Source organism: Kribbella sp. NPDC004536 (assembly GCF_042873835.1).
Classification (GTDB): domain Bacteria; phylum Actinomycetota; class Actinomycetes; order Propionibacteriales; family Kribbellaceae; genus Kribbella.
This window is the reverse complement of the sequence record NZ_JBIALY010000001.1, coordinates 2,123,598-2,347,939: the sequence shown is the minus strand read 5'-3', so window position 1 is coordinate 2,347,939 and position 224,342 is coordinate 2,123,598. Positions and strand designations below refer to the sequence as shown.

The 224,342-nt window shown below is 68.6% G+C and carries 221 protein-coding genes, 3 tRNA genes and 1 pseudogene (2 of these 225 cut by a window edge); 118 read left to right on the top strand and 107 right to left on the bottom strand.

The features are described from left to right. On the top strand, positions 1-303 hold the 3' portion of the coding sequence (locus ACFYRU_RS11685) for an ABC transporter ATP-binding protein (RefSeq protein ID WP_387656306.1). It extends 1,476 nt beyond the left edge of the window; only the last 303 of its 1,779 coding nucleotides appear in the window; its start codon lies beyond the left edge, outside the window; the stop codon is at positions 301-303. Between the two features lie 57 nt (positions 304-360). Further along, positions 361-2,139: an alpha/beta fold hydrolase gene (locus tag ACFYRU_RS11680; RefSeq protein ID WP_387656303.1), complete on the top strand. Its 1,779-nt coding sequence runs from the start codon at positions 361-363 to the stop codon at positions 2,137-2,139. Here the strand turns inward: ACFYRU_RS11680 and ACFYRU_RS11675 are convergent. The 3 genes from ACFYRU_RS11675 to ACFYRU_RS11665 form a co-directional block, all read right to left on the bottom strand. Then, positions 2,111-3,013, bottom strand: coding sequence for an LD-carboxypeptidase (locus tag ACFYRU_RS11675; RefSeq protein ID WP_387656300.1), 903 nt, complete (start codon positions 3,011-3,013; stop codon positions 2,111-2,113). The genes ACFYRU_RS11680 and ACFYRU_RS11675 overlap by 29 nt on opposite strands. Before the next feature lie 10 nt (positions 3,014-3,023). Beyond that, positions 3,024-6,344: a phosphodiester glycosidase family protein gene (locus tag ACFYRU_RS11670; protein ID WP_387656297.1), complete on the bottom strand. Its 3,321-nt coding sequence runs from the start codon at positions 6,342-6,344 to the stop codon at positions 3,024-3,026. Positions 6,345-6,428: 84 nt separating this feature from the next. Further along, positions 6,429-7,088: a response regulator gene (locus ACFYRU_RS11665; RefSeq protein WP_387656294.1), complete on the bottom strand. Its 660-nt coding sequence runs from the start codon at positions 7,086-7,088 to the stop codon at positions 6,429-6,431. A 135-nt stretch (positions 7,089-7,223) separates the two neighbouring features. On the opposite strand from ACFYRU_RS11665, the gene ACFYRU_RS11660 reads away from it, so the two are divergent. From ACFYRU_RS11660 to ACFYRU_RS11650, 3 genes are read left to right on the top strand one after another with little or no spacing between them, the layout of a single operon-like run. Further along, positions 7,224-7,754, top strand: a complete 531-nt coding sequence (locus ACFYRU_RS11660; RefSeq protein WP_387656290.1) for a hypothetical protein — start codon at positions 7,224-7,226, stop codon at positions 7,752-7,754. A gap of 27 nt (positions 7,755-7,781) precedes the next feature. Next, positions 7,782-8,930 (top strand): sensor histidine kinase, encoded by a 1,149-nt coding sequence (locus ACFYRU_RS11655; protein WP_387656287.1) that lies wholly within the window; start codon positions 7,782-7,784, stop codon positions 8,928-8,930. 1 nt (position 8,931) lies between these two features. After that, positions 8,932-10,050: a sensor histidine kinase gene (locus tag ACFYRU_RS11650; protein ID WP_387656284.1), complete on the top strand. Its 1,119-nt coding sequence runs from the start codon at positions 8,932-8,934 to the stop codon at positions 10,048-10,050. 39 nt (positions 10,051-10,089) lie between these two features. On the opposite strand, the gene ACFYRU_RS11645 is transcribed toward ACFYRU_RS11650, so the two are convergent. Further along, positions 10,090-10,413, bottom strand: a complete 324-nt coding sequence (locus ACFYRU_RS11645; RefSeq protein WP_387656281.1) for a rhodanese-like domain-containing protein — start codon at positions 10,411-10,413, stop codon at positions 10,090-10,092. Between the two features lie 126 nt (positions 10,414-10,539). Between ACFYRU_RS11645 and ACFYRU_RS11640 the strand changes: the two genes are divergently transcribed. Then, on the top strand, positions 10,540-11,373 hold the full coding sequence (locus ACFYRU_RS11640) for a hypothetical protein (RefSeq protein WP_387656279.1): 834 nt from the start codon (positions 10,540-10,542) through the stop codon (positions 11,371-11,373). A 72-nt stretch (positions 11,374-11,445) separates the two neighbouring features. Further along, positions 11,446-12,390: a trypsin-like serine peptidase gene (locus ACFYRU_RS11635; protein ID WP_387656276.1), complete on the top strand. Its 945-nt coding sequence runs from the start codon at positions 11,446-11,448 to the stop codon at positions 12,388-12,390. On the opposite strand, the gene ACFYRU_RS11630 is transcribed toward ACFYRU_RS11635, so the two are convergent. Then, positions 12,359-12,802 carry a DUF2871 domain-containing protein gene (locus ACFYRU_RS11630; RefSeq protein WP_387656273.1) on the bottom strand — a complete coding sequence of 148 codons (444 nt, stop codon included), beginning with the start codon at positions 12,800-12,802 and terminating at the stop codon, positions 12,359-12,361. The genes ACFYRU_RS11635 and ACFYRU_RS11630 overlap by 32 nt on opposite strands. An 11-nt stretch (positions 12,803-12,813) precedes the next feature. Next, entirely contained in the window at positions 12,814-13,671 is an 858-nt protein-coding gene (locus ACFYRU_RS11625; protein ID WP_387656270.1) for a DNA-formamidopyrimidine glycosylase family protein, read from the bottom strand. 102 nt (positions 13,672-13,773) lie between these two features. Between ACFYRU_RS11625 and ACFYRU_RS11620 the strand changes: the two genes are divergently transcribed. Both ACFYRU_RS11620 and ACFYRU_RS11615 read left to right on the top strand, forming a co-directional pair. Next, positions 13,774-13,914: a hypothetical protein gene (locus ACFYRU_RS11620; protein WP_387656267.1), complete on the top strand. Its 141-nt coding sequence runs from the start codon at positions 13,774-13,776 to the stop codon at positions 13,912-13,914. 74 nt (positions 13,915-13,988) lie between these two features. After that, positions 13,989-15,158, top strand: coding sequence for a DUF418 domain-containing protein (locus tag ACFYRU_RS11615; RefSeq protein WP_387656264.1), 1,170 nt, complete (start codon positions 13,989-13,991; stop codon positions 15,156-15,158). On the opposite strand, the gene ACFYRU_RS11610 is transcribed toward ACFYRU_RS11615, so the two are convergent. Next, a complete protein-coding gene (locus ACFYRU_RS11610) occupies positions 15,146-15,409 on the bottom strand; it encodes a hypothetical protein (protein ID WP_387656261.1) in 264 nt (87 codons plus the stop codon). The genes ACFYRU_RS11615 and ACFYRU_RS11610 overlap by 13 nt on opposite strands. Before the next feature lie 71 nt (positions 15,410-15,480). On the opposite strand from ACFYRU_RS11610, the gene ACFYRU_RS11605 reads away from it, so the two are divergent. From ACFYRU_RS11605 to ACFYRU_RS11580, 6 genes are all read left to right on the top strand, one after another. Next, complete coding sequence (locus ACFYRU_RS11605) at positions 15,481-16,434, top strand: GlxA family transcriptional regulator (protein ID WP_387656258.1); 954 nt, start codon at positions 15,481-15,483, stop codon at positions 16,432-16,434. Further along, complete coding sequence (locus ACFYRU_RS11600; RefSeq protein WP_387656256.1) at positions 16,434-16,850, top strand: GNAT family N-acetyltransferase; 417 nt, start codon at positions 16,434-16,436, stop codon at positions 16,848-16,850. The genes ACFYRU_RS11605 and ACFYRU_RS11600 overlap by 1 nt, the downstream gene beginning before the upstream one ends. A gap of 95 nt (positions 16,851-16,945) precedes the next feature. Beyond that, positions 16,946-18,016 carry an acyltransferase family protein gene (locus tag ACFYRU_RS11595; protein WP_387656253.1) on the top strand — a complete coding sequence of 357 codons (1,071 nt, stop codon included), beginning with the start codon at positions 16,946-16,948 and terminating at the stop codon, positions 18,014-18,016. 58 nt (positions 18,017-18,074) lie between these two features. Then, on the top strand, positions 18,075-18,770 hold the full coding sequence (locus ACFYRU_RS11590; protein WP_387656250.1) for a PadR family transcriptional regulator: 696 nt from the start codon (positions 18,075-18,077) through the stop codon (positions 18,768-18,770). 147 nt (positions 18,771-18,917) lie between these two features. Continuing rightward, positions 18,918-19,898: an ATP-binding cassette domain-containing protein gene (locus tag ACFYRU_RS11585; protein WP_387656247.1), complete on the top strand. Its 981-nt coding sequence runs from the start codon at positions 18,918-18,920 to the stop codon at positions 19,896-19,898. Next, positions 19,895-20,662 (top strand): ABC transporter permease, encoded by a 768-nt coding sequence (locus ACFYRU_RS11580; protein WP_387656244.1) that lies wholly within the window; start codon positions 19,895-19,897, stop codon positions 20,660-20,662. Before ACFYRU_RS11585 ends, ACFYRU_RS11580 begins: the two co-directional genes overlap by 4 nt. 33 nt (positions 20,663-20,695) lie before the next feature. Here ACFYRU_RS11580 and ACFYRU_RS11575 read toward each other — a convergent pair whose 3' ends face one another. Beyond that, on the bottom strand, positions 20,696-21,766 hold the full coding sequence (locus ACFYRU_RS11575; protein ID WP_387656241.1) for an adenosine deaminase: 1,071 nt from the start codon (positions 21,764-21,766) through the stop codon (positions 20,696-20,698). A gap of 160 nt (positions 21,767-21,926) precedes the next feature. On the opposite strand from ACFYRU_RS11575, the gene ACFYRU_RS11570 reads away from it, so the two are divergent. Together ACFYRU_RS11570 and ACFYRU_RS11565 are read left to right on the top strand one after the other, a co-directional pair. Then, positions 21,927-23,627 carry an ABC transporter ATP-binding protein gene (locus ACFYRU_RS11570; protein WP_387656238.1) on the top strand — a complete coding sequence of 567 codons (1,701 nt, stop codon included), beginning with the start codon at positions 21,927-21,929 and terminating at the stop codon, positions 23,625-23,627. After that, complete coding sequence (locus tag ACFYRU_RS11565) at positions 23,614-25,401, top strand: ABC transporter ATP-binding protein (protein WP_387656235.1); 1,788 nt, start codon at positions 23,614-23,616, stop codon at positions 25,399-25,401. The genes ACFYRU_RS11570 and ACFYRU_RS11565 overlap by 14 nt, the downstream gene beginning before the upstream one ends. Here the strand turns inward: ACFYRU_RS11565 and ACFYRU_RS11560 are convergent. Continuing rightward, complete coding sequence (locus ACFYRU_RS11560) at positions 25,398-25,865, bottom strand: nitroreductase family deazaflavin-dependent oxidoreductase (protein WP_387656232.1); 468 nt, start codon at positions 25,863-25,865, stop codon at positions 25,398-25,400. The two genes, ACFYRU_RS11565 and ACFYRU_RS11560, sit on opposite strands and share 4 nt — an antisense overlap. A gap of 114 nt (positions 25,866-25,979) precedes the next feature. Between ACFYRU_RS11560 and ACFYRU_RS11555 the strand changes: the two genes are divergently transcribed. Then, positions 25,980-26,666, top strand: coding sequence for a TetR/AcrR family transcriptional regulator (locus ACFYRU_RS11555; RefSeq protein ID WP_387656229.1), 687 nt, complete (start codon positions 25,980-25,982; stop codon positions 26,664-26,666). Here the strand turns inward: ACFYRU_RS11555 and aat are convergent. After that, positions 26,659-27,324 (bottom strand): leucyl/phenylalanyl-tRNA--protein transferase, encoded by a 666-nt coding sequence (aat, locus tag ACFYRU_RS11550; protein WP_387656226.1) that lies wholly within the window; start codon positions 27,322-27,324, stop codon positions 26,659-26,661. The two genes, ACFYRU_RS11555 and aat, sit on opposite strands and share 8 nt — an antisense overlap. 119 nt (positions 27,325-27,443) lie before the next feature. Here aat and ACFYRU_RS11545 point away from each other — a divergent pair, with 119 nt between their 5' ends. Beyond that, a complete protein-coding gene (locus tag ACFYRU_RS11545) occupies positions 27,444-28,139 on the top strand; it encodes an EcsC family protein (RefSeq protein ID WP_387656223.1) in 696 nt (231 codons plus the stop codon). Between the two features lie 95 nt (positions 28,140-28,234). Here ACFYRU_RS11545 and ACFYRU_RS11540 read toward each other — a convergent pair whose 3' ends face one another. Further along, positions 28,235-29,074 (bottom strand): helix-turn-helix transcriptional regulator, encoded by an 840-nt coding sequence (locus ACFYRU_RS11540; RefSeq protein WP_387656220.1) that lies wholly within the window; start codon positions 29,072-29,074, stop codon positions 28,235-28,237. 31 nt (positions 29,075-29,105) lie between these two features. Continuing rightward, a complete protein-coding gene (locus ACFYRU_RS11535; RefSeq protein ID WP_387656217.1) occupies positions 29,106-30,032 on the bottom strand; it encodes a hydroxymethylglutaryl-CoA lyase in 927 nt (308 codons plus the stop codon). A 52-nt stretch (positions 30,033-30,084) separates the two neighbouring features. Here ACFYRU_RS11535 and ACFYRU_RS11530 point away from each other — a divergent pair, with 52 nt between their 5' ends. Next, complete coding sequence (locus tag ACFYRU_RS11530) at positions 30,085-30,729, top strand: GNAT family N-acetyltransferase (protein ID WP_387656215.1); 645 nt, start codon at positions 30,085-30,087, stop codon at positions 30,727-30,729. Positions 30,730-30,812: 83 nt separating this feature from the next. On the opposite strand, the gene ACFYRU_RS11525 is transcribed toward ACFYRU_RS11530, so the two are convergent. Together ACFYRU_RS11525 and ACFYRU_RS11520 are read right to left on the bottom strand one after the other, a co-directional pair. Then, entirely contained in the window at positions 30,813-32,114 is a 1,302-nt protein-coding gene (locus tag ACFYRU_RS11525) for a type IV secretion system protein (protein WP_387656212.1), read from the bottom strand. After that, positions 32,114-32,899, bottom strand: coding sequence for a hypothetical protein (locus tag ACFYRU_RS11520; RefSeq protein ID WP_387656209.1), 786 nt, complete (start codon positions 32,897-32,899; stop codon positions 32,114-32,116). The genes ACFYRU_RS11525 and ACFYRU_RS11520 overlap by 1 nt, the downstream gene beginning before the upstream one ends. Before the next feature lie 229 nt (positions 32,900-33,128). Between ACFYRU_RS11520 and ACFYRU_RS11515 the strand changes: the two genes are divergently transcribed. After that, positions 33,129-33,680, top strand: a complete 552-nt coding sequence (locus tag ACFYRU_RS11515; RefSeq protein ID WP_387656206.1) for a MarR family winged helix-turn-helix transcriptional regulator — start codon at positions 33,129-33,131, stop codon at positions 33,678-33,680. A gap of 106 nt (positions 33,681-33,786) precedes the next feature. After that, positions 33,787-35,319, top strand: a complete 1,533-nt coding sequence (locus ACFYRU_RS11510) for a molybdopterin-dependent oxidoreductase (protein ID WP_387656204.1) — start codon at positions 33,787-33,789, stop codon at positions 35,317-35,319. On the opposite strand, the gene ACFYRU_RS11505 is transcribed toward ACFYRU_RS11510, so the two are convergent. Further along, positions 35,300-35,911 (bottom strand): TetR/AcrR family transcriptional regulator, encoded by a 612-nt coding sequence (locus ACFYRU_RS11505; protein WP_387656201.1) that lies wholly within the window; start codon positions 35,909-35,911, stop codon positions 35,300-35,302. The two genes, ACFYRU_RS11510 and ACFYRU_RS11505, sit on opposite strands and share 20 nt — an antisense overlap. Before the next feature lie 56 nt (positions 35,912-35,967). Between ACFYRU_RS11505 and ACFYRU_RS11500 the strand changes: the two genes are divergently transcribed. From ACFYRU_RS11500 to ACFYRU_RS11490, 3 genes are all read left to right on the top strand, one after another. Further along, a complete protein-coding gene (locus ACFYRU_RS11500; RefSeq protein WP_387656198.1) occupies positions 35,968-36,669 on the top strand; it encodes a hypothetical protein in 702 nt (233 codons plus the stop codon). Further along, on the top strand, positions 36,666-38,729 hold the full coding sequence (locus ACFYRU_RS11495; protein ID WP_387656196.1) for a YhgE/Pip family protein: 2,064 nt from the start codon (positions 36,666-36,668) through the stop codon (positions 38,727-38,729). Before ACFYRU_RS11500 ends, ACFYRU_RS11495 begins: the two co-directional genes overlap by 4 nt. A gap of 69 nt (positions 38,730-38,798) precedes the next feature. Next, the gene (locus tag ACFYRU_RS11490) at positions 38,799-40,214 is read left to right on the top strand and encodes a ricin-type beta-trefoil lectin domain protein (RefSeq protein WP_387656193.1); all 1,416 of its coding nucleotides are present in this window, start codon (positions 38,799-38,801) and stop codon (positions 40,212-40,214) included. Positions 40,215-40,296: 82 nt separating this feature from the next. On the opposite strand, the gene ACFYRU_RS11485 is transcribed toward ACFYRU_RS11490, so the two are convergent. From ACFYRU_RS11485 to ACFYRU_RS11450, 8 genes are all read right to left on the bottom strand, one after another. Next, positions 40,297-40,776 carry a YbaK/EbsC family protein gene (locus tag ACFYRU_RS11485; RefSeq protein WP_387656191.1) on the bottom strand — a complete coding sequence of 160 codons (480 nt, stop codon included), beginning with the start codon at positions 40,774-40,776 and terminating at the stop codon, positions 40,297-40,299. 120 nt (positions 40,777-40,896) lie between these two features. Next, a complete protein-coding gene (locus ACFYRU_RS11480; protein WP_387656188.1) occupies positions 40,897-42,138 on the bottom strand; it encodes a hypothetical protein in 1,242 nt (413 codons plus the stop codon). Further along, positions 42,135-42,962 carry a carbohydrate ABC transporter permease gene (locus tag ACFYRU_RS11475; RefSeq protein ID WP_387656185.1) on the bottom strand — a complete coding sequence of 276 codons (828 nt, stop codon included), beginning with the start codon at positions 42,960-42,962 and terminating at the stop codon, positions 42,135-42,137. The genes ACFYRU_RS11480 and ACFYRU_RS11475 overlap by 4 nt, the downstream gene beginning before the upstream one ends. Next, positions 42,962-43,852 carry a carbohydrate ABC transporter permease gene (locus ACFYRU_RS11470; RefSeq protein ID WP_387656182.1) on the bottom strand — a complete coding sequence of 297 codons (891 nt, stop codon included), beginning with the start codon at positions 43,850-43,852 and terminating at the stop codon, positions 42,962-42,964. The genes ACFYRU_RS11475 and ACFYRU_RS11470 overlap by 1 nt, the downstream gene beginning before the upstream one ends. Further along, positions 43,852-45,219, bottom strand: coding sequence for an N-acetylglucosamine/diacetylchitobiose ABC transporter substrate-binding protein (gene ngcE / locus ACFYRU_RS11465; protein ID WP_387656179.1), 1,368 nt, complete (start codon positions 45,217-45,219; stop codon positions 43,852-43,854). Before ngcE ends, ACFYRU_RS11470 begins: the two co-directional genes overlap by 1 nt. Before the next feature lie 92 nt (positions 45,220-45,311). Further along, positions 45,312-45,980, bottom strand: a complete 669-nt coding sequence (locus ACFYRU_RS11460) for an N-acetylmannosamine-6-phosphate 2-epimerase (protein WP_387656176.1) — start codon at positions 45,978-45,980, stop codon at positions 45,312-45,314. Further along, positions 45,977-46,864 carry an N-acetylglucosamine kinase gene (locus tag ACFYRU_RS11455; protein WP_387656173.1) on the bottom strand — a complete coding sequence of 296 codons (888 nt, stop codon included), beginning with the start codon at positions 46,862-46,864 and terminating at the stop codon, positions 45,977-45,979. Before ACFYRU_RS11455 ends, ACFYRU_RS11460 begins: the two co-directional genes overlap by 4 nt. Beyond that, positions 46,861-49,539 carry a hypothetical protein gene (locus tag ACFYRU_RS11450; RefSeq protein WP_387656171.1) on the bottom strand — a complete coding sequence of 893 codons (2,679 nt, stop codon included), beginning with the start codon at positions 49,537-49,539 and terminating at the stop codon, positions 46,861-46,863. The genes ACFYRU_RS11455 and ACFYRU_RS11450 overlap by 4 nt, the downstream gene beginning before the upstream one ends. 127 nt (positions 49,540-49,666) lie before the next feature. Between ACFYRU_RS11450 and ACFYRU_RS11445 the strand changes: the two genes are divergently transcribed. Next, complete coding sequence (locus tag ACFYRU_RS11445; RefSeq protein ID WP_387656168.1) at positions 49,667-50,752, top strand: glycoside hydrolase family 172 protein; 1,086 nt, start codon at positions 49,667-49,669, stop codon at positions 50,750-50,752. Here the strand turns inward: ACFYRU_RS11445 and ACFYRU_RS11440 are convergent. Next, positions 50,720-51,343 carry a hypothetical protein gene (locus tag ACFYRU_RS11440; RefSeq protein ID WP_387656165.1) on the bottom strand — a complete coding sequence of 208 codons (624 nt, stop codon included), beginning with the start codon at positions 51,341-51,343 and terminating at the stop codon, positions 50,720-50,722. The two genes, ACFYRU_RS11445 and ACFYRU_RS11440, sit on opposite strands and share 33 nt — an antisense overlap. 89 nt (positions 51,344-51,432) lie before the next feature. Here ACFYRU_RS11440 and ACFYRU_RS11435 point away from each other — a divergent pair, with 89 nt between their 5' ends. Next, the gene (locus ACFYRU_RS11435; RefSeq protein WP_387656163.1) at positions 51,433-52,206 is read left to right on the top strand and encodes a polysaccharide deacetylase family protein; all 774 of its coding nucleotides are present in this window, start codon (positions 51,433-51,435) and stop codon (positions 52,204-52,206) included. Further along, entirely contained in the window at positions 52,203-53,405 is a 1,203-nt protein-coding gene (locus tag ACFYRU_RS11430; protein WP_387656160.1) for a YncE family protein, read from the top strand. Before ACFYRU_RS11435 ends, ACFYRU_RS11430 begins: the two co-directional genes overlap by 4 nt. Here the strand turns inward: ACFYRU_RS11430 and ACFYRU_RS11425 are convergent. Continuing rightward, positions 53,402-54,145, bottom strand: a complete 744-nt coding sequence (locus ACFYRU_RS11425) for a GntR family transcriptional regulator (RefSeq protein ID WP_387656158.1) — start codon at positions 54,143-54,145, stop codon at positions 53,402-53,404. The genes ACFYRU_RS11430 and ACFYRU_RS11425 overlap by 4 nt on opposite strands. Before the next feature lie 146 nt (positions 54,146-54,291). Between ACFYRU_RS11425 and ACFYRU_RS11420 the strand changes: the two genes are divergently transcribed. From ACFYRU_RS11420 to ACFYRU_RS11385, 8 genes are read left to right on the top strand one after another with little or no spacing between them, the layout of a single operon-like run. Continuing rightward, a complete protein-coding gene (locus ACFYRU_RS11420) occupies positions 54,292-55,080 on the top strand; it encodes a TIGR03084 family metal-binding protein (protein ID WP_387656155.1) in 789 nt (262 codons plus the stop codon). Further along, positions 55,077-56,792, top strand: a complete 1,716-nt coding sequence (locus ACFYRU_RS11415) for an acyclic terpene utilization AtuA family protein (RefSeq protein ID WP_387656152.1) — start codon at positions 55,077-55,079, stop codon at positions 56,790-56,792. The genes ACFYRU_RS11420 and ACFYRU_RS11415 overlap by 4 nt, the downstream gene beginning before the upstream one ends. Continuing rightward, positions 56,789-57,910 (top strand): acyl-CoA dehydrogenase family protein, encoded by a 1,122-nt coding sequence (locus ACFYRU_RS11410; RefSeq protein ID WP_387656149.1) that lies wholly within the window; start codon positions 56,789-56,791, stop codon positions 57,908-57,910. The genes ACFYRU_RS11415 and ACFYRU_RS11410 overlap by 4 nt, the downstream gene beginning before the upstream one ends. Next, positions 57,907-59,460 carry an acyl-CoA carboxylase subunit beta gene (locus ACFYRU_RS11405; RefSeq protein ID WP_387656147.1) on the top strand — a complete coding sequence of 518 codons (1,554 nt, stop codon included), beginning with the start codon at positions 57,907-57,909 and terminating at the stop codon, positions 59,458-59,460. Before ACFYRU_RS11410 ends, ACFYRU_RS11405 begins: the two co-directional genes overlap by 4 nt. 5 nt (positions 59,461-59,465) lie before the next feature. Then, positions 59,466-61,445 carry a biotin carboxylase N-terminal domain-containing protein gene (locus ACFYRU_RS11400; protein ID WP_387656144.1) on the top strand — a complete coding sequence of 660 codons (1,980 nt, stop codon included), beginning with the start codon at positions 59,466-59,468 and terminating at the stop codon, positions 61,443-61,445. Continuing rightward, entirely contained in the window at positions 61,442-62,599 is a 1,158-nt protein-coding gene (locus ACFYRU_RS11395) for an acyl-CoA dehydrogenase family protein (RefSeq protein ID WP_387656141.1), read from the top strand. The genes ACFYRU_RS11400 and ACFYRU_RS11395 overlap by 4 nt, the downstream gene beginning before the upstream one ends. A 23-nt stretch (positions 62,600-62,622) precedes the next feature. Continuing rightward, the gene (locus ACFYRU_RS11390; protein ID WP_387656139.1) at positions 62,623-64,179 is read left to right on the top strand and encodes an AMP-binding protein; all 1,557 of its coding nucleotides are present in this window, start codon (positions 62,623-62,625) and stop codon (positions 64,177-64,179) included. Continuing rightward, a complete protein-coding gene (locus ACFYRU_RS11385; RefSeq protein ID WP_387656136.1) occupies positions 64,172-64,783 on the top strand; it encodes a TetR/AcrR family transcriptional regulator in 612 nt (203 codons plus the stop codon). The genes ACFYRU_RS11390 and ACFYRU_RS11385 overlap by 8 nt, the downstream gene beginning before the upstream one ends. Here ACFYRU_RS11385 and ACFYRU_RS11380 read toward each other — a convergent pair. Then, positions 64,756-65,508: an AraC family transcriptional regulator gene (locus ACFYRU_RS11380; protein WP_387656133.1), complete on the bottom strand. Its 753-nt coding sequence runs from the start codon at positions 65,506-65,508 to the stop codon at positions 64,756-64,758. The two genes, ACFYRU_RS11385 and ACFYRU_RS11380, sit on opposite strands and share 28 nt — an antisense overlap. 54 nt (positions 65,509-65,562) lie before the next feature. Between ACFYRU_RS11380 and ACFYRU_RS11375 the strand changes: the two genes are divergently transcribed. Then, on the top strand, positions 65,563-66,681 hold the full coding sequence (locus ACFYRU_RS11375) for an MFS transporter (RefSeq protein WP_387656130.1): 1,119 nt from the start codon (positions 65,563-65,565) through the stop codon (positions 66,679-66,681). Position 66,682: 1 nt separating this feature from the next. On the opposite strand, the gene ACFYRU_RS11370 is transcribed toward ACFYRU_RS11375, so the two are convergent. Beyond that, positions 66,683-67,048 carry a 5-carboxymethyl-2-hydroxymuconate Delta-isomerase gene (locus ACFYRU_RS11370; protein ID WP_387656127.1) on the bottom strand — a complete coding sequence of 122 codons (366 nt, stop codon included), beginning with the start codon at positions 67,046-67,048 and terminating at the stop codon, positions 66,683-66,685. Positions 67,049-67,193: 145 nt separating this feature from the next. Here ACFYRU_RS11370 and ACFYRU_RS11365 point away from each other — a divergent pair, with 145 nt between their 5' ends. Together ACFYRU_RS11365 and ACFYRU_RS11360 are read left to right on the top strand one after the other, a co-directional pair. Further along, positions 67,194-68,642, top strand: a complete 1,449-nt coding sequence (locus ACFYRU_RS11365) for an MDR family MFS transporter (RefSeq protein ID WP_387656125.1) — start codon at positions 67,194-67,196, stop codon at positions 68,640-68,642. A gap of 3 nt (positions 68,643-68,645) precedes the next feature. Further along, on the top strand, positions 68,646-69,626 hold the full coding sequence (locus ACFYRU_RS11360) for a GNAT family N-acetyltransferase (RefSeq protein WP_387656122.1): 981 nt from the start codon (positions 68,646-68,648) through the stop codon (positions 69,624-69,626). Between the two features lie 533 nt (positions 69,627-70,159). Here ACFYRU_RS11360 and ACFYRU_RS11355 read toward each other — a convergent pair. After that, positions 70,160-70,333 carry a hypothetical protein gene (locus tag ACFYRU_RS11355; protein WP_185759268.1) on the bottom strand — a complete coding sequence of 58 codons (174 nt, stop codon included), beginning with the start codon at positions 70,331-70,333 and terminating at the stop codon, positions 70,160-70,162. 228 nt (positions 70,334-70,561) lie between these two features. Between ACFYRU_RS11355 and ACFYRU_RS11350 the strand changes: the two genes are divergently transcribed. The 4 genes from ACFYRU_RS11350 to ACFYRU_RS11335 all read left to right on the top strand — a co-directional run bounded on the left by ACFYRU_RS11350 (position 70,562) and on the right by ACFYRU_RS11335 (position 74,507). Continuing rightward, entirely contained in the window at positions 70,562-71,857 is a 1,296-nt protein-coding gene (locus tag ACFYRU_RS11350) for an XRE family transcriptional regulator (RefSeq protein ID WP_387656119.1), read from the top strand. A gap of 9 nt (positions 71,858-71,866) precedes the next feature. Then, entirely contained in the window at positions 71,867-72,397 is a 531-nt protein-coding gene (locus tag ACFYRU_RS11345; RefSeq protein ID WP_387656116.1) for a GNAT family N-acetyltransferase, read from the top strand. A gap of 14 nt (positions 72,398-72,411) precedes the next feature. Next, the gene (locus ACFYRU_RS11340) at positions 72,412-73,287 is read left to right on the top strand and encodes an oxygenase MpaB family protein (protein WP_387656114.1); all 876 of its coding nucleotides are present in this window, start codon (positions 72,412-72,414) and stop codon (positions 73,285-73,287) included. Positions 73,288-73,367: 80 nt separating this feature from the next. Continuing rightward, on the top strand, positions 73,368-74,507 hold the full coding sequence (locus tag ACFYRU_RS11335; protein ID WP_387656111.1) for an ROK family protein: 1,140 nt from the start codon (positions 73,368-73,370) through the stop codon (positions 74,505-74,507). A gap of 3 nt (positions 74,508-74,510) precedes the next feature. On the opposite strand, the gene ACFYRU_RS11330 is transcribed toward ACFYRU_RS11335, so the two are convergent. Further along, positions 74,511-75,107 carry a ParA family protein gene (locus ACFYRU_RS11330; RefSeq protein WP_387656108.1) on the bottom strand — a complete coding sequence of 199 codons (597 nt, stop codon included), beginning with the start codon at positions 75,105-75,107 and terminating at the stop codon, positions 74,511-74,513. Positions 75,108-75,366: 259 nt separating this feature from the next. Here ACFYRU_RS11330 and ACFYRU_RS11325 point away from each other — a divergent pair, with 259 nt between their 5' ends. Continuing rightward, positions 75,367-75,888, top strand: coding sequence for an RNA polymerase sigma factor (locus ACFYRU_RS11325; RefSeq protein WP_387656105.1), 522 nt, complete (start codon positions 75,367-75,369; stop codon positions 75,886-75,888). A gap of 228 nt (positions 75,889-76,116) precedes the next feature. Here ACFYRU_RS11325 and ACFYRU_RS11320 read toward each other — a convergent pair whose 3' ends face one another. The 5 genes from ACFYRU_RS11320 to ACFYRU_RS11300 form a co-directional block, all read right to left on the bottom strand. Beyond that, positions 76,117-77,070, bottom strand: a complete 954-nt coding sequence (locus ACFYRU_RS11320; protein WP_387656102.1) for an ABC transporter substrate-binding protein — start codon at positions 77,068-77,070, stop codon at positions 76,117-76,119. Beyond that, positions 77,067-79,010: an ABC transporter permease subunit gene (locus ACFYRU_RS11315; protein WP_387656099.1), complete on the bottom strand. Its 1,944-nt coding sequence runs from the start codon at positions 79,008-79,010 to the stop codon at positions 77,067-77,069. The genes ACFYRU_RS11320 and ACFYRU_RS11315 overlap by 4 nt, the downstream gene beginning before the upstream one ends. Beyond that, positions 79,010-80,083 (bottom strand): glycine betaine/L-proline ABC transporter ATP-binding protein, encoded by a 1,074-nt coding sequence (locus ACFYRU_RS11310; RefSeq protein WP_387656097.1) that lies wholly within the window; start codon positions 80,081-80,083, stop codon positions 79,010-79,012. Before ACFYRU_RS11310 ends, ACFYRU_RS11315 begins: the two co-directional genes overlap by 1 nt. Positions 80,084-80,259: 176 nt before the next feature. Continuing rightward, positions 80,260-80,718 carry a group II truncated hemoglobin gene (locus ACFYRU_RS11305; protein ID WP_387656094.1) on the bottom strand — a complete coding sequence of 153 codons (459 nt, stop codon included), beginning with the start codon at positions 80,716-80,718 and terminating at the stop codon, positions 80,260-80,262. Between the two features lie 12 nt (positions 80,719-80,730). Continuing rightward, entirely contained in the window at positions 80,731-81,621 is an 891-nt protein-coding gene (locus tag ACFYRU_RS11300; RefSeq protein ID WP_387656091.1) for an aminoglycoside phosphotransferase family protein, read from the bottom strand. A gap of 67 nt (positions 81,622-81,688) precedes the next feature. Here ACFYRU_RS11300 and ACFYRU_RS11295 point away from each other — a divergent pair, with 67 nt between their 5' ends. Together ACFYRU_RS11295 and ACFYRU_RS11290 are read left to right on the top strand one after the other, a co-directional pair. Continuing rightward, a complete protein-coding gene (locus tag ACFYRU_RS11295; RefSeq protein ID WP_387656089.1) occupies positions 81,689-82,375 on the top strand; it encodes a hypothetical protein in 687 nt (228 codons plus the stop codon). 39 nt (positions 82,376-82,414) lie between these two features. After that, on the top strand, positions 82,415-83,467 hold the full coding sequence (locus ACFYRU_RS11290) for a hypothetical protein (protein ID WP_387656086.1): 1,053 nt from the start codon (positions 82,415-82,417) through the stop codon (positions 83,465-83,467). On the opposite strand, the gene ACFYRU_RS11285 is transcribed toward ACFYRU_RS11290, so the two are convergent. The 4 genes from ACFYRU_RS11285 to ACFYRU_RS11270 form a co-directional block, all read right to left on the bottom strand. Continuing rightward, positions 83,464-83,784 (bottom strand): siderophore-interacting protein, encoded by a 321-nt coding sequence (locus tag ACFYRU_RS11285; protein WP_387658089.1) that lies wholly within the window; start codon positions 83,782-83,784, stop codon positions 83,464-83,466. The two genes, ACFYRU_RS11290 and ACFYRU_RS11285, sit on opposite strands and share 4 nt — an antisense overlap. Next, positions 83,727-84,239 (bottom strand): siderophore-interacting protein, encoded by a 513-nt coding sequence (locus tag ACFYRU_RS11280; protein ID WP_387656084.1) that lies wholly within the window; start codon positions 84,237-84,239, stop codon positions 83,727-83,729. Before ACFYRU_RS11280 ends, ACFYRU_RS11285 begins: the two co-directional genes overlap by 58 nt. A 117-nt stretch (positions 84,240-84,356) precedes the next feature. Beyond that, positions 84,357-85,397 (bottom strand): hypothetical protein, encoded by a 1,041-nt coding sequence (locus ACFYRU_RS11275; RefSeq protein ID WP_387656081.1) that lies wholly within the window; start codon positions 85,395-85,397, stop codon positions 84,357-84,359. A 1-nt stretch (position 85,398) separates the two neighbouring features. Beyond that, complete coding sequence (locus tag ACFYRU_RS11270) at positions 85,399-86,454, bottom strand: hypothetical protein (RefSeq protein ID WP_387656078.1); 1,056 nt, start codon at positions 86,452-86,454, stop codon at positions 85,399-85,401. A gap of 181 nt (positions 86,455-86,635) precedes the next feature. On the opposite strand from ACFYRU_RS11270, the gene ACFYRU_RS11265 reads away from it, so the two are divergent. Beyond that, on the top strand, positions 86,636-89,299 hold the full coding sequence (locus ACFYRU_RS11265; RefSeq protein ID WP_387656075.1) for a hypothetical protein: 2,664 nt from the start codon (positions 86,636-86,638) through the stop codon (positions 89,297-89,299). Positions 89,300-89,334: 35 nt separating this feature from the next. On the opposite strand, the gene ACFYRU_RS11260 is transcribed toward ACFYRU_RS11265, so the two are convergent. Together ACFYRU_RS11260 and ACFYRU_RS11255 are read right to left on the bottom strand one after the other, a co-directional pair. Then, positions 89,335-90,453 carry an endonuclease gene (locus ACFYRU_RS11260; protein WP_387656072.1) on the bottom strand — a complete coding sequence of 373 codons (1,119 nt, stop codon included), beginning with the start codon at positions 90,451-90,453 and terminating at the stop codon, positions 89,335-89,337. Between the two features lie 267 nt (positions 90,454-90,720). After that, positions 90,721-91,527 carry a PrsW family intramembrane metalloprotease gene (locus tag ACFYRU_RS11255; RefSeq protein ID WP_387656069.1) on the bottom strand — a complete coding sequence of 269 codons (807 nt, stop codon included), beginning with the start codon at positions 91,525-91,527 and terminating at the stop codon, positions 90,721-90,723. 133 nt (positions 91,528-91,660) lie between these two features. Between ACFYRU_RS11255 and ACFYRU_RS11250 the strand changes: the two genes are divergently transcribed. Then, positions 91,661-95,320, top strand: coding sequence for a S8 family serine peptidase (locus ACFYRU_RS11250; RefSeq protein WP_387656067.1), 3,660 nt, complete (start codon positions 91,661-91,663; stop codon positions 95,318-95,320). Between the two features lie 87 nt (positions 95,321-95,407). Here ACFYRU_RS11250 and ACFYRU_RS11245 read toward each other — a convergent pair whose 3' ends face one another. From ACFYRU_RS11245 to ACFYRU_RS11230, 4 genes are all read right to left on the bottom strand, one after another. After that, positions 95,408-96,379 carry a helix-turn-helix domain-containing protein gene (locus ACFYRU_RS11245; RefSeq protein ID WP_387656064.1) on the bottom strand — a complete coding sequence of 324 codons (972 nt, stop codon included), beginning with the start codon at positions 96,377-96,379 and terminating at the stop codon, positions 95,408-95,410. 289 nt (positions 96,380-96,668) lie between these two features. After that, a complete protein-coding gene (locus tag ACFYRU_RS11240) occupies positions 96,669-98,504 on the bottom strand; it encodes a hypothetical protein (protein ID WP_387656061.1) in 1,836 nt (611 codons plus the stop codon). Then, positions 98,489-99,244 (bottom strand): ABC transporter ATP-binding protein, encoded by a 756-nt coding sequence (locus ACFYRU_RS11235; protein ID WP_387656059.1) that lies wholly within the window; start codon positions 99,242-99,244, stop codon positions 98,489-98,491. Before ACFYRU_RS11235 ends, ACFYRU_RS11240 begins: the two co-directional genes overlap by 16 nt. A gap of 200 nt (positions 99,245-99,444) precedes the next feature. Then, positions 99,445-99,528: transfer RNA gene (locus ACFYRU_RS11230), tRNA-Leu, on the bottom strand. 170 nt (positions 99,529-99,698) lie between these two features. Here ACFYRU_RS11230 and ACFYRU_RS11225 point away from each other — a divergent pair. The 6 genes from ACFYRU_RS11225 (at position 99,699) to pknB (ending at position 107,256) form a co-directional block, all read left to right on the top strand. After that, positions 99,699-100,538 carry an FhaA domain-containing protein gene (locus ACFYRU_RS11225; protein WP_387656056.1) on the top strand — a complete coding sequence of 280 codons (840 nt, stop codon included), beginning with the start codon at positions 99,699-99,701 and terminating at the stop codon, positions 100,536-100,538. A 10-nt stretch (positions 100,539-100,548) separates the two neighbouring features. Continuing rightward, positions 100,549-101,031, top strand: a complete 483-nt coding sequence (locus tag ACFYRU_RS11220; RefSeq protein WP_387656053.1) for an FHA domain-containing protein — start codon at positions 100,549-100,551, stop codon at positions 101,029-101,031. 10 nt (positions 101,032-101,041) lie between these two features. Then, positions 101,042-102,451 carry a PP2C family protein-serine/threonine phosphatase gene (locus tag ACFYRU_RS11215; protein ID WP_387656050.1) on the top strand — a complete coding sequence of 470 codons (1,410 nt, stop codon included), beginning with the start codon at positions 101,042-101,044 and terminating at the stop codon, positions 102,449-102,451. Then, positions 102,448-103,845, top strand: a complete 1,398-nt coding sequence (locus ACFYRU_RS11210; RefSeq protein WP_387656047.1) for an FtsW/RodA/SpoVE family cell cycle protein — start codon at positions 102,448-102,450, stop codon at positions 103,843-103,845. Before ACFYRU_RS11215 ends, ACFYRU_RS11210 begins: the two co-directional genes overlap by 4 nt. Beyond that, positions 103,842-105,296, top strand: a complete 1,455-nt coding sequence (locus ACFYRU_RS11205) for a peptidoglycan D,D-transpeptidase FtsI family protein (RefSeq protein ID WP_387656045.1) — start codon at positions 103,842-103,844, stop codon at positions 105,294-105,296. Before ACFYRU_RS11210 ends, ACFYRU_RS11205 begins: the two co-directional genes overlap by 4 nt. Positions 105,297-105,411: 115 nt before the next feature. Next, positions 105,412-107,256 (top strand): Stk1 family PASTA domain-containing Ser/Thr kinase, encoded by a 1,845-nt coding sequence (pknB, locus tag ACFYRU_RS11200; protein WP_387656042.1) that lies wholly within the window; start codon positions 105,412-105,414, stop codon positions 107,254-107,256. Positions 107,257-107,325: 69 nt separating this feature from the next. Here the strand turns inward: pknB and ACFYRU_RS11195 are convergent, their stop codons facing one another. Continuing rightward, a complete protein-coding gene (locus tag ACFYRU_RS11195) occupies positions 107,326-107,943 on the bottom strand; it encodes an aminodeoxychorismate/anthranilate synthase component II (protein WP_387656039.1) in 618 nt (205 codons plus the stop codon). A gap of 17 nt (positions 107,944-107,960) precedes the next feature. Continuing rightward, positions 107,961-108,731 carry a DUF881 domain-containing protein gene (locus tag ACFYRU_RS11190; RefSeq protein WP_387656036.1) on the bottom strand — a complete coding sequence of 257 codons (771 nt, stop codon included), beginning with the start codon at positions 108,729-108,731 and terminating at the stop codon, positions 107,961-107,963. A gap of 87 nt (positions 108,732-108,818) precedes the next feature. Between ACFYRU_RS11190 and ACFYRU_RS11185 the strand changes: the two genes are divergently transcribed. The 5 genes from ACFYRU_RS11185 to ACFYRU_RS11165 all read left to right on the top strand — a co-directional run bounded on the left by ACFYRU_RS11185 (position 108,819) and on the right by ACFYRU_RS11165 (position 112,421). Further along, positions 108,819-109,079 (top strand): cell division protein CrgA, encoded by a 261-nt coding sequence (locus tag ACFYRU_RS11185; RefSeq protein ID WP_387656033.1) that lies wholly within the window; start codon positions 108,819-108,821, stop codon positions 109,077-109,079. A gap of 222 nt (positions 109,080-109,301) precedes the next feature. Further along, entirely contained in the window at positions 109,302-109,913 is a 612-nt protein-coding gene (locus ACFYRU_RS11180) for a hypothetical protein (protein ID WP_387656030.1), read from the top strand. Positions 109,914-110,031: 118 nt separating this feature from the next. Then, entirely contained in the window at positions 110,032-110,556 is a 525-nt protein-coding gene (locus ACFYRU_RS11175) for an EXLDI protein (RefSeq protein WP_387656027.1), read from the top strand. A gap of 132 nt (positions 110,557-110,688) precedes the next feature. After that, positions 110,689-111,639 carry an ATP-binding cassette domain-containing protein gene (locus tag ACFYRU_RS11170; protein ID WP_387656025.1) on the top strand — a complete coding sequence of 317 codons (951 nt, stop codon included), beginning with the start codon at positions 110,689-110,691 and terminating at the stop codon, positions 111,637-111,639. Then, positions 111,636-112,421, top strand: coding sequence for an ABC transporter permease (locus ACFYRU_RS11165; protein ID WP_387656022.1), 786 nt, complete (start codon positions 111,636-111,638; stop codon positions 112,419-112,421). The genes ACFYRU_RS11170 and ACFYRU_RS11165 overlap by 4 nt, the downstream gene beginning before the upstream one ends. Here the strand turns inward: ACFYRU_RS11165 and ACFYRU_RS11160 are convergent. The 3 genes from ACFYRU_RS11160 to sigJ all read right to left on the bottom strand — a co-directional run bounded on the left by ACFYRU_RS11160 (position 112,418) and on the right by sigJ (position 115,344). After that, complete coding sequence (locus ACFYRU_RS11160; protein ID WP_387656020.1) at positions 112,418-113,092, bottom strand: pyridoxamine 5'-phosphate oxidase family protein; 675 nt, start codon at positions 113,090-113,092, stop codon at positions 112,418-112,420. The two genes, ACFYRU_RS11165 and ACFYRU_RS11160, sit on opposite strands and share 4 nt — an antisense overlap. A gap of 53 nt (positions 113,093-113,145) precedes the next feature. Further along, entirely contained in the window at positions 113,146-114,318 is a 1,173-nt protein-coding gene (locus ACFYRU_RS11155; RefSeq protein WP_387656017.1) for an NAD(P)/FAD-dependent oxidoreductase, read from the bottom strand. Between the two features lie 81 nt (positions 114,319-114,399). Beyond that, positions 114,400-115,344 carry an RNA polymerase sigma factor SigJ gene (gene sigJ / locus ACFYRU_RS11150; RefSeq protein ID WP_387656014.1) on the bottom strand — a complete coding sequence of 315 codons (945 nt, stop codon included), beginning with the start codon at positions 115,342-115,344 and terminating at the stop codon, positions 114,400-114,402. Between the two features lie 18 nt (positions 115,345-115,362). Between sigJ and ACFYRU_RS11145 the strand changes: the two genes are divergently transcribed. Continuing rightward, complete coding sequence (locus ACFYRU_RS11145) at positions 115,363-116,730, top strand: PLP-dependent aminotransferase family protein (protein ID WP_387656011.1); 1,368 nt, start codon at positions 115,363-115,365, stop codon at positions 116,728-116,730. On the opposite strand, the gene ACFYRU_RS11140 is transcribed toward ACFYRU_RS11145, so the two are convergent. Genes ACFYRU_RS11140 through ACFYRU_RS11130 form a run of 3 tightly spaced genes read right to left on the bottom strand, consistent with a single transcriptional unit; the run spans position 116,716 to position 121,346 of the window. Further along, the gene (locus ACFYRU_RS11140) at positions 116,716-117,630 is read right to left on the bottom strand and encodes a glycoside hydrolase family 43 protein (RefSeq protein WP_387656009.1); all 915 of its coding nucleotides are present in this window, start codon (positions 117,628-117,630) and stop codon (positions 116,716-116,718) included. The genes ACFYRU_RS11145 and ACFYRU_RS11140 overlap by 15 nt on opposite strands. Beyond that, complete coding sequence (locus ACFYRU_RS11135) at positions 117,630-119,840, bottom strand: family 43 glycosylhydrolase (protein ID WP_387656007.1); 2,211 nt, start codon at positions 119,838-119,840, stop codon at positions 117,630-117,632. The genes ACFYRU_RS11140 and ACFYRU_RS11135 overlap by 1 nt, the downstream gene beginning before the upstream one ends. A gap of 18 nt (positions 119,841-119,858) precedes the next feature. Further along, a complete protein-coding gene (locus ACFYRU_RS11130; protein WP_387656004.1) occupies positions 119,859-121,346 on the bottom strand; it encodes an alpha-N-arabinofuranosidase in 1,488 nt (495 codons plus the stop codon). 119 nt (positions 121,347-121,465) lie between these two features. Here ACFYRU_RS11130 and ACFYRU_RS11125 point away from each other — a divergent pair, with 119 nt between their 5' ends. Next, the gene (locus ACFYRU_RS11125; protein ID WP_387656001.1) at positions 121,466-122,464 is read left to right on the top strand and encodes a LacI family DNA-binding transcriptional regulator; all 999 of its coding nucleotides are present in this window, start codon (positions 121,466-121,468) and stop codon (positions 122,462-122,464) included. Here the strand turns inward: ACFYRU_RS11125 and ACFYRU_RS11120 are convergent. Beyond that, positions 122,461-123,594 (bottom strand): FAD-dependent oxidoreductase, encoded by a 1,134-nt coding sequence (locus tag ACFYRU_RS11120; RefSeq protein ID WP_387655998.1) that lies wholly within the window; start codon positions 123,592-123,594, stop codon positions 122,461-122,463. The genes ACFYRU_RS11125 and ACFYRU_RS11120 overlap by 4 nt on opposite strands. 86 nt (positions 123,595-123,680) lie before the next feature. On the opposite strand from ACFYRU_RS11120, the gene ACFYRU_RS11115 reads away from it, so the two are divergent. Beyond that, positions 123,681-124,235: a TetR/AcrR family transcriptional regulator gene (locus tag ACFYRU_RS11115; protein WP_387655996.1), complete on the top strand. Its 555-nt coding sequence runs from the start codon at positions 123,681-123,683 to the stop codon at positions 124,233-124,235. Here ACFYRU_RS11115 and ACFYRU_RS11110 read toward each other — a convergent pair. The 3 genes from ACFYRU_RS11110 to ACFYRU_RS11100 form a co-directional block, all read right to left on the bottom strand. Further along, positions 124,202-124,981 (bottom strand): sugar phosphate isomerase/epimerase family protein, encoded by a 780-nt coding sequence (locus ACFYRU_RS11110; protein ID WP_387655993.1) that lies wholly within the window; start codon positions 124,979-124,981, stop codon positions 124,202-124,204. The two genes, ACFYRU_RS11115 and ACFYRU_RS11110, sit on opposite strands and share 34 nt — an antisense overlap. A 12-nt stretch (positions 124,982-124,993) precedes the next feature. Then, complete coding sequence (locus tag ACFYRU_RS11105) at positions 124,994-126,970, bottom strand: DUF4328 domain-containing protein (RefSeq protein ID WP_387655990.1); 1,977 nt, start codon at positions 126,968-126,970, stop codon at positions 124,994-124,996. Between the two features lie 229 nt (positions 126,971-127,199). Continuing rightward, entirely contained in the window at positions 127,200-127,916 is a 717-nt protein-coding gene (locus ACFYRU_RS11100) for a DUF4328 domain-containing protein (RefSeq protein WP_387655987.1), read from the bottom strand. A gap of 109 nt (positions 127,917-128,025) precedes the next feature. Here ACFYRU_RS11100 and ACFYRU_RS11095 point away from each other — a divergent pair, with 109 nt between their 5' ends. Both ACFYRU_RS11095 and ACFYRU_RS11090 read left to right on the top strand, forming a co-directional pair. Further along, the gene (locus tag ACFYRU_RS11095; RefSeq protein WP_387655984.1) at positions 128,026-128,499 is read left to right on the top strand and encodes a methylated-DNA--[protein]-cysteine S-methyltransferase; all 474 of its coding nucleotides are present in this window, start codon (positions 128,026-128,028) and stop codon (positions 128,497-128,499) included. Between the two features lie 112 nt (positions 128,500-128,611). Next, complete coding sequence (locus tag ACFYRU_RS11090) at positions 128,612-128,926, top strand: hypothetical protein (protein ID WP_387655981.1); 315 nt, start codon at positions 128,612-128,614, stop codon at positions 128,924-128,926. A gap of 84 nt (positions 128,927-129,010) precedes the next feature. On the opposite strand, the gene ACFYRU_RS11085 is transcribed toward ACFYRU_RS11090, so the two are convergent. After that, positions 129,011-129,823, bottom strand: coding sequence for a hypothetical protein (locus ACFYRU_RS11085; RefSeq protein ID WP_387655978.1), 813 nt, complete (start codon positions 129,821-129,823; stop codon positions 129,011-129,013). Positions 129,824-130,051: 228 nt separating this feature from the next. Here ACFYRU_RS11085 and ACFYRU_RS11080 point away from each other — a divergent pair, with 228 nt between their 5' ends. From ACFYRU_RS11080 to ACFYRU_RS11070, 3 genes are all read left to right on the top strand, one after another. Next, entirely contained in the window at positions 130,052-130,594 is a 543-nt protein-coding gene (locus ACFYRU_RS11080) for a peptidylprolyl isomerase (RefSeq protein ID WP_387655975.1), read from the top strand. Between the two features lie 61 nt (positions 130,595-130,655). Next, entirely contained in the window at positions 130,656-131,402 is a 747-nt protein-coding gene (locus ACFYRU_RS11075; RefSeq protein WP_387655972.1) for a rhomboid family intramembrane serine protease, read from the top strand. A gap of 115 nt (positions 131,403-131,517) precedes the next feature. After that, positions 131,518-131,667, top strand: a complete 150-nt coding sequence (locus ACFYRU_RS11070; protein ID WP_387655969.1) for a hypothetical protein — start codon at positions 131,518-131,520, stop codon at positions 131,665-131,667. A gap of 2 nt (positions 131,668-131,669) precedes the next feature. Here the strand turns inward: ACFYRU_RS11070 and ACFYRU_RS11065 are convergent, their stop codons facing one another. Genes ACFYRU_RS11065 through ACFYRU_RS11055 form a run of 3 tightly spaced genes read right to left on the bottom strand, consistent with a single transcriptional unit; the run spans position 131,670 to position 134,983 of the window. After that, positions 131,670-132,677 (bottom strand): S-adenosylmethionine:tRNA ribosyltransferase-isomerase, encoded by a 1,008-nt coding sequence (locus ACFYRU_RS11065; protein ID WP_387655966.1) that lies wholly within the window; start codon positions 132,675-132,677, stop codon positions 131,670-131,672. Next, entirely contained in the window at positions 132,674-133,393 is a 720-nt protein-coding gene (locus ACFYRU_RS11060) for an SDR family NAD(P)-dependent oxidoreductase (RefSeq protein ID WP_387655963.1), read from the bottom strand. Before ACFYRU_RS11060 ends, ACFYRU_RS11065 begins: the two co-directional genes overlap by 4 nt. Positions 133,394-133,426: 33 nt before the next feature. Then, positions 133,427-134,983: an FAD-binding oxidoreductase gene (locus tag ACFYRU_RS11055; RefSeq protein ID WP_387655960.1), complete on the bottom strand. Its 1,557-nt coding sequence runs from the start codon at positions 134,981-134,983 to the stop codon at positions 133,427-133,429. Positions 134,984-135,122: 139 nt separating this feature from the next. On the opposite strand from ACFYRU_RS11055, the gene ACFYRU_RS11050 reads away from it, so the two are divergent. The 3 genes from ACFYRU_RS11050 to ACFYRU_RS11040 are packed head-to-tail and all read left to right on the top strand — an operon-like array spanning position 135,123 to position 138,254. Then, positions 135,123-135,743, top strand: coding sequence for a TetR/AcrR family transcriptional regulator (locus ACFYRU_RS11050; protein ID WP_387655957.1), 621 nt, complete (start codon positions 135,123-135,125; stop codon positions 135,741-135,743). After that, a complete protein-coding gene (locus tag ACFYRU_RS11045) occupies positions 135,740-137,263 on the top strand; it encodes a glycerol-3-phosphate dehydrogenase/oxidase (RefSeq protein ID WP_387655954.1) in 1,524 nt (507 codons plus the stop codon). Before ACFYRU_RS11050 ends, ACFYRU_RS11045 begins: the two co-directional genes overlap by 4 nt. 40 nt (positions 137,264-137,303) lie before the next feature. Further along, positions 137,304-138,254 (top strand): DUF4328 domain-containing protein, encoded by a 951-nt coding sequence (locus ACFYRU_RS11040; protein ID WP_387655952.1) that lies wholly within the window; start codon positions 137,304-137,306, stop codon positions 138,252-138,254. Here the strand turns inward: ACFYRU_RS11040 and ACFYRU_RS11035 are convergent. Together ACFYRU_RS11035 and ACFYRU_RS11030 are read right to left on the bottom strand one after the other, a co-directional pair. Then, positions 138,197-138,997, bottom strand: a complete 801-nt coding sequence (locus tag ACFYRU_RS11035) for a protein phosphatase 2C domain-containing protein (protein WP_387655950.1) — start codon at positions 138,995-138,997, stop codon at positions 138,197-138,199. The genes ACFYRU_RS11040 and ACFYRU_RS11035 overlap by 58 nt on opposite strands. After that, entirely contained in the window at positions 138,975-139,886 is a 912-nt protein-coding gene (locus ACFYRU_RS11030) for an NAD-dependent epimerase/dehydratase family protein (RefSeq protein ID WP_387655947.1), read from the bottom strand. The genes ACFYRU_RS11035 and ACFYRU_RS11030 overlap by 23 nt, the downstream gene beginning before the upstream one ends. 99 nt (positions 139,887-139,985) lie before the next feature. On the opposite strand from ACFYRU_RS11030, the gene ACFYRU_RS11025 reads away from it, so the two are divergent. Then, positions 139,986-140,597 (top strand): pentapeptide repeat-containing protein, encoded by a 612-nt coding sequence (locus ACFYRU_RS11025; RefSeq protein WP_387655944.1) that lies wholly within the window; start codon positions 139,986-139,988, stop codon positions 140,595-140,597. A 97-nt stretch (positions 140,598-140,694) separates the two neighbouring features. Here the strand turns inward: ACFYRU_RS11025 and ACFYRU_RS11020 are convergent, their stop codons facing one another. Next, positions 140,695-141,318, bottom strand: coding sequence for a VanZ family protein (locus ACFYRU_RS11020; protein ID WP_387655941.1), 624 nt, complete (start codon positions 141,316-141,318; stop codon positions 140,695-140,697). 363 nt (positions 141,319-141,681) lie between these two features. On the opposite strand from ACFYRU_RS11020, the gene ACFYRU_RS11015 reads away from it, so the two are divergent. From ACFYRU_RS11015 to ACFYRU_RS11005, 3 genes are read left to right on the top strand one after another with little or no spacing between them, the layout of a single operon-like run. Next, a complete protein-coding gene (locus tag ACFYRU_RS11015; protein WP_387655938.1) occupies positions 141,682-142,095 on the top strand; it encodes a hypothetical protein in 414 nt (137 codons plus the stop codon). 1 nt (position 142,096) lies between these two features. Continuing rightward, positions 142,097-143,317, top strand: a complete 1,221-nt coding sequence (locus tag ACFYRU_RS11010; RefSeq protein WP_387655935.1) for a histidine kinase — start codon at positions 142,097-142,099, stop codon at positions 143,315-143,317. Continuing rightward, positions 143,314-143,937, top strand: coding sequence for a response regulator (locus ACFYRU_RS11005; RefSeq protein WP_387655932.1), 624 nt, complete (start codon positions 143,314-143,316; stop codon positions 143,935-143,937). The genes ACFYRU_RS11010 and ACFYRU_RS11005 overlap by 4 nt, the downstream gene beginning before the upstream one ends. A 95-nt stretch (positions 143,938-144,032) precedes the next feature. Here the strand turns inward: ACFYRU_RS11005 and ACFYRU_RS11000 are convergent, their stop codons facing one another. The 5 genes from ACFYRU_RS11000 to ACFYRU_RS10980 all read right to left on the bottom strand — a co-directional run bounded on the left by ACFYRU_RS11000 (position 144,033) and on the right by ACFYRU_RS10980 (position 148,572). Then, the gene (locus ACFYRU_RS11000) at positions 144,033-145,691 is read right to left on the bottom strand and encodes a hypothetical protein (RefSeq protein WP_387655929.1); all 1,659 of its coding nucleotides are present in this window, start codon (positions 145,689-145,691) and stop codon (positions 144,033-144,035) included. Between the two features lie 120 nt (positions 145,692-145,811). Further along, positions 145,812-146,450, bottom strand: coding sequence for an SDR family NAD(P)-dependent oxidoreductase (locus ACFYRU_RS10995; protein ID WP_387655927.1), 639 nt, complete (start codon positions 146,448-146,450; stop codon positions 145,812-145,814). A gap of 45 nt (positions 146,451-146,495) precedes the next feature. Beyond that, on the bottom strand, positions 146,496-147,107 hold the full coding sequence (locus tag ACFYRU_RS10990) for an FMN-binding negative transcriptional regulator (RefSeq protein ID WP_387655925.1): 612 nt from the start codon (positions 147,105-147,107) through the stop codon (positions 146,496-146,498). A 90-nt stretch (positions 147,108-147,197) separates the two neighbouring features. Further along, positions 147,198-147,977: an LLM class flavin-dependent oxidoreductase gene (locus tag ACFYRU_RS10985; protein WP_387655922.1), complete on the bottom strand. Its 780-nt coding sequence runs from the start codon at positions 147,975-147,977 to the stop codon at positions 147,198-147,200. Between the two features lie 28 nt (positions 147,978-148,005). Beyond that, the gene (locus ACFYRU_RS10980) at positions 148,006-148,572 is read right to left on the bottom strand and encodes a TetR family transcriptional regulator (protein ID WP_387655919.1); all 567 of its coding nucleotides are present in this window, start codon (positions 148,570-148,572) and stop codon (positions 148,006-148,008) included. A 67-nt stretch (positions 148,573-148,639) separates the two neighbouring features. Here ACFYRU_RS10980 and ACFYRU_RS10975 point away from each other — a divergent pair, with 67 nt between their 5' ends. From ACFYRU_RS10975 to ACFYRU_RS10960, 4 genes are all read left to right on the top strand, one after another. Continuing rightward, positions 148,640-149,059: a nuclear transport factor 2 family protein gene (locus ACFYRU_RS10975; RefSeq protein ID WP_387655917.1), complete on the top strand. Its 420-nt coding sequence runs from the start codon at positions 148,640-148,642 to the stop codon at positions 149,057-149,059. Between the two features lie 8 nt (positions 149,060-149,067). Further along, on the top strand, positions 149,068-149,781 hold the full coding sequence (locus tag ACFYRU_RS10970; protein ID WP_387655915.1) for a VOC family protein: 714 nt from the start codon (positions 149,068-149,070) through the stop codon (positions 149,779-149,781). A 20-nt stretch (positions 149,782-149,801) separates the two neighbouring features. Continuing rightward, positions 149,802-150,275, top strand: a complete 474-nt coding sequence (locus tag ACFYRU_RS10965) for an NUDIX hydrolase (RefSeq protein ID WP_387655913.1) — start codon at positions 149,802-149,804, stop codon at positions 150,273-150,275. 62 nt (positions 150,276-150,337) lie between these two features. Further along, complete coding sequence (locus ACFYRU_RS10960; protein ID WP_387655911.1) at positions 150,338-150,868, top strand: DinB family protein; 531 nt, start codon at positions 150,338-150,340, stop codon at positions 150,866-150,868. Positions 150,869-150,945: 77 nt separating this feature from the next. Here ACFYRU_RS10960 and ACFYRU_RS10955 read toward each other — a convergent pair whose 3' ends face one another. Beyond that, the gene (locus ACFYRU_RS10955) at positions 150,946-151,293 is read right to left on the bottom strand and encodes a nucleoside triphosphate pyrophosphohydrolase family protein (protein WP_387655909.1); all 348 of its coding nucleotides are present in this window, start codon (positions 151,291-151,293) and stop codon (positions 150,946-150,948) included. 37 nt (positions 151,294-151,330) lie between these two features. Here ACFYRU_RS10955 and ACFYRU_RS10950 point away from each other — a divergent pair, with 37 nt between their 5' ends. Continuing rightward, positions 151,331-151,975: an alpha/beta hydrolase-fold protein gene (locus ACFYRU_RS10950; protein ID WP_387655907.1), complete on the top strand. Its 645-nt coding sequence runs from the start codon at positions 151,331-151,333 to the stop codon at positions 151,973-151,975. Here the strand turns inward: ACFYRU_RS10950 and ACFYRU_RS10945 are convergent. Continuing rightward, on the bottom strand, positions 151,972-152,307 hold the full coding sequence (locus ACFYRU_RS10945; protein WP_387655904.1) for a cupin domain-containing protein: 336 nt from the start codon (positions 152,305-152,307) through the stop codon (positions 151,972-151,974). The genes ACFYRU_RS10950 and ACFYRU_RS10945 overlap by 4 nt on opposite strands. A gap of 78 nt (positions 152,308-152,385) precedes the next feature. Between ACFYRU_RS10945 and ACFYRU_RS10940 the strand changes: the two genes are divergently transcribed. Beyond that, a complete protein-coding gene (locus tag ACFYRU_RS10940; protein ID WP_387655901.1) occupies positions 152,386-152,916 on the top strand; it encodes a DUF2231 domain-containing protein in 531 nt (176 codons plus the stop codon). Here ACFYRU_RS10940 and ACFYRU_RS10935 read toward each other — a convergent pair. Further along, the gene (locus ACFYRU_RS10935) at positions 152,913-153,362 is read right to left on the bottom strand and encodes a hypothetical protein (RefSeq protein ID WP_387655898.1); all 450 of its coding nucleotides are present in this window, start codon (positions 153,360-153,362) and stop codon (positions 152,913-152,915) included. The genes ACFYRU_RS10940 and ACFYRU_RS10935 overlap by 4 nt on opposite strands. A 445-nt stretch (positions 153,363-153,807) precedes the next feature. On the opposite strand from ACFYRU_RS10935, the gene ACFYRU_RS10930 reads away from it, so the two are divergent. The 3 genes from ACFYRU_RS10930 to ACFYRU_RS10920 all read left to right on the top strand — a co-directional run bounded on the left by ACFYRU_RS10930 (position 153,808) and on the right by ACFYRU_RS10920 (position 155,327). After that, positions 153,808-154,110 (top strand): hypothetical protein, encoded by a 303-nt coding sequence (locus tag ACFYRU_RS10930; protein WP_387655896.1) that lies wholly within the window; start codon positions 153,808-153,810, stop codon positions 154,108-154,110. Between the two features lie 89 nt (positions 154,111-154,199). Further along, positions 154,200-155,099: an aminoglycoside phosphotransferase family protein gene (locus ACFYRU_RS10925; RefSeq protein WP_387655893.1), complete on the top strand. Its 900-nt coding sequence runs from the start codon at positions 154,200-154,202 to the stop codon at positions 155,097-155,099. Between the two features lie 21 nt (positions 155,100-155,120). Next, on the top strand, positions 155,121-155,327 hold the full coding sequence (locus ACFYRU_RS10920; RefSeq protein WP_387655891.1) for an NUDIX hydrolase: 207 nt from the start codon (positions 155,121-155,123) through the stop codon (positions 155,325-155,327). Positions 155,328-156,063: 736 nt separating this feature from the next. Here the strand turns inward: ACFYRU_RS10920 and ACFYRU_RS10915 are convergent. Then, positions 156,064-156,789 carry an NYN domain-containing protein gene (locus tag ACFYRU_RS10915; RefSeq protein ID WP_387655888.1) on the bottom strand — a complete coding sequence of 242 codons (726 nt, stop codon included), beginning with the start codon at positions 156,787-156,789 and terminating at the stop codon, positions 156,064-156,066. Positions 156,790-157,081: 292 nt separating this feature from the next. Between ACFYRU_RS10915 and ACFYRU_RS10910 the strand changes: the two genes are divergently transcribed. From ACFYRU_RS10910 to ACFYRU_RS10880, 7 genes are read left to right on the top strand one after another with little or no spacing between them, the layout of a single operon-like run. Continuing rightward, entirely contained in the window at positions 157,082-157,681 is a 600-nt protein-coding gene (locus ACFYRU_RS10910; RefSeq protein WP_387655886.1) for a hypothetical protein, read from the top strand. Then, positions 157,678-158,139, top strand: coding sequence for a WhiB family transcriptional regulator (locus tag ACFYRU_RS10905; protein ID WP_387655883.1), 462 nt, complete (start codon positions 157,678-157,680; stop codon positions 158,137-158,139). Before ACFYRU_RS10910 ends, ACFYRU_RS10905 begins: the two co-directional genes overlap by 4 nt. Beyond that, entirely contained in the window at positions 158,136-158,390 is a 255-nt protein-coding gene (locus ACFYRU_RS10900; protein WP_387655881.1) for a hypothetical protein, read from the top strand. The genes ACFYRU_RS10905 and ACFYRU_RS10900 overlap by 4 nt, the downstream gene beginning before the upstream one ends. An 11-nt stretch (positions 158,391-158,401) precedes the next feature. Then, positions 158,402-158,590 (top strand): hypothetical protein, encoded by a 189-nt coding sequence (locus ACFYRU_RS10895; protein ID WP_387655878.1) that lies wholly within the window; start codon positions 158,402-158,404, stop codon positions 158,588-158,590. Positions 158,591-158,603: 13 nt separating this feature from the next. Continuing rightward, positions 158,604-160,274, top strand: coding sequence for a replication initiator (locus tag ACFYRU_RS10890; protein ID WP_387655876.1), 1,671 nt, complete (start codon positions 158,604-158,606; stop codon positions 160,272-160,274). Positions 160,275-160,291: 17 nt separating this feature from the next. After that, the gene (locus ACFYRU_RS10885) at positions 160,292-160,504 is read left to right on the top strand and encodes an excisionase family DNA-binding protein (RefSeq protein ID WP_387655874.1); all 213 of its coding nucleotides are present in this window, start codon (positions 160,292-160,294) and stop codon (positions 160,502-160,504) included. A gap of 56 nt (positions 160,505-160,560) precedes the next feature. After that, positions 160,561-161,733, top strand: coding sequence for a tyrosine-type recombinase/integrase (locus tag ACFYRU_RS10880; protein ID WP_387655871.1), 1,173 nt, complete (start codon positions 160,561-160,563; stop codon positions 161,731-161,733). Here the strand turns inward: ACFYRU_RS10880 and ACFYRU_RS10875 are convergent. The 6 genes from ACFYRU_RS10875 to gyrB form a co-directional block, all read right to left on the bottom strand. Beyond that, a tRNA-Ala gene (locus ACFYRU_RS10875) sits at positions 161,712-161,787 on the bottom strand. The two genes, ACFYRU_RS10880 and ACFYRU_RS10875, sit on opposite strands and share 22 nt — an antisense overlap. Positions 161,788-161,797: 10 nt before the next feature. Then, a complete protein-coding gene (locus ACFYRU_RS10870; RefSeq protein WP_209696738.1) occupies positions 161,798-161,929 on the bottom strand; it encodes a DLW-39 family protein in 132 nt (43 codons plus the stop codon). A 56-nt stretch (positions 161,930-161,985) separates the two neighbouring features. Then, positions 161,986-162,059, bottom strand: a tRNA-Ile gene (locus ACFYRU_RS10865). Positions 162,060-162,156: 97 nt separating this feature from the next. Continuing rightward, positions 162,157-163,002, bottom strand: coding sequence for a DUF3566 domain-containing protein (locus tag ACFYRU_RS10860; protein WP_387655867.1), 846 nt, complete (start codon positions 163,000-163,002; stop codon positions 162,157-162,159). After that, positions 163,002-165,653 carry a DNA gyrase subunit A gene (gene gyrA, locus ACFYRU_RS10855; protein ID WP_387655865.1) on the bottom strand — a complete coding sequence of 884 codons (2,652 nt, stop codon included), beginning with the start codon at positions 165,651-165,653 and terminating at the stop codon, positions 163,002-163,004. The genes ACFYRU_RS10860 and gyrA overlap by 1 nt, the downstream gene beginning before the upstream one ends. A 47-nt stretch (positions 165,654-165,700) precedes the next feature. After that, on the bottom strand, positions 165,701-167,791 hold the full coding sequence (gyrB, locus tag ACFYRU_RS10850; protein WP_387655864.1) for a DNA topoisomerase (ATP-hydrolyzing) subunit B: 2,091 nt from the start codon (positions 167,789-167,791) through the stop codon (positions 165,701-165,703). 303 nt (positions 167,792-168,094) lie between these two features. Here gyrB and ACFYRU_RS10845 point away from each other — a divergent pair, with 303 nt between their 5' ends. The 3 genes from ACFYRU_RS10845 to ACFYRU_RS10835 are packed head-to-tail and all read left to right on the top strand — an operon-like array spanning position 168,095 to position 169,892. Beyond that, positions 168,095-168,733: a hypothetical protein gene (locus tag ACFYRU_RS10845; protein WP_387655861.1), complete on the top strand. Its 639-nt coding sequence runs from the start codon at positions 168,095-168,097 to the stop codon at positions 168,731-168,733. Next, complete coding sequence (locus tag ACFYRU_RS10840) at positions 168,730-169,338, top strand: hypothetical protein (RefSeq protein WP_387655858.1); 609 nt, start codon at positions 168,730-168,732, stop codon at positions 169,336-169,338. Before ACFYRU_RS10845 ends, ACFYRU_RS10840 begins: the two co-directional genes overlap by 4 nt. Further along, positions 169,335-169,892 (top strand): hypothetical protein, encoded by a 558-nt coding sequence (locus ACFYRU_RS10835; protein ID WP_387655855.1) that lies wholly within the window; start codon positions 169,335-169,337, stop codon positions 169,890-169,892. The genes ACFYRU_RS10840 and ACFYRU_RS10835 overlap by 4 nt, the downstream gene beginning before the upstream one ends. Positions 169,893-169,902: 10 nt before the next feature. On the opposite strand, the gene ACFYRU_RS10830 is transcribed toward ACFYRU_RS10835, so the two are convergent. The 6 genes from ACFYRU_RS10830 to dnaA form a co-directional block, all read right to left on the bottom strand. Next, the gene (locus ACFYRU_RS10830; RefSeq protein WP_387655852.1) at positions 169,903-171,240 is read right to left on the bottom strand and encodes a hypothetical protein; all 1,338 of its coding nucleotides are present in this window, start codon (positions 171,238-171,240) and stop codon (positions 169,903-169,905) included. Between the two features lie 49 nt (positions 171,241-171,289). Continuing rightward, positions 171,290-171,841: a DUF721 domain-containing protein gene (locus ACFYRU_RS10825; protein WP_387655849.1), complete on the bottom strand. Its 552-nt coding sequence runs from the start codon at positions 171,839-171,841 to the stop codon at positions 171,290-171,292. Next, a complete protein-coding gene (gene recF, locus ACFYRU_RS10820) occupies positions 171,834-172,973 on the bottom strand; it encodes a DNA replication/repair protein RecF (RefSeq protein ID WP_387655847.1) in 1,140 nt (379 codons plus the stop codon). The genes ACFYRU_RS10825 and recF overlap by 8 nt, the downstream gene beginning before the upstream one ends. A gap of 1 nt (position 172,974) precedes the next feature. Further along, positions 172,975-173,895 (bottom strand): phosphogluconate dehydrogenase (NAD(+)-dependent, decarboxylating), encoded by a 921-nt coding sequence (gene gnd, locus ACFYRU_RS10815; protein ID WP_387655844.1) that lies wholly within the window; start codon positions 173,893-173,895, stop codon positions 172,975-172,977. Positions 173,896-173,921: 26 nt separating this feature from the next. After that, positions 173,922-175,067 carry a DNA polymerase III subunit beta gene (dnaN, locus tag ACFYRU_RS10810; protein WP_387655841.1) on the bottom strand — a complete coding sequence of 382 codons (1,146 nt, stop codon included), beginning with the start codon at positions 175,065-175,067 and terminating at the stop codon, positions 173,922-173,924. Positions 175,068-175,525: 458 nt separating this feature from the next. Then, positions 175,526-178,249, bottom strand: a complete 2,724-nt coding sequence (dnaA, locus tag ACFYRU_RS10805) for a chromosomal replication initiator protein DnaA (protein ID WP_387655838.1) — start codon at positions 178,247-178,249, stop codon at positions 175,526-175,528. Between the two features lie 583 nt (positions 178,250-178,832). Here dnaA and rpmH point away from each other — a divergent pair. The 8 genes and pseudogenes from rpmH (at position 178,833) to ACFYRU_RS10765 (ending at position 184,687) form a co-directional block, all read left to right on the top strand. Further along, positions 178,833-178,970 carry a 50S ribosomal protein L34 gene (gene rpmH / locus ACFYRU_RS10800; protein WP_130386492.1) on the top strand — a complete coding sequence of 46 codons (138 nt, stop codon included), beginning with the start codon at positions 178,833-178,835 and terminating at the stop codon, positions 178,968-178,970. 26 nt (positions 178,971-178,996) lie between these two features. Further along, positions 178,997-179,338, top strand: a complete 342-nt coding sequence (gene rnpA / locus ACFYRU_RS10795) for a ribonuclease P protein component (protein ID WP_387655833.1) — start codon at positions 178,997-178,999, stop codon at positions 179,336-179,338. Beyond that, positions 179,338-179,649 carry a membrane protein insertion efficiency factor YidD gene (gene yidD, locus ACFYRU_RS10790; protein ID WP_387655831.1) on the top strand — a complete coding sequence of 104 codons (312 nt, stop codon included), beginning with the start codon at positions 179,338-179,340 and terminating at the stop codon, positions 179,647-179,649. The genes rnpA and yidD overlap by 1 nt, the downstream gene beginning before the upstream one ends. A 9-nt stretch (positions 179,650-179,658) precedes the next feature. After that, positions 179,659-180,639, top strand: a pseudogene (gene yidC / locus ACFYRU_RS10785) (membrane protein insertase YidC); the annotation flags it as partial. 313 nt (positions 180,640-180,952) lie between these two features. Continuing rightward, complete coding sequence (locus tag ACFYRU_RS10780; RefSeq protein WP_387658086.1) at positions 180,953-181,465, top strand: protein jag; 513 nt, start codon at positions 180,953-180,955, stop codon at positions 181,463-181,465. A 7-nt stretch (positions 181,466-181,472) separates the two neighbouring features. Beyond that, positions 181,473-182,144: a 16S rRNA (guanine(527)-N(7))-methyltransferase RsmG gene (rsmG, locus tag ACFYRU_RS10775; RefSeq protein ID WP_387655828.1), complete on the top strand. Its 672-nt coding sequence runs from the start codon at positions 181,473-181,475 to the stop codon at positions 182,142-182,144. Positions 182,145-182,629: 485 nt separating this feature from the next. After that, complete coding sequence (locus ACFYRU_RS10770; protein WP_387655825.1) at positions 182,630-183,565, top strand: AAA family ATPase; 936 nt, start codon at positions 182,630-182,632, stop codon at positions 183,563-183,565. 153 nt (positions 183,566-183,718) lie between these two features. Then, on the top strand, positions 183,719-184,687 hold the full coding sequence (locus tag ACFYRU_RS10765; RefSeq protein ID WP_387655822.1) for a ParB/RepB/Spo0J family partition protein: 969 nt from the start codon (positions 183,719-183,721) through the stop codon (positions 184,685-184,687). Positions 184,688-186,614: 1,927 nt separating this feature from the next. On the opposite strand, the gene ACFYRU_RS10760 is transcribed toward ACFYRU_RS10765, so the two are convergent. The 4 genes from ACFYRU_RS10760 to ACFYRU_RS10745 form a co-directional block, all read right to left on the bottom strand. Next, positions 186,615-186,962 (bottom strand): DUF3817 domain-containing protein, encoded by a 348-nt coding sequence (locus tag ACFYRU_RS10760; RefSeq protein ID WP_387655819.1) that lies wholly within the window; start codon positions 186,960-186,962, stop codon positions 186,615-186,617. Next, on the bottom strand, positions 186,959-187,978 hold the full coding sequence (locus tag ACFYRU_RS10755) for an SURF1 family protein (protein ID WP_387655816.1): 1,020 nt from the start codon (positions 187,976-187,978) through the stop codon (positions 186,959-186,961). The genes ACFYRU_RS10760 and ACFYRU_RS10755 overlap by 4 nt, the downstream gene beginning before the upstream one ends. Next, a complete protein-coding gene (locus ACFYRU_RS10750; RefSeq protein WP_387655813.1) occupies positions 187,978-188,925 on the bottom strand; it encodes a D-alanine--D-alanine ligase in 948 nt (315 codons plus the stop codon). The genes ACFYRU_RS10755 and ACFYRU_RS10750 overlap by 1 nt, the downstream gene beginning before the upstream one ends. A gap of 132 nt (positions 188,926-189,057) precedes the next feature. Next, positions 189,058-190,368 carry a PLP-dependent aminotransferase family protein gene (locus tag ACFYRU_RS10745; RefSeq protein ID WP_387655811.1) on the bottom strand — a complete coding sequence of 437 codons (1,311 nt, stop codon included), beginning with the start codon at positions 190,366-190,368 and terminating at the stop codon, positions 189,058-189,060. 191 nt (positions 190,369-190,559) lie between these two features. Here ACFYRU_RS10745 and ACFYRU_RS10740 point away from each other — a divergent pair, with 191 nt between their 5' ends. The 4 genes from ACFYRU_RS10740 to ACFYRU_RS10725 are packed head-to-tail and all read left to right on the top strand — an operon-like array spanning position 190,560 to position 192,509. Continuing rightward, positions 190,560-190,760 carry a hypothetical protein gene (locus ACFYRU_RS10740; RefSeq protein WP_387655809.1) on the top strand — a complete coding sequence of 67 codons (201 nt, stop codon included), beginning with the start codon at positions 190,560-190,562 and terminating at the stop codon, positions 190,758-190,760. A gap of 41 nt (positions 190,761-190,801) precedes the next feature. Continuing rightward, positions 190,802-191,455 (top strand): GNAT family N-acetyltransferase, encoded by a 654-nt coding sequence (locus tag ACFYRU_RS10735; protein ID WP_387655806.1) that lies wholly within the window; start codon positions 190,802-190,804, stop codon positions 191,453-191,455. Continuing rightward, positions 191,452-191,841, top strand: coding sequence for a DUF2784 domain-containing protein (locus ACFYRU_RS10730; RefSeq protein WP_387655804.1), 390 nt, complete (start codon positions 191,452-191,454; stop codon positions 191,839-191,841). The genes ACFYRU_RS10735 and ACFYRU_RS10730 overlap by 4 nt, the downstream gene beginning before the upstream one ends. A gap of 29 nt (positions 191,842-191,870) precedes the next feature. Further along, positions 191,871-192,509, top strand: coding sequence for a permease prefix domain 1-containing protein (locus ACFYRU_RS10725; protein ID WP_387655801.1), 639 nt, complete (start codon positions 191,871-191,873; stop codon positions 192,507-192,509). On the opposite strand, the gene ACFYRU_RS10720 is transcribed toward ACFYRU_RS10725, so the two are convergent. Continuing rightward, positions 192,489-192,815, bottom strand: coding sequence for a PadR family transcriptional regulator (locus tag ACFYRU_RS10720; RefSeq protein ID WP_141856612.1), 327 nt, complete (start codon positions 192,813-192,815; stop codon positions 192,489-192,491). The genes ACFYRU_RS10725 and ACFYRU_RS10720 overlap by 21 nt on opposite strands. Before the next feature lie 73 nt (positions 192,816-192,888). Between ACFYRU_RS10720 and ACFYRU_RS10715 the strand changes: the two genes are divergently transcribed. Then, entirely contained in the window at positions 192,889-194,979 is a 2,091-nt protein-coding gene (locus tag ACFYRU_RS10715; protein ID WP_387655798.1) for an MMPL family transporter, read from the top strand. On the opposite strand, the gene ACFYRU_RS10710 is transcribed toward ACFYRU_RS10715, so the two are convergent. Then, a complete protein-coding gene (locus tag ACFYRU_RS10710; RefSeq protein ID WP_387655795.1) occupies positions 194,970-195,935 on the bottom strand; it encodes a DUF6528 family protein in 966 nt (321 codons plus the stop codon). The two genes, ACFYRU_RS10715 and ACFYRU_RS10710, sit on opposite strands and share 10 nt — an antisense overlap. A gap of 235 nt (positions 195,936-196,170) precedes the next feature. Between ACFYRU_RS10710 and ACFYRU_RS10705 the strand changes: the two genes are divergently transcribed. Beyond that, the gene (locus ACFYRU_RS10705; RefSeq protein WP_387655792.1) at positions 196,171-196,365 is read left to right on the top strand and encodes a hypothetical protein; all 195 of its coding nucleotides are present in this window, start codon (positions 196,171-196,173) and stop codon (positions 196,363-196,365) included. 111 nt (positions 196,366-196,476) lie between these two features. Here ACFYRU_RS10705 and ACFYRU_RS10700 read toward each other — a convergent pair whose 3' ends face one another. The 9 genes from ACFYRU_RS10700 to ACFYRU_RS10660 form a co-directional block, all read right to left on the bottom strand. Next, a complete protein-coding gene (locus ACFYRU_RS10700; RefSeq protein WP_387655789.1) occupies positions 196,477-196,731 on the bottom strand; it encodes a type II toxin-antitoxin system Phd/YefM family antitoxin in 255 nt (84 codons plus the stop codon). A 55-nt stretch (positions 196,732-196,786) separates the two neighbouring features. Further along, positions 196,787-197,911: an N-acetylmuramoyl-L-alanine amidase gene (locus ACFYRU_RS10695; RefSeq protein ID WP_387655786.1), complete on the bottom strand. Its 1,125-nt coding sequence runs from the start codon at positions 197,909-197,911 to the stop codon at positions 196,787-196,789. 35 nt (positions 197,912-197,946) lie between these two features. Then, positions 197,947-198,276 carry a thioredoxin gene (gene trxA / locus ACFYRU_RS10690; RefSeq protein WP_209696711.1) on the bottom strand — a complete coding sequence of 110 codons (330 nt, stop codon included), beginning with the start codon at positions 198,274-198,276 and terminating at the stop codon, positions 197,947-197,949. Between the two features lie 32 nt (positions 198,277-198,308). Further along, the gene (trxB, locus tag ACFYRU_RS10685) at positions 198,309-199,298 is read right to left on the bottom strand and encodes a thioredoxin-disulfide reductase (protein ID WP_387655783.1); all 990 of its coding nucleotides are present in this window, start codon (positions 199,296-199,298) and stop codon (positions 198,309-198,311) included. A 107-nt stretch (positions 199,299-199,405) separates the two neighbouring features. Then, the gene (locus ACFYRU_RS10680) at positions 199,406-200,167 is read right to left on the bottom strand and encodes a hypothetical protein (RefSeq protein WP_387655780.1); all 762 of its coding nucleotides are present in this window, start codon (positions 200,165-200,167) and stop codon (positions 199,406-199,408) included. 114 nt (positions 200,168-200,281) lie between these two features. Further along, a complete protein-coding gene (sigM, locus tag ACFYRU_RS10675; protein WP_387655777.1) occupies positions 200,282-200,986 on the bottom strand; it encodes an RNA polymerase sigma factor SigM in 705 nt (234 codons plus the stop codon). Then, complete coding sequence (locus ACFYRU_RS10670) at positions 200,983-202,617, bottom strand: protein kinase family protein (RefSeq protein ID WP_387655774.1); 1,635 nt, start codon at positions 202,615-202,617, stop codon at positions 200,983-200,985. Before ACFYRU_RS10670 ends, sigM begins: the two co-directional genes overlap by 4 nt. 103 nt (positions 202,618-202,720) lie before the next feature. Beyond that, on the bottom strand, positions 202,721-204,367 hold the full coding sequence (murJ, locus tag ACFYRU_RS10665) for a murein biosynthesis integral membrane protein MurJ (RefSeq protein WP_387655771.1): 1,647 nt from the start codon (positions 204,365-204,367) through the stop codon (positions 202,721-202,723). Then, complete coding sequence (locus ACFYRU_RS10660) at positions 204,360-206,642, bottom strand: hypothetical protein (RefSeq protein ID WP_387655768.1); 2,283 nt, start codon at positions 206,640-206,642, stop codon at positions 204,360-204,362. Before ACFYRU_RS10660 ends, murJ begins: the two co-directional genes overlap by 8 nt. A 63-nt stretch (positions 206,643-206,705) precedes the next feature. On the opposite strand from ACFYRU_RS10660, the gene ACFYRU_RS10655 reads away from it, so the two are divergent. Then, a complete protein-coding gene (locus tag ACFYRU_RS10655) occupies positions 206,706-208,127 on the top strand; it encodes a CCA tRNA nucleotidyltransferase (RefSeq protein WP_387658083.1) in 1,422 nt (473 codons plus the stop codon). On the opposite strand, the gene ACFYRU_RS10650 is transcribed toward ACFYRU_RS10655, so the two are convergent. Next, on the bottom strand, positions 208,124-208,885 hold the full coding sequence (locus tag ACFYRU_RS10650) for an aminotransferase class IV (RefSeq protein WP_387655766.1): 762 nt from the start codon (positions 208,883-208,885) through the stop codon (positions 208,124-208,126). The genes ACFYRU_RS10655 and ACFYRU_RS10650 overlap by 4 nt on opposite strands. 18 nt (positions 208,886-208,903) lie before the next feature. On the opposite strand from ACFYRU_RS10650, the gene ACFYRU_RS10645 reads away from it, so the two are divergent. Beyond that, positions 208,904-209,515, top strand: coding sequence for a hypothetical protein (locus ACFYRU_RS10645; protein WP_387655764.1), 612 nt, complete (start codon positions 208,904-208,906; stop codon positions 209,513-209,515). Here the strand turns inward: ACFYRU_RS10645 and ACFYRU_RS10640 are convergent. Next, a complete protein-coding gene (locus tag ACFYRU_RS10640) occupies positions 209,512-209,961 on the bottom strand; it encodes a GNAT family N-acetyltransferase (RefSeq protein ID WP_387655761.1) in 450 nt (149 codons plus the stop codon). The genes ACFYRU_RS10645 and ACFYRU_RS10640 overlap by 4 nt on opposite strands. A 68-nt stretch (positions 209,962-210,029) precedes the next feature. Here ACFYRU_RS10640 and ACFYRU_RS10635 point away from each other — a divergent pair, with 68 nt between their 5' ends. After that, positions 210,030-211,289 carry an amidase gene (locus ACFYRU_RS10635; RefSeq protein WP_387655759.1) on the top strand — a complete coding sequence of 420 codons (1,260 nt, stop codon included), beginning with the start codon at positions 210,030-210,032 and terminating at the stop codon, positions 211,287-211,289. Here the strand turns inward: ACFYRU_RS10635 and ACFYRU_RS10630 are convergent. Further along, the gene (locus tag ACFYRU_RS10630) at positions 211,280-213,175 is read right to left on the bottom strand and encodes a discoidin domain-containing protein (RefSeq protein WP_387655757.1); all 1,896 of its coding nucleotides are present in this window, start codon (positions 213,173-213,175) and stop codon (positions 211,280-211,282) included. The two genes, ACFYRU_RS10635 and ACFYRU_RS10630, sit on opposite strands and share 10 nt — an antisense overlap. Before the next feature lie 113 nt (positions 213,176-213,288). Between ACFYRU_RS10630 and ACFYRU_RS10625 the strand changes: the two genes are divergently transcribed. Both ACFYRU_RS10625 and ACFYRU_RS10620 read left to right on the top strand, forming a co-directional pair. Next, complete coding sequence (locus ACFYRU_RS10625; protein ID WP_387655754.1) at positions 213,289-214,299, top strand: LacI family DNA-binding transcriptional regulator; 1,011 nt, start codon at positions 213,289-213,291, stop codon at positions 214,297-214,299. A 46-nt stretch (positions 214,300-214,345) separates the two neighbouring features. Beyond that, complete coding sequence (locus ACFYRU_RS10620) at positions 214,346-215,803, top strand: M81 family metallopeptidase (RefSeq protein WP_387655751.1); 1,458 nt, start codon at positions 214,346-214,348, stop codon at positions 215,801-215,803. Positions 215,804-215,806: 3 nt separating this feature from the next. Here ACFYRU_RS10620 and ACFYRU_RS10615 read toward each other — a convergent pair whose 3' ends face one another. After that, positions 215,807-216,394 carry a TetR/AcrR family transcriptional regulator gene (locus tag ACFYRU_RS10615; protein ID WP_387655748.1) on the bottom strand — a complete coding sequence of 196 codons (588 nt, stop codon included), beginning with the start codon at positions 216,392-216,394 and terminating at the stop codon, positions 215,807-215,809. A 56-nt stretch (positions 216,395-216,450) separates the two neighbouring features. On the opposite strand from ACFYRU_RS10615, the gene ACFYRU_RS10610 reads away from it, so the two are divergent. From ACFYRU_RS10610 to ACFYRU_RS10585, 6 genes are read left to right on the top strand one after another with little or no spacing between them, the layout of a single operon-like run. Beyond that, positions 216,451-217,692, top strand: coding sequence for an acyl-CoA dehydrogenase family protein (locus ACFYRU_RS10610; RefSeq protein WP_387655745.1), 1,242 nt, complete (start codon positions 216,451-216,453; stop codon positions 217,690-217,692). Further along, entirely contained in the window at positions 217,689-218,465 is a 777-nt protein-coding gene (locus ACFYRU_RS10605; RefSeq protein ID WP_387655743.1) for an SDR family NAD(P)-dependent oxidoreductase, read from the top strand. Before ACFYRU_RS10610 ends, ACFYRU_RS10605 begins: the two co-directional genes overlap by 4 nt. Then, entirely contained in the window at positions 218,458-219,507 is a 1,050-nt protein-coding gene (locus tag ACFYRU_RS10600) for a phosphotransferase family protein (RefSeq protein WP_387655740.1), read from the top strand. Before ACFYRU_RS10605 ends, ACFYRU_RS10600 begins: the two co-directional genes overlap by 8 nt. Continuing rightward, positions 219,508-220,155, top strand: a complete 648-nt coding sequence (locus ACFYRU_RS10595; protein ID WP_387655737.1) for a histidine phosphatase family protein — start codon at positions 219,508-219,510, stop codon at positions 220,153-220,155. A gap of 9 nt (positions 220,156-220,164) precedes the next feature. Further along, positions 220,165-220,908 carry an SDR family oxidoreductase gene (locus ACFYRU_RS10590; protein ID WP_387655734.1) on the top strand — a complete coding sequence of 248 codons (744 nt, stop codon included), beginning with the start codon at positions 220,165-220,167 and terminating at the stop codon, positions 220,906-220,908. Then, positions 220,909-221,856, top strand: a complete 948-nt coding sequence (locus ACFYRU_RS10585; protein WP_387655732.1) for an LLM class F420-dependent oxidoreductase — start codon at positions 220,909-220,911, stop codon at positions 221,854-221,856. It begins immediately after the preceding gene. Between the two features lie 76 nt (positions 221,857-221,932). On the opposite strand, the gene ACFYRU_RS10580 is transcribed toward ACFYRU_RS10585, so the two are convergent. The 4 genes in view from ACFYRU_RS10580 to ACFYRU_RS10565 are tightly spaced (at most 21 nt apart) and all read right to left on the bottom strand, a layout consistent with a single transcriptional unit that may run on beyond the window. Beyond that, the gene (locus ACFYRU_RS10580) at positions 221,933-222,613 is read right to left on the bottom strand and encodes a hypothetical protein (RefSeq protein ID WP_387655729.1); all 681 of its coding nucleotides are present in this window, start codon (positions 222,611-222,613) and stop codon (positions 221,933-221,935) included. Between the two features lie 21 nt (positions 222,614-222,634). After that, the gene (locus ACFYRU_RS10575) at positions 222,635-223,057 is read right to left on the bottom strand and encodes an MmcQ/YjbR family DNA-binding protein (protein WP_387655727.1); all 423 of its coding nucleotides are present in this window, start codon (positions 223,055-223,057) and stop codon (positions 222,635-222,637) included. A gap of 3 nt (positions 223,058-223,060) precedes the next feature. Beyond that, positions 223,061-223,837 carry a hypothetical protein gene (locus ACFYRU_RS10570; protein ID WP_387655724.1) on the bottom strand — a complete coding sequence of 259 codons (777 nt, stop codon included), beginning with the start codon at positions 223,835-223,837 and terminating at the stop codon, positions 223,061-223,063. Then, positions 223,834-224,342, bottom strand: partial view of a sensor histidine kinase gene (locus tag ACFYRU_RS10565; protein WP_387655722.1) — the 3' portion only. Its footprint extends 1,351 nt past the window's final position; 509 of the gene's 1,860 nt are visible here — the last part of the coding sequence; the start codon falls outside the window, past its right edge; it ends in the stop codon at positions 223,834-223,836. The genes ACFYRU_RS10570 and ACFYRU_RS10565 overlap by 4 nt, the downstream gene beginning before the upstream one ends.

Here is a 224,342-nt window from a genome sequence, read left to right as displayed (position 1 = left end):
GCGCAGGCTCAGCAGGTCGCACTGGCCCGGCTGGTGCTGGCTGACCCGCACACGCTGGTCCTGGACGAGGCGACCTCGTTGATGGACCCGCGTGCGGCCCGTCACCTGGAGCGGTCCCTGGCGACCGTCCTGGAGGGCCGGACCGTGGTGGCGATCGCCCACCGGCTGCACACCGCTCACGACGCCGACGTGATCGCCGTGGTCGAGGACGGCAAGATCGTCGAGCTGGGCGGCCACGACGAACTGGTGGACGCGCAGGGTGCGTACGCCGCGCTCTGGCACTCCTGGCACGGCGACCGCTGACGGTGCTGACGGTATGGAGGGCGTCTGACGCCCTCCATACCGTGTGAGGATGGCGTGGTGCTGCTGACAACGCTGTTTTCGCTGCCCACCACCTTGGCCCTCGACATCGACGACGAGGGCCGGATGCTGGTCCTGTACGACGGCACCGGCACCCGCCAGGTCAACGAGGTCGCGCCGGACGGCACATGGCGTGCGCTGACCGATCTCGGCGACACCTGCCGCGGCGCCCGGTTCGTTCCGGGCAGCAGCCGGGTGGTCGTCGAGCACGACACCGGCGGCAACGAACGCGGTCAGCTCTCGATCCTGGACCTCACCGATGACGGCCTGCCGGCGCTGACCCCGCTGGTGCACGACGCGGAGTACATCCACCACCTGGTCGCCGCCCGCGCCGGACGCATTCTGTACACGACGAACCGCCGCAACGGCGTCGACTTCGACCTCGTCACCCGCGACCTGGCCTCCGGTCGCGACACCGTCCTGTACGACGCCGGCGGCTGGGTGATGGCCGTCGACCCGTCGCCGGACGACAAGTGGGTCGTACTTTCGAAGGCCTCCAGCCCTGCGAACTCGATGCAGCTGCTGCTCGTCGACACGTCGAGCCGTACGGTCACCGAGCTGACGCCCGAGGACGCCCACAACGACCAAGGCCCGGTGGCGTGGCTGCCGGACTCGTCCGCGTTCGTGGTGTCCAGTGATGCCGGTCGCGACCGGAAGGCGGTCCGCCGGTACGACGTGGCCGACGCTGCCTGGACCGACGTACTGGTCGACGACGCGCGTGATCTCGCCGCCTGGCCGTCACCGGACGGCGAGCACCAACTGGTCGCCGTCCTCGAGGACGGCGAGGTCGCGCTCACGCTGCACCGGCTGGAGGACGGTACGGCGATCGCGCCGGTCGGTCTGCCCGCCGGCGGGTGCGCCGCGCTGATGATCGCCACGCCGGACCCGATCTGGTCGCCGGACGGGTCGTTCGCGGCGATCACCTACAACTCCCCGATCCAGCCGCCGACGGTGTACCGGTACGTGCCGAACGGCGAGCCGACGCCGATCAGCACGGCCGACGTACCGGCCGAGCTGGAACACCCGGAGAGCCTGCGGGTCCCGTCTTTCGACGGCGAGCAGGTGCCGGTGTTCGTGTTCCACCCGACCGCACCGAATCTCGGCTCGACCGTGGTCCACGTGCACGGCGGCCCGGAAGGCGCCGCGATGCGGATGTGGAGCCCGATCATCTCGGCGCTCGCGGGCGAGGGCCACACGGTCGTCGTACCGAACGTCCGCGGCTCGGCCGGCTACGGGAAGCGCTGGTACTCGCTGGACGACCGGCAGCTGCGGCTGGACTCGGTGCGGGACCTGGCCGCGATCAACGCGTGGCTGCCGACGATCGACGCCGACCCCAAGCGCGCCGCGCTCTGGGGTGGTTCGTATGGCGGGTACATGGTGCTGGCCGGTGTTTCGTTCCAGCCGGGCCTGTGGGCGGCCGGTGTGGACATCGTCGGCATCGCCTCGCTGGTGACGTTCCTGGAGAACACGTCGGACTACCGTCGGGCAATGCGCGAGCGTGAGTACGGGTATCTCGCGACGGACCGCGAGTTCCTGGAGTCCGCGAGCCCGCTCAGCCGGGTCGACGACATCCGCGCGCCGCTGTTCGTCATCCACGGCGCCAACGACCCGCGGGTGCCGCTGTCCGAAGCAGAGCAGATCACGGCGGCGCTGACGAGCCGCGGCGTACCTTGTCAGCTGCTCGTGTACCCGGACGAGGGCCACGGCCTGGCCAAGCTCGACAACCGCCTGGACGCGTACCCGCAGGCGTTCAGTTTCCTGCGAGACCACCTGGCGTAAGGGTCCCGGCGGTCGCGTCGAGCCGTACCGGCAACCCGAGCGGTACGGCGAGGTTCAACGGCTCGTGCCCGATCGCGGCACCCGCCACCATCGGCAGGCCCAACGGCTCGAGCCGCTCGCGGACGACGTCGACCGGATCCTGGGTGCCGCTGAAGTCGCCGACTACGACACCTGTGACCTGGTCGAACCATCCGGCCCGGAGCAGCTGGGTGAGGAGCCGGTCGATTCGGTAGCCGGCCTCGTCGACGTCCTCCAGGACGACAACGCCCGCTGGTGGTGCGTACGTCGGCGTACCGACGCTTGCCGCCAGCATCGCGACGTTGCCGCCACGCAGCCTGCCCTCCGCAACTCCGTCGACCACAGTGCGGGCACCGCTCAGCAGGTCTGTGACGGTCTCCGGCTCGAACAGCAACGCCCGGAGTCGCTCTCGGCCCTCCTCCACGGCCAGCTGCTCTACGGCCGCGGCCATCGGCCCGTGGAGTGTCACGAGACCACGTGCGTTCAACGGCTCGTGCAATGCGGTGATGTCGCTGAACCCGAGGAACCACTTCGGTACGGCGACCAGCTCGTCGAAGTCGACGTACTCGATCATCCGCTGCACGCCGTACCCACCGCGCGCACAGAACACCGCGGCGTACCGCGGGTCGAGCCATGCGTTCCGCAGGTCCTGGGCGCGCGCCTTGTCGTCGGCGGCGAGGTACCGCAGCCGCTCGTGCCCGGCCAGAACCGACGGCATCACGTCGACCTCAAGACCCCAGGACCGTACGTGCTCCACGCCAACCGCCAGCCGCGCGGCATCCACGCGCCCCGACGGCGCCACCACAGCGACCCGGTCTCCACTCCGCAGCCGCTGCGGCAGTACCACGTCATTCACGCCGCTGACGCTACCAATCCACTCGCAGCGTCGTGCTCTTGGAGACCCCGTTCACCGTGACACCGAGCTGAGCCGTACCAGGGCGCAGTGCGGTCACCACCCCGGTGGCGGGGTCGTACGATGCGACCGCCCAGAACGGCGCGCTCTTCGCCGTACCGATGTGCATCGTCGCCGAGCCCCACCAGTCCGCCGACACCGGGAACGATACGGGGACCCGACGGCTGTCCTGTACGACGGTCGCTGCGGCCGTCCCGGTCTGTCCGCGACGGAGCGCAGCGGGCGCGGCGAGCTCCAGCGAGTCCACGTGCGGCCGCAGCTCGACCTGGAACCACGGCTGACCCGCAGTCTTCGAGATGCCGACCAGCGCCCAGCCGGTGAAGCCACCCGCATCCGGCGCGGCGGCCGGGCTCTTGCCGGAGTTACCGGTCAACGGCAGCAGTACGCCGTCAGTACGCGTCGCAGCGAACGTCCCGGCGTGACCGGCCATGTAGGCAGCGCCCTTGCCGGTCTTGGCGCGGAAGTCAGCCAGCCACTTCACGATCATCGCGGCTTCCTTGCGGTCGCCCAGTTGCGAGTTCTGCGTCGGCGACGGGTCGTCGATCGGGTGGTGCGCCATCACCACCACGTTCTTGATCGACCGGTCGACGGCCGCCGAGTCGAGCTGCTGACGCAGGTCGAGGATCTGGTCGAACCCACCGGCCCGGAGCGAGCCGAGCGACGAGTCGCGCAGGATGAACCGCGTGCCGTTGTGGTCGAACGTACTGGTCGCGGCGCCGAAGACCTTCTTCCACTCGGACAGGTCACCCGGTCCGTACGTCTCGTGGTTGCCCGGCACGTAGTGCACCGGGACCTCGCCCGCGACCTCCTCGTCGATGATCTGCTTGGCCAGCGCGATGTCCGGCCCGAAGGCACGGTCGACGAAGTCGCCGTTGATCACCAGGAAGTCCGGGTTCTGCGCGAGCGCCTCGCGGATCGTCCGGCGAGCCTGCTTCACGTAGTCCGAGTTCGGGTCGTCGGAGGTGAACTGCGCGTCCGACATCACCGCGAACCGCCAGCGGCTGCCCGTCACGACCGTGCCGTCGGTGACCACCATCGGGTCGATCACCTTGGCCGGCGGGGCCATCGTGACCGGCGGCGCGCTGCGGACGGTCAGGTCATCGACGACGATCCGCCCCGAGTACTGCCGGGTCGGCGAGGTCTCCACGACGTAGATCCGCCAGAACCGCAACGGGTACGTCAGTCCCGGCGGGATGTCGGCCTCGACGTACTTCCACCCGGTCCAGTCGACGGCGGCCGCCAGATTGAGCGTCTGCGCCGTACCGCCCGCGGCGTCGTACGCGTTCGCGCGCAGCCACGCGCCCTTGCCGTCGCCGTACACCCATGCGCCGAGCTTCTGCGGCTGACCGGGCAGCGTCTGCTGCGGGGTCTGCGAGAGGTACGCCGCGCGGGTGGCCGTGCTGCCCGTCAGCGAGTAGTCGAGCGCGATCGCCTGTCCGCCGTCGTGACCTTCGGCGGCGGACAGCGACGCCGTCGCCTTGCCCGCCGGTACGGCGTTCGCGGCCCACTTGGTGACGTCGTCGAGCTTGTCGACGACGGTGCTGGTCAGGCCGGCGGTGACGCTGAGTTGGGTGCTCAGGGCACCGACCTTCGCGGTGATCACGGTCGAGGTCGCCTCGCTGGTCAGCCCGTTCACCTCGAAACCGTTGCGCATAGCAACAATCTTGACGACGGTGGGGTCGTAGCTGAGCTTGACGTCGCGCGGCTCGATCCAGGTGCCGAACCCGTCCGCGTCGTACCCGTCGATCTCGAAGAAGCCCTTCGCGGTGGAGTCCGCGAGCGATACCTGGCGGGTCGACGGGGCGAGGCGGGCCGGCGTACCGAGGACGGTCATCGGGAACCTTCCGTTCGCGGTACCGCGGGTGGCGGTGACGATCACGTCGCCGGTGCGGCGGCCGGTGACGACGCCCTGCTGGTCGACGCGGACGTTGCTCCCGGCGTACCAGGCCGGCGTACCGGTGGCGGGCGCGTACGTCTCGTCGTAGCCGGTGGCCTTCAGCACCCGGCTCAGGCCGGTGAGGACGCGGGAACTGCGGGAGATGTCGGTGTCCGGGCTCTCGTCGGCGGTGCCGACGGACTCGACGCGGAAGCCCTTGAGCTTGCCGGAGCCCTTCGCCGGGACCAGGCCGAGGCCGTTCGGGATCAGCCGCTCGCTGCCGTCGGACGGGTCGTTGACGACGTCCGGCGCGGCCTTGCCCGGCGTCCGGGCGAGCATCGTCGAGGAGCCGCCGCCGTCCAGGTTCAGCGCGTCGTCGGCGCCGAGGCTGATCATCAGCTGACCCATTTCCTTCAGCGACAGCCCGCGCGAACCGGTGGCCCGGCCGTCCACGGTCAGCAGGATCATCCGGCTGCCGTCCGCGTCGAACCCGATCGCGGTCCGCGGCGCGAGGTCGGCGTCGGGTACGTCGGCCGGCACCTGGCCGTCCTTCGCCAGTTGGTAGTTGCCGCTGACCGCGGCCGCGACGTCGGCGGCGTCCGGGCGCAGGCCGTACGCGATGTCGACCTTGTCGCCGACCTGCAGCGCGGTCAGCGCGTCGGCACCCGCCTCGCGGCCGATCAGCGCCTGCTCGTTCGCGGCCAGCGGAGTGGTGGCCGGAGCAGTGGCGGAAGAGACGACCACTCCGTCGCGAAGGATCACCTCGCGGACGGTCGGCAGGCCGTCGACGGTCCGGGTCCGGGCCGCGTCGCCCCACTCCGGGGTGTAGAGGCCGATCCCGCCGGCGTTCACGGCCGGCGAGTTCAGGTTGGTCAGCTCGAGCTTGGTGGCGCCGTCGGTCGCCGTCCCTTGGAGGAAGAGCTGCGCGATCTTGCCGAGCCCGTCCTTGCCGATCACCGCGGTGTCGTTGTGGCCGTCGGCCGGTGCGTTCAGCAGCTTGCCGGACTCCACGCCGACACCGAGCGGAGCCGTCGTGTCGTTGATGTCGAAGAAGTCGCCGTTGACGCCCGCGATCGCACCCTTGCGGGCCAACTGCTGACTGAGCGGCTGTCCGCCGGAGACCTTGCCGCCGTTGACCAGGTCGACGGTCACGCGGTGCTTGTCGAGGTCGGTGTCGAGAATGTCCCCGCGCTGCCACCCCTTGGGGTCGAGCCGCTCGAACGAGGTGTAGTTCACGCCCGGCGCGACCGGGCTGTCGGAGCGCGAGGTCAGTACGCCGTTCTCGGCGATCGCGGCATCCGGGATGCCCTGGGTTCGACCGACCGCGGGACTGACCAGCACGCCGGCGAGCAGACCGCCCACGCCGATCGCTGTGGTCAAAGGACGGATGAGCGACACAGGAGCCTCCCCAACGGACGGACGCACAGGCGGTGACAAACTAACCGCTTACCATCCCGATCGGAAGGTCTTTCACCTGTTGTTTCAGCGGGGTTTGACGAACCCCGTCCGGTACGCGACCACGACAGCCTGCACGCGGTCCCGGATCCCGAGCTTGGTGAGCAGCCGCGCGACGTGCGTCTTCACCGTCGTCTCGGCCACCACGAGCTCGGCCGCGATCTCGGCGTTGGACAGTCCGCCGGCGATCAGCCGCAGTACGTCGAGTTCGCGCTCGGTCAAGGCGGCCAGCTCGGGCGGCATGCCCTGCGGCTCGACGGGTTCGACGTACCGCTCGACCAGCCGGCGGGTGATGGCCGGCTCGATCAGCGAGTCGCCGGTCGCGGCGGCCCGGACCGCGGCGATCAGCCGGCTGGACGGGGAGTCCTTGAGCAGGAAGCCCGCGGCGCCGGCCCGGAGCGCGCGGTACACGTACTCGTTCTGGTCGAACGTCGTGAGCACGATGACCGTCGGCGGGTCCGGCTGCCGGCGGATCTGCTCGGTCGCGGACAGCCCGTCGAGTTCGGGCATCCGGATGTCCATCAGGATCACGTCCGGCGCGACCAGCTGCGCCTGCCGGACGGCCTCCGCACCGGTGTCGGCCTCGGCGACCACCTCGATGTCACCCTCGGCCTCCAGGATCACCCGGAACCCGGTACGGACGAGCGTCTGGTCGTCGGCGACCAGCACCCGGATCTTGTCGGACACGAGCTGATTGTCCGTCATCCGTGCGGACGACGCGGATCATCCGCGCGGACGACGGCAATCGTCCTTGCGCCAGACGTCGGCGACGGCCACCCAAATCTACGTTCAGGACATGGCCCGGACTGAAAGGACAAACCGATGAACGAGATCTTCAAGGGAATCCGGCCCCTCGACTACGTACTGGCAGGCCTGATGACGGCCGGGGGCGTGGCGATGATGTACGAGAACACCGCCTCCCTGGACACCAACCTGCCGCATCCGCTGTCGACGACGACCTGGGCGATGGTGCCCGCGTTCCTGCTGGTGACGCTGCCGATCCTGTGGCGCCGCCGGAGCGTCCTCGCGGTCATCGGCATCACCGCGCTCGCGACAGTCGCGCATGTGGTCGCGTTCGGCTGGCTGACGCGGTGCGGGATCGTCCTGCCGCTGACGTTCGCCCTGGCGTACGCAGTCGCGCGGTTCGCCGGATCCTGGCGCAACCAGGCGACCGGGCTCGTCGGCATCGTCGTCATCCAGCTCGTGATGCTGTTCCGCGACTCGTCGATCGACTCCGTCGCGAGCGCACTGGCGATCGCGCTGCCCGGTGTCGCGCTCTTCTACGCGATCGGCGCGTTCGTGCAGAATCGAGTCACGAAGCAGTCCACTTCGCCGACGGCCGTGCACGCCTGAGCGGGACTGGTCGGTGGGGAGCAGGCCATGGGTGAGGTCTTCAGGGGAATCAAGCTCCGCGATTGGGGGATCGCGGGCGGCCTCACCCTGCTCGGCCTCGTGCTGATGATCGAGGACGTCCAGACGTCCGACGCCCAGGTGCGGGCCGCCATCGCGGAGGGGGCGATGGTGCACGCCCAGAGCTCGCACTCGCTCTGGATGCTCCCGGTGTTCGCGGCGGCGGCAGTTCCGGTGCTGTGGTGGCGGCGAAGCATCCTCGCCGTCGCCACGGTCTCCGTACTGGTGATGGCCGTGCACGACCTGTTGTTCGGGTGGGTGACCCGCTGCGGTGCGGGTCTCCCGCTGGCGTTCGTGATCGCGTTCCTCGGGGCGCTTGCGACCGAGCGGACGACCCGGTGGATCGTGTGCGGGCTGAGCGTCGTACTGACCGTGCTCGTGCTGGTGATCGACGCGACCACCGGCCCGAGCGCGATCGTGCTGGCGCTGCCGATCGTGTGCATCGTGTTCGGCGTCGGGCTGGCGGCCAGGCGGCGTACGGCGCTGAACCGGGAACTCGCGGACCGGGAGGCCGAGCTGCGGCAGCTGCGCGACGAACGGGCCGCGCTGGAGGTCGCCGACGACCGGGCCCGGCTGTCGCGGCAACTCGACGGGCTGCTCCAGGAACGGCTCGCCGGCCTGACCACCGCGGCCGAGTCCGCGGCCGGTCTCTCGCCGGCGGCGGCGAAGGCGGCGCTGGAATCGATCGAGTCCGGCAGCCGACAGACGCTGGACGACATGCGCGAGATCGTCGGGCTGCTGCGCGGCGACGACGTCGCGTTCGCGCCGGCGCCGACGGTCGCCCACCTCGACACGCTGCTGGCCAGGCTCCGTACGTCGAACGCGCGGCTGGTCGTCACCGGTGATCCGCGGGCGTTGCCCGCCACGGTGGAGGTTTCCGCGTACCGGATCGTCGAACACCTGGTGACCGCGCTGGCCGACGAGCCGATCCTGGTGACCGTACGGTTCGAGCCGGCCGCGCTCGAGATCCGGGTCAACGGGCAGATCGGCGAAGCGGCCGCGCTGAAGGCGGCCGTGGTCCGGGCCAAGGAACGGGCGAAGTTGCTCGGCGGATCGGTCGACGTGAAGGTCAGCAAAGGCCGCGCGGGAGCGGTCGCGCAACTGCCGGTGGCCGGCTGAGATGAACGCGCGCCGGCTCGAGCAGGTGGCGATCGTGGCGCTGGTCGCCGTGGTCGTCGCGCTGCCGACGGCGATCCACGGGTGGCCGACGACCGTACTCGGCAACGTGTTCGCCGGCGCATTGCTGGCGAGCGGACTGACGTTGTTGTGGTGGCGGTCCCACCCGCGTACGGTCGCGGTCGTCGGTGCGGGGTTGTTGCTGTCGACGGCGGTCCTGTCCGACTACGGGTGGTTCCCGGACACCACGTTCGCGATCCTCGCGTTGGTGACGCTGGTCGCCGCGCTCGGCTGGTCGGGATGGCCCGCCTGGGTCGCCGCGGGCGCGTTCACGGTGTTCCTCTTCACGATGTGGATCGTGCTCGGGGACCACACGGAGGTGCCGCTGGTGATGTTCAGCGTGCCGAGTTTCCTCGCCGGGACGGTCCTTCGGTTGCACCGGGAGTCAGCCGCGGAGCTGACGCGGCGCGGGCGTGAGCTGGAGGAGGAGCGAGAGCTGTTCGCGGAGCTCGCCGTACGGCACGAGCGAGCCCGGATCGCGTCGGAGCTGCACGACATCGTCGGGCACGCGATCAGCGTGATGGTGATCCAGGCGGCGGCCGGTCAGCGGCTGGTGGATCGGGATCCGGTCGGCGCCGAGCAGGTGTTCGCCGGGCTGGCCGAGTCCGCGCGGCAGGGCCACGAGGACCTCCGGCGGCTGGTCGAACTGCTCGGTGGTACGGCGGTCGGCGGGCCGGATCTGTCGCTGATCGAGGAGGTGGTCACGCGGGCGGCGCGGAGCGGGCTGGACGTGTCGTGCCGGTTCGAGGGGTCGCGGGACGGGGTGCCGGCGCCGGTGGCGCATGCCGCGTTCCGCGTCGTACAGGAAAGCCTGACGAACGCGCTGCGGTACGCACCGGGCGCGGCGGTGCGAGTCGTGGTGAACGGTGCCGGCCGGAACCTGACGGTCCGGGTGACGAACGGCGAAGCCATCCGGCAACGACCGCTCCTCGAAGGCACCGGCCATGGGTTGGCCGGGCTGCGCGATCGCGTGCAGGAGCTCGGCGGTCAGCTCGTCGCCGGACCGGTCGCCGGCGGCTGGCTGGTCGAGGCGACGATGCCCGGCCGGCTCGGTTCCTGCTGACCAGCCGTGCGGATCAGTCCGTGCTGACCGGGCAGCGCATCAGTTCGTGCTGACTGGGCGGCCGGAGACCTCCCAGGCGTGCATGCCGCCGTCGAGGTTGATCGCCTCGCGGCCGAGCTGGTTCAGGAACTGGGTGGCCATGCCGGAACGGCCGCCGACCGCGCAGACGCAGAGCACCTTCTGGTCCAGCGGGACCTCGCCGACCCGGTCCTGCAGTTCGCCGAGCGGGATGTGGACAGCGCCCTCGATGTGGCCGCGGTCCCACTCGTCCGGCTCGCGGACGTCGAGCACGAACGCCTCCGTCAGCAGCGCGTCGTCGAGCTCGCTCACCACGACCGAGGGAATCTCCTGGTTCCGGAACATGCCCCCAGCATGTCAGACGGTGACCAACTGGGCGCCGACCGGTTTCGGAAAGCCCGGTTCCGGAACTCGGGAAAAGCGTTGACAGCGGGGAGCCGGGGACGGACCGTGGCTCGGAGGGAGGCTGCGGTGGCGCTGATTCAGGGGATCCCGGGGGAGTTCGAACCGCAACCGTGGGGTGAGGCGATCCTGCGGAGTCGTGAGCTGTTGCTGCTGCGGATCGCACGCCGTCCGCCGGACCACGAAGTACGGCTGCCGGGGCTCGCGACGACGCCGCGGCACGTCGTCGAGGACGACACCGGCAAGGCGCTCACCTGGCGCCGCGACGGCGACGACCTGGTCGTCCGGCTGCCCGAGACCGGCGAACCGCCGACCGTCCGGGTCGCGCTCGCGGGCAAGCTGCGGATCGTCCCGCCGGACACGGTCACGGCGAACGCCGACGGCGTCTGGGACCTCACTCCGACCGGTACGACGGCCCACATGGTGGCGCGCCGCGCCGCTGACGTCGCCGTACGGTTCGTCGGCCTGGTCGAACCGGACAGCCGGCACCAGATCCGGCTCGCCGGCCGACGGTACGGCGTGACCGGTCACGAACTGACCCGCACCACGATCGGGCCGTTCCCGATGCCGGAAAGCCGGGTCGTACCGCTCGCCGTACCGGCCGGCGTACGGCGGGTCCTGGTCGCTCCGGTCGGGACCGTGCTGGCCTCGATCCACCCGGGCCGCGCCGAGCTCTCCGTCGTCGTGACGAACTTCGGCCGTACGACGGTCCGCGGTGAGGTCGAGCTCCCGCTGCCACCGGGCTGGTCGGCGGCAGCGCGGACGTGGTCGTTCGACGGCCTCGAGCCGGGCCGGTCGATCGTCTGGTTCACGCGGATCACCGGCGCAGGCTCGGCCGAACTACGGGCACGGCTGGACGCGGGGCGGCGCTCGGCGTCGTCACCGTACGTCGTACACCTGTGACCGCTTGCAATCCGAGAGCACTTCCCCTCTACTGGCAGTGATCGATCTACCGCCCCGATCGAGGAGTCACGCATGCGTAGAACGCCCATCCGCCTGCTCGCCGCCGGAATCCTGCTGGTCACCGGCGCCACTGTCACCCCGGCAAGCGCCGCACCGTCCCGCGACGCCACCACCGCTGTCAAAGCCCCGGCCCTTCCCACCAAGGCCCGGGCCGGTGCCCTCGACGCCACCGGGTACTGGACCGCCGAGAAGCTGCGGAACGCGATCCCAGCCGATCTTCCTGCCGGCACCGGAACCCCTGCAGAACAAGGGACTTCGAGCGGTATCGCATCCAAGCCGGTCGCACCCCGCGCCGGGTACAAGCTCGCGAACGACGCCGTACCGAGCACTGCCGGCAAGCTGTTCTTCACCGACAACGGGCTCAACTACGTGTGCTCGGCGTCGACGATCAACAACAACTACAAGAACCTGATCATCACTGCGGGCCACTGCGTACACAGCGGCCAGGGCGGCGGCTGGCACTCGAACATCGTGTTCGCCCCGGCGTACTACAACGGCCAGTCCGGGTACGGCCTGTGGAACTGGAGCCAGGCGCGGACCTTCAACTCGTGGATCAACAGCAGCGACTTCACCCACGACCAGGCGTTCGTCACGCTGCAGCAGCGCAACGGCGCGAACCTGATCGACACGGTCGGCGGCAACGGGCTGGTCTGGGGCAACAGCCAGACGCAGCCCGGTACGCGCATCTGGGGCTGGCCGGCCGAGGCGCCCTACAACGGCGAGGTGCCGTACTACTGCGACGGCAGCACGTACGCGTGGGGCGGCTCGGACGCGGCGCTGACGTGTTCGATGAACGGCGGGGCGAGCGGCGGCCCGTGGTTGAAGGACCGCATCGACGCGAACCTCGGGTACGTGTTCGCGGTGACGTCGCGCCGGACGACGAGCGGTACGCCGACGCTGCTGTCGACCCCGAACACGGCCGACGTCAAGACGATGTTCGATCAGATGACAACGTAGCTTCCTCGGTCTTCGCGGGCAGCCGCTTGCCGAGGTTGACGAAGAAGAAGATCAGGCCGAGGGTGATCGTGATGTGCCCCAGCCCGGAGATGCCGTCGAGCGCGGCGCCGGGCTGGTGGCCGAGTACGACCATCGTCCCGCGGAGCAGCATCATGCCGACGGTGAGCGCGAGACCCGCGTTGTAGACCCAGAAGAACGCGTTGAACAGCTTCCCGTCGGTCAGCGTGAAGAGCTTCTCCAGCGCGAGAACGATCAGGAAGAACAGCATCCCCAGCGCGAGGATGTGGGTGTGGACGACGCCGAGCTGCGAGTCGCCGGTGAAGTCCTTGGCCTTGGTCAGCTCGCGGTAGTACAGCCCGCTGATGAGCCCCAGAATCATGTAGACGTGTGCCGCCACGTAGATCTTCCGCATAAGCCGGGAACCTACTTCAGCAGCTTCGACAACCTTCGGTCGGCCAGCGGTTTGCCGCCGGTCTGACAGGTCGCGCAGTACTGCAGGGAGGAGTCGGCGAAGCTGACCTCGCGCACGACGTCACCGCAGACCGGGCACTTCTGGCCGGTGCGGCCGTGCACCCGCAGGCCGGACTTCTTCTCCGACTTCAGGTCCTGGACTGCCAGCCCGGCGGACCGGTCGACCGCGTCCTGAAGGGTTTCGCGCATCGCGTCGTACAGCGTCTTCAGCTCGTCGTCGGACAGGTTCGACGCCGGTTTGAACGGGCTCATCTTGGCCACGTGCAGGATCTCGTCGGAGTACGCGTTGCCGATGCCGGCGATCACGGACTGGTTCCGCAGCACGCCCTTGAGCTGGACGCGGCCCTCGCGTTTGAGGATCGCGCCGAAGTCGTCGAGCGACAGCGTGAACGGGTCCGGGCCGAGGCGGGCGATGCCCGGGACCTCGCTCGGGTCGCGGACGACGTACACCGCGAGTTTCTTCTGGGTGCCGGCCTCGGTCAGGTCGAACCCGGCGCCGTCGTCCAGCACGGTCCGGAGCGCGATCGGACCCTTGCCGGGCCGGACGAGCCCGGTGTTCTGCTCCTCTTTCCAGCGCAGCCAGCCGGCCCGGGCCAGGTGGATCACCAGGTGCACGCCCTGCGCCGAGATGTCCAGGAACTTCCCGTGCCGCTGCACGTCGTCGATCAGCAGCCCGACCATCGCGGAGATCGGCGGGTCGTACGTCTTGAGCGCGCTGATCGCGGTGATGTCCGCCCGGACGAAGGCATGCCCCACCGCGCGCTCCCGCAGGAACACAGCCAGCGACTCGACCTCCGGCAACTCAGGCATACCCCTAGTGTGCCCGACGCCAGGGACAGTTCCGGTGAATCACCTATGGAGAGGGGTTGTCACGGCCGGTAGCGTCGGGGGCAACAGACTAGGGAGGCCCTGATGGGGTTCGTGAAGACGTTGGTGAAGGGCGCCGTGGTCGCCAAGCTGGTTCAGGTCGCACAGCGTGAACTGAGCAAGCCGGAGAACCAGGAGAAGATCAAGCAGGCGTTCCAGAAGGTGCAACAGCGCCGCGCCCACTGAGGTAGAGGTAGGTCCACCCCGGAGGAGGACCCAGCGCGACTGCGTTTCGCGAGCTGCGCTGATGTGCTGGGGACATGGGCCAGGTACTGGAGCGGACGCGGATTCAGGACGTCGACGCGCTGCGTGGTTTCGCCCTGCTGGGCATCCTGGTCGTGAACATCACGTTCGCGGCGTCCGGGTATCCGATCCACGTCGCGGAGGACCCCGCGTACAGCTCCTGGCTGGACCACTCGGTGCGGTGGCTGTCGTCGGCGTTCGTCGACATGAAGTTCTACCTGCTGTTCTCGTTCCTGTTCGGATACAGCTTCCACTTGCAGATGCAGGCGGCTCAGCGAGCGGGCGCAGCCTTCCGGCCAAGGATGCTGCGGCGGCTGGGCGGGCTGCTGGTGCTCGGCGTACTGCATGGCGTCTTCCTGATCACCGGCGACATCCTGAGCGTCTACGCGATCATCGGGCTCGTCCTGCTCGCCATGCGTCGAGTGAAGGACCGTACGGCGCTAGTGGTCGCAGGAGCCATCTACGCGTACTTGTTCGTCACCCTCGCAGTCGCAGCGCTCTTCCTGGACACGTCGGCGGTACTGGACCCGTCCGCAGCAGTAACGGCAGCACAGGGGACTGCCGCGAACCTGGCGGGCTCGTTCAGCGATGTCATCGGCGAGCACCTCCGCGCACTGCCGACGTACGGCCTGTCGCTGCTCACAGTGCAAGGCCCCACGACCCTGGCAGCCTTCTTGATCGGCATGGTCGCCGGCCGACGCAAGCTGCTGCAGAACGTCGACGGCTCGGACGCCCTGCTCCGGCTGATCCAGCTGATCGGTTTCTCGATCGGCATCACCGGCGGAGTCGTCTACGCGTTCGGCGGGAACGGTGACACGAGGGCCGTGCTGATCAGCGTGATGACCGCGCCGTTCCTGACAGCCGCGTACGTCGCCTCGCTGCTACGGATCATGCACTCCGACCGCGGTGAGGACATCAGGCGGCTGCTTGCACCCGCCGGGCGCATGGCACTGTCCAACTACCTGGGGCAGTCAGCAGCGACGCTGCTGATCTTCACCGGCGTCGGGTTCGGACTGGTGGGACAGGTCTCGCCACTGGAGACCACGGGCCTGGCGGTCGGGATCTTCGTATTGCAGGTGATGCTCAGCCACATCTGGCTGAGCAACTTCCGGTACGGCCCGGTCGAAGGGGTGCTGCGGGCGGTCACCAACGCGACCGCCCCCAGCTGGCGAACTCAGGCGGCGTGACGGCCGTCGTGCAGGCGGGCGGCGCGGATGCTGTGCACCGTCCCGGTGGTCGAAGCAGGCTTGTGGGTGAAGGGCTTGGCCGTCGCGCCGAGCGCGAGCAGGTCGAGCTTGGTACGGGCAACGTCGCGGTCGTCGGCGACCCACGTGCCCCGCGGTCCGGCAGCCGGACCGCCTGCGTTGCGCCGGTTGCTGATCTCCAGGGCGGCGATCACGGCGATTACGAGGACTACGAGAAGAATGTATCCGGTCATGGCAGTAATCATTCTACCTCGCAGATCCTGCCACCAGTGGCGCTATTGACATAGTCCGATAAGATTCTGCCATGTTGCAGAAGATCGCGGTCGTGCTGATGGAGGACGTCGCCCTGTTCGAGTTCGGCGTGCTGGCCGAGGTGTTCGGACTGGACCGCACCGACGACGGTGTGCCGCCGTTCGACTTCAAGGTGTGCTCGACCACGCCCGGCGTCCCGATGGAGACCAGCACGCACTCCCAGGTGATCGCCCCGTACGGCCTGGAGGAGCTGGAGGACGCCGACCTGATCGGCATCCCGGCCACCACCTGGCGGCACGAGTACGACGAACGCATCCTGGACGCGCTCCGCCGGGCCGAGGCGCGCGGCGCGATCCTGCTGACGGTCTGCTCCGGGGCGTACGTCCTGGGCGCCGCCGGCCTGCTCGACGGCCGCCCGTGCACGACGCACTGGCGCTACATCGACCGGTTCATGGAGCAGTTCCCGAACGCGAAGGTCGACCCGGACGTGCTGTTCGTCGACGACGGCAACATCATCACCAGCGCCGGTACGGCGGCCGGCATCGACGCCTGCCTGCACCTGGTCCGGCGCGAGCTCGGCAGCGCGGTCGCGACCCGGATCGCCCGCCGGATGGTGGTCCCGCCGCAACGCGACGGCGGCCAGCGGCAGTACGTCGAGGTACCGGTCCCGGAGTGCTCCGCGGAGAGCCTGCAGCCGGTACTGAACTGGATGGTCGACAACCTCACGATCGAGCACACGGTCCCGGCACTGGCCCGGCGCGCGCAGATGTCGGAGCGTACGTTCGCCCGCCGCTTCGTCGCCGAGACCGGTACGACGCCGCTCAAGTGGGTCACCACCCAGCGCGTACTGCGCGCCCGGACGCTGCTCGAACAGACCCGGATGGGGATCGAGCAGATCGCCACCGAGTCAGGATTCGGGACGGCCGCCCTGCTCCGGCACCACTTCCGTAGGGTGGTGGGCGTGCCACCACAGGATTACCGCCGTACGTTCCAGACCGCCGGCTGATGGTCAGCTACCGCAACGCCGTCGCCGCCGATGCCCCTGCAGTCATGGAGTTCTGGGCCACCGCCGCCGAGGACTCGCACCGTCCGCCGGACTCCACCGACGCCGTCCTGCGGCTGATCGCGCGCGATCCGCAGGCGTTGATCCTTGCCATGGACAACGATCACGTGGTCGGCTCGATCATCGTCGGCTGGGACGGTTGGCGCTGCCACCTGTACCGGTTGGCCGTCGCGCCGACGCACCGCCGGCAGGGCATCGGCCGCGAGCTGGTCGCCCGCGCCGAGGCGAGTTTCGCGTCGTACGGCGGGACGCGCGCCGACGCGATGGTGCTCGACGACAACACCCAGGCGCACCGCGTCTGGTCCACGGCGGGCTACGCGCCGCAGCCGGAATGGTCCCGCTGGGTCAAGCCACTCTGATGTGAGGAAGGCATCACCGAGCCGATTTGCATCGCTACCCCACGCTCTGCCTAGGGTCACGAGGGGGTAACAAGCGATTCGGCATTGGAGTGGTTGTGACGACGCCGGACCGGCCCTCGGGCAGGACCGCACGCAGGCTGAGCTGGGACGTGGTGCGCGTCGTGGCGGTACTCGCGGTGATGTTCACGCACACGACGTACATGGGTCCGTTCCTGCATCCTGAACTCGGCACACCGCTGGGGAGGTACCCGTTCCAGGTCGGCGCCAGCGTCCTGCTGGTGATCAGCGCGTACTTCGTCTGCGTGACCGTCCGGAAGGGCTCCACGTCGAGGTGGCTGTGGCGGCGCGCCTGCCGGGTGCTCCCGCCGTACCTCGCCGCCGTGCTGGTCACGTACACGCTGCTCATCTACTTCGGACCGGACAACTGGATCCTGCCGACCCGGCGGGACCTGTGGGCCAACCTGACCCTGGCGGCGTCGTTCGACCCGAGCGTCCAGCTGATCGACGGTTCGTACTGGACGCTGCCGCTGCAGTTGATGGCGTTCGGGGCGGCGGCACTGCTCTGGCCGCGCGGCATCGGTCCACGGATCACCACGCTGTTGTGGATCATGATCGTCGCGCCGGTCGTACTGCAGTGGAACGGCCGGATCGACCACAGCCCGTTCTGGGTGGTGCAGGCGTGGAACGGCCTCGGTCTGCACCGGCTGCAGCTGTTCGCGATCGGTATCGGGATCTGGTTGTGGTCGCAGCGGCGGATCGGCGTACTGCATCTGTCCGCGCTGATCGTCGCGACGGTCTTCGCGCAGCACGCACACACGTCGGATCTGCCGTCGTCGCTCGGCATCGGCGTACTGCTGGTGCTCGTCGCACTCGCGGCCCGCGGTCCGGACTGGACCGTGTTCGCCCGGTTCCGGCGGCCGATCCGGTTCCTCGCGCGGATCTCGTTCGGGCTGTACCTGCTCAACCAGGTGGTCGGGTACCTGATCGCGTACCGGTTGATGGAGCTCGGCGCGGGCCGGCTCGCCCAGATCGCCGGCGCCTCGATCGGCGTGATCGGACTCGCCTGGCTGCTGACGAAGTACGTCGAGGAGCCGTCGTACCGCGCACTCGCCGCGCTCCGGGTCCGCGGCCTCGGGGCCCGGGCGTTCGCCTGGCTGAATACTTGACACCGGATACCCGGAAGCTAATACTCGATTTCGAGTAATCGAGATCGAGGAGTTTGTTATGGCCAGGCGTAAGGTCGGCAATCCGCTGGCGTTCGCTGTGCTCGGGAGTCTCGGCGAGCGGCCCATGCATCCGTACGAGATCTCCACGACGCTCCGGGCCCGTGGCAAGGACCAGAGCATCAAGGTCAACTACGGATCGCTCTACTCGATCGTGTCCAGCCTGGAGAAGCACGGCTTCATCGAGGCGTTGGAGACGGTGCGCGAGGGCAACCGGCCGGAGCGGACGGTCTACCGGATCACCGATGCCGGGCAGGCCGAGTTCGATGACTGGCTGGTCGAGTTGGTCGGTACGCCGACCCGCGAGTTCCACCCGCTGGAGGCGGGGCTGGCCTACCTGCCTGGTCTGCCGCCGGACCGGGCCGTCGAACTGCTCGAGCAACGGCTGGTCGCGGTCGACGGCGAGATCGCCGACACCGTCGCGATGCACGAGAAGATGACGGCGATCGAGTTCCCGCGGATCTTCTGGGTCGAGTCGGAGTTCCGGCTGGCGCTGCTGCGGGCGGAGTCGGCGTACGTGCACCAGCTGGTCGAGGAGATCCGCAGCGACCGGCTCGGCGGGTCCAACTTCTGGCGGATGGCGTGGAAGCACTACCTGGAGGAGGGCATCAGCCCGGCCGAGCAGTTGAAAGATCCGGTGAAGTACTTCGGGCAGGAGTTCGCCTGGATGCAGGCGATGCCGCCGGAAGCGCGTTAAACAGAGCGGCCCTCGATCCACGGTGCGGCAACACCAGGATCAAGGGCCGCGGTTCCTCGAGTCGGTCCGAAGACCTGGCACCCAAGGCGCATCCATCAGGATAGCCAGCCCGACGACCGGCTCCCGCACCCACAAGGGAGTCATCTGATGGCTACGCATGCCGTCGAAGCGGTCGACCTGGTCAAGACGTACCCGGCCGGCCGGAAGAATCCACCACTCCGCGCGCTCGACGGACTGACCGTCAGCGTGCCGGAAGGTGTCGTCCTCGGCCTGCTCGGGCCGAACGGCGCCGGCAAGTCCACCACCGTCAAGATCCTCACGACACTGTCCCGGGCCGACTCGGGCAGCGCACGTGTCGCCGGGTACGACGTCCAGCGCGAGCAGGACAAGGTCCGGCGCGCAATCGGGTACGTACCGCAGAAGTCCAGCTCCGATCCGATGGCGACCGGCCTGGAGAACCTCGTCCTGAGCGGGCGCATCTTCGGGTTGTCCCGTACCGACGCGGTTCAGCGCGCCCGTGACCTGCTGACGCGCTTCGATCTGGCGGAGCACGCCGATCGGCCGGTACGCACGTACTCCGGCGGCATGCAGCGGAAGCTGGACGTCGCGCTCGGTCTCGTACACCGGCCCAAGGTGCTGTTCCTGGACGAGCCGACCACCGGCCTCGACCCGGAGGCGCGGGCCGATCTGTGGAACGAGGTACTGCGGCTGTCGGGGCAGGAAGGGCTGACCGTACTCCTCACCACGCACTACCTGGAGGAGGCCGATCGGCTGGCCGGGCAGCTGGCGATCGTCGACCACGGCAAGATCGTTGCCGAGGGCACCCCGGAGATGTTGAAGGCGGCGCTGCGCGGGGACTCGGTACACGTCGAGCTGGTCGATCCGGACACCGACGGTTCCGTTCGTTCGCTGTTGCGACAGTTGCCGGGAATCGGCGAGATCGTTGTCGAGGGCAACACTTTGCGCGCGCGGGTCGACCGTGGCGCGACCGCCGTACCGGCTGTGCTGGGAGTCCTTGAGGACAAGGCGATTCCAGTGGTTGCGGTGACCGTGTCGAGGCCGTCGCTGGACGACGTGTACCTGCAGTACACCGGTCGTTCGTTCAAGGTTGCGGAGGAGGCGGCATGATCACGCACACCGGTCTCATTCTCGGGCGCTGGACGCGGGCATCGTACCGGCAGCCGGCGTTGATCGCGTTCACGCTGGTGCAGCCGGCGATCTGGTTGCTGTTGTTCGGGCAGCTGTTCCAGGGCGTCGTACACATCCCCGGGTTCGGCGACTCGTCGTACATCGCGTTCCTGACGCCGGGGATCGTGATGATGACGGCGTTGATGACGAGCGGCTGGAGCGGTACGTCGTTCGTCCAGGACATGGAGCGTGGCGTGATGGACCGGATGCTCGCGTCGCCGGTCAGCCGCGGCGGGTTGATGGCGGGGCAGCTGCTCAGCAACGCGACGACGACGTTCATCCAGACCGTGCTCGTGTTCGGGATCGGCTTCGCCGCGGGCGCCCGGTACGACGGTGGGGTCGGCGGTTATCTGGTGACGATCCTTGCGTCGGTGCTGGTGGGGCTCGGGTTCGGGTCGCTGTCGAACGCGGTCGCGCTGCTCACCCGGCAGCAGGAGGCGCTGATCGGGATCTCGCAGTTCGTGTCGCTGCCGCTCACGTTCATGTCGTCGATCATGATCGACCCGACGGTCGCACCGCACTGGGTGAACGTCGCGGCCCGCTTCAACCCGGTCGACTGGGCCACCATCGCCGCCCGCCAGTCCCTGGCCGCCTCCCCGGACTGGCCATCGGTCTGGCGCCACTGCGGCTATTTGCTGGCCTTCACCCTGATCGTGGGCTGGCTCTCCACCCGAGCCTTTCGCACGTATCAACGGTCAGTTTGACGCGTACCTGCCCCTCCTCTCTTTTCTTTTCTTTTAGTTTGAGGCGTACCAAGGCTTGATGATGTTGTCGATCAGCGCGAGGCGTTCGTCGAAGGGGATGAAGGCGGACTTCATCGCGTTGATCGCGAACCACCTGAAGTCGGTGAGGTCGTAGTCGAAGGCCTCCGCGAGCAGGGCGAGTTCGCGGCTCATCGACGTACCGCTCATCAACCGGTTGTCGGTGTTCACCGTGACCCGGAAGCGGAGCTTGGCGAGCAGCCCGATCGGGTGCTCGGCGATCGACGCGGCCGCGCCGGTCTGCAGGTTCGAGCTCGGGCACATCTCCAGCGGGATCCGGCGGTCCCGCACGTACGCCGCGAGCCGCCCGAGCTCGACCTTGCCGCCGTCGAGGTCGCCGTCGTGGGTGATGTCGTCGATGATCCGTACGCCGTGCCCGAGCCGGTCCGCGCCGCACCACTGGATCGCCTGCCAGATCGACGGCAACCCGAACGCCTCACCGGCGTGGATCGTGAAGTGCGCGTTCTCCCGCTGCAGGTACTCGAACGCATCCAGGTGCCGGGTGGGCGGGAACCCGGCCTCGGCACCCGCGATGTCGAACCCGACCACACCCGCGTCGCGGTACGCCACGGCCAGCTCGGCGATCTCCATCGACCGGGCCTTGTGCCGCATCGCCGTCAGCAACTGCCGCGCCACGATCGGCCGCTCCGCCGTCGCCATCCCGTGCTCGAACCCCTCCCGCACAGCGTCCACGACCTGCTCGAGCGTCAGCCCCTTGTTCAGGTGCTGCTCCGGCGCGTACCGAACCTCGGCGTACACCACCCCGTCCGCCGCCAGGTCCTGCACACACTCACTGGCCACCCGCTTGATCGCCTCAGCCGTCTGCATCACCGCAACGGTGTGATCGAACGTCTCCAGATACCGCTCGAGCGACCCCGAGTCCGCCGACTCGACAAACCACTCCCCAAGCTCCCCCGCATCCCCCCGCGGCAACACATGCCCCACTTCCCGAGCCAACTCGACCACAGTCCCAGGCCGCAACCCCCCATCCAAATGATCATGCAAAAGCACCTTCGGCGCCGCCACCAACAACTCATGACTGATCATGCGGCCATAGTGCCATCCGGCAAACGTTCAAGACTTGCGTGCGGGGTGGTGTCATCGTGGGTGGATGGTGAGGTGGTTGCGGGGGCGGCGGGAGTGGCGGTTTTTTGGGGTTTTGCCTCGGGCCGGGCGGGGGTTGGCTGTTGCCTGGTGGGTGTTGCTGGTGGGGCGCGGTGCGTTGCCGGCGGTGTTCGCGATTGCTATGGGGTGGTTGGTGGGGGCGGTTCAGCACGGGGATGCGCTGGGGGCGCCGCTGGGGTTGATGGGTACGACGTTCGTGTTGTTGCAGGTGTTGACGCCGGTGCATCAAGCCGTGAGCGCCAACCTGGGCAGTCGCGTGTCGTCGTACCTGAACGACGCGTTGGCCACGGCGTGTGTCGGCCCACCGGGGATCGGGCATCTGGAGGATCCGGAGCTGAGTGAGGACCTCGTCGTGGCGCGCGAGTTCGACCACGGGCAGACCGGGCCGCCGATGTACCTGAACGTCGACTTCGTCGCGGGCAGTCTGGTCGAGCTGGTCGGTGGGATCGCCTCGGCGGTCGTGTTGTTCGGGTTCAGCTGGTGGGCGCCGCTCGTGCTGGTCCTCGCGTGGGGCGCCACGCACTGGCTGCTGCGCGAGAGCGGTGTGTGGCGGGATCGCAACACCGACGAGGTCCGCTCGGCGCAGCGGCACGCCAACTACGCGTACGAACTCGCGGTCGAGCCGGGTGCGGCGAAGGAACTCCGGCTGTTCGGGCTCGCGGACTGGACGGTACGCCGGTTCACGGAGCGTCGCCGGCGCCTGTTCGAACTGCAGTACGCCGCGACCCGATTGCGGGAGCGACCAATGATCTGGAGCCTGCTGATCGTTGTGGTCGCCAACGGTCTGGTGTTCTGGGCGCTCGGTGCCGCGGCGATCGCCGGCGACCTCCCGCTGGATCGGCTGGTCGTGTTCGCGCAGGTGGCGATCGGCGTCGGGATGATCGCGTTCGGCGGCTTGAACTGGGCGCTCGACGGAGCGGCCGCGCCGGTCGTCGCCGTCGAGCGGCTCGAGCCGGCGATGGCACCAGCGGGAGCGTTGTCGTCAGGGCACACCACCGGAGGCCGCGGCGCGGTCGAAGTCCGGCTGAGCGACCTGCGTTTCGGTTATCCACAGGGTCAGCGCCAGGTGTTCGACGGGCTCGATCTGACCATCCCGGCCGGATCCTCGCTTGCCGTGGTCGGGCAGAACGGCGCGGGCAAGACCACGCTGGCGAAGCTGCTCTGCCGGTTGTACGACCCCGACTCCGGCTCGATCCACGTCGACGGCATCGACCTGAAGGACCTCGACGTCGACGCCTGGCGGACCCGGGTGGCCGCCGTCTTCCAGGACTTCCTCAAGCTCGAACTCCCGCTCCGGGACAACGTCGCACCGGCCGGCGCGCCCGAGGAGGACATCCGCGCCGCCCTCGCGGACGCCGGCGCCGCGGACCTCGCCGACCTGGACACCCGCCTCGCGACCGGGTACGGCGACGGCACCGACCTGTCCGGCGGGCAGTGGCAGCGGGTCGCCCTCGCCCGGGCGCTCTGCGCCGTACGCCAAGGAGCCGGTCTCGTCCTGCTCGACGAACCGACCGCGCAACTGGACGTCCGCGGCGAGGCGGCGATCTTCGACCGGATCCTGACCGCGACCCGGGACGTCACCACGATCCTGATCTCACACCGGTTCTCCACGGTCCGGCACGCCGACCGGATCTGCGTACTGGAGCACGGCCGCGTCGTCGAGCTCGGCAGCCATGACGAACTGATGGCGCTCGGCGGGCGATACCGGACGATGTTCGACCTGCAGGCACAGCGCTTCACGGCCGAGGTGGACGAGGAGGGACTCAGCTATGACACGCTCTGACGACCTGCCGAAGGCGATCCCCGCGATGTGGCGGCTCTGCAAGCTCGGGTACCAGCACGAGCCGTGGCTGTTGCTCGCGGCCTTCTTGATGACGCTGCTGGCCGCGGTACCGGACGCATTGCTGGCGTTGTGGCTCAAGCTCCTGTCGGACGGCGTACTGCACCACGACAAGCGGGCTGCACTACTAGCAGCGGGCGGACTCGCGTTGTCGGTGACCGCGACGTGGTTCCTGAGGACCGTGTCCACAAGGATCTCCCGTCGCTTCCGTGACCGCGTGACGATCATGCTGGAAGCACACGTCGCTCGCCTGCAGGCGTCGGTCGCCACGGTCGAGCACCACGAACGCCGTGACTACCTGGATCGCCTGTCAGTGCTCCGCAAACAGGTGTTCGTGCTGGACCACATGTACATGTCGCTGTTCTCCACGTGCGGCTGGATCCTGCGCCTCGGTGTCACGGTCGCTCTGCTCATGTCGATCCACCCAGCGCTCGTACTACTGCTCCTCTTCGCACTGCCGACGGTCCTCAGCTCCAGCTGGCGGCCAGGCGTCGAGCGTGAGGTCGAGGAGCGGTACGCCGCTCACTTCCGCCTCTCGCAGCACCTGTTCAAGACCGCGACCACCCCCGCTCCGGGCAAGGAGGTCCGCGTGATCGGCATCGGTCCCGACCTCGTCAGCGGCCGCCGGCGCGAATGGGAGCAGTGGTACCGCCCGATGGCCGCGGCCCGTTGGACCAGCGCGGTGTGGCACGCGATCGCGTGGGCGGTGTTCGGAGGCGCGTACGTCGGCGCGGTGCTGTTCGTCGCGTCCGGTCTGCATGGGTCCGTGGGACAGGTGCTGCTGATCCTCGCGGCCGGCGCGCGCCTGTCGTCGTACATCGGCGCGACCGTCGGCGAGATCGGCTTCCTGCGCGGCATCTGGCTGGACGGTTCGCGGCGGCTCGTCTGGCTGGAGAACTACGCGGCCTCGTTCGACCGTACGGCGGACCAGCCCGCGCCCGAGCGGCTCGACGACGGCATCCGCCTGGAACAGGTGTCGTTCTCGTACGCCGGTTCCGATCGGCCCGCGCTGGAGAACGTCGACCTGCACCTCCCGGCCGGCAAGGTGATCGCGGTCGTCGGCGAGAACGGTGCGGGCAAGTCCACGCTGGTGAAGCTGATCTGCAAGCTGTACGAACCGGCCGGCGGGCGGATCCTGCTGGACGACCAGCCGCTCGCCCGGATCCCCGCGGAGGCGTGGCGGGAGCGGATCGCCGGTGCGTTCCAGGACTTCTTCCGGTTCGAGTTCCGCGCGGCGCACAGCGTCGGGCTGGGCGACCTCCCGCGGCTGGACGACGTACCGGCGGTGACGACCGCAGTCGGCAGGGCCGGAGCGGAGGACGTACTGGAGCGGCTCGAGTCCGGATTGGACACGCAGCTCGGGTCGACCTGGCCGGACGGCGCGGAGATCAGCTTCGGGCAGTGGCAGAAGGTGGCGCTTGCGCGTGGGTTCATGCGGGACCGGCCGCTGCTCCTGGTCCTCGACGAGCCGACCGCCGCGCTGGACGCCGAGACCGAGCACGCGTTGTTCGAGCGGTACGCCGCGGCCGCGCGCAGCAGTACCGACGGGCGGATCACGATCCTGGTCTCGCACCGGTTCTCGACGGTTCGGATGGCCGACCTGATCGTGGTCCTGGACGGCGCCCACGTGGTCGAGACCGGTACCCACGACGAACTGATGGCCCGCAACGGTCACTACGCCGAGCTCTACCGGATCCAGGCGGCTGCCTACCACTAGCCGATCTTGAAGACCGGGACGCCCGGGGCGATGTGGTGCAGGACCTCGTCGGGGGAGTTCTTGTCCACGTCGCCGCTGAAGAACGTGCCGACCTCCCAGGCCCACTTCTTCAGGTACAGCCGGAGGGCGGGGATCTTGTCGGCGTCGGCGAGCTCCTCGGCGCGGAACGTCTCCACCTTGCCGCCGAGCTGCAGCCGGCCGGTGCCGCTGGCCCGCAGGTTCTTCACCCACTGGGTGTGCCCGCGCGGGGCGACCAGGTACCGCTGGCCGTCGATGATCAGCAGGTTCACCGGCGTACTGCGCCACTCACCGGACTTGCGGCCCTGGACCGACAACACCCGGCTGCCCATCAGGCTCAGACCGAGCTTCGTCAGCCGCGCCACGATCTTGTTGAACACACGCATGCTGCCCTCGTTGGCGGTGATCACGCGCTTGCTGTCGTAGATCTGCTTGTACTCGGTCATGGCGAGCTTCCTTCGAAGTTTAGCGAGAGCGGTGCTCTCTGTTGTGATCAGTGAACACCGGATCGCTGCTCACTGTCAAGAGCACTGCTCTCGGTTTTGTGGCAGACTGGCTCCATGAACGCCGGACGAACTGCCCGTGAGCGTGCCCGGGCCGAGCTGACCGAGGAGATCAAGACGGCTGCCCGCGAGCAACTGTCGACCGTCGGCGCGGAGGCGCTCTCGCTGCGGGCGATCTCCCGCGAGCTCGGGATGGTCTCGTCCGCCCTCTACCGGTACTTCGCCAGTCGCGACGAGCTCCTCACCGCGCTGATCATCGACGCGTACGACGCTCTCGGCGCGGCCGCGGAGGGCGCTGCTACCGGAGGCGATCCGGTCGACGAGTGGGTCGCGATCTACGCCGCCGTACGGGACTGGGCGCGCGCCAATCCGCAGGAGTACGCGCTGATCTACGGGTCGCCGATCAGCGGGTACAAGGCTCCGCAGACCACGGTCCAGCCCGCGATCCGAGTACCGCTGCTGCTCCTCGGGCTGTTACGCCGCGCCCACGCATCCGGCCACCTGACGGCTCCGCCCGACGCGCCCGCTCCCACAGGTGTTCTGGGCGATCAGTTGGGGGTCCTGGTCGAGTTGGCGCCTGAAGTTCCTCGCCCGGTACTGCTCAGAACCGTGATCGTGTGGACCCAACTCTTCGGGATGATCAGCTTCGAGCTGTTCGGTCAACTGGTCGGCTCGATGGACCCCGCGGACGAGTTCTTCACCTCGGCGTCGCGGCAGATGGCGGCCTTCGTGGGGCTCAGCTGAACGCCTTCGGCAGCGGTACGGCGAGGGCGCGGGTCACTCGTCGTACGTAGGTCTCCCGCGGGATCGACACCGCGCCGAGGGTGGCGAGATGGTCGGTCACCCACTGGATGTCGAAGACCCGGTCGGCGGCGTACTCGTCGTCGAGCAGCTCGATCGTGCCCGCGACGGCCGCCTTCGAGCCGTCGGTCTTGTGGTGGAACATCGACTCGCCAGCGAACAGCCCGCCGATCGCCACGCCGTACAACCCGCCCGCCAACTCATCGCCGTCCCAGGCCTCGACCGAGTGCACCCAGCCGAGCCGGTGCAGCTCGGTGTACGAGGCGATGATGTCGCGATCGATCCACGAGCCCGGGCGGCGCGGATCCGCACACGCCCGGATCACCTGGTCGAACGCGGTGTCGACCCGGATCTCGAACTTCGCCCGCGCCCGCCGCAACGACCGCGACGGCTGGTACCCGGCCACGTCGATCACGCCGCGGTCCACCGGCGACCACCACAGCACCGAGCTGCGATGGTCCGGCATCGGGAACAGCCCCCGCCGGTACGCCGCCAGTACCGTCCCCGGCGCGAGATCGGCACCGCCCGCAACGACGTCGCTGCCGCCTGCCACACCAACCGGCGGGAAGTCCCACTGAGACGGAGCAGGTTCGATCGGCACAGGCCCATTCTCACCTAGGGGACACCTAAGGGTTCTCCCGAGTGGCGGGAGGCGGTGAGGCACGTACAGTTGAAGCACGTCCGGGTTCTGACGCGTGGGGCCGGGCGGGAAGGAGCACCGTGGCCGGAGTAGCCAGGTTCGTCGCCAGTAGTCTCGCGCCCGCCGCCCAGCGGTTCGCCCCGACGGCAGCGGGCGGCGTGTTGCGCCAGATCCTCGAGATCGCGATCGACGGGTACCAGCGGTTCCCCGGTGCCGAGCGGATCGCCGACACCAAGCTGGAGCGCTGCGACGGCGACGTCACGCTCGCGATCGACGCGGTCATCGACCAGCACATCCGGCTGGCCGGCGTCCAGGGTTTCGCCACCAGCATCGGCGGGCTGGTCACGCTCCCGGTCGCGCTGCCCGCCAACCTGACCGGGCTCGCGGTCGTGCAGTGCCGGATGGTGGCGGCGATCGCCCACCTGCGCGGGTACGACCTCGACGATCCGCGGGTCCGTACGGCGGTCATCACCTGCCTGCTCGGCGAGGAAGGCGTCACCGACCGGCTGCGGAAGTCCAGCCTGGTCTCGTCACCGCTGGCGATTGCGACCGCCCCGGTCTTCGACCCGGAGCTCGACCGTCAGGTCTCGGGTGAGGTCGTCGCGGAACTCATCGGCCGGATCAGCGGCAAGCGGATGGCGCTCACCGTCACCCGCCGCATCCCGCTCCTCGGCGGCGCGGTCGGTGCCGGCGTCGACGGCTGGTCGACGTACCGGGTCGGTCAGTTCGCCGACAAGAGCCTGGTCCGCCGGATCCGCCGCCCGATCGAGCAGTGACAGCGCGATTCTGGGGGCCGACCCTGGACTGCGCGGATCCGATGGAGCTCGGTGAGTTCTATCGCGCGTCGCCGGCGCCGAGCGGTCCGCCGGAATCACGCTGACTGTTCGGCCGGGTCGCGCCGGGTGAGCGGGAGTTTGGCGCGGGTCTCCTCGTCAGCGGGCGACTCGACGAACAGCAGCAGGTCCGGGTGCGCGGACACGGCCAGCTCGGTGATCGTGAGCCGTAGCTCGCCGACCGAGCGGTTCGAGATCCGCCGTACGCGCGGCGAGCAGGCCGCCACCTCGTGCCGCGACCACAGCACGTCGAACTCGGGGCACATCGACCGCAGCCGCGCGAGGTCGGTCTCCCAGTCCGGGTCGCCGACGTGCTCGCCGTACGCCGACCTCAGCCGACCGACCAGGTACGGCACCTCGGTGTCGTAGTTCAGCAACTGCTCGCGCGCGGCCGGCTCGGTGATGATGCACCAGAGCAGGTTCTTGTGGATGCAGGGCAGCTGATGCCAGTCGTGGAACAGGTCGTTGTACGCACGATTCGCCCGGACGATGTCGAACCGGGTGTTGGTGATCACCGCCGGCAGCGGATCGAGTGCCTCGACGATCTCCGCGAACACCGCCTCGCTCGCGCAGTCCGTCGCCCGCGGCAGCCGCACCGGCGTCGCCTCCGCCAGCCGGTACAGATGCTCCCGCTCGACAGGCGTCAGCCGGAGCGTCGTCGCCACGGCATCCAGCACCTGCCCCGAAGCGTTGATCGGCCGCCCCTGCTCGAGCCACGTGTACCAGGTCACCCCGACCCCGGCGAGCTGCGCCAACTCTTCCCGCCGCAACCCAGGCGTCCGCCGCCGCCCACCTCCGGGCAGCCCAACATCCTCAGGCGCAACCCGCGCCCGCCGCGCCTTCAAGAACTCTCCGAGCTCAACCCGCTGCGCACTCACGCACCCAGCGTGCCCCATGGCACCGACAGTTTCAGCCGGCGAGGGCCTGGACCACGCGGCTCGGTGACGGTTTGCCCAGTTGGGTGGCCATCCAGGTGCTGGTGGTGACGAGTTTTTCGAGGTCGACGCCGGTTCGGATGCCCAGGCCGTTGAGCTGCCAGAGGAGATCCTCGGTGGCGAGGTTGCCGGTGGCGCTCTCGGCGTACGGACAGCCGCCCAGTCCGCCGGCGGAGCTGTCGACGGTGGTGACACCTTCGCGGAGCGCGGTCAGGGTGTTGGCCAGGGCCTGGCCGTACGTGTCGTGGAAATGCACCGCGAGCTTGTCCACAGGCACTCCGGCCGCACCGAACGCCGTGATCAGCGCCGTGACCTGACCCGGCGTCGCGACTCCGATCGTGTCGCCGAGGGACAGCTCGTGGCAGCCCAGTTCGACCAGCCGCGCGCCGACCTTGACGACCTGGTCGATCGGTACGTCGCCCTCCCACGGGTCGCCGTAGCACATCGACACGTACCCGCGGACCGTGAGGCTCGCGCCCAGCGCGCGCTCGATCGTGGGCGTGAACATCGCGAACTGGTCGTCAAGCGTCGAGTTGAGGTTCTTCGCCGCGAACGTCTCGGTCGCGCTCGCGAAGATCGCGATCTCCCGGACGCCGGCCGCCAGCGCGCGGTCGAGGCCGCGCTCGTTCGGCACGAGGACCGGGGCGCGGACGCCGTCGGGTAGGTCGAGCCGCTCGAGCAGCTCGGCCGCGTCGGCGAGCTGCGGTACCCACTTCGGGTGTACGAAGCTCGTCGTCTCGATCGTCGTCAGGCCGGCGTCGACCAGCCGGTTGACGAACTCGGCCTTGACCGCGACGTCGACGATCGCCGACTCGTTCTGCAACCCGTCCCGGGCACCGACCTCGTAGATCGTGACCCGCTCGGGCAGTCCTTCGGCCGTGACCAGCTGCGGTTCGCGCATCCTGCCGCCTCCTCTTCGAGCGTGCCACGGGATCTCCGCGACAATGCTCCTGATGACAACTCTCGCTGCCATTCTGCGCGCCGCCGAACACGGCACGTTCCCGCCCCCGGACCTCACCGTCTCCGTTGTACCGGCGCCGTCGGCACGGGAGTCGGGCGTGGTCGCGTTCACCGGCCACAACGTCATCGCCGCGGACGTCACCGCGGAGTGGGTCGCCGAGCACGTTCCCAGCGATGATCCGGGCGTACCGATGAGTCCGCCGTTCCTGGTGGCGCTCGCCGAGCACACGGGCCAGCGAGTCGGCGCCACCGACGCGATGTTCCTCGCGCCGGCCATCACCGACCCCACCGAACGCGCCGCAGCAACCGCCGACCTCACCGAGCTGCACGACCTCGACCACCCACGGGCCACCCGCGCGAGACGCCACCGCGACGACGTCCGCGTGTACGTCGACGCTCACGAAGGGCTGGTCGTCATCGGCCGCGGCTTGGCGGACCGGCTGGAGTGTGCGATCGAGGTACCCCCGGCCGCTCGCCGCCAAGGCCACGGCCGCCGCCTCGCGATGGCAGCCCGCGCTCTCGTCCCAGCGACAGCGTCGATCTGGGCCCAGATCACTCCCGGCAACGCAGCCTCCCTCCGTACGTTTCTGGCAGCCGGCTACAAGCCGGTAGGTTCCGAGGCCTTGCTGATCAAGTGACCAGCAGATGAACAACCAGCAGATTGTTGCTGACAGCCCCCAAATCCACAGCTGTGGACAACGCTGGGGAAACTGAGGTTCGGTCACCAGTTGCCGGACGGGCCGACCGGTTCCGGGGTGCGGTTCTGGGTGGCGGAGTGCGCATCGCTGTGCTGGTTGGGTCTTGGCGATCGGGAGCTGGGACGGCGGGCCATCGGACCGCTCGCTGATGGTGGGGTGATCGAACCGCCGCCGGACTCACCGGCCGAGTGCGACGCGGCGCCCGCGATGCCACCAGCGGTCTTCCGCGCGGCGGCGAGGCCGACGGCTGCCGCGCCGGCGGCCGCACCCGCAGCCTTCGCGCCGACAGCTTGCGCACCCGTCGCGCCACCGCCTGTCGAACCGCCGGTCGAACCGCCCGGTGAGCTTCCGCCGCCGCGGGCGCTGCCGAATCCCGCGCCGGAGCTGCCGACGTTGATGGCACCGCTCGCGACTCCGCCCGGGTCCGCGACCGAACTGCCCATGCCCGCGCTGCCCCCGGCCACGGCGGCGGTCACCGGCACCATGAAGCGCATCAGCGCCGGCAGCGCGAAGATCGCGAGCAGCAGCATCATCATTCCCGTCATCGCCCGCACTACGGCGTCGCTCGTACTCATCGCGGGGTCATGGGCCACCTTCATCGCCGCTGCATAGACAAGGGCGGCCGCCGGTTTGTACGCGATGAAGGCCAGTGACCAGCCGCAGAACTTCTTGAACCAGTTCCGGCCGATCTCCGTGTTCGTCGCCGCGGCGGCGAGCGGGAACGCGCCCGCCAGCAGCACCAGCAGGGCCGAGCGCACCAGCATCAGGACGATCTGGATCAGGGACGCGAGGATCACGCCCAACCCGGTGGTGATGGCGAGCAGCGCGGGCATGCCGTCGGCGACGAGGCTCTGGGCCCGGCCGGCGCCGTCGACCTGGCCGCCGAACGTCGCGGCCAGCGACAGATCCTTACCTGCCTGGTCGATGATGGCGACCGAGAACCCGTCCGACCACGCCGACAGCAGCTGCATTGTCGCGGCACCTGCCGTGCCCACCACGACGAAGGTCAGGATCGTCTTGAGCAGGTCCTGCAGGGGTTGCGCGCGCTGCTCCCAGGCGATCCTGATGCCGGCGATGATGATTGCGATCGCGAACACGGCCGCCGTGACGCTCAGCAGGCTGCCCTGCAGGAACTTGACGGTGCCGGTCGCCTGGTCCTGCTGGTTGGCAAGGTCCGGCGTGTTCGGCCTGAGCCAGATGGTCATCGACCCGAGCGTCGTCAGCGCGCCTTTGGTGACCTGTTCCTGGAGCTGGTCCATCGCATTGGTCGTGACGGTCTGGAAGCCCGCTTGGATGTAGCAGCCGATCTCCATCTTTCCGCACATCAGACACCACTCCAGGCAACGAAGTCGGACAGGTCACGGTGCTGGGCGAACGGCGCGCCGACCGGTTCGCCGGGCGCGGGCGGTTTCAGCCGCCAGTCGCCGTCGTGCCAGATCAGGGTGAGCGTGAGGCTCATGTAGCCGGACTGGACCGGCGTGACGAGCAGCACGATCACGCGGTCCGGCGCGGTGTCGATCAGGTGATACCCGGCGAGCTGAGGCACCGAGTATCCGGTGTCGGAGTTGTCCGACTGGAGCTCGCGGATCAGCGCGTCCGTGTCCGGTCCCGGAACCATCAGCTTGCGTGCGGTCGCGATCACCGCGTCCTGATCGGCCATTGCCGCGAAGGCGCTGTAGGCGGCGTACACCGCGCCGGTCGGCGAGTGGGCGAAGCACCGGCGGAACCCGTCGGGGTCGGTCACGGCCGGGCCGTACGTCGCCGAGCGCGGCACCACGATCCGGCGGCTGACGTCCCAGCCGTCGACCGCCGGCGCCTTGTCCGGCACCGATTGGTCACCCGACCCGCGGTTGCAGCCGGCAGAGCTCCGTACGGCCCCGGCAGCCGGTGAACTGGCCAGAGTCGCGGGCCCGCCAGGCTCCTCGGTGCTGGGCTGGGTCTCCACGACTGCTTGCTGTTGAACACCCCCGGACACCGAGGATGCCGCGGATGACGAGCTCCGGCCGCCGATGATGATCAGCGCGCCACAGAGCAGGACCGCACCGACGACGATGCAGGCTGCGACGAAGCCGGCCCCGTAGGGCGAGTTCTCTTTGCTGTCCTTGCTCATTCGGGCTCCCCGATCCGGTGGTCCATAACCTCGCGAATCAAGGCTGCCAAAAATCGCCCGCCCCCCGCGGAAGTTATCCACAGGCCCGGAACGCGCCTTCAACCGTTCTAGACCGGATAGGATTGAAGGAGGTCCGTTACGCTCAGGAGGTTTGCGGTTGTGGGTCGATGTGTAGCCGAAGGGTCACCCCGTGTAGCGAAGTGAACTGGTCAGCTAATAGAGTCCGCGCATGACCATCGCGCCTTCGCTTTGCTCGCCCCTAGCGCTCGCCGATGCAGAACCCACTCGCGCTGCCGAACCATGGGAAAGCGACGTGCTGACGGCCTACGGGTTGCTGCGAGAAGCAGCGGCCGAACTGGATCACCTGATGCGCCATTCCCTGAAGCGCAGTGGACTGCAAATGGCAATGTTCGAACTGTTGCTGCGGCTGGCCCGCAGCAACGGGGAGAAGCAGCGTCTGACCTCCCTCGCCAGGGAGCTGACCGTCACCACCGGTGGCATCACCCGACTGGTCGACCGTGCCGAGAACCTCGGCCTGGTCCGCCGGGAGCCGTGCCCCGACGACGCCCGCGGCTCGTTCGCCGTCCTGACCGAGGAGAGGAAGCGGCGGCTGCGCGAAGCGCTGCCGGATCACCTGCTCGAGATCGACAGCCTCTGGATGTCCCAGTTGGCGGACGACCGCGATCTCGTCCTCGGCAAGCTCCGCCGGGTCCGCGACAACGCCCGACGCTGGCCGAACGGCCGCCCGGGTCTGGGGCCGATCACGCCCGACCGGATCTGACCAGCACAACCGCACTCAAGCACCACAACCGCACGACGTATTACCCGCGACTAACGGATGGGGCGCTCGACTGGTGTCGGGCGCCCCGCCGCGCGAAGGTTGAGAAGTGAAGCAACAGGCTGACCCGAAGGCTCCTGGCGGGACCCGTTGGCGGGGGGCGGCAGGCGGCATCCTCGCCGCCTTGGCCGGGCTGGCGGTCGGCAGTCTCGCGGCCGGGCTCCTCGGTACGCCGCAGTCGCCGGTGGTGGCGATCGGGTCGGCGTTCATCGACCGTACGCCGCCGTGGCTGAAGGACCTCGCGATCTCCTGGTTCGGCACCCACGACAAGACCGCACTGCGGGTCGGCATCCTGATCGTGATCGCGGTGGTCGCCGCGGTCGGCGGCATTCTGGCCGTACGGCGGTACTGGGCCGGCGCGCTGATCACGATCGCGCTCAGCGGTGTCGCGGTCGCCGCCGCGTTCACCCGCGCGGACTCCGGGCAGACCGGCTTCCTGCCCTCGGCGCTGGCGGGCATCACCGCTCTCCTCGTCCTGCGCCTGTTCAGCCGCAGGCTCGAGCCACTCGTCGATTTCCCGGACGACGCGGTCAGCCGCCGCGGGTTCCTGCAACTGTCCGGAGGCGTCGCGCTCGGCTCCGCGGCGGTCGCCGTACTCGGGCGAGTCGTCGGCGGGAACCGGGCCGCGGTCGCCGACGCCCGCAAGCAACTCACGCTGCCGCAGCCTCCGAGCCTCGCACCGCCGGCCGGCGTGCAGGCGAACGGCGCCGTACCGTGGGCCACGCCGAACACGGACTTCTACCGCATCGACACCGCACTCTCCGTCCCGCAGATCGTCCCGGCGGACTGGAAACTGCGCATCCACGGCATGGTCGACCGTGAACTCAACCTGACCTTCGACGACCTACTGAAACGCCAGGTCATCCACAAGTGGGTCACGCTGACCTGCGTGAGCAACGAGGTCGGCGGTGACCTGATCGGCAACGCGCTCTGGTCGGGCGTCGTACTGAAGGACCTGCTCGAAGAGGCCGGACCGTCCAAGGACGCGGACGCGATCCAGTCCTCGTCGAAGGACGGCTTCACCGCCGGTACGCCACTGCCGACGCTGCTGGACGACCGGCAGGCGATGCTCGCGTTCGCGATGAACGGGCAACCGTTGCCGGTGGAGCACGGGTTCCCGGTACGCATCGTCGTACCCGGGCTGTACGGCTACGTGTCGGCGACCAAGTGGCTGGTCGACATCGAGGTGACGCGGTTCGACAAGTTCGACGCGTACTGGACGCTACGCGGCTGGTCCCCGCAAGGCCCGATCAAGTTGTCGTCGCGGATCGACACCCCTGGTGGCAAGAAGGTCCGGCCGGGGCCGGTGACGGTGGCCGGCGTGGCCTGGGACCAGCACGTCGGCGTCTCGAAGGTCGAGGTCCGCGTCGATGGGGGCCCTTGGCAACAAGCAACGCTGGCCACGGACCCGTCGGTCGACACCTGGCGGCAATGGCACTGGACCTGGAACGCGCCGCACGGCATGCATCTGTTGCAGGTACGGGCGTTCGACGGGCAGGGCAACCCGCAGGTCGAGTCCTCGGCGGCGCCTGCACCGAACGGCGCGACCGGCCTGCACACGGTCAGCGTGAAGGTCGGCTGACCGCTTCCAGCACCATCGGCAGGAACGTGTGCTCGAGCGATCCGGCCGGCACCTCGTCCGGTTCCAGCAGGCTCTGCGACCGGGCACCTTCGTGGACGGCGATCACCATCCGGACGAACTGCTCCGCGGGAACCGTCAACTCGAGCGAACTCGTCTCGGTGATCTGCTCGACCAACCGGGTCAGGCTCTCCCGGAACATCGCCCGCTGCTTGTTCAGCGCGTGCGCCGCATCCGGGTCGCGCAGCGCGTGCAGCGTGAACTCGGCCGAGATCAGGTGCCACTGCCGCTGGTCCGGCGCGGTCTCGTCGAGCAGCCCGAGGACGGCGTCGAGCAGCGAGCCGGGCTGACTCGCGAGCTCCGGCAGCAGCGCCTCGATCTGCTCGAGCAGCCGGTCCGTCGTGGCCTGGAACAGCGCGAGGACCAGCTCGTCCTTGGAGCCGAAGTTCGAGTAGAAGGCGCCGCGGGTGAAACCGGCCCGTTCGCAGATGTCCTCCACCGACGCGCCGTGGAACCCGCGCTCGGCGAACACCTCGAGGGCGCCTTCGAGCAGGCGGGCCCGCGTGTTCGAACGCCGGCGCTTGGGAGGTTCCATAGGAGTAGGATACAGTTGTGTATTGAATACACAACCGTATTGAACGGGGATGCAGGATGGAGCTCGAGGCCGCCGGGATCAGTGTGCGTGGACCGCACGCACCGATGCTGCACGCTACGTCGGTGTCGGTCGCGGATCACCACGTGGTGCTGCTGACCGGTTACCCAGGCGCCGGCCACGTGGCCGCGGCACTGGGACTGTCCGGTCGGCTCAAGCCCGACACCGGGCGGGTCCGGCTCGACGGCAACGCCGACCTCGCCGTACTGCGGCGCCGGGTCGCCGTGGTCGACGCTCCAGGTATCACCGAGCCCGACGACGCGCTGCCGGTGCAGACCGTTGTCGGCGAGGAGCTGGCGATCGCCGGCCGTAAGGCGGGGCGTAAGGCCGTACTGGAGTGGTTGAACGAGCATGACGCCGCGGAGCACGCCGACAAGCGGTTCGAGCACCTTCCGGTCGCCGTACGGACCAGGCTGCTCGCGGAGCTCACCGTCGCGCGCCCCGACGTGCAGGTGGTCATTCTGACCATGCCTGATCGGCACGGTGGTGATCCGCACGAGTGGTTCGAGCTGGGGCGCGGACTGGCGGCACAGGGGTACGGCGTGATCATCACGTGCGCCGACGCGTCCGCACGGTTGCTGGAGATCAAGGCTGCGCGGATGGGCGAGACGGACCAGCCCGACCCGGTGCAGGTCGCACCAATCGCTCCTGTTGAGCCCGTTACTGCAATTGACGAAGAAGAAGTGGAGACAGAAGCGTGACCGCGCTGCGGATGGCCCTGAGTGAGTTGCGGCGTCTGACGGCCGGACGGCTGCCCAAGCTGGCCGTGGTCGCGCTGCTGCTGGTGCCGGTGTTGTACGGCGGCCTGTACCTCTATGCGAACCACGACCCGTACGGCCGGCTGAACAAGATCCCGACCGCGGTCGTCGTCGAGGACGCGGGTACGACCCTGGCGACCGGCGAGAAGCTCAACGTCGGACCGCAGGTCGCGGACGAACTGGTGAAGTCGAAGAGCTTCGACTGGCACCAGGTGAACCGTGCGGACGCGACGCAGGGCGTGTCGGACGGGAAGTACGAGTTCGCGCTCGTACTGCCCAAGTCGTTCTCGTCGGACCTGGCGTCGAGCGCGGACTTCAAACCACGGCAGGCCGAGCTGGAACTGCTCACGAACGATGCCAACAACTACATCGCCCACACGATCGCCAACCAGGTGGTCGCGCAGGTGACGAAGACCGTTGCGTCACAGGTGAGCGAGACGGCCGCGTCGCAGTTGCTGGCCGGCTACAACACCATCCACACCCAGGTCAGTACTGCGGCCGCCGGGGCTGCCAAGTTGCAGAACGGGCTCACGTCAGCGGCGACCGGGGTCACCCAGCTGCAGACAGGCGCCAAGCAGCTCAACACAGCGCAGCAGCAGTTGTCTGCTGGTGCGACACAGCTGGCGTCCGGTGCATCGCAGGCGTCGCAGGGCGCGTCTTCGCTGGCGACTGGAGCCTCACAGCTCGACAGCGGTCTGAGCACGCTGAAGGACAAGACGGCTGCACTGCCGAGGCAGACGAAACAACTGGCGGACGGGGCGGATCAGGTTGCTGACGGCAACGAGAAGATCGCCGGAGTCGGCAAGCAGGTTGCTACGGCGTCCAGCACGCTGGTGAAGGATCTGAAGACGTTCGACTCGCAGTTGGCGCAGCGGCTGAAGGAGCAAGGCCTCAGCCAGCACCAGATCCGCGTGGTCCTGCAGGAGACCGCCAAGCTGCGGGCTCCCGTCGTACGGGCGAACACGAAGATCCAGACGACCTCCAAGCAGCTCAATGAGCTCGCTACCGGTGCGAGGAAGGTGTCGAACGGCGCTTCACAGTTGGCCAAGGCGACGCCTGCGCTGACCAATGGAATCAGCAGTGCGTCCAGTGGTGCGCATCAGCTCAGCACGGGCGCCGGCCAGCTCAAGACTGGGCTCGGGACGCTCCAGACGGGCGCGCAGAAGCTTGCAGCCGGTGAGAAGCAGGCCGTGACCGGGCAGGGCCAGTTGCTGACCGGGGTGAACAGTCTTGCGACCGGTGTGGGTCAGCTGAAGACCGGTGCGACTCAGCTGAACACCGGGCTGCAGAACGGCGTCAAGCAGATCCCCAACCCGACTGCTGACCAGCGCAAGGCAGTTGCTGAAACGCTGGGTGCGCCTGTGACGCTGCAGAACGTCTCGCAGGCCACGGCCGACAGCTACGGCGCCGGGCTGGCTCCGTTCTTCCTCAGCCTGGCCTGCTGGATCGGTGCATACGTACTCTTCCTGCTGGTCCGGCCGTTGTCGCCGCGGGCGCTCGCCGCTCTGCAGTCGCCGTTCCGGGTAGCCCTTGGTGGTTGGCTGCCGCCGGCCCTGTTCGGCGCGATCCAGGCGACGCTGGTGTTCGTCGCCGTCGTCCTCGGACTCGGGATCAACGCCGCGCATCCCTGGCTGACAGTCGGTTTCCTGATCCTGACGTCGTTCACGTTCGTCGCGATCCTGCACGCGCTGTCGGCCTGGTTCGGTGCCGTGGGGAAGTTCCTCGGACTCGTCCTGATGGTGGTCCAGCTGGTCAGCGCCGGCGGTACGTTCCCGTGGCAGACGATCCCGGCGCCGTTGTACTTCTTCCACCACGCGCTGCCGATGAGCTACGCGATCGACGGCGTCCGGCATCTGATGTACGGCGGACCCGGCGCATCGCTCGGCCGGGACCTGCTCGCGCTCGGTGCGTGGTTCGCGGTCGCGATCGCCGCGTCCACCCTGGCCGCCCGCAAGCAGCGGGTCTGGCCGGCGAAGAAGCTGCAACCGGAGCTGGTTCTCTAGGTCCGGTAGCCGACGGTAGTCGTTGCCAAGGCATTGACGCGGGGAAATGTTTGCGTGAACATCGGCGGCATGAAATCTCCAGCCCGGCGCCTCGCCGCCGCGACCCTCTCGGTCGCGGCCGCCGTCGCAGCCCTCACAGCCACCAACTCGGGCGCCGCGACCGCGGCCTCGTCCGCGCCGCTGCCCGCCGACACCGGTGCCTTCCGCGGCGTGAACTGGGCGGATCCGCGCGACAACTACGCCCACGACGCGGTGGTCCCGTCCGGGCTCAGTACGGCGGACGACTACACGACGACGTACCGCAAGGCCGACGGGATCGTGGGGGAGTTCCGCAAGGAGCTCAAGGCGAACACCGTACGGCTGCCGATCAACCCGTCGAGCGTGGGAACCACCTGGTGGCGTTCCTACCGCGGGGCGATCGACGCAGCGGTCGGGCGCGGGTTCAACGTCATCCTCAGCTACTGGGAGGCCGACAACGCCAAGGACGGCCGGGTCGACGACACGGCGGCGTACGGCGCCATGTGGGACACCGTGGTGAAGGCGTACGCCAAGAACCCGCACGTGTACTTCGAGCCGATGAACGAGCCGTTCGGGTACTCCCTGCCCGAGTGGGTCTCGCTGACGTCGGGCTGGATCGCCCGGCACAGCGACGTACCGCGCAGCCGCATCGTCATCTCCGGCACCGGCTACAACGACAACGTGACCGGGGTCGGCGCTGCACCGGAGCTGCAGGGGACCCTGCTCTCGCTGCACTTCTACGGCTTCTGGGCGTCCGACACGACCGAGGCCGCGTGGCTGGCGAACCTGCGGCCGCGGATCGGGTCGTACGGGTCCCGGACGATCATCGACGAGGCCGGGTCGCCGATGACGATCGGGCTGAACTACGGCAACCACGAGGGCAACGTGTACACGGCGTACCTCGGGGCGCTCACGCAGGTCGCCCGTGAGAACAAGATGGGGATTGTGTACTGGCCTGGGCTGCGTACGGGCGATTCCTACTCGATGACGACGCAGGTCGGGCCGGCTGATCTCCAGGTGAACAGCCGCAGCGGGCTGGACCAGCTGTGGTGGGGCTGGGGCCTGCTGAAGGACGAGCCGACGAACACCCTCCCGCCGTCCCCGCCCGGTGAGCCGCTGCGTGGCGTCGCCAGTGGACGGTGTGCTGACGTACCTGGGTTCTCGACGACGCCTGGTACGGCGCTGGACCTGTGGGACTGCAACAACGGCGGCAACCAGTCGTGGAACTACACGGCCTCCAAGCAGCTCACTGTGTACGCCGACAAGTGCATGACGTCCGGTACGTCGGTCACCATCGAGAACTGCACCGGGGCGACCAACCAGGCGTGGGAACTCAACGCCGATGAGACCGTGACAAGCGTGGCCAACCCCGCGCTCTGCCTGACTGCTGCGGGCACCGGCAACGGCGCCGCCGTCACCACAGCCGCCTGCAACGGCACCGACGACCAGAAGTGGACCCGTTCCTGACCTGACGTACCCCACAGACCGGTGGGGCGGCGCGCCGATCCCCTGCATCCGCGCCGCCCCGCCGTACCAACAGTCGTTCGGGTCACCGCGGCGCGATGGGTTCGATTCTCGGGTTCGCGATCGCGGCGTAGTCCGGCCCGGACATCATGATCGAGCGGTCCAGGCGCGCGGCGTTGAAGTAGATCTCGGGTTCCACGACCACCGCCGGGTCCGCGATCAGGTCGAGCTCGGGGTCGAGGCTGAACGGAAGCACCGTGCCCGGGACGGTGCGGGCGAGACGCTCTGCGGTGGCAGCGTCCGCGAACCCGACGTAGCGGGCGCCGTACAACTGCTTGATCGCGTCGAGATCGACGCGACGATCACCGGGCACCACGGCGAGAACGTACTTGGTCGTCCGCTTGTCGGGCTTGACGATAAGAATGATGCACTTCGCCCCCTGCGCAACCGGATGCCCCCGCAGAGCACTGACCGTCTCGGTCGTCCCATCAGGCGCGTGATCGATCAACTTGTACGCAACCCCGGCATCGTCAAGCAGCCCGATCAGCTCTTCATACGTCGACATGTCGCCCACCCGATGCTCGATTGGTTGTCGGAGGCAATTGCTACTCCAACGCTGACCGATCCGGCCACGGAAGCCAAGCCCCGGCTCCTTCAACGAGGTTGTAGTAGTTCTACAGCGCGGCTAGGTGTTTACGAAGGTGGCGGTTTGGGTTAGGAGGTGGTTGGTGGTGGGTTGGTCGAAGAAGGTGATGAGGGCTTCGTAGGTGCCGGCTTCGGCGGCGGAGGGGTCTACTACGTAGCCGTAGTAGCCGTCTGTGTAGCCGATTACTCGGGTTACGGGGTAGGTGCTGTCTGCTTGGAGGCAGGCTCCGTGGACGGCGAAGAGTTCTACGGGGAGGTTGATCCAGCAGACGTCGCCCATGGTGACGGCGCTGATCGGGAGGTCGTACGTGGGCGGCAACGTGGCGCCGGCCATCAGGGCTTGGCCGCGGGCGCCGTCGAGGCGGGTTTGGGAGATGCGGCCGGACGGGTCGTCGGTGCCGTTGAGGTGGCTGGCGGCGGCGGAGACGACCTTCTCGGCCTCGGCCGCGGGCGGGATGTTGCGGACCGGAAGGGTGAGGGTCGTACGGCGGATCGCCGGCGGTGACTGTGGTAGCTCGAGCCCGGGCTGCGTCAGCGCTTCACGTACCCGGCCCGCCAGCAACGATCCCAGCCGAGCCACCTCAGGAGCACCGCGGCCCTGCCGGGTGAAGCGTGGGCTGACGTCGCCGGCCGCACCTTGGAGAAAGCCGACGACAGCGGGGGCGAGCGCGGCGCGCGCGGCGCCCGGCCAGTCGGCGGAGTACTGCATGTTCTCCGGGCCGTACGTCGTCGGATGACACGCGAAGTCGAGCAGCACCGCTTCGAGTGAACCGGACGACGAGTGCAGCGCGAGAATCCCCGCGGTGTTGTCGTGCGGCCCGTTGCGGCGGTGCCGGTTGGTGCCGACGCCGACCACCTCGATGGACCGCCAGGACGCGGTCACAGGCTGCCGCTCGAGCCGGACCGACTTCACCACGCCGAGCAGCGCGTCGACCAGGTCGCGCTCGCGGGCGGCAGGGATCACCGGATGGATCTCACCCGTCCAGCCGGACGGACCCGAGTGCGTGTGTGACGCGGACACCACGACGTGCGACGGCGGGATGCCCGCTGCCGCGGCGGCGGCCTCGGCGAGTTCGGAGACGAGCTCGCAGCCGACGGCGATCGCGTCCAGCGTCAACCACAGGACGCCGGGGTCGTCGGTGCTCGACAGCCAGATCAGGGTCGCGTTCAACGGGTCCGCGGTACCGGTGGCGAGGCCGGTTCGGGCGGCGTACCCGTCGAGGCGATGGCCGGGTGGTGGGGTCACGTCCAAGGATTCCGCTGCCAGGAGGAGTTCGGTCACTTGAGGGCTCCCGCGGTCATTCCGGCGCTGATCTGCCGGTGAAATCCAAGATATACGGCCAGGACCGGAATTATCGAGATGGTCAGCCCGGCGAACAATCCTGAGAAGTCGCTGTGGTACCCCTGGGTGACCGCGATGTTCGCCAGCCCCTGGGTGACGAGGTACCGGTTCTCGTCGGTGTTCAGCACCAGCGGCAGCAGGTACTCGTTCCACATCCCGAGGAACTGGAAAATGCCGATACTGACCAGACCGGGCCGGGCGAGCGGCAGCATGATGCGAAAGAGCACACCCCAATGAGAACACCCGTCCACAAGTCCCGCCTCCGCCAACTCCTTCGACTGCGTCCTGAAAAAAGCAGTCAGGAAGAAAACCGAGAACGACATCCCGTGCGCCGCGTACACCAGGATCAACCCGAGGTACGTGTTCATCAACCCCAGGTTCTGTACGACGAAGAACAGCGGCACCAGCGCCAGAAACCCCGGAAACACCATTCCCGCCACGAATAGGTAGTACAGCACCCGCGACCCCGGAAACGAGAACCGCGCCAGAACGTACGCGACGGCTGACGACAGCAGCAGCGTCAGTACGACGCCACCGCACACCACGATCACGCTGTTGAAGAAGTACGTACCGATGTGTGACTCGTTCCACGCGCGCGCGAAGTTGTCCCACCGCCAGCGCGTCGGCAGACTCCACGGACTCGTGAAGATGTCCTGGTCGGACTTGAACGAGCTGATCACCGCCCACAGCAGCGGGAACACCACCATCGCGCCCCACACCAGCAGGAATCCCTGCGCCGCGGTCGGCCAGGCCCGGGACCTCATCAGTACTCGACCCGTTCGCGGCGGGTCAGCCGGAACGTCAGCAGGGTCAGGATCATGTTGATCAAGAACAAGGTCACCCCGATCGCGGAGGCGTACCCGAACTTCCCGTACGTGAACGCGTTCGAGTACATGTACAACGACACCACCTGGGTCGCGTCGTCCGGACCGCCCGGCCCGACCGACAGGATCTTCACCAGCGCGAACATGTCCAGCGCGCCGATCACCTGGAACGCGAGCGCGGTCTGCACCGTGTTCCAGATCAACGGCAGCGTGACCCGGAAGAACGACTGCACCGCGCCGGCGCCGTCCAGCAGCGCGGCCTCGTACAGCTCGCGCGGGATCGCCGCCATCGCGGCTGTGAACAGTACGACGTAGAACCCGACGCCACCCCAGACGACGACGGCCATGATCGAGCCCAGCGCCGTACGGCCGTCGCCCAGCCACAGCCGGGTCAGCCCGCCGAGACCGACCGCGCGGAGGAATCCGTTCAGCAGCCCGTTGCGCGGTTCGAAGACGAACTGCCAGAGCACGCCGACGATCGCGATCGACAGCACGCCGGGGAAGAAGTACACGACCTTGTAGATCCGCGATCCCGGTACGCCGCCGCGGTAGTTGAGCGCCGCGGAGAAGAACAGCGCGAGCGTGACGATGATGATCGGCAGCGAGACCAGCAGGAACAGGTTGTGCCGCAACGCGACCCAGAACACGGAGTCGTGGAACAGCGTGACGAAGTTCGAGAACCCGATGTAGTGGTAGCTCGCCGACAGGCCCTCCCAGTTCGTGAACGCGATCGGGAAGGCCTGCACGTACGGCGAGATCACGAACACCGCGTACACCGCGAGCGGGACCACCAGCAGGCTGATGACGAAGCGGTACTTCCCGTGGTGCATCAGGCGTGGAACTTCTTGATCGACGGGTCCTTCGCCGTCTCGTCGGCGTACTTCTGCATCTGCTTGCTCCACCCGTCCGGGGTGAGCTCGCGGTTCATCAACGCGGCCATCGCCTTGTCGGAGTTGTCCAGCAGCTTCTTGTACCAGAGCCGCCACGACCAGTCCGCGAACATGTTGGTACCGGCCGCCTCGATCACCGCCTGCATCGACTTGTTCGCCGAGGACAGCTCGACACCGTCGGTGGCACCCTTCACCACGGTCAGCGACTTGGTCACTTTGGTGAAGTTCTGCATGCACTGCTTGGACACGATGATCCGCAGCAACTCCATCCCGCCCTGCGGGTTCTTCGCCTTGGAGGGGATGATCAGCGCGCCGCCCGGGCCGCCGGTGACGGTCTCGAACGGTGCCTTGTCCGCCGTCGACATGCCCGGTACGGGGACCATCGTCATGCCGAGGTCCTTCGGTGCGATGTCGCCGAGTTCGTTCTCCAGCCAGCCGCCGCACGGGATGAAGACGGCCTTGCCTTGCGCCCAGTACGTCTGCGACTGGGTGTGGGTCAGCGCCTGCGATCCCTCGAGCAGGTACCCCTTCGCGGCCAGCTCCTGGTAGCCCTCGGCGGCCGCGACCAGTGCCGGGTCCCGCCAGGCGTCCGGCTCCAGGTTGTCGAGCTTCTTCTTCAGGTCGGGGCCGGCGGCCTTGTACGCCGTCATCAGCATCGGGTTGGTGAGGTACCCGGGGAACTTGCCCTGGTACGTCCACGGCGCGATGTCCGTGGTCTTCTTGATCTCCGCACAGAGCGCGAGCATGTCGTCCCAGTACTTCGGGTACTCCCAGCCGTGCTTGTCCATCAGCGGCTTGCTGTACCAGATCCCGCCGACCCCGAACACGTACGGCATCTCGTACTTCACGCCGTCGTACCGCCCCGCCTCGGCGACGCCGGGCAGCAGCGTGTCGCGGACCTTGACGCCGGGCTGTCCGTACGCCTCCAGGTCGAGCAGCGGGCCGATGTCCAGCACCTGCTTCTGCGCGGCCAGCGTGGCGCCGTCGAGGCCGACGTTCTCGATCAGGTCGGGCGGGTCGCCCTGGATGAACCGCGGCTGCAACTGCTGCTGGAGTTGCTGCCCGCTGGTCAGCTTCACGTCCGCCTTCGGGAACTCCTTGCGGTACAGCTCCAGCGGCATCGTGGTCCATTCCTTGCCGTAGCCGCCGTCGAAGTTGAAGAACTCCAGCGGCTTGCTGCCGTCCACAGCGGTACCTGACGCGGCGGTGGTCTTGTCGGCGACGGGCTTCGCGCAGGACGCGAGCGTGGCGACGGCGGATCCGGCCAGGGCGGCGCGGAGGAGGGTACGGCGGTCGACCTCGATCATGACCAGTCCTCTCAGGGGCGTTGACTGGGTCATGGATACGCCCGGCGGACCCCGGTCCGAAAGACCGGCGAGCAAGCTCGTCTAGACCACTTTCAGTGGGCCGGGATCGCTCCGACCAGGCGGGCGGTCAGGTCCATCGGGTTGGTGATCGCGTGGCCGACGACGACGGCGTACGCGCCCGCATCGCAGACGCTGCGGACGTCTTCCGGGGTCCGGATCCGGCCCTCGGCGACGACCGGGCAGTCCAGCTGCGCGACGAGTTCCCGGACCAGGTCGACGTCCGGTCCGATCGGCGTACGGCCATTGGTATAACCGGACAGCGTCGTGGCGACGAGGTCCGCGCCCGCGCCGCGGGCGGCCAGGCCGGCGGCGAGGGTGTCGACGTCGGCCATCACCGGCACTCCGAGTTCGGTGTGGATCCGGGCGATCTGGTCTGCGAGTCGCTGACCGTCCGGGCGCGGGCGCAGGGTCGCGTCGAGCGCGACCAGGTCCGCGCCGGCGGCGACGACCCCAGCTGCGGCCGCGTACGTCGGGGTGATGAACACGCCCGCGGGGTCGCCGAGCTTGTGGATCCCGATGATCGGCAGGTCGGTCGCCGCGCGGATCGCCGCGACGTCCGCCGGCCCGTTCGCCCGGATCGCACCGGCACCGCCCGCCTCGGCAGCCTGGGCCATCAGGGCCATCCCGGCGGGGCCGTACAGCGGGTTCTCGGGGCCGGCCTGGCAGGACACCACCAAGGTGCCGGGGGCAAGGGTTCTCATCGACGGTGGATCACAATCAGATCTGCGTACGGTCCGGTCGATCCGGTCGCGAGACGTTCGGCGCCGTCGAGGGAGTTGCCGGCCGCCGGGATGAGGCGGGCGCGGGCGGGCAGGGCTGCGCGGACAGGGGTGAGGAGTTGTTCGCCCGCACCCTCGAACAGTCCGCCGACGCACGCGACCGGTACGGCTCCTTCGCCCGCGAGCTGGGCGACCGCGGCGTCGATCGTCTCGGCGATGTCGGTGGCGGCCCGGACGAGCAGCTCGTTCGCGACCGGATCACCCTCGGCGGCACAGCGCAGTACTTCAGGGGCGAACCGCGCGACGTCGTCCACCAGCGTCAACGAACGGTAGAGCGTCACCGGATCGAGCGACGTGTCGGCCAGCTTGGTCGCGGGTCCACGACCGTCCCGGGCACGCTGTACGGCGACGAGCCCGGCGCGTCCGATCGCGAACGCACTGCCCGCGTCGCCGAAGAGGTACCCGTGGCCGTCGAGCTTCCGCCAGGTCCCGTCCCGGTCCACCGCGAGACACACGAGACCGGTGCCTGCGGCGACTACTACGCCGTACCCGTCCGGGAGCGCACCGGCGTGCGCGGTGACCATGTCCTGCGTCAGCCGTACCTCGTCCGCATCCAGCAACGTACTCACCTCGGCCGCGAACCGCTCCGCCGCACCCGGAGCTTGTGGATAACCCGTCAGCCCGAGCGCGACGACCTCGACCGGCCCGGTGAGCTGAGCCTCGGCGGCGGCCGCGCCGATCGCGTCGAGGAGTTTCTGGAGTGCGTCCGGACCGTGCGTGTAGCCAGGTCCGGCGCCGGTCCGTCCGGAGGGGAGAACACGAAGACGGAGAGCGGACTGCCCGCCGTCGATGGCGATCTGCGTCATGCGGTGATCCATCGTGAATAGTCTTGCCAAGGGAGGTGCCAGCGGTTGACCTTGCGGGTGCGGCGGTCTTGGCCGGCGGTGTCGTTCGCGGTGAGACGGACGGTGCCCAGAGTCTCGTCGTACATCACCGCGGGGGAGCCTGTGAAGTGCAGCGTACCGACAGGTTCCCATTCGGTGTGGCCGCCGCGGACGTCGATCATCGAGCAGTGGTGGATGCGGCGGTCGGCACCCAGTACGTAGACCTCGACGGCGTCGGCGCCGGGATTGAAGGCGACCACCGGGTCGTCGGCCAGTTCGAGCTCGCCGAGTTGTTGCCAGCGGCCCTGTCCCACGCGGTCGTCGAGGTACGTGTGGTGCAGGCGGTTGTCGGCCCCGCGGACGTAGATCTCGTACGAGTTCGCCGGCTCGTTCCGCGCCCACACGGGCTCCCCGCCTGCCACCAGCTCGCCGAGGACCGCCCGCACACCGCCCTGGTCGCGGACAACCCGCCCGTCCTCACCACGCTGGAACGTCGGCGGCACGGGCTCGCCCGCACGAATGGATTCGAACTCTGCGCGAACAGCCGCCACGGGTTCGGGGTTGTGCTGCACCTCCGGGAAGAACGGCGTACCCGACAGGTACTGCATCGCGGCGATCAGGCTAGGAGCGACCGACCACCCGGTCTCCACGCAGTACGGTCCCCAGCCGAGGTCCGCGTTCGAGCCGAAGTACTCCCAGGCGTCGAAGTCGAATGCGCGTTGCCAAGTGCCGTGGAGCTGCTCGTTGTCCGGGTCGTCGATCTGGATCCGGCTGAGGTAGTCGAGAACGCCGTGCGCGAGTTCCTCGAAGATCGGTTCGCCGGTGATCTGGTACGCGATCGGCAACGCCCAGGCGGCGAACGGGGTGCCGTACAGCTGGTCGGTCACCGGGTCGCCGTTCGCCTGGAAGATCGACGCCTCGTCGACGCCGTACGCCTCGTTGCTCGGCGGGCATTTGCCGTCCCACTCGGCGAACCCGCCGTCGGGTCCTTGCCTCGTCTTCAGGAAGTCCGCGAGGTCGAGCATCGTCCGTAGATAAAGGGGTTTGCGGGTGTAGAAGTAGCCGCCCGCGAGCGGGAGCAGGAAGCGGCCGGCTTCGCAGGTGCGACTGGTTTCGAGGCGGGCGCGCGGGTGGTGCGCGGCCATGTGGTCGAGGCCGCGTACGGCGATCTCCAGGTACGACGGGTCGCCGGTGATGCCGTACGCGTACAGGTACGCGCACTGCGCGGAACTCTGCCAATGTGAGGTCAGGTCGAGGCCGTCCTCGATCGGGCTGCGGCCGAACTCGTCCCAGCCCTTCACCATCAGGGTGGACGGGGTGCGCCAGGGGTCTACCTGGAGGCCGAGTTCGGTGTTGGCGGTGCGGATGAGGGACTCGACGCCGCGGAGGCCTGCTTGCGTTTCGCCGGAGATCAGTGCGAAGAGGGCGATCCAGCCGCCGTCGTCGGCGAAGAGGTTGTTGGTACGGGTCAGGTCGGTGCGGGCGCCGCGGGGTTCGAAGGCGCCGTACAGGTTGTTGCGGTCTGTCAGTTGTTCTTCTTGTACGACTTTGCGCATGAGGTTGGTCGCGATGGTGCGACCGCGGGGGTAGTCGGCGAGGTCGGCGTACGTGCGGAAGGCGTGCGCGGTCTGGGTGTAGCAGTCGCCACGCGGGACCGGGCGGAACGGGAGCTTGCCGTCGAACCCGACCTCGTTCGAAAACCCTTCCGCCACTCCTTTGGAACCGTCCGGCGCGTCGTAGAACATCCCCGCCCGGTCGAACCATCCGATCCCCCGCTCAACCATCCTCCGGTACCGCTCTTCGCGCGGGCCAACGGCAATCGTCACCCTCTGCTCGCCGACGACGAACGTATGCACACCATCCACAAGCACCACAGGCCTCGACTCGTACCGCCCAGGTTCCACCTCGAGCAGTTCCACCAACACCTCCGGCGCTGGGGAGGCCGGGGCGGTGGGGGGTTGGTGGGTGGCTGGTGGGGGTGTTTGCGGTGCGCGGACTACGAGCTTGATGGGGGTGCCGGTTGCTGCCCACACGTGTGGTTCGGTGAAGAGCTCCACTTCGGGTGGAGGCTCGGTGTTGGTGAGGTTTGCGACGATCAGTTCCAGTAGGCGGTGCCAGCGGCGGTGGGGTTTGTAGTTGCCTTGGAGGTGGTGGCTCAGGGCTGTGGTGGCGTAGAGGAGACGGCCTTTGCCGGTCGGGATGTTCAGGAGGGCCGGGAAGGTTTCGGCGGGTGGACCGAAGACGGCTTTGTGGGTGCCGGCGACAGTGCCGTAGGTGAGTAGTTCGGTGGAACCTTCAGGCGGGGTTACGTGTTGGGCCCGGGAGAGGTGTTCGTCGAGGATGCTGAGGGGCTCGATGCCTTCCAGCGGTTGGCGGGTGAAGATGCGTTCGATGTGCGCGTCGCGGATCTCACCGTTCGGCAGGAACCCGTTGTCCACAGCGAACTCGACGTACGCTGTACCGCCGGAACGCACGTAGTCGGCGAGGGCAGACGTCGCGAGGTGGACCGGTGCGGGGTAGTCGCCCGCGAGCACGACGACCGCCTGGTAAGCAGCAAGGTCCGTCGGTAGTTCGTCGTACCGGTCTGCCACCAGCCCGGCGGACGTGAACGCGGCGGCCGGGCCGGGTGGGGCGATCAGCGCGACAGAAGCAGGCACCGGTTCACTGTTGCCGACTATTCACGGCCGGTAAAGCAGCCCGAGTAGACCACTCCGCCGGAATCGGACCAGGCGGTCTCACCGGACCAGGTGTGGTGGACGACCGGCGGACCTAGGGTCGTCGGGTATGGGTGACTTCAACGGTCTCGACGTACAACTCGGAAACCTGGCGCGGCTGTCGGCTGCGCGGTCCTACTCGATCAGCGCGGAGAACCCGGACGGCGCGAAGGCGGGCGGTGCGCGGGCGACCGAGGGGATCCTGTCGCGGCAGGCGCGCGACCTCGGCCCGGGCTGGAAGATCCAGCCGTGCGTCAACCTCGCGCCGGAGTCGACCACGACGCTCGCCGAGATCGACGGATCCGGCGCGATCACGCATCTGTGGATCACGGTCGACTCGAAGACCTGGCGTTCCCTGGTGCTGCGGATGTACTGGGACGGCGAGGAGACGCCCTCGGTCGAGGTACCGCTAGGCGACTTCTTCTGCAACGGCTGGGGCCGGCACTGCCAGGTGAGCTCGATCCCGATCGCGGTGAACCCGAAGGGCGGGTTCAACAGCTACTGGCAGCTGCCGTTCCGCGCCGGCGCCCGGATCACGGTTGAGAACCTGCTGGAGACCGAGGTCGAGAACTTCTTCTACCAGGTCGACTTCATCCGCACCGACGTACCGGACGACGTGGCGTACTTCCACGCCCAGTTCCGCCGATCGAACCCGGTCCCGTACGGCGAGGTGCACACGCTGCTCGACGGCGTCCGCGGCCAGGGGCAGTACGTCGGCACGTACCTCGCGTGGGGCTGCAACAACACCGGGTGGTGGGGCGAGGGTGAGTTCAAGTTCTACCTCGACGGCGACGACGAGTACCCGACGATCTGCGGTACCGGCACGGAGGACTACTTCGGCGGCGCGTGGGGGTTCGAACACCCGGCGGGACAGTACGCGACCTTCACCACGCCGTACCTCGGCATGCCGCAGGTCATCGAACCGGACGGCTTCTTCGACAACCAGCAGCGCTTCGGCCTGTACCGCTGGCACATCCAGGACACGATCCGCTTCACCGAGGACCTCCGGGTCACGGTCCAGGCCCTCGGCTGGCGCCGCGACGGGCGCTTCCTCCAGCTCCAGGACGACCTGGCCTCGACGTCCTTCTGGTACCAGACCGAACCGCACGCCCCGTTCCCGGCGCTACCTGGAAAGGACTACCTCGAGGTGGTCTAGCGGTACGCCGACCAGCCGGACGCTCGGCTCGGCCCAGTCGTTGAGGATGGCGTCGGTGCTGAGGTGGCCGGCGAGTTCGGAGTGGCTGAGTTCGAAGATGTGCGCCGCGTTGCCGGTGAGGTCGACGACCGACTGCATGAGGCGCCCGACCTGCGCGGTCCATCGGGCATCCTCGAGGTCGCAGTCGTCGGGCCGGATCAGGAGCAGGTCGAGGTCGCTGTCGAGGTCGCCGTCGCCGCGGGCGATCGCGCCGTACACGCTCGCATGGACGGGGGCGACGCTCCAGAGGCCGATCTCGTCGGCGAGCCGGGTGAGCAAGGTGCGGCGGAGATTCGCGAGCTGCTCGACGACCGGCGCGAGCAGGTGCTTGCGATTGAGGCGATAGAGCAACGAGTTGCCGAGGTCGTCGGCGTGCACCAGGCCGGTCGCCGCGAGCCGTTGCAGGACGAGCCGGACGCCGGCGACGCTGCCGGAGCCGGCGAGCTTGTGGACCTGGCGACCCGAGAGGCCTTCCTCGGCGGCCGCCAGGACGAGCAGCACCGGCCCGTCGAGTGACGGCACCACTGTGCTGATCGGGCTCGCGAGATCCACCGTGTCACCCTAGTGACCAGCCGAATCCGTTGCGCAATCAGCTTGACTGCTCAGGGTCCGCTCAGGAGGCCGTACGTAGGTTCGCGGGTATGGCTGTCGAACGTCGAACGGTCCTGCGAACAGCGCTGCTGGCGATCGGTACCGGCGCCGCGGCGAGCTGTTCGGACAACCGCCAGGCAAGCACCCCGCAGTCGAGTGCACCACCGACGACGCCGGCCCGGTCCGTCGCGCCGCAGCCCTCCCCGAAACCTGCTCCACCGACCGAAGCAGTCGAGATCGGACACGGCCCGCGGAACATCAAGCAGGTCGCGCTGACCTTCCACGGCAACGGCGATCCGGCACTCGGCACCGAACTGCTCGACCTCGTCGAACACGCCGGCGCCAAGGTCAGCGTGCTCGCGGTCGGGACCTGGCTGGTCGCGCATCCCGAGATGGCGACCCGGGTCCTGCACGGCGGCCACGACCTCGGCAACCACACGATGCACCACAAGCCGATGCGACAACTCGCCGCGGCCGACGCCCGTCGCGAAGTGCACGACTGCGCGGCGGTACTTCGCCGTACGGCGAAAAGTCCCGGCCGATGGTTCCGCGCGTCCGGGACCCAGCAGACGACCCCACTGATCCGATCGGCGGCCGCCGCGTCCGGTTACGCTACGTGTGTGTCGTACGACGTCGACGGCCTCGACTGGCAGGACCCGCCGACCGCCACCGTAGTGCGGGCGGTCCTGGACCACGTCCGCCCAGGCTCGATCGTCAGCCTGCATCTCGGCCACCCGGTGACGCTCGGCGCGCTGCCCCAGATCCTCTCCGGCCTGCACGCCAAGAACCTGCGGGCGGTCACCCTCAGCGAACTGCTGCAATGAGGCGGACCGTTGCCCTCAGCATGGTTCTGCTGCTGGCGGTCAGCGCCTGTTCCGGCAAGAGCCACCCGACCACGGCGACCACGACCACGACCACGCCCGCGCCGGGTGTGGTGCCGGCGTCCGGTTCACACGTCACGCCGGCCGCCAAGCCGCGCTTCCTGCCCGGCATGCCGCCGCCGCTGTCACCCACCGATGTCTGGGCCGCCGATCGTCCGGGGCGCCTCGCCGCCGCCGTTCGCCGGGACCCGTACCGGATCTACGTCCCGAACAGCGGCAGCAACACCGTCACCGAGATCGACCCACGAACGTACAAGGTGATCCGCACCTTCCGGACAGCGCGCGAGCCGCAACACGTCGTACCGTCGTGGGATCTGAAGACGCTGTGGGTGAACAACGACCTCGGCAACACGCTCACGCCGATCAACCCGCTCACCGGTCTGCCCGGCAGGCCGGTCGCGGTGCACGACCCGTACAACCTCTACTTCACACCGGACGGCAAGCACGCCGTCGTGATGGCGTCGAACGACAAGCAGCTGGTCTTCCGCAATCCGCACACGATGGCCGTACAGAAGGTCCTCCCGGTGCCGTGCGCCGGGGTGAACCATGCGGACTTCTCGGCGGACGGTACGTCGTTCCTCGTGTCCTGTGAGTTCTCCGGACAACTGTTGCTGGTGGACACCGCCGCGGAGAAGGTCCTGCAGGTACTGCGGTTGCCGGGACAGCGCGGGATGCACGCGCCGATGCCGCAGGACGTGAAGCTCTCGCCGGACGGGAAGTTCTACTACGTCGCGGACATGATGAGCAACGGCGTCTGGGTGCTGTCGGCGCATCCGCCGGTACGGATCCTCAAGTTCGTCCCGACCGGCCTCGGCGCGCACGGACTGTACGTCACCCGGAACTCGCGCTACCTGATCGTCACGAACCGCGGTGAGGGGTCGATCTCGATGCTCGACTTCGTCACCGGGAAAGTGGTCCGGAAGATCAAGATCCCGGGCGGCGGCAGCCCGGACATGGGCGGCATCTCGCCGGACGGCCTCGTGCTGTGGGTCTCCGGCCGGTACAACTCCGTCGTGTACGCGATCCGCTTCAGCGACGGCAAACTCCTGGCCCGCATCCCGGTCGGCAAAGGCCCACACGGCCTAGCAGTGTTCCCCCAACCCGGCCGCTACTCACTTGGTCATACGGGCGTGTTCCGTTAGAGGCCCTTTGCGCTGACGCGGGGGCTTGGGGTGGTGGTGCGGAGTTCGGTGGTGAAGGCGTAGCGGTCGCCGCGGTAGACGGCGGAGGTGTACTCGAAGACTCGGTCGCGGCTGTCGAAGCTCACGCCGTGCAGGGCGATGCACGGCTGGGTGGTCGGGATGTCCAGCCAGCCGGCTGTTTTCGCGTCGGGCATCATCGGCTCGAGCCGGGACGTCGCGCTGACCAGGTCGATGCCGTAGCGGGTGGTCAGCAGGTCGTACAGCGAACCGTTCAGGTCCTCGGCCCGCAGCCCGGGTACGTACGCCGCCGGCAGCGTGGTCCGTTCGACCACCATCGGATGGTCGTCGGCCAGCCGCAGCCGGGTGAACGCGATGATCGGGTCGCCGACCGGGATCCGCAGCCGGCGGGCCGCCGCGCGCTCGGCCTTGTGGTGCCGGAACTCCAGCATCGTGCTGCCCGGCCGCATCCCGCGGCGCCGGATGTCCTCGGAGAAGCCGATCATCCCGAGCCAGCGGGCCACCTTCGGCCGGGTCGTGTACGTGCCGCTGCCGTGCCGCCGGACCAGCAGCTCCTCGATCACCAACTCGTCGACCGCCCGGCGCAGCGTCATCCGGGCGACGTTCCAGCGCGCCGCCAGCTCGCGCTCGGGCGGCAGCGCGGCACCCTCCGGCAACGTGTCGATCAGACTCAGCAACAACGCCCGGATCTCGGCGGCCTTCCCCGGCAGCGAACCATGCATTGCACCTGGTTAGCAGCAACTGGACCACGCCGGAACCTTTTAGACCACCGTGGAACAGACCTCTCCCGGAGAAAACAAGCACGCTTGATTCTTTTTCCGCGGAGTGGGAAGCTCGGGTGCATCCGATCCCGGCGAGGGAGTGCAGCGTGCGACTGGACGAAGTGCTGGCGGATCTGTGGGCCGAGAGTGCCGAGTTGGATCGGCTGGTCGGTGGGCTGGCGGCGGACGAGTGGTCTACCCCGACTCCGGCCGCGGGCTGGACGATCGCGCATCAGATCGCGCACCTGGCCTGGACGGACGAGGCGACGCACCTCGCGGCGACGGACCCCGAGGGTTTCAAGGCTTCGTTGCAGGTGGCCGCGGCCAGTCCGACGACGTATGTCGACGACGGCGCGGCGGAGACCGCTGCACTGCCGCCGGATCAGTTGCTGACGTACTGGCGGGAGACCCGCGCGGACGTCGCCGAGGCGCTGAAGAACGTGCCTGCAGGCGAGAAGGTGCTTTGGTACGGGCCGCCGATGAGCCCGACCTCGATGGCTACTGCGCGGCTGATGGAGACCTGGGCGCACGGGCAGGACGTGTTCGACGCACTCGGCGTACGACGGCAACCGAGCAACCGGCTGCGGCACGTCGCCCACCTTGCGGTGCGGACGCGGGACTTCGCGTACCTGCTCAACAACCTGACCCCACCCACCGATCCGTTCCGCGTCGAGCTCACCGGGCCTGACGGTGACGCTTGGGTATTCGGGCCTGCGGACGCTGGTCAGCGGGTGACGGCGCCCGCCCTCGACTTCTGTTTGCTGGCCACCCAGCGACGGCATCGTGACGACCTGGCGGTGGAGGCTGAGGGTGCCGAGGCCGAGGAGTGGCTGGGGATCATCCAGGCGTTTGCCGGGCTGCCAGGGAAGGGTCGGCAGGCGGGACAGTTCACATGAGCAGTACGCCACCGATTCGCATTGGGAATGCATCCGGGTTTTACGGGGATCGGTTCAGTGCGGTTCAGGAGATGCTGACCGGTGGGCCTCTGGATGTTTTGACCGGCGACTATCTGGCTGAGCTGACGATGCTGATACTTGGGCGCGATCGGCTGAAGGACCCAGGACTGGGGTATGCGAGGACCTTTCTCAAGCAGCTTGAGAGCGGGCTGGGGGAGGCGCTGGATCGGGGGGTTCGGATTGTCAGTAATGCGGGCGGGTTGAACCCTTCGGGGCTGGCTGCGGCGATCGGGGAGTTGGCGGACAAGCTCGGTCTGCATCCGAAGGTTGCGTACGTCGAGGGCGATGATCTGCTGCCTCGGACTGAAGAGCTGGGGCTGGGGCAACCTCTGACCGCCAACGCGTACCTCGGGGCGTGGGGGATTGCTGAGGCGCTTCAGGCCGGGGCTGATGTGGTGGTGACAGGGCGGGTCACCGATGCCTCCGTGATTGTCGGTCCGGCCGCAGCGCATCACGGGTGGGGGCGGACGCAGTACGACGAACTCGCCGGGGCGGTCGCGGCGGGGCATGTGATCGAGTGCGGGTGCCAGGCGACCGGCGGGAACTACGCGTTTTTCACCGAGATCCGCGACTTCGGGCGGCCCGGGTTCCCGATCGCGGAGATCCACGCCGACGGCAGCAGCGTGATCACCAAGCACGACGGCACCGGCGGCGCGGTCACGATCGACACGGTCAAGGCGCAACTGCTGTACGAGATCACCGGCGCCCGGTACGCGGGTCCCGACGTCACCACGCGGCTCGACACGATCGAGCTCACCGCCGACGGCCCGGACCGGGTACGGATCTCCGGCGTCCGCGGTGAGGCGCCGCCGCCGACGTACAAGGTCTCGCTGAACAGCGTCGGCGGTTTCCGCAACGAGGTCGACTTCGTCCTCACCGGCCTGCAACTCGAACAGAAGGCGGAACTCGTCCAGCAACAACTGGAGGAGGCACTGCCGAAGCGCCCGGCCGAGCTGAAGTGGTCGCTGGCCTGGACCGAGAAACCGAACGCCGAGACCGAGGAGGAGGCCAGCGTCTTCCTTCGCTGCGCGGTGAAGGACCCGGATCCGAAGGTCGTCGGACGCGCGTTCAGCAACGCGGCCGTCGAGCTGGCGCTGGCGAGCTACCCCGGGTTCCACGTCACCGCGCCGCCCGGTGAGGGTTCGCCGTACGGTGTGTTCCGCGCTGGGTACGTCGACGTCGACGACGTCGAGCATGTCGTCGTACTGCCCGACGGTACGCGCAAGGTGGTCGCGCCGGCGACCGAGACGCTGCGGCTCGAACCGGTCGACGACATCGAGGAGCCGATGCCGCTGCTGCAGCTGTCGAGCGGACCGCCGCGAACGCGCGAGGTCCCGCTCGGCCGGATCGCAGGCGCGCGGTCGGGCGACAAGGGTGGCGATGCGAACGTCGGTGTCTGGGTGCGCGACGACAAGTCGTGGCGGTGGCTCGCGCACACCCTCACGGTGCAGCTGTTCAAGGAGCTGCTGCCGGAGACGCAACCGCTGACGGTGACGCGGTACCTGCTGCCGAACCTGTTCGCGGTCAACTTCGTGGTCGAGGGTCTGCTCGGCGAAGGCGTTGCGGCACAGGCCAGGTTCGACTCGCAGGCGAAGGCGCTCGGGGAGTGGCTGCGCTCGCGGTACGTCGACGTACCGGAGGTGTTGCTGTGAACGACTTCCGGGAGTCCGTACGACGGTTCATGCACGCCGAGGTGCTGCCGCAGCTGGAGCAGTGGGAGCGGGACGGTGAACTGCCCCGGGAACTGCACAAGAAGGCAGGCGCGCTGGGGTTGCTGGGCGTCGGATTCCCGGAGGCCGTCGGTGGCGGCGGCGGATCTCTCCTCGACGCGATCGCCGTCGTGGAGGAGATGCACTACGCGGGCGGCTCCGGCGGCCTCGTCGCCTCGCTGCTCACCTGCGGCATCGCACTGCCCCACATCATTGCTGGGGGCAACGAACCGCAGCTCGAGCGGTGGGTTCGCCCCACGTTGGACGGTGAGCTGATCGGCGCACTGGCGATCACGGAACCTGGCGGTGGCTCCGACGTTGCGTCCATCCGTACGACGGCTCGCCGCGACGGTGATGTGTTTGTGGTGAACGGTTCCAAGACGTTCATCACCTCCGGATGCAGGGCGGATTTTGTTACTACGGCAGTCCGTACTGATGGCCCTGGACCGCATGGGATCAGCTTGCTGGTGATCGAGAAGGGGTCGGCTGGGTTCGAGGTGTCGCGGAAGCTGGAGAAGATGGGGTGGCTCTGCTCCGACACTGCGGAGCTGTCCTTCACCGACGTGCGGGTCCCGGCGAGCAATCTGGTGGGTGCGCCTGGCACCGGGTTCGTGCAGTTGGCTGTGAACTTTGTGGCGGAACGGCTGACGTTGGCTGTGCAGGCCTACGCCGGCGCTCAGCGTGCGCTCGACCTGACTGTCGACTGGTGCCGGCAGCGCGAGACGTTCGGGCGGCCGCTGATTTCTCGGCAGGTGGTGCAGCACACGCTGACCGAGATGGCTCGGCGGATCTCCGTGGCGCGGGTGTACGTGCATGAGGTGGCGCGGCGGGCCGACGCGAACCAGGACGTGATCGCCGAGACGTGTTTCGCGAAGAACACCGCCGTCGAGGCCGGGCAGTGGGTGTGCGATCAGGCGCTGCAGTTGCACGGCGGGCTCGGATACATGCGCGAGGCCGAGGTGGAACGCCAGTACCGCGACCAGAAGATCCTCGCCATCGGCGGCGGCACCACCGAAATCCTCACCACCCTCGCCTCCAAAAGACTGGGGTACACCGCATGAGTAATCGCCAGGCGATGCTGGAGAAGCTTGCCGCGTTGGACGTCGAGCACGCCAAGGCGCTTGCCGGTGGTGGGGAGAAGTACGTCAGCCGTCATCACCAGCGCGGAAAACTGCTCGCGCGGGAGCGGATCGAACTGCTGCTCGACCCGGATTCGTACTTCCTCGAGCTCTCTCCGCTGGCCGGGTGGGGTTCTGACTTCACCGTCGGCGCGAGCCTGGTGACCGGCATCGGCGTCGTCGAAGGCGTCGAGTGCCTGATCACCGCGAACGACCCGACCGTGAAGGGCGGCGCCTCCAACCCCTGGACGCTGAAGAAGGCGCTCCGCTCCGACGAGATCGCCCGCGCGAACCGGCTGCCGGTGATCAGTTTGGTCGAGTCCGGCGGCGCGGACCTGCCGACACAGAAGGAGATCTTCATCCCGGGCGGGGCGATGTTCCGGAACCTGACCCGGCTGTCCGCCGAGGGGATCCCGACGATCGCGCTCGTGTTCGGCAACTCGACCGCGGGCGGTGCGTACATCCCGGGCATGAGCGACTACGTGGTGATGGTCGACGGCGGCGCGAAGGTGTTCCTCGCCGGGCCGCCGCTGGTGAAGATGGCGACCGGCGAGGACGCGGACGACGAGTCGCTCGGCGGCGCGTCGATGCACGCGCGGAAGTCCGGCCTGGCCGACTACTTCGCGGTCGACGAGCAGGACGCGATCCGGCTCGGGCGGCAGATCGTGTCCCGGTTGAACTGGCGCAAGGCGGGTCCCGCGCCGGCGCCGGCGTACGCCGAGCCGCTGCACGACGCGGACGACCTGCTGGACATCGTCCCGGGTGACCTCAAGGTGCCGTTCGATCCGCGGGACGTGATCGCCCGGGTCGTGGACGGGTCGGTGTTCGACGAGTTCAAGCCGCTGTACGGGTCGTCGCTGGCGACGGGCTGGGCGTCGGTGCACGGGTACCCGGTCGGCATCCTGGCGAACGCGCGCGGTGTCCTGTTCAGCGAGGAGTCGCAGAAGGCGGCCCAGTTCATCCAGCTCGCGAACCGGTCCGACACACCGCTGATCTTCCTGCACAACACGACCGGCTACATGGTCGGGCAGGGGTACGAGCAGGGCGGGATCATCAAGCACGGCGCGCAGATGATCAACGCGGTCTCGAACTCCAAGGTCCCGCACATCTCGATCCTGATGGGGGCGTCGTACGGCGCCGGGCACTACGGGATGTGCGGGCGGGCGTTCGATCCACGCTTCCTGTTCGCGTGGCCGTCCGCGAAGTCGGCGGTGATGGGCCCGCAGCAGTTAGCCGGCGTGCTGTCGATCGTCGCGCGGGCGGCCGCGGAGGCGAAGGGCATGCCGTACGACGAAGACGGCGACCGGCAGATGCGCGCGTACGTCGAGGGCCAGATCGAAGCGGAGTCGCTACCGATGTTCCTGTCCGGCCGGCTGTACGACGACGGCGTGATCGACCCCCGCGACACCCGCACCGTCCTCGGCATCTGCCTGTCCGCGATCCACTCCGCCCCCGTCGAAGGTACGTCGAACTTCGGCGTCTTCAGGATGTGATGCAGATGATCTCCTCTGTACTGGTCGCGAACCGGGGCGAGATCGCTCGCCGCGTCTTCCGTACTGCTCGTCGGCTCGGGCTGGGGACGGTCGCGGTGTATTCGACTGCCGACGCGCGGATGCCGTTCGTGGACGAGGCGGATGCGGCGGTGCACCTTCCGGGGAACACGCCGGGTGAGACGTATCTGCGGGGCGAGCTGATCGTGCAGGCGGCCCTGCGGGCGGGGGCCGATGCTGTCCATCCGGGGTACGGGTTCCTGTCCGAGAACGCCGCGTTCGCGCAGGCCGTGATCGATGCGGGGCTGACCTGGATCGGGCCGCCGGTGGATGCGATCTCGTCGATGGGGTCGAAGATCGAGGCGAAGAAGCTGATGGCGGCGGCCGGCGTACCGGTGCTCGCCGAGCTGACGCCGGCGGAGGTGTCGGCGGCCGACCTGCCCGTACTGGTGAAGGCGTCGGCGGGTGGCGGCGGGCGCGGGATGCGGGTGGTGGCGCGGCTCGAGGACCTGGCGGCGGAGATCGACGCGGCGTCGGCGGAGGCGTTGTCGGCGTTCGGTGACGGGACCGTGTTCTGCGAGCGGTACCTGGCGCGCGGGCGGCACATCGAAGTACAGGTGATGGCGGACCGGCACGGGACGATCTGGGCGGTCGGCGAACGCGAGTGCTCGATCCAGCGCCGCCACCAGAAAGTCGTCGAGGAAGCACCGTCGCCGCTCGTCGAACGTCTTCCGTCGATGCGCGCCGAGTTGTACGACGCCGCGCGCAAGGCGGCCGCGGCGATCGGGTACGTCGGCGCCGGAACGGTCGAGTTCCTCGCGGACGAGAACGGGGCGTTCTACTTCCTGGAGATGAACACCCGGCTCCAGGTGGAGCATCCGGTGACCGAGGAGACGACCGGCCTGGACCTGGTCGAACTACAGTTCGCCGTCGCCGCGGGCGAGCACCTACCACCCGAACCACCTCCCATAGTCGGCCACGCGATCGAGGTACGCCTGTACGCCGAGGACCCGTTGCACGACTGGCAACCCCAAACGGGCGTTTTCCACTGCTTCGCGGTCGGAGATGGTCCGCGGTTGGGAAACAAAGTTGCACCAGCTGACGGAAATGTTCCCGACCGCGGCGGTTTGCGCGTGGACTGCGGCCTGCGGGACGGGTCCGAGGTTTCGCCGTACTACGACGCGATGCTGGCGAAGGTAATTGCGTACGGCCCGGACCGGACCGTGGTAGCCCATCGGTTGGCGGCTGCCCTCCAGCAGGCACGGCTCCACGGTCCTGGGACCAACCGTGAGTTGCTGGTGTGGATCCTTCGGCATCCTGCCTTCTTGGCCGGGGACACCGATACCGCGTTCTTCGAGACGCACGGTGTGCGTGGGGCGATCGACGACACGGTGGTGCGGGTGTCGGCGCTGGCCGCTGCGTTGGCGGACGCGGCGGGCCGGCGCACACCGGTACGGGTTCCGAGTGGGTGGCGGAATCTTCCGTCGCAGGCGCAGCGGAAGAGTTACCGGTACGGGGACGAGGTTGTCGAGGTCGAGTACCGGATGACGCGGGACGGATTGGTTGTCGAGGGCAACATCGCGCTGATTTCCCTGGACTGTGAGCGGGTAGTGCTGGACGTTGACGGGGTGCGGCGGGGGTTCGAGGTGGCGGCGTACGACGAGGGCACGCGGGCGGCGAACGGGCTGGTGTGTGTGGACTCGGCGCTTGGGAGCGTGATGCTGACGCCGGTGGCGCGGTTTGCCGACCCGGCGGAGCACGTACTGGCGGGGTCGTTGGTGGCGCCAATGCCGGGGACGGTGATCCGGGTTGGTGTGCAGGTGGGTGACGTGGTGACGGAAGGGCAGCCGCTGCTCTGGCTGGAGGCGATGAAGATGGAGCACGCGATCGCCGCTCCGGCGGACGGGGTGGTCGGCGAGTTGAAGGTGGCAGCGGGACAACAGGTCGAGGTCGGCACCGTACTGGCCGTGGTCGGGGAGGACGCATGAGTTTCGTCGAATCGGAAGAGCGTCGCGAACTGCGGAAGGTGGTCGGGGAGCTCGGGAAGAAGTACGGGTACGAGTGGTTCAACCAGCAGGCGCGTACCGGTGGTCACACCACCGAGTTGTGGTTGGAGGCCGGCAAGCTCGGGTTCCTCGGGGTGAATCTGCCCGAGCAGTACGGCGGCGGAGGCGGCGGGATGGCCGACCTGTCGATCGTGCTGGAGGAACTCGGTGCGGCCGGCTGCCCGCTGCTGATGATGGTGGTCTCCCCGTCGATCTGCGGCACGGTGATCTCCCGCTTCGGCACCGACGACCAGAAGCAACGCTGGCTCCCCGGCCTCGCCGACGGTACGACGATCATGGCGTTCGCGATCACCGAACCCGACGCCGGTTCGAACTCGCACCAGATCACCACCACCGCCCGCCGCACCGACGCGGGCTGGTCGCTGACCGGACGCAAGGTCTTCATCTCCGGCCTAGACGTCGCGAAGGCGGTCCTGGTCGTCGGCCGTACCGAGGACGCTCGCACCGGGAAGCTCAAACCGGCGCTGTTCATCGTCCCGATCGACGCGCCAGGCGCGGAGTTCCGGCAGATCGAGATGGACCTGATCAGCCCGGACAAGCAGTACGCCCTGTTCCTGGACGACGTTCAACTGCCACGCGAGGCGCTCGTCGGCTCCGAGGACGCGGCGCTCATGCAGCTGTTCGCGGGCCTGAACCCGGAGCGGATCATGGCGTCGGCGTTCGCGCTCGGCATCGCGCGGCACGCGCTCGGAAAGGCGACCGCGTACGTCAAGGAACGCCAGGTGTGGAAGCACCCGATCGGCGCGCACCAGGGCCTCGCGCACCCGCTCGCCCAGATCAAGATCGAGCTCGAACTCGCCCGGCTGATGATGCAGAAGGCCGCCGCGCTGTACGACGCCGGTGACGACATGGGTGCGGGCGAGGCCGCGAACATGGCGAAGTACGCCGCCGGTGAGGTCGCCGTACGAGCCACCGATCAGGCCGTGCAATCTCTCGGCGGGAACGGTATGACGGTCGAGTACGGCGTCGCCTCGCTGGTCGCCGCCGCCCGCGCGACCCGGATCGCTCCGGTCAGCCGGGAGATGATCCTGAACTTCGTCGCACAACACAGCCTCGGACTGCCGAAGTCGTACTAGGTCGTAGGAGAAGGAGTGGGGCCATGGTCATCACCAGTCAGTTCCCGCCGGTCGAAGTGCTCGACGTACCGATCCACGACGCGGTCCTCGGGAGAGCGCGGGAGTACGGCGACCGGCCGGCGATGGTCGACGGGGTCACCGGAAAGGAGCTCAGCTACGCCCAGCTGGACCACCTGACCCGCCGGGTCGCCGCCGGTCTCGCGGAGCTCGGCATCCTGCACGGCGACGTGATCGCGCTGTACAGCCCGAACACGATCCTGTACCCGGTGGTGTTCTACGGTGCGACCCGCGCCGGCGCGACCGTGACCACGGTGAACGCGCTGTACACCGCGGACGAGTTGCACAAGCAGTTGATCGACTCGAAGGCGAAGTTGCTGGTGACGATTTCGCTGTTCCTGCCGGTCGCGACCGTGGCGGTCGAGGGGACCGGCGTCGCGGAGATCTTCGTGTGCGACCAGGCGGAGGGGTACCGGTCGATCCAGGAGCTGTTCGCGTCGACCGGACCGGAACCGGAGGTGTCGATCGATCCGGCTGAAGACGTCGCCGTACTCCCGTACTCGAGCGGGACCACCGGCACGGCCAAGGGCGTCATGCTGACCCACCGCAACATCGCGACGAACATCGCGCAGGCCGAGGCCACGATCAAGCTGGGCGAGAACGAGCGGGTCATCGCGATCCTGCCGTTCTTCCACATCTACGGGCTGACCGTGCTGATGAACCTGCCGCTGCGGCTCGGGATCACGGTGGTCGTACTGCCGAAGTTCGACCTGGAGCAGTTCCTGACCACGCTCCAGGACCAGCGGATCACGCGGGCGTTCGTCGCACCACCGGTGGTGCTGGCGTTGGCGAAGCACCCCGCGGTCGACTCGTTCGACCTGTCCGCGCTGCAGCACGTGATGTCGGCCGCGGCGCCGTTGGACGGCGAGCTGGCCGAGGCGTGCGCGAAGCGGCTCGGGCTGCACGCGGTGACGCAGGCGTACGGGATGACGGAGCTGTCGCCCGGTACGCACGCCGTACCGCAGGACGACCGGGAGCCACCGCCGGGCGCGGTCGGCAAGCTGTTCCCGTCGACGGAGATGCGGCTGGTCGGTGCCGATGGCAACGATACCGACGAGGGCGAGATCTGGATCCGCGGGCCGCAGGTGATGAAGGGATACCTCGGGCGGCAGGCCGAGACCGACGCGACCATCGATCGCGACGGGTGGCTGCACACCGGTGACATCGGGCGGGTGGACGATCGCGGGTACCTGTACGTCGTCGACCGGGTGAAGGAGCTGATCAAGTACCACGGGTACCAGGTGCCGCCGGCCGAGCTCGAGGCCGTACTGCTCACCGACGACCGGATCGCGGACGCCGCGGTGATCGGGGTCAATGCCGACGGCAACGAAGTGCCGAAGGCGTTCGTGGTGCCGATGCCGGGGGTGTCGCTGACCGCCGACGACGTGATGCAGTACGTCGCCGCGCGGGTGGCACCGTACAAGAAGATCCGGCAGGTGGAGTTCATCGACGTGGTACCGAAGGCCGCGTCCGGGAAGATCCTGCGGCGCGAGCTGCGGGCCCGTGAGGCCGCGCGTGAGTGAGGCCGTGAAGGCGCCGCAGCAGGACCGGTCGCGGGCGACGCGGCAACGGTTGCTGGAGGCGGCGGTCGAATCGCTGGCCGAGGTCGGGTACGCCGCGACGACGGTTTCCGTGGTCGCGGCGCGGGCCGGGGTTTCGCGAGGGGCGGCGCAGCATCACTTTCCGACGCGGGCGGATCTGTTCGCCGCGGCGGTCGAGTACATGACCGAGGTGCGGTTGGCGGAGATCCGCGCGCAGGCGTCGCGGTTGCCGAGCGGGGCGGGGCGTACCGAGGCGATCGTGGCGATGCTGGCCGATGTCTACACCGGGCCGTTGTTCAAGGCGGCGCTGCATCTGTGGGTGGCGGCGTCGACGGAGGAGCCGCTGCGGCAGCAGATCGTTCGGCTGGAAGCGCATGTGGGACGGCAGGCGCACCGGGCGTTGCTCGAGGTGCTGGACGTGAGCGAGCGGACGCCTGGGGTGCGGGAGACGGTGCAGGGCGTGCTGGACCTGGCGCGCGGGTTGGGGCTCGCTGATCTGCTGACCGACGACAGTACGCGGCGGCGCGGCATCGTCCGCCAGTGGAGCCGGATCCTCGATCAGGCGTTGCGCGCACCTGGCGTGTGACCGAACGCCCGCTTGAAGGTGTCGATGAACGCACTCGTCGACGCCCACCCGCAGGCATGCGCAACCCGCGTCACCGTTTCCCCTTCGGCAAGCCGAATCAGAGCCGCATGCAGCCGAAGCTGAGTCCGCCACTGCGGAAACGTCATCCCCAGCTCCCTTTGGCACAACCGACTCAACGTCCGCTCGCTGGCCCCCACCACCCGCCCGAACTCCAGCAACGTCCTCGAGTCAGCCGGGTCCCCCCGCAACAACTCGCAAACCCCAGCCAACCGCGCATCCCGCGCCGCAGGCAGGTAAGTCGGCCGCTGATCCGACCCCCGCAACTGATCCAACAACACCCCGCGCAACCGCTCCCGCTCCTCTTGCCTGGTGGTGTCTTCTGAGGTGTAGGCGAGGATCAGTTCGCGGAGGAGCGGGCTTACGACGAGGGCTGTGGGGGTGGTGAGGTTTAGGGGGTTTTCGGTGAGGCCGATGGTGTGGAGGGTGGTTTCGCCGTAGGCGCGGTGTTGGTGATGGGTGCCGGCGGGGATCCACAGGGCTCGGGTGCCGGGGGTTACCCAGGTGCCGGCGTCGGTCGTGACGGAGAGGACGCCGCGACCCGCGTAGACGATCTGGTGGCGATCGTGCCAGTGCGACTCGATCCCACCACCGGCGTGAATCGGCCGCCGACCCGTCGTAGCAGGTCGCCGATCGGTCGTGGCGGGCGGTTGGCGGGTTTTCGGCATTGGTTGGCATTTTATCGGAAGCCGGACAGGAGTACCCGCGGCGACGATCGGTGGGTGCGGAGATCAATCGGGCTGATGGCGGTCGGCCATGCGTGTGTGGATGTCTACCAGGGGTGCGTACCGGCGCTCGTCCCTTTCCTCGTCGCGGAACGCGGCCTCGGGTATGTCGCGGTGTCAGGCATCACGCTGGCCGCGACCCTGCTGTCCTCAGTCGTCCAACCGGTGTTCGGCGTACTGACAGACCGCCGCCCCCTCACCTGGCTGATCCCGGTCGCCATGACCACGGCGGGCCTCGGGATCGCGTTGCTCGGCGTCGGACAGCAGTATTGGTTGATGTGGCTGGCCGCGGCGCTGTCCGGCCTCGGCGTCGCCGCGTACCACCCGGAGGCCGCGCGGATGGCGCGGCTCGTCAGCGGCGGAAGTCATGTCGGAATGAGCTGGTTCTCGGTCGGCGGCAACGTCGGCTTCGCGATGGCGCCCGTACTCGTCACCCCGCTGATCGCCGCCGGCGGCCTGTCCCTCACCCCGGTCTTGGTCGTACCGGCAGTCCTCGGCGCCGCGATCACCTCCTGGGCGATCCGCTCCCGCGCCGCCGCCTCCGCCGTACGCCGGCAAGCAGACGGCACCGACGACTGGCCGTCGTTCGTGCGCCTGTCGGCGATCCTGGTCTGCCGCTCGATCGTGTCCGTCGGCCTCGGCACCTTCATCGCGCTGTACGCCGGACAACGCGTCGGCGGCGGTACGACAACCGGCGGTACCGCATTGTTCGTACTGTTCGCCTCCGGCGCCCTCGGCACGCTCCTCGGCGGCCGCCTCGCCACCCGGTACGGACGGATCCGCACGTTGCGCACGTCGTACGCCGTCGCCGTACCCGCGATCGCCTGCCTGGTCTTCGTCCCCGGGCCGGCCTTCTTCGGCTTCCTCGCGCTGACCGCGGTCGCGATGTCGATCCCGTTCTCGCTGCACGTCACGCTCGGCCAGGACTTCCTGCCCGGCCGCGTGGGTACGGCGGGCGGCATGACGCTCGGTCTCGCGGTCAGCATCGGCGGCGTGGCGACCCCGATCCTCGGCACGATCGCGGAACACACCTCGCTCCGCCTCGCGCTCAGCACGCTCATCGGCCTCGCGCTGTGCAGCAGCCTGATCGGCTACGCCCTCGACGAGCCCGCGTGAACTACCGGTCGAACTTCCGGTAGGAGGCGTCCAGTTCGCGCACCTCGGCGGATGCGTGCACGGTGACACCGTCCTGCGGCGCGATGTACTTGCCGAGCAGTTCCAGCGTCGCCTCGGTCAGCCGCACCTTCACCTCGTCGGTGCGGCCGGGCAGGAGCGCGATCGACACCCGCACGAGCGCGTGCGCCTCGTCCGCGCGGTCGGCGTACCCGTAGGCCGAGAGGTTGTCGTGCCTGATCATCGTCTTGCACGCCTCGGGCTTGGCCGCGGCGATCTCCACCACTGCCTCGTGCAGCGCCCGGGTGAACCCGTCGATGTCGAAGGAGTCCTCGCCGGGGTGCGAGTAGTCGACAGTGATCTGCGGCATGAGCGCTCCTGTTCTCCGGACGTACACCAGCACCCTAACGGGCGCCTTGCACCGGGTGCGCCTGTCTCGTCGTACCTGGGTGGAGTCCACAAGGCGGTCCAGGGCTGAGGGAATAGCTGTCGGTTCACATACATTGGTTGGTGATATGACTACGGAGCGGATCGAGCGAGCGGGTGTCGGGCTTCGATCGGAGCGCGGGCCGATCCTGCTGGCGGTGATGCTGAGTGTCGGGCTGGTCGCGATCGACGCGACGATCCTGGCCACCGCCGTACCGTCCGTGGTCGCGGACCTCGGCGGCTTCACCCAGTTCCCCTGGCTGTTCTCGATCTACCTGCTCGCCCAGGCGGTCTCGGTACCGATCTACGGCAAGCTCGCCGACCAGCGCGGGCGGAAGCCGATGATGCTGCTCGGCGTCGGGCTGTTCCTGCTCGGCTCGGTGCTCTGCGGGTTCGCCTGGAGCATGCCCGCGTTGATCGCGTTCCGGCTGATCCAGGGCCTCGGCGCGGGCGCGATCCAGCCGATCGGGATGACCATCGTCGGCGACATCTACACGGTCGCCGAGCGGGCAAAGGTGCAGGGCTACATCGCCAGCGTCTGGGGCATCTCGTCGTTCGTCGGCCCGACCCTCGGCGGGGTGTTCTCGGACTACATCTCGTGGCGGTGGATCTTCTTCGTGAACATCCCGCTCGGGCTCGCGGCCGCGTGGGTGCTGATCCGCCGGTTCGAGGAGAAGGTCGCGGACAAGCAGGGCCACACGATCGACTACGCCGGTGCGATCCTGCTCGCGGCCGGTGGTTCGCTGCTGCTGCTCGGGCTGCTCGAGGGCGGCGTGATGTGGGACTGGGCAGCGCCGACGAGCATCGTGATCCTGGCCGCGTCCGTCGTACTGCTGACCGCGTTCGTACTGGTCGAGCGGCGGGCCGCGGAGCCGGTGCTGCCGCTCTGGGTACTCGGGAAGCGGGTCCTGAACTCGGCGAACTCGGCCGCGTTGCTGATCGGGCTGTTGATGATCGGCCTGTCGACGTACGTGCCGTTGTACGCGCAGAGCGTCCTCGGTACGTCGGCGTTGATCGCCGGGTTCACGCTCGCCGCGATGACGCTCGGCTGGCCGATCGCCGCGTCGTTCGCCGGGCGGATCTACCTGCGCGTCGGTTTCCGTACGACGATGCTGATGGGCGCGCTGATCGTCGTACTCGGCGCCGGCATCCTGCTCACGGTCACCTCCACCAGCGCCGTACTGCACCTCGCCCTCGCGTGCTTCGTGATCGGCGTCGGGCTCGGGTTCTCCGCCTCGCCGTCGGTCGTGGCGGCGCAGTCGTCGGTGGAGTGGCAGACCCGCGGGGTGGTCACCGGCGCGAACATGTTCTCCCGTTCGGTCGGCAGCGCCGTCGGCGTCGCGCTCTTCGGGGCGGTCGCGAACGGCGTGGTCGCCGCCCGCCTCGGCGACGACCACGCCGACCTCGAGAAGGTCCCCGCCGGCGTCCTCGCGCCCGCCGTCCACGACGTGTACTACGGCGCCGCCGCAGCTGCCGTACTGCTGGTAGTTGCGGTCGTCTTCATGCCCAACCGCATCACCGAACAGCCCCTCCGCTGACCTATGCGGCCTGTCGACTGCGTAGGTGCGCTGATTCGGGACGAGCGGCATCGGGTCTATCTGCAGCGGCGGACGGCTGAGCGGCGGTTGTTGCCGGGGATCTGGGACATCGTCGGTGGGCACCTGGAGCCGGGGGAGACGCCCGAGCAGGCGCTGGCGCGGGAGGTCGAGGAGGAGACCGGCTGGAAGGTTCGCGAGATCGTCTGGGCGGTTGCTGACTGGGAGTGGGAATGGCAGGGCCGGGTACGGCGTGAGGTCGACTACCTGATCACGGTCGACGGTGACCTCACCCGGCCGCGGCTGGAAGCCGGCAAGCACGACGCGTCCGCCTGGGTCGGACCGGACGACCTGGACCTGTTGATGGTCAACCGCACCGACGGCGACCGCCGCCTGCGGGACCTGGTCGCGCACGCGGTCCGTACCCGCTTCACCGACCGCCTCCGTCTGGAGCCCATCACCGGACCCAACGGTGTCCTACCCGGACATGCACCGGACCTGGCGCGGCTGTTCACCGATCCGTGGGTCGCGCGCTGGTACGACACCCCACCCGACGTCGCCGAGCAACAGGCGGGGTGGGAGCGCGACGGGATCGGGAAGTGGATCGCGTACGAGCGCTCGAACGGCGAACTGGCCGGCCGCGGCGGCCTGTCCCGGATGCCCGCCGGCACGCCGACCACCGAGGCGATCGCGGCGCTCGTCGGCCCCGAATGGAGCGGACTCGAACTCGGCTGGGCCCTGACCGAGTCCGCCCGCGGCCGCGGCCTCGCCACGGAAATCGGCCGCGCAGGCCTCGAGTACGCCTTCAACACCCTCGACGCGCAGGCCGTGATCGCCTTCACGGAGCAGATCAACACCGCATCCCAAGCCGTGATGAAGCGCCTCGGGATGACCTACGCCGGCCAGATCCACACACAAGGCTGGACCGCCGACGCCCCCGACGTACAACCGGACGCACCCTTCGCTGTCTACGCCGCTGGGATCTGACCGGGTTTCCGGTAAGAAATCGGCACATATCGCCGGAAATGTTCCGGAAAGCGGATACGGCGACCCGGCCGGGGCTCGTCGCGGAGACGAATCCGCTGGTCGAGCGCGAATGGCTGGACCGGCGACGAGCTGCCGGCGGCCGGGTCGCCTCGTCTAGGGGCTCCGGGTGTGACCGCCCAGGCGCGACGGTCACACTCGGAGCCGGCCACCTCAAGGGGGAGGTTCCCGGTGAGGTGTCGGGAGCCTCCGGTGTCCTACCGCCCAGGACACTCGGCCCTGCCTGGCCCGAGGTGTCGGCCAGGAGGTGGTTGGAACGGCTGGGCGGCGGCGATACAGGGTCAACCGCCAAGCCCAGCCGGGTCAGGTGGGCGGTGCGGTCCGGAGCTGAGGAGTGCTCCGGACCGCACCTCGGGTTTCGTCCGGGGCTGAGGAGTGCCCCGAACCTGCCGGCGCCGACCCTGGACGTGAGGAGACCCCAGGGACGGCGCACCGGGTCTGAGGAGGACCCGGAGGCGTCGGGTACTACAGGTGTTTCAGTCGGTCGCGTCGAGCGGCCCGAGCAGGTCGTTGGTGACCTTGAGACCGGCGAAACGGCGCCGCATCGCCTGTTCGTAGCGGGCTGCCAACGGCGCCTCCGCGACGTACTGCGCGATCACGTGCTCGCCGAACCAGACCCGGACTCGGCGCCGGTGCTGTCTCGACGTCATTTCCGCGATGGTCACAACCTCTCACCCCGTAACTCTCAGGCCTTGCAACCAGTTGGACTTACTGGTTGTCATGGCAGTAATGGTGCACGAGCCCAACGTGACCGCTCTAGGACCTGGACCGGACCTTTGCCGGACCTCTTCAGGTCCTCTCGCGGACATCTGGGGGACAGCACCTTGTCGTGGGGCACAAGTCGAGACAACGTCTGACTGACGTGAACGGGAGGAACGATGGCGGGTAGGTACGCGCCAAAGACGGTCCTGGCGCACCTGATCCAGCGCCGGAACCAGACCTACTCCGAGATCGTCGCCGAGTTCGTCGAGCTGGGTGGAACCATCACCGAGCGGCACCTGCGTCGCCTCGCATCGGGCGAGCGCGCAGGGACCACTCCTCAGACCCGGCGCACCCTGCAACGCATGTTCGGCAAGCCGGTCGAGGAACTCCTCGCGCCGTACGTCGCCGAGCAGGCCGCCCAGGTGGTGCCGGCACCTGCCGCGAGTGGACGGATCACGACAGGTAACGAGATGGAGGTTCTCGACATGGCTGCCAGCCGCGCAAGGGCGTTCGCCCTTGCGGCCCAGTCCGGTCTCGGAAGCGAGGCCATGGAACAGGTGTACGACGACGTACGCCACGCCGCCCAGGCGTACCCGCAGCGTCCACTGCCGGAGATCCTCGGCCAGCTGGTCGAGACCCAGGACCTGGTGTTCGGCCTGCTGGAGAGCCGGCAGCGCCCGGAGCACCACCGCCAGCTGTACTTCCTGGCCGGTGTCACCGGCGGCCTGCTCGCGAAGGCCTCCCACGACCTCGGCAACCCGCACGCCGCCCTGACCCAGGCGCGGACCGCGTTCATGTGCGCCGACAACGCCGACCACCACGGCCTGCGCGCCTGGGTGCGCGGCCTGCAGTCGCTGGTCTCCTACTGGGCCGGCAACCCCCACGACTCCGTGCGGTACGCACAGCTCGGCGCCGGGTACGCGGAGCAGGCGAACAGCACCACCAGCGTCTGGCTGCCGGTCAGCGAGGCCCGCGCCTGGGCCGCGCTCGGCAACCCGGAGGCGACCCGGGCCGCGCTGGAGCGCGCCGAAGAGGCGTGGAACTCGGTCCACAACGACGACCTGGACGACATGGGCGGTCTGTGCACGTTCGGCCGCAACCGGCAGCTGTACTACGCCGCCGACGCGCTGGCGCAGCTGCCCGGCGAGGTCGAGCAGGCCCAGCGGTACTCCACCCAGGCCGTCGACGCGTACACCGACCAGAGCCACCCGGAGTGGGCGTTCGGCGACGCGGCCGGCAGTCACGCCGCGATGGCGATCACCCGGATCGCGAGCGGTGAGCTGGACGGCGCGGCGGACGCGCTGGCCCCGGTGCTGACGCTGCCGACCGAGCGCCGGATCAACGGCGTCGTGCACTCGGCCCGCCGGGTACACCAGGCGCTGCGGCAGTCCGGCCGGGCGGACGACGCCCGGGAACTGCAGGAGGAGATCGAGTCCTTCACCCGGACGCCGATGCAGACCTTCCCCCGGTAGCCTGCGCCAATGGAGCTCAGCGGACAGCTGACTGTGTTGCGCGAATTCCGGACTTCCGATCTCGACGACTACCTGGCCATCGCTGGCGACGACCGGGTCACGACCTGGATGGCGTTCGACAGCTACGACCGGACGAAGGCCGAGCAGAACCTGGCCGGCATCGTTCAGCGGTCGGCGCTGGCGGAGCGTCCGGACTACATGCTCGCGGTCACCCGGCCGGACGACGACCGGGTGATCGGGTTCGGCCGGATCGCGCCGAGCGGGGCCTGGACGGCCAAGCTCGGGTACGCGATCGGTGCCGACCACTGGGGCCGCGGGTATGCGACCGACGCGGCCCGGGCCCTGCTCCGGTTCGCCTTCGGCCCGCTCGCGCGGCACCGGGTGACGGCCGCGATCGGCCCGGAGAACGAAGCCTCGATCGCGGTGGTGAAGCGAATCGGCTTCACGTACGAGGGCCAACTCCGCGATCACGTGTTCACAAACGGAGCCTGGCGCGACTCCCGCCTCTACTCCCTGCTGGATCACGAGTACGCCGACTGAGCAACACTGGTGGTGTGACCGCCACCATGATCGGGCCGTTGCGCGACGGCCTTGCCCGGATGATCCTGACGAAGGTTGCCGGGCCGGATCCACAGGCTGAGCGCGACCGGGTGCACAACACCCCCGGCCCGCGCTGGTTCGACGGGGACCGGCCGATCCGCCGGGTGCACGGTGACGCGTCGATGTTCGCCGGCGGGCTGCGGGCGCTCCTGCTGCAGTCGCTGCATCCACTGGCGATGGCTGCGGTCGCTGCGCACTCCGGGTACCGGGGCGATCCGTGGGGACGGCTACGGCGTACCAGCTACTTCCTGGCGATCACGACGTACGGCGCGATCCCGCAGGCGGAGGAGGCGATCGCTCACGTCAAGGCGGTGCACGAGCGCGTACGTGGTACCAGTCCCGACGGGGTGAAGTACCGCGCGTCCGACCCGCATCTGCTGAAGTGGGTGCACGTGGCCGAGGTCGACAGCTTCCTGGCGGCGCACCAGCGGTACGGGGCGCACCCGTTGACGCTCCACGAGCAGGACCAGTACGTCGAGGACGCGGCACTCGTGGCGGAGAAGCTGGGCGTCATCGACCCGCCCACGACGTTCGCCCAGGTGCAGCAGCTGCTCAAGGAGTACCAGCCTGAGCTCCGCGGTACGACGGAAGCACGGCAAGCGGCCCGCTTCGTCCTCATCCATCCACCCGTGCCGTGGGCAGCACGGCCCGCGTACGGCGTACTGACGGCCGCTGCGGTCGGGCTGCTCCCGTGGTGGACCAGGCTGCCGCTCCGGCTCCCGTACCTCCCGCTGGCCGAGCAGACCGTCGTACGGGCCGCCGGCGACGGGCTCACCAGGACGATCCGCTGGGCGCTGACGTCACCAACACTGGCAGAAACCGGCGCATGACGTCCGTACGCTTGTAAGTTGTTCTCGTGCCGCTGCGTCCTCATCGTCCACTTCCCCTGGCCACGCCGGCAGGGATCGAAGTGCTGACCAAGATCCTCACGCAGGGGCCGATCCCGCGGGTCGAGATCGCGCGCCGGACCGGGCTGTCGCAGGCCGCGGTGACGAAGGCCGTCGCGCCGCTGATCGAGACCGGTTTCGTCGCCGAGGCGCCGGCCGACGGGGACGGGCAGCTCGGCATCGGCCGGCCGGTGAGCCCGCTGACCGTGGTGCCGAGCAGCGTCTCGGTGATCGGCGTCAAGGTCACGCCGACGAGCCTGATCGGCGTCACCACGGACTTCACCGCCGGCATCCTCAACGTCCGGCACGAGGAACTGGACAGCACCGACCCCGAGGCGGTGATCGACCGGCTCGCGGACCACGTGAAGGCGCTGATCACCGCGCTCAAGTCCGGTACTGCCGCGGCCGGCCCGCTGGCCGGGATCGGGATCGCGATCTCCGGTGACGTCGACGCGGCGCACGGTGTGGTCCGGGACTCGCCGCTGATGGGCTGGCGCGGAGTCCGGGTCGCGGAACTGCTCGGCAACCGGATCCGGGTCCCGATCGTGGTGTCGAACGACGTCCGCGCGCTGACCGTCGCGGAGCACTGGTTCGGCGCCGGGGTGAACGCGGACTCGTTCGCGGTGGTGACGATCGGGTCCGGCATCGGCTGCGGGCTGTACATCAACGGCGAGGTGGTCTCCGGCGCGTACGGCGTGTCGGGCGAACTCGGCCACCTGCCGCTCGCGCCGGGGGACCTGGTGTGTACGTGCGGCCGCCGCGGTTGCGTGGAGACCGTCGCGTCGTCGGACGCGATCCTGACCCGGACGCGGGAGAAGACCGGGCGTACCGACCTGGACCTCGCCGGCGCGATCGAACTCGCGCACGAGGGGAACCAGCAGGCCCGCGAGGCGTTCGACCGCGCGGGCGAGGTGATCGGCGCCGCGCTGGCCGCGATGGTGAACCTGGTCGGGCCCGAGCTGGTGATGATCGCCGGTGAGGGCGTCGCGGAGTACGACCTGTACGAGGAACGGTTGCGCCGTACCTTCGCCGAACACGCCTTCGGCGCGGCCGGGGACTGCCGGTTGACGCTGCGTTCGCACACCTTCGACGACTGGGCGCGTGGTGCGGCGGCCACCGTGATCCGCTCGTACGTCCGAGGCGAACCGCCGCTCCAGCGCTGAGTACTACGTACGTGCGGCCGCGAGGATCTTGCGCCAGACCTTCTTGTAGGACTCGAGGCCGTCGGACGCGAGCGGGCCGGTCGGGCCGGCCGTGATCGAGACGCGCTCCGGGATGGTGCCCCAGACCGGGATGTTCTCGGCGGCGTACTGCTGCATCGCGTCCTGGTACGACCGGGTGTAGGTGCGCGCCGAGCAGACCACCAGACCGGCCGGCACGTCGTCCGGGACGAGCTCCAGCACGGCCTTCACCCGCGGCGTCTCGACGCCGCCGACGCGGGTCGGGATGACCACGATCCGGGCCCGTTCGAGCGCCTTGTTCAGCAGCCGCTCGTGCGAGGGTGGCATGTCGACGATGCCGATGCCCTCCGGTGGCACCTTGTCCAGCGCCTTGTTCAGAAGCCGCTCCGTCGGCGCCTCCGCGATCTCGATCCGGTTGAGTTGGTCGTCGGCGGACTCCGCGATCCAGTCCGCCGCGCTGCCTTGCGGATCCGCGTCGATCAGAGTCGAGGTTCGACGGTTGGAAGATGCCAGCGCGGCCAAGTACACCGACGTGGTTGTCTTACCGACCCCGCCCTTCAGTGCAGCTGTCACGATGATCATGTGCACGAACTTACCCGGTTCCGTCCGAAATCCGGCGTGTCGTCGGCGTTGCCCGACCACATCGTGATAGTTGCCCCCGGCCCGTGTGTACAAGTTCAACCCGGCTTCAGCGGTGAATCCTTTCCGCCACCGGCCGCCTCTTACTCCTGAAATCGCACCCTGACGAAGGAGCACGTCATGACCTGGGTCATCGCCGCGGCGGCCGTCGCCGTCGTCCTGCTCGGCACCTGCAGCGTGGTCGTACTGCGCCGGCGAACCCGTGTCTGAACTCGACGAGCAGCTGATCCGGGCCGCCCAGCACGGCGACCTGGACGCGCTCACCACGCTGGTCGCGGACTCGCACCCGACCGTACGGCGGTTCGCGCGGACGCTGTGCGCCACGCCCGAGGACGCGGAGGACGCCGCGCAGGAGGCCCTGATCATCCTGTACCGGAAGATCGGCATGCTCCGCGCGACGAGTGCGCTGACGTCCTGGATGTTCCGCATCATCCGCAACGAGTGCCTCCGCCGCGCCCGCGCCGTACTCCGCGACCAACCCGTCGTACCCGAACCCGCGCCGTCGGCGGAGGACGAGGCGCTCCGTCAACTGGAGGCGCAGGCGGTGGCGGCAGCGATCGCGCAACTGCCGCCGGACCAGCGCAGCGTCCTGGTCCTCCGCGACATCCAGGGCTACAGCGGCCCGATGGTCGCCAAGGCCCTCGGCCTCACCGTCCCCGCCATGAAGTCCCGCCTCCACCGAGCCCGAGCCACTGTCCGCGAAACCCTAGGAACCCCGTTATGACCTTCGCCAGCCCGTCCCTGTCCCGCCACCTACTCCGCGGCGCCCTGGGCTTCGGCACCCTGATAACCGCCTTCGCCCTCACCCCAGTCGTAGGCCTGTGGAGCCTCCTGCTCCTACCCATAACCTTCGCAGCCTTCCGCGGCTGCCCCACCTGCTGGGCAATCGGCCTCATCGAGACAATCTCCCGCGGAAAGCTACAACGTGACTGCGCAGACGGTCAGTGCAAGCTCATTTCCCCAGCCACGCGTTGACCTTGGACTGGTTGGCGTCAACCCACTTCTCGGCGGCCTGGTCGGGGGTCAGTTTGTCGACCGCGATCATCCGGGCGACCGTGTTCTGGTCCTCGTTGGTCCACTTGAAGTTCTTGACCAGGTCGTACGCCGGGCTGCCCGAGTCGGCGAACTTCTTCGAGACGATCTTGTCCAGGTCGTACGGCGGGTAGTCGCAGGCGACCTTCGCCGCGACCGCGTCGCAGCCGGGCTTGTACGCGGGCAGGTTGACCTTCACGAGCTTGACCTCGTTGAAGAACCACTGCGGCTCGTAGAAGTACGCGAGCAGCGGCTTCTTGTTCTTCTCCGCGTCCCGGAACGCCTGGATCAGCGCGGTCTCACTGCCGCTCTGTACGACCTTGTAGTTCAGCACCAGGTTCTTCACCAGCGCCTCGTCGTTGGTCACGTACGACGGGTCGCCGTCGAGCAACTGCCCCTTACCGCCGGACTCCGACGTCTTGAACAGGTCCGAGTACTTGTTCAGGTTCTTCCAGTCGGTGATGTCCGGGTACTTCGCGGCCATCCACGGCGGTACGTACCAGCCGATCACGCCCTTGACCCCGGTGGAGCCGGCCTCGACCGCGACCTTGGCGTCGGTGATGTACTTCTTCTTCAGGTCCTCGTGGCCCCAGTTCTCCAGGTTCACGTCCACCTCGCCGGTGGCGAAGCCCTGCCAGGCGACCTGCTCGGCGAGGTTCCTCTTCGTCACCTTGCAGCCGAGGTCCTTGGTCGCGACGTACGCCACCACGGCCGCGTTCGCCTCGTACCCGACCCACGGGCTGACGGTCAGGTTGAACGAACCGCACTCCTTGGCACCGGCAGCGGGCTTGTCCTCCCCGACCTTCTGCCCACCGCACCCCGCGACCGCTAATGCGACCGCCGTCAGCACACCGGCGTACCGGAGTTTCTTCACCGCTTGTCTCCTTCGTAGTTGTGGGTACGGCGGGCTGCCGCCTGCGTCACCCGGTCGAGCAACACACCCAGAAGAACGATCGCCAGCCCGGCCGCGAGCCCCTTGCCGTACAGCTCACTCTGCGCGAACCCGGCCGCCACGTCGTACCCGAGCGCGCCCGCGCCGACGAGTCCGCCGACGACGACCATCGACAGTACGTAGATCAGGCCCTGGTTGACCGCGAGCGTGATCGCCCGCCCGGCCACCGGCAGCTGCACCTTGCTGATCACCTGCCAACTGCTCGAGCCGACCGAGTTCGCCGCCTCGACGGTCGCGACCGGCACCGCCTTGATGCCGTCGGCAACGATCTTGGTGGTGACCGGGACCGCGAACACCACCGCCGCCGCGATCGCGGTGAACCGGCTGGTGCCGAACAGCGCGAGGAACGGCACCAGGTACACGAACGGCGGCATCGTCTGCCCGGCGTCCAGCACCGGCCGGATCCAGGTGTCCACCCGCCGGTTCCGCCCGGCCCACACGCCGAGCGTGAGCCCGACCGCGACGACGACCACGGTCGCGAGCAGCGTCGATGCCAGCGTGACCATGCTGTCGTGCCACACCCCGGTCGCGACCAGCAGCCCCAGGCAGACCGCTGCCGGAACCGCGCCTCGCCACCCGCCGAGTACGGCGGCCAGCGCGACGACAACCACGCTGACCAGCCACCACGGTGATCCGGTGAGCAAACCCTCGAGCGGGTTGAGCAGGCCGACCGTCACCGCGTCGCGTACGCCGTACGTGAACCCGCCGAAGACGTCCTGCACCCAGTTCGTCACATCGGTGGTCACCACCGCGATCCGCGATCCCACCTCGACCGATGGGAAGTCCGCCGCCCACACGTAGGTCCGGGAGAACCAGATCGCGACCAGAACGCCGACCGCACCTGCGCCGAGCACGGCCTTCCGCCTCCGGCTCGCCGTCCGCCAAGGCCGGTCGCCGGCCGCGGTCGTCACCCGGTCGAGGACGATCGCGAGGACGACGATCGCGAGGCCCGCGTTGAACGCGACGCCGACGTCCAGCGTCTGCAAGGCCTTCAGCACGGTCTGGCCGAGTCCGGGTGCGTCGATCAGCGCGGCCACGGTCACCATCGAGAGCGCCGCCATGATCGTCTGGTTGATGCCGACGACAACGGTCGACCGCGACATCGGCAGCAGTACCTTCAGCAGCGTCTGCCCGCCGGTCGAGCCGAGCGACCGGGCCGCCTCGACGCTCTCCGGCGGTACCGAGCGGATCGCGTGCGCGGTCAGCCGGACCGCCGGCGGCGCCGCGTAGATCAGCGTGGCGATCGTCGCCGCGGCCGGGCCGATCGCGAAGAACAACGTCAGCGGCGCGAGGTACACGAAGGTCGGCAGCGTCTGCATCAGGTCGAGCACCAGCGTCGCGACCTTGAAGGCACGGTTCGACAGCCCGGCCCAGATCCCGAGCGGGATCGCGACGAGCAACGACAGCAGGACCGCCGCGATGGTCAGCGCGAGCGTGTCCATGCTCTCCTGCCACAACCCCTGCAGCCCGACGAACCCGAGCCCGGCGGCGGTCAGTACGGCGACCTTCCAGTTGCCGAAGGCCCACGCGCAGTACGCCGCGATCGCGATCACGCCGAGCCAGCCGATCACCGGGACCGGCCGGTCGAACGACGGCTGCGAGATCACGTCCTGGAGCAGCACGACGAACTGGTCGACGACGGCCCGGATCGCGTCGAAGAACACGTTTCCCTGGCCGACGTCGTCGCGGTGCCCGGTCAGCCACCGATGCAGCGCGGTCGTGTCCTGGCCGCCGAGGACGAGCGTGTCCATCCCGCGCAGGACGAAGTACGCCGCGACCCAGACGACGAGCAGTACGCCGACCACCACACTCCGCCGAGGCCGGCGTACCTCGACCTCGACGTCGCTCGTGATCGCGGCCATCAGGCTGTTTTGTTTCCCGCCGGCGCGACGACAGCGAGGATCTCCTCGTCGGATATGACCCCGAGCACTGTTTTGTCGCCGTCCACAACCTTCACCGGCCGGTCGGCCTCCAGCACCAGCCGGGTCGCCTCCCGGACCAGGACGTCCGGGCCGAGCTCCGGGCCGTCCAGCGGCTCGTCCGGCCGCGGGTCGCGGACGATCCAGCGCAGCGTCAGTACGTCGGCCCGCGGGATGTCGCGGACGAAGTCGCGCACGTAGTCGTCGGCCGGTGCGCCGACCAGCTCGTCGCCGGTCCCGAGCTGGACGGCCGCGCCGTCGCGCATCAGCAGGATCCGGTCGCCGAGCTTCAGCGCCTCGGACAGGTCGTGGGTGATGAACACCATCGTCTTGCCGACCTCGCGGTGCAGCCGCACCACCTCGGTCTGCATCTCCCGCCGGATCAGTGGGTCGAGCGCCGAGAACGGCTCGTCGAACAGCAGCACGTCGGGGTCGTTCGCCAGCGCCCGGGCCAGGCCGACGCGCTGCTGCATGCCGCCGGACAGCTGCTCCGGGTACAGGTGCTCGTTCCCGGCCAGGCCGACCAGGTCGATCACCTCCTGGGCGCGGCGCCGCCGGTCCGGCTTGCTCTCGCCGCGGATCTCCAGGCCGTACGAGACGTTGTCGATCACCTTGCGGTGCGGGAGCAGGCCGAAGTGCTGGAAGACCATCGAGAACTTGCTCCGGCGGAGCGCGCGCAGCCGCTTCTCGTCGGCCGCGCGCAGGTCCTCGCCCTCGAACGTCAGCCGCCCGGCGGTCGGCTCGATCAGCCGGGTCAGGCAGCGGACCAGCGTCGACTTGCCCGACCCGGACAGCCCCATCACGACGAACACCTCGCCCGGCGCCACGTCGAAGCTCAGGTCGCGGACCGCCGCCGTACATCCGGTCCGGGCGTACAGGTCGGCGCGGTCCAGCGCGGCCAGGTCGGGCCGGTGCGGCACCCGCTGCGCCTTCGGGCCGAACACTTTCCACAGGCCGTCGACGGACAACAGCGCATCGGAATCCTGCACGTCGGGGTACAGAAGCTGAGCGGTCACAGGTAAACCCTCGCATCCCCGCCGACGGACACAGCGTGAACCGGGACTCTACCCAACCCAAAGGCCGCCGACTCCTGGGAGGTCGGGCCCTAAGGACAGGAGGTGTGCGGATCGCGACCGGCACGCGGCCAGTGCGCGCGTGAGATGGCGTCTACGCATACGACTACGTCCTGTCGTTAGGGCCGATACGGTGGGGCCTCGCCCCAGCCCCAGTGGGGGACCGGCGCCTTGGGCGGCGGGGTTGCGCCGGGCTGGGAGTTGGCCAGGGCGATGCGGGTGCCCCACTCGATGTAGGCGACGAAGGCCGAGCGGAACTCCGGGTCGTCGGGCAGTCCGGCCGGGTCCGCGCTGGCCGCGATCAGGGCCGCCCAACGGGAGCGCTGCTCCTCGGTCAGGCCGAGGTTCAGGTGGTGCGAGAGCATCGCCGGGTAGCCGCCGAACTCGTCGGTGTACCGGCTGTGGCCGCGGAACACCTCGCCGAGCCAGATCGCCACGTGCTCGCGGTGGTTCTCACTCATGTGCGCGAAGACCGGCGCGAGGGTCGGGTCCTCGAGCACCTTGTCGTAGAACACCTCGGTCAGCCGGCGGAGCGCGTCGTGCCCGCCGGCCCATTCGTACAGCGTCGGAGTATTCACGTAATTATGTAATCACGCGAGGAGGGCATCCGCGACCGCCTTCAACTCGTCCTCGATCCGGGTGTCGCCGTCCGCGGTGAACCACAGCACGTTCTGCAGGATCCGCCCCGCAGTCCACGCCAGCGCCCGCTCCCGCTCGATCCCGGTCACGTCGAGCATCAGGTCGAACCGGTTCCGGATCGCCTGCGAGAGGTCACCGGTGGCCACCAGATCCTCCCACCGGTTCCACACCGCGGGCATCAGTTCGAACCCTGGGTCGCCGGCCAGCGGCTTCGGGTCGATCACCAGCCACGGCTGCCGCTTCCCGGCCATCACGTTGTAGTAGTGCAGGTCCCAATGCAGCAGGCGGTCGCCCGGCTCCGGCAGCACCTCCTGGACCATGGCGACGAACCTCCACGCCAGAGCTCGCTCGGCCGAGTCCTCCAACTGGGGGATCAGGCGTGGGGCGTCCTCGATCATCCCGGCGGCGATGTCCGCGAGAGTGCGGACGCCCGGCGGGGCCGGGACGGCCATCAGGTGGGTGAGGAGCTCTGCGAGGATCCTGGTCGCCTCCACCGGATCGGGGTGCTCGTCCAGCGTCTTCGGTTCGAGGCGTTCGAGCAGGATGGTGGAAGTAGCCGGATCGTCCTCGAGTACCTGGACGACGTCGTCGTGGTGCCAGGTCCGCAACGCCAGCGCTTCGCTTTCGGACTCGTCGTTCAGCGACTGCAGCTTGAGCATGGCCTGGGTGCCGTCGCGGCGGGCGACAGGAACGATCAACGATGCCTCGCCGCTGAGGACGTCGCCGTCGATGGTCAGGTCCCACTCGGCGACGTACCGCTCGACGGCTCCCGGGAGGCTGTTCAGCCAGTCGGGCGCCTTCTGGCTGTGGTTCCGGATGAGCCTCGCGGGAATCTCGATCACCCCCTGCACAGTAGGTGCTACCGCAGGGATGTGCTTGGGTTTTCCCGTGGAGAGCAGGCTTCGGCGGGTGCAGAGGATCGTGACGGCGGCGTACCTGGGGATTCCGGTGCTGCTGCTGGTGGTCGTCGCGGCGATCGCCGTGACGGGTCCGGCGGCCGCGTGGATCGGGTGCGTCGTACCGCTGGGCATGCTGGCGCTCGGGTTCGTACTCCGCCGCAGACACCGGTACCAGCCGCGCTGGTGGGTGGGTGTCGCCGGTTTGTTCGGCGGGCTGACCGGGCTGATGGTGACGCTGTTCCCGCTGGCGGTCGGGGTGTGGTGGCCGGCGGTGCTGGCGCTGCCGGCGCTGATCGTGGGGATCTTCGCAGGGCTAGCGCTGGCCCGGGCGGCGGAGCGGGCGTTGCTGGTCCCGTTCGTGCCGGAGCTCGCGAGTACGCCGTACGAGCTGGTGTTCCGGCTCCGCGGCATCCCGCTGGCCGCGGTCCTGGTCGGCGCGGACGACGTCACGATCCAGTCGCACCCGGTACCGCGCTCCGAACACCAGACCCGCAGCTACCCGTTGACTGCGATCACCGGTAGCCACGAGTTCTCGCTGTCGGGCGTGGAGCGGCTCAAGTTCCCGATCGCGATCACCCGTGCGGCCGCTACCCCAGGCCCTGCTGTCATCCTGCAGGCGAACGGCGAGGACTGGGTCCTGCCGACCAACCAGGCGAGCACGTTGATCGACGTACTGACGGTCCGCCGCGAGCACTAGGACCTAGGCAGCCATCTCCCGCGGTGCCACGCTGTCGGTATGTGGGGGCACAGAGTGGTTGCGGCGCTGCTGGCGTCGGTAGTGGTGGGGGCGGGGATCACCGCGGCGCAGGCGGCCGTTGATCCCAAACTGACGATTGCCAACGTCACAGCCGACCGGAGCGCGGTCGCGGTGTCGGGACTGAACACGGTGCCGGTGCAGTTGACGGTCACGGCGAAGTACAACTCGACCGACCCGGCCGACGCACACCTGGTGCTGCTCGTCTACCTGAAGCGGATCTCGGGCCCCGGGCCGAACAGCCTGATGCTGTCGACGGACCTGCCATTGAGCACAGGCACCGTTCAGGACGGCGTGTGGAAAGGCCCGGTATTCGTACCGTCCACGGCCGGCGGGACGTTCAAGGTGTACGCAGTCGGCACCGGACCGTTCCTCGCGCTGCAAGCCGGCGGTACGCCGCCCGACCCGACCCCGTTCGACGGTCCGACCATCACGGTGACCGGCACGAACGTACCGAAGGTCACCGCGAAGGTGACGCCACCGATCGTCCCGTTCGGCTCCGGGTTCACCATCACCTGGGCGATCACCAACACCGCCACCGCGAAGCCGTACGGAACGCGGATCAAGGTGCTGCTCGGGCTCGACAACCAGTGCGCCGAGGAGGCCGGCGGAATCATCACGCTGTCGACCACGGGCGGCCTGGTCGTACACCAGTACCCGGCGTCCTCGGCGGATCCGCTGAACTGCCTGCGGATCAAGAGCACGCCGCTCGACATCATCGGCCTCGGCCTGGGCGTCGCCCGCCCCGGCGTCGTCTCGGCCACGCCGTCGAGGACGAGCGCGCCGGTCGGCACCATCGTCCCGGTGAACGGCAACGTGCTCGGCCCGGCCGGCTTCTGCCCGGTCGTGCTGCAGCGCTTGTACGGCGCGACCCAGTGGCGCGGAGTCAGCTCCGCGAAGACCCGGCAGAGCGGGCGGTACACAGTGTCCGCGCAACCGGCGTACAAGGGTCTGATCCCGTACCGCGTCTACTTCCCGAAGTGCTATCGGTACCAGGCCGGTGTCAGCCGGGTGTTCTACATCCGCGGACTCTAGGAACGTTCCTGGCGGGCGGTCTCGGCCTTCTCCGCCTGCCAGCCGTCCTCGTTCTTGCCGAGGCGCCAGTAGCCGGACAGCGAGACGCGGTCGCGGGGGAGGCCGCGGTCCTGGAAGAGGTTCTTGCGGATCCGGAAGACGAAGCCGGCCTCGCCGTGCACGAACACGTGCGGGGTGCCGGCCGGGAAGTCCAGCGCCTCGACCGCCGCGACCAGGTCCTCGCCGCGGTCGCCGGTCGTGCGATGGAACCACTGCACGTCTACGTCGCCGGAGCCGCCGAACTTCTGCTGCTCGGTCTCGTCACCGACCTCGACCAGGACCGTCGCCCGGGCGCCCGGGCGCCCGGGGCCAGGCTCTCGACCGCGGCGCCGATGGCCGGCAGCGCACTCTCGTCGCCGACGAGCAGGTGCCAGTCGGCCTCCGGGTCCGGCGTGTATCCGCCGCCGGGCCCGTTGAACCACAGCACGTCACCCGGCTGCGCCGAGGCGGCCCACGGGCCCGCGACGCCCTCGTCGCCGTGGTACACGAAGTCGATGGTCAGCTCGCGCGCTTCCTCGTCCCAGTCGCGTACGGTGTACGTCCGCATCGTCGGCCAGTGCTCGGCCGGGTACGTCTCGCGGACCACGCCCAGGTCCAGCGGCTCCGGGTACTCGACGCCGTCCTTGCAGAACAGCAGCTTCACGTACGCGTCGGTGCAGCCGTTGCCGGCGAAGTCGTCCGAGGTCAGCACGACCCGGATCATGTGCGGAGTGATCCGCTCGGTCCGCCGCACGACGGCGCGCTTGCAGACACGGTTACGACGGGGTGCGGCGCTCGACACGCGACCACGGTCCTCTCGGGCGGGTAAGTTAGGTCAACCTAAGTAGCTTAACCCACCCGGCCAACGAGGTTAGGTGCCGCGGATGTAGAAGGTCTTGCTGGTGGCCGGGATCGAGCTGCAGGCCGGGACGTAGACCCGGTACGGGATCAGGCCCTTGTACGCCGGCTGCGCGTTCACCGTGTAGCGCAGCGACGTCCGGATCCTCGCCATGCTCACGGTCCGCCAGGCCGACGCGCCGTACAGCCGCTGCAGGAAGACCTGACAGCCGTTTCCGGACCGCAGCGGGTAGACCGAACCGTTGACCGGGACGATCGTCCCGACCGGCGCACTGCTCCGCGACGGCACCGCGGTGACCGTCGGCTTGGTGAGCGGGCGGGCGACGACCAGGCCCAGTCCGCCGACCGAGGCCGGGTTGCCCGGCAGCAGCAGGCAGTTGACCCAGTTGGCGTCGTCGGCCGCGTACGCCTTCGTCACGGTGCCGTCGGTGCCGGTCAGGTTGGTGTAGCCGGGACCGAAGTACTCGGCGCAGGTGTTGTCGACGCCGAGCACCACGCGGACGCGGCTGCCGTACGGCTTACCGGTCTGCGCGTCGGTGACCGCCCACTTGATCGAGTACGACTTGCCGTACGGCACCTGCTTCGGGTTCACCGCGGCGGTGATCTTCGGCTGGTGCGTCCCGGTGACCGCGAGCGACGGGCCGGCGTACGGCGTCGGGTCCGTCATGCTGCCGCTGCCCGGGAAGAACGGACCGGTCATCACGCCGGTCACCTTGAACGTGCCGTTCGCCGTCGACGGGACGTTCAACGGACCGCTCCACGTACCGGCCGACTGGTTGCGGACGAGGTTCGTCGAGAACAGCGTGCGCTCCTGCCCACTCCCGCCGGTCCGCTCGAGGATCACGTTCACCGACTGCGTCGGCGCAGGGTCGAACGAGCCCTTGACCGTCACCGTGACCGGCGCGGTGTTCAGTCCGCTGACAGCGACTCCGGTCTTGTTCAGCGTCACCGACGTGATGTGCAGGTCCGGGTCGGGCGAGGCGTTGGCCGCGAGTGGGGCGGCGGCGAGCGGTACGGCGAGCAGAGCGGCGGCGAGTACTCGGCTGGTTCTCATCTCACGTCCCTCGGATGGTGAACGACTTGCTGACACCCGCGACGAACGGCTGGCACGCGGGGACGTACGCCCGGTACGGGATCAGGCCCTTGTACGACGGCTGCGCGTTGACCGCGAACCGCCCGGACTGCCGCACCTTGGCGGTGCTGACGGTCCGCCACTGCGTCCGGCCGTACAGCCGTTGCAGCTGCACCGGACACGAGCCGGTCATGTACGCGACCGAACCGTTCACCGGGACGATCGTTCCGACCCGGGCGCTGGTCTTCGACGGCGTCGCCGCCACGGCGGTCGGCCGCGCCGGGAACAGCCACTGCCCGGCGATGTAGTACGGATCGGTGTAGATGTGCGCGCAGTTCAGCGCGCCGGCGTCGTAGGCCGTGTACGACTTCGTGATCACGCCGTTGGTGCCGGTCCGGTACATCGGGCTGCCGCCCTCCGCGCACGGGGTGTCGACGCCGAGGCCGATCGGGACGCGAGTGCCGTACGGCTTGCCGGTCGCGCTGTTCGTCACCGCCCAGGTGATCGAGTACGGCTTGCCGAACGGCACCACCCGCGGGTTCACCGACGCGGAGATCCGCGGCTGGTTGGTGCCCTGCACGGTGATCGTCTGCCCGCTGTACGGCGTCGGGTCGACCGGGGTGCCCGGGTCGGGACCGCCGTACGGACCGGTCATCACGCCGGTGACCTTGAACGTGCCGTTCGCGGTGGAGGCGACGTTCAGCCGGCCGGTCCAGGTGCCGTTGGTGACCGGCCCGGACGTCCGCTTCAGGTCGGCGGACACGATGCTCTGCCGTCCGCCGGTACCGCCGGTGCGCTCGAGGATCACGTTCAGTACGACGTTGTCGTCGCCGGAGTTGCCGGTGTCGTACCCGGCCTTGACGGTGACGTTGATCGGATAGGTGTTCAGGCCGGACACTGCGACCGACGTCCGGTCCAGGGTGACCTGCGTGACGGTGAGGTACGGATCGGGGGCGGCCTGGGCGGCCGGCACACCACCGAGCAAACCTCCGGCCAGAGGTACGGCGGCCAGTGCCGCGACTACTCGTTCGATTCGCATATCACTGAGGGTGGCAGCGGTGCCGGGCCGCTTCCAACTGTTCCGGCCCAGGACTGCGCGATCGGGCGGCCCCGGATAGACCGGTTGGACGGCGACGTATTCAACTTCCGGGGGCCGACTGTTAACCGGTAGGTAACTCACCGACAGTGTCACCGACGGCTACGGTCCGCAGGCTGGTCGAATGAGCCAGGTCTTCGGGAGCGAACAGCGCCCGGCGTACTTCGTTCGGCGCTTCGACCGGCTCGGCCACCCGATCTCGATCGAACCGGAGCTGCCGGAGCGCAAGGCGATCCTGTTCACCGGCCCCGCCGGGATGGGCAAGACCTCGGAGCTGCGTCAGGCCGAAGAGCTGGCCAAGGACCAAGGATGGACCACCCTGCGGATCTCGGCGTCCGCCGACACCCCGCTCGAGGTCCACCTGGCCGAAGTGATCTCGAAGAACCTCGACCCGCTCCGGCAGCGCTTCGGTCGCGAGACGCCGACCACCAGGGGCGGCAAGCTGCTGTCCCGGCTGCGTCCCGACCCCCTCCGCAAACTCCGCAGGACAGTCAACGACCTGGTCCGCAGCGGTCGCAAGACGCGCAGAGGATTCGAACTGCGCGGCCTCGGCGGCGCATTCCCGATCGAGCTCGTCTACAAGCGCGAGGAGGACACCTCGCCGTACGACAAGCTCGGCGCCACCCTGGAGGAATTCGCGACCGAGCTCGGCCGGCTGACCGACGCCGACGACACGCCGATCCTGCTGATGGTCGACAACGTCGATACCGCCGGCAGCATCGACCAGGCCGGGCTGAACGACCTCGCGCTGCACCTGAGCCAACTCGACAAACCGATCTGGCTGATCGTGGCCGGTGGTGGCAAAACGACCAACGCGCTGATGCGGGCATCCCGGCGGATGGGTGGCATCGCCACCACGATCACCAACCCGTTCGACATCCGCGAACTCGGACCGCTGTCCGACGCCGAGCTCCGGCCGGCCCTGACGGATCCGTTGGACGCTGAAGGCATCCCGTACGAACTCGCCGCTGTCGACCGCCTGGTCGACGCGGCCAACGGGGACCCCGGCCGGCTGCGCGAGCTCGGTGACGCAGCGCTCGGCTATCGGGACCCGCAGCGCGGCATCACCGCCGACGCGGCGACAGTGGCGATCCGCGCGTGGGTGCGGAGCCGGGAAGGCCGGACCTATCCGGCCGCCTGGAGCCAGAAGCAGACCACCGACGCCCAGAAGACCCTGCTGACGGACGTGGCGGTTGTGGGTCCCGGCGGGCTGCACATGCCGACGGCCATGCAGGACGCCGGCGACGGCAAGTGGCAGGAGATGGACCAGGCCCGGCAGGAACTCGTCGCCCGCGGCCTGCTGCGGGAGCACGGCGCGGGCGTCGTCAGCATCCCCGACGAGGGATTCCGGGTCTGGCTGGTCAACAACAAGACGCAAGAGGCCACCGCGTACCCACAGTTCGGGCAGGTCCTCGACCCGCCGGAGCCCGGCCAGGCGATCGTCAGCGCGATCGGTGAGCGAGAGATCGCCAACCGCGTCTTCGGGATGCCGGATGCGCTGATGAGCCCGATCGAACGCTTCGACGACAACGGCCCGATCTCCCTCGCCCAGCGGGTTCCGGACGGCACGACAGTACTGTTCACCGGGCCGCCCGGGATGGGTACCAGCCACGAGCTGGACAAGACGCAGTCGATGGCCGACGCCGAGGGCTGGATCTCGGTCCGGGTGAGCGCATCGCGCCGGGAACCGATCGAGGCCCGGATCATCCGGGGGGTCCGCGCCCAGCTGGACACCTTCGAGGCGCAGTACCCGCCCGAGGACGTCAAGAAGCTGCGCGAGATCCTGAAGAAGATGGCGGTCCGGACCCGGAGCTCGATGAACACCATGCAGATCCGGGGCGGCGTTCCGGGCGTGGCCAGGGCCGCTGTGCACACCTCGTGGGAAGGCGTCGCCAGGGACTCCGGGACGACGCTCAACGAGCTCGGCGAGCACCTCGGCAAGATGGCGGAGCGGCACGGCAACCCGATCCTGCTGATGGTGGACAACCTGGACGCCGCGGCACAGAAGGAGCACAAGGCCGGCTGGGACGACATGGCCACGCTGGTCAGCCTGTCGGCACATCTGCGGGAGCAGGGCCGGCCGATGTTCCTGGTCGGCGCCGGCGGCGAGGAGACCGAGGCCCGGCTGCGGACTGCGTCGGCGGGCATCGCCGGTACCGAGAACCGGGAACCGGAGAAGATCGACGTCCGGAAGGTCCTGCCGCTGAGCAAGGATCAGCTGCGCACGGCGCTGACCGGCCCGCTCGCCGCGGCCGGCGTCCGCTACGAGCCGGCGGCGATCGAGCAGCTGGTGACCGCCGCCGAAGGCAACCCGACGCGGCTGCGGATCCTCACGGCCGGCGCACTCAAGCTCGCGGACCCGGCCGTCGGAATCACGGCGGACAACGCCACGGCCGCGGCCAGGCGGCTGAACGTCCGGTCGCAGGGGCTGTACGACGCCGCCTGGTTCAACTGCAGCAACGACATGAAGGAGATGCTGCGCAGAGCCGTCTCGCACGGTTCCCAGGGCGCGCTGATCCCGACGCGCACCGAGCCGCGTGGGCCGCGCGCCTGGGCACTGGACGGTGCGAAGGAAAAGCTGATCTCGATGGGACTGCTGACCGAGAAGGACCAGCGGGTCCGGATCGCCGACCCGGGCTTCCGGGAGTGGGTGCAGGACCGCTTCGGTTTCGCGGTCGCGCAGGCCGGTTTGGCCCAGGCAGGCACAGCGCCGCAACTGCCGGCCGCCGAGCGCCCGGGGACCACGACGAAGACGCCCGCAGTCGGTCAGCAGGTCGGACACGGATAAGGGGCCGCGCCCCCGCGGCGCGGCCCCTTCTCTGTTTACGGCCAGATCGAGCTGATCCACTCGGGGTGGTCGATGAACGGGTTCCGGTTGTGCTGGAACTGGCTGTAGATGACCTCGTTGCGGTTCTTCTCGAACGCGTCCGGCGGGTCGGCCGCCGCCCAGGCCTTCAGCACCGAGAGCTTGCCGATGTACGGCGCGGTGCCGTTGTTGACCTGGTCGTCGAGCTCCAGGTTCGCGAAGCCGTCGTCACCTTCGTACCGGACGGCCATGTAGAAGATCATCCGGGCCACGTCACCACGAACCGCCGGCCGCGGCGCGAACGAGTCCGAGTCGGCCGTACAACCGGCGCACTGGGCAACCGCCGTACCACCGTTGTCGAAGTCGAGGTTGCCGCGGGCCGAGTTCACGGTGACGTCCTCGGGACGCAGGTGATGCAGGTCGGTACCGGGGCCGGTGGTGGTGCCGAAGTCGCCGTGCGACTTCGCCCAGACGTGTTCGCGGTTCCAGTCGTCGACGCCGCCGCCGTTGAGGCTCTTCGCGATCGAGCGGCCGGAGTAGACCTCGATGACGTTGTTGCTGTTGTTCGGGTCCTGGTCGGTGACCTTCAGCGCGTCCCAGACCTGGTCGTAGGTGAGCTTGGTCTGCTGCGAGATGATCGTGTGCAGCGCCGACTTCAGTGCTGCGCCGGTCTTGCCCGCCGCGGCGGCGTAGTAGTCGCCGGGATCACCGGGGTCCGAACTGCCGCCACCACCGGTGAAGGCGGTCGCGTTCTTCAGGCCGGGATGCGAGAAGTACGCCGTCAGCGTGCCGGTGACGGTGATCTGCTGGCCGAGCAGGCTCGGGTTGCTCTGCAGACCGTACGACGCCCGGAATGCGTCCGGGATCTGCACGTACAGCATCGCCGACGTACTGGTCTGGGACGCCGAGTCGGCGAGCGCCAGCGCGTAGTCGTTCGGGAAGTTGCTGCGGACAACGGTGCTGGTCGCGGTCGGCTGACCGACGACGTACCCGGTGACCGATGCGGTCGAGCTGTCCTGCCTGCCGATCGCGGTGGCGACCGTTATAGAGGTGGCGGCGTTCGACGGCGTGATGCCGAAGCCGAGGAGCGCGAGTACGGCGGTGACGAGCAGCGCCGGACGCAAGAGTCGTTGCACGGCTACTCCCAGGGGCGGGTGGGGACCGATGGATGCAGGTCAGTCTGCCCAGCTTCCCGGGCGGCCTAACAAACACCAGGTGAAGACTTGAACCGGTGGGGCGCTGAAGGAGTGAGTGTCCCTCAGCACCCCACCTGGGCAGGCGGGCCCCCATCAGGCCGTGACGTACCGCCGCGGCCTGCTCTGCCCACCTGCCTGCGAGGTACCACTGGCGGGCGGTACCTCACGACACGGTGGCGTCAGGCGGGACGCAGTTACGGACCGTACTCATTTCGACACGTCTTGTCCATACCCTGCTGGGGCCAGGTCGGCGCGCTGCGCCCGCTTCAGGCCGTACAGCAGCAGGCCGATCGAGATCGCGCCGACGACGGCGTACGTGATCCGGCCGCCGATGCCGTCCCACGCGGTGTGCAGTGCGACGGCGACCGCGTACATCCCGAGGAACCCGGCGAAGTGCCGGCCGGTCGGCTCGATCACGAACCGCCACAGGCCCCAGCAGGTCAGGCCCGTCCAGGCGGCGTGGCCGGCCGGGGAGAGCAGGCCGCGGATGAACAGCGTCTGCTCGGCGGCGCCGACGTTCCCGCCGGACTGCAGCAGCGCGACGAACGCGTACCCCATCGTCTCGAGGACGGCGAAGCCGGTGCCGACGGCAACGCCGATCACGATCCCGCGGCCGATCGAGGTCCGGTACCGGTGCCCGAAGAACACCACCAGGACCGCCGGCACGACGAGCTTGGCCGCCTCCTCGATCAGGCCGACGCCGACCATCGGCAGCGTCCCGAGCCGGCGCATCGCGTCGTACTCCAGCAGACCCGCGACCACCACGCCGACCACACCCCCGAACAGCAGGCAACCGCCCAGCGTCGGCCCGTCGATCAGCCAGCGCCCGGACCGCCCGGCCGCGAACGTCACGAACGTCAGCGGCACCACGAGCGCACCGAGCAGGATCATCGTCGGGAACAGGTTCGGGTTCCCGGTGTCGGTCAGCACGGCCAGCACCGCGAGGTACAGCCCACCGCCGATCACGAACGTGCCGATCCAGCCCCAGCGGCGGGCCAACTGTTGTGCGGTCATGGTGCGAATGCTGCCGGTTGTGGCGCGGTTGCGCCATGTCGCAGGGACGGCAGTGATGGACAGGGCAGATTCCCGTGACCGGATTGCAAACTCTGACCGAAGGCTGTCCGGCCGCCCGAAGGAGAATCCGCCTATGTCTTCCCCCCGACGCATCGCCGCGCTCACCACAGCGGCGGTGCTTGCCCTCGGCGCGGCGACGGTGATCCCGTCCGCCGCGGCACCGCCACCCACCCGCGACGCCGTCCACGACTCGGTCCACGGCTCCGCCACGGTCACGTTGATCACCGGTGACGTGGTCCAGGTGACCGACGCCGGCAACGGCCGCAAAGCCGCCACGGTCCGCCCGGCCGCCGGGCGGGAAGGCGTCTCGTTCCACACCGTCGAGGCCGACGGCGGCCTCCGCGTGCTGCCGAGCGACGCCGTGCCGTACATCTCCAGCGGCGTCCTGGACGTGAACCTGTTCGACGTCGACGAACTGATCGCCGACGGGTACGGCGCGGCCGACGAGCTCCCGTTGATCGTCAAGGACACCCCCGGTCTCCGCGCCGCGGCGAACCTCGCCGGTACGACGACCACGCGGCAACTGCCGTCGATCGGCGGGCGCGCCGTCGAGGCGGCGAAGGACCAACTGCCCGCGCTGTGGAAGTCGTTGAAGCCCTCGGTCGGTGTCCGCTCGTTGAACGCCGGCGTCACAAAGATCTGGCTCGACGGGAAGGTCAAGCCCGTCCTGGACAAGAGCGTTCCGCAGATCGGCGCGCCGGACGCGTGGAAGGCCGGGTACGAAGGCTCGGGCGTCGAGGTCGCCGTACTGGACACCGGCGTCGACGCGACCCACCCGGACCTGCAGGGCAAGGTCAAGGAGAGCCAGGACTTCTCGGGCAGCCCGAGCGGTACCGAGGACCACTTCGGCCACGGCACCCATGTCGCGGCGACGATCGCCGGGACCGGCGCGGGCGCGGGTGGTACCCGGAAGGGTGTCGCGCCGAAGGCCGACCTGCTGGTCGGGAAGGTGCTCGGCGACGACGGGTACGGGTACGACTCATGGATCATCGCGGGGATGGAATGGGCTGCGGACGCCGGCGCCAAGGTCGTGAACATGAGTCTCGGCGGTGACGCCACCGACGGCACCGATCCGCTCAGCCAGGCCGTGAACGACATCACTGCACAGACCGGGACCCTCTTCGTCGTTGCCGCGGGCAACGAGGGCCGGGACGAGTCGGTCGGTACGCCGGGCGCCGCCGCGGCCGCGCTGACCGTCGGCGCGGTGGATCGTGACGACAAGCTCGCCGACTTCTCCAGCCGCGGCCCGCGCCTCGGCGACTCGGGCCTGAAGCCGGAAATCACCGCGCCCGGCGTCGGCATCATCGCCGCCCGTGCCGCCGGCACCGCGATGGGCGACCCGGTCGACGAGCTCTACACCGCCGCCTCCGGTACCTCGATGGCGACGCCACACGTGGCGGGTGCCGCCGCCCTGCTCGCGCAGCAGCATCCGGACTGGAAGGCCGGCCAGCTGAAGAACGCGCTGGTCAGTACGGCGAAGACCCAGCCTGGCCAGACGGTGTATCAGCAGGGCGCCGGGCGGGTCGACCTGACCCGGGCGGTCGCGCAGAAGGTGACCGCCAGCGGTGTCGCGGACTTCGGTCTGCAGACGTCAGCCGATCCGGGCACGCGGACGATCACGTACCGGAACGACTCCGGTGCGGCGATCACGTTGTCGCTGTCCGTCCAGGTGACGAACCTGGACAGTGGCAAGCCGGTGACCGACGGCCTCAGCATCCCCGCGAGCGTCACGGTCCCCGCGAACGGCACCGCCGACGTACCGCTGTCGCTGGATCCGGCCAAGCTCGGCCGGGGTCAGTACAGCGGGTGGATCGTTGCCACCGGCACCGACGGCACGGTGACGCACACGGCGGTCGGCGCGCTGCGGTCCGGACCGAAGCACAAGGTCACGCTGCGCGCGGTCGGACTGGACGGTCAGCCCACTGGGTCGCCGGTCGTGTCGTTGTACGGCGACAACTCGCGGTCCGACGTACTCGGCTGGATCGGGGACGGGCAGACGTACACGGCCGAGGTCGAGGAGGGTACATACCTGCTGCACTCGCTGGTGGAGAACAACGACCCGCAGAACGAGCAGGCCAGCCTCTTCACCGACCCGAACATCGTGGTGGACAAGGACACCGAGATCGTCATCGACGCGCGTAAGGCGGTCCCGATCACGATCGAGACGCCGAAGCCGTCGGAGCAGCAGGCGGTGCTGAGCTACTACGTACACCGCGTGTACGGCAACGGCCGCTCGATCAGCCACGGCGTGATGCACTTCAGCACCGTCCAGCAGGTCAACGTCACCCCGACGAAGCCGGTCAAGGACGGCACCTTCGAGTTCTCCTCCCGCTGGCAGTTGGTCGCCCCCATGGTCCAAGCAACAGTCCCCGGCATCCCCACCACCCCCGCCACCCACCCAGGCACCCCAGCCGCCCTCGACATCAACCTCCTGCACCGATCCCCTGCATTCGACGGCAAACGCCGCTTCCCCCTCGTGTACGCAGATTCGTCGCTCACCGCCGTACGAGGAGCCGTAGTGGTAATTCCCGCGGACGACGAGGAAGAACAGATCAAGGCAGCAGCAGACGCAGGCGCCGCAGGCATCATCCTGGTGCGGCCGGCCGACTGGTCGGCGTGGACGGTGTGGCAACCGACCGGCGACCGCGAGCCCATCCCGGCGATGGTCACCACCTACCAGGACGGTCAGGCGCTGATCGCGCGTGCGCATCGGGGCCTGGCGACCATCGACCTGACGCTGACCACCTCCAGCCCGTACCTGTACGACGTCCAGCAGGTCTCGTCCGGCTTCATCCCGGCGAAGATCGACTACAAGGTGACGGCAGCGAACAGCGCGCGGATCACCACGCGGTACGCCGACAACGGCGGGTTCAACTGGGCCAAGGAGCAGCGGTTCGGGTGGCGGCCGTGGCAGGAGTACTCCTGGAACGACTCGCAGCGCTTCGTCGAGACGCCGAAGGTCCGCGAGGAGTGGGTGACGTCGGGTGACTCGCTCTGGCAGCATCGGGTGTCGCACTTGTACACATGGGACTCGATGAACCCGCTGAGCGGCGGGATGACGTCACTGCCGCAGAGCTACCGCGCGACCAAGTCTGACGAGACCTGGTTCGGCCCGGTGGTCCGCCCGGCGGCGGCTCCCGGCGTACCGTCCACCCGTACCGGCGACCGGCTGTCCTTCCGCATCCCCACGTTCGTGGACGCCGCCGGCCACTACACCCGCGGCGAGACCACGTCGTCCTCGGCGACCCTCTCCCGCGACGGGCAGGTTGTGGCGTCGCTGCCGAACGCGTGGGCCGATGTGGTCACCACCAGCGGCGACGCGGCGTACAAACTCGACGTGTCCACTGCCCGCGTCGACGAAGACGGCGAGTGGAACTGGGGTACCCGTACGCAAACCACCTGGGAGTTCCGCTCCGCGAAACAGCCCGACGACAAGTCCGTACCGCTGGCCCTCCAGCAACTCAACTACAAGATCCCGGTGGACCTGTCCGGCCGCGTCCCCACCCGAACCCACGTCATCGGCCTCGAGTCCCCAGGAGCCAACTCCCTGAAGGCCTGGGCCTCCTACGACGAGGGCGCCACCTGGCAACGACTGGCCGTGGTGGGCGCCTTGGGCCACTACGCCGCCGCAGTTCCCAACGCCCACGACACCGTCTCCCTGAAGATCGAGGCCACCGCCCCGACCGGCGCAAAGATCACCCAGACGGTGATCCGCGCGTACGGCATCCGCTGACCTGATCGTCGGCTGGCGGGTTGTTTCGGCGCCGGCGTGTTACAACGCGCCAGTGGCGAAACAACCCGCTATCGGTGCCTCCGGCAACTAGAGCCAGCCGCGCTTGGCCGACTGGAAGGCCAGGCCGGTTCTGGTGTCTACGCCTGCTAGGGCCATCAGGCGGTCCAGGCGGCGTTGGACTGTTCGGCGGCTGATGCCTAGTTGGGTTGCGATGGACTTGTCGGGGACGCCGCCTACCAGGAGCGACAGGAGCAGGCGTTCGGAGTCGTCGAGGCCCTCGGGCTCCACCGGGCCGGGTTGGAGGCGTACGGGGGTGGCGAACTCCCAGTAGCTTTCGAAGAGGGCCAGGAGGGCGTCGAGGAGCTGGCCCTGGTTGATGATCGCTGCGGACGGTTCGCCTACGGTCTCGTCGTCCCGGACGAGTGGGCAGATGGCCGTGGAGCGGTCGACGATCGCGAGGCGGACCGGAAGCGTCGGCACCACGCGCGCCTCCTCGCCCCAGCTGACCCCTTCGGCGATCGAGTCGAGTTCGCCGGGGGTTTCGATCAGCGCGCGCTCGTAGATCGCCCGGTAGCGGACCCCACGCGACAACGCCCCGTACTCCTCGGTGTTGTCCGCGCCCTGCATCGCCAGCGGATTCGCGCGGCAGAACCAGAGGATCTCCTCGCGGGCCGAGTTCTGCAGGTCGCGGAGGCGTTCGCGCAGGGTGGTCGCGCCGATGATCACCTCGACCAGGTGATGCGCGTCCCGCCGGCTCGCACTCGCGCGGAACTCCTCGCTCAGCGCCGCCACGGTCTGCCGGGCCGCCTCGAGCGACTCCTGCCGCCGCAGCAGCGTCGTACCGAACGCCACATCGGGCGGCAACGGCCGGAACACCGGCTCCTCGGCTCCCTGGACCGACACGAGTCCCTTCGCCTGCAGCCGCTGCAGTACTTCGTCGGCCTCCTGCGGCGGCAGTTCGGCGACCTCGGCCAGCTCCGCGGCCCGCGCGGCGGACAACCCGACCAGCAGCCGGTAGGTGCGCTCCTCGTGCGCGTCGAGCAGCGAACCGTCGTGCATGCCCCCCACCTAACAGCCTTACCGATCAGGAAGCGAGCGCTTTCCCTATGACACGAAAGCGCCATGACCCAGCCGTGCCATCACGACCTGAGTGAGCACCCGTCACTTTCGGGTCAAGCGGAACTCGCCGCCGCCCAGCGAACCGCCCTGGAGAAGAGACGCATGATGAACATGACCGACTACGCCGGAATCGCCGGCCTGATCGCCGCGGCCGTCGTCGCGATCTGGATGCTGCGCAACCACCGCGCCCTCGCCACCACCACCCGCACCGGCAAACACCGCGGCTCCCCTACCCTCCGACTACCGCGGGCTGTACACCCGGAGCGTGCTTTTTCGCGTAGTAGTAGGTGAGGCCGCCGTAGGCGTACATCGACAAGCCGAGCGTGGCCATCAGAACGATCACGACCCACGGCCACGGTCCGTCCAGGTAGAGGGCCAGGAACCATGACTTGGTGCTGTGGCTCCCGGTCAGTTTGAAGATGGCCGGTACGACGGACTGCGGGAACAACGGGATCGCCCCGAACCCAAGGCAAACCCCGGCCAGCGTACGACGCCACTTCGGGAGTGCATCGAGGCCCGAGGTCTTCTTGGCCTGCGCCGCGGGCGATCGCCCGTGCCTGAGCAGCGTGAGGAGCTCCGGCCCTCGCTTGTCGAGCCGGCGAGCTGCGACGAGTCCGAAGTACCACCAGACCAGCGCCCCGGACAGCAGACCGACCGGAACACCCCACCACCCCGCGAAGAGCGCCACGATCAACGCGGGCGCGCAGGTCGTCGCGACGAGTACGAGCATCACGTAGGCGATGCCCATCGTCTCGCCCTCGTTCTCACCCGAGTTGAGCGAGTTACCGGACCGCTTGTGCGCATCAGTCGTCGGTACGGCGGCGTACACCGAGCACGCGACGACAAGCCCGGCCGCACCACCGAGCAACGCCGGCAGGACGCTCAGCACCAACGGCCACGCGCTCGTCACGCCTGACCACCACGTCAGCAGCACGGTCACCAGCAGCATCGAGGGCCCGAACACCAGCAGGAATGCCCGCTGCCGCGCCCGTACGTCCGGCAGGCTCCCGCCCGGCGCCATCAGCGTCGCCCAGTACGCCGTGCCGTCGGCGCCGTACAGGTTCGAGCTCATCGCGCCGGCCATCACCACAGCCGCCGGACCGGCCCACGGCAGCATCCCCCGCATCCCGATCGCCAACGGCATCAGACAGAAGAACAACCCGTAAGCGATCGAGAAGACGGCCTTGTAGCCGTACAGAAGATCCCTGCTCCACGAGCGGAGCTCCTTGGCAGCCGCAGCACCCTGTGCCGTCTTGGCAGCCAAGAGCCGCCGCGGTCTGCCCCCTGCCCGAGCAGCCGTCGTACGGCGTACCAGCAGCGCCGACCACGCGAAGAGCATCACCACAGCGAGTACGACGAGCGCCAGCAACAGGCCGACGACTTGCAGCCAGTCACCACGCCCTGCTGCTTGTACCGCCTCGAAACCCCAACCAGACGGCGCGATCCGAGCAGCCTTCGCCAGCGTGCCCTGGAGGTCCGTGGACACGAACGCCACGATCAACGCCCACCCCTGCGCGGTGAACGCGAGGATGAACGCATTCACGAGCGCAGCGATCACCGCACCCGCCCGTACCTGCAGGAGCACGCCGTACACCGCAACTGCGAGCCGTGATGCCAGGACGAAGCAGAGCAGCTGTAGCAACACCGCAGGCACAGCGACGAGCCCTGCAACGACGCTGCCGCTCGCAACGACAACACTGACCAGTGCGATCAGACTGATCACCGGGGCGACGCCCGCGAGCGCAGCCACCAACAGACCGGTGGAGAGCGTCCGCGGCGGCAGCGGCATCATCGTGAAGTACTCCGGCTTGAGCGTCTCGTCACCACCGCCCGCGAACAGCGGCCCGACGATCCACCCGAGCATCCAGACCCCGAGTACGACGACCAGCACGTCGTCCTTGCCCGCCGCCGCGACCCAGATCGTGCCGCCCGCGAGCGCCAGCCCGAAGAGCGCCCCGATGACGATCCACGACCGGCGGAACTGGTCCCGGAGAGCGTGCCGGAACGTGGCCAGCCGCATCCGGACCAGCGTGTGCGACGTCCCGTACGTCAGTGCGAGAGCCACGTCAGCCCCTCGGCTCCGCGCGTCGACGCGCCGACCAGCGACACGAACGCGTCCTCCAGGCTGCCGCCCGCGCGGACCTCGGAAACGGTTCCCGCGGCAACGACCTTCCCGTCCGCGACCACCGCGACCCGGTCACACAACTGCTCGACCAGCGCCATCACGTGACTCGACATCACCACCGACCCGCCACCGGCGATGAACCGATGCAGGATCGTCCGGATCGTCGCCGCCGACACCGGGTCGACCGCCTCGAACGGCTCGTCCAGTACCAGCAGCCGCGGCGCGTGCAGCAGCGCGACCGCGAGCCCGAGCTTCTTCCGCATCCCGGTCGAGTAGCCGATCACCTGCTTGTCGTCCTCGTGGTCGAGTTCCAGCACCTCGAGCAGTTCGGCCGCCCGCCGCTGTACCTCGTCCTCGGGCAGCCCGCGGAGCAGACCGAGGTAGGTGAGCACCTCCCGGCCGGTCAGCCGCTCCGGCATCGCGAGCCCGTCCGGCAGCACCCCGACCAGAGCCTTCGCCCGCACCGGCTCGCGCCACACGTCGGCCCCGAAGATCCGGGCCGTCCCGCCGTCCGGCCGCAGCAGCCCGACCGCCATCGACAACGACGTGGTCTTCCCGGCCCCGTTCGGCCCGAGCACCCCGAAGAACGATCCGGCCGGCACGCTCAGACTCAGCTCGTCGACCGCCCGCTGTGCCCCGAACACCTTCGTCAGGCGCTCGAGTTCCAATGCTTGCTCCATGCCGAGAACTCTTTCATCGACACCAGGCGCCCCGCGTCACTCCATCGGCTGACCCACCGCATCACCCATCAGGCCAGCACAGTGATCCGGAGCCGGATCGTCCGCCAAGAAACTAACCAACTGGCAAGATCATCCGAAAGAAGGAAATCCGGGTCGGGCATGCGAAAGGCCCCGATCGTGATCGACCGGGGCCTTGTCTGTGCGCGAGGGGGGAGTTGAACCCCCACGCCCTTTCGGGCACACGGACCTGAACCGTGCGCGTCTGCCTATTCCGCCACCCGCGCGCTGCCGCCTGAGATGATCTCCTGGCGACGAGAAGGAACAGTAGCACGGGATGTACCGGTGCTTCACATTGCGGGTTCGGTCGAACCTCCCGATACGATCGATCGTCGTACCCGGTGTGTCCGCCTGACCGGTGGACAACTGATGGCGTACCGACCGTGGAGGAGGAGGCGTGCGACCGCTACAGCGCTTCGAGCGACGCCTGGAAGGCATTGTGAGCGGTGTCTTCGCGCGCGCTTTCAAGGGTGATGTCGAGCCGATCGAGCTGGCCGCGGCACTCAAGCGTGAGATCGACAACACCGCGCGGATCCTGTCCCGGGACCGCCGGCTGGTGCCGAACCACTTCACCATCGAGCTGGGACCGGACGACTTCGAGCGGCTGAACGCCTACGGCCGGACCCTGAACCACGAGCTCGCGAACGAGCTCCGCGACCACGCCGACATCCAGCGGTACACGTTCTCCGGGCCGATCGACATCGAGCTGGTCCAGCAGGACGACCTCCCGACCGGTAAGTTCCGGGTGGTCAGCGAGACGCTCGGGACGCCGCAGCGGCGCCCGGCCCAGTACCAGCAGCCCGAGCCCCAGCCCTACGAGCAGGAGCCCTACGTGCCGCCGAACCCGCCGCCGGTCGTTCCGCAGTACCAGCAGCCACCGCCGCAGCAGCCGGCGCCGCGGCGCGGCCACCCGCAGGTGATGCTCGAGGTGAACGGCCGCCGCCGCCCGGTCAACCCGCCCGGCGTGGTGCTCGGCCGCGGCACCGACGCGGACATCCAGATCAACGACCCCGGCGTCTCCCGCCGGCACGCCGAGATCCGGCTGATGCCGGAGGGCCCCGGTGGTATCCGCGTGGTGCTGGTCGACCTTGGTTCCACCAACGGCACGCTGGTGAACGGCCGTCGGTCCACCGAGGCCGAGCTGGTCGACGGGTCCACCGTCCGGATCGGCAACACGACGATGACGCTGCGTCTGGCGGACGAGCCGATGGCCCAGCCGCCGAGCAGCGGGTGGTGATCGACCTTCCATGTCGGAACTGACCCTGACCCTGATCAAACTGGGGTTCCTGGCCCTGTTGTGGATGTTCGTCCTCGCGGTGCTGTCCGTGATCAGGTCCGACCTGTTCGGCGCGAAGGTGGACAGCCGGGCCGCCGCGGCCGCCGTACCGCAGAACACCCGGACCCCGAAACCCGCGAAGCCGGTCAAGAAGCGCAAGGGCCTGCCCGGGTCGCTGACGATCGCGGACGGACCGCAGGCCGGGGTCGGTGCGTCGCTGGTCGACGAACCGGTGATCATCGGCCGCGGGTCGGACTGCCGGATCCGGCTGGACGACGACTACTCCTCCACCCGGCACGCCCGGTTGTTCCAGTCCGAGGGCCAGTGGTGGGTCGAGGACCTCGGCTCCACCAACGGCACGTACCTGGACGGTCAGCGGGTCACCCGCCCGGTCCCGGCCGAGATCGGCGGTTCGATCCGGATCGGCCGGACGACGCTGAACATCGCGAAGTAGGCCTGCCCCGATGACCCTGTCGCTCGACTACGCAACCCTTTCCGACGTCGGCCGTGTCCGCCGCAACAACGAGGACTCGGCGTACGCCGGTCCGCACCTGCTGCTGCTCGCCGACGGAATGGGCGGCGCGGCCGCCGGTGAGGTGGCCAGTGCGGCGGCGGTCCAGGTGATCCGCCGGCTGGACACCGCCGACATCGGCGGCGAGGACATGATCGAGGCGCTGGCCGGCGCCGTGCACCGCGCCAACGAGCGCCTGTCCGAGCTGGTCGAGGAGGACCCCGAGCGCGAGGGCATGGGCTCGACGGTCACCGCGCTCATGTTCGACGGCAAGCAGCTCGGGCTCGCGCACCTCGGCGACTCGCGCGCGTACCGGCTGCGGGACGGCCGGCTGTACCAGCTGAGCCACGACCACACGTTCGTCCAGTCGCTGGTCGACGAGGGCCGGATCTCCCAGGAGGAGGCCTTCACCCACCCGCACCGCAACCTGATCCTCCGGGTCCTGGACGGCCGCCCGGACTCCGACCCGGACCTGGAGATCCTCGACGTCCAGGCCGGCGACCGGTTGATGCTGTGCAGCGACGGCCTGCCCGACTACGTCAGCGACGACGTGATCGCCGCGTCGATGGCCTCCGGTACGCCGGACTCCGTCGTCGTCGAGCTGATCACGCACGCGCTCGAGGCCGGGTCGAACGACAACGTCACGTGTGTGGTCGCGGACGTGGTCGAGACCGAGCCCGCGAGCGGAACCCAGCCCCAGCTGGTCGGCGCGGCCGCCGAGCTCGCCCAGGGCAGTACCGGTCGCGGCGAGCCGACAGTCGTGGTCCGCGCCGGCGGTGACGGGCACGCCGGAGCGCGTGGTGGCGGTGGCCACGGCGGATCGGTCGACCCCGAGGAGCTGCGGTACGCCCCGCGCCCGCCGAAGCGGTTCCTGTGGCCGCGGCGGATCGCCGTACTGGTCGTCGTCCTCGGCCTGATCGCCGGCGGCGGCTGGTTCGCGTACAGCTGGACCCAGAAGCAGTACTACGTCGGCACCGACGGCGACTACGTGGCGATCTTCAAGGGCGTCGAGGCGGACCTGCCCGGGTTGTCCCTGTCGAAGGTGTACGAGCGGCAGTCGCTGCAGGTCGACAAGCTTCCGACGTACAGCCGCGAGCAGGTGGAGGGCAACATCCAGGCGGACAACCTGGCCGGTGCGCGGTCGATCGTCGCGACGCTGCAGCAGACCGCTGCCCAGTGCGCCGCGAAGACCAAGCCGACCCCGACGCCGACGCCCAAGCCGACGGGCAAGCCCTCGACGACGGTCCCGGCCTCGAAGCCCCCGGTGACGACCGCACCGAAGCCGTCCACGGCCCCCGCGACCACACCGACGACGACACCGAGCACGTCGGTCGACCCGGACGACTGCGACGGGGTCCGATGAGCATCGCGTCGACGTCGGTCATCCAGATCATCCCGCGCACCAGGCGTGGGGTGGAGTTGCTGCTGCTCGTGATCGCCGTCGCGGTCGCGGTCGGCGCGTACGTGAACATCGGCATCACCGTCCAGAACTCCGTCCCGGCCAGCACCGGGTACTACGCCGCCGGCATCGGGCTGCTCGCGCTGATCGCGCACCTCGCGCTCCGGTACCGCGCGCCGTACGCCGATCCCGTACTGCTGCCGTGCGCCGTGCTGCTGAACGGGCTCGGCGTCGCGATGATCCACCGGATCGACCTCGGCCTGGCGATCGTCGCGGAGGCAAAGGGCAAGGTGCCGAAAGGCCCGGCCGCGCCGCAGCAGATCACCTGGACCGCGGTCGGCGTCGTACTGTTCCTGGTCGTCATCCTGGTGATCCGGGACCACCGCCGCCTGCAGGCGCTCACCTACACCGCCGGCCTGGCCGGTCTGGTGCTGCTGGTACTGCCGCTCGTCCCGGGAATCGGCCGGACCGTCAACGGCGCCCCGATCTGGATCTCCATCGCCGGCATGTCGTTCCAGCCGGGCGAGTTCGCGAAGGTGTGCCTGGTCATCTTCTTCGCCGGCTACCTGGTCGTGAAGCGTGACGTGCTGACGCTGGCCGGGCGCCGGTTCCTCGGCCTGGACCTGCCGCGGGCCCGCGATCTCGGACCGATCCTGATCGCCTGGCTGGCCAGCTTGGGCGTCCTGGTGTTCGAGAGCGACCTCGGTTCGTCGCTGCTGTTCTTCGGCCTGTTCCTGTTCTTGCTGTACGTGTCCACCGAGCGGGCCGGCTGGCTGATCATCGGTGGCGTCCTGTTCGCCGGCGGCGCCTACTTCGCGTACAAGACGTTCGGCCACGTGCACAGCCGGGTGACCGACTGGCTGAATCCGTGGGCGATCGACGGCGGCCAGATCAAGCTCGGCCTGATGGGCCAGGCGTGGGGCGGCGTCCTCGGCCGCGGCCTCGGCCAGGGCCACCCGGAGGCCACGATGTACGCGAACAGCGACATGATCATCTCCTCGTTCGCCGAGGAGCTCGGCCTGACCGGCCTGATCGCGATCCTGCTGGTCTACACGCTGATCATCGAGCGCGGCCTGCGGACCGCGCTCGGCTGCCGGGACATCTTCGGCAAGCTGATCGCGACCGGTCTGGCGATGTCGTTCGCGCTGCAGGTGTTCGTGATCGTCGGCGGCGTCACCGGCCTGATCCCGCTGACCGGTCTGGCCACCCCGTTCATGGCCCTCGGCGGTACGTCGCTGGTCGCGAACTGGGCGATCATCGCGCTGCTGCTGCGGATCAGCGACCAGGCCAGGCGGCCGCAGACCCCGGCCGCCCCGGTTTCCGACGAGACGATCGCGATGGCGGTGCAGAAGGCATGAACTCGGCGATCCGACGCTTGGCTGTTGCGGCGATCATCCTGATGCTCGCGCTGATGGCCAACTCGACCTACCTGCAGGCCTTCCGCGCGAACGAGATCAACGGCCGCAACGACAACAACCGGGTCCGCGACTCGCAGTTCTCGGTGAACCGCGGCCCGATCCTGATCGGCAGTACGCCGATCGCCCAGAGCAAGCCCTCCGACGACCGGTTCAAGTACCAGCGCACGTACACCTCCGGCCCGGTGTACGCACCGGTCACCGGGTTCTACTCGTACGTGAACGGGCGTACCGGCATCGAGCTGACGATGAACTCCGAGCTGAACGGCTCCGACCCGTCGATGGCGTTCCGGCGGATCGTCGACGTGATCAGCAACCGCCCGCAACAGGGCGGAAGCGTGACCCTGACGCTGAACGCGGCCGCTCAGCAGGCGGCGTACGAAGGCCTCGCCGGGAAGACCGGTGCGGTGGTGGCGATCGAGCCGAAGACCGGGCGGATCCTGGCGATGGCGACCCGCCCGTCGTTCGACCCGAACTTGCTCGCCGGGCACGACCTGAACAAGGTCGGCACGGCGTACAAGAACCTGAACGAGGACAAGGACAAGCCGCTGTCGAACCGCGCGGTCCAGGAGCTGTACCCGCCGGGTTCGACGTTCAAGCTGGTGACGGCCGCGGCCGCGCTGTCCAGCGGCAAGTACACGCCGGACAGCAAGGTCAGCTCGCCTGCTCAGCTGCCGCTCCCGCAGACCACGGTCCCGCTGGTCAACGAGGACGGCAAGAACTGCGGCGGCAGCAACAACGCGACGCTGACGATCGCGCTGCGCTACTCGTGCAACACCGCCTACGGTTCGGTCGGTCTCGCGCTCGGCGCGGACGCGCTGAGCGCGCAGGCCGCAAAATTCGGCTTCGGCGCCCGGCCGCTGACCGAGCTGCCGAGCGTCGCCACCAGCCAGTTCCCCGGCGACCCGAACGAACCGCAGACCGCGCAGTCCGCGATCGGCCAGTTCGACGTCCGCGCCACCCCGCTGCAGATGGCGATGGTGGCGGCCGGGATCGCGAACAAGGGCGAGGTGATGAAGCCGTACCTGGTCCAGAACGTGAAGACCCCGGACCTGAAGACGGTCTCGGAGACCAAGCCGGAGTCGCTGCACCAGGCGGTCACGCCGGAGGTCGCGAGCCAGCTGACCGCGATGATGGTCGACGTGGTCAACAACGGCACCGGCAAGCCCGGCCGGATCCCGAACGTCCAGGTGGCCGGTAAGACCGGTACGGCGCAGACGTCGAAGGATCGCCCGCCGTTCGCCTGGTTCACCGCGTTCGCCCCCGCGAACGACCCGAAGGTCGCGGTCGCGGTGCTGATCGAGGACGCGAACGTCCCACGCACCGACGTGGCGGGCGGCACCCTGGCGGCGCCGATCGCCAAGAAGGTGATGGAGGCGGTGCTGGGCCAATGAGCACGATACGGAATGATGCGACCACAGGGCGTCTTTCCAACGGGGACCCACGCGTAGCGATCGCTACGGTGGGCAAGTTGAGTGTGTTTTTCCGGACAGGTTGGAAGGCTGGGTCATGACATCGCAGGCACGTCTCGTCGGCGGCCGGTACGAAGAAGGCGAACCGCTCGGCCGCGGCGGCATGGCCGAGGTCCGCAGGGGCGTCGACAACCGCCTCGGCCGGAGCGTCGCGATCAAGCGGCTGCGGGTGGACCTGGCCAGCGACGCCACGTTCCAGGCCCGGTTCCGCCGGGAGGCCCAGTCGGCCGCCTCGCTGAACCACCCGACGATCGTCTCGGTCTACGACACCGGCGAGGAGCCGGACCCGAACGGCTCCGGCGTCACGATCCCGTACATCGTGATGGAGCTCGTCACCGGCAAGACGCTGCGGGACCTGATCCGCGAGGGCCGCAAGATCATGCCGGAGCGGGCGCTGGAGATCACCTCCGGTGTGCTCGAGGCGCTCGACTACAGCCACCGGGCCGGCATCGTGCACCGCGACATCAAGCCCGGGAACGTGATGCTGACCCCGCAGGGCCAGGTCAAGGTGATGGACTTCGGCATCGCCCGCGCGGTCGCCGACACGTCCTCCACCATGACCCAGACCGCGGCCGTCATCGGTACGGCGCAGTACCTGTCGCCGGAGCAGGCCCGCGGCGAGACCGTCGACGCGCGCTCCGACCTGTACTCGACCGGCTGCCTGCTGTACGAACTGCTCACCGGCCGGCCGCCGTTCGTCGGCGAGTCCCCGGTCTCGGTGGCGTACCAGCACGTCCGGGAGCAGCCACTGCCGCCGTCGTCGTTCGACCCGGAGATCCCGCCGGAGGTCGACGCCGTCGTCCTGAAGGCACTGGCGAAGAACCGCGAGGAGCGGTACCAGAGCGCGTCCGAGATGCGCGCCGACATCCACCGGGTGCTGGCCGGTCAGCAGGTGACCGCTCCGATGGCCGCGGTCGCGGAGACCCGGGCGATGCAGGCGACCGCGGTCGCGCCGACGGCCGCCACGCAGCAGTTCCGGCAGACCGGCGGGAACGACCTGCTGCCGCCGGGTGGTGACGACCTCGAGGACCTGCCGGACGACCGTTCGCGCCGGAACCGCGGGCTGGCGTACTTCCTGCTCGGCCTCGCGATCGTCGCGGTCGCGATCGGTGCGTACGCGCTGTTCTCGAAGATGAACAACGACAACGCCGGCGGCGGCCCGACCACCTCGAACACGCCGCCGGCGAAGGTCAGCGTGCCCGACGTCAGCAACAAGTCGGTACCGGACGCGACCGCGCTGCTGTCCGCGCAGGGCCTGCAGATCGCGACCTCGTCGGAGAAGAGCGACGCCGTCGGCAAGGGTCTGATCATCCGCCAGACCCCGGACGCCGGCACCCAGGCGGACAAGGGCTCCACGGTCACCGTGGTGGTGTCGGCCGGCCAGAACGCGTACGGCGTGCCGGACGTGATCGGCATGACCGAGTCGAAGGCGCGCAAGGCGATCGAGAGTGCCAAGGGCCAGTTCAAGGTCAAGGACCAGGCGGTCGAGGCGGACAGCGACCAGAAGAAGGGCACCGTCATCTCGGTCAGCCCGGACCCGGGCGGCACCTACCCGCCGGGCACCGAGTTCACCCTGACGGTGTCGAACGGCGTGGTGAACGTCGAGGTACCGAACGTCGTCACCCAGATCGCCGACGACGCGACCAAGACGCTGACCGATGCCGGCTTCCGGGTCGGGTACGCGTCGGTCGACGACCCGAACGCGCCGGACGGAACGGTTGTCGCGCAGAGCGTGAAGGCCGGTACGAAGGCGCCGAAGCTCACGCTGATCACGCTGACCGTGAACAACCACCAGGACCAGACGACCCCGCCGCCGTCCAACCCGACCGGCGACCCGAGCGGCGGGCCCAGCACACCGACCATCACCCTCCCGGGCGGCTGATCCCCGGACGCCCCAGATGCACAGAACCCCCTCGAGACACCGTTCTCGAGGGGGTTCTTCGGTTGGTGGCTAGCTGACGACCGGCGCGAGGCCGACCGACTTGGCGACCGCGTCCGGGTCGCCGCAGAGTGTCAGCCAGTTCGCGAGCATCCGGTGACCGCCCTCGGTGAGTACGGACTCGGGGTGGAACTGCACGCCCTCGACCGGGAGTTCGCGGTGCCGGGCGGCCATGATCACGCCGGCCTCGGTCCGTGCGGTCACTTCCAGCACGTCCGGGACGCTGTCCTGGGCGATCGCGAGCGAGTGGTACCGGGTCGCGGTGAACGGCGACGGGAGCCCGGCGAGGACGCCGGCGCCGTCGTGGAACACCTGGCTGGTCTTCCCGTGCAGCAGCTCGTCGGCCCGCCCGACGACCCCGCCGTACGCGACGCCGATCGCCTGCAGGCCGAGGCAGACTCCGAAGATCGGGACCTTGCCGCCCGCCTCCTTCACGATGTCGACGCAGGCGCCGGCTTCTTCCGGCGTACCAGGGCCGGGGGAGAGCAGCACCCCGTCGTACTCAGCGGCCTGCCAGGGAGTCACTTCGTCGTTGCGCAGCACGGTGGTGTCTGCCTGCAGTTGCTGCAGATACTGCACCAGGTTGTAGACGAAGGAGTCGTAGTTGTCGACGACGAGGATCCGCGGCATGCGGTCCATTGTGACAGCTAACGACCGGTGACGGACGGGCTGACCGAAGGAGTGTGCGGGAAGCCCGGGACGGTCGCGGTCTGCAGGTCCAAGGTGCCTTCGTAGGCCGGCATCTGGATCGAGGACTCGTTCTTCACGTCGTACCCGAGCTGGAACTTCACGACGTAGTCCTGCAGGTTCTGGATGTACTGCGAGTCGTCGAGTGCCTTCTGCAGCTTCCGCCGGTCGCCGATCGCGGTGATCTGGTACGGCGGCAGGTACGGGACGCCGTGCAGCACGACCGAGTTGCCGACGCACTTGACCCCGGTGGTGGAGATGACCCGCTGGTTCTGGATCGTCATCGCCTCGGCGCCGCCGGCCCAGAGCGCGTTCACCACGGCCTGGATGTCCTGCTGGTGGATGACCAGCCAGTTCTCGTCGACGTCGGGGTTGTCCTTCACCACCTCGGGCGGCGCGTCCCGGAGCGTGACGGTCAGGCCGGGGCCGGTGACCGGGCGGGTGCCGACCTGCTCGGACAGGTCCTCGAACTGCTTGGCCAGCTTCGGGTCGATCGACCCCTGCTGTGCCTGCAGCGCCTCGATGTCGTGGGTCAGCGCCGCGTGCTGCTTGACCAGGCTGGCGCTGCGGCGGCTTTGTTCCTCGACGAGGCCCGCGAGCGTAGTGTTACGGCTGGGTCGCAGGTCGGTGCCCCGGGCGTTGGTCGCACTGGTCGCGAACAGCAGACCGGCGCACAGCAACGCCAGCGGCGCGCCCACGCGCCACAACGAAATCCGCTTGAACCTACGCACCCGTGATCTCCATATTGCCGTCTGCACTACGCTAACCCGGACCGAACGTCAGCGGTCAGCTTATGCGCCCTTACAAGGAGTTCCGTCGTGCCCGAGTCGAGCAGTCGCAACAAGAAGAAGACCGAGAAGGTCAAGGCCGAGAAGACGCCGAAGAAGCCCCGTACCCAGTCCCGCGTCTGGGTCGCGCCGCTGATGCTGGCGTGCTGGCTGCTCGGCCTCGCCTGGCTGGTCGTCTTCTACGTCGCCGGCCAGGACGTGCCGGTGATGAAGGACCTCGGCAACTGGAACCTGCTGATCGGCATGGGCCTGATCGCAGTCGGATTCGTCGTCTCCACCCAGTGGGTCTGACCTCTCCTTCCCTCCTGTTATCCACAGTGGTGTCCCCAGGTGTGCACACCGATTTGGGTGAGTTGTCCCCAGGGCCTCGCGCGGTTATCCACTGAAACTGTTCGAAGTTGGGGCAAATCTGTGGATAAGTCGGGTTTGAGCGCCGGAGTTTCCACATCGTTCAGGGCGGCGTAACGTCGAATCGCCAACTTGCGGCCTGAGAGAGACGGGGAGGGTCTCACCATGTTCGTTCAGGTCATTCAGGGGCAGGTCACCGATACCGAGCAGGCACACGCCGCGATGGATCGGTGGATGGAAGAACTGGCGCCCGAGGCAACCGGCTGGCTGGGAACGACGGCCGGTTGCACCGAGGACGGGCGGTTCATCGCGCTGGCTCGCTTCGACTCCTCCGCCGACGCCCGGCGGAACAGCGACTCACCGGCGCAGGACAAGTGGTGGCACGAGTTCTCGTCGCTGCTCAGCGACGGCAACGCCACCTTCCACGACACGGAGGATGTGGTCACCGACATCCACGGCGATCCGGACTCGGCCGGCTTCGTCCAGGTCATGCAGGGCGCCGGGAGCAACCCGGAGCGCGCGCGTGAAGTGATGGGCCAGCACCGCGACGAATGGGCCGCGTTCCGGCCCGAGATCCTCGGCAGCGAGGTCGCCATGTACGACCAGGGCGACTACACGATGGCGATGTACTTCACCACCGAGGCCGAGGCCCGCGAAGGGGAGCAGAAGCAGCCTCCACCGGAGCTGCAGGCGGACATGGACGAGATGAACAGCCTCGCCGCCGGTCCGCCGACCTTCTTCGACCTGAAGCATCCCTGGCTGTACTCACCGAGGTAAGGCGGCTCGAACAGCCCGCGACGGATCCCCCGTCGCGGGCTGTTGCACGTCTACGTACAGATCTACGTAGACATATGCGGAAACATCTGCGTATAGTTCTACGTAGGAGGAGACAGCGATGCCGAACAAGACGATCTACGTGTCCGACGACGACCTGCCGCTGTACAAGCGCGCCCAGGAGCTCGCGGGGAACCTGTCCTCGGCGATCTCGATCGCGCTGCGGAAGTACGTCGAGCTGGAGGAGGGCCGACTCGAGGGGTACGACGAGATCACCGTGCGGGTGGGCCGGGGCACCGGCCGCAAGCAGCGGTTCTCCGGCGTACTGCTCGCCGAGGGCGGCCGCTCCAGCAGCACCGGCTACGAGGCCTTCCAGGTGTACCGGAGCCGCACCGGCAAGTTCGTCCTGCACGCCGACCGGCGGCAGCAGTTCAAGCAAGGCGCCGACGACGAGCGGTACCTGACCGGCTGGCGTTCCTGGGTCGGCAACTGGAGCTCCGACCAGTCCTGGAGCATGGCGCAGGGCGAGGCCACCCTGTACGTCGTCGACACCGTCGAGGAGCTCCGCGCACTGATCCCGGAAGACCTGTACGAACTCGTCGAAGAGGCCGCCGGACAACCGGCCGTCGAGGACCTCGACATCTAACTGAACGCGGACCACCGGACGCCCCCAGCCGAGCGCCCGGGCGGTCAGGCACGCCCGAATCCTCCTCAGCACGACCCGTCAAGCCACCCGGGTCAGGTTGCCCCTGCCCGAAAACACCTCAAGGAACCTCTCATGTCACCAGCGATCGACGTCCGTGGACTGCGCAAGTCCTACGGCGACAAACTCGTGCTCGACGGCATCGACCTGAACGTTGCCGAAGGCACCATCTTCGCGCTGCTCGGCCCGAACGGCGCCGGCAAGACCACGGTGGTCCGGATCCTGTCGACCCTGGCCGCCGCCGACGCCGGCGAGATCCGGGTCGCCGGGAACGACCTGAGGCAGGACCCCGAGGCGGTCCGCGCCGCGATCGGCGTCACCGGCCAGTTCTCCGCGGTCGACGGCCTGATGACCGGCCGGGAGAACCTGATCCTGATGGCCGACCTGTACCACCTCGGCAAGCAGGAGGCGCGCCGCCGGGCGGACGAGCTGCTCGAACAGTTCGACCTCACCGAAGCCGGCAAGAAGCTCGCGATGACGTACTCCGGCGGTATGAAGCGCCGGCTCGACCTCGCGATGACGCTGGTCGGCCGCCCGCGGATCATCTTCCTGGACGAGCCGACGACGGGTCTCGACCCGCGCAGCCGGCACAGCATGTGGACGCTGATCCGCGACCTGGTCGCCGGCGGCGTCACGGTCCTGCTCACCACGCAGTACCTGGAAGAGGCCGACCAGCTGGCCGACCGGATCGCGGTCCTCGACCACGGCCGGCTCGTCGCCCAAGGGACGGCCGAAGAACTGAAGCGGCTCGCACCGGGTGGCCACATCCGGCTCCGGTTCACCTCGCCCGAGGCCTTCGCGCTCGCGGGTCAAGTGCTGCCGACCGCCGTACCGAACCACGAGGCCCTGGTCCTGCAGGTTCCGAACGACGGCAGCGTGCACGCGCTGCGCGACCTGCTGGCCCGGATCGACGACGCCTCGCTCGAGGTCGGCGAACTGACTGTCCACACCCCTGACCTCGACGACGTGTTCTTCGCCGTCACCGGTCAGCCCACCGAGCCCAACGAAATGGTCGACGCATCATGAGCTACGCAATCCAAGACACTTCGACGATGCTCCGCCGCACCCTGCGGCACGCCCAGCGGTACCCGGGCCTGTCCCTCGGCGCCCTCGGGATGCCGGTGATCATGATCCTGCTGTTCGGCCTGGTCTTCGGCGACACGTTCGCGCACGGCCTCGGCGGCGGTGGCGGGCGCGGCGAGTACATCAACTTCCTGACGCCGGGGATCCTGCTGATGTCGATCGCGTCCGGGACGATGTCGCCCGCGGTCGCGGTCTGCATGGACATGACCGAGGGGATCGTCGCCCGGTTCCGGACGATGGCGATCTTCCGGCCGGCCGTACTCACCGGGCACGTGCTCGGCAACGTACTGGTGACGATCGTCAGCCTGGCGCTGGTGGTCGGGTTCGCGATCCTGATCGGGTTCCGCCCGGACGCCTCGGTCGGCGACTGGCTGCTCGCGAGCCTGCTGCTGATCGGGTTGACCGTCGGCCTGACCTGGTTCGCGATCGCGCTCGGGCTGACCAGCAAGACGCCCGAGGGCGCGAGCAACGTCGTCCTGCCGATCAGCCTGCTGCTGCCGTTCCTGAGCAACACGTTCATCCCGCTGGACGCGATGCCGGGTGCGATCCGCTGGTTCGCCCGGTACCAGCCGTTCACCCCGATCATCGACACCCTGCGGCACCTGCTGCTGGGTACGCCGATGGACAGCGGCAGCGGCTGGCTCGCCGGAGCGTGGTGCGTGGCGATCGCGATCGTCGGCTACTTCTGGGCCCAGAAGAACTACAACAAGGGAACTGTGGCCTAGGACGGTGCGCCCAGGAGGTTCGCGCGGGTGCGCACGTGGGCCGGCACCAGCAGGTCGCAGTCGGGGTTGTTCTCCGGTTCGCCGGCGACGACGTGGAGCGGGACGACGCCTGTCCAGTACGGCAGGCCGAGGTCCTCCTCGTCGTCGTTGGCGGGACCGGAGCGGGTCTTCACCGAGGCCTCGCTCAAGGAGAGGGCGAGTACGGACGTCTTCGCCAGCTCCTTCTTGTTCGGCGGGCGTACCGCGGTCGACCGGCCGGGGACCAGGTGGTCGACGATCCGGTTGAGGCCGTGCAGCTTCTCCTCCAGGTCGGTGACGAGGCGCGGTACGCCGAAGATCACCGCGGACCGGTAGTTCACCGAGTGGTGGAACGCGGACCGGGCGAGCACCAGCCCGTCGGCGTGGGTGATCGTGACGCAGACCGTCCGGTGCGGGGCGGCCACGACACTGCGGGCGGCGACCGAGCCGTGCAGGTACAGCGTCCCGTCCACTCCGCGCTCGAGGTCGACGCCGTACGCCGTCGGCAGTACGAGCGGATCGCCGTCGACGACCACGCCGAGGTGGCAGAACATACCGTCGAGCAACACGTTGTACAGGGCCTCGCGATCGGTCGCGGCGCGTTCCTTCGAGCGGCGGAGGGACGTCCGGGCGGTCGGCTGCAGTCTGGTCATACATCCAGGTTCGGTGCGCAGTGGCCTGGTGGCACGGGCCATTGCGGTACGAATCAGCTAGTCCATTCGCGCTGCGGCACGGCCTGACGGATGACGCGGCGGCGCCGGACCGGGAGACCGAACGTCGGGTTCGCCGCAGCCCAGGCGGCGCCCTTGCAGATCGTCTCCTTGTAGACGGCGGCGACCCGGCCGGTCAGGGTGGCGTTGACGGCGCGGTCGTCGCTGGTCACGTACTGAATCAGGCCGTCCTTGCGGCCCAGCGAGATGCACTGGTTGAAGTACGCGAGCGGCGCGTGCGGCAGCTTGCCGCCGGTCAGCCGGGCCGCGATCGAGTCGGCCGCCTGCATCGCCATCGGCTGGCCCGAGGCGCAGGACATCCGCAGCGGCTTGTTCTTCGAGCCCATCGCGTACGCCGCGTCGCCGATCGCGTAGACGTCCGGGTGCGACACCGACCGCATGGTCTCGTCGACGACGATCCGCCCGGTGTCGCTGACCTCGAGCGGGGTCGCCCGCACGATCGGATGTACGGCGAACCCGGCCGTCCAGACCGTCACTGCTGCAGGGATCACGCCGCCGTCAGTCGTGACCTGGTCCGCGTCGACGCCCGTGACCGAGGCGTTCTCGTGCACGGTGATGCCGAGCCGGTCGAACACCTTCCGCAGGTGCCGGCGTCCACCTGCGGACAGCCAGTCGCCGAGCGTGCCACGGACGATCAGTGCGACGTCGAGATCCGGCCGCGACTCGGCCAGCTCGGTCACGAACTCGACGCCGGTGAGACCGCCGCCGACGACAGCCACGGTCTGCCCGGCCGCCAGCGACGTCAGCTTCTCCCGCAGCCGGAGGGCGCCCGGGCGGCTCGCGATCTGGTACGCGTGCTCGGCCGCGCCCGGGACACCCTGCGAGTTCCAGCCGCTGCCGAGCGCGTAGATGAGCGTGTCGTACTCCAACTCCTCGGACTCGAGCGCGACCGTCTTGCGGTCCACGTCCACCGCGGTGACCTTCGCGAGCTTCAGGTCGACGCCGGTGCCGGCGAACAGCTCGTCGAACGGCCGGGGCTTGAGGTCCCGGCCGGCGGCCAACTCGTGCATCCGGACCCGTTCGACGAAGTCGGGCTCGCCGTTGACCACGGTGATCGCGACCTCGTCGGCGTACAACCGGGCGGCCAGCCGGCCGGCGGCGACGGCTCCGGCGTACCCGGCGCCGAGGACGACAATGCGGTGCTTCATATCGGTGCTCCTGTCTGCTGCGTTGTTGCCCTTTGAACCGGACAGCCCGCGGTTTCATGACAGGTCTTGCTGTGAAGCAGGTCACAGGATGTTCAGCAGCGGCTCTCCGTGGTCGGCAGCGGCGAACAGTTCGGTCGCGCGGGCCAGCTTGTCCGGGTTCGCCTGGGTCCGGACCGAGGTGATGCCGTCGGCGGTGACCTCGATGCACATCACGCCGACGACCTCGCCCTTGACCACCACCACGAGCGACGGCTCGCCGTTGACCGGCCAGGCATAGACCTCTGCCGGACCACCGACGTACACACGCTTCGCTTCGCTCGGTTTGAACAGGCCGCGGAGGAAGCGCGCGACCGCGAGTGCGCCCTCGATCGCGCTGGTCCGGGCCGGGACCTTGCCGCCGCCGTCGCCGATCGAGACCGCGTCGGCGGTCAGCAGCCGCACGATCGAGTCGGTCCGGCCGCTGGTCGCGGCGGCGATGAACTCGTCGACGATCCGGCGGGCGACGGCCGCGTCCACCTCGGTGCGGGCACGGCCTTCGGCGAGGTGCTGCTTCGCGCGGCGGAACAGTTGCTGACTGGCGGACTCGGTCAGCTCGAGGATCTCGGCGATGTCGCGGTGCGGGTAGTCGAACGCCTCCCGCAGTACGTAGACTGCGCGCTCGTTCGGCGAGAGGCGTTCCATCAGCGTCATGACGGCGTACGACACCGACTCGCGCTGTTCGGCGGTGTCCGCCGGGCCGAGCATCGGGTCGCCGTCGAGCAGCGGCTCGGGCAGCCACTGGCCGACGTACGTCTCCCGCCGCGCGCGGGCGGACGTCAACTGGTTGAGGCAGAGGTTGGTCAGTACCTTTGTCAGCCAGGCCTCGGGTACGTCGATCCGTTCGACATCGGCGGCCTGCCAGCGCAGGAACGTCTCCTGCACCGCGTCCTCGGCCTCCGCCGCGGATCCGAGCATCCGGTACGCGATGGCCTCGAGCCGGCGCCGGGACCCCTCGAAGCGAGACAGGTCCGCCGCGGTCATCGCCATGCTGAGATCCTAGTGCGCGTGCAGAGTTCGCTGCCGCTGACGATCGACCGGGATTCCGGGGTGCCGTTGCACCTGCAGTTGGCCGAGCAGTTCCGTGCGGCCGTACTGGACGGGCGGCTGCAGGCGGGGCATCGGCTGCCGTCGACGCGGGATCTCGCGCGGGACCTGGCGGTGTCGCGGTCGGTGACGCAGGCGGCGTACGACCAGTTGCACGCGGAGGGCTGGATCGAGGGGCGGACCGGCGCGGGCACCTTCGTCACGGACGTCGCGCCGCTGCAACCTGCCGTACGGCGTCGTCGGAACCACCGGGCCGACGTCGATGCTGGGTTGCTCACGTTGCGGCCCGGGATCCCGTACATCGCGCCGACGCCCGACCCCGGCTGGCGGCGCGCGTGGCGGGAGGTGTCGACGCAGTCCCCACCCCGTGGGTACGACAACGCCGCTGGGCTGCCCGCGCTCCGCGCCGCGCTGGCCGACCACGTCGCGCGGGTCCGCGGGATCGCCTGCGGTCCGGAGAACGTACTGGTCACGAACGGGACCGTGCACGGGCTCCGGCTGCTCCTCACGGTCACCCGCAAGCCCGGTGACCGGATTGCCATCGAGGACCCCGGCTACCTGAACGCGGTCGTCGCCGCCCGCGACCACCACCTCGAGATCGTCGACGTACCCGTTGACGAGGACGGCCTGCAGGTCGGCGCACTGCCGCACGACGCGGCCGCGGTCTACGTCACGCCCTCCCACCAGTACCCGCTCGGGGGCCGGCTACCTGTTGCCCGACGCAACGAACTGGTCCGCTGGGCGCGGCGTACGGGCAGCCTGCTGATCGAGGACGACTACGACAGCGAGTTCCGGTACGACGTCGCGCCGCTGCCCGCGCTCGCGCAACTCGACCTGGACCGGGTCGTCCACCTCGGCACGCTCTCCAAGACGCTCAGCCCCGCCCTCCGCCTCGGCTGGCTGGTCGCTTCCGAACCGATGGTCGACCGGCTAGCAACCTTTCGCGCCAACTCCGGCGACTGGCCCGCCTGGCCGATGCAGGCCGCCCTCCTGGCCATGCTCCAAGACGGCTACCTGGACCGAGCCGTCCGCCGCAGCCGCCGCCTCTACGCCGACCGCCGCACCCAAACCGTCGACCTCCTGTCCCCCCACGGCCAGGTCATCGGCCAGGACGCCGGCCTGCACATCACCCTCCTACTCCCCAACCACACCGACGACCGCAAACTCGCCGCCACCGCCAGAGAGGCCGGCGTCGTAGTAGCCCCCCTCTCCGAATACCGCCGCACAGTCCCCGGCCCCCCAGGCCTGGTCATCGGCTACGCAACCCCCTCACCCCCCGACCTCCACCAAGCCCTAACCATCCTCACCAAGGTCCTACCCCGCCGTTGAGGTGGTCGGGGATGGCTGGAGGGGGTTGGTGGTGAGTGGGGGTTGGACTACGGGGGTGTTGTTGTGCCAGGTGAGGTGGGAGAGCCACATGGTGCGGCCTTTGGGGTCGGTGCCTGGGTGGGTTGGGTTCCAGGCGTGGTAGACGAACCAGTCGCCGAGGACCATGTTGTGGCCGGGGCCGGCGGCGTCGGGGGAGGTCGAGAGGATGGGGGCGCCGGACTTCACGCACGGGCCGGTGGGGGAGTCGCACAGGGCGTGGCCGACGGCGTAGTCGGCTGTGTCGAAAGCGTTGCCGGAGTAGAAGAGGTGGAACTTGCCGTTGCGTTCCACCATGTACGGCGCCTCGACCAGGTTGCCTTCCCACGGGAGGTCCTGCTTGATCAGGCGATGCACCGGGCCGATCGGCGTGAGGCCGTCGGCGGACAACTCGGAGACGTAGATCCAGGTGTCGACACCGATCGCGTTGCCGTCATTCTTCCAGTACAGCCAGCGCCGGCCGGTCGAGTCCTGGAACGGGGACGCATCGATCGAACCGCCCTCGCCGGCCTGACTGATGAGCGGATTCGTCGATTTGTCGACATATGGACCTTCGGGTACGGACGCCACCGCGACGCCGACCGCCTGCCGATCGGCGGCGACGTCGCGGGAGGTGTAGTACATGACGTACCGGTCCGGGGCGTGCACCGCGACTTCCGGTGCCCACACCCGGCCGGGTGCCGTCCAACCCGGCAACGACGGCAGCGCGTCCCCGACCGGCTCCCACGACACCAGGTCGCGCGACCGCAGCGTCTGCACGTTGCCGAGCGGTCCGTTGGTCGCGAACGCGTAATACTCGTTGCCTACCGCAATGATCTGCGGATCGGCGAAGCCACCGTCGTACACCGGGTTGGAGAAGCCCATTATCTGCTTTCGTAGAAGTTGAGGTAGTCGAAGGTCGCCACCGGCGGCGGGTTCGCGCCGGTGAACTCGCCGTGGGCGTAGATGCCGATCTTCGCGGCGGACGGCAGCACCCACGCGGCGCCCCAGGTCCAGTTCTTGCCGTCGACCGACGTACCGGCGCGGTACACGTGCTCGCCCGCGGCGTTCTTGTGGTACGCGAGCCGCATCCACATCGTCGGCGCCGAGCGCCCGATCGCGGCCGCGCCGTACGACGTGGCGCCGTCGGACGGGCGGGCGACGAGCTCCCGGCCGTACTCCGTCTGCCGCGTCTTCCAGATCGCGACGTTGCCGAGCCGGGCGAAGTCGTCGTCGTTCAGGTACGCGATCATCCCGGCCTGCTGGTAGTTGCGGACGTCGCCCTGCCCGGTGTCGAGGTGCAGCTTGGTCTCCGCGATCCAACTGTCGCCGGGCGGCGTGGTGTGGAACAGCAGTCCGGCGTTGTTCGACGAGCCGGTCATGTCGGCGTTCTCCAACGGCCACGACAACTTGCCGTCGGCAACAGTCGCCTTGGCGTCCTGGCGCACCCACGACCAGTCGGAGCCGAGCGGCCCGTCGAAGTCGTCGCCGGTCAGCAGCTTCCCGGTCCGTGGCACGGTCACCATCTTGGTGACGGGCTTCGCAACCGACCGCACAGTCAGGTTGTCCACCTCAGCCGACCCCAACCACCGCACAGGTGCCGCCTTGAGCTCCAGCCCAGGTACTACGAGCTGCGCCTCACCGTAAACATCTCCTAGGCCCGCGTCGTTCAGTCGTGCTGTCACGGTGGATCCGGAGACCTGTACGGACAGTTTGTTCCACTGCGTACGGTCGAAGTCCGGCGGCAACTGCACAGAAGCCGTACGCCGACCGACCGTCACAGTCAGCCGATTGTTCGCAACAGTCGTCACCACCTGATTGCCCAGAACTGTGGTGAAGGAGGTGCCCAGCTTTGCGTCTGTTTCTACTCGGAGCGGGCCTCCCGGGGCTGGCTGGCGGGTTTGGGCGGAGCCTTCTATCGCGGCTGTGGGGCCGCCTAGGGTGTCGCCTGGTTGGCGGGTGGCGCCGATCAAGCCGCCGGCGGGGTCGGTGGAGTTGATGCCTAGTGCGGAGCCGGTGGTGGGGGCGGCGACCGGGTTCTCGGACGGGCCGGCGCCGGCGTTGGTGCGGGGCCAGCCGTCGATCCAGTCGATGTCGTCGATCAGCATCGGCCGCCGGTTGATCCCGAACGGGCTGGTCAGCCACGGCGTGTTCCGGTCGATCGCGTGGTAGACGATGTGGTCCTGCCCGGCCGCGTCGGTGATGAACGCGTGGTGGCCCGGCCCGATCCACTTGTTGCCGTTCTGCGTGATCACCGTCGTACCACCGACGCGCGAGTCGGTCAGCGCAGCCCCGTCCGCGTCCAGGAACGGCCCGCGCGGCGAACGTGAGCGCCCGGCGAAGACGGAGTACCCGGTGGTGGGTCCGGCGCAGCAGTTCATCGACGAGCCCATGAAGTAGTACCAGCCGTCGCGGTAGACGACGTACGAGCCCTCGTACCGGTCGCCGATCGTCACCTGCGTGGGCGTACCCACCGCGTGCATGCCGTCGGCGCTCAGTTCGGTGACGGAGATGCCGCCGTAGAAGCCGCCGTAGTACAGGTACCGCTTGCCGTCCGCGGCGGTCAGCATCGCCGGGTCGATCGTGCCGAGGTACCCGCCCGCTCCGTCGGGACGGGGCGCGACCACGGGACCGTCACCAGCGGTCCACGGTCCGGCCGGGGTCGGCGCGGTGGCAACACCGATCGCGGGATCGCCGCCGGCGTTGGCGGTGGTGTCCGTGACGGTGAAGTACATGACGTAGTGGCCGTCGAAGTACCGGATGTCGGGTGCCCAGAAGAACGAGCCGGGCGCGGCCCACGCGGGTTTGGTCTGGTCGTTGAAGACGGTGCCGAGGTACTCCCAGGAGCTGAAGTCCTTCGTCCGCGCCATGTGCATCAACCCGAACGGGCCGTTCGCGACGAGCGGATCGGAGGTGGCGTACGCGTACCAGTAGCCGTCGCGGCCCTGGATGATCGACGGGTCGGCGAAGCTGTCCGCGAAGCCGGACGTGACCGGGTTGGTCGTGGTCACCACTGGCGCCGCCGTTGCGGCAGTGGTGCCGGCTGCGACCGCAGCCAGGATTAGTACTGCGGCGAGTAGTCGTTTGGAAGGCACGGGCGGTCCCCTCTCGAACTAACTGCTGAGCTGAATCACATGCCACGAAGCGGGCGGCAGCGTGGCACGGCAGACGCCGTCGACAACTTCGGTGGTGTCGACGGCCCGGGGCTGAACCCGGTCCTGATCGTCCGCCGTGTTCACGGCGGTCCGATCCTCGTCGTAGATGGCGAGGTGCCGGATGACCTGCCCGGTCACCGGTACCTCCAGGTCGATCTTGTCGGTCTCGCTCCGGTTCACGACGAAGATCGCCGTCTCCCCGGTGTTCTCGTCGTACGTCGCCGTGCTCCACAGCGCGGGGATCCGGCCGAACGCGGCGGTGTCGATGTCGGGTCCACCGGTGATCGCGGTCTGCAGCACCGTCGGGCCGGCGTACCGCGCGGTCAGCGCGAACGGGTAGAAGATCGTCTGCCGCCAGGCGCGCCCGCCCGGCTCGGTCCGGATCGGGCCGATCACGTTGACCAGTTGCGCAAGGCAAGCGATCTTCACCCGGTCGGCGTGCCGGAGCAGGGTGATCAGCAGACTGCCGACGACCACCGCGTCGTCGACGGTGTAGGTGTCCTCGATCAGCGCCTCGGCCTCGCGGATCTCCAGGCCGAGTTCACCCGGAAACTCCTCCTGGCGCCACACGTTCCACTCGTCGAACGAGAGCGTCAGCTCCTTGTCGCTGCGCTTCAACGCCTTGACGTGGTCGGCGGTCGCGATCACCGACGAGATCATCCGGTCCATCTCCTCGGCGCATCCGAGGAAGCTGGTCTGGTCGCGGTCCTTCGGTTCGTAGTACGCGTGCAGGCTGATGTGGTCGACCAGGTCGTAGCTGCGCTCCAGGACGACGCGCTCCCATTCGCCGAATGTCGGCATCCCGGCGTTGCTCGATCCGCAGGCGACGAGTTCGAGCTCGGGATCGACCCGGCGCATCGCGTTCGCCGTCTCCTCCGCGAGCCGGGCGTACTCCTCGGCGGTCTTGTGGCCGATCTGCCAGGGGCCGTCCATTTCGTTGCCCAGGCACCAGATCCGGATGTCGTGCGGTTCCGGGCTGCCGTTCGCGACCCGGCGGTCGGACAGCGCGGTCCCGGCCGGGAGGTTGCAGTACTCGAGCAGGTTGACCGCGTCGCGGATGCCGCGGGTACCGAGGTTCACTGCCCAGATCGGTTGGACGCCGGCCCGCCGCGACCAGGCGACGAACTCGTCGGTGCCGAACTGGTTCGACTCGATCGACCGCCAGGCCAGGTCCAGCCGCCGCGGCCGCTGGTCCTTCGGGCCGACGCCGTCCTCCCACTCGTAGTTGGAGACGAAGTTGCCACCCGGGTACCGGACCGCGGTGACGCCGAGCTCGCGGACCAGCTCGAGCACGTCCTCCCGGAAGCCGTCGGCGTCGGCGCGCGGATGCCCGGGTTCGTAGATGCCGGTGTACACGCAGCGGCCCATGTGCTCGACGAACGAGCCGAACAGCCGCCGGTCCAACGCACCGACCACGAACGCCGGGTCCACCACAAGCCGAGCCACGGGGCCTCCCCAGAGTCGTTTACAACGTTTAACGTGGATGTCTACAACGATTGACAATCGGTGTAAAGGGCTCGGCGATGGCACACTCGGGCAACACGTGAGTGACAGGAGGCGGTTCGATGGCGACCAGGCTCAGCGACGTGGCCGCGCGCGCCGGTGTGTCGGTGAAGACCGTCTCGAACGTGATCAACGACTACCCCCACATCACCGCCCGCACCCGCGCCAAGGTCGAGGCCGCGATCGCCGCACTGGACTACAAGCCGAACGTGAGTGCCCGTTCGCTGCGCAAGGGCCGCTCGGACTTCATCGCGCTGGCCATCCCGGAAATGGGTTCGCCGTACTTCGCCGAGCTCGGGGCCGAGATCAGCCGGGCCGCGAAGCGCCGCGGGATCACCGTACTGATCGACCAGACCGAGGGCGAAGCCGACGCCGAGCGGTTCGTGCTGGACGGGATGCGCGGGCAACTGATCGACGGCATCATCTTCTCCCCGCTCGCCACCGCACCGGCCAAGCTGACCTCGGACTCGATCGGGAAGCCGCTCGTGCTGCTCGGCGAGCGCCCGGCCGGCGGCCAGTTCGACCGCGTCGCCGTCGACTCGGTCCAGGCGTCGCACGACGCGACCTCGCACCTGATCGCCCTCGGCCGGCGGCGGATCGCGGCGATCGGCGTCGGCGGGACGAGCACCGGAGCGGTCCGGCGCAAGGGGTACCGGAAGGCGCTCAAGGAGGCCGGGCTACCGCACGATCCGGCGCTCGAACTGGCCGCTGCCGGGTATCACCGGATCGACGGAGCCACGTCGATGCGCGAACTGCTCGAGCTGCCGGAACCGCCGGACGCGGTGTTCTGCTTCAACGACCTGCTCGCGCTCGGTGCACTGCGGACCCTGGCCGACGCCGGGCTGCGAGTGCCGGAGGACATCGCAGTCGTCGGCTTCGACGACATCGAGGACGGCAGGTACCACTCACCGACGTTGACCACGATCTCCCAGGACACCGAGTGGCTCGCCGAGAACGCGGTCGGTCTGCTCCTCGACCGGATCGCCGGGAACAGCGACGCACCCCACCGCGACCTCGCCGTCCCGTACACACTGAAGATCCGCGAGTCGTCCGCCGGTTAGCGTTCGGGGAAGCCTGCGAGCTGCTTGGCGAGGCCGTTCTGGGTCTTGCCGACGCGGCCGACGAGGCGGAGTACGGCGTTGCGCACCGGGCGGACCGCAGGCGGGACGTTGGCGAGCCGGGTCAGGCGGTGGGCCAGCCCGATCACCCGAACGGCCTCCGCGCGACTCTTCGTGGCGTAGGTGTCCAGGCCGGACTCGTCGCCCTTCAGCGCCTCGTCGAGCGCGTCTGCCAGCGTGACCGCATCGCGCAGACCCAGGTTCATGCCCTGACCGCCGGCGGGACTGTGGGTGTGGGCCGCGTCGCCGGCCAGCAGCACGCGTCCGGCCCGGTACTTGTCCGCGACCCGCTCGTGGATCCGGAACCGCGAGCCCCACACCACCTCGGTGACGTCGGGGTGCGCCGTACGCGGGCCGCGATCGGCCAGCAGCTGCTGAGCGAACGCGACGTCCGGGTGCTCCGGCGCATCCTGCACCTCGGCGACCAGACGGAAGGAACCGTCCGGTAGCGGCGCGACCACCAGCATCCCGGCGGCGGCGAAGTACAGGCTGACCTCGTCGGTTGGTAGTCCGCCACCCACGCGGACGTCGACGAGGCTCAGCGACAGCTCGAGGGTGTTGCCGGGCATCCGCAGGCCGGCCAGTTCGCGGATCGTGCTGTGCATGCCGTCGGCGGCGACGACGTACTGCGCGTCGATCACGTCGCCGTTGTCCAGCGTGACGCTGACGCCGTCGGCGGTCTGGGTCAGGCCGGTCGCGGTGTACGGGCGACGTACCGAACCACCGAGCTCCTCCAATCGGTCGAGCAGAACCTGCTCGGTGACCGACTGCGGAATCATCGTGACAAACGGGTACGCCGTCGGCAGGTCCGCGAAGCCGACCGGGATCAGCTCCGCGTCGCCGGCCCGGATCGCGAAGTCCTGCAACTCCAGCCCGAGCTCGACGAGCCGCTTGGTGACGCCCAGCTCCTCCAGCACCTCCAGCGTCCGCGGGTGGATCACACACGCCCGCGAGGTGTTCGTACCCTCCGCCTGCCGGTCGACGACCACGACGTCATGCCCCTTCAACCGCAGCCCAACCGCCACCGCGAGTCCCACCGGCCCCGCGCCTACCACCACAACCTCGGCGTTCATGGCATCTCCTTTATCAACGCTTGTTGACTTTTACGATAGGACTCCGGTTGGCAAAAGTCAACGCGTGTTGGCATATGCTGCTCGGTATGAGGAAATCCGATCGGACCCGGGCGGCGATCCTGGCGGCGGCGCGGGAGCGGTTCGGCGCGGACGGGTACGAGCGCGCGACGATCCGGGCGATCGCGGCGGACGCGGCGATCGACCCGGCGATGGTGATGCGGTACTACGGCAGCAAGGAGAAGCTGTTCGCGGCAGCGGCCGAGTTCGACGTACGGCTACCTGACCTCTCCGACGTACCGCGGGAACGCGCCGGCGAGGTGCTCGTCCGGCACCTGGTCGAGCGGTGGGAGGAGGACGACACACTCCGGGTCCTGCTTCGGACAGCGGTCACCAACGAGGCGGCGGCCGAGCGGATGCGGCAGGTCTTCGTCGGGCAGCTCACGCCGACGTTCCAGCGCGCCGAGATCGACCAGCCCGCCGTACGGGCCGGACTGATCGCGACCCAGGCGCTCGGGTTCGCGCTGTGCCGATACATCCTCGAGCTCGAGCCGGTGGTCGCGCTGACGACCGACGAGGCGGTCGCCTGGCTCGGACCGACCGTGACGCGTTACCTGACGGAGCCGTCGCCCAGCCACGCGTGAACTGCGGGCAGCGTCTCTGCCAGTGGCGGCAGGTGCGGGTGCCACTTGAGCTCCCACTCCAGTGAGAGCGGGTAGTCGGTGCCGTCGAGGACCGTCAGCAGCTCCTGGATCGGGAAGTCACCCTCGTCGATCGCGACCGGGCGGTAGTCCTGCTTCGAGTCGGCCTGCTTGAACTGGACGAGCTCCAGCCAAGGCCGGAGCAGCGCGTACGACTCGGCGAGGGTCTCGCCGTGCGACCACGTGTGCGAACTGTCCCAGAGCGCTTTCACCTGATGCCCGGGCACGTCGGTGTCGAGCAGCGCGAGGAGCGCCGCGACCTGCCGCGCGGTCGAGTGCGAGTCGTGCGTCTCGAGCAGGATCGGTACCTCGCGCGGCGCGGATGTCACGCGGTCCAGTGCGCGGATCTCGCCGGCGCTCGGGCCGTCCGTACCGGTATCGGCGTCGTCGCCGGGGAACACCCGGACGCCCAGGGCACCCAGATCCGCGGCCAGCTCCAGGTGTGCCTCGAGCGGCTGCTCCTCGACGGCACAGAGCTTCACGTAGCTGCTGACCGCGAAGATCTCCAGCCCGGCGTCCTCGATCCGGCTCCGCAGCTCGCGCCGCTCAGCCGCGGACAGGCCGGTGTTGGTGAACTCGTCCGGCGCCGCGCGCAGCTCCAGACCGGTGAAGTTGTTGCCCTGGGCAAGTTCCAGGACGTCGTCGAGTGCTGCTCCGGGACAACCGAGGGTGGCGAAACCTAAACGCATACGGCTATCTGATCAGACCCAGCGGCCGCGGCGCGGCGAGGTCCGCGGGTTGACCGGCTGCTCGGGTTCGGTCGGCTGCTGCTGTTGCTGCTGCTCGTACGGGTACTGAGCCTGCTGGTACTCGGTCTGCTCCGGCTGGTACTGCGACCCGTAGGACTCCGACGCGTAGTTCGGGCTGTAGCTCTCGTACGTTTCCGAACCGCTGTAGCTGTCGTACTGGTTCGAGTTGTAGTCCGAGTTGTACGACGACGAGTAGTCCGACGTGTACGACGACGAGCCGTAGTCCGTGTAGTCGTTGTTCGACGAGTACGTCGGCTCCGGGCCGTACGACGGCACCGGCGGGAGCGGCTTCGACGGGGTCAGGAAGTCGTCCTGGGTCTCGTGGCTCGGCGCCGGCGCGGGCTCGTAGTACCCCGAGGAAGCCGACACATGCGACGACGGCTGCGTGTGCCCGGACTGACCGTAGACGTCGTGGTCGGAGTACCCCGAGTGGGTGGTGTGGCTTCCGACGGCCGGCTGGATCGCCGACGGGCTGTCGACCGCGACCCGAGCGGCCCGGCGTCCCGCGCGCGCAACCGGTGCGGGCTCAGGCTCGGGTGCGGTCTGCGCCTCCGCGGGGGAGGACGTCGAGGTGTAGTCCGACTCGTAGGTGTAGGGCTCCGCGTAGCGGGCGGCCCAGTGCTGCTCCTGCGCGGGCTGCGGCTCCGGCTGGTACGCGTACGGGTCGGGCTGGACGACGGTCATCGGAGCCGCCTCGTCGCGCCAGGAGCTCGCGGAACCGAGCGTGTCCTGGGTGATCGTGCTGCGGTACTCCTCCCAGGTCGGCTCGGGAGCGGAGTACGTCGTCTCCTCGACCGGCTTCTCGTCCTGCCAGGACTGGACCGGGTTGAACTGCTCGGTGGCCGGTCCGGCGTCGTCCTGCCAGCTCTGCGCGGCCGGCGCGAACGGGCTCCACTTCGGCTCCTCCGGCTGCTGCGGCTCGCCGTGGAACGCGGCCGGCGCGGCGGCGCCGTCACCCGGGAAGCCCTGCGGCTGCGGCGGCTGCGGCGGCTGCGGCGCGAACGGGTTCGCGGCCGGGGCCTGCGGCGCGGGGGCGAACGGGTTGGCGGACTGAACCGGTGCGCCCGCCATCTGCAACTGCGGCTGCGGCTCGCGGACCAGGCCGAGCGACGGCGCGATCGGCTCCGAGATGGCCGGCTGCTCGTCGGTGTCGTCGTTCGCGTACGACGGGACCTGGGTCACCTCGTACGTCGGGACCGCACTCAGCTTCGGGCCCTGGTCCCACCACGGCACCCACTTGCGGGTGGTCTGCATGTGGTTGATCTTGCGGATGATCATCGTCGCCGCCACCGCGGACACCGCGGTCAGCACCAGCGACGCCGTACCGGCCAGGGCGATCCCGCGCAGCGAGCCGACCGTCGCCTCCATCCACATCAGGAACCGGCGGACGACCACGTCGAACGCAAGAGCGCCGATCCAGGCCACCCACCACACCGAAGTGAGCGGAGGAGTCCGGAACCGGCGCAGGTCATCGGCGTAGACGGGAGTCTTCGGATCGCTGGCGATCCAGACGTCGTCGACGATCTGTTTCGGGTACCAGAGGTTCGGTCCGGGGACGAACCAGCTGGCCAGCACCCAGCCGTGGCTACGGCGGTGGTCGGCCTGCGAGAAGACCTCGGAGTTGACCCGGACCCGCCACAGCCAGACGACGAAGACAACCGCGGCGGCCACCGAGACGATCACGTTCGGCACGGCGGTCACCTTGGCGATCGCGTCCGCGCGGTTCAGGTCGGCGTCGTCGACGTTCGGCATCCCGCCCAGATAGCGGTGCACCACGGAATACGTGTTCCAGTCGGACCAGGTGGACAACATGTGCGTCACAGTGGAAGCGCCCAGCAGCCCGATCGCGATCTTGCCGACCGTACCTACCTGCTGGAACTCCTCAGCCGCGTGCGGCTGCCAGTCTTCCTGTTCTTCGACAGCAGTCATCAATGCCTGCGGGTGGCTCACGTCTCGCGTCCCTCGCGTTGCTGGAACTCCGTCGTCTGTCCGGCGCTTCTGCCTGGCCCTGCCCCCGCGTGACCGAGCCACATTGATACCACGAAGTAGGTACGCCAGGGCAGTCGGCCCCAGCACAGAGGGTGTCGACTTAACGTGTTCTTTTCGTACGCCCATCACCATTGGTAACGAGGCATTCAGCGGGGCGTGACGGTTTGGTTTACCGAGCAGGTGGTTGGAAGCCGTTCTGGGGTGTCCCGACCGCCCACCACGGCACCCAGGGCCGCGCACTCTGGAGCTCGTCGATCCGCTGGATCAGGATCACCGCGAGCACGGCCGCGCCGGTGGTGAACAGCGCCGAGACGGAGGACAGTATGACGTTCGTGCGCAGATCTCCCAGCTGCGACGCGCCGGCAAGTACGCCTCTTTGAACAATGTTTCCGGTGACCAGTCCGGACACCCAGGTCAGCCACCACGCCCACACCAGCCGGGTCCCCGGAACGTCCTTCAATTGTGGCGTCAGCGGATCCGTGCGAAGGTCGCTGGCCGCGACGACGTCGTCGACGATCTGCTTCGGGTACCAGAGGTTCACCACCGGGACGAGCCAGCAGCCGAGCACCCAGCCGCGGCTGTACCGGTGCTCGCCGCGGCAGAACATCTCCGCGTTCCACCGCACCCGCCAGAGCCACACGATGAACACCACCGCGGCCGCGAACAGCGCCAGCGCGGCGACGATCCCGAGCGAGCCGGAGATCAGGTTCGCCTCGGACAGCTTGTCCGCGTCGTCGCCGTACGTCCGCCGGGTCCGGTACAGGTTCCAGTCCGACCACGCGGTCGACCACGTGGTGACGGTGACCAGCCCGATCAGGACCGAGGCACCGACGCCCATCGCCCGCTCGGAGCTGAACCACCTGTCCAGCGGCACCTGGCTCGGCATGGATCAGGCATAGCACAACAGGGCGTGACCGGGCGAGAACATCAGGTTGCGGCCACTCCGTGGCGCATTTCCGCTAGAAACTGTCGGTGGCCGCGGGGAGGATGGTGCCATGCACTGGACCGTGGTCGACTCGCCGATCGGCGACCTCACGCTCGCGGTCGACGAGACCGGGTTGTGCCGGCTGCACTTCGGGGCGACCGACCGCGCGCGGGACACCGACCCGCTGCTGACCGAGGCCGCCGAGCAACTCAAGGCGTACTTCGCCGGCGAGCTGCAGGAGTTCACGCTGCCGCTGTCGGTCCGCGGCGGCTCCGACTTCGAGCGCGCGGTCTGGCAACAACTCACCCGGATCCCGTACGGCGAGATGCAGACGTACGGCGAGGTCGCGAAGATCGTCGGCGACGCCGGCGCGGCCCGAGCCGTCGGGACCGCCTGCAACCGGAACCCGATCGCGATCGTGGTGCCCTGCCACCGGGTCGTCGGCGCCGGCGGGAAGATGGTCGGCTTCGGTGGCGGCATCCCGACCAAGCGGCACCTGCTCGAGCTCGAGGCCCGGGTCAGCTTCGAGACGATGTGGAACTAACGAAGATCTGACACCCGGTCGGGCCCGCTCAAGGCGCGGCTGACATCCGCGGGCACTAACGTTTGAAGCGAGCGATTCAGCAGGTCCTCCCAAGCCCTTGGAAGACATATAAATGAACAAAGCCCGCACCAACGACCACCTGCACCCTGATCTCAGCGCCCTGATGAACAAGAGCGCCGAGGAATGGTCGGCCCCGGAGATCCAGGACGCTGCCCGCGCGGCGCTCCAGACGCACGCCCCGGACCGGGAACCGCTGACCTGGACCAAGCGCTTCAAGGTCGTCCCCTGGCTGCACCGCAACGACGCGGTCTGCCTGAGCTGCGGCGGTTCGTACCCGTGCATCACGCACCGGTACGCGACCCAGCTGCTGTCCGCCGGCCGCTACCAGCTGACCAAGGCCGACGACGTGGACCCGCAGGTCAACTGAACGTCGTACGCGCAAGACGACGTCCGGACAGACGAAGGTCCCGAATCCCACCTGGGGTTCGGGACCTTCGCCGTTGCGGTGGTGTCAGGAGTCGCTCGAGCGGTTCTCGCCCGTCGGCTTCCTGGTGGTGGCCTTCTTGGTGGCGCCGTTCGACGCGGCCTTCACCTCGTCCTTGGTCTCGTCGACCTTGGTCTCGTCCGGCTTGGTGTCGGGCTTGGTGTCCGACTTCGCCTCGGCCTTCGCGGCGTCCGCCTTCGGCTCTTCCGGCTTGGCGTCGGACTTGCCGTTGGACGACGGGCTCTCGGCCGGGCGGGACGTCGTACCCGCCGGGGCGGAGCTGTAGTCGCGGCCGCTGGTCGGGGTCGACTGCCAGGCCGGCTCCGGCGGCGTCAGCAGCTTCTTCACCGCTGCCGCGGCCAGGGCACCGAGGCCCAGGAACAGCACCAGGTTGCGGAGCTTGTGGCTCTTCTTCGGTACGTCGATCTCACCCTTGAGCGCGGCCTTGGTGGCCTTGCCGCGGCGGGCGGTCTCCTCGACGACCGGCTCGGCGGCGGCTGCCAGGGTGGCCAGTGCGGCGGTCACCTTCGGCAGGACGTCGTCGTTCAGCCGCTCACGGGCCCGCTCGGCAGCGTGCTCGGTGGCCGGGCCGACCTTCGCGAGCGCGTCGTCGAGCACCGGACCGGCCTTCTCGACCGCCTGGTGGGCCAGGTGCGCGCCCCGCTCGACCGCCTTCTCGGCGTACGGCGACACCTTCTCCCGTGCGGTGCCGACGGCCGGCGCGAGGTGCTCGCGGACCTGACCGACGGCCGGTCCGAGCTTCTCCGACGCCGACTCGGCAAGCGGCCGGACGCGGTCCTTGGCGGCCTCGACCCGGTCCTTGGACTTCCTCAAACCCACGGTTCCCTCCTAGGTGCCACCCGCCCCCGGCGGACAGCTCTCCCGCCCATCGGCGACATGGGCTCACTCTGGACAAATCCGGCAACATCTGCATCGTACGACGTAACAAGCCGATAACCCTGTGCCCCACCCCCCATTCCGTACACGTACGCGCCGATGCGGGAGTTCTTGGACGTACATGACAGGATCAAGGGGTAAGCAGATGTATCCCGACTAGGAGTGACTCCCGTGGCCGAAGAGCTGTACGCGACCCTGCAGACGAACAAGGGCGACGTCGTCATCAGGTTGTTCCCGAACCAGGCGCCGAAGACGGTGAGCAACTTCGTCGGCCTGGCCGAGGGCACCAAGGAGTGGACCGACCCGGAGACCGGCCAGCAGGTGACCAAGCCGTTCTACGACGGCCTCGGCTTCCACCGGGTGATCGACGGCTTCATGATCCAGGGCGGCTGCCCGCTCGGCACCGGTACCGGCACCCCCGGGTACCAGTTCGACGACGAGATCCACCCGGAGCTGCAGTTCGACCGCCCGTACCTGCTCGCGATGGCGAACGCCGGCATCCAGTACGGCCACGGCACCAACGGCTCGCAGTTCTTCGTCACGGTCGTACCGACCCCGCACCTGAACCGCAAGCACACGATCTTCGGTGAGGTCGTCGACGACGAGTCGAAGAAGGTCGTGGACGCGATCGCGACCGCGCCGACCGCGCCGGGTGACCGCCCGATCGACCCGATCGTGATCAACAAGGTCGTCGTCGAGCGCAAGACCGCCTGACAGCTTCGTCGTGGGGCCGGGAAACCCCCGGCCCCACGCTACCGGAGAGGGACGCACCCGCGTGACCGAGACCGTCTGCTACCGGCACCCGGATCGGCCCGCCGGGGTGCGCTGCCAGCGCTGCGACCGGCCGATCTGCCCGAACTGCATGAACAGCGCCGCCGTCGGCTTCCAGTGCCCGGAATGCTTCAACCAGGGCGCCCGCTCGGTCCCGCGGACCCGGACGTCGCTCGGCGGCATCCAGCGCGGCGGCAGCCAGCAGGTCGTCACCTACACGATCCTGGCGCTGAACGTCCTGGTCTTCGTGGCCGCCCGTTTCGGCAGCCCGCAGATCCTGAGCGACCTGGTGATGGTCCCTGCGCTGGCCGGCAGCGAACCGTGGCGCCTGCTCACGTCGGCGTTCACCCACGTGCAGATCTTCCACATCTTCTCGAACCTGTTCATGCTCTGGCAGCTCGGTCCGCCACTGGAACAGATGCTCGGCCGCCTGCGCTTCACGATCCTTTACATCCTGTCAGCTTTGGGCGGCAGCGTCGCGGTCTGGATCCTGTCCGCTCCGGGCGGCGCGACCCTGGGCGCGTCTGGTGCCGTACTCGGACTGGTCGGCGCTCTCCTGGTGATCAGCCGAGCCCGCGGCCTCGACGTCACCTGGATCATCATGTACGTCGCCGTCACCGCGTTCCTCTCGTTCGCCATCCCCAACGTCTCCTGGGAAGGCCACCTCGGAGGCTTCGTGGTAGGCGCTGCAGTCGCTTGGATCTACCTACAGCTCTCCAACCACAACCGCCACAACAAGCAACGGGCGTAAACGGCCTAGGCCACAACTTCTGCTCAGTTGGATTAATTGTGGTGACAAGTGGTTGTGGGCGCTTGTCTAATCAGGTGACGTCCCGACGGGGGACCAGCTTGGTAAGGACATCGGTATGAGCCCACGCGCTGTGGACAAACGGGCCCGGCCCGGGAACGAGCATCAGGTCGCGCGACCGACGACACCGGAAACTCCGAACGCCGTCACCGCTCTCCAGACCTCCAACCGCGTCTCCCAGAAGAAGCCGACCGCCAAGGCATCCTGAGTTCAACGCAGGAGCAGGCAGCTGTCGCCGAACTCGTGCCACAGGTAGTTGTGGCGGAGGGCTTCGGTGTAGGCGGCTTGGACCTGGGTCGCGCCGGCTACGGATTCCAGCAGGAGCAGGTGGGACGCCTCGGGGGCGTGCCAGCCAGTGATGAGGCCGTCCACCACCTGTGGTTCGCGCGTCAGGCCGAGGACCAGGTCCGTCCAACCGCTGGACGCGGTGACCGTGCCGTCTTGCGCAGCGGCCGTTTCGATGGCTCGTACGGCCGTGGTGCCGACCGCGATCACCCTTCCACCGTTGGCCTTTACCCAGTTGACGAGACGCGCCGTATGCGCGGGTACGTCGTACCGTTCCGGCTGTGGTGGTTCGTGGCTCTCCAGCGAAGACACACCGCAGTGCAGCAGGATCGGTGCGATCAGAACGCCCTGTGACGCCAGGTGACTCACCAACTCGAAGCTGAACGGCCTTGCCGCGCTGGGCATCTCCGCACTGCCAGGCTCCCGCGCAAAGACGGTCTGGTACGACGCAAGCGGCCAGCGCTTCCCCACATAGTTGTAGGTGATCGGTCGCCCGTACCGCCGCAAGTACCCGTGTACGTCGGCCGCCGGCGGCTGCGCGATCCACAGCCTGTTCGGTGAGGCCTCGTACGGTGCCAGCAACGTCAGCACACCCTCGGGCAGTACGACCTGCAGCCCCGGACGACCGTCGAACATCGGAGCGTTCCCGTCGCGCAGTTCGACGACCCAGGTGCCGTCGTCGAGCGGCGTCGAGAAGTGCACTGTGTACGGCGTACCGTCAACGGCCGCGGCCAGCGTCCCCGACGTGTTGACCAGCAGCAGGTCACCCGCCCGCAGGTGGTCGCCGATTCGGTCGAAGCGGGTGTGCGTGATGGTCGACCCCTCCGCGACCAGCAGCTTCACCTGGTCTCTGCGAACACCACGGGCCTCGGGAGGTTCCCCGGCGTTCAGCTGGTCCGGCAGCTCGAACCTTGTCTGCGGGTGCACCCTCACGACGCCACCGCCGGCGCGAACTCGGCTGCTCGGTATCTACCGCTTTCCGGCCTGCTGTCGAGCAACTGCAGGAACGCCGGTACGACGGTAGCGGGCTCCGGCCGGTCCGAGATGTCCTCACCGGGGAACGCAGCCTGGTGCATCGCCGTCCGCAGATCACCCGGATCGACGGCGTACACCGACAGCGCAGGATGTTCTGCGGCAAGTACACGCGTCGCGTGATCGAGGGCTGCCTTGGCAGAGCCGTAGCCGCCCCACCTCTCGTACGCCTCCACTGCAGCGTCCGAGCTGATGTTGATCAGCACACCGGATGCTGTGGTGAGTGCCGGGAGCAGGAGCTGTGTGAGCGCGATCGGTGCGAGTACGTCGACCTCGTAGACGCGGCGGAGCTCGTCGAGGTCGGCGGCGGCCAGTGCCTGCAAGGGACTTGGCCCGAGGTAGCTGGCGTTGTTGACGAGCAGGTCGAGCCGGCCGAGTTCGGTGATCGCGTCGAGCAGGTCGGCGCGGTGCTCGGCGTCGGTGACGTCGCCGGCCAGCGGTACGACATCGGTACGGTCCGCCAGCGCGTCCGCTGCGTCTTTGAGCGCTTCCGCGCCGCGCGCGTCGATCACCAACGCCCAGCCGCGGTCGGCGAGTCCATGGGCAAGTGCGAGTCCGAGGCCCGCGGAGGCGCCGGTGATCAGGGCAACGGGACGTTCGGACGGTTCAGGAGTCATGCCGACACCGTCGTACCTCAAGCAAGCTTGAAGTCAAGGGAGCAAAATGCCTGGGTTCATGACGTTGTGCGGGTCGAGGGTCTGTTTGACAGCTTGTAAAGCTTCTACCGCCAGGGGTCCGATCTCGGCGGTGTAGGCGTCGCGGTGGTCGGTGCCGACGCCGTGGTGGTGGGAGATCGTGCCGCCGGCGTCGGCGATGGCCTGGCTCGCGGCGGCTTTCGCGGTGCGCCATTGGGTGACCGGGTCGTCGGTCTGCGCGCAGATGACGGTGAAGTACAGCGAGGCGCCGGTCTCGTAGACGTGCGAGATGTGGCAGAGCACCAGCGGTGGGGTCGTGCCGAGAGCGTCGACGAGGGCTTGGGTCACGGCGGCCTTGAGCGCGGGGATGCGGGACCAGAAGGTCGCGGTCTCGAGGGTTTCGACCAGGGCGCCTTCGTCGAGGAGCGGGTCGCGCAGGTACGGCGCGCGGTAGCGGCCGAGGCGCCAGGTCTCGCCCGGGCCTTCGCCGAGGTTGGTGCCGCCGGCTGCGGTGAGGACGTCCGCGGTCGCCTGGTTGTACGGGCCGTCGAAACCGATGATCGCCAGTACGCCACCTGCGCCGCCGCCCAGTACGTCCGGATCAGCCAGGTTGACCGCTGTCTCCACCTCGTCCGAGAGGCGCAGCACGGTGGGGAGCGGACCGTCCTGGGCGAGACGTCGTACGGCGGTGAGACCGGTGGCGAAGTCGGCGAAGTGCCAGCCTTCGAAATGGCGTTCTGTTGGGCGGGGGCGGATCCGTACGACGACCGACGTGATGACGCCGAGGGCGCCCTCGGAGCCGAGGATCAGTTGGCGGAGGTCGGGGCCGGCTGCCGACATCGGGGCGCGGCCCAGCTCGATCGTGCCGCGTGGGGTGGCGAGGGTGAGGGCGACGACCATCTGGTCGAAGCGGCCGTAGCCGGCGGAGGACTGGCCGCTGGAGCGGGCGGCCGCGTAGCCGCCGATCGAGGCGCCTTCGTAGGACTGGGGGAAGTGGCCGAGGGTGTAGCCGTGCTCGGCGAGCAGCGCTTCGGCGGCGGGTCCGCGTACGCCCGCCTGCAGGGTCGCTGTTCGGGAGATCTCGTCGAGCTCGAGGAGCTGGTCGAGTCGGCGCAGGTCGAGCGTGATGAAGTTCCTCGTCGGCGCCAGCCCTCCGACGACGGAGGTGCCGCCTGCGTACGGGACAACTGCGAGTCCGTGTTCTGCGGCGCCGGACAGGATCGCCTGTACTTCGTCGTGGGTGCCCGGGTAGACGATCACGTCTGGTACGTCCGACGTGTCGCCTGCGCGGAACCTCAGCAGGTCGGTCGTCGAATACCCGCGCGTGTGAGCCCAACGAGAGTCCCAGTCAGCAGCCACGTGCTGAGAGCCCACAACTGTGGACAGAAACGCCAGCTGAGCCGCGGTTAGGGCGGTGTTCGGCTGAGGGCTTGGCTTGGGTGGGGGCGGGGGGCGGTGGATGCCTAGGTCTTTGAGGGCGTCCAGGGCGGCTGCAGGCAGCTCTACCGTGTGGGCGGGGTTGCCCCAGTGGCCGGGAGTGAGGTTTGCCACCGGGAGGTCGGATTCGGTCATGGGTGGCTCCCGTTCGGGGGTTGTGCGAGGTAGCGTCCAGGGGAGGTGGAACCCCCTGGCTCCCACCTCCCCTGGACAGTTCCGGGATGCCGCTGCACAGTTCCGGAAAAATAGAGGCGCTGATACACTTTGGCATGTGATGTCTCAGCGTAGCAGCGAATCGGATCAAGAGACCAGCTCCCGTCCTACCCCGGCGAACGCGATCGGCGAGGAGCGGATCCTGGACGCGGCGTACGAGCTGCTGCTCGCGATCGGGATGCGACGGATGACGATGGCCGACATCGCCCGGCACGCCGAGGTCTCCCGCGCGACCCTGTACCGGCGCTGGCCGAACGTGCAGGCCGTGGTCGCCGCGCTGATGACCCGCGAGTGGACGATCGCGCTCGTGTCGGCGTTCCAGCCGGACGCCGCGGACGGCCGCGCCCGGCTGGTCGAGGGTGTCGTCGAGGTGGTCGCGAAGACCCGCGTGCACCCCTTGATGCGGAAGATCATCGAGCTCGATCCCGAGTTCCTCACGCCGTACCTGCTCGAGCGCCGCGGCAGCAGCACCGTCGCCCACCTCGCGCTCGTCGAGGAAGGCCTCCGCCAAGGCCAGGCCGACGGCTCGATCCGCGCCGGCGACCCGGTCTGGCTGGCCCGGCAGATCATCCTGGTCTCGCTGGCGTCCGCGGTGTCCGGCCCGGTGATGGCCGAGAGGGACGAGTACCCGAAGCTCGACGAGGAGCTCCGCGTGATGCTGACGAGGTACTTGACGCCGTGATCTCCATCGGCAACGCGAGCCTGAACGCGGCACGGCGTACCCGCGAGCTGCACGAGCTCAAGGCCGTTGACGTACTGGTGATCGGTGGCGGTGTCACCGGCACCGGCGTCGCGCTGGACGCGGCCGCTCGCGGCCTGAGCGTTGCCCTGGTCGAGAAGCACGACCTCGCGTTCGGCACCAGCCGCTGGAGTTCGAAGCTCGTCCACGGCGGCCTGCGGTACCTCGCGTCCGGCCACGTCGGGATCGCGTACGAGAGCGCCGTCGAGCGCGGCATCCTGATGAAGACGACCGCCCCGCACCTGGTGCACCCGGTCCCGCAGATCGCACCGTGGTTGCCGCAGGCAAGGTTCGTCCAGGCCGCACTGCTCCGTTCCGCGTTCCTCGGCGGCGACGTACTGCGGACCTTCGCGCGGACCAGCGACGACTACCTCCCGCACTCCCGTCGGGTGTCCTCGGCCGAGATCCTCCGCTACGCCCCGACGCTCCGGCCCGACGGGATGCGCGGCGGCTTCCTCACCTGGGATGGGCAGCTGTACGACGACGCCCGCCTGGTGGTCGCGATCGCCCGGACCGCCGCGCAGTACGGCGCCCGGATCCTGACGCACGTCGCCGCCACCGAGGTCACCGGCCGCGGTGCGGTCCTGGTCGACCAGTTGACTGGTCACAAGCAGACGGTGGACGCGCGGATCGTGATCAACGCGGCCGGGATCTGGGCCGACCAGGTTGCCTCCGGCATCAAGCTCCGCCCGAGCCGCGGTACCCACCTGGTGCTACCGCAGTCCGTCTTCGGCGGCCTGTCCGCCGTGCTCACCCTGCCGGTCCCGGGCGAGCTGCGCCGCGTCGTGATGGCGATCCCGGCGCCGGACGACCGGGTGTACGTCGGCCTCACCGACGAGGACGCGCCCGGCCCGGTGAACGACGTGCCGCAGGCGACCGACGCCGAGATCGACTTCCTGCTGAACACGATCAACGCCGCCGTGCAGCAGCCGGTGACCCGCGCGGACCTCCTCGGGACGTACGCCGGTCTCCGCCCGCTGCTCGACACCGGGCACCACAGCGGCACGGCCGACATCTCCCGCCGGCACGCGGTCATCACGAGCGACGACGGTGTCGTCACGATCGTCGGCGGCAAGCTCACCACGTACCGCCGGATGGCCCAGGACGCCCTCGACGCGTCGCTCGACCAGTCCGACGTCGAGGTACACCGGCAATGTGAGACGCATCGGATCCCGCTCGTCGGCGCCGCGGATCGCGTCAAGCTGGCGGCCGTCCGGGCGCCGGCCCGGTTCGTGCAGCGGTACGGCGTCGAGGCACCACAGGTGGTCGACGGTCCGCCGGAGTGGCTCGAGCCGATCGCGCCCGGGCTGCGGACGACGCATGCCGAGCTGCGGTTCGCCGTCCGGCACGAGGGCGCGCTGACCGAGGACGACGTACTCGATCGGCGCACGCGGATCGGGCTGTCGGCGACGGACCGTGAGCTGGCGCTGCCCGCCGTACGGGAGGCCTTCGCCGCAGTCTGAGACGATCCTGAGGTTAACTTGGCTGCGGGGAGGTGGAAGGGTGACGCAGCCTTATCCGGGGCCGTACCAAGGACCTGGGCCGTATCAACCGGCGCCGTACCAGGGTCCGTTCCAGCAGTTGCCGTACCGGCCGGTGCCGCCGCAGTTCCGGCCGTTGCGGGCGGTCTCGATCGTCAGCATCGTGCTGATGGGACTGACCGTGATCGCCGCGGTGATCCAGTGCGTGCTGCTCTGGCGCTCGTACGACGAGGTCAAGCGGCTCGTGTACGGGCTGCTCTCCGACCAGGAGATCGAGCACGGCGTCGAGTCGATCGCCGGCACCGGCCCATTCCTGAACCTGGTCAGCTACCTGCTGATCGGGACCGCGATCGCGTACCTGCTCTGGCTGTGGCGGGCCCGCGAGAACGTCGACTTCCTGTTCTCACCCTTCGCACCGCAACCGATCGCTGCACCGACCGAGCCGCGACGCCTGCATCGGCGCTCGCCGGGCTGGGCCGTCGGCTCCTGGTTCTGCCCGATCGTGCAGTTCTGGTACCCGGTGCAGATCGTCGAGGACGTCCTCCGCGCGAGCGAACCCGCCGCGCAACCCGGTGCGGCGCGGTCGGTGCGGATCCGGGCGCTGTTGTACGGGTGGTGGGGCAGCTGGACCGCGTTCTGGGTGATCCTGGTCGGCGGCGGATCGGTCGCGACGATCGGTTTCATCGCGTGGATCGTCCGGCTCGTGCAGATCTCGGACAGCTCGGACCCGGACAGCCCGTACGTCGACATCTACGACCTGCAGGACTTCATGGTCCGGGTCGCGCTCGGGTTCGACATCGGGTTCACGGTCGCGACGGTGCTGCTGGCTGTGGCCGGCGTCGCGATGGCGCTGCTGATGCTGCAGGTCGGCGGCTGGCAGCAGCTGCGGCTGACTCCGCCGCCGCCGGTTCAGGACTACCCGCAGCCTCCGCAGTACGTGCGGCGGCCGGGCTTTCCTACATACGGACGCTGAAGCAGTACGACGCTCGCATCGTCGTACTGCTTGCCGCTGGTGGTCGACGCGGTGTCGTGCGCCCGCACACGATTGAGCAGTTCTCGCGGACCTTCGGTGGTGAGGACCTCGAGCAGTTCGTCCCACGAGTGCCCGTAGCGCTCGGTGTAGCGCGAGGCTCCGTCGGTCAGCAGGGCGATCGCGTCGACGTCCGCGCGATCCGTCGTACCGACGACGGCCTCGTACGCCGCGCCGGGCCGGGTGCTCGCGACCCAGAAGCCGCCCGGCTGGTTGCGCAGCCGGCGGACGGCCTCGAGGGTCCGCTCGGGGAGCAGGTCGATCCGGTCGTCGCTGTGGACGGTGATCCGGCCATCGGGCGACCGCATGACGACGGGCGAGTCCGCGAGGACGAGATGCTCGACGTGGTCCGGTTGCATGCGGACCATCGCGACAGTGGACGACGGACTGTCGGGGTTGCTGACGTCGCAGGTTCCGGCGTGTGAGTCGCGGACGGCCGCGATCGCCTGGGCGAGCAGGTCGGGGAGCGATGCGGACGAACGGCTGAGCAGCGGAGTCGCGAGCTGCGTGGCGAGTTGCCGGACCAGCCAAGCGACGGTGTGCCGGCAGCCGGAGTCGACCGGGACTCGCGGCGCGCTGGCGCCGTCGAGGACAACGGCGAAGTCGGGGCCGGTGAGGATCAGGTCCTCGTTGACGGCGGGTGGTCGGCGGTCCGGTGCGGCCTCACTGATCGCTCGGATTTCCACAGGGCAATTCTGCCCAACTGTCGGTGAGCGACTGGTCGAGGGCGATCTTGGGGGACCAGCCGACGGCCTGGCCGATCAGCGTGGTGTCGGCCTGCTGCCACGGTGCGCCGAGTGCAGTCTCCTGCTCGGTGTCGTCGACGATCGTGGCCGGCCGGCTGCTGAGCTCGAACAACTGCCCGGCGACGTCGCGGGCGAGGGTCGCGCGACCGGTGCCGACGTTCATCACCGGCGGCAGGCTCCCGTCCGCCAGCGCGACCGCGAGTACGGCCTCGGCCACGTCGCGGACGTCGACGAAGTCCCGCCAGACGTCCAGCGACCCGACCTCGATCAGCTGCCGCGAGCGCAGGTCCCGGATCACCCGGCCGGTCAGCGTGGTGTCCGGAGCGCCCGGTCCGATCACGTCGAAGATCCGCAGTACGACGGCATCCGCGCCGGCCCGCTGCGCCCGGAGGACGAGCTCGGCGCCGGCCAGCTTGGTGATCCCGTACGGACCGAGCGGCCGGGGCGCGGCGTCCTCGGACAGGCTCGTGCCGTGCGGCGCGCCGCCGTACTCCGCCGCCGAGCCGAGCTGGACGAAGCGGGCGTGACCGGCGTGGTCGCGGACCGACGCGAGCAGCGCCTCGACCGCGATCACGTTCGCGCGAACCAGCTCGGCCGGCTCGCCGAGCGTCGCGCCGACCGCGTTGATCACCACGGTCGGCTTGTACATCCCGATCTGGGTGTCCAGCGCGTACGGATGCATCGCGGTCAGATCACAGCGCCGGTACGGCTCGCTCCGGGTCCGGCTCAACCCGCGGTACTCGATCCCCCGGTCGGCGAGCAGCGCACAGATCCTGGCGCCGAGGAAACCTCCGGCGCCGAACACCATCACCCTCTCGGTTCCGGTCACCCCTCCATCGTGCGGTCCGTATTTGTCGGTCGGCCTACCGTTCTCCTGCCTTACCATCACAACTGTGTTCTGTCCGTACGGCGTGGCAGGGTGAGGGCCATGGCTGATCGAGTGGACGGGCGTCCGGCGGTGCCGACCGAGTCGACGATCCGGGACTGGGACGACGCCGATCCCTCCGGGCAGACGTACCGGCGGGTGCTGTTCGTCGACTCGGACCTGACCGAGGTGGACAACCGCGGCGGGGTGTTCGAGGAGTGCACGTTCCGCGGGGTCCGGTTCAACGCGTCGACGCACACCGATGCCGCGTTCGTGAACTGCACGTTCGTCCGGTGCTCGCTGTTCGACGCCTCGTTCAACCGGTGCAAGTTCGTCGGCAGCTTCTTCGACGACTGCGTGTACAGCCTGATGAAGGTGTCCGGCGGCGACTGGTCGTTCACCGGGTTTCCGGGCGCGGACCTGAAGGGCGCGGAGTTCACCGGCGTGAAGCTGCGCGAGGCGGACCTGACCGGCGTACGCGCTCCGAAGGCGGTACTCCGGGACCTCGACCTGTCCGGGGCGTTCCTGCAGAAGGCCGACTTCACCGGCGCGGATCTGCGTGGATCCGACCTGTCCACACTCGATCCGCTGACCGTCACCCTCAAGGACGCCCGGATCGACGTCACCCAAGCGATGGTCGTCGCCGCCGCGCTGGGACTGGACGTACGACCGTGACTGACCGGGGCGGTGGGGTGGGGAAAGCATCGAGCACTGTGGATATCCCCAGGTAGTCACGCGGTCATCCACGGTTCCATCCACAGCCTGTGGATAACTATCCGGATAACTGTGTATTCGTTCTGTGATATCTCGCAGCCGCGTTACGACGCCTCGGTGCGACCAGCCGGTGCCTGGCCTGGGACTGCGGACGTACGACCAACAGCCCGGCATGCTCGACGACGTACGGCGGGGTGACGAGCCGGCGTCCGCGGGTCGCCGTCCACAGGCCGTGGGCGACCGTCTGCACGGCTGCCGCGAGTCCTACGCCGCAGACGGAGCCGAGCGAGTTCGTCAGTACGTCGTGCAGCTGGCACGTACGACCCAGCGACGGGACCAGCGACTGGGTCGCCTCGATCGCCGCCGACAGCCCGATCCCGGCGGTGATCGCCTCCATCCGGCGACCGCCCGCCAGCGTCAGCATGCCGGTGAACGGGATGAACAGCAGGACGTTGAGCGGCGCCTGGACCGAACTCAGGCCACCGAAACCTTCCATCCGGGCGCCGCACAGCCCGACCGGGCCGTACCGCAGCGGCGTCGGGGTGAGGGTCGCCGCGATCACCAGCGCGAACGCGGCCGGTAGGCAGAACGCCGCCAGCCGGGGGACCAGGTCCCCGGGACGGCGGAACGACGAGATCGCGATCGGCAGCGTCATGCCGGTCAGCACGAGCCAGGTGTCCAAGAGGTGGGGAATACCGCGATAAGTCTCGAGCACGCGTCCGGGCCCTTCTGTGGTCGACCGGTTGAACTCGAACTGTCTCCTCGTGATTTTCGGTTCCTGCCAACGACGATCTGCTGTCCGTTCGCACAGCACCAGGCTTGTCCGGACATCTGCACGGAGCCGTAAACGCTCCGTGACAGTCCGTGCACAAACTGACACGCAAGAAAGGTGCTTAAGGCAACGATCGTGTGTCAGGCGGCATCTCGGTGGAGAGTGCGATCAACCGATCGGTGGAGGGGGATGGGACCGCTCAGGCGATGTGGCGGCGAGGGCCGGAACGGGACAGTCGGAGTACCGGAAAGACACCCCGAAAGGACCACCGAGATGACTACTCCCGCCAACGTCGGACACCCGCGCAGCGCCTCCGCGTTGCGGAGCGTGCAACTGCTGGTGACCGGCTACGTCGCGATCAGCGTGCTGACGCTGATCGCCATCATCGCCCTGCGCCACCACACGGACATCGTCAACAGCGCGGTCTGGGTCCGGGGCACGATCGTGGTCGGCAGCTCGTTGCTGACCCTGCTCTTCGCCCGCAGCGCGGCCAAAGGGTCCCACCGCGGATTCCTCCGGCTGCGGATCGTCTCGGCCGTGATGCTGGTCGCGATCGTCACGATCATCGCGCTCCCGGGCACCTTCCCGCTCTGGCTGAAGGGCGAGCAGGCCGTCTGTGGACTGCTGCTCCTCGGCGTGACACTCCTGGTGAACGGCAAGCACCTCCGCTCGGTGTTCACTAAGTGACATGGCTGAACAGGTCTGGCCGCTGCGGCTGACGGTGGCGCCGTATGTGTTCCTCGCATGCGTCACCGCCGTCACCGTCCTGATCAAGCGCGACCGGCTCGGGTCTCTGGCAGTCGACCTGGTGCTGTGCGCGCTGATCGGGCTGTGGATGCTCGGCATGTTCACGCTCCGGCCGGCCAAGCGCACCGACCACCGCTGGATCGGCGTCTTCATCGCCGGGTTCGTGCTGCTGCTGGCGGTGCTGGTGGTACGGGATCCGTGGTTCGGGTTCCTGACCCCGGCCGGGTACTTCTACACGTTCATCCTGCTGCCCTGGCCGATCGAGTTGGTCGGCGTCGGTGCCGTCGCGGTCCTCGCGGGCTACGCGCAGTCGTACGCGATCCCGAAGACGGACGCAATCGGGCTGCTCGTCACCGCCGCGGTGATCGGGGTGAACGTGGTCGGCATGTGCCTCGCGTCCTGGCTCGGCCGGCGCAGCGACGTACTGAGCCGGCAGCGTCAGGAGGCGGTCGACGCCCTGACGGAGACCAACCGCCGGCTCGAGGACACCTTGGCGGAGAACGCGGTACTGCACGGGCAACTCCTGACCCAGGCGCGGGAAGCGGGCGTGATCGACGAACGGCAGCGGATGGCCCGCGAGATTCACGACACCCTCGCGCAGGGGCTGACCGGGATCGTCGCCCAGTTGCAGGCCGCGGAGACCGCCGAGGACTGGCGGCGGTACGTGACGAACGCGATCGGGCTCGCCCGCGAGAGCCTCACCGAGGCCCGGCGCTCGGTGCACGCGCTGCGCCCGCAGCCGCTGCAGTCGGCGACGTTGGGCGACGCGATCGCGGACGTCGTCCGGCGATGGTCGGCGCTGCACGGCGTCGACGTACAACTGACCACTACCGGCTCGCCACGGGTGCTGACACCCGAGACCGAGTCGACCCTGCTCCGCGCAACTCAGGAGGCGTTGGCGAACGTGGCGAAGTATGCACAGGCGACCCGGGTGGGCGTCACGCTGTCGTACATGGAGAAGAAGGTCGCCGTCGACGTCCGGGACGACGGCGCCGGGTTCGATCCGGCCGGGACCAGGCCGTCGTCCGAGGTCGGCGGGTACGGTCTGGTCGCGATGCGCCAGCGGGTCGAGGCGCTGAACGGGACGCTGGAGATCGAGTCCGAACCAGGTTTCGGTACGGCGATCTCGGCGACCGTGCCGTTGACGGGAGCGGGCGCATGATCCGGTTGCTGATCGCCGACGACCACCCGATCGTCCGGGACGGGCTGAGCGGGATGTTCGCGGCCGAGCCCGAGTTCGAGGTGGTCGGCGAGGCGGCCGACGGCGCGGAGGCGATCCAGCTGGCCGCGGCGCTGCGGCCGGACGTGATCCTGATGGACCTGCAGATGCCCGGCATGAACGGGCTGGACGCGATCAGCGAGCTCGCCGAACGCGGGGTGCGGTCGCGGGTGCTCGTACTGACGACGTACGACACCGACGGGTACGTCGTACCGGCGATCGAGGCGGGCGCCACCGGGTACCTGCTGAAGGACGCACCGCGCGACGAGCTGCTCCGGGCGGTACGGTCCGCGGCGAACGGCCATTCGGTCCTCGCGCCGTCGGTGGCGAACACGCTGATGAACCACGTCCGCACCCCGCGCGCACCGGAACTGCTCAGCCCCCGAGAACTCGAGGTCCTCAAACTAGTTGCTGCCGGCAACACGAACCGCGAGACCGCCCGGCACCTGTTCATCAGCGAGGCGACCGTGAAGACGCACCTCCTGAACATCTACTCCAAACTGAACGTCTCCGACCGAGCCGCCGCCGTAGCCGAAGCCTTCAAACGCGGCCTCCTCGGCTAACCACCGCCGAACATCGTCCGGCACACAGCACGCCCGGCACAGCAGCCCGCGCCGGCGGCGCGGGCTGCGGGCGGCTTGGGCCTGGCGCCAGCTGGTCAGGCGCCTAGGCCTTGGCCGGTTTGGCGGGTTTGGGTGTTGCGGGTGGGGTTTTCGCGGGCTCCGTCGGAGGCTTGGCCGGACTGGGGAGCGGGGGAGTTGGCGCCTTGAGGCGTCTGGAGTTTGCCCGGTTCGGCGGCTGTGTTCAGGCGGGTCTGGCTGGCGACCTCGGGGCTGCTGGCGGTCACGCTGACATTCCCGCTCACCGACCCGGCCCGTACGTCGCACGGGCGGTCGACGTGCACGGTGACGTTGCCGGAGACCGAGGTCGCCTTGATGCTGTCGGCGCGACCCGTACTGATGTTGCCGCTCACCGAGTGCGCGTCGACCGACCTGAGGTTGCCGTCGGTCGTGATGTTCGCAGCGCCGCTGTCGGCGATGACCGTACTGCCTTCCGGTACGACGGCGTCGACCCGGATCGGCGGCGCCGTCCGGCCGATCGCGAACGTGCCGTTGTTGATCGCGACCGCGTTGTTGCCGACCGCGATCGTGGCATTGCTGCCGCTGATGTTGCCGATGTGGATGTTGTCGCCGTCGATCGTCAGCTCGTCGATGTTCCCGACGACGGCGATGCCGCCGCTGCCGTGCTGGGTGACGGTTTGGGTGTAGGTCCCGTTGCTGCTGTGCGTCGTCACGCTTGCGCTCGCGCCGGTGACCATGGCGTTCGCGACCATCTGCCCGTCCGGCTCCGCGCGCATCTCCGCCCGGTTCACGGCGTCCGCGGCCGGACCGTCGGTGGCGGTCGTACTGAAGGTGATGTGCGCGCGAGACCCGGGCGGACCGGTCGTGATATTGATCGTCCCCGCGGTGTTCATCAACTTGGTGTTCAACGTCACCGGCCCGGCCTCCCGAGCCTCCACCCGCTTACTGGTCCCCTGCGCCTGCCCGGGCGTTGCGCTCGCCCCGGACACCTGCGCCGCCTGAGGCTGCGGCGTGGTTGGCGCCGCTCCAGGAACCTGCCCGGCCTGAGACTGCGCGACTCCGGGAACCTGGCCGGTTTGGGGTTGTGGCGGGAGCGGGCCGGCTCCTGGTGCCTGGGCGGTGCCGGGTGCTTGCGACGGGCGTGGGGGCGGCTGACCGCCAGGCCCTGGCGCCCGGGTCGGTGGTGGCGTCGGCTGTGCGCCGGGGCCGGTCGGCGCTTGTGTCGGGCGTGGTGGCGTCGGCAGGCCGCCTGGTGCTCGGGTCGCCGATGTGGGCGGGCGTCCGCGAGGTGCGGCGGCGTCGATGCGGGCGGTGGCTTCTTGGGTGAGGCGCTGGAACTCGGCCGCCGCTCCGGGTGCGCCGAGGTTCTGCAGTTCGGTGGTGATCTGACCCGCGCGCTGCACCAGCTGCGGTCGCAGAGCCAAGTACTCGTCGGTCGCCTGCTGTACGGCCGGGTCCCGGAACACCGGGAGCTTGTCGTCCATCAGCCTGAAGGCCTGGGTCAGGTTGCCTTCCCAGCCAGGCTTCAGGAACTCGCCGAGCGTCCCCGAGATCTGGGCGTCGCTGTGGCCCTGATCGATCATGCGCTGCATCCCCGGCGCCTGCCGCTCGACCAAGCTACGGAAGAACCGGCTGTCGTTGTGCGACCTGTTGTCCATGAATCGCATCATCATGCGCACGATCTGCACCAGTTTCTGGCGCGCCTGCTCGATGACATCTTCTACGTCGTCAGCCACCCGTCACCTGATCCCGGCTCGAATTGGTCTACGGCCACGCAGCGTACCGGGCACTGGAACCACTCCCAGGTCCGTTAAAACAACAGTTTGATCTCGACGCAGCGTGTTGTCATCCCAATCTCAGATGACGAGTTCGTGGACCCATTCGGCCGGCGCCTGGCGGTGCAGCCGCCAGTAGTGGTTCGCGATCTCGTCCGGATCCCACCCGCTCCCCGGCGCCACGCCGCCGCTGACGGTCACGCTCGCCGCGTGCACGCCCGCCGCGCCGTACTGCTGATCCAGCAGCGTCACCAGCGTCCGGACCCCAGCCTTCCCGATGGACAGGCTTGCGTAGTCCGGCTTCGGCAGCGGCATGCCCCCAGTGATCAGGAACGACCCGCTACCCCGCTCGGCCATCGCCGGAGCGAGGTGCGACGCGGTGGTGATCGCGCCGACCACGTTCACCGCCCAGGCGTCGAGGTGCTGCCGCGCGCTCAGGTCGCCGATCCGGTCCGCCTGGATCAAGGCCGCGTTGTAGACCACCACGTCCGGTACGCCGTACGCCTCGACCACCCGATCGAGCGCCGAACGCAACGCAGCCTCGTCCGTCACGTCCGCGGTCACCGGTAGTACGTCAGCACGCCCGAGCTCATCGGCCGCCGCCTTCACCGTCGCCTCCGAGCGCGCGATCACCCCCGCACTCAGCCCCTCCCGCACGAACCGCCGCGCCACCGCCATCCCGATCCCGGGCCCAACTCCGACCAGCACAAGTCCAGACATGCTCAGGAGCCTAAACCTTGCCCTGTGGGTCAAGGTCAACTGCCCTCATGGCCGGTAGCGGGCGACGGCTTCGGCGAGGGGGTCCTGGTTGTCGTGGTGGAGGCCGTCGATGACGCCGTCGATGTCGGCTTCCGGGCGATTCTGGCTGAGTTTGAACTTGGCCTCGATCCGCTTGATCGCGATCTCGATGCCGACAACAGCCCGGAGCTGACCGCTGACGTACTTCACCGGCGCGTCGTCCACCGACCACGGCTCGGGCCGACCGGCTTCGTGCAGTTCCGACAACCGCCGCACGACGCCCTCGACCCAGTCGGGATCGTCGTACACGGTCATCGTCCCGTGGACGTGGGCGGTGATGTAGTTCCAGGTCGGTACGACGCGCCCGTGCTCCTGCTTCGACGGGTACCAGGTGGGGGAGACGTACGCGTCCGGCCCGCGCATGATCACCAGCGCGTCGCCAATCACGGGCCGCTGCCATTGCTCGTTGTTCCGCGCGAGATGGCCGAGCAGTACGTTCCGCTCGCGGTCGTGGACGAACGGCAGCATCGTCGCCATCAGTCCGTCCGCCGTCATTGTCACCAGATCCGCGGCCCCGTGCTTCGTCAGCAGGTCCTGGACCGCCTGCTCGTCACCCGCGAAGTGCGCCGGTACGTACATGTCCACTTCCTCAGGTCGCCGTACGTCCCCAGTATTCGGGCTCGCCGATGCGGCCGGCAGGTCCAATCGAGCCGACTTTCGCCGACCCATTCAGGCGCGGTAGCGGGCGCGGAGTTCGGCTGCGTGGTCGAAGTCGTGGCGCCAGTCGCCGGTGGGCGGGAAGATGATCCGCTCGGTGCCGGCTGCTTCGTACGCGGCCAGCTGTTCGAGCGGGTTGTCGGTGAGCTGCGGCGCGACCACGGTCGCCTTCAACTGCTTGCCGTCGGCAAGTTCGTTGATACGGTCCAGGTTCGCGCGGACCTCGTCCGGCGGCAGCGCGATCGTGGCCCAGCCGTCGGCGTATTTCGCGGCCCGCTTGTGTGCCCGCGGCCCGCCGCCGGCCACGAAGATCGGCGGCACCTTGGAACTCGGCGAGATCTTCACGTCGGGGTCGGAGCCCGCGATCAGTCCCGGCAGTACGGCGAGTGCCTCGTCGGTCAGGCGGCCGCGGTCGGCGAACTCCACCCCGGCCGCGCGCCAGCCCGCATCACCGTGCGCGGGATTCCCCGTACCGACGCCGAGTACGACGCGGTTGTTCGAAACGTACTGCAGTGAGCTGATCTGCTTCGCCGCCCACGCCACGGGCCGCAACGCCAGCAGCATCACATTGTACCCGACGGTGATCCGCTCGGTCACGGCGGCCGCCGTCGCGAGTACGACGGAACTCTCGAGCAGCGGGGCACTCGCGACCAGGTGGTCGGTCGACCAGATCGAGTCGAGCCCGGCGTCCTCGGCGTACCGGGCGCTGTCCCGCACATCGCCGAGGATCGGCCGCTCCGGATCCGGCGTCGACGTCGACGTCGGCAGAATCACTCCGAACTCAAGGCTCATACCCGCGGCAACTCCGGTGCGCGCGGACCTATTCCTCGGCTTTGGTCAGCGAGCGAACCACCGGACGGAGCAGTTCGACGATCTCGTCCGGGTCGGCGTCGGCCAACTCCTCGAGCTTCACCAGGTGCCGGCCGAGCACCACGCCGATCAGGATCGCGCTCAGTACCGCGGCCCGCAGGTTGCCGTCGACACCCGGGATCGCCTTGCTGACCTTGACCCGTTCGGCGTGCGCGTTGCCGACCTCGGCGGCCGCGTCGGGATGGGTCAGCATCGATCGGAGCGCGGCCAGCGAACCGATCGGCTCCTCGATCAGCGACTGTCTGAGGATCCCGAGCAGCTGCTCGGCAACCTCCTCCGGCGTATCGCCGGTGACCAGCGGAGTGTCCGTCCGCGTCGACAGCGCGAACAGCTTCTCCTTGCTGCCGAAGTAGTGCATCACCAGCCCGGCATCGACCTGCGCCGCCGCGGCGACCGCGCGGATCGTGGTCCGGTCGTACCCGGCCTCGGCGAACAGCTGCCGCGCCGCGGCCAGGATCCGGTCCTGCGTATCGATCCGCTGCTGTGCCCGCGACGACCGGGGCGTGGGCTCGTTCACCCCGTTCATTCTACGCCCGTTGACCTGGGCGACGGTTTCGTTCTACGCTCGTTGAACCATTCTACGCGTGTTGAACGAGAGGATCACCGTGATGCGTACTCCCGCCGAAGTCCTGGAACTCCGCCGCCGGCACCTGATCGCCCGCGACTTCGAATCGTTCGCCGACCTGTTCGCCGAGGACGGCGTCATCGAACTCCCGTTCGCGGTCAACGGCCTCCCGAGCCGCCTCGAGGGCCGCGAGACGATCCGCAAGTTCTCCGTCGAGACGGCCGACCGCCCGATCGAGATCCTCGACCTGGAGACCGTTCAGCTCCACCAGACCGCCGACCCCGAAGTCGTGGTCCTCGAACTCGTCACCAAGGCCCGCCACACGACCACCGGCCAACCCTTCGAAGCTCCCTGCATCCAGGTCTTCCGGATCCGCGACGGCGAGATCAAGCACTTCCGCGACTACGTGGCGGCGGGCAAAATCCCAGACCTGACCTAGGAGGTCGAATGGCGGATCTCGAGCTACAGAACGTGGTGTTCGCCTGTCCTGGGGATTCGCCGGAGAGTTACGCAGCTGGGGCCCGGCCGGTTGCTCGGTTCTATGCGGAGCTGCTGGGGATGCGGATCGTTCGCGAGGACTGGTTTCTGGTCGCGGGGGACGGGCGGCTGATGTTGGGGTTCGGCGACGGGCCGATCGACTACCAGCCGCCGCGGTGGCCGGATCCTTCCTACCCGCAGCAGCTGCACCTGGATATCGCCGTACCCGATCTGGCGTCAGCGGGTGCGCGGGCAGTGGAGCTCGGGGCGGAGTTGCTCGATGATCGGCGCGAGTGGCACGTGTACGCCGATCCGATCGGGCATCCGTTCTGTCTCTACCCGGAGGCGACGGATCGGGCGCGGATCGTTCGGGTCGTCGTCGACTGCCCGGAACCGCGGGCCCTTGCCGAGTTCTACAGCGCGCTCCTGGATCTGCCGGAGGTCGATACCCCAGGTCGGATCGTTCTCGCGGGTGCGCCGCAGTTGGCGTTCCAGCGGTCCGACGGGCCGGCGCCACGCTGGCCGGATCCGGCGTACCCGCAGCAGGTTCATCTGGACCTGTTCACCGACGACGTCGCGGAGGCGCGGGCGCATGCCGTCAGCCTCGGGGCCGAGCCGCTGCAGACCGACGGGCCGGATCACCACGTGTACGCAGACCCGGCTGGGCATCCGTTCTGCATCTGAGAGCGGGTTAGGGTCCGGGGATGAGTCAGCGGGTGGGTGCTTACGCGGTTTGTGTCGACGGTGGGCGGGTGCTGCTGGCGCGGTACGTGTCGCCGTACGGGGACGGGAGTTGGTGGACCCTGCCCGGTGGGGGCGTCGAGCAGAACGAGGACCCGTACGACGCGGTGACTCGCGAGGTGGCCGAGGAGACCGGGTACGAGTCCGTCGTCGAGCAGTTGCTCGGCGTGGACTCGCGCGTGGTGCCGGCCGCCGTACGTCGTCGGGGGCATGGGGATCACCAGAACCTCGGCGTGTTCTACGCCGTGCGGATCACCGGCGGCACGCCTCGGCCGGAGCCGAACGGTGAGACGGCCGAGTCGGTGTGGACCTCGCTGGACGAGGTGCCGGCGCTTCGGCGCGTGGCGCTCGTCGACATCGGGATCGCGCTCGCCCAGCGGCGGCCTTTGTCCGGGCACGTCGAGCCGGTGATTGTCGGCGGTCTGATCGAGCATTGATGTCGATCCGCGGGCGGCTCGCGCATCGGTAGGAGTGGATCCTCCGACGAGAAGGGCTCTCCATGAACGTGATCGAGAATGTCATGCGGCCGGCGCGGGTGCTGACCGGCTCGTGGCTCGACGTGATCGCCTCGAACCTCGACTATCACCGCGCGACCTTCCTGTGGAAATGCTCCGGCCTCACGGACGAGCAACTCCGGCAGCGGCCGATCGCGTCGACCTCACTCACGCTGCTCGGACTGATGCGACACCTGCAGGGCGTCGAGCGGTACTGGCTGCACCTGCGCCTGACCGGTACGCCGCCGCGGTTCGCGTCGTACCGGACGTACGAGACGGCCGACGGCGACGAGTGGTACGACGAATCCGACCCGGTGCCGGCGTACGACGTCTACACGGATTATTTGACAGCCTGTCAAACTTCGCGCGACCTGTTCCCGCGCGGCACCAAGGACCTCGACCGGATCGAGCCGAACCCGGAGTACGGCAACACCGACATCCGCTTCATCCTCGAACACGTCATCGAGGAATACGCCCGCCACACCGGCCACGCCGACCTCCTCCGCGAAGCCCTCGACGGCACCACCGGGGAGTAGTCAGACATACTGCGACCGCCGTGGTTCTGGAGCGAGCGGCGTGCGCAGGTGCAGGCGGCGGCTGACTCGTTCAAGGGCTAGCGGTGGTCGCCGTCGCCGTTGAGCACCCCGCGGGACGCGCGGTCCGCGATCTTCGCGAGGTTGCGTTCGGCGACGTCCTCGAGGCGGATGCCGAGTCTGGTGGACAACTCCGAGAGGTACCAGAGCACGTCGCCGAGCTCCAGCGTCAGCGCCTCGCGATCGGCGTCGGTGATCACGCCCTGCCGGTCGCGGAAGATCTTCTTCACCTTGCCGGCCACCTCGCCGGCTTCGTTCACGAGACCCAGAGTTGGGTACACAATCGGGTGATCGGTCGCGACGAGCCCGCCGGTTCGTGCGGCGGCCTCCTGGTAGCCACTGAAGTCGAACGCACTCTGGTCGGTCACGCCGGCAAGTCTGCCAGTCCTCGCGATGGAGAGATGAATGGACAACCTCGTCACCGAGACCTTCTCGTACGACGGTGGTCGCCAGGTCGCCGTCTACGTACCGTCCGCACCACCGGAGGCAGTCGTGTACGCCGGCGACGGGCAACTGATCTCGACGTGGGGCCCGGACCTCGAGCAGGCCGACGTACCGCCGACCCTGGTCGTCGGCGTCTACCGGACCGACGCCGCGGACGAGATGGTACGAATCCGCGAGTACTCCCCGTCCTTCGAGCCGGCGCAGTTCGCGGAGCACGAGACCTTCTTCGTGGACGAAGTACGCGACTGGGTACGCCAGCGATTCGGCGTCGCGTTGCCGCCCGAACGTACCGCGGTGTGCGGCGTCTCAGCCAGCGCCGAACTCGCCCTCGCGATGGGCATGCGGCACCCCGACGTCTACGGCACCGTCCTCGCTGCCTCGCCAGGCGGTGGGTACCAGCCGCCGGCGGAACTGCCGGAGCGACTGCCCCGCGCGTACCTGGTCGCGGGCACCGAGGAGCCATGGTTCATGGAGAACGCCGCCCGCTGGGCCGACGCCCTGAAAGCCGCCGACGCAGACGTAGTCATCACCGAACGCCCCGGCAACCACGGCGACCCGTTCTGGCGGGCCGAGTTCCCCCTGCAGGTGAGCTGGGCGTTCAGTTAGTCGCCCTGGACGACATCTACCGAGATCTCCACCGCCGGAACTGTCCCGCGGTTCTCGAGCCAGTGCAACGTGTTCTTGTCCTCCGGCCACCCGAGCCCAGGACCGTACTCGGTCGTCGTCCCGTCCCGATGATCCGTGATCGTCCCCTCCAGCACGTACACCGTCCCCGGCCGGCCCACGTGATCGTGCAGCGGCCCGAACACCCCGCCCGGCTCGATCGTCACCATCCGCATCCGCAGCCGGCGGCCTTCCATCCCGGGAATCTCCGCTCCGAGATCCACCGACGCCAGCAGTTCCACCGAAACGCCTTTGGATTCGTGCCCGTCGCTCATCCCCGTGTCCTCCCTTGAGCCACCAATCCTTAAGTGGATTGTGCACCCAACCCCACAAAGACGGCGTATCTTCGAACCGTGGCATCGAATTCCTTGCCGCAACGCGCACTCCGCGCCGTCGGCAACAGCCGTTGGTCGGAGCGGCTCGCCCGCGCCCAGGAGTTGGCGTACGGGCCGCTGATCGAACGAGTACGCCGTACGCCGCTGCACACCGACGTACTCGGCCACTCGATCCACCCGTCGCTCACCGACATCACCACCGGCTGCTGGCTGGCCACCACGCTCCTCGACCTGGCCGGCGGCACGCAATCCCGACGCGGCGCGACCCTCCTTGCCACCGCCGGCCTCCTGGCCTCCATCCCCACAGCCCTGGCCGGCGCCGCCGACTGGTCCGAACTCTCCGGCGAACAACGCAGAATCGGCGCCGTCCACGCAATAGGCATGGACACAGCAACCTTCCTCTTCGCCGCCTCCCTAGTAGCCCGCCTCCAAGGCAACCACCGCCGAGCCACCACCCTCGCCGCCACCGCCAACGCCACCGCAGCCACCTCCGGCTACCTAGGCGCCCACCTAGCCCTCCACCAATCCACCGCCCGCCGCGACTCCTAACGCCAGACAGGCACAGCGGTACCTGGGTGGAGCACGGCAACAGTCTCGGCGGACGGGACCAAGACACCGTCCTGGGAATCTCCCATCACGACTTCGACGGGCGTGTCCGAACCGTGCAGCGTGATGCGCCGACACCAAAAGCTACCTGTCGCCTCGTCCCAGGGAACGTAGTGCAACTCGACCCCAGTGACACGCCCGTCGATCAGTGACACCCAACTGGCACCACGCGCGCCCACATCCCAGATCGCCACGTCTGCGTCACTTCTGACACCGCTGCCGAGCATCGGGATGCGCTGCAATCCAATGCCCTCTTGTTCACCCCGCGGATCCCAGGTGAGCGAGAACACTGCACCGGAGTCGGTCGCGATCTCGAGCCCGTAATCCACAGCATCGAACCCGTCGCCGAGCCAGGTGGGTTCGCGCCACTCCACCTCGCCCTCAACCACGCGCGGCCCGCTGTCGACCAACTCGGGATGAGGTTCTTCGCGCCGGTAGTCCAGCGTGTAATAGCGAACCGCCAGTTGCGTTCCCCGACCAACTCATCCGCCTCGCGCCGCCGCGCCTCAACCTGAGCCTCCGACGCAGCCCACGACCAGACCCGCCCTCCACCAACCTCCACCACTCCAGTCTGTAGCTTCCAAACCTCACAGGGCACCTCCTTTGAATCCTTCGTCAGATGTGGCGATAGTCGCGGTCGATGGTGGGTGCGAGAAGCAACCACACCCGACCGAGTTGCGCCACCGGGGGCTGGAGTAGGCAGAGCGCACGCGAGACGATGCGTGGCGTGACCCTGTGGGTGAGCCTGTTTGCGGTGACGTGGTTGGCGTACGTGGTTCTGGCCGTACTGAGTGCCCGCTCGAGCGGACGCGAGGCCGTCGAGGTGCTGGTGCGGTGGTGGCGGTCAGCGGGGCGTTCTTCGTTCGGAGTGGCATCGTCGGAACTTCGCTGCTTGGTGCGCTCCGTGGCGGGACGCTGGTTTCCGTACTGATGATCGCCATCACCGGCGGCCGACCGGCCCGGGTCTTCGACCCACCCGGCATGAAGGCTCGCGCCTACCGCCGTCTGCCCAGCGAAGAACGCGAAGCCATCGACCGCCGCAACCGCGCGTCCTGCCTGTCGCAGTGCGCCCTGATCCTGTGCATCATCGTCGGAGTAACCACGTACGCCATCGCCGGCTGGACGTTCCTGAACTGACGCAAGCAGCGCCGTGAGTCGTAAATGGCTGGTGTCGCTTGCGGTTTGGTTTGTAGGGTCTCGGCCACGCGGGCTCGAGAGGTGTTGATGTGGGCGACGGGAGGCATGGTGATGGCCTCGTTCCGGCGGGCCTCGCGGATCGGATTCGGGCTTATCACTCCGCTGGTGCATCGTGGCTTCGGGAATTGCCGGGGCTTATTGCGAACTGCGTGGAGCGGTGGGAGCTCACGGTGCTCCCTGCGTTTGAGCCGGGAGGGGACTCGAGCTGGACTGCGCCGGTGAGGCGGAGGAGCGGAGAGTTGGCGGTTCTTCAGATCACCGTGCCGCTTCCGGTACGGCACGATCAGGTCAGCGCGTTGCGGGCGTGGTCTGGGCGGGGTGCGGTGCAACTCTTCGAGCATGACCCAGCGATTCGGGCCACTCTGATGGAGTGCTGCGTCCCGGGGACCGACGCGGCGGATCTGTCGGCTGCCGAGGCGGACGGCGTTGCACTCCAGGTCCTGCCGCCGCTGTGGTCCGCCGCGCTCCCTTCTTCGGGACTCGAGCCTCTCGCCGAGGCGTCCGCCCAGCGCGCACAAGTCGTGGAAGGCCGAGCCGACCAGTTCGGTGACGTGGTTGATCCGGGCCCGTTTCGCGAAGCTGCCCAATTGTTCCGCTCGTTGCCCGGGTCGGCGGCTCAGGCCGTACTGCTCCATGGCGACTTCCATCGGCGCAACGTTCTCCTGTCGGGACGAGGCTGGCTGGCTATCGACCCCTCATCGATGGCCGGCGACCCATCATTCGATGTCGCGATGTTTCTCCAGCACGACATGCACCAGCCCACGACACCCGCACGGGCTGACTCGTTGGCGGACCGGCTCGGGCTCGAACGCCGGCGGACCAGAGCCTGGTTGTTCGCGCTCACAACCCAATCGGCATCGTGGCATCTCTCCACCGGCAACAGGTCGATGCACGACGCACTCAGCCACACCGCGTCCACACTGTTATGACGCGGTTGATTGCCGAAATGAATGCCTCAGGTCTTCAACCGGTATCGGCAAGCATGGGAGGTGCCCGGCGGCATGCTCGGTCCAGGCGAGTCGCCTCAGGAAGCTGCCGTACGTGAGCTGGATGAGGAGAGCGGCCAGCGTGGGGACACCCTCGAACTCGCCGGGGTGGCGCTGATCCGCGTTCGCCCGACGACCGACTGGAGTACCTGGCGATCTACCGCGGACTGATCGAGTCGGCCTCGCAACCCTCTGCCCCTGACCAAGTAGCCACCACGGCGCACGTCAAGAGTTGGCCAGGCTCGCGGCGATTGAGATCGCGCGAAGGGGGAGGCTGAGGCGGCGAGAGCCTCGGATTCAGACCCTGACCTGCAGAAACATAATGGTGGAGACGAGGGGACGTGAACCCCTAACCCCTGCCTTGCAAAGGCGGTTGCGCCTATCCCGCCTGGCTGAGCGTCGGGTTCGGAGCGTGGGCTCGACCGGTTCGACCCCGTTGGGGACCGGTCGAGCCCGTTGGCATTTTCTTGCTAGGGCACGCAGAGGGCACGACCCTCAGGTCAATCCGCGCCTAACGACAGTCCGCGACTTGAGGCTACTTCCAGCTCATAGTCGGCCACCCAGACCGCCGCGCTCGGATGATGTTGATATCGGATCCGGCAGGCCTAGAAGCCGATTGCAGCCAGGAGATCGAGGTCATACCCACAAGGCGCCCAGGCGGGCCTGCCGGCCTGACAGTTGGGCATCGCATAACCGGGATGTAGAATCACTTCATTGTCATTTAAGCGTCACTGACGCCAGCTCTCGAAGGATTCGACCGCACATCACGAAGACGGTGGGACGTGCCCACAAGAGTAAACCCGGCCCCACAGGGGGACCGGGCGAGTGATGCTTGAACGATAGCTCGCGATGGGCGTCAACGCCAGTTGACGACACCCTCTGTGAGCTTCGTAACATCTTCGTTATCTCACCAGCCAACCGGGCGCCTCACACCGCCAGCGGGGTCAGGGAGCTGGTTCCTCTTGAAGTCTTGAGCTGTCAGTGAGCGCCACCAGTGTCCGCCAGGGCCGGCGGCGGGCGAACCGTTGAGTGCGGTGAAGCCATTACCGGGGTTAACGACGGCCGTTGGTACGCGAGCCCAAGCCTGTTTGAGCGGCAGTTTCAGATCAGAGTCGTTTGATATCACGATCGCTGCATCGACGTTCTTCTCAAGGACGTCAACTAGCAAGTGCGTTGCCACATTGACGTCCGAGCCTTTCTCCTCATTGTGGAGGTAGGACACCATAAAGACGGCGTTCCGAACTGCGGCTCCGAGCGAAGACTGAACCATGATTGGCCATTGGGAGGTGTAGACCACCGGGCGATCGTTCGCATCCTTGACCGCCAAGGGTGCTTGCTTCACACGGGCAACGTAGTTGCCAAACTCAACGGCTGTCACGCTCTTCGAGCGGGTGAGGGCATTGATATAGGCGTCTTGATCAGCATGGCCGCTTGGGTTCGTTCTGGCCGAGATTCGGGCCGTGCAGTACACGACCTTCTCGATCGTCGAGCCCTGCCATGCTGGCTGTTCAGCGATCAAGCTCTCCGCTAGCGATCGGATATTGAGCCACCGCCAACCTGGGGTTCCTCGACCGCAGGAACGCCGCGCGGCGTAGTACAGGTTGTATCCGTCGACGTAAACCCCCACCTTCATCAGGCAAAGGTACCGTGCGTGTCCGCTTCATAACAGGCCCGTCGCCACACCTGCCCCGTCCCCCTGATAGCTGCCAACCCAGGTCAGCGCGGTGCGGGTCAAGAGTCGGCTTGCCGATCCCGTAGGGACGCGTAGCGCTCTTGACGCGTGCCGTGCTGGCCGTACGATCGGGCGGCAGGGGGACGGGGCTACCCGCGGTCGATCGTGTGGAATCGGACGATGTCGGCCCTATGGAAACAGGGGATCTTGGCCGTCTCCGCGCGGGGTGGGCGAGGTTCGGCCGGCAGGCCGCATGGGCTCGCCCAGCCCGCGCCGAAGGCGCGCCCTTGACGACCGCACCAAGTTGCTGCGCGGCAAGGCGCGGAAGTTCACCGCATCGCGGGAGACCCCGTTCGTGCTGATCGTCATTGACGAGCTGATGCAGCTCACCATCTTGCTGCCCGGTCCGGAAGGCCGGCGACTGTCCGGGCGGATCGATGTAGCGCTCGGACGGCTGCTCGGCAAGGGCCGTGCACCTGGGTTCTCGGTCTTCGCAACCTCGCTGCTCGTGACGAAAGACGTAGTGAGCTGGCGCGAGCTGTTCCCGACCAAGATCGCGATGCGTCTGGACAACGAAGCGCAGGTTGAGATGGCGCTCGGTGAAGGTGCGAGGGATCTCGGCGCGGAGTGCGATCGAATCCCGGAATCGCTGCCCGGCGTCGCGTACGTCCTGCAAGAGGGCAGACGAGAGCCGGTACGGGTCCGCGCGGCCTACATGACTGACGACGCGATCCGAAACATGCCGACCACCTACGGCCTGCGCGGTGCGATCGACGCCGCCCGAGACGGCGTGACCCTGATCAACCCCAACACCGTCGACGGGGAAGTGGTCGAGAGCGGTGAAGCGGCATGAGGACCAAGGTTCAGATCGCCGGGCAGCTCGCGCTGCCGCTGACCCCACAACTGCCCCTACCGATGCGGGTCACGGTCAACCAATGGATGGTCCGCGGTTGGCGTGACCGGGCTGCCTGCCTCGGCAGTACCGACCCCGCGTTCTGCAGCGAGGAGCCGACCGTCAAGGAGCAGACCGAGGCCGCGCAGAGCATCTGCGGTACCTGCCCGGTCCGCCGGTCCTGTCTCGCCTCGGCGCTGCTCAACGACGAGCAAGGTGTCTGGGGAGGAACAACCGACGCGGACCGGGACTCCATCACCAGCAAACTCGCCGGACTCTCGGCGTACTGGGCACGGATCGCGCCCTGGCCGCTCCCTGCCGCCTGCCGGACCGAGTGGATGCCCGGACCGGGTGCCCTCGACCCGACCAAGCCTCTCCCGCTCAACCGGGAAGTCGAGACCGAGAGGGCGGCAGCATGACCACCTTTGGCCTCGTGATCAGTGCCGGTGTCGAGATCGAGGCCGAGCACGCGTTCGTCATCGATGACCCCGACGCCTACATCTGTACCCGGATGGCGGCATCCACCGACCCCGGCGACTGCGAGGGCCTCATCACACCGGGCGAACCGCACATGGTCGTCACGATCAACGGCCGGCCTCTGCTGCGGTGGTGCCGAGCCTGTGCGCCCGGGATCGTCGGCCGCGCTTTCGCTACCTGGCTGGCCTCGTGATAACCGTCCAGATGCGGCTGTCTGGTGAGCCCGAGGAGATCGAAGTCATGGTCAAGGTGCTTGCGGTGGTGTTCCAGCTCGAAGGTTCCGGGCTGCTGTACACCAACTGCGGAACCGCGGGCGTGCGCTGCTACCTGACAGCCCGAATCCCCAACAAATACGACCGATCCGAGCCACTGACGCCGGATCAGAACCAGTAGGGAGGTGGTCCAGATGACCAACACCGCAACGCACAACAGGATCACGCTGGACCGCTTCCCGCTGGACGTAGTACAAGACGTCGCCATCACCAACGGCGTGTGCGTCCGCCCGATCCTGAACCGCGTCATCGACACCGAGACCGGCACCGAACGTATCGTCGGCGTCTCCTGCGGGTCGACGCTCGTCTCGAAGTGTCCGCCGTGCGCCGAGGCAAACCGGCGGCTGCGGATGCAGCAGTGCCGCGAAGGCTGGCACCGAGACACCGAACTCGACCTCCCCGCCGACGACGACCAGCTCGAGGACGAGGCCGAGCCCGACGACGCCGGCACCGACGAGGAATCGACGCGCCGCGTTCGTTCGACCCGTCGACGCCAGGACGCACCGGACCTGCCACGAGTCCCGATGGACAAGCGCACGGTCGGTACGACGTTCCGCGCACCCAACGGCAAGACCTACCGCCCGTCGATGTTCCTCACCCTCACCCTCGACTCCTACGGCGCAACGCACCGTCTCCCGTACCGGGTCAAGGGCAAGCTCATGCCGTGCTCGTGCGGCGTCCACCACAGCCCGAACTCACCCGTTCTGTCGACACCGGTCGACCCGTCGACGTACGACTACCGCCGCGCCGCGCTCGACGCACTGCACTTCTCCAAGGGCGTCGACCGCTTCGTTCAGAACCTGCGCCGATGCGCGGGCTACAAGGCGCAGTACTTCGCCGTGGTCGAGCCACAGAAGCGCCTCGCTCCGCATCTGCACATGGCAGTCCGCGGTACCGTGCCGCGCGAGCTCGTCCGCCAGGTCGCCGCCGCCACCTACCACCAAGTGTGGTGGCCAGAGCATGAGACGCCCCTGTACGGCTCTCAGGCCGGCAACGACCTCCCTGTGTGGGACGAGTACGCCGAACGCTTCCTCGACCCCGCCACGGGCGTACTGCTGCCCACGTGGGACAACGCGTTGGACGACCTGGCCGCTGACCCCGCATCGCGGCCCGCGCACGTCGTCCGCTTCGGCGAACAAGTCGATTACAAGGGCATCGTCGCGGGGTCCGATGCCAAGGTCGGTAAGGCGATCGGCTACCTGACGAAGTACCTCGGCAAGGCGATCGGCGAGACGTACGGCGACGATCCCGCCGAGCTGCACTCCGCCCAGCTCGACCACCTGAACCGGCTGCACGAGCACGTCAAGGTTCTGCCCTGCTCGCCTACCTGCGCGAACTGGCTCCTGTACGGGATCACCCCGAAGGACGCGACCGGCAACCTCGTCCCCGGCGAATGCGACAGCAAAGCCCACGACCGCGAACACCTCGGCCTCGGCGGCCGCCGCGTCCTCGTTTCCCGCCAATGGACCGGCAAAACCCTGACCGACCACCGCGCCGACCGCGCCGAAGTCATCCGCCAAACCCTGGCCGCCGCCGGCGTCGAGATGGACGACCAAACCGCACTGTCCGTCCACCAGACCACCACCGACGACGAACAACCGCGGTTCATCTGGACCCCCGTACGCCCAGGCGACGAGGACGCACCCACACAAAAGGAAGTCCTGGCCCTGGCCTACAGCATCACCAAACGCATCCGCTGGCGCGAGCAATACGACGCAGCCAAACAACGCGCCCGCGACGGCACAGGACCACCGACCGACGGCAATTCGGCAACTGACCAACGACCCGCCACAACGGCGGCATGACTGGGGAGAGAGACGAGATGGACAGACTGTTGACCTATGCCGAGGCCGCCGAACTGCTCGGCACCTGGTCCACCACCAGCGGGCCTCGATTCCCTCGACGGCTGGTTGAGGAGCGCCGGATCCGCTTCGTCCGGGTCGGTCGCTACATCCGCATCCCGGAATCGGCAGTGCAGGAGTACATCGACCGACGCACAGTCGAGCCGGTTGTCATCCGTGGGCGGGCGGCCTGATGGCGGGTCGACGCTCGTTCGGCAGCGTTCGGCAACTCGCCTCAGGCCGGTGGCAGGTGCGCTACTACGGTCCGGATGGGCTCCGGCACAACGCTCCAGTTACGTACGAGCGAAAGAAGGATGCCGAGCTGGCGCTGTCCAAGCTCGCGGCTGATATAGCACGTGACGACTGGTTCGACCCGGAAGCCGGAAAGGTCGACCTTGGCCCGTGGGGCCGCGATTGGCTCGCTGAGCGCGATCTAGCCAAGACGACCCGCGAGAGGTACGAGTTCGCATTCCACGGCTACATCGAACCGACGTTCGGCAATCGGCCAATCAACGAGGTCAAGGAGAAGGACGTTCGGGGTTGGTACGCCGGGATGCTCGACACCGGTGCGGGTCGACCGAGTGCGGCCAAGGCGTACCGCGTTCTTCGGGCGATGCTGAACACCGCGCTGGATGACGGGATGATCAAGCGGAATCCGTGCCGGATCAAAGGGGCGGGCGACGACAAGAGTCCCGAGCGTCCGGTGTTGTCGATCGACGAGGTTCTTCGGGTGGTCGATGCGACGCCCCCGCGGCTGCGAATGATGGTTCTGCTGGCCACCTTCACGAGCCTGCGAATCGGCGAACTGGCTGCGCTGACTCGGCGGAACATCGATGTGTCCACAGGGTTTGTCACAGTGGTGGAGAACCAAGCCCAACTGAGCAATGGTGAGTTGTATCTGAAGGACCCGAAGTCAGCCGCCGGCCGCCGGTCTGTTCCGGTCCCGGATGACCTGCTGGACGAACTGAAGCAGCACCTGGCCGAGTACGCCGAGCCGGGGGAGGACGGTCGGGTGTTCGTTGGTCCGAAGGGAGGCAAGATCCGCCGGCAGAACTTCCGGAAGATCTGGATCAAGGCGTTGTCCAAGGCGAAGGTGCGGCAGGTTCACTTCCACGACCTGAGGCACACGGGAAACCAGTTCGCCGCCGACGACGGCGCGAGTCTCCGGGAACTGATGGAGCGGATGGGGCACTCCAGCCCACGTGCTGCGATGCGGTACCTGCACGTATCGAAGGGGCGCTCTCGCGAGATTGCGGTCAAGCTGAACGCTCGTCTCCGGGACGCGCGTCCTAAGCCCGGTCAAGACTCGTTAGGGCACGCGGAGGGCACGGAAGCCAAAAAGTCGTCTGAGATCGAGGGCATCGACAGCCTTGAATCGGGCCCTGACCTGCAGAAACACGATGGTGGAGACGAGGGGACTTGAACCCCTAACCCCTGCCTTGCAAAGGCAGTGCTCTGCCAGTTGAGCTACGCCCCCGTGAGGGTGGTCAGTGGCCCGGGGTTACCGGGTCGGCTACCTCGGCCCAGAGGTCCTTTTCGGCGCGGGACTGCTGGGTCTTCTTGTAGACGAAGTATCCACCGACGCCGGCCAGCAGTACCAGCAGGAACTTTCTCAGCACTGGAGACTCCTCGGATCGGGCCAAGCACGTTGTTACTTCGAAAACTACAGGAGGGGTGGGCCTAACTGGACTTGAACCAGTGACCTCTGCCTTATCAGGGCAGCGCTCTAACCGTCTGAGCTATAGGCCCGCGTACTGCGGTGTCGAACCCGGGAGAGATTACCGCACCAAGTGCCGTACTCCCAAACCGGTTACGACCGGGCCCCGGAAGGCCCGGCCGGGACGGCTCAGTCCTCCGACGCCAGCGTGACTTCGAGGCCGCCGAGGAGCGTGGCGGCGATGTTGTAGAGGAAGGATCCGAGGGTCGCGAGGGCGGTGATGATCAGCACATCGGCGCAGGCGAGCAGGGTGGTGAAGCCCATCACCTTGCCGGTGTTGATGTAGTTCTCCACCCGGAACGGCTCGCCGGTCGGCGTACCGAGTACCTCGCGGACGGTCGAGTTGATGTTGTCGAACACACCGGCCGCGCCGATCGCGGACCAGACGATGAAGACCGCGACCCAGGTGACGATGCCGAAGGCGATCGCGAGCAGGAACGCCGTCTTCATCACCGACCACGGGTCGATCCGGGACATCCGCAGCCGCGCCTTCCGCGTCTGCGGCCGGCCGGACGCCTTCGCGTCCTTCTCCGCGAGCCGGGCCTCCTTGGCTTCGGCACGCTCCGCCGACTTGTCCGGCTTGGCTGCCTTCACCGCGGCGGCCTTGTCCAGCACCGCCTGACGGGCCGCGTTCATCCGGTCACCGAACGACTCGGTCTTGGCCTCCGGCTGTTCGCCGTACGACGCTGCGCCGGCGGATGCACCGTTCGCCCAGGGCTCCGGGCGGCCCGGCGTACTCGGAGCGGGCTGCTGCGGAGCGGCTGGTCTCGCCTGCGGGCGGTACTCACCCGACGGCCGCTGGCCGTTCGGCGTACCTGTCCTCTGCTGGCCGTTGGCGCCCGGGACGCCGTTGGTACGACCGTTGGAAGCCGGGGTGGCCGGGGCAGCAGACGGCGACCCACCCGGCGCGGTGCGCTGGGACTTGGAGCCGTCGGCCGCACCTTCAGGCCATGTCGGCCTCGCGCGGTTGGTCATCAGTCACCCTCCTGGCCGGCTTCGTCGCTTTCGACGGTAGCCGCGCCGTCAACCTCCGTCGAACGCTCGTCACCATTGTGGACGCTCTCAGAGGTCGATTCGGTTGTCGATCCGTCCACATTCTGGGCATCTTCAGCGACAGTACCCGCCTCGGCGGCGTCTGACTCCTCCAGAGCGACGGTCAGATCGGTGTTCCGGGCGATCGCGACGACCGCGTCGGACTCGCCGACCCCGGCGAACCGGACGCCCATCGTGTCCCGGCCCTTGACCGGCACGCTGTCGACCCGGCTACGGACGACCTGGCCGCTGGCCTTGATCGCGAGCACCTGGTCGTCGTCGGTCACGATGATCGCGCCGACCAGCGAGCCGCGCTCGTCGTTCAGCTTGACGGCCTTGATCCCGAGCCCGCCACGACCCTGCTGGCGGTACTCCGAGACCTTCGAGCGCTTGGCGTACCCGGCGTCGGTCACGGTGAAGACGAACTGTGCGTCCTCCTCGGAACCGGCCCGGATCACCGACATCGACAGCAGCTCGTCGCCGGCGCGGAACTTCATCCCGGTGACGCCGGACGTGGCCCGGCCCATCGGCCGCAGCTGGTCGTCGTTCGCGGTGAAGCGGATCGACTGGCCCTTGCGGGAGACCAGGATCAGGTCGTCCTCGGCGGTGGCCAGGTCGGCGCCGATCAGTTCGTCGTCGTCCTCGCGGAAGTTCACCGCGATGATGCCGCTCTGCCGCGCGGAGTCGTAGTCCCGCAGGGCCGTCTTCTTGACCAGGCCCTTCTTGGTCGCGAGCACCAGGTAGTCCGACTGGTCGTAGTCGCGCAGCGTCAGCACCTGGGCGATCTCCTCGTCCGGCTGGAACGAGAGCAGACCGGCAACGTGCGATCCCTTGGCGTCGCGCGCGGACTCGGGCAGCTGCCACACCTTGGCCCGGTAGACCCGGCCCTTGGTGGTGAAGAACAGCATCCAGTGGTGGTTCGTGGTGGCGAAGAAGTGGTTGATCTCGTCCTCAGCCCGGAGCGCAGCGCCGCGGACGCCCTTGCCGCCGCGGTTCTGCGTCCGGTAGAGGTCGGTCTTCGTCCGCTTGGCGTAGCCGCCGCGGGAGATGGTGACGACCACGTCCTCGTCCGGTACCAGGTCCTGCACCGACAGGTCGCCGTCGGCAGCGATGATCTCGGTACGCCGCTCGTCGCCGTACCGCTCGACGATCTCGCCGAGCTCGTCCTTGACGATGGTCCGCTGCCGCTCCGGGCTGGCCAGGATGTCCTCGAGGTCGGCGATGATCGCCTCGAGCTCCTGCAACCGCTCGACGATCTTCTGCCGCTCCAGGGCGGCCAGCCGGCGCAGCTGCATGTCCAGAATCGCCTGCGCCTGGATCTCGTCGATGTCAAGCAGTTGCATCAGGCCGGTGCGGGCGTCGTCGACGTCGGGGCTGCGCCGGATCAGCGCGATCACCTCGTCGAGGGCGTCCAGCGCCTTCACGTACCCGCGGTAGATGTGCGCGTTCTTCTCAGCGTCGCGCAGCCGGTACCGGGTGCGCCGCTGGATGACCTCGATCTGGTGGTCGATCCAGTGGCTGATGAACAGGTCCACGCTGAGCGTGCGCGGTACGCCGTCGACCAGGGCGAGCATGTTGCAGCCGAAGGTGTCCTGCAGCGGCGTGTGCTTGTAGAGGTTGTTCAGTACGACGCGGGGCTGCGCGTCGCGCTTCAGCACGATGACCAGGCGCTGACCGGTCCGGGACGAGCTGTCGTCACGGATGTCGGCGATGCCGTTGACCTTCCCGGTGTTCACCAGTTCGGCGATCTTGAGCGCCAGGTTGTCCGGGTTCACCATGTACGGCAGCTGGGTGACGACCAGGCTGGTCCGGCCCTTGGCGTCCTCTTCGATGTCGACGACCGCGCGCATCGTGACCGAACCACGGCCGGTGCGGTACGCGTCGTCGATGCCCTTGTAGCCGACGATCAGCGCGCCGTTCGGGAAATCGGGGCCCTTGATGTGCTGCAGGCAGGCCTCGAGCAGCTCCTCACGGGTCGCGTCCGGGTGCTCCAGCGCCCAGTCGACGGCGGCCGCGACCTCACGCAGGTTGTGCGGCGGGATGTTCGTCGCCATGCCGACCGCGATACCGGACGAGCCGTTGACGAGCAGGTTCGGGAAGCGGGCCGGCAGGATCACCGGCTCCTGCGACTTGCCGTCGTAGTTCGGCCGGAAGTCGACGGTCTCCTGGTCGATGTCGCGGACCATCTCCATCGCCAGCGGCGCCATCCGGCACTCGGTGTACCGCATCGCGGCCGCGGGGTCGTTACCGGGCGAACCGAAGTTGCCCTGGCCCTGGATCAGCGGCGCGCGCATCACCCACGGCTGCGCCAGCCGGACCAGGGTGTCGTAGATCGCCGAGTCACCGTGCGGGTGGTACTGACCCATCACGTCACCGACGACGCGCGAGCACTTGTTGAAACCACGGTCCGGCCGATAGCCGCCGTCGTACATCGCGTAGAGGATGCGGCGGTGTACCGGCTTCAGCCCGTCGCGGACCTCGGGCAGCGCGCGGCCGACGATCACGGCCATCGCGTAGTCGAGGTACGACTGCTGCATCTCGGTCTGCAGGTCGAGCGGCTCGACCCGGTCGTGGCCAGTGGGGGTCTCGGTCATGAAAAGTCCCGTTCAGAAGATCAGTACGTCGGTGAGCAGCAGCGAGATCAGATGTCGAGGAAGCGGACGTCCTTGGCGTTGCGCTGGATGAAACTGCGCCGCGCCTCGATGTCGTCGCCCATCAGGGTCTGGAACGTCTCGTCGGCGCGGATCGCGTCGTCCAGCGTGATCTGCAGCAGCACCCGGTTCGCCGGGTCCATCGTGGTGTCCCACAGCTCGTTCGCGTTCATCTCGCCCAGACCCTTGTAGCGCTGGATCGGGTTCTCCTTGGGCAGCTTCTTGCCGGCCTCGGCACCCGCCTCGAGCAGTCCGTCGCGCTCACGGTCGGTGTACGCGAGCTCGTGCGGCTGGTTGCTCCAGCGGATCTTGTACAGCGGCGGCTGGGCCGCGTACACGTGACCGCGCTCGATCAGCGGCCGCATGAACCGGAACAGCAGGGTCAGCAGCAGCGTCCGGATGTGCTGGCCGTCGACGTCGGCGTCGGCCATGATCACGATCTTGTGGTACCGGAGCTTGTCCTCGTCGAAGTCCTCGTGGATCCCGGTGCCGAGGGCGGAGATGATCGCCTGGACCTCGTTGTTCTGCAGGACCTTGTCGATCCGGGCCTTCTCGACGTTCAGGATCTTGCCGCGGATCGGCAGGATGGCCTGGAACTTCGGGTCCCGGCCGCCCTTCGCGGAGCCACCGGCCGAGTCACCCTCGACGATGTAGACCTCGCACTCCTCCGGGTTGGTCGACTGGCAGTCGGCCAGCTTGCCGGGGAGGCCGCCGCCGCCGAGCAGACCCTTGCGGTTGCGGGCCAGGTCGCGGGCCTTGCGGGCCGCGATCCGGGCGCTCGCCGCGGCGCTCGCCTTGCGGATGATCTCGCGGCCCTCGGCCGGGTTCTGCTCGAACCAGGCGCCGAGCCGGTCGTTCACGACCCGCTGGACGAAGCCCTTGACCTCGGTGTTGCCGAGCTTGGTCTTGGTCTGGCCCTCGAACTGCGGCTCGGCGAGCTTGACCGAGATGATCGCGGTCAGGCCTTCCCGGATGTCGTCACCGGTGAGCCTGTCCTCTTTCTTCTTGATCATGCCCTGGTCCTCGCCGAAGCTGTTGACCAGCGAGGTGAGCGCGGCCCGGAAGCCTTCTTCGTGCGTGCCGCCCTCGTGGGTGTTGATCGCGTTCGCGAAGGTGTGCACGGACTCCTGGAACGAGCCGCTCCACTGCAGCGCGACCTCGAGGCTCATCGTGTCGTCGGCCTGGGCCGCCTCGAACGAGATCACGTCGCGGTGCACCGTCTCGCGGATGCCGGTCAGGTACTTCACGTAGTCGACCAGGCCGTCGTCGTACCGGAAGGACTGCTCGAGCGGCTTGCCGTCCTCGTCGAGGTGGTCGGGCCGCTCGTCGCGGATCACCAACTCGAGGCCCTTGTTCAGGAACGCGTACTCGCGGAAGCGGGTGGCCAGCGTCTCGTACGAGTACGTGGTGGTCTCGAAGACGTCCGGGCTGGCCCAGAAGGTGATCGTCGTACCGTTCGACGTCGACGTACCGATCTCGGCGAGGTCGGCGTCCGGGACGCCCATCGTGAAGGACTGGGTGTACAGCTTGCCGTCCTTCTTCACGTCGACCTTGAGCTTGCTGGACAGCGCGTTCACCACCGAGACACCGACGCCGTGCAGACCGCCGGACACCTTGTAACCGCCGCCGCCGAACTTGCCGCCGGCGTGCAGCACGGTCAGTACGACCGTGACGGCCGGCTTGCCCTCGGACTCGACGATGTCGACCGGGATGCCACGGCCGTTGTCCTCGACGCTGACGCCGCCGTCGGCGAGCAGCGTGACGACGATCCGGTCGCCGTACCCCGCCATCGCCTCGTCGACCGAGTTGTCGACCACCTCGGTGACCAGGTGGTGCAGGCCGCGCTCACCGGTGGACCCGATGTACATCCCCGGACGCTTGCGGACCGCGTCCAGCCCCTCCAGGACCTGGATCGCGCTCGCGTCGTACTCGCGCTCGACGACCGAGGACGGGATCGCGTCCAGATCGGGTGCGGGGGCAGCACTGGGGCCGATGGGGTCGGCGGACTGGTTGGCGTCGATCTCGATCGGCTCGTCGGTCACCGGTGGTTGTCCTCCTCGGACCCCGCGTTCGCGAGGCATCGCGGCACAGTTGAGCCGCCCTCTACGGTGATGGCAAAGGTGCGGCTCGCTCTACGCCGTCCATTCTACCTGTCGACCGAAGCAGAACCTGCCACCAGGCGCCTGAAACTCACCTCAGGGCGTCTTTTCTCCCTCATCTCCATGTCCCCTCTCGCGGGAGGGGGGCCGGAAAGCGCTCACGGGCACTCAGTGGCCTTCGGGTGTTTCGCGACTGACGGTTTCGGCACCGACCGGTCCAGTCCGCATACCCGGGTGCCGGGCGGCCTGCCCGGCGCGCACCCACGGACCCTTAGGATCGCAGCCGTGGAAAGTCTCGACGAGGTCATCGATGCGATGATCGCCGACCGGGTGATTCACCGGCACCGGCGGATCTGGCTGGTTGTGATCGCCCTCGTCGTAGCGGCGATCCTGGTGGTGCTGGCGACCGGCGGCTGGAAAGAGAAGAAGGGCCGTACGGTCCCGACGCTCGAGGCGCCGGCCACGGTGACCGCCGGCCGGTTCGAGTTCACCTTCACCAAGGCCGAGATCGTCCGGAAGCCGAAGACCGACTACAGCAAGGCCGAGGCCAGCCTCAAGGTGTACTTCACTGCGAAGAACATCGACTCCGAGGAACAGACCAGCGACTTCGTGGCCGGCGAACTGATCCGCTTCGTGCCCGGCGGCGGCAAGGACCTGGTCGAATCCAACGGCGACGCCTGCAAGGGCGACAACCTGGGCTGGCTGCTGGTGTACGGACTGCCCCCTGAGGACTGCAGTACGAAGTTCGACGTCGACCCGGACTTCAACGCCGACGTCGTCGAGATCGGTGTTCTTCAGGAGCACTACGAATCGGACAACTCCGCTCTGGGAGCGAACGACAAGCCGTACTGGCAGAGCCCGGATGCGGCCGCGGTCGTGCGGCTGAAGCCGACCGTTGTCGTCGACGACGGGAAGACGAAATGAAGCTGTACCGCCCGGCGACCATCTTGGTCGGTCTGCTGTTCGTCCTGCTCGGCGGCGTCGTGCGGCTGGCCACTCCGGACAGCCTGTACCACGACACACCGAACCTCGCGATCGTCCGCGGCCAGATCGGCCAGCCCCTGCGGTACGCGGGCAGCGGGTCGACGATGAAGGTGACCCGGATCAAGTTCGCGCGGAAGATCCTCAGCGCCAAGGCGAGCGACGACGACAAGCCGATCGACACCAACGGCATCTACGTCGCGGTCGAGTGGGACGCGGTCCGCGGCGTGCAGAAGCCGGACTCCTTCACCCCGACGCTGACGACCGACAGTGGCAGCGTGTACGCACCGGTCAGCGACCCGACCGAGAGCGCGATCGACTTCCCGGACGCCGGCTTCGCGCGCACCGGTGCAGTCGTGTTCGAGGCCAACCCCGCCGATCTGAAGGGCCTGACCCTGAGACTGAAGCCGACCATGTTGTTCAACGTCTACAACTCGGAGATCCGCGTGGATCTGGGGATCCCGACCGAGGCGATCGCGCAACAGTTGGTCGACACCGCCGAGGACCAGTACGTCGTGAACGAATCCGTGACGCGGGTGGCGTCGTGACGATCGGCGGCCGGGCGACCCGGCTCGTCGTACAGATCCTGGTGCTGGCCGCGCTGCTGGCGCTCGCGACGTTCGTCATGCTGCGTCCGTACCTCAGCGACGACGAGCGGGTGTACGAAGAGGGCCGGATCGACAGGGTCGTCAGCCAGGGGCCGGTGACGGTCTCGGACGTCGAGTGGAAGCTCGACTCGCTGAAGGCGTACACCACGATCCTGGACGACAAGGGCGAGCCGATCGAGCTCGCCGGCCCGGCCGGGACCACGATCGTGGTCGCCTCGATCACGGTGACGCCGAAGCGCGGTACGTACCTCAAGGACCGCGGTTTCACCTGCGACGCGGTGCTGCGCGACAGCAAGGGCAACACCTGGGACGACACCCAGGCGTACGGCTACCCGCTACCGACGTACTGCGGTGACGACGACCACCCGTTCACGATGGACAAGCCGGCGCAGATCGCCAAGATCTACATCGTGCCGAAGAACGACGTACCGAACCTCATCGGCATCACCACCGAGGACTTCTACCTGCACAAGCGGGTCCTGATCACCCCCTGACCCCGCGGAGTCAGACGGGCTGCGGCTGGGCAACCTTCGGCGGCTTCGCTTCGGCGATCGCCTTCGCCTCGACACGCCGCTCGCTGCCGACCGAGATGCACAGGTCGAACGCGGCCGCCAGCAGGGCGATCCGAAGCGGCTCGAAGATCAGGCCCTCGACCAGGCTGGAGATCTCCATGTTCATCAGGCCCCAGTACTGGCCGTGGATGCCGATCAGCCGCTGGACCGCCACGAACGCCCAGTCGTCGGCGAGCACCCAGAGCGTGTAGACAAGACACACCACCCCGAGGAACACCGGACCGACCCGGACGAGCAACCGGAACGCGTTGAGCGCCGGGTAGAACTTCTCCCGCAGACCGCCCAGCACCAGATCCGGTGCCTTGGCGGTCAGAGTGACCAGCCGGCCGCGCTGCATCTCCTCCTGCTGGGCGCCCTGCGCGCCGAGCCGTTGCTCGAGCCGCGTCCCACGGAAGACGCCGCCGCTCGACAGGACGCGGTGGCCGAAGACCACGGTGGTGATCGCCAGCCAGGTCAGCGGTTCGGCGATGCCGTCCTTGAAGAGCGGCCACAGCGAGTCCCAGAAGAAGCCCCAGAGGAACACGATGCCGGCCGGGATCGGGATGTGGATCTGCTCGAAGAAGCCCTTGAAGCCGTCCCACCAGTCCAGCGACCAGTACCAGAAGCTCCGGTCCTTGAACCAGTCCTTGCCCTCGGCCACCGCGAACGGCGTGATCACGAAGGTGAGCAGCACGAAGAAGGACTCCGCCCAGACCTGCGCGAACTTCACCGGCCGGCTCGGCCACCGGTCGTCGACGGACTGCAGCACCCTGCGGAGCACCAGCAGGATGATCAGCGCCGGGAGGTAGTTGTGCCAGGTGTGGATTCCCACCTTGAAGAACCCGGAGCCCTGCTGCGTCCCGTTCTGGACCAGGAAGGTCGCACTCAACTGGCTGACCTGCTTGTCGAAGAAGCCCCAAGCGGACCAGACCGCAACCAGTGGCAGCAGCGTGACTGCGAGCAACTCCAGCACCCCGCGCTGGGTCGGGTCCGAGGTTTCCTCGGCCTCACTGCCCGCCGCGTCCCGCCAGCGGTACAGCGACATCGCACAGGTCCGGATCATGCCGACCGTCGCGGTGATCTGCAGCAGCACGCCGACGGCGAACAGACCGGTACCAAGGCTCGAGTGCAGGTGCTTGGCCAGCCAGATCGCACCTTGCGAGCAGACGGTGAAGCCGAGGAACCCGGCGACCCACCAGGTGCTCATGGGCAGCAGGTTCTTCCACCAGAGCCGGAACGTATCCCCGATCAGGTGGACCATCTCGCGAAAGCCGTCGACGAGCGTGCGCATCGCGCCTGATCCTAGGGGAGCCGTGGGTCGTGCGAGCAATCGAGCCCGGTTATCCGTAGGTGTCCCGGGGTCCGCGGCCGCCGCGGACGGTGCGGGTGCCCTTGCGCCAGGTGTAGGTGTTGGGGCCGAGGACCTTCACCTGGGTGACGGTGTGTTCGCCGAGTTCGGCGTTGAGGCGGAACAGGAGTTGGGGGACGAGGAGGTCGAGTTGGACCTTCCACGCGGTGGACGACGTACGGACGGTGAGCACGGTGTCGTCGTACGACTCCGGCTTGCAGTGTTCGGCCATCTCGGGACCGACGATGGTCTGCCAGCGCGCCATCACGCCGTGGACGGCGACGTCGACTTCCCAGCCCTGGTCGCGCATCAGCCGGCCGAGCGTGTTGGTCAGCTTCTGCGGGTCGCGGTCATCGGGGCGGGCGCTGCTGATCTGGGCGCCGTCGATCCGCGGCCGGCGGCGGCGCTTGACCGGCTTGATGCCGCCCTTGGCGGCCTGTTGCTTGAGCCGACCGGCCAGCGACTTCGCCAGCTCCAGGCCCTGCTTGTCGTGCTCTTCTTCGCTCTCAGGGACGCTCTCAGAGGAATCCGGGGGTTCAGGCACGCTGAACGACCCCCTCACCCACCTCGAAGCGCGCCCCACTGAGCTCAGCGGGCACGTCAGCGCCGACCGCCGCGGTCACCAGCACCTGTTCGGCCGGTACGACCAGCTCGGCCAGCCGGTCCCGGCGCTGCGAGTCGAGCTCGGCGAACACGTCGTCGAGGATCAGCACCGGCTCACCTCCGTCCGCGCGGAGCAGTTCGTACGAGGCCAGTCGCAGCGCGAGCGCGAACGACCAGGACTCACCGTGACTCGCGTACCCCTTCGCGGGCAAGTCCCCGAGCCCGAGTACGACGTCGTCGCGGTGCGGCCCGACCAGCGAGACGCCACGATCCAGCTCGTCCTGCCGCTTCTCTCGTACGGCGGCCAGCAGTACCTCCTCGAGCTGCTCCCGGGACGCGACACCGGGCTCGAGCAGTACCGACGACTTGTACTCGAGCCGCGCATCACCCTTGCCGCGGGCAACCGCGTCGTACGAGCTGGACACCAGCGGCCGCAGGGCCTCGAGCAACTCCAGACGGGTCGCGAGCAGCTCGGCCCCGCTCCGGGCGAGGTGCGAATCCCACACCTCGAGCGTGCGCAACTGCCCCTCGGCGGCGCTCGACCGGTTCTGCCGGCGGGCCTGCGACGCGCTCCGGAGCAACGAGTTCCGCTGCTTGAGCACCCGGTCGTAGTCCTGCCGGACGCCGGCCATCCGCGGCGCCCGCAGCGTCAGGAGTTCGTCCAGGAAGCGGCGACGCTCGGACGGGTCACCCTTCACGAGCGCGAGATCCTCGGGCGCGAACAGCACCGTCCGGAGCAGGCCGAGCACTTCCCGCGGCCGCGGTACCGGCGAGCGGTTGATCCGGGCCCGGTTCGCCTTCCCCGGGTTGATCTCCAGCTCGACGATCACGTCCCGGTCGTACTGGCTGCGGATCTCGGTCCGGACGATCGCCCGGGTGGCACCGGCGCGCACCAACGGTGCATCGTTCGCCACCCGGTGCGAACCGAGCGTCGCGGTGTAATGGATCGCCTCGACCAGGTTGGTCTTGCCGTGGCCGTTCGGGCCGACGAAGGCCGTCACGCCCTGAGTGAGCTGGACCTCCGCCTGCTGGTAGGACCGGAAGTCGAGCAGACCCAGGGCGGTGACGTACACCTCAGTGCTTCGGCGGGGTGGCGTACGACGGGTCGGCGGCCTCGGCACCCTTCACCGCGTGACCACCGAACTGGTTGCGCATCGCGGCGATCGCCTTCATCGCCGGCGAGTCCTCCTGCCGGGACGCGAACCGGGCGAACAGCGCCGCCGAGATGGCCGGCACCGGTACGGCCAGGTCGATCGCGGCCTCGACGGTCCACCGGCCCTCACCGGAGTCGTCGGCGTACCCGCGGATCTTCTCCAGGTGGTTGTCGTCCTCGAGCGCGTTCACCAGCAGGTCCAGCAGCCAGGACCGGATCACGGTGCCCTCACGCCAGGACTGGAACGCCTCCGGCACGTTCTCGACGATGTCGGCGGCCTCGAGCAGCTCGTAGCCCTCGGCGTACGCCTGCATGATGCCGTACTCGATGCCGTTGTGGACCATCTTCGAGAAGTGACCCGCGCCGACCTTGCCGGCGTGCACGAAGCCGAACTCGCCCTCGGGCTTGAGCGCCTCGAAGATCGGCATCACCACGTCGACGGTGTCCTTGTCGCCGCCGCACATCAGCGCGTAGCCGTTCTCCAGGCCCCAGACACCGCCGGACACACCGCAGTCGACGAAGCGGATGTTCTTCTCGGCCAACTGGGCGGCGCGGCGGGTGTCGTCGGTCCAGCGGCTGTTGCCGCCGTCGATCACGATGTCGCCGGGGGAGAGCAGCTCGGCCAGTTCGGTGACGACCGGGTCGATGGCCTGCACCGGCACCATCACCCAGACCACCTTCGGCTGGCCGGCGGCGGTCAGCTTGCCGACCATGTCGGCAAGGTCCTTGGAGTCGGAGATTTCCTGGTTGTTGTCGAATCCGACCACGGTATGCCCCGCGTTGCGGATCCGCTGGCGCATGTTGCCGCCCATCTTGCCGAGACCGACAAGGCCGAGCTCCATCTGAATCCCCTTGTTCTGTTGGCTTTTCAGCTGTTCAGGCGGACCGGCATCAGCACGTACCGGAACTCACTGATCGGTTCGCCGTCGAAGTCCCGCACACCGGTCAGTTCGGCCGGCTTCGTCGCCTGCGTGAAGGCCAGGTGCGCGACCGGCGTACCGATCGCACCGAGACCGTCGAGCAGGTACGTCGGATTGAAGCCTACGGTCACCGGATCGCCGACCACTCGCGCCTCGAGCGACTCCGACGCCTGCGCCTCGTCGCCGCTGCCGGCGTCGAGGGTGACGCTGTCCTCGTCGAAGGTCAGCCGGACCGGGGCGTTCCGCTCCGCGACCAGGGCGACTCGCTTGACCGCCTCGACCAGCGTCGCGGTGTCGATCCGGACCCGGGTCGCGATCGCCGAGTCGGTCGGGATGATGCCGCGCACCTTCGGGAACTCGCCGTCCAGCAGCCGGGTGGTGGCGCGCCGGTTGCCACCGGACACCTCGCCCTCGAAGCCGACGATGCCGTCGCCGGTGCCAGGAGCGGCCAGCGAGACGATGACGTCCGAGCCGGTCATCGCCTTCGCGGTCTCGGACAGGACCCTGGCCGGGACCAGCGCCGCCGCGGACGCGTCGGGGGACTGGGGGTTCCACTCCAGCTCACGGATCGCCAGCCGGTACCGGTCGGTGGCCAGCAGGGAGATCGTGGAGCCCTCGATCTCGACCCGGACCCCGGTCAGTACCGGAAGGGTGTCTTCCCGGCCGGCCGCGGTGACGACCTGTGAGACGGCCTGGGCGAAGACGTCGGCCTTCACCGTGCCGCTCGCGGCCGGAAGCTCCGGCAGGGCCGGATATTCCTCTGTGGGAAGCGTCTGGAGCGTGAAGCGCGAGCTGCCACAGGTGACCTGTGCCTTCGCGCCGTCCACGGCGACGTCCACGGGCTGGTTCGGAAGGCTCTTGGAGATGTCGGCGACCAGCCGGCCGGAGATCAGGCACTTGCCGGCGTCGGCGACCTGCGCGGGCACCGTCACCCGGACTGAGGTCTCGTAGTCGAAGCCGGACAGGGTGATCTGCCCGTCCTCGGCCTCGACCAGAAGGCCGGCGAGGATCGGGACGCTGGGACGACTGGGCAAACTGCGCGCGGCCCAGGCCACCGACTCGGCCAGTACGTCGCGCTCGACGCGAAACTTCACCGCTGGGTGCCTCCTGTTTCGGCTGTGTGCCAGGCAGATCCTGCCACGGACAAGTGTGCTGTGCGCCAATCGGGCCAGACGTGGCGCTTCGGGCGGGTCGCGTCGGCGTCGTACCGGTCGAGCTCTTGGTGCTTGTTCTGGTGCTTCCTGGGAACAGCCTGACAGGTCCCGCAAGCCGGCGCGAGATCGGGGTTTTCCCCAGATCGGGCCGCTCGATCGTTTTGTGGCCTTCGAGCTCTCTATAGATTCCATAGTGTTCTTAGCACCGGTGGATACTGTGGAAAAGCGGCGTCTTCGCAGGTCAGACCCCAAAAGGCCATGTGGATCCAGTGTGGACAGTCTCCGCTTCGGTTGAGGACAGCCGTGGACGAAGATTTCTGTCCCCACAGCGAATCCACACCCACAACGGGGGTTTCCCACAGTTTTCCACAGCTGCGTCCCCAGCCTGTGCGTCCTGATTACTGCTGTTTCGCCTGGTGCTTGATCCGGTTCGTCAGCTCGGTCACCTGGTTGAAAACACTGCGCCGCTCGGACATCAACTGCCGGATCTTCCGCTCCGCGTGCATCACCGTGGTGTGGTCGCGGCCGCCGAACTGCTGGCCGATCTTCGGCAGCGACAGATCGGTCAGCTCGCGGCACAGATACATGGCGATCTGCCGAGCGGTGACGAGCACTCGGCTGCGGCTGGATCCACACAGGTCGTCGATCGAGAGCCCGAAGTACGACGCGGTCTGGCCCATGATCATGCTCGCGGTCACCTCGGGCTTGCTGCCTTCGGGGATCAGGTCCTTCAGCACGATCTCGGCCAGGCTGAGGTCGACCGGTTGCCGGTTCAGGCTGGCGAACGCGGTGACCCGGATCAGGGCGCCCTCGAGTTCGCGGATGTTCGTCTGCACCTTCGACGCGATGAACTCCAGCACCTCCGGCGGCGCGGTCAGCCGTTCGGTGGCTGCCTTCTTCCGCAGGATCGCGATCCGGGTCTCCAGGTCGGGCGGCTGGATGTCGGTGATCAGTCCCCACTCGAACCGGTTCCGCAGCCGGTCCTCCAACGCCTCCAGGCGTTTCGGCGCCCGGTCGGAGCTGATCACGATCTGCTTGTTCGCGTTGTGCAGCGTGTTGAAGGTGTGGAAGAACTCTTCCTGGGTCTGGATCTTGCCTTCCAGGAACTGGATGTCGTCGATCAGCAGCACGTCGACATCGCGGTACCGGCGCTGGAACTGGGACGCCTTGTCGTCGCGGATCGCGTTGATGAAGTCGTTCGTGAACTCTTCGCTGGACACGTACCGGACGCGTGCACCTGTGTAGAGGCTGCGTACGTAGTGACCGATCGCGTGCAAGAGGTGCGTCTTGCCCAGACCGGAGTCGCCGTAGATCAGCTGCGGGTTGTACGCCTTGCCCGGTGCCTCGGCGACCGCGACGGCGGCGGCGTGCGCGAACCGGTTCGAGCTACCGATGACGAAGGTCTCGAACGTGTACTTCGGGTTCAGCCGCGCCTCGCCCTGCGCCTCGGTGGCCGGCTGGCTCGAACCACCGGGCGGCGGAGCGACCGAACCGATCGGCTGCCCGAACGTCTGCTGCGGGGCAGGCTGTTCGTACTGCGGCTGCGGCGGGTTGAACTGTGCGCCGTTGTCGGGGTCGGTCAGCGCGGACTGGATGGTCGGCTGGTACGCGCCGTCCGTGCGCAGCGGTTCGCGTATTGGCGGGGGCTGCTGCTGGACGGGCTGTTGTGGGTACTGCGGTTGCGGGGGCTGCTGGAGCGCCGGCTGTTGTAGCGGGTGCTGCTGCGCCGGCTGCTGGTGTGGGGCTTGCTGGTGTGGGGCGTGCTGCTGCTGCGGGGCTTGCTGCTGTTCGCGGACCTCGGGGTCGAGTGACGGGTCGACTGTCACGGCGATCCGGATGTCGCGACCGAAGCTCTCGGTGAGGATGCGTTCGAGGTCCGGACGCAGCCGCGTCTCGAGCTGACCGCGGGTGAAGTCGTCGGGGACCGCGACGATCGCGGTGCTCTCGTGCAGGGTGACCGGGCGGGAGTTGGTCAGCCAGGCGCGCTGGTTCGGCGGCAGGCCTGCGAGTACTCGTGCCCAGCCTTCACCTAGGTCGGTGACTGCAGGCGCAACGTCAGCAGGACGGGACTGCTGCACCGGGGGCTGCTGCATGTGGTGTTGCTGTGGTGCCGGCGGCTGAGGTGCTTGCTGGGGGAACTGCTGGTGCGGGGTGTGCTGCTGCGCTCCCGGCTGTTGTGCTGGCTGCTGTTGTGCTGGCTGTTGTGCAGGCTGCTGGTGTGGCGGCTGCTGGTGTGGCGGCTCGTGGTGTGGCGGCTCGTGGTGTGGCGGCTCGTGGTGTGTGGCTTGCTGTGGAGGCGCTTGTTGCTGGGGCCGCTCTTGGAGGTGCTGCTGCCCGACCGCAGGCTGCTGCTCGATGACCGGCTGCTCGGGAAGCTGTGGTGCGGCCGCTTCGGACTGGGGGAGCTCGACGGGGAGCTGGTCGGCAGCTGGTCCGTCGTCCGGTGCCCATTGGTTGGAGGTTGGGTTGTCCACACGTGCCTCGCCCTCGTTCGGTACCGAGCCAGCTGCGTTGGCGTTGCCGGTACCCCATTCCGCCGTTCCCCAGGCAGCGCCTGGTTCCGGTTGGCGGTAGTTGCCGACGGCCGGGGCCGCACCGAAGTACGTCGTACCTGCGGTGGGCATGGGTGGGCCGGCCGGGAGATCGGTGGCCGCCCGTTCGAGCTCGGACCGGTAGCCGTACGGCGCCTGCGGCGGCGCCGGACGGTACCCGAAGGCCGACGGCTCGGGCATCGGGATCGGGAGCGACGGACTCAGGTAGTCACCGGGATCCATCCGCGGCGTCGGCGCCTGCTCCGCACGCGGCCCAGACTCGCCACGAAGCGCCTGCTCCGCGCGCGGCCCGGGCTCGACCCGGGGGGTCGGCTCTGCGCGCGCCGCGGGCTCGCCCCGGAGCAGCGGTTCGCTCCGGGGTAGGGACTCGGTGCGGGGCGTGGGCTCCGGCGCGGGCGGAACCTCGGTCCGGAAGTTCGCGTCGGGCTCGGGCCGGCTGTCGTCGGGCTCGGGCCGGAGGTCCTGCCGGCGGTCGGCGCCGTGGTCCGTCCGGTGCTCGGCCCCGGTCAGTTCGGCCGCCGTGAATTCCGCCGGTGTGAATTCCGCACTGGCGGAATGGTCCTCGACCACGCGTTGCTCCCCGAATCCATCGCTGCGGTGGCCGGCGCGTTCCGGAGGAATCCGGGCGGCGCGACCGTTCGACCCGACACCGTGCCGCCGCTCTGTCCACACGGTTGTCCACAGTTGTGAACGACCGCCGGAGCAGGTTGGTTACCGATCGCGGGGTGTGGGACCTCTGGTGTGAGGGAGTGACGCTAACAAGTCCGGCCAGCCACCTTCAAGCCGTCATCCACAGGCTATGAACAGGAAATTGGGGGCAACCTGCGGCGTGTCGGGTAGACGCCAGAGCGTAGTCATGGTTGGTCATCGCTCTGCGTTGCGACTCGGTCCGGACAGTGACGACGGTTCCGGCAACCAGTTACCCACTACCCTGTCCACAAGCCTGTGGAAAAGTCTGGGGATACCTGGTTTGACCTGTCCACAGGGAGCCACGTACCGTGGATCGGTCGGTGTTGAGCCGGCCCTTTCGTGCTGCGCTCCCTGCGAGACCATCCTCTGGTTCTCCGACCCCTGCGCAGGACTGCACCAGGGGCAGATCCAATCAGTGGATTTGTCGACAAATTTGTGATCTCGAGTAACCGGAGTCATTCCAGTGAGCAAGCGGACGTTCCAGCCGAACAACCGTCGCCGGCACAAGAAGCACGGCTTCCGTCTTCGGATGCGCACCCGTGCGGGTCGCGCGATCATCGCCGCCCGCCGTGGCAAGGGTCGTCAGCGCCTCGCGGCCTGAGCGACCCGTCTGACGGTGACCACCTCGTGTTGCCCGCGTCGAACCGGTTGCGCCGGTCCGACGACTTCCGTCGCGCCGTCCGTTCCGGTCGGCGCGCGGCGCGACGCGCGGTGGTCCTGCATGTGCTGGCGGAGGCCGGGCAGCCCGGCCCCCCACGCGTCGGATTCGTTGTGAACAAGGCGGTGGGCAACGCGGTTCTGCGGAACCGGGTCCACCGCCGTCTGCGTGCCGTACTGGCGTCGCGACTCCCGGATCTGCCGGCCGGCAGCCTGACGGTCGTCCGCGCACTGCCGTCGTCCGCCGCTGCGTCGTACGACGAGCTGGTCGCGGACGTCGACGGTGCGCTGCGCCGATTGGCGAAGTCATGATGCGGTTCAATCCCGTCCGCAGCGGGATCATCGGTTTCCTGAAGCTGTACCGCTTGCTGATCAGCCCGCTGTACGGCCAGGTGTGCAGGTTCTACCCGAGTTGTTCGGCCTACGCCCTGGAGGCGGTCGAGCGCCACGGTGCGGTGCGCGGTAGCTGGCTGGCGATGAGGCGACTCATTCGCTGCCACCCGTGGAACCCCGGCGGCTACGACCCCGTTCCACCCAAAGATGTCGACCAGCGCGGAGCGTCTGTCTCCGCCAACCAGCCCGGACCGTCGACCGACGCCGGGCCTGTGCAGCGAGGTGTGTGAGTGACTCTTCTGGCCATCCCCGGGCTCGCGGTGTGGGACGGGATCGTAGACCTGTTCAACACGGTCATGACGCCGCTGTACTGGGCCGTATCGGCACTGCTGGTCGGGTGGCACTGGCTGCTCAGCCAGGTGCTCGACCCGAACAGCGGCTGGGCGTGGGCGCTGTCCATCGTTGGTCTGACCATCACCATCCGGACCATCCTGATCCCGCTGTTCGTCCGGCAGATCCGCTCCAGCCGGAACATGCAGCTGCTGCAGCCCAAGATGAAGGAGCTGCAGAAGAAGTACGGCCACGACCGGGAGAAGCTCGGTCAGGAAATGATGAAGCTGTACAAGGAGACCGGGACCAACCCGTTCTCCTCGTGCCTGCCGCTGCTGCTGCAGTCGCCGATCTTCCTGGCCCTGTTCCGGGTGCTCGACTACGCCGCCAAGGGCCAGTGGCACAGCGAGATCATGAAGCCGTACGTGAACTCGCTGCAGCACGCGAAGATCTTCGGTGCGGAGATCTCGCAGACCTTCCTGAAGGCCAGCGGTTCCGGCTCCGGCAACGTCAAGGTCGTCGCGATCGTCCTGATCATCCTGATGACGGCGACCATGTTCACCACGCAGCTGCAGCTGATGCGGAAGAACATGCCGAAGGAGGCCCTCGAGGGCCAGGCCGCCCAGATGCAGAAGATCATGCTGTACGTCTTCCCGATCTTCTTCCTGATCGGTGGCTTCAACTTCCCGATCGGTGTACTGATCTACTGGTTCATCTCGAACCTGTGGACGATGGGCCAGCAGTTCTACGTGATCCGCCGCAACCCGGCACCGGGCACCCCGGCGTACGACGCGATGCAGGCCCGCAAGCGCGAGGCCAACCTGCGCCACGGCCGCCCGGCCGACGAGAACGTCCCGGGTACGGCCGGCGCCGCCACCGAGACCGCCACCACGGACCGGCGTCCGGCGCAGCGGCAGCAGCCGAAGCGGCAGTCCCGCAGCGACCGAAAGAGCGGCCCGTCGACGAGCAACGGGCAGACCGGTGCCGCCGCGGACGAGACGCCGGTACAGGACGACGCGCCCCCGAAACAGGACGCGCCCAAGAAGGCTCAGGCCCCGGCCGCGAAGAAGCAGCCGGCCGCGAAGAAGGGTTCGGGAGCCAAGCGCCAGCCCGCGGCGAAGTCGGCCGCGCAGAAGAGGGCGGCGCAGAAGCGCTCCGGCGGATCGCGCTGACCACAGCGCACGCAGTTCCCGCTTTGCTCGATAGACCCGGGTCCCCGTGGGGCGGACTTGACACTATGAAGGAGTGGCCGTGACCGACGGCATGCAGAACACCGAGACGGCGGACGAGACCGCCGGCCCGAAGAGCTCCGCATCGGAGCGCCTGAAGGCCCTCGAGGCGGAGAGCGACATCGCGGCCGACTACCTCGAGGAGTTGCTCGACATCGCCGACCTGGACGGCGACATCGATATGGACATCGACGGCGACCGGGCCGCGGTCTCGATCGTCGGCGCCGAGCTGAACAACCTGGTGGGTGAGAACGGCAAGGTCCTGGAGGCGCTCCAGGAGCTGACCCGGCTGGCCGTGTACCGCGAGACCGGCGAGCGGTCGCGGCTGATGCTGGACGTGTCGAACTACCGGGCGAACCGGAAGGCCGAGCTGGAAGAGGTCGGCCGCAAGGCGGTCGAGGAGGCGAAGGCGACCGGTACGCCGGTTCGGCTCGACCCGATGACGCCGTTCGAGCGCAAGGTGGTGCACGACGTCGTCGCGGCCGCCGGCCTGACCTCGGAGTCCGAGGGCGAGGAGCCCCGGCGGCGCGTGGTGGTACAGCCGTGAACGCGCTATGACCGAAGAAGTTTCACGTGAAACGCCGCCGCTCGTGGACAAGCTGTTTCCACGGGCGGCGGCTCGGCTTTCGGCGTACGCCGAGTTGCTCGCGACGCAGGGCACGCTCCGCGGACTGATCGGCCCGCGCGAGGTACCGCGGCTCTGGGACCGGCACCTGTTGAACTGTGCGGTGGTCGAGCGGCTGGTGCCTGAGGAGTCGTCGGTCGCCGACGTCGGTACCGGGGCCGGTCTGCCCGGCATCGTTCTCGCGATTGTTCGGCCGGACCTCCACGTCGACCTGATCGAGCCGCTGCTCCGCCGGACGACCTTCCTCCAGGAAGCGGTGGACGTACTCGGGCTCGACAACGCGACGGTGGTCCGCGCGCGGGCAGAGGAGCTGCCGCCGGCGTCGTACGACGTCGTCACCTCCCGGGCCGTCGCGCCGCTGGCCAAGCTGGCGCGTTGGTGCCTGCCGCTCTGCGTCGAAGGCGGGCTGATGCTCGCGATGAAAGGGTCGTCCGCAGAGGAGGAACTGGACGGCTCGGAGCGCGAATTGATGAAGCTTGGCGCAGAGGTTTGTCATATTCACCAACTCGGCGGCGATGAACTGGCCCACCCCACGACTGTGGTGAGTATTGTGGCCGGACGTGCTGCAGGGGGATCCCGGCACGGACGACACGGGAGGTGAGCGGGTTGGTGAGTCGTGCCCTCGGATGGCCCGAGAAGAGCACCGGCGAGCCGAGGTCTTCACAGGGCATCGGCTGGCCGACCGAGGCGGACTCGTCCGTTCGCGTCGTGACTCAGGACCTGGCTCCCGATCCCGTTCCGGCCCCTGCGCCCCCGGTCGTCACCGGCCCGCCGATCGACTCCTCGGAACTCCGGGCAGTTGCGGCGGCCGGTCTCGACGGACCAACTGCTGATGAAACCGGCTCCGTTTCACGTGAAACGCCGGAGATGCGGGATGATGGTTCCGGGCCCGACTCGGCGTCTCTGGTGGACGTCGAGCCGGACTTTTCGGAATCTCCACCGCCTGTGGATGACCACCGCATGAAACTGCCCCTGCACACGGGAATTCGTCCACAGCAGCCTGTGGATGGAGCTGGGGGTAGACCCGCCCCGACCCCTACAGACATCCTCTTCGGGCCAAGTCCCGCACCTATTGGAATGGGCGCTATGACTGCCGCACAGATCGCCGCGCGGGCCACGTCGGACGAGCTTCAGCGACGACTCCTCGAGACTCCGATCGCCGCCGCGACCGAACGGACCCTGCTGGTGAATGAAGGACGCACAATGGGCCGCGAGTTCCCGCTGCCCGCTCAGACCCGGGTGTTCGTCGTCGCCAACCAGAAGGGCGGCGTCGGCAAGACCACCACGACGGTGAACGTCGCTGCCGGCCTCGCGCTGTACGGCGCGAAGATCCTCGTTATCGACCTGGACCCGCAGGGCAACGCGTCGACGGCCCTGGGCATCGACCACGCCGAGGGGACGCCCGGTGTGTACGAGGCCATCATCGAGGGTGAGCCGCTGAGCAAGCTGACCCAGCCGTGTGCCGAGCACCCCGGTATCCAGGTCATCCCGGCGACCATCGACCTTGCCGGTGCTGAGATCGAGCTCGTCAGCCTGGTGGCTCGGGAGAGCCGGCTGAAGAGTGTCCTCGAGGCCTACCTCTCGGAGACCGAAGCTGCGGGCGAGAAGTACGACTACGTCTTCATCGACTGCCCGCCATCGCTCGGGCTGCTGACGGTGAACGCGCTGACTGCCGCGCGCGAGGTCCTGGTCCCGATCCAGAGCGAGTACTACGCGCTCGAGGGCCTGTCCCAGCTGCTGCGCCACATCGACATGGTGAAGTCCCACCTGAACCCGGGGCTCGATGTGTCGACCATCCTGCTGACGATGTACGACGCCCGGACCAAGCTCGCGGGCGAGGTCGCGGCCGAAGTACGTGGCCACTTCAAGGACGCCGTACTGCGGACCGCCGTACCGCGGTCGGTGCGGATCTCGGAGGCGCCGAGCCACGGGCAGACCGTGCTCGCGTACGACCCGGCGTCGGCCGGTGCGCTGTCGTACCTGGAGGCGTCGCGGGAGATCGCGATGCGGAACAACACCTGAAGATCTGCGGCCGTTCCACGTGAAACGGTTGCGCGGTGTGGCACCGTTCCACGTGAAACGGGACACGGAGGCCGGTGCGGGAGCGACGGCGTCCGTTCGGCGTTGTGATAGTCCAGCAGTAGCTCAGCAGGATGTCGAACTCGAGGGAGCGCGATGAACACCCGACTCGGACGCGGACTTGGCGCGCTGATCCCCAGCTCGCCGGCACCCGGCACCACGACCACCCTCGGCAGCAAGTCGAACTCGATCCCCGGCGCCCCACCGGTGTCGAAGCCGGCTGAGCCGCAGGGGCCGGAACTGGCCGCGGTACCTGGTGCGTCGTTCGCCGAAATCGACGTCGAGAAGATCACGCCGAACCCGAAGCAGCCGCGTACGGTCTTCGACGAAGAGGCGATGGACGAACTCGTCCACTCGGTCAAGGAGATCGGCCTGCTGCAGCCGATCGTCGTGCGGAAGCTGGACGACGGCAAGTACGAGCTCGTGATGGGTGAGCGTCGCTGGCGTGCCACCCAGGCGGCCGGGCTGGAGACGATCCCGGCGATCGTCCGGGAGACGTCTGACGACGCGATGCTCCGGGACGCGCTGCTGGAGAACCTGCACCGCAGCCAGCTGAACCCACTGGAAGAGGCGGCGGCCTACCAGCAGATGCTCGACGACTTCGGGTGCACCCAGGAAGTCCTCGCTACTCGCATCGGTCGCTCCCGGCCGCAGATCTCCAACACGCTGCGCCTGCTGAAGCTGCCCGCGTCGGTCCAGCGCCGCGTCGCGGCCGGCGTTCTGTCTGCTGGCCACGCGCGAGCCCTGCTCGGCCTTCCCAGTGGGGATGCGATCGAACGGTTGGCGCAACGGATCGTCGCCGAGGGTCTCTCTGTCCGCACCGTCGAGGAGATCGTCGCCCTGGGCGATATGAACGGAGACGACCCGACACCACCTCGCCGCCGCAACAAGCCGGTCGCTCCGCGTCTCGTCGACCTGGCCGACCGCCTCTCCGACCGCTTCGAAACCCGCGTGAAGGTCGACCTCGGCAAGACCAAGGGCAAGATCACCGTCGAGTTCGCCTCCCTCGACGACCTCGAACGCATCGTCACCCTGATGGACCCGAACAAACTCCCCGAATCCTGACGGACACCTGAGGCAGACGGCCTGACCAACGCACAGGCCGTCTCCTCGCACCACCACCGCGCACGCTCCCCACCAGTCAGCCGGGCATGTGCCCTCCCTCAGTTGCAGATCGCTGCCCCGGTGCGGACGCGCCGGCCTCCACCGAAGCGCCGGACCGGGCCGCGAAGCGCGCAGCTTGGCCGCGCGCCCTGGAAGCCAGGAGAAGCGTTCCGCGTCGAACGGACTCGCGAGACGACGCAGTTCCGTCGCATCACCGGTCCTCGACCTCGCGCAGACGTGGGTGCGCAGGTCTCGGCAGACCCGGGCAAAGCAGAGCCGACGTCGCCCGGCGCGATCGACAGACGGCCGGCTCGAGCACGCTGCGACCAACTGCCACGGGGAGCTCCCAAGAAGCTGAGTTCCGCGCGGGCGAGCGCCGCGGTGGCGCGCTACTCGATGCGGCGACTTCGTGGGGTACGTCAGGCCGCTCCAGCCACGTGCGCAGTTGGCGAACAGTTCCCGTCGGCTCGAGCTGTCAGCGCTTCAGTTGCACGTATGGGGTCCTGCGGTCGTGAGGCGATGCGCGAGCCGGGAGTAGGTCTCCCCGAGCGCGGCGATTGGACCGGAAATCGGCCTCCTGAGAGCGGGATCTTGGCGGCTCGGGGCCGGGAATCACAGCGATGTAAGTCCCGCGCGACGCCTTAGGATCGCGCTCTGGGAGATAGTTCGCGATTCGAAGTACGGTCTATCTCGGCATGGGGATTTGTCGATAAAGACACCTGGGGACTTGCGCGCGATGTTTCATGTGAAACATTGCGCCGAAGAGTGCGAGGGGTGTCGTCGTTGGCGGACACCGAGAGACCGTGAGGCGACCGCGCGCAGCTAGGACGGCCCTGCGTGCGAACAGGATCACGATGCCCGACGGCGATCGCCGGCGGCTGCATCCCCGCGAAGGCGCTCCGCCCTTCCATGCCGTCACCGAAGTATGCGGCGAGCGCCGCAGGTGCAGCGCGCAATGTGCCGCGCTCCAAAGCGCGCTGCGTGGACTCTGCCCACAGGCTTCATGCGCTGCGCGCCCATGACGCAACCGGCCAGTTGGATACCGGGGGTAGATGCTCGGCGCACGCGGTCGGAGGCGACTCCGCCCACCCAGTTTCGTCTGTAGGTGGGTGGTCGCGTTGGCTCGTGTACTGCGTGGCGAAGCTGGCCGCAGTGGACGCGCGCCGGCTCGCGGTGCACGTCAGCCGACCCGCGGACAGTCAGCGGGCGCTCCCAGCCTGCACCCTCGTGGGGACGAGGGTGCAGCCCCGCTGGGGAAGCAGGCGAAGTCGCGCAGGGCGCACGAGGCACGGAGGGCGCACGAGGCACGGAGGGCGCACGAGGCACGGCACAAGGTACGGCGCGAGGTACGGCGCGAGGTACAGCGCGAGGTGCGGCGCGAGGTGCGGCGCGAGGTGCGGCGCGAGGTACAGCGCGAGGTACAGCGCGAGGTACAGCGCGAGGTACAGCGCGAGGTACAGCGCGAGGCGACGCCCTGGGGTGCGAGGCGGCGCGGGCGGCGGTGCGGTGTCACGCGGGGATGTCATGGGCGGTGATGCGCCCGGTGTGGCGCGGCGGTGTGGCGCGGCGGCACTGCCCGGCGCTGGACGGCCCCCGACACTGGACGGCGGGCGGTGCTGTGCGGTGGTGCGGTGGTGCCGTGCGGTGGGCGGTGCGGTGGGCGGTGCGGGTGGGCGGTGCTGTGCGGCAGTGTTACACGGTGCGGTGCCAAGGCGCGGTGGTGCGCTGAGGTGCCACGTTCAGGTGGCCAAGCTAGGCACGGTGGGCCGGGGTGCCTTGCCGACTCTGGGAGGGGTGCGCCCAGGGGGATCGGGTGGTCTGGCGGCGCGGGTGCGTGGAGGGTGGGCGCGGGCGGTGCTGTGGAACTGGGGTGGCGGGGTGTTGGGGGCTAGTGGCCTTGGAGTTCGTGGGTTGTTTTTCGTTCGGCGTAGAACGAGAGGAAGGGGATGGTGCCGGCTAGGGCCATCAGGACCAGGCGGGGGAAGGACCAGCGGACGCGGCGGAAGAGGTCGAAGGTCAGTAGGAGGTACACGACGTAGAGGAAGCCGTGCAGGGGGCCGATGACGTTCATTGCGCCGGGGCTGTCGGCGAAGTACTTCAGCGGCATCGCTAGGAAGACGAGCAGGAGCAGCATGACGCCGACCACGTACGCGATCACGCGGTACCGGGTCAGCGCGCCGCGGACAGCCGGGGTGATCGGCTTCGCGGAGGTGGCGGGGTCGGCAGAGGAAGTCACGCTGAAACGGTACCGCTTGGCCCCACACGCTCCCCGCCCCGGTCACCCTCCACCTCACCAGCACTCGACGTTCCCGCGCCGGACGCATCCAGGCCCAACCCGGCTGTGCCGGACGCATCCGTGCCCGGGATGTTCACTTCCAACCCGCGCGTGCCCGGGGTGTCCGCGCCCGTCGCGGCCGTGCTGGGCGCATCTGTGTCTGGGGTGTTCGCGTCTGGCCTGCGCGTGCCTGGGGTGTCCGTGGGCGACGGGGGCGCGGGTGAGGTTGGCGGGGCTTCGTCGGTGGGGGTGCGGTGGGCGTCGAGGAGCATGCGGGCGTACATCCAGAGGGTGAAGGCGGCGAAGATCCACCACTGGAAGGCGTAGGCGACGTTGCGGAGGCCTGCGTGGTCGGTTGGGGGTGGTGGGGGAGTGACCGACGCGGGGGCGGGTGACGTGGACGCGGGGGAGGTTTGTACTACGAACGCGTCGTAGAGGCGGTACTTGACCAGGTGGACGAGCGTCGGGATGCGGAGGGACGAGAGGACGCGGCCCTTGGCGGCGTCGTCGGAGGAGTCTTCGGCTTCGGAGGCGACGACGGCGCCGGTCAGCGAAACCGGACCGACGGGAGCCTTGGCCGCCGGGTCGGAGACGGTCGGCACCCAGCCGCGGACGATCATCACCGCGTCCGTCGGCGACAGCTTCAGCGGCGTGACGACCCAGAAGCCGTTCTTGCCTTCCTGTTGGCGGTCCGACATGTACACCTGGTCGGCGGTCGGTCCCCACGTTCCAGTGATGGTGACCTGTCGGCCCACAGCCTTCGCCGGAAGCCCGTCGTCGATCGAGAACAGCGACTGCAGCGACACGGGCGCCTCGGCTGCGCGGTGTGCGGTGGCCTCGGCCGTCTTCGACTTGTAGACACCCAACTGCCAAATGCCCATCACCGTCATCGCACCGGCGATGACGAGCGCAAGGGCAAGCAGCCCGACCCAGCGCGGCTGTACGGCGGTACGCCACAAGGGCCGAGGTTCAGGCATCAGCGTGCAGCGGCGGTGGCGAGCAGATCACGGCAGAGCACACCGAGCTCGATCCCGGCGGCCTCGGCGGCCAGCGGAACCAGCGACGTCTCGGTCATCCCCGGCGCCACGTTGACCTCCAGGAACCACGGAATCCCAGCCGCATCCACGACCAGGTCCGTCCGCGACAGGTCCCGCAGCCCCAGCGCCTGATGAGCCTGTACGGCCGCCGCGGCGCAAGCGCCCGCCGCCTCCGGCTCGAGCCGAGCGGGCACGACGAACTGCGTCGCGCCAGCGGTGTACCGCGCCTCGTAGTCGTAGAACCCCGAGTCCGGACGGATCTCCACCGCAGGCAGCGCCCGCGGTCCGTCGCCGGTGTCGACGACCGTCACCGCGACCTCGGTGCCGTCGATGTACTGCTCGATCAGCGCCACCGGCCCGTACGCGTAGCAGTTCACCATCGCCGCCGGCAGCTCGTCCGCCGACCGCACGATCGAAGCGCCCAGCGCCGAACCACCTCGCGCCGGCTTCACCACCAGCGGCAGCCCGATCTGCGCGACGACGGCCTCCATCAGCGAGGCGGCGCCCAGCTCGCGGAACGTGTCGTGCCCGAGCACCACCGATGCCGGCGTGTGCAGTCCCGCGTTGCCGACGACCGTCGACGCGACCGGCTTGTCGAACGCCGTACGGCACGCGGCCGCGTCGGCGCCGACGTACGGAACCCCGTACAGGTCGAGGACCTGACGCAGGGCTCCGTCCTCGCCGGTGACGCCGTGCAGGACGGGGAACACCGCGTCCGGCGGATCCTCGCGCAGCCGGTCGACGAGGGAGGCGTCGACATCACGCTGCTCGACCTCGACACCGACGCTGCGCAGGGCGTCCGCGACCCGGCGGCCGGAGCGCAGCGAGACGTCCCGCTCGTGCGACAGACCACCGGCCAGTACCAGCACTCGACCCAGATCACTCATCACAAATATCCCGATCACTCGTGGGCGTTCCCGGCACGGTCGCCGGCCCCGAGGCCCACTCGAACGGTACCCCTACCGATTCCCGGACCCCCGGCCGCCCGCAGGTCCTTGCGCAACCTTTGCGAAGCCCAGCTACGAAAGCTCCGGCCCTGGGGCGTCGTAGTCGCGGCCGGCGCCTGGGGGCAGCGGGCCGAACGTCTGCCGGAGTTCGAGCTCCTCGTGGATCACCGCGGCCAGCCGGCCGATCCCTTCGGTGATCCGCTCCGGCGTCGGATGACAGTACGACAACCGCATGCACTGGGAGCCAAAACCGTCGGCGAAGAAGGCGGTTCCGGGCACGTACGCGACCCGCGCCGTGACCGCCCGCGGCAGCATCGCCTTGGCGTCCAGCCCATCGGGCAGCGTCAGCCAGACGTAGAAGCCGCCCCGCGGCCGCGTCCAGGTCGTTGCCGCCGGCATCTTCTCGGTCAGCGCCGCGAGCATCGCGTCCCGGCGTTCCCGGTACATCTCGCGGAACTGCTTCACCTGACCCATCCAGTCGTGCCGGATCAGGTACGACGAGATGGCGAGCTGGCTGAACGTCGGCGGGCAGAGCGTCGCGGACTCCTGCGCCAGCACGAGTTTCTCCCGGACCGCGTGTGGCGCGACCGCCCAGCCGACCCGGAACCCGGGCGCGAACGTCTTCGAGAACGAGCCGAGGTAGATGACGCCTTCGCGATCGTCCGCCCGCAGCGCGCGCTGCGGCTCACCCTCGAACCCGAGCAACCCGTACGGGTTGTCCTCCAGCACCAGGACCGAGGCCTGCTGGCAGATCTCCAGCACCCGCGCGCGCCGCTCGTCGGACAGTGAAACCCCGGCGGGGTTGTGGAAGTTCGGGATCGTGTAGAAGAACTTGATCCGCTTGCCGGCCGCGCGGACGGCGGCGATCGCCTGCTCCAGCGCCTCCGGGACGACGCCGTCGTCGTCCATCGCGACGTGCACGACCTCGCACTGGTACGCACGGAAGACGCCGAGCGCGCCGACGTACGACGGCGCCTCGCAGATCACCACGTCGCCCGGGTCGCAGAACACCCGGGTCACCAGGTCCACGGCCTGCTGGCTGCCGACCGTGACCACGACGTCGTCGGGGTGCGCCTCGATACCCTCGAGTCGCATGATGTCGCAGATCTGGTCCCGCAGCGTCGGATCGCCCTGGCCGGAGCCGTACTGCATCGCGACCGCGCCGTTGTCGATCACCAGGTCCCGGACCGCACCGCCGACCACGTCCAGCGGCAGGCCGCCGATGTTCGGCATCCCGCCGGCCAGCGAGACCACCTCGGGCCGGCTGGCGACCGAGAACAGGGCGCGGATCTCCGATGCGGTCATGCCCTTGGTCCGGGCTGCGTACGCCTCGACGTAGTTGTCGAGACGGGTTTGCCGGACATCGGGCACGTCAGCACTCACGAGGGCCACTCCAACGGTGATCGAGGGGAAGTCACCAGGTTACGTCGACAGACCCGAGTCTGGGCTGGGGATCGGCGTGACCTCTCACTACCATGCCTTATAGGGGCAGGTTCGACCATGCCGGAATCTGGCTGTTGAGACAGCCGGGTGGGTGTGGTGCGGCCTGAGAGGTGGAACCGGAAGGATTCAGGATGAGCGTGGGCAGGACAGCCGGCTGGACGCTCGGCGGACTGTTGCTGGGCGTGCTGGCCGGGTTCGCCGGCGAGCTGTTCCGGCGGCAACCGGCCGCGAAGGTACAGCAGCGGTACGTCGCCCCGGAGGCGACCCGTACGCCGGATGCACGGACACCAACACCGGTCCCCGAACCGGCCGCCGAACCAGCGGCGCACTGACGTACCGTGACCGAACTAACAGCCAGTACCGGGATGCGCTGATGGCCCGACGGCTCGAACCGCTGACGCTCGCCAATCTCGACGAGCTGCCGGTGCCGTGCCGTGACTGCGTGTTCTGGGAGCTCGACCCGGTGGCCGCCCGGCAGGCGATCCGGAACGGGGACACCGCGCTGGAGAAGGAGGCGTGGCTGTCCCAGTTGCTGCTCGACTGGGGGACCGCGGGGATCGTGCTGTACGTCGACGACGAGCCGGCCGGGTTCGCCGTGTACGCCCCGGCGAAGTACCTGCCGCGGGTCCAGGCGTTCCCGACGGCCCCGGTCAGCCCGGACGCCGTGGTACTCGCGACCGGGCGGATCCTGCCGAGATACCTGGGGCTCGGGCTGGGGAAGATCCTGGTCCAGGCGATCGCGAAGGATGTGCTGAAGCGCGGGTTCCGGGCCGTGGAGGCGTTCGGGGACTCGCGGTGGGACGGTCCGAGCTGCGTGTGGCCGACCGAGTTCCTGCGGGCGGTCGGGTTCGGGGTGGTCCGGGAGCATCCGCGCAATCCGCGGCTGCGGCTCGACCTGCGGTCGGCGATCACCTGGCGCAGTGAGATGGAGGCAGCCGTCGAGCGCCTGATGGGTGCGATCCGGCCGGAGCCCGCGCCGCCCGCGCCGGTCACGGTCCGGGACGCGTTGAGGTCCGGCCCCGAATGATCTGGCGGGCGCTGGCCGATGCAGTGATGATCCTGCACGGCGCCCTGCTGCTGTTCTTCGTGGTCGGCGGATTCCTCGCCTGGCGATGGCCGCGGGTGATCTGGCTGCACCTCGCGATCGTGGTGTGGAACCTCGTCATCACCCTGGTCGACTTCGGCTGCCCGGTGACCGCGACCGAGAAGTACTTCCGCCGCCTGGGTGGCGAGACTCTGTACCAGAGCGGCTACATCCACCACTACCTGGAGGGAAACCTCTGGCCCGCAGGCGCAACCCCGATCGCGGAGAAGGTCGGCTTCGCCCTCGTACTCATCGCATACGCCGGCTACTTCGTCGTACTGCATCGCCGGCGGAAGGTCAGGGGCGAGTCAGTGGGACCCCGGACGTGATTCGGGCCGGCGCTGCTCATACTTGAGGGGTGCCTATCGACGAGTACCTGGCTGCCCTGAGCAAGGAGCTCCGGGGGCCGCGGCGGCGGAAGACCGATCTGCTGGCGGAGGCGCGTGACCACCTGACCGACGCCGCCGAGGCGTTCGAGGCGGATGGGCACGGGCGGTACGAGGCGGAGTGCGAGGCCGTGGCCGACTTCGGGGAGCTCGCCGATGTCGTGCCGGGATACCGGGCCGAGCTCGCGATCAGCCAGAGTCGCCGGACGGCGATGATGTTGCTGTTCGCGCTGATGATCCAGCCGATCGTGTGGCAGGGCGGCGCGTGGATCTGGACGCAGGAGCCGGAGTCCGCGACCGCTCTCAACGACCTGTTGCAGACCGTGGTTCGTGCGGTCGGCATGGTGGTGATCGCCGGGGCGGTGCTCGCCGTGATCGGTACCGGGATCGGGGTGCGTTATCCGCTGGTACGTGAGCACCTGAGCCGCGCGACGGCGTTGTTCGCGCTGGTCGGATCCGCCCTCGTCGCGGGGATCGGCGTACTGATGGCAGCGACCAGTTCGCACGCTCCGGGCGTGCCTGCGTTCGGCGTCGTCGGGACGTTCGTCGTGCTGCCGCTGGTGCTGGTCAGCATCCAGGCCGAGCGCTGCCTACGCCTGTCCCGGGCGTAGCACTCCTTCCACCACAGCCCGGAAGGTCAGCCACTCCTGCTTGCCTGAGGCAAGCATCTTCGCGCCGGAACTCGTGAGCTGGTACGTACGGCGCTTCCGTCCGCCGACGGTGCTCCACTCGCTGGCCAGGTATCCGGCCCGCTCGAGCCGGCGGAGCGCCGGGTACAGCGTGCCGGTCGGCAGGTCGAGCTCACCGCCGCTGCGGGCCAGCAGCGCCTCCATGATCGCGTAGCCGTGCAGCGGCTCATGCTCGACGACCGCCAGGATCATCGGGTCCAGGTGTCCACGCAGCGCATCCGCCTTCATGTAGCCAGTCTACTCATATGGCTGGTACTGTCGAGAGGCAACATGTAGACAATCTACTTATCAAGGAACTGCGATGACAGTGGACACCTCGATCCGACAGGTGACCCGGCCCGGCCTGCTGCACCGGGTGTCGGGCTGGGCGATGCGGCACGCGGGCCTGGCGCTGCTGCTCTGGGTGCTGGTCCTGGCCGCGGTCACCGGTGCGGCGGCAGTCGTCGGCGCCAACTACCGCAGCGACAACTCGCTCCCGGGCACCGACTCCCAGCGGGTGACGGACATCTTCCAGGCGCACCAGCCGAAGGGCGACACGGCGTCGGTACAGGTCGTGGTCAGAGCCGACGGCGGGCTGGACGCCGACAAGTCCCGGATCGCGTCGATGCTGGCCGTGGTACGGGAGCTTCCGCACGTGTCCGCGGTAGCGGAGCCGGCAATGTCGACAGATCGACGTACCGCCTACTCGACCGTGAGCCTGGACGTCGCGGCGCCGGACATGCCGGTGGACGACGTCCGGACGATCATCCATCGCGCCCAGGACTTCGCCCGGCCGGGATTCCAGGTCGAGGTCGGTGGAGATCTGGCCCGGAGCGCCGCGGACAGTTCGGGTGGTGCGTCCGAGGGCGCCGGGATCCTGGCCGCGCTGGTGATCCTCGTGTTCCTGTTCGGATCGTTGCTCGCGGCAACACTTCCGCTGCTGCCGGGGTTCGCGGTCGGCAGTACGGTTGGGTTGCTGATGCTCGCGTCGCACCTGTTCAAGGTGCCGGAGTACACGACGCCGGTGATGATGCTGGTTGGGCTCGGTGTCGGTATCGACTACGCGTTGCTGATCTTCTCGCGGTACCGGCACGAGTTGCTCAAGGGCACAGCCGATCCGAAGGTCGTTGCCCTGGACACCGCCGGCCGTTCGGTGATGTTCGCCGGCTGCACGGTCGTGATCGCGTTGCTCGGCCTGCTGGCGTTGGGGCTCGGATCGCTGCAGGGCATCGCGTTGGGCGTGACGATGACCGTACTGATGACGATGCTCGCCGCGGTCACGTTGCTACCGTCCTTGCTCACGCTGTTCGGCAAGCGGATCGAGCGCAGCGTACGTAAGCACGCGGCGAAGCAGCGCCGTACCCCGGGCGACGGCTGGCGGAAGTTGGCCGCCGTCGTGCAGCGCGCGCCGTGGATACCGCTGGTACTCGGCGTCATCGCGTTGATCGCGTTGTCGTTGCCGGCCTTGGGGATGCGGCTCGGGTTCGCGGACGCGGGCACCGACGACCCGGCGAAGACGAGCCGGAAGGCGTACGACCTGTTGGCGGACGGCTTCGGGCCGGGGTTCAACGGTCCGCTGGTGATCGTGTCGGAGGGGAACGGACAGTCGCTCGGGCCGACGTTGACGAAGGATCCCGACATCGCTGCGGTGACGCCGCCACAGTTGACGCCGGACGGCAAGATCGCGACGGTCCTCGTGTTTCCGAAATCCGCGCCGCAGGACGCCGCGACCAGCGACCTGGTCCAGCGGTTGCGCAAGGACACGTTGCCGAAACTCGAAGGTACGTACCTGGTCGGCGGATCGACGGCGGCCGCGGACGACTTCGCGGCGGCGGTGAGCAAGCGGCTGCCGATCTTCGTACTGGTTGTCGTCGGGTTGTCGGCGCTGCTCTTGATGGCGGTGTTCCGGTCCGTGCTGATCCCGTTGAAGGCCGCCGTACTCAACCTGCTCAGCATCGGCGCTTCGCTCGGCGTGATCACGCTGGTCTTCCAGCAGGGCTGGTTCGGCGCGCAGGCGGGGCCGATCGAGGCGTTCGTACCGGTGATGATCTTCGCGATCGTGTTCGGGTTGTCGATGGACTACGAGGTGTTCCTGGTGTCCCGGATCCACGAGGAGTGGCGGCGTACGAAGGATGCCCGGGCCGCGGTGCGCGAAGGCCTCGCGACCACGGGCAGCGTGATCACAGCGGCGGCCGCCATCATGATCGTGGTGTTCGGTGCGTTCCTGCTGAGCCCGGACCGGATGCTGAAGCAGTTCGGTCTGGGGCTGGCCACCGCAGTACTGCTCGACGCATTGCTGATCCGCTGCGTGATCGTGCCGGCGGTACTGCGGCTGTTCGGCGAGCGGGCATGGTGGCTACCGCGCGGCCTGGATCGGGTACTGCCGAAGCTCAAGCTCGAGGATCACTCGTAGCGGGAACTCCAGACGCGGGCCTTGTAGATCTCCGATCCGGTCAAGGTCCGCGTCGCCGCCGGTACGGCGAAGGTCACGGTGTCGGTGCACCACGACGTACGGCAACCGGCCTTGGGTATGGTCCGGACCTGCTGCGCGTTCGGCATGCTGCTGACGCTCTTGACGCCGGCCTCGTCGAACGTCGCGACGACGGACTTCGCGGACTTGCTGACCTGGTAGACCTTCGAACCGGTCGACACCCAGAGCCGGTCGTGGTTGTCCAGCATCGGCGTCAGGTCGTGGCCGCCGCCGGTCGGCAGCGTGATGACCACGGGATTGGCGTTGATCACAGGATTCGCGGCAGTACCGGAGATCGTCAGGCCGACCAACTGATCGCCGCCGAGGACCCACAACAGCTGGTTCGTCGGATCCCACTGCACACCATGTGCATCAGGCAACGGGTAGCTGACGTAGCTACTCGATGAGGAGCCTTGGGATGCCGTGTAGATCCGGATGAAGCCACCGGCGCTCGCGGCGACCGCGACGTTCCCGTTCGGCAAGAGCTCGACGCTGTGCGGGTTGTTGGCCGCGCCAACGTTGACGCCCCACAGCTTGTTACCGGCCGGATAACCGATGAGTGCGGCGAGTCCCCGCGAGTCGGCGACCACCGCCACGTACGCGCCGGCCGAGTTCATCCGCAGTTTCACATCACTGGGCAGACCCCACGCCGACGTCAGGCCGGTGAAGCCGTTCGACGTCGTCGGGGACCAGGTCCACTTGAGAGCGGCGGCCGTGTTCCAGTCGGCCACAGTTGGATCGAGCAACCGGATACGAGCATCAGGCAGGCTGTCGTAGTTCTGGTCGGTGACCGCGACCAGGCGGCCTTCTTCGGCCGCCGGGTCAACTGAAGCGGCGGCCGGAAGGGAAGGAGTCAAGAGCGCGGCCAGGAGACCGATACTGCCGAGCAGACGGATCATCGCTACCCCCAGGTTGGCGTGTGCCACCTAGGGTAATTAATTGCACAACGGCTCGCCAGATTGAAAATTATTACCCAAATGGGAAGGAATAACTACACCGCCAACTGCCCGACGCGTCGTCGGGCCTGTTCGTATCGAATGCCGCCAATCCCAACGACTTCCATGCACCGAGAAGGCGCTTGTCTCCGGACGCGACGACGAGATCGGCGTCCTCCAACAGTTCAGCGGACGCGCAGTGGCCGGCGTCGTACCCACGCAGCGCGAGCAGGTCCGCGAGTTCGGCCGCGCGGCCGGCCAGTGTCTCGTCGACCTCGGCGATCTCGACCTGCGGCCAGAGTTCGTCCAGCAGCCGTCGGCACGACGAATACGCCTGGTCGTCGAGGCGAGCCGCGCGATGCGCCTGCACAAGGCGGCCGCGGTCCCCACATAGGTTAGGCGGCTCGAGACCACGGCGTCGGCGTCGTCCCAGAACCGGCGACAGCCGCACTGCTCGGCTCGCGAACCAGCAGCGGCACGAATGCCGACGTATCGAGATAGCCGATCACCGGCGCTGCTCGTCGATGAGTTCGCTGACCAGGCCCTCGGTACGAATCGGGTCAGGTGCCGGCTGCTTCCTTCGAGCCGCCGATTGCACGCGCCCCTCGGCACGAAGTCGCTCCAGCCGCGTCGGTTGTCCGACAGGCACGATGCGGGCGACTGGCTGTCCGTGGTCTGTGACAGTCACCGTGTGTCCGGAGCGGACCTCCGCCAAATGGCGACTGAGGTTGTCGCGGAGTTCCCGGATGCCAACGTCCACGCCAGGCTCCTTCAGGTGGCTACTTTTCCTGACTTGACTGTAGCCACTCTGCCTCCTACACGGTCAGCTGGCCGAAGCGGAGCATGCCGGTGGCGGCGTCCTGTTCCGGTGGCAGGTACACGCGCTGGATCGCGACCACGATCGCCTCCGCGATCACGTCCCGGAACGCCGGGTCGGCAAGGCGGGCCGAGTCGTGCGGGTTGGTCACGTACCCGATCTCGAGCCGCACGGCCGGCATCTTGGTCCGCCGCAGCAGGTCCCACGTCTTCGCGTGCGTACGGCAGTCGAGCAGGTCCGTACGCGCGACGATCTCGCGCTGCACCAGCCCGGCGAACTGCTCGCCGACACTCGACGAAGCACCGTGCAGGTCGTTGCCGTAGAAGTACGTCGCGACGCCCTGCGCGTCCGGGTTCATCGAACCGTCCGCGTGCAGCGATACGCACAGGTTCGCGTCCGTCTCGTTCGCGAACGCCGCGCGGGCCAGCTCGTCCGGGCCCTGGTCGCGACCGCGGGACAGGTACGCGCGAACACCGGTGGCGCCGAGGCGGCCCTCGATCCGGGCGGCCAGGTCGTACGCGATGTCCGACTCGCGCAGGCCGTAGCCCTCCCAGCCGTAGTCGAAGCCGCCGTGGCCCGGGTCGATCACCACGGTCTTGCCGGACAACCGCGGCCCGGCGGCGCGGACGGCCTCGCGGGCGCGCAGCGCGTCCGGACGACCGCCGGTCGCCATCGGGCGAATCCGCTGCAGTGCCTTGAACGTCGACGGACCGCACGTGCCGTCGGCCGGCAGACCCATGTTCCGCTGGAACTCGGTCACCGCGCGCTGGGTGTCGGCGCCGAAGATCCCGTCGATCCGCGCCACCGCGAACCCGAGCTCCTGCAGTTTCGCCTGCAGGCTCAGCACGTCGTCACCGCTCAGCGGATGCGTCGGGACGAACGTCAGCAGCCGGTCGCCCAGCCGCCACCGGGCATCGTCGATCGCCCGGTACGTCTGCGGGCCGACGATGCCGTCGATCATCAGCCCGCGTTGCTGCTGGAAGCCCCGGACAGCGTGTGCGGTCGCCTCGTCGTAGACGTCGTGACCGCCGTGCAGCAGTCCGAGTCTTTGCAGTTTGCCGACGATCTCTGCGACCGCCTCACCGCTGTCGCCGATGCGGTACACGCCGTGCGGGGAATCCATCAGGGTCTAACTCCTTGCCGGTGTGGCGGGGTAACTCAGGCAGTGAAGTCTGCGAGCTCCTTCAGCAGCGCCGCCTTCGGCTTGGCGCCGACGATGGACTTCGCGAGCTCACCGTTCACATAGACGTTGATGGTAGGGATACCGGTGACCCTGTAGTTGCTCGGGGTGACCGGGTTCTCGTCCACGTTCATCTTCAGGAACGTGATCTTGTCGCCGTGGTCCTGGTTCAGCTCCTCCAGGATCGGGGACACCTGGCGGCACGGGCCACACCACTCGGCCCAGAAGTCGACCAGTACCGGCTTGTCGCTCTTCAGTACGGTCTGGTCGAACTCGGCGTCGGTGACGGCGTTCATCTTCTCGCCCACGGGCGTATCTCCTTCAGAGTGATGTGAGGGGTTCAGACAGAGACAGGCTGGGTCTTGGCCGCGGCCGTGGCCGCCGCGGAGGCGTCCTCCAGCGCAGTCAGGTAGCGCTCGGCGTCCAGTGCGGCGGCACACCCGGTGCCGGCCGCCGTGATCGCCTGCCGGTAGGTGTGGTCCACCAGGTCACCGGCTGCGAACACGCCCGGGAGGTTGGTCGCGGTGCTGTTCGGCTTGACCAGCACGTAGCCCTCCTCGTCCAGGTCGACCTGGCCCTTGACCAGCTCGGAGCGCGGGTCGTGGCCGATCGCGATGAACAGGCCGGTGGCCGGCAGGTCGCGGGTCTCGCCGGTGACGGTGTCCTTCAGCGTCAGGTGGCTGAGCTTGTCCTCGCCGTGGATCTTGTCGACCGCGGAGTTCCACTGGAACTCCAGCTTGTCGTTGGCGAACGCCCGGTCGGCCATGATCTTCGAGGCGCGCAGCTCGTCGCGGCGGTGCACCAGGTGCACCTTCTTCGCGAACTTGGTCAGGAAGGTGGCCTCCTCGACGGCGGAGTCGCCACCGCCGACGACCGCGATCTCCTGGTCGCGGAAGAAGAAGCCGTCACACGTCGCACACCAGGACACCCCGTGCCCGGACATCCGGTCCTCGTCGGCCAAGCCGAGCTTGCGGTAGCCGGAGCCCATCGCCAGGATGACGGCCTTCGCGCGGTGCTCGGTACCGGCCGAGTCCGTGACCACCTTGATGTCGCCGGTCAGGTCGACCTTGATCACGTCGTCCGGCACCAGCTCGGCACCGAACCGCTCGGCCTGGGTACGCATCTCGTCCATCAGCGCCGGGCCCATGATGCCCTGCGAGAAGCCGGGGAAGTTCTCCACCTCGGTGGTGTTCATCAGCGCGCCACCCGCGGTGACGGAGCCTTCGAACACCAACGGCTCCAGCGCCGCGCGTGCGGCGTACACGGCGGCGGTGTAACCGGCCGGACCCGAGCCGACGATGATGACGTTGCGAACTGTGGAGTCGCTCATTCAGGCGTTCCTCGTGTCGTCGAGACAGTGACGTCGTACTCAACGGATCCTAGAGGCCGACCATTCCCACGGTACCCATCGACAGCCCGCTGTACCGCATTGCAGTACTAGCGGTTGCTGAGCGTCACCGTGGTGTCGTAGAACGACGTTCCGACGCCGCCCGGACTACTACATCCGGTGACCGCGAACACCTGGATCTGACTCGCTGTCGCGCCCTGCAGCCCGATGATCGTGGACCGCTTGCCGTCCACCTTCGCGGGCTGGACGAGCCGGACGCTCGAGTTCGACACCCCGGCCGCGAACGCCCGGGCGCAGGACTGTTCCTCGCTCGACCCGTGCAGGATCGCGCTCGGGGTGTGGTCCAGCCAGCGCTTGATCGACGAGCTGATGTCCTTGCTGCTGATCGTCACTGTGTCGGCCGGAGGGGTGTTCGTGTCGGTGGACGCGGCGCCCTCGTTCGCCTGGTTCCGGGTGGCGAACACGACGCCGACGCCGAGCGCGGCGATCAGCACCACGCCGGCGGCCGCACCGAGCAGCTTCGGCAGGTGCCGGCGCGGCTCCTCGCGGAGCTGGGCCAGCGAGTGGACGCCGACGGTGGACGCGCGCAGCACCGACTCGGACACGATCACCGCGTCCAGGTGCTCCGCGACGTCGGCCGGCATCGGGATGTCGCTGCGGCCCTCCTCGGCCAGGTCCTCGGTCAACTGCAGGAGGGCGTCGTACGTCTGCTGGCACTCCGGGCATGCCTTCACATGCTCACGAGCGCGATGCGCCTCGGGGGCAGGCAGCAGGTTCTCGATCAGGTCGGCGATCGTGTCCGTGTCCAGGTGCTCGAGGTGCTCACTGGTCGGCAGACCGGGATCGGTCATCGGGGGCTCGCCTCCTCACGGGAGGTGCGCGGCGTGTTCATAGGAAACTCCGGGTCGAAGACATCGGCGTCCGGTCGCCAGAGGCAGGCGACTTCGCTTCGACGGTGTACCCACTCATTCGGTTCCCACTGCTTCCGCGGCGGACTCTTGTCTGGACGTTTGCCAATGCCTCAGCAACGGGAGCAGCTTCGCGCGGCCCCGCGCGCAGCGGGACTTGACCGTTCCAGGAGCGCAGTCCAGGATCGCGGCCGCCTCCTCGATCGAGTACCCCTCCATGTCGACCAGGACCAGCGCGGCCCGCTGGTCCTCGTTGATCTGCTTCAGGGCGTTCAGTACGTCCATCCGCCGCTCACGGACCTCGGCAGGGTCGTCCTCGGCCGGGCCGGCCAGCTCGGCGGCGCGGTCCTCGTCCTCCGGCAGCGGGTCGGCCGCGCGCACCTGCCGGCGGCGGATCCGGTCCAGACACGCGTTCACCACGATCCGGTGCAGCCAGGTGGTCACCTTCGCGTCGCCGCGGAACGAGTCCGCCCGGCGGAACGCCGAGATGAACGCCTCCTGCAGCGCGTCGGCCGCCTCCTCGGGCTCGCCGAGGGTACGGATCGCGACCGCCCACATCCGGTCCCGGTGGCGCTTGACCAGGAACCCGAACGAGTCCGGGTTGCCGGCCACGTGCATCCGGAGCAGCTCGTGGTCGTCCAACTGGTCGAAGCTGGTCGGCTGGGCATGCTCCGCGCCGCCCTGCGCGACCGGTTCGTCCACGCCGATGCGCGGGACGTCCGGACGGGGCGGCGGATTGCCCGAGTCGACGTGAGCGGTCATTTCTGGATCGTGACCTCCGAGATGATGCCCTGGTAGCCGTCAGACACCTTCGGCAGCTTGGTCAGCCACACCAGCACGTACTGCGTCTGGGTCCCGGCCGGGAGGGTCACGTTCACCGTACCCTCGGGCTGGTCCTCCTTGGTCGCGACCGGCTTCCAGCCGCTGAGCTCGGACGGCGGCGAGGTGGTGTCGCCGCTCGGGATCATGATCTGCAGGCTGGTGTCGTTGCCGACCAGCGCGACCGCGACGCTCGACACCGGGGTCTTGGCGCCGAGGTTGTAGTAGATGCCAACACCCGGCTTCAGGCCACCGAGAGTCGGCTTGTTCTTGTAGGACTGTGTCTTCCACGTCGTCGACGGATCGCCGTCGTAGGTGTTCTTGACGTCCTTCGGGTGCTCGACGTTGTCGCCGTCGGGGTCGAAGTCCTTGGCGGAGGCGATCGTCGCCTTGCCACCGGTGGTGGACGGCGTCGTACTCGTCTGCGGCGGGGCGCTGGTCTTCGTACCACCGTTGTCGCCGTTGCCCTGGTCCTTGTTCATCGCGCCCTTGAGCAGGAACTGCGCCATCGCGATCACCGACAGCAGGGCCAGGATCGCGAGCAGGATCAGGATCCGGCCGCCCCACGAGCCCTTCTGCTTCGGCTCGTCGCGGCGCCGGCCGTTCCCGTTCGGCGGGTTCGGCTGGCGGCGGACCGGACGGGTGTCGGTCGACGGTTCGTACGCCGGCTGCGGCGGGCGGTACCCGTTTTGTTCGTGTGGGTCGAGCGCCGGCGGGGGTGCCTGTGGGACCACCTGGGTGGCGTCGTCGATGCTGCCGTTCTGGCTGGCGACCTGGACGGTCTCGTCCATCTGGTTCGGCGGCTCGTGCGAGCTGCCGACGACTCCGGACAGCGCCGCGGACAGGCCGGCCGCGCTGGTGATCGGCGGGGCGTGGTGCCGCGGCGGGTCGCCGAGCAGCCGGTCGCTGATGTCGTCCAGCGACCGGGGTACGCCGGCGCGCACCTGGCGCGGGCTCAACAGCCGGCCGTGCTCGACCGGGGCGGGCTGGAGGCCCCAGGCCGGCGCCGGACCGGGCCAGCGGCCGGTCAGCGACGCGAAGAGCAGCTCACCGAGGGAGTGGACGTCCTCCTCCGGCGAACCCGCACCGGACGAGCGCAGCGCCGCCTCGGTCGCGACGCCGACGACCTTGATCGCCCCGGCGTCGGTGACCACCACGGTCGCCGGGCTGATCGCGCCGTGCGCGTACCCGGTGCGGTGCAGGTTCTCGAGGGCCTCGGAGACCTCACGAGCCAGCCAGCCGGCCTGCTGCCCGGTGAGCGGGCCGCTGCCGAGCATCCGCTCCAGCGACCGCCCGCCTGCCCACTCGCGGACGCAGTACGTCACGCCGTCGTGCATGTCGCAGTCGAGCACCCGCAGGAAGCGCGGATCGTTCGCCGCGGCGGCCCGGCGGGCGGCGTCGAAGAGCAGGTTGGTCCGCGGGTCGCCGACCGGCAGTACGTCGACGACGACCGCCCGGCTCAGCACCTCGTCGACGGCCCGCCAGACCCGGGCACCGTCGATCTCCGCGAGCAACTCGGCGATCCGGTACCGTCCGGCCAGCAGGGCACCAGGACTCACGGTCTGGTTCGACACGGTGTCTCTCGCCCTCCTTGAAGCCCCAGCGGCCTGATCGCACGGACCATGTTAGTGCCCCACTGACCCGGCAGGTGGTGCACTAACGCACAAGCGGTCCGGGTCAGCGCCGGATCGGCAGCTTCGATGTGACCATGGACACCACATCGTTCACCTCGTGGATACGAAGTACCCGCGACACCGCGGCGTACACCGGCAGCATCACGATCGCCGCGACCGCGAGTTCGAGGATCGCGCCGAGCGGTCCGGACCAGTCGATCGCCAGGCTCAGGATCCACAGCACGACCTTTCCGGCGCCGGCTCCGGCGACCGCGGCGATCACCATCGCGAGCAGCGGCAGCCCGATCCCGGCCCCCGGTACCCGCGGTACCTTCCGGCGCAGGACCGGCCGGGAGAGCAGTACGGCGACCAGGTACGCCAGCGCGTACGCCGCACCGAGGACGACGCCGCTGAACCGCAGGTGTGCCTGATCGAGCAGCACCCGCACGCCGATCACCGCGGCCGCGATGTTCGTCGCCGCGATCACGCACTGCAGGAAGAACGGCGTCCGGGTGTCCTCGAAGGCGTAGAAGGTCCGCAGCTGGAAGTACTGGATGGTGAACGGCACGATCCCGAGCGCGAGCGTCATCAGCGTGTACGACATCAGCGTCAGGTTGTTCTTACCGGAGCCGTAGCCGGCGATCAGCGTCACGATCGGGTACGCGAACGCGATCATCGCGGCCGCAGCCGGTACCACGATCGCCAGCGTCTGCCGGATCGATCTGGCCGACATCCGGCCGACCTCGGCCGTGTCGCCGTCGGCCGCCAGCGCGGACATCTGCGGCAGCGCGGCCGTCGCCAGCGACACCGTGACGATGCCGTGCGGCACCAGGATGATCAGCATCGCCGTGCTGTACGCGAACAGACCGGCCTTCGCGCCCGGGTCGCCGGAGGCGCTACCCGCGATCGCGAGCTGCGTGACGACGACCAGCGTCACCTGGTTCACCGCGACGAACAGAACGGTCCAGATGCCGAGCTTGGCCGTGTGACCGAGCCCGGTCCCACGGAGGCCGAACTTCATCCGGTACCGGTGGCCGCTGGCCCGCAGGTACGGCAGCAGCACGAGCAGCTGTACCGCGATCCCGAGCGTGTGCCCGAGGCCGAGCAGCAGTTCCTCGCCGTGGCTGTAGGTCGGAGGCGTGTCGCCGACTCGGTAGATGACCAGGAAGACGATGATCGACGCGCACGCGACGATGTTGTTCGCGATCGGCGCCCACATCATCGGGCCGAACCGGCGGCGCGCGTTCAGCACCTGGCCGACCAGGACGAACGCGCCGTAGAAGAAGATCTGCGGCAGGCAGAGCCGGACGAACATCACCATCGACGCCCGTTCGGACGCCCGCGACGGATCGTGCAGCTCCTTCGGCAGGTACAGCTCGGCGATCGCCGGCGCCAGCAGTACGCAGCCCACCGTCACGATCGCGAGGACGACGAACCCGAACGTCAGCACCCGGTTGGTGAAGTCCTGACCGCCGTCGTCGTGGTTCTTGATCGCCCGGACCAGCTGCGGGACCAGCACCGTGTTGAACACACCGCCGGCCAGCAGGATGTAGAGGCTGTTCGGGATGGTGTTGGCGGCGGTGAAGATGTCGCCGCGCAGCGCAGTGCCGATGGCGGCCGCGAGCAGGGCGATCCGGATGAATCCGAGCAGGCGGGACAGCACCGTTCCGGCTGCCATCACCGCCGCGGAGCGCAGGGTGCGGTCAGCCATCCTTCGAACCGACTCCTTCTTTCAGGGACGTCCCCGACGTGTCCTCGGGTACGTCCTTCGCCGCGTGGCGGCCGTGGGCGGGGGTTTCTTCGTCGGAACCGGCAGCTTCGGAACCGGCAGCTTCCGGGCCGGCGACCGCGGCCGGGTTGCGGCGCTCGATCCGGATCCGCCGGTAGATCCGGACGAACGACGTACCGAACAGCAGCGCGCAGGCGGCGCCGACCAGGATCCAGCCGACGCTGCCGTACTGGCTGGCCTGGATCAGGATCTCCTGGGACTTGCCGACCGGCTCACCGGCCGCGTTCACTACCTGGGCCTTGGCGCGGATCAGACCATTCTGTTGCGCGCTGGCGTTGATCCGCGGAGTCCACTTCCCCCGCGGTGGGAGGACGACGGTCTGGACGGGTGCGATCTTCAGGTCGGTCCGGTTCACCGACGTGACCACGACGCCGACCCGGACGGACCACTCCGTGTCGTTGACGATCGTGAGCGGGAAGGTGCCCTTGCTGCCGGCCAGGTTGACCTTGATCTCCTTGCGCAGCCCGCGATCCACGTTCGAGTTGTACAGCCGCACCTTGCCGAGCTGCTGACTCGCCGAACCCAGCTCGATCGTGGTGAAGTACTGCGCCTCGTCCGGGTGGCCGTTCCAGGCCGACGAGGCGGACCGGAGCAGCGCCTGGGACATCACTTCAGGCAGCTGGTTCGGGTCGACGAGCAGTTCCTGCATCGTCGCGGTCGCGCCGGCGAGCCGCCTGATGCTGGTGATCTGGGACTCGGACAGTACGCCGTTCGTCTTCGGTGCCGTCGGCGCCTTGGTGGACTGCGGCCGCGGGGTGGCCGCGACGATCGTGCTGAGGTCGGCCGGCTTGATCCACGGCAGCGACAGGTTGCCCGCGAGCGCGGCGGTCGCGGTGCCCTCCGGGTCCCAGCCGCGCGGCGGTACCGCGACAACTGACGCGGTGTTCGTTCCGGCGGCTGCGATCAACGCGGTCACCGCCGCGAACCGCTGGCGAACCTGGAGTGCGCTGTCCGCGGTCTCCGGATCGGGGCCGCCTTCGGTGAGCGCGGAATCCGCGATCACGGTCCGTACTGTGTGATCGGGGCTTTCCGGTGTGAGTACGTCGTACACCGGGGTGCTGGTGAGGACCGGCCGGGTGCGTGCGGTCCAGGAGGAACTGCTGACCAGATTGAGGTCGTCGGGGGTGGCGCCGGCGAACCCGCTGGACGCGGCGCCCAGGTACCGGCTCGCGGCCGCGCCGCCCTCGAGCCAGAGCCCGTTGGTGAAGCTCGGAGCCTGCTCGCCGCCGGTCCGCTCGGTCCGCACCCGGGCCTCGGCGACGAGATCCTTCAGCGGGTCGCCCGCGTCCAGCAGACCGGCCACGTCCGGGTCGGCGTACGGCAGCAGTACGACCTGGTCGCCGCGCGCCCGGCTCGCGTCGAACTCCTTCAGCCAGGCGGCAGCGATCGCCTGGCCGGTACCGGGCTTGGTCTGGCCGTTCTGGCCGAGGATCACGTAGCCCTTCGACAGTTGCCGGACCTCGTCCAGCATCGCCGGGTCGACCAGCCAGGTGACCTTGCGCTGCCTGCCCAGGGCAAGCAGCCGGCCGAGCGAACCCTTCGCGTCCAGCGCCTGCGCGAGCGACTCGTTCGCGAAGTTCCGGCCGCCGAGCTGGGTCGGCCGGTGCCGCAGCGGTACGACGAGCGCGGTGTTCACCTGCCGCCGCAGCGGCTCCTTGCCGACCACCGGCATCAGGATCCGGGCCCGGCCGGCCATCACCCGGCCGCTGTCCGGCGGGTCGCCGCGGAACGTGACGCCGACGACGTACACGCCGGTGTGGTCGGAGATACCCCATTCCTTCCACGGCACCGTCAACGAGAAGGTCACGGTCTGCTTCGGCGCCAGCGGCTGGTCGAACGGCTGGAAGGTCTGGCTGTCGTTGGTCAGGTTCCGGCAGCTGTCCCGGTTGTCCATCGGGAGGTTCTGCTCGGTCGGGATCGCGTCCAGGGCCGAGGTGCTGGACAGCCGGGTCCGGTCGATGCACGCCAGCGCCTGCGGGAGGTTGAAGGTGACCGAGCTGGTGTTCGTCACCCGGCCCTTGATCACCACCTGCTCACCCGGCTTCGGCGCGACCGGGCCGAACTGGTCGATCGTCACCTGGACGGCCGGTTCGTCGCTCGGTGCGGAACTGGCCGGAGCGGCTGAAGTCGCTGCCGAAGCAGCAACCAACAGGCTGGCCCCGAGCACCGCCGGGAGCCTCAGTCGCCGTCTGAACACGCCGTCACCGTAACCTAGTTCCCCGTGTCACCCTTTGCCGACCAGTCAGCCTCCGCCGGATCGTTGTCCGGCGTCCAGCGGCGCGCCGTCCAGGCGCTGCTGGAACTCGCTCCCGTGGTGGACGAACTGGGCTCCCGGTTCGCCGCCGCCGGCCACGAGATCGCCCTGGTCGGCGGTCCTGTCCGGGACATTCTGCTCGGCCGGGGGAGCAAGGATCTGGACTTCACCACGTCAGCGCACCCGGACGTGATCGAGCGGTTGCTGTCCGGCTGGGCGGACCATGTCTGGGACATCGGCAAGGCGTTCGGCACCATCGGTTGTCGCAAGGGCGAGTGGGTTCTGGAAGTCACGACGTACAGGACGGAAACCTACGATCCCACCTCGCGCAAACCGGAGGTGGCCTACGGCGACAGCCTGGAGGGCGACCTGGCCCGCCGGGACTTCGCGATGAACGCGATGGCGGTCCGGCTGCCGTCGCGGCAGTTCGTCGACCCGTACGGCGGCGTCGAGGACGTCGCGCACCGGCGGATCCGTACGCCCGGTACGCCGGAGGACTCGTTCAGTGACGACCCGCTGCGGATGATGCGCGCGGCCCGGTTCGCCGCACAGCTCGAGTTCACGCCGGACCCGGCCGTGGTGCAGGCGATGACGGCGATGGCCGACCGGATCACGATCGTGTCCGCCGAGCGGGTCCGCGACGAGCTGGAGAAGCTGATCTGCGCGGATCACCCGCGGATCGGGCTCGACCTGCTGGTCAGCACCGGACTGGCCGAGCACGTACTGCCCGAACTGCCGGCGCTGATGCTCGAGAAGGACGAGCACCACCGGCACAAGGATGTGTACCAGCACTCGCTCACCGTCCTCGACCAGGCCATCGATCTGGAATCCCGCCTGTCTGTTCCGACGCCCGATTTCGTCGTTCGGTTCGCCGCGTTGATCCACGACATCGGGAAACCGAAGACGCGGAAGTTCGAGGACGGCGGGAAGGTGACCTTCCACCACCACGACGTCCAGGGCGCGAAGATGGCGCGCAAGCGGATGAAGGCGCTGCGGTTCAGCAACGAACAGATCGACCAGGTCAGCAAGCTGATCGAACTCCACCTGCGCTTCCACGGGTACGGAGACGGCGAGTGGACCGACTCCGCTGTCCGCCGCTACGTCCGCGACGCCGGCGACCAGCTCGAACGCCTGCACGTACTGACCCGCGCCGACTGCACCACCCGGAACCGGCGCAAGGCCGAGTCCCTGCGTGCGGCGTACGACGACCTGGAGGCCCGCATCGCCCGCCTCCAGGAGCAGGAGGAGCTGGACGCCCTCCGCCCCGACCTGGACGGCAACCAGATCATGCAGATCCTCGGCATCCCCCCGGGCCGCGAGGTCGGCGAGGCCTACAAGTTCCTGATGAACCTCCGCCTCGACGAAGGCCCCCTCGGCGAGACCCGCGCCCGCGAAGCCCTCCTGAACTGGTGGTCCGAGCGCCTCTAGACCGCCTGCGGCGGCTGACTCGCGTACGCCTTGGCGATTGTGTGGGCTGACTCGGCGTGGGGTTGGTAGGTGACCTCGTTGATCGAGGCGATCGGTAGAGCTGCGTCGATCGAGTTGGTGAGGTAGGCGGCGTCGTAGGTGGTCAGGTCGGTGAGGTGGATCGGTTCGGTGGTGTAGGTCGGTAGGGCTCGTTGGAGGGTTTGCTGACGGATGCCTTTGAGGATCGGGGCACTCGGGAAGAACAGGTGCGGGCCGCGGGCGAAGCAGATGTTCCAGGTGGAGGCTTCGGAGATGTGGCCGGTGGGGGTGTGGAAGAGGGCGTCGTCGTAGCCGTCGGCCTTCGCCTTGCGGTCGTAGTAGGTGAGGTCGAAGGTGCCGGTGTGCTTGAGGTGCGGGACGGCTCGTTCGTGTTGGTAGGTCCGCAGACGGACCGGGCCGGTCGCGGGAGGGACGGGTGGGCCGACGCGGGTCAGCAGGTGGAGTTGGTCGGTGGCGAACACGTTGACGCGGATCGACAGGTCACCAGATCGGGCGTGATCGAGGGCGGCCCGGAGTTCGGCGCGGATGCGCGGTTCCGGGAGCGGCTGGTCGAAGACTTCGCGGGTGCTGCGGTCGAGGCGGTCGAAGTGTAGGTCGAGGCCGTCGACGTGGCCGGCGCGGACCTGCATCGACGTGAAGTGCCCGAAACTGCTTGCGCGCAGCAACATCGGGTCGACCGCCTGCAACAGGGTGCCGTCGAGAAGTAAGAAGTCGCTCACACGCTCTAGTCTCCAGGTGTGGACGTATGGAGTGTCATCGGGTGGGCCGGGTCCGCGCTGGTCGTGTGGTCGTTGCTGCAGACGCGGATCCTGCGGCTGCGCGTGCTGAACCTGATCGGCTGCGTGATCCTGGTCGCGTTCAACGCAGTCGTCGGCGTCTGGCCGATGGTCGGGATGAACGCGGTACTGGCGGTCATCAACGTCGTGCACCTGTGGCGGTTGCTCCGGCACCGGCACGACGAGGCGGAGTACCAGGTGCTGCAGGTGGGCGCCGGCGACGCGTACCTCGGGTTCGTCCTCGAGCGGCACCAGAAGGACATCAGCCGGTTCAACCCGGGCTTCAGGTCCGGTACGAGCCCGTACGCGTTCCTCGTCCAGCACGGTGACCGGACCGTCGGCGTGGTCCTCGCGCACGACGCCGGCGCGGGGCGGGCGCAGATCGACCTCGACTACGTGGTTCCGAAGTACCGCGACTTCACTCCCGGCGAGTTCGTGTACCGGCGCAGCGACGTGTTCACCGACAAGGGGTTCCGGCAGGTGATCGCCCCGCCCCGGATGCGCGAGTCCACGCCGTACCTGCGCAACCTCGGCTTCGAACGCGACGGCGCCGACCTGGTGCTCAATCTCTAGAGTTGCTTGGCGAAACAGCGCGAGACGACCTCGGTCTCGAACGGCGGGTACGGCGGCGTCGGGCGGTAGCCGTGGTTCGTGTAGAGCGCGATCGCCTCGACCTGCTTCGTACCGGTCTCCAGCCGGAGGTTGGTGAGACCAACGGATCGGGCCTGTGTCTCGACCGCCTCCAGCAGCAGCCGCGACAGTCCCCACCCGCGCGCGGACGGGGCGACGTACATCCGTTTGATCTCCCCGAGACCGGGCGCGACCGTTTGCAGGCCGACGCAGCCGACCGGCGTGCCGTCGAGTGCGAGCACCGTGAACGCGATGTCCGGGTGCAGCGCGACGAGCGGCTGGTCCGCGCCGTACATCGCGGCGAGCTCTGCCTGTTGCGCCGTGGTCAGAGCCAGCACGTCGGGGTCCGTCGGCGGCGCGGTGCGCAGTTCCACTCCCTCGATCACCATGCCATCGGACGGTAGCAACTTGGCATGACGCTGCTGTTTCCGTTTCCTCTCCGTGGTCTGATGTGCGAGTGAGGACACTGCAGGAGATCGCCTCCGGAGTGCGCGACGGGTCGCTGGATCCGGTCGCTCTGGTCGAGGAAGCGTTGGCGCGGACCGCGGACGCCGCCGACCTGAACGCCGTCGTACACCTGGACGTGGACGGCGCCCGGAAGGCCGCGACTTCCCATGACCGGACTGGTGCGCTCGCGGGCGTACCGGTCTTGGTGAAGGAGATCATCGAGGTCGAAGGCCTGCCGTACCGCTGCGGCTCCGCGTCGATGGACGGTGTCGGTCGGCACGACGCGGAGATCGTACGGCGGTTGCGCGCGGCCGGTGCGATCGTCATCGGGCTGTCGCACACGCACGAGTTCGCGTACGGCTGCACCGGTACGTCGAACCGCGTCGGCCCGTGCCGCAACCCGCACGACCCGGCCCGGATGACCGGCGGCTCGAGCTCCGGCTCGGCAGCCGCCGTCGCGGCTGGGATCGTCCCGCTGGCGATCGGTACCGACACCGCCGGCTCGGTCCGAATCCCAGCGGCCCTCTGCGGAGTCGTCGGCTTCAAGCCGACCTACAACACCCTCCCAACAGACCGCGTCTTCCCCCTGTCCCAATCCCTGGACCACGTAGGCCTCCTCACCAGAACCGCCACCGACGCCGCGTACGCCCTAGCGGCCCTCACCGAAACAACGCCCGCCCCCGTCACCACGCCCGCCCCCGTCACCACCCCCCGCCTAGGCATAGTCACCAACCCGGAATACCTCCAACTCAGTTCTGGGGTAAGCAGCGCATGGTCGGCTGCAGTACGAACCCTCGAAGCAATCGAGGTGCAGTTGCCGGATTGGGAGTACACCTTCACCACAGCAGCCAACCTCCAAGGCCCCGAAGCAGCCGCCAACCACGCGACCCGCTCCCACGACCGCTACCAACCCGACGTACAGCAGCGCCTCCGTGAGGCCGCCCAGGTCCAGCCGGCCGACTACGAGCGAGCGAAGCAACAAGCAGAGGTCATCAGGGCCGAGGTCGATGCCGTACTCGGACAGGTCGACGCCGTACTCATGCCGACCGTCCTCACCACCGCACCGCTCCTCGAGGCAGCGGCAACAGCCGACGGCGGGCTGGAGGTCCGCAGGCAGTTGATGAACAACACCCGCCTGGCGAACCTCACCCGCCATCCGGCCGTCAGCCTGCCGATCCCGGCCGACGGTCTCCCGGTCGGCCTGCAGATCATTGCCAAGAGCAACGAGCGGGCCGCCGCGGTCGCGTGCTGGCTGGAAGCTCAGCGATAGACCCGTACGTCCGCCAGGCTCCACCAGTTGCCGGCGCTCCCGGTCTGCGTGATCCGGATGTACCGAGCGTGCGCCGGACGGATATCCACAGTCGTGAGTTGTGCTGTGGACGAACCCGTCGCCACGGTCTGCCACGCCGAGCCGTCGTTGCTCAACGCAACCTGATACTCGTGCGCGAAGTCGCCGGTGTTCCCGCCGCTGTCCAGCGCGACCTGCTTGACGGTCTGCGCCTTCCCGAGGTCGAGCTGCACCCACTGACCTGGCGTCTGCGCGGCCTTGCTCTGCCACACAGTCGAACCGTCCTGATCGATCAGTCGCCCCGCGTCCGCGGCGTTGTCGCTGGTGGTCGCAGCCCGTGCCGACAGCTCCTGCAGTACGTCCGCGGCCAGCCGCCCCCACGTGAAGGTCGCGATCGCGCCGCCCGGTACGTCGTACTCGAAGGTCTTGTCCCCGACGGCCACCGCGAAGCTCCGCGGGTCGTCGTTCTCGTTGTGCACAACCAGAACCGTCGTACCGTCCGGGTTGCGGAACGCCGCCGACATCAGCTGCCCGTTCCACCCGGTCGTCCCGTACGACGTACTCCCGATCCGCACCGCCCCCGGCTGCACGAACTTCGACAGGTGGCCGATCGTGTAGTACTCCGCGTCGGTGGTGACGCTCCCGTCCGGCTGCAGCGTGACGAGCCCGGTGCAGGTATCGCAGCCGCCGAGGTGCGGGCCGCCGGTCGAGTCGAGTGCGAGGTTCCAGTTGACGACCGACTTCGCCCAGTTCCGGGTCGCACCGAGCATCAGGGTCCGCGCGTGCCAGGTGAGCGTGCCGCGGAAGATCTGTGGCGGGGTGTCGTTCGGGCCGTGCGAGCCGGAGCACTCGGTGAACCAGATCCCCTTCGACGGGAGCGCCTTGTGCAGGTCGGTCTGCTTCGACGGATCGCCGGAGTAGCAGTGGTACGCCGTACCCGCGATCCACTTCGCCGCGGACGTCTGCAGGAGCTTGTACGGGTAGTCCGTCTCCGGGTCCTCGCCGGGCGGGGTGGACGCGATGTCGCCGGGGTGCGTGGTCCAGTTGTGGTCGTACCCGAGGATCTTCGTGCGCGGGCTGACCTTCTGGAGCAGCGGTCCGAGGGCGGTGATGACCGCTGCCTCCTGCCGGACGGGCAGGTCCGTACCGGGGTAGGCGCTGGGTTTGCGGTTCTGCGGCTCGTTCTGGATCGAGAGGAAGTCGACCGGTACGCCGGCCTTCGCGTACGCCTGGACGAACTTCACCAGGTAGCGCGCGTACGCGTCGTACACCTTCGGGTCGTCCTGCAACCGGCCGCCGACGAGCGAGTCGCCGGTCTTCATCCACGCCGGCGGGCTCCACGGGGTCGCCATCACCTTGAGCTGTGGATTGAGCTGCTTGGCGCGACGGAGCAAGGGGAGTACCTGCTGTTCGTCGTGCGCGACGCTGAAGTGCTCGAGGCCGAAGTCGGTCTGGCCGGCCGGTACGTCGTCGTACGTGTAGTGCTCACTCGCCGCGGTGAAGTCGGACGAGCCGACGGGCTGCCGCAGAAAGCTGACGCCGATCCCTTGGCGGGGGTCGAACAGCTTGCGCAGCGTCTGCTCGCGATCGGGCGGGCTGAGCCGGTACAGGACGGCGGCCGACGAGTCGGTGATCGAGGCACCGAAGCCGTCCATCGTCTGGTACGTCGTCCGCGGGTCGACCGTGATCGTGGTCCGATCGCTCGTGCCGTCACGGAACGAGACCGGCGCGCGCTCGTGCAACAGCTCGGCGCGATCGGGCGTGGTGACCCAGACGCGAACCTGGGTCGTCGGGGGATGGGCCTGGGCCGGACCGGTGAGGGACGCCGCCGCGAGAGCAAGGGCGACGCCGAAGGCTGGTGTTCTCATCGCACTCCTCGGGGATGAAACAAACGGCCTCAGGAAACGTCTGCGGCTGAGCACTGTCAAGGTCTGGCGGCGGTGAACTAGAGTGCGGAGCGTGAAACAAGAGGATGTAACAAATGCCAGCTAGGGCAACCGTTCGGGATGTCGCGAACGCGACCGGGGTCTCGATCGCGACCGTGTCCCGGGTGCTGAACCAGGCCGGCAGCGTGGCGCCGGAGACCCGACGGCTGGTCGAGCAGGCGATCGAGGACCTCGGGCTGCGCGCCCCGGCACCCCGTGGCGGTACGGCGAAGCCGGTGGAAGGCGCTGTCTACGTACGGTGCCCGTACGTGCTCACCGACTACTTCGGCCTGATCGTGTCGTCGATCGCCGAGACGCTCGGGCAGCACGGCCGGCAGGTCGTCCTGAACGCGGGTGAGGCGGCGGCCCACGATCCCGTACTGACCCGCCTCGGTTCCCGCCGGGACATCGGCGGCGCGATCCTGATCCTGCCGCCGGAACCGAGCGAGGACCTGGTCCGGCTGAGTTCGCGCCGCTTCCCGTTCGTCGTGGTCGACCCGCGGACGACGCTCCCGCGCGACATCCCGTCGGTCTCCGCCGCGCACCACTCCGGCGCGCGGCAGGTGACCGCCCACCTGACCGCGCTCGGGCACCGGCGGATCGGCGTGATCGCCGGGCCGCGCGAATGGCTCGCCGCCGACGCCCGCCTCAGCGGCCACTCGGCCGCGCTCGCCGACGCGGGCTTCCTGCCGGATCCGTCCCTCGTACGGCACGACCAGCCCACGACACAGCACGGCTATCGAGCCGCCCGCGAACTCCTCGCCCTCGACCCGCGGCCCACCGCACTCGTCGCCTTCAACGACAAGGCCGCGATCGGAGCCCTGCAGGCCGCCGCCGAAGCCGGCCTCAACGTCCCCGGCGACCTCTCGATCACCGGCTTCGACGACCTCGACCTCTCCCGCGCGACCACACCACAACTGACAACGGTCCGCCAACCCCTCCAGGAAATGGGCCGGATGGCCGTGAGCCTTCTGATCCGCCTCCTGGAACGCCAACCCGTGGACGCCCGGCACGTGGAACTGGCGGTCGACCTCGTCGTCCGCGGATCCACAGGTGTCCACAACTGAGCGGTAGGCGGTGCGCGAAACGGCTTGGATGTGGCAGGTTTTGATCATGAACCTTCGGATCGGGATTGCCGGGATCGCCATCGAGTCCAGCACGTTCTCGCCGCACCGGGCCGGGCTGGCGGACTTCGACGTACGGCGGGGAGCCCACCTGCTCGAGCGGTACGACGACTTCCTCGGCAAGGACTGGGCGCAGGGCATCGAGTGGGTACCGCTGCTGCATGCCCGCTCATTGCCCGGCGGTGCGGTGCAGCCGGAGGTGTACGACGACCTGTCCGCGGAGATCGTCACCCGGCTGAAGGACGCCGGCGAGCTGGACGGGTTCTTCTTCGACATCCACGGCGCGATGAGTGTCGTCGGACGGCAGGACGCGGAGGCCGACCTCGCGACGCGGATCCGCGACGTGCTCGGTCCCGACGTACTCGTGTCCGCCTCGATGGACCTGCACGGGAACGTGTCGCGGGAGCTCGGTACGGCGGTCGATCTGATCACCTGCTACCGGATGGCGCCGCACGAGGACGCCCTGGAAAGCCGCGAGCGTGCGCTGCGGAACCTGGTGGAGCGCCTGCGGTCCGGGCTGGGGAAGCCGGGCAAGGCATGGATCCAGGTACCGGTGTTGCTGCCCGGCGAGAAGACGTCGACGCGACTCGAGCCGGCCAAGTCGATCTACGCGCGCGTGGCCGAGATCGCGGACGAGCCCGGTGTGCTGGATGCGGCCGTCTGGGTCGGGTACGCGTGGGCCGACGAGCCGCGTTGCCGGGCCGCTGTCGTCGTCACCGGGGACGACGCGGAGCTGATCACCGCGCGGGCGGAGGAGTTGGCGAAGTCGTACTGGGACGCCCGCGACGGATTCGAATTCGTGGCGCCGACGGGGACGTTGGAGGAGTGTGTGGCGGCCGGTCTCGCCTCGACCGCCCGGCCGTTCCTGATCAGCGACTCCGGCGACAACCCGACCGCCGGCGGTGCGGGCGACGTCTCGTGGACCTTGGGCGAGCTGTTGAAGGTCGAGGACCTGACCTCCGGTAAGGCGACGGCCATCCACGCCAGCATCACCGATCCGGACGCCGTCGCGGCTTGTGTCGCGGCCGGCGTCGGCAACCAGGTGTCCGTCACCGCGGGTGGGAAGGTCGATTCCGGCCCGTCCGGTCCGGTGGCTCTGTCCGGCACCGTCTTCTCGATCTCCGAGGACCCGGTCGGTGGCACGGTCGCGGTCGTCAAGGCCGGCGGCCTCCACTCGATCCTCACGACCCGCCGCAAGCCGTACCACCACCTCGCCGACTTCACCCTGCTCGGCCTGGACCCGGCCGCCACCGACCTCGTCATCGTCAAGATCGGCTACCTGGAACCCGAGCTCTACAACCTCGCCGCCGACTGGCTCCTGGCACTGACCCCCGGCGGCGTAGACCAAGACCTCCTCCGCCTCGGCCACCACGGCGTACTCCGCCCCCTGTTCCCCTTCGACCCGGACATGCAGACCCCGGATCTCGCTCCTGAGCTGCTGCCCTAGGGGCTACAGCTTCCGTAGCATCTGGAGGGCCTCGATGGCGTGGTCGACGATGTGGTCGGCCGGGTACGGGCGGTCCTCTTCGAGTAGGCCGGACCACTCGATGGCCAGGTCCTCGGTGTACGAGAGCCACGCGTGGATCCGGAGGTACTCCGCGCACTTCGGGTCGTCGGCCACTTCGGGTACGCCGAGGTAGGTGAGGATCCGCTTGGTCAGGCCCGCGCGCGTCTCGTCGTACACCTCAACGGCGAAGTCGTCGCCGCCGGCTGCGCCGCGGACGAACGAGATGTACGCGGTCCGCCGGCGCGCGATGAACGCGACGAACTGGGTCAGCATCTCGTGCAGCTGCTGCTCCGGCGGAAGCAGGTCGTCCGGCTTGGTGACCCGGAGCAGGCGGCGGCCGGCCGCGGCGATGACCGCGACGTAGTAGTCCCGCTTGCTCGGGAAGTAGTGGAACAGCAGCCCGCGGGAGATCCCGGCCTCGGCGGCGATCGCGTCGATGGACAGCTCATGGATCGGTTTGTCGCGAAGCATCATCAGGCCGATCTTGACCAGTTGCTTCTTGCGGTCGTCCGCTGTCAGACGGTGTTCCATCTATTGAGCATTGCTTAGAGGCTGAGCTACGGTCAAGCCGAGGGAGAGGAGTCTTGATGGGGTTCGAACCTTCGGCCCGGGCGCAAGACCTGATCGGACGCGTGGACACCTTCCTGCGCACCGAGATCGAGCCGGTCGAGGCCGAGTTGCACGACGCGATCCGCGCGGCCGGTGATCCGTGGCAGCCGCAGCCGATCGTGAAGGACCTGCAGGCGAAGGCCCGCGAGGCCGGCCTGTGGAACCTCTTCCTGCCACCGGCCGAGCCGGGCAACGAGCAGTACGGCGAAGGCCTGAGCAACCTCGACTACGCCCCGATCGCGGAGCTCACCGGCCGGTCGTTCGTCGCGCCGTACGTCTTCAACTGCAACGCGCCGGACACCGGCAACATGGAGGTCCTCCTCCGGTACGGCAACGACGAGCAGAAGAAGCGCTGGCTGGAGCCGTTGCTGGACGGCACGATCCGGTCCGCGTTCTGCATGACCGAGCCGGACGTCGCGTCCTCCGACGCCACCAACATGCAGGCGACCGCGATCCTCGACGGCGACGACGTCGTACTGAACGGCCGCAAGTGGTGGAGTACCGGTGTCGGCCACCCGGACTGCGAGCTGCTCATCTTCATGGGCCTCACCGACCCGGACGCGCACCGGTACGCACGGCACACGATGGTCCTCGTCCCACGCTCCACACCCGGCGTGAAGGTCGAGCGCCTGCTGCCCGCGATGAGCCGGTACGACGAACCGCACGGCCACGGCGAGGTGTCGTTCACCGACGTACGGGTGCCCGCCGCGAACATCCTGGTCGGACCGGGTACGGCGTTCGAGATCGCCCAAGGCCGGCTCGGCCCCGGGCGCGTGCACCACTGCATGCGGCTGATCGGGCTGGCCGAGAAGGCGCTCGAGCTGGCGCTGAAACGCGGTACCAGCCGGACCGCGTTCGGCAAGCCGCTCGTCAACCTCGGCGGCAACCGCGAACGGATCGCCGACGCGCGAATCGCGATCAACCAGGCACGGTTGCTCGTACTGCAGACGGCGTACCTGCTCGACACCCAGGGGCTCGCCGGCGCGTTGAGCGAGGTCAGCCAGATCAAGGTCGCGGTCCCGCGGATGGCGCAGGACGTGATCGACATGGCGATCCAGTTGCACGGTGGTGGCGGGCTGTCCGACGACTTCCCGCTCGCGGCCGCGTGGACGAGTGCCCGCGCGTTGCGGCTGGCCGACGGGCCGGACGAGGTGCATCGTGGGGTGATCGCCAGGATCGAGCTGGCGTCGTACCTTTCGGCTGTTCAGGAGGCCAAGTGAGTCGGGTTCTCGTCACCGGCGCCGCGAGCGGTCTGGGCGCGGCGCTGGTCGCCCGATTCGTTGCCGACGGCCATCAAGTGCTCAGTACGGATGTTTCGGACCAGGGTGGCCCTTCGTACCTGAAGCTGGACGTCCGCAGCCCGGCGGACTGGGAGGCGGCGGTTGCGTGGTGCGAGGACAACTGGGGCGGCCTGGACATCCTGGTGAACAACGCGGGCATCGCGACCGGCGGGCGGATCGACGTCGAGACGCTGGACGAGTGGGACCGGGTCGTCGACATCAACCTGATGGGCGTGGTCCGCGGGTGCCGGGCGTTCGTACCGATGTTCAAGCGGCAGCGGTCCGGGTACATCGTGAACACCGCGTCCGCGGCCGGACTGGTGCATCCGCCGATGATGAGCTCGTACAACACCGTGAAGGCCGGCGTCGTCGCGTTGTCCGAGACCCTGTCCCACGAGTTGCATCCGTACGGCATCAACGTGTCCGTGGTCTGCCCGTCGTTCTTCCGGACCAACCTCGCGGACTCGATCCGGGGCGCCGACAGCGCGATGGGCGCGACCGCGCGGCAGCTGATCGAGAAGTCGCCGCGCTCCGCGGACGACATCGCCACGGTGGTCGTTGCCGGGATCAACAAGAAGCGGCACCTGATCATCCCCGACCAGCCGGCCCGGGTCGCGTACTGGACGAAGCGGCTGGCGCGTCCGCTGTACAACAGCCAGATGCGCCGGATCGCGGCGAAGGCCCGGCTGCGGGCCGAGGCCAAGGATGGGTGATGGCGCGCGGGCCGTCCGCGACGAGGACGCGTTCGACCTACCCGCCGTCGATGCTTGGCTGCGGCAACAGACCCTCTTACCCTCCGGTCTGCCGGAGGTCAAGCAGTTCTCGGGTGGGGCTTCGAACCTCACGTATCTGTTGAGGTATGACGATCGCGACCTGATCCTGCGCCGCCCGCCGGCCGGGACCAAGGCGAAGAGCGCGCACGACATGGGGCGCGAGTACCGCATCCAGAAAGGACTGAAACCCGTTTTCCGCTACGTGCCCGAGATGGTTGCTCATTGCAACGACGAGTCGGTGATCGGCTCCGAGTTCTACGTGATGGAGCGGGTCGCGGGCACCATTCCGCGGCACCACTCGCTCGGGGTCGACCTGACGGCGGCGCAGGCGCGGCAGCTCGGGTTCACGTTGATCGACACGCTCGTCGAGCTGCACGCGGTCGATCCCGCGGCTGCCGGTCTTTCGGATCTTGGGCGTGGAGCCGGATACGTCGGCCGCCAGGTCGCCGGCTGGTCGGAGCGGTACCGCAAGGCGAAGACCTGGAACGTACCGAGCTACGAGCAGGTGATGGCGTGGCTCGCGGCGAACCAGCCTGTGGATGTTCGGACCTGCGTTATCCACAACGACTTCCGGCTCGACAACGTAGTACTTGCTCCGGACGATCCGTTGCGGGTGGTGGGCGTACTGGACTGGGAGCTCGCCACGCTGGGCGACCCGCTGATGGACCTCGGCAGTGCGCTCGCGTACTGGGTCCAGGCTGACGACGACTGGGCGTTCCGGCGGTTCCGTCTGCAGCCGTCCGACGTACCGGGCATGCTGACGCGGGACGAGATCGTTGGGTATTACGTGAAGCAGTCCGGGTTGCCTGTGGACAACTGGGCGTTCTACGAGGTGTTCGGGCTGTTCCGGCTCGCGGTGATCGCGCAGCAGATCTACTACCGCTACCACCACAAGCAGACCCGGAACCCGAGGTTCAAAAACTTTTGGCTCCCGGTGAACGTGCTCGAGCGGCGTTGCCGCAAGATCATCCGGCAGGCTTGAGTGGGCGTCATCTACCTGGTCCGGCACGCGCAGGCGTCATTCGGTGCGCGCGACTACGACAACCTCTCGGAACTGGGTCAGCAACAGGCTTTGCGGCTCGGTGCGGTTTTGGACGTGACACCTGAGCTGGTGGTCTCGGGCTCGATGCGCCGGCATCAGCAGACCGCGTCGCTCGCCGGGTTCACGCCGGAGATCGATGTGGGGTACGACGAGTTCGACCACCAGGAGGTGCTCATCGCGCACAAGCCGTCGTACAAGCGGCACGCGGTGATGGTGGCCGACCTCGCGCGCACCGGGAACCCGCGGCGGGCGTTCCAGGACGTGTTCGGCGCGGCGACGCAGCGGTGGATCGACGGCGGCGACGGATACACCGAGACGTTCCAGGCGTTCTGCGACCGGTCGGAGGCGGCGGTACGGCGTACGGCCTCGTCGCTCGGGAAGGGCTCGGCGCTGGTGTTCACGTCCGGCGGTCCGATCGCGGCCGTCGTGGGGCGGCTGCTGTCCGGTGGCGACGGGCTGTGGACGAAGCTGAATCCGGTGACGATCAACACCGCGATCACGAAGGTCGTGTCCGGGCGTTCCGGGCTGACTGTGGTGAGCTACAACGAGCACGTCCACCTCGGTGCGGACCTGCTCACCTATAGATAGGACATCGCGATGCGACGGAACATCCTGATCACCGGCGCCAGCTCGGGCCTCGGTGCGGAGATGGCGCGGCAGTTCGCGGCGAACGGTCACAACCTCGCGCTGACCGCCCGGCGTACCGAACGGCTGGAAGCGCTCCGGAGCGAGCTGCTCGAGCGTTATCCACAGCTTTCGGTGGTTGTCCACAGTCTGGATGTGACGGACCACGAGCAGGTGTTCAAGGTGTTCCGCGCGATCGACGGTGAGTTGCCGCTGGACCGGATCATCGTGAACGCCGGCCTCGGGAAGGGCGCGCCGCTCGGCACCGGGCGGTTCGACGCGAACCGCGACACGGCGCTGACGAACTTCGTCGGCGCGCTCGCGCAGGTGGAGGCAGCGCTCGAGCTCTTCCGGGCGCGGAACGCCGGGCACCTCGTACTGATCTCGTCGATCTCCGCGCTGCGTGGATTCCCGAAAACGGTCACGACGTACGCCGCGACCAAGGCCGGTCTCGCGTCGCTCGGAGAAGGTCTGCGGCTGGAGCTGATGGGGAAGCCGATCAAGGTCAGCACGATCTACCCCGGGGACATCCGGTCGGAGATGAACGAGCACGTGCCGAAAGCGCCGTTCATCGTCGACACCGAGCCGGGCGTACGGGCGATGGTCGCCGCGATCGAGGCCGAGAAGGCGAAGGCGTACGTACCCGCGCGGCCGTGGTGGCCGCTCGCCCAGGTGATGCGCGTGGCGCCGTTGCCGTTGCTGAAGAGGATGATCTGAATGCGTTGGGGGCTGACCGTTCCGCTGACCGGCGTACCGCTGCGTGAACACCGCGCGCTGATCTCGGACCTGCACTTGCTGGGCTACACCGACCTGTGGTCCGCCGAGGTGGCCGGGGCGGATGCGTTCACGCCGCTGGTGCTCGCATCGGAGTGGGACTCCTCTTTGCGGCTGGGTACGGCTGTCGTGCCGGTGCATACGCGTGGGCCGGCCGCGTTGGCGATGAGTGCGGCGGCGCTGGCGGATCTTGCGCCCGGGCGGTTCGTGCTCGGGATCGGGGCGTCGTCCGAGACGATCGTGACCGGGTGGAACGGGATCACGTACGACCCACCGCTGGCGCGGACGCGGGACGTACTGCGGTTCCTGCGGGCGGCGTTCGCGGGGGAGCGGGTCGACGGGAAGTTCGACAGCTTCACGATCCAGCGCTTCCGGCTGGAGAAGGCCCCCGACGTACCACCGTCGATCATGCTCGCCGCGCTGCGTCCCCAGATGCTGCGGCTCGCCGCCCGCGAAGCCGACGGCGCGATCACCAACTGGCTGTCGGCCGACGACGTACGCCAGGTCCGCGCAGAACTCGGCCCCGACAAGGAACTGGCCGCCCGCATCTTCGTCTGCGTCACCGAAGACGCCGACATGGCCCGCAACATCGGCCGCTACCTCATCGCCACCTACCTGACCGTCCCCGGCTACGCCGCCTTCCACGACTGGCTCGGCCGGGCCTCACTGATGAAACCCATGCGCGAAGCCTGGTCAGCCGGCGACCGCAACGCCGCCATGGCCGCGATCCCCGACGCCCTGGTAGACGACCTGATAGTCCACGGCACCCCCACCCAATGCCGCACCCAAATCAACCGCTACCTCGAAAACGGCCTGGACACCCCCATAATCGCCACCCTCCCGACCAGCACCAGCCCACTAGAAACCGCCCGCTCCCTAGCCCCCAACTAACAACACCGCTTCGTGGCGACAGACTTTCTGACGCCTCCGGCGCGCGGGAGCTCGTGCCGGGGGGTGATGAGCTCAGCTAGTGGGGTGTGACCTGGAAGGCTTGGATGCAGGTGGGGGTTGGGGGGTGGGTCTGGATTATCAGGACGCCGGTTACTGGGGTGTTGTTGGTTTTGCCGGTCAGCGGGACTACGTAGGTGGGGTCTTGGCCTATTGGTTGGCCGAGGGTGAGGTTGGTGGGTGGGGTGAGGAGGGCTTGGATCAGGGTTGGGATCAGTTGCTCTGAGCCCTTGCATGCCAGGGCGGCTGCGGCGGTTGGGTTGTTCGCGTTCAGTTGGGCGACGAACTGCCGGCCGATGGTGGTGGCTGCCGCTGGTCCGGTCTGAGGTGGGCGTGCCGTGGTCGGCGGGGCGGTGGTCGGGTGCGTGGCCGTTGGTCGCGTGGCTGTCGGGTGTGCGGTGGTTGGTCGCACGGCGGTTGGGTGCGCGCTCGACGGGTGCGCAGTAGATGGGTGCGCGGTTGGGGCGGGGGTGTGGGGCGCGGAGGGCGTGGCGGTGGCGTTGGGGGTTTGGTGGTTGTTGACGAGGCGGTAGGCGAGGATGCCGATCGCGGTCAGTGCGATCAGGGCGAGTACTACGATCAGGGCGAGGATCAGGCCGGCGCGGCTCTTGCGTGGGGGCTGGCCGTACGTCGGGGCCGACTTGTAGTTGCCCGGTTGCGGCTGCCAGTTGTAGTTCGGCCCGGGCGGCGGTGAACTCACAGGCTCAGTGTGACAGCGGGATCAGGCTAGGCGGTGGTCTCGCAGCCAGATCGTTGCGCGGCGGGGCGAGGCCCGGGTCAGCCAGGCGTCCTGGATCACTTCGGTCAGTTCTTGTTTGCTGAGGGCGCCCAGGTCGCGGGCCCGGACGAGGACGGACGGGTGGCCGTCGAAGTGGGGTGTGGTGAAGAACGGGGTCGAGTCGTCGGTGATCAGCGCGAGCTTCTCGGCTTCGGATTCGACCCAGATCATGATCACGTCGTCGTACTTCTCACCGGTGACCGGATCGACCGCGTCGGGGCGTGGGGTGCGGAAGAAGACGAAGGACTTGCCGCCGACCTGGTACACCGGGCGGTCGGTGCCGTCGTCGCGTTCCCACTTGGTGACGTGCGGCATCCCCGAGGCGATCTCGTGGACGTCGGCCAGGCGGGCCTTTCGCGGTGCCATGGGTCAGTGTTGCAGCGACGTCAGCCGGACGCAGAGCGGGCGGGACGGGATGTCCATGATGTCGACGGTACCTGTCAGCGGGACGGTGCCGTTCGTGGTGCCGGAGAACGGGACCGAGATCCGCGGGTAGTAGCTCGGTACCGACACGCCTGGGCCGGTGACTGCCAGCTTCGTGGGTGGGTCGATCGTGACGATGAGTTGGCCGGTCAGCAGTTTCCTGCTCTCCTCGCAGCCGAGCGCGGTCGCGTGCGTCTGGTCGTTCGCATTCAGGTAGGCGACGAACCTGGTCGCGAGAGTCTTGGCGTCGGCCAGGCGCGGGGCGGCGGTTGAGGGTGCCGTCGGCTGTGGTGCTGGGCTGATGCTCGACTCCGCGGAGGTGGTCGCTGGGGGCGGGGCCGTCGACGGTTGGGTTGGTCCGCTCGTGTCGTTGCTGCTGGAGCGGGTCGCGAGGAGTGTGGCGACACCGGCGAGGACCAGTACGACGACCACGCCGAGTGCGATGTACAGCGGTGTGCGCCGTGGGCCGCGACCGCCGGGACCCGGTCCGCCGGGCGGATACCCGGGCCCGTATCCAGGTCCGTAGCCAGGCCCGCCGTACGGCGGCTGGCCCTGCCCGGGTCCGCCGTACGGAGCCTGACCTTGCCCGCCGTACGGAGCCTGCCCGGAACTGCCGTACGGCGGTTGGGTCGGGCCGGGGGTGTTGCCGTGGGGTGGTTGTTGTTGCCAGCCGGCGTTCGGAGGCGGGCCGTACGGGCCGGGGGCGTTCGGGGGCTGGGTCACCCGGACAGTGTGGCAGTGGAAGGGAGCCAGATCGTGAACGTCGAGCCTGATCCGAGGCGGCTGGTGACGGTGATCCGGCCTTGATGCGCTTCGGTCAGGTGCTTGGTGATGGCGAGGCCGAGGCCGCTGCCGCCGGTCGTTCGGGTGCGGGAGACATCGGCGCGGTAGAAGCGGTCGAACAGGTGGGGGAGGTGCTCCGGCGCGATGCCTGTGCCGTTGTCGGTCACGCTCAGGTTGTAGCCGTTGTCCACGGGGCGTACGCCGACCATCACCTGGCCGCCAGGTGGGGTGTACCTGATCGCGTTGGAGACTAGGTTGCCGAGAGCCTGTCGAATGCGAGCGCTGTCGACGACTGCTGGTGAGGGCCCAGTAGCTGTGGACGTGAGGGTTACGGAGGCGGTTTCCGCGGTGGGTTGGTGGGCCAGGACGACTTGACCAGCCAGGTCGGTCAGGTCGCGGGGGGCGGGGTGTAGGCGGAGCATGCCGGCGTCGGCGAGGGCCAGGT

Bases quoted from the DNA above. Each gene is read 5' to 3' on its own strand.
- ACFYRU_RS11660 (WP_387656290.1), top strand. From the start codon at position 7,224: ATGAACGAGATCTTCAAGGGAATCCGGCCCCTCGACTACGTACTGGCA.
- ACFYRU_RS11655 (WP_387656287.1), top strand. From the start codon at position 7,782: ATGGGTGAGGTCTTCAGGGGAATCAAGCTCCGCGATTGGGGGATCGCG.
- ACFYRU_RS11650 (WP_387656284.1), top strand. From the start codon at position 8,932: ATGAACGCGCGCCGGCTCGAGCAGGTGGCGATCGTGGCGCTGGTCGCC.
- ACFYRU_RS11645 (WP_387656281.1), bottom strand. From the start codon at position 10,413: ATGTTCCGGAACCAGGAGATTCCCTCGGTCGTGGTGAGCGAGCTCGAC.
- ACFYRU_RS11635 (WP_387656276.1), top strand. From the start codon at position 11,446: ATGCGTAGAACGCCCATCCGCCTGCTCGCCGCCGGAATCCTGCTGGTC.
- ACFYRU_RS11630 (WP_387656273.1), bottom strand. From the start codon at position 12,802: ATGCGGAAGATCTACGTGGCGGCACACGTCTACATGATTCTGGGGCTC.
- ACFYRU_RS11625 (WP_387656270.1), bottom strand. From the start codon at position 13,671: ATGCCTGAGTTGCCGGAGGTCGAGTCGCTGGCTGTGTTCCTGCGGGAG.
- ACFYRU_RS11620 (WP_387656267.1), top strand. From the start codon at position 13,774: ATGGGGTTCGTGAAGACGTTGGTGAAGGGCGCCGTGGTCGCCAAGCTG.
- ACFYRU_RS11615 (WP_387656264.1), top strand. From the start codon at position 13,989: ATGGGCCAGGTACTGGAGCGGACGCGGATTCAGGACGTCGACGCGCTG.
- ACFYRU_RS11610 (WP_387656261.1), bottom strand. From the start codon at position 15,409: ATGACCGGATACATTCTTCTCGTAGTCCTCGTAATCGCCGTGATCGCC.
- ACFYRU_RS11605 (WP_387656258.1), top strand. From the start codon at position 15,481: ATGTTGCAGAAGATCGCGGTCGTGCTGATGGAGGACGTCGCCCTGTTC.
- ACFYRU_RS11600 (WP_387656256.1), top strand. From the start codon at position 16,434: ATGGTCAGCTACCGCAACGCCGTCGCCGCCGATGCCCCTGCAGTCATG.
- ACFYRU_RS11590 (WP_387656250.1), top strand. From the start codon at position 18,075: ATGGCCAGGCGTAAGGTCGGCAATCCGCTGGCGTTCGCTGTGCTCGGG.
- ACFYRU_RS11585 (WP_387656247.1), top strand. From the start codon at position 18,918: ATGGCTACGCATGCCGTCGAAGCGGTCGACCTGGTCAAGACGTACCCG.
- ACFYRU_RS11580 (WP_387656244.1), top strand. From the start codon at position 19,895: ATGATCACGCACACCGGTCTCATTCTCGGGCGCTGGACGCGGGCATCG.
- ACFYRU_RS11575 (WP_387656241.1), bottom strand. From the start codon at position 21,766: ATGATCAGTCATGAGTTGTTGGTGGCGGCGCCGAAGGTGCTTTTGCAT.
- ACFYRU_RS11565 (WP_387656235.1), top strand. From the start codon at position 23,614: ATGACACGCTCTGACGACCTGCCGAAGGCGATCCCCGCGATGTGGCGG.
- ACFYRU_RS11560 (WP_387656232.1), bottom strand. From the start codon at position 25,865: ATGACCGAGTACAAGCAGATCTACGACAGCAAGCGCGTGATCACCGCC.
- ACFYRU_RS11555 (WP_387656229.1), top strand. From the start codon at position 25,980: ATGAACGCCGGACGAACTGCCCGTGAGCGTGCCCGGGCCGAGCTGACC.
- ACFYRU_RS11535 (WP_387656217.1), bottom strand. From the start codon at position 30,032: ATGCGCGAACCGCAGCTGGTCACGGCCGAAGGACTGCCCGAGCGGGTC.
- ACFYRU_RS11530 (WP_387656215.1), top strand. From the start codon at position 30,085: ATGACAACTCTCGCTGCCATTCTGCGCGCCGCCGAACACGGCACGTTC.
- ACFYRU_RS11525 (WP_387656212.1), bottom strand. From the start codon at position 32,114: ATGTGCGGAAAGATGGAGATCGGCTGCTACATCCAAGCGGGCTTCCAG.
- ACFYRU_RS11520 (WP_387656209.1), bottom strand. From the start codon at position 32,899: ATGAGCAAGGACAGCAAAGAGAACTCGCCCTACGGGGCCGGCTTCGTC.
- ACFYRU_RS11515 (WP_387656206.1), top strand. From the start codon at position 33,129: ATGACCATCGCGCCTTCGCTTTGCTCGCCCCTAGCGCTCGCCGATGCA.
- ACFYRU_RS11505 (WP_387656201.1), bottom strand. From the start codon at position 35,911: ATGGAACCTCCCAAGCGCCGGCGTTCGAACACGCGGGCCCGCCTGCTC.
- ACFYRU_RS11500 (WP_387656198.1), top strand. From the start codon at position 35,968: ATGGAGCTCGAGGCCGCCGGGATCAGTGTGCGTGGACCGCACGCACCG.
- ACFYRU_RS11490 (WP_387656193.1), top strand. From the start codon at position 38,799: ATGAAATCTCCAGCCCGGCGCCTCGCCGCCGCGACCCTCTCGGTCGCG.
- ACFYRU_RS11485 (WP_387656191.1), bottom strand. From the start codon at position 40,776: ATGTCGACGTATGAAGAGCTGATCGGGCTGCTTGACGATGCCGGGGTT.
- ACFYRU_RS11475 (WP_387656185.1), bottom strand. From the start codon at position 42,962: ATGAGGTCCCGGGCCTGGCCGACCGCGGCGCAGGGATTCCTGCTGGTG.
- ACFYRU_RS11470 (WP_387656182.1), bottom strand. From the start codon at position 43,852: ATGCACCACGGGAAGTACCGCTTCGTCATCAGCCTGCTGGTGGTCCCG.
- ngcE (WP_387656179.1), bottom strand. From the start codon at position 45,219: ATGATCGAGGTCGACCGCCGTACCCTCCTCCGCGCCGCCCTGGCCGGA.
- ACFYRU_RS11460 (WP_387656176.1), bottom strand. From the start codon at position 45,980: ATGAGAACCCTTGCCCCCGGCACCTTGGTGGTGTCCTGCCAGGCCGGC.
- ACFYRU_RS11455 (WP_387656173.1), bottom strand. From the start codon at position 46,864: ATGACGCAGATCGCCATCGACGGCGGGCAGTCCGCTCTCCGTCTTCGT.
- ACFYRU_RS11445 (WP_387656168.1), top strand. From the start codon at position 49,667: ATGGGTGACTTCAACGGTCTCGACGTACAACTCGGAAACCTGGCGCGG.
- ACFYRU_RS11435 (WP_387656163.1), top strand. From the start codon at position 51,433: ATGGCTGTCGAACGTCGAACGGTCCTGCGAACAGCGCTGCTGGCGATC.
- ACFYRU_RS11430 (WP_387656160.1), top strand. From the start codon at position 52,203: ATGAGGCGGACCGTTGCCCTCAGCATGGTTCTGCTGCTGGCGGTCAGC.
- ACFYRU_RS11425 (WP_387656158.1), bottom strand. From the start codon at position 54,145: ATGCATGGTTCGCTGCCGGGGAAGGCCGCCGAGATCCGGGCGTTGTTG.
- ACFYRU_RS11415 (WP_387656152.1), top strand. From the start codon at position 55,077: ATGAGCAGTACGCCACCGATTCGCATTGGGAATGCATCCGGGTTTTAC.
- ACFYRU_RS11405 (WP_387656147.1), top strand. From the start codon at position 57,907: ATGAGTAATCGCCAGGCGATGCTGGAGAAGCTTGCCGCGTTGGACGTC.
- ACFYRU_RS11400 (WP_387656144.1), top strand. From the start codon at position 59,466: ATGATCTCCTCTGTACTGGTCGCGAACCGGGGCGAGATCGCTCGCCGC.
- ACFYRU_RS11395 (WP_387656141.1), top strand. From the start codon at position 61,442: ATGAGTTTCGTCGAATCGGAAGAGCGTCGCGAACTGCGGAAGGTGGTC.
- ACFYRU_RS11390 (WP_387656139.1), top strand. From the start codon at position 62,623: ATGGTCATCACCAGTCAGTTCCCGCCGGTCGAAGTGCTCGACGTACCG.
- ACFYRU_RS11380 (WP_387656133.1), bottom strand. From the start codon at position 65,508: ATGCCGAAAACCCGCCAACCGCCCGCCACGACCGATCGGCGACCTGCT.
- ACFYRU_RS11370 (WP_387656127.1), bottom strand. From the start codon at position 67,048: ATGCCGCAGATCACTGTCGACTACTCGCACCCCGGCGAGGACTCCTTC.
- ACFYRU_RS11365 (WP_387656125.1), top strand. From the start codon at position 67,194: ATGACTACGGAGCGGATCGAGCGAGCGGGTGTCGGGCTTCGATCGGAG.
- ACFYRU_RS11360 (WP_387656122.1), top strand. From the start codon at position 68,646: ATGCGGCCTGTCGACTGCGTAGGTGCGCTGATTCGGGACGAGCGGCAT.
- ACFYRU_RS11355 (WP_185759268.1), bottom strand. From the start codon at position 70,333: ATGACGTCGAGACAGCACCGGCGCCGAGTCCGGGTCTGGTTCGGCGAG.
- ACFYRU_RS11350 (WP_387656119.1), top strand. From the start codon at position 70,562: ATGGCGGGTAGGTACGCGCCAAAGACGGTCCTGGCGCACCTGATCCAG.
- ACFYRU_RS11345 (WP_387656116.1), top strand. From the start codon at position 71,867: ATGGAGCTCAGCGGACAGCTGACTGTGTTGCGCGAATTCCGGACTTCC.
- ACFYRU_RS11330 (WP_387656108.1), bottom strand. From the start codon at position 75,107: ATGATCATCGTGACAGCTGCACTGAAGGGCGGGGTCGGTAAGACAACC.
- ACFYRU_RS11315 (WP_387656099.1), bottom strand. From the start codon at position 79,010: ATGGCCGCGATCACGAGCGACGTCGAGGTCGAGGTACGCCGGCCTCGG.
- ACFYRU_RS11290 (WP_387656086.1), top strand. From the start codon at position 82,415: ATGTGGGGGCACAGAGTGGTTGCGGCGCTGCTGGCGTCGGTAGTGGTG.
- ACFYRU_RS11275 (WP_387656081.1), bottom strand. From the start codon at position 85,397: ATGAGAACCAGCCGAGTACTCGCCGCCGCTCTGCTCGCCGTACCGCTC.
- ACFYRU_RS11270 (WP_387656078.1), bottom strand. From the start codon at position 86,454: ATGCGAATCGAACGAGTAGTCGCGGCACTGGCCGCCGTACCTCTGGCC.
- ACFYRU_RS11265 (WP_387656075.1), top strand. From the start codon at position 86,636: ATGAGCCAGGTCTTCGGGAGCGAACAGCGCCCGGCGTACTTCGTTCGG.
- ACFYRU_RS11255 (WP_387656069.1), bottom strand. From the start codon at position 91,527: ATGACCGCACAACAGTTGGCCCGCCGCTGGGGCTGGATCGGCACGTTC.
- ACFYRU_RS11250 (WP_387656067.1), top strand. From the start codon at position 91,661: ATGTCTTCCCCCCGACGCATCGCCGCGCTCACCACAGCGGCGGTGCTT.
- ACFYRU_RS11245 (WP_387656064.1), bottom strand. From the start codon at position 96,379: ATGCACGACGGTTCGCTGCTCGACGCGCACGAGGAGCGCACCTACCGG.
- ACFYRU_RS11235 (WP_387656059.1), bottom strand. From the start codon at position 99,244: ATGGAGCAAGCATTGGAACTCGAGCGCCTGACGAAGGTGTTCGGGGCA.
- ACFYRU_RS11220 (WP_387656053.1), top strand. From the start codon at position 100,549: ATGTCGGAACTGACCCTGACCCTGATCAAACTGGGGTTCCTGGCCCTG.
- ACFYRU_RS11215 (WP_387656050.1), top strand. From the start codon at position 101,042: ATGACCCTGTCGCTCGACTACGCAACCCTTTCCGACGTCGGCCGTGTC.
- ACFYRU_RS11210 (WP_387656047.1), top strand. From the start codon at position 102,448: ATGAGCATCGCGTCGACGTCGGTCATCCAGATCATCCCGCGCACCAGG.
- ACFYRU_RS11205 (WP_387656045.1), top strand. From the start codon at position 103,842: ATGAACTCGGCGATCCGACGCTTGGCTGTTGCGGCGATCATCCTGATG.
- pknB (WP_387656042.1), top strand. From the start codon at position 105,412: ATGACATCGCAGGCACGTCTCGTCGGCGGCCGGTACGAAGAAGGCGAA.
- ACFYRU_RS11195 (WP_387656039.1), bottom strand. From the start codon at position 107,943: ATGCCGCGGATCCTCGTCGTCGACAACTACGACTCCTTCGTCTACAAC.
- ACFYRU_RS11180 (WP_387656030.1), top strand. From the start codon at position 109,302: ATGTTCGTTCAGGTCATTCAGGGGCAGGTCACCGATACCGAGCAGGCA.
- ACFYRU_RS11175 (WP_387656027.1), top strand. From the start codon at position 110,032: ATGCCGAACAAGACGATCTACGTGTCCGACGACGACCTGCCGCTGTAC.
- ACFYRU_RS11170 (WP_387656025.1), top strand. From the start codon at position 110,689: ATGTCACCAGCGATCGACGTCCGTGGACTGCGCAAGTCCTACGGCGAC.
- ACFYRU_RS11165 (WP_387656022.1), top strand. From the start codon at position 111,636: ATGAGCTACGCAATCCAAGACACTTCGACGATGCTCCGCCGCACCCTG.
- ACFYRU_RS11160 (WP_387656020.1), bottom strand. From the start codon at position 113,092: ATGACCAGACTGCAGCCGACCGCCCGGACGTCCCTCCGCCGCTCGAAG.
- ACFYRU_RS11155 (WP_387656017.1), bottom strand. From the start codon at position 114,318: ATGAAGCACCGCATTGTCGTCCTCGGCGCCGGGTACGCCGGAGCCGTC.
- sigJ (WP_387656014.1), bottom strand. From the start codon at position 115,344: ATGGCGATGACCGCGGCGGACCTGTCTCGCTTCGAGGGGTCCCGGCGC.
- ACFYRU_RS11140 (WP_387656009.1), bottom strand. From the start codon at position 117,630: ATGGGCTTCTCCAACCCGGTGTACGACGGTGGCTTCGCCGATCCGCAG.
- ACFYRU_RS11125 (WP_387656001.1), top strand. From the start codon at position 121,466: ATGGCGACCAGGCTCAGCGACGTGGCCGCGCGCGCCGGTGTGTCGGTG.
- ACFYRU_RS11120 (WP_387655998.1), bottom strand. From the start codon at position 123,594: ATGAACGCCGAGGTTGTGGTGGTAGGCGCGGGGCCGGTGGGACTCGCG.
- ACFYRU_RS11115 (WP_387655996.1), top strand. From the start codon at position 123,681: ATGAGGAAATCCGATCGGACCCGGGCGGCGATCCTGGCGGCGGCGCGG.
- ACFYRU_RS11110 (WP_387655993.1), bottom strand. From the start codon at position 124,981: ATGCGTTTAGGTTTCGCCACCCTCGGTTGTCCCGGAGCAGCACTCGAC.
- ACFYRU_RS11105 (WP_387655990.1), bottom strand. From the start codon at position 126,970: ATGACTGCTGTCGAAGAACAGGAAGACTGGCAGCCGCACGCGGCTGAG.
- ACFYRU_RS11100 (WP_387655987.1), bottom strand. From the start codon at position 127,916: ATGCCGAGCCAGGTGCCGCTGGACAGGTGGTTCAGCTCCGAGCGGGCG.
- ACFYRU_RS11095 (WP_387655984.1), top strand. From the start codon at position 128,026: ATGCACTGGACCGTGGTCGACTCGCCGATCGGCGACCTCACGCTCGCG.
- ACFYRU_RS11090 (WP_387655981.1), top strand. From the start codon at position 128,612: ATGAACAAAGCCCGCACCAACGACCACCTGCACCCTGATCTCAGCGCC.
- ACFYRU_RS11070 (WP_387655969.1), top strand. From the start codon at position 131,518: ATGAGCCCACGCGCTGTGGACAAACGGGCCCGGCCCGGGAACGAGCAT.
- ACFYRU_RS11060 (WP_387655963.1), bottom strand. From the start codon at position 133,393: ATGACTCCTGAACCGTCCGAACGTCCCGTTGCCCTGATCACCGGCGCC.
- ACFYRU_RS11055 (WP_387655960.1), bottom strand. From the start codon at position 134,983: ATGACCGAATCCGACCTCCCGGTGGCAAACCTCACTCCCGGCCACTGG.
- ACFYRU_RS11050 (WP_387655957.1), top strand. From the start codon at position 135,123: ATGTCTCAGCGTAGCAGCGAATCGGATCAAGAGACCAGCTCCCGTCCT.
- ACFYRU_RS11025 (WP_387655944.1), top strand. From the start codon at position 139,986: ATGGCTGATCGAGTGGACGGGCGTCCGGCGGTGCCGACCGAGTCGACG.
- ACFYRU_RS11015 (WP_387655938.1), top strand. From the start codon at position 141,682: ATGACTACTCCCGCCAACGTCGGACACCCGCGCAGCGCCTCCGCGTTG.
- ACFYRU_RS11010 (WP_387655935.1), top strand. From the start codon at position 142,097: ATGGCTGAACAGGTCTGGCCGCTGCGGCTGACGGTGGCGCCGTATGTG.
- ACFYRU_RS11005 (WP_387655932.1), top strand. From the start codon at position 143,314: ATGATCCGGTTGCTGATCGCCGACGACCACCCGATCGTCCGGGACGGG.
- ACFYRU_RS10995 (WP_387655927.1), bottom strand. From the start codon at position 146,450: ATGTCTGGACTTGTGCTGGTCGGAGTTGGGCCCGGGATCGGGATGGCG.
- ACFYRU_RS10990 (WP_387655925.1), bottom strand. From the start codon at position 147,107: ATGTACGTACCGGCGCACTTCGCGGGTGACGAGCAGGCGGTCCAGGAC.
- ACFYRU_RS10985 (WP_387655922.1), bottom strand. From the start codon at position 147,977: ATGAGCCTTGAGTTCGGAGTGATTCTGCCGACGTCGACGTCGACGCCG.
- ACFYRU_RS10970 (WP_387655915.1), top strand. From the start codon at position 149,068: ATGGCGGATCTCGAGCTACAGAACGTGGTGTTCGCCTGTCCTGGGGAT.
- ACFYRU_RS10965 (WP_387655913.1), top strand. From the start codon at position 149,802: ATGAGTCAGCGGGTGGGTGCTTACGCGGTTTGTGTCGACGGTGGGCGG.
- ACFYRU_RS10960 (WP_387655911.1), top strand. From the start codon at position 150,338: ATGAACGTGATCGAGAATGTCATGCGGCCGGCGCGGGTGCTGACCGGC.
- ACFYRU_RS10950 (WP_387655907.1), top strand. From the start codon at position 151,331: ATGGACAACCTCGTCACCGAGACCTTCTCGTACGACGGTGGTCGCCAG.
- ACFYRU_RS10945 (WP_387655904.1), bottom strand. From the start codon at position 152,307: ATGAGCGACGGGCACGAATCCAAAGGCGTTTCGGTGGAACTGCTGGCG.
- ACFYRU_RS10920 (WP_387655891.1), top strand. From the start codon at position 155,121: ATGCCTCAGGTCTTCAACCGGTATCGGCAAGCATGGGAGGTGCCCGGC.
- ACFYRU_RS10915 (WP_387655888.1), bottom strand. From the start codon at position 156,789: ATGAAGGTGGGGGTTTACGTCGACGGATACAACCTGTACTACGCCGCG.
- ACFYRU_RS10910 (WP_387655886.1), top strand. From the start codon at position 157,082: ATGGGCTCGCCCAGCCCGCGCCGAAGGCGCGCCCTTGACGACCGCACC.
- ACFYRU_RS10905 (WP_387655883.1), top strand. From the start codon at position 157,678: ATGAGGACCAAGGTTCAGATCGCCGGGCAGCTCGCGCTGCCGCTGACC.
- ACFYRU_RS10900 (WP_387655881.1), top strand. From the start codon at position 158,136: ATGACCACCTTTGGCCTCGTGATCAGTGCCGGTGTCGAGATCGAGGCC.
- ACFYRU_RS10895 (WP_387655878.1), top strand. From the start codon at position 158,402: ATGCGGCTGTCTGGTGAGCCCGAGGAGATCGAAGTCATGGTCAAGGTG.
- ACFYRU_RS10890 (WP_387655876.1), top strand. From the start codon at position 158,604: ATGACCAACACCGCAACGCACAACAGGATCACGCTGGACCGCTTCCCG.
- ACFYRU_RS10885 (WP_387655874.1), top strand. From the start codon at position 160,292: ATGGACAGACTGTTGACCTATGCCGAGGCCGCCGAACTGCTCGGCACC.
- ACFYRU_RS10860 (WP_387655867.1), bottom strand. From the start codon at position 163,002: ATGACCAACCGCGCGAGGCCGACATGGCCTGAAGGTGCGGCCGACGGC.
- gyrA (WP_387655865.1), bottom strand. From the start codon at position 165,653: ATGACCGAGACCCCCACTGGCCACGACCGGGTCGAGCCGCTCGACCTG.
- gyrB (WP_387655864.1), bottom strand. From the start codon at position 167,791: ATGCCTCGCGAACGCGGGGTCCGAGGAGGACAACCACCGGTGACCGAC.
- ACFYRU_RS10840 (WP_387655858.1), top strand. From the start codon at position 168,730: ATGAAGCTGTACCGCCCGGCGACCATCTTGGTCGGTCTGCTGTTCGTC.
- ACFYRU_RS10830 (WP_387655852.1), bottom strand. From the start codon at position 171,240: ATGCGCACGCTCGTCGACGGCTTTCGCGAGATGGTCCACCTGATCGGG.
- gnd (WP_387655844.1), bottom strand. From the start codon at position 173,895: ATGGAGCTCGGCCTTGTCGGTCTCGGCAAGATGGGCGGCAACATGCGC.
- yidD (WP_387655831.1), top strand. From the start codon at position 179,338: ATGCGGTTCAATCCCGTCCGCAGCGGGATCATCGGTTTCCTGAAGCTG.
- ACFYRU_RS10780 (WP_387658086.1), top strand. From the start codon at position 180,953: ATGCAGAACACCGAGACGGCGGACGAGACCGCCGGCCCGAAGAGCTCC.
- rsmG (WP_387655828.1), top strand. From the start codon at position 181,473: ATGACCGAAGAAGTTTCACGTGAAACGCCGCCGCTCGTGGACAAGCTG.
- ACFYRU_RS10770 (WP_387655825.1), top strand. From the start codon at position 182,630: ATGACTGCCGCACAGATCGCCGCGCGGGCCACGTCGGACGAGCTTCAG.
- ACFYRU_RS10765 (WP_387655822.1), top strand. From the start codon at position 183,719: ATGAACACCCGACTCGGACGCGGACTTGGCGCGCTGATCCCCAGCTCG.
- ACFYRU_RS10755 (WP_387655816.1), bottom strand. From the start codon at position 187,978: ATGCCTGAACCTCGGCCCTTGTGGCGTACCGCCGTACAGCCGCGCTGG.
- ACFYRU_RS10750 (WP_387655813.1), bottom strand. From the start codon at position 188,925: ATGAGTGATCTGGGTCGAGTGCTGGTACTGGCCGGTGGTCTGTCGCAC.
- ACFYRU_RS10740 (WP_387655809.1), top strand. From the start codon at position 190,560: ATGAGCGTGGGCAGGACAGCCGGCTGGACGCTCGGCGGACTGTTGCTG.
- ACFYRU_RS10735 (WP_387655806.1), top strand. From the start codon at position 190,802: ATGGCCCGACGGCTCGAACCGCTGACGCTCGCCAATCTCGACGAGCTG.
- ACFYRU_RS10730 (WP_387655804.1), top strand. From the start codon at position 191,452: ATGATCTGGCGGGCGCTGGCCGATGCAGTGATGATCCTGCACGGCGCC.
- ACFYRU_RS10720 (WP_141856612.1), bottom strand. From the start codon at position 192,815: ATGAAGGCGGATGCGCTGCGTGGACACCTGGACCCGATGATCCTGGCG.
- ACFYRU_RS10715 (WP_387655798.1), top strand. From the start codon at position 192,889: ATGACAGTGGACACCTCGATCCGACAGGTGACCCGGCCCGGCCTGCTG.
- ACFYRU_RS10710 (WP_387655795.1), bottom strand. From the start codon at position 195,935: ATGATCCGTCTGCTCGGCAGTATCGGTCTCCTGGCCGCGCTCTTGACT.
- ACFYRU_RS10695 (WP_387655786.1), bottom strand. From the start codon at position 197,911: ATGGATTCCCCGCACGGCGTGTACCGCATCGGCGACAGCGGTGAGGCG.
- trxB (WP_387655783.1), bottom strand. From the start codon at position 199,298: ATGAGCGACTCCACAGTTCGCAACGTCATCATCGTCGGCTCGGGTCCG.
- ACFYRU_RS10680 (WP_387655780.1), bottom strand. From the start codon at position 200,167: ATGACCGATCCCGGTCTGCCGACCAGTGAGCACCTCGAGCACCTGGAC.
- sigM (WP_387655777.1), bottom strand. From the start codon at position 200,986: ATGACCGCTCACGTCGACTCGGGCAATCCGCCGCCCCGTCCGGACGTC.
- murJ (WP_387655771.1), bottom strand. From the start codon at position 204,367: ATGGCTGACCGCACCCTGCGCTCCGCGGCGGTGATGGCAGCCGGAACG.
- ACFYRU_RS10640 (WP_387655761.1), bottom strand. From the start codon at position 209,961: ATGGTGATCGAGGGAGTGGAACTGCGCACCGCGCCGCCGACGGACCCC.
- ACFYRU_RS10630 (WP_387655757.1), bottom strand. From the start codon at position 213,175: ATGAGAACACCAGCCTTCGGCGTCGCCCTTGCTCTCGCGGCGGCGTCC.
- ACFYRU_RS10625 (WP_387655754.1), top strand. From the start codon at position 213,289: ATGCCAGCTAGGGCAACCGTTCGGGATGTCGCGAACGCGACCGGGGTC.
- ACFYRU_RS10620 (WP_387655751.1), top strand. From the start codon at position 214,346: ATGAACCTTCGGATCGGGATTGCCGGGATCGCCATCGAGTCCAGCACG.
- ACFYRU_RS10615 (WP_387655748.1), bottom strand. From the start codon at position 216,394: ATGGAACACCGTCTGACAGCGGACGACCGCAAGAAGCAACTGGTCAAG.
- ACFYRU_RS10610 (WP_387655745.1), top strand. From the start codon at position 216,451: ATGGGGTTCGAACCTTCGGCCCGGGCGCAAGACCTGATCGGACGCGTG.
- ACFYRU_RS10600 (WP_387655740.1), top strand. From the start codon at position 218,458: ATGGGTGATGGCGCGCGGGCCGTCCGCGACGAGGACGCGTTCGACCTA.
- ACFYRU_RS10590 (WP_387655734.1), top strand. From the start codon at position 220,165: ATGCGACGGAACATCCTGATCACCGGCGCCAGCTCGGGCCTCGGTGCG.
- ACFYRU_RS10585 (WP_387655732.1), top strand. From the start codon at position 220,909: ATGCGTTGGGGGCTGACCGTTCCGCTGACCGGCGTACCGCTGCGTGAA.
- ACFYRU_RS10575 (WP_387655727.1), bottom strand. From the start codon at position 223,057: ATGGCACCGCGAAAGGCCCGCCTGGCCGACGTCCACGAGATCGCCTCG.